Annotated in this window: 150 protein-coding genes, 1 tRNA gene and 12 pseudogenes; 100 read left to right on the top strand and 63 right to left on the bottom strand. The window is 62.5% G+C overall.

The genetic code is table 11. The annotated features are described in order from the left end of the window. From N5J71_RS03135 to N5J71_RS03100, 8 genes are all read right to left on the bottom strand, one after another. Positions 1–426 (bottom strand): tyrosine-type recombinase/integrase (locus N5J71_RS03135; RefSeq protein WP_279916274.1); only part of this gene is annotated, 426 nt, incomplete at its 3' end. Positions 427–485: 59 nt separating this feature from the next. After that, positions 486–1,289, bottom strand: a complete 804-nt coding sequence (locus N5J71_RS03130; RefSeq protein ID WP_279916273.1) for a class II glutamine amidotransferase — start codon at positions 1,287–1,289, stop codon at positions 486–488. A gap of 27 nt (positions 1,290–1,316) precedes the next feature. Further along, positions 1,317–2,540 carry an organoarsenical effux MFS transporter ArsJ gene (arsJ, locus tag N5J71_RS03125; protein ID WP_279916272.1) on the bottom strand — a complete coding sequence of 408 codons (1,224 nt, stop codon included), beginning with the start codon at positions 2,538–2,540 and terminating at the stop codon, positions 1,317–1,319. An 18-nt stretch (positions 2,541–2,558) separates the two neighbouring features. Beyond that, a complete protein-coding gene (locus N5J71_RS03120) occupies positions 2,559–3,563 on the bottom strand; it encodes an ArsJ-associated glyceraldehyde-3-phosphate dehydrogenase (RefSeq protein WP_279916270.1) in 1,005 nt (334 codons plus the stop codon). Positions 3,564–3,586: 23 nt separating this feature from the next. Further along, positions 3,587–4,087, bottom strand: a complete 501-nt coding sequence (locus N5J71_RS03115) for a cyclin-dependent kinase inhibitor 3 family protein (protein ID WP_084341529.1) — start codon at positions 4,085–4,087, stop codon at positions 3,587–3,589. A gap of 19 nt (positions 4,088–4,106) precedes the next feature. Continuing rightward, entirely contained in the window at positions 4,107–4,817 is a 711-nt protein-coding gene (arsH, locus tag N5J71_RS03110) for an arsenical resistance protein ArsH (protein WP_108233205.1), read from the bottom strand. Between the two features lie 18 nt (positions 4,818–4,835). Continuing rightward, entirely contained in the window at positions 4,836–5,306 is a 471-nt protein-coding gene (locus N5J71_RS03105; protein ID WP_037042840.1) for an arsenate reductase ArsC, read from the bottom strand. 22 nt (positions 5,307–5,328) lie between these two features. After that, positions 5,329–6,111 carry a metalloregulator ArsR/SmtB family transcription factor gene (locus tag N5J71_RS03100; RefSeq protein WP_279916269.1) on the bottom strand — a complete coding sequence of 261 codons (783 nt, stop codon included), beginning with the start codon at positions 6,109–6,111 and terminating at the stop codon, positions 5,329–5,331. A gap of 109 nt (positions 6,112–6,220) precedes the next feature. Here N5J71_RS03100 and arsB point away from each other — a divergent pair, with 109 nt between their 5' ends. Together arsB and arsA are read left to right on the top strand one after the other, a co-directional pair. Continuing rightward, positions 6,221–7,300 carry an ACR3 family arsenite efflux transporter gene (gene arsB / locus N5J71_RS03095; RefSeq protein WP_003460650.1) on the top strand — a complete coding sequence of 360 codons (1,080 nt, stop codon included), beginning with the start codon at positions 6,221–6,223 and terminating at the stop codon, positions 7,298–7,300. Between the two features lie 9 nt (positions 7,301–7,309). Continuing rightward, positions 7,310–9,064 carry an arsenical pump-driving ATPase gene (arsA, locus tag N5J71_RS03090; protein ID WP_143508182.1) on the top strand — a complete coding sequence of 585 codons (1,755 nt, stop codon included), beginning with the start codon at positions 7,310–7,312 and terminating at the stop codon, positions 9,062–9,064. A 51-nt stretch (positions 9,065–9,115) separates the two neighbouring features. Here arsA and N5J71_RS03085 read toward each other — a convergent pair whose 3' ends face one another. The 10 genes and pseudogenes from N5J71_RS03085 to metR (N5J71_RS03040) form a co-directional block, all read right to left on the bottom strand. Further along, entirely contained in the window at positions 9,116–9,331 is a 216-nt protein-coding gene (locus tag N5J71_RS03085) for a hypothetical protein (RefSeq protein ID WP_108233202.1), read from the bottom strand. Beyond that, positions 9,330–10,123: pseudogene (locus tag N5J71_RS03080) on the bottom strand (universal stress protein); the annotation flags it as partial. The gene N5J71_RS03085 and the pseudogene N5J71_RS03080, both read right to left, overlap by 2 nt. A gap of 13 nt (positions 10,124–10,136) precedes the next feature. Further along, positions 10,137–11,231 (bottom strand): annotated as a pseudogene (locus tag N5J71_RS03075) (SulP family inorganic anion transporter); the annotation flags it as partial. 418 nt (positions 11,232–11,649) lie between these two features. Continuing rightward, a complete protein-coding gene (locus N5J71_RS03070) occupies positions 11,650–11,808 on the bottom strand; it encodes a hypothetical protein (RefSeq protein ID WP_158212580.1) in 159 nt (52 codons plus the stop codon). Positions 11,809–12,357: 549 nt separating this feature from the next. Next, positions 12,358–12,693, bottom strand: coding sequence for a type II toxin-antitoxin system RelE/ParE family toxin (locus N5J71_RS03065; protein ID WP_279916268.1), 336 nt, complete (start codon positions 12,691–12,693; stop codon positions 12,358–12,360). After that, a complete protein-coding gene (locus N5J71_RS03060; RefSeq protein WP_003460663.1) occupies positions 12,693–12,968 on the bottom strand; it encodes a hypothetical protein in 276 nt (91 codons plus the stop codon). The genes N5J71_RS03065 and N5J71_RS03060 overlap by 1 nt, the downstream gene beginning before the upstream one ends. 458 nt (positions 12,969–13,426) lie before the next feature. Beyond that, complete coding sequence (locus N5J71_RS03055; protein WP_279916267.1) at positions 13,427–16,582, bottom strand: efflux RND transporter permease subunit; 3,156 nt, start codon at positions 16,580–16,582, stop codon at positions 13,427–13,429. Between the two features lies 1 nt (position 16,583). After that, complete coding sequence (locus N5J71_RS03050; RefSeq protein ID WP_279916265.1) at positions 16,584–17,666, bottom strand: efflux RND transporter periplasmic adaptor subunit; 1,083 nt, start codon at positions 17,664–17,666, stop codon at positions 16,584–16,586. Positions 17,667–17,672: 6 nt separating this feature from the next. Then, the gene (locus tag N5J71_RS03045; protein ID WP_279916264.1) at positions 17,673–18,329 is read right to left on the bottom strand and encodes a TetR/AcrR family transcriptional regulator; all 657 of its coding nucleotides are present in this window, start codon (positions 18,327–18,329) and stop codon (positions 17,673–17,675) included. 414 nt (positions 18,330–18,743) lie between these two features. Beyond that, positions 18,744–19,433 (bottom strand): annotated as a pseudogene (gene metR, locus N5J71_RS03040) (transcriptional regulator MetR); the annotation flags it as partial. 29 nt (positions 19,434–19,462) lie between these two features. Here metR (N5J71_RS03040) and N5J71_RS03035 point away from each other — a divergent pair. The 3 genes from N5J71_RS03035 to N5J71_RS03025 are packed head-to-tail and all read left to right on the top strand — an operon-like array spanning position 19,463 to position 25,337. Continuing rightward, positions 19,463–20,656, top strand: coding sequence for a TolC family protein (locus N5J71_RS03035; RefSeq protein ID WP_055986551.1), 1,194 nt, complete (start codon positions 19,463–19,465; stop codon positions 20,654–20,656). Further along, positions 20,653–22,170 (top strand): efflux RND transporter periplasmic adaptor subunit, encoded by a 1,518-nt coding sequence (locus N5J71_RS03030; protein ID WP_055986548.1) that lies wholly within the window; start codon positions 20,653–20,655, stop codon positions 22,168–22,170. Before N5J71_RS03035 ends, N5J71_RS03030 begins: the two co-directional genes overlap by 4 nt. Next, the gene (locus N5J71_RS03025; RefSeq protein ID WP_055986545.1) at positions 22,167–25,337 is read left to right on the top strand and encodes an efflux RND transporter permease subunit; all 3,171 of its coding nucleotides are present in this window, start codon (positions 22,167–22,169) and stop codon (positions 25,335–25,337) included. The genes N5J71_RS03030 and N5J71_RS03025 overlap by 4 nt, the downstream gene beginning before the upstream one ends. A gap of 419 nt (positions 25,338–25,756) precedes the next feature. Here the strand turns inward: N5J71_RS03025 and N5J71_RS03020 are convergent, their stop codons facing one another. From N5J71_RS03020 to metR (N5J71_RS02985), 8 genes are all read right to left on the bottom strand, one after another. After that, positions 25,757–26,122, bottom strand: a complete 366-nt coding sequence (locus N5J71_RS03020; protein WP_055986542.1) for a hypothetical protein — start codon at positions 26,120–26,122, stop codon at positions 25,757–25,759. A gap of 81 nt (positions 26,123–26,203) precedes the next feature. After that, complete coding sequence (locus N5J71_RS03015) at positions 26,204–27,331, bottom strand: YVTN family beta-propeller repeat protein (protein WP_082469403.1); 1,128 nt, start codon at positions 27,329–27,331, stop codon at positions 26,204–26,206. Positions 27,332–27,545: 214 nt separating this feature from the next. After that, positions 27,546–27,965, bottom strand: a complete 420-nt coding sequence (locus N5J71_RS03010) for a hypothetical protein (RefSeq protein WP_055986539.1) — start codon at positions 27,963–27,965, stop codon at positions 27,546–27,548. A 20-nt stretch (positions 27,966–27,985) separates the two neighbouring features. Further along, entirely contained in the window at positions 27,986–30,268 is a 2,283-nt protein-coding gene (locus N5J71_RS03005; RefSeq protein ID WP_074856793.1) for a heavy metal translocating P-type ATPase, read from the bottom strand. Next, a complete protein-coding gene (locus N5J71_RS03000; RefSeq protein WP_055986532.1) occupies positions 30,265–30,927 on the bottom strand; it encodes a methyltransferase family protein in 663 nt (220 codons plus the stop codon). Before N5J71_RS03000 ends, N5J71_RS03005 begins: the two co-directional genes overlap by 4 nt. A 17-nt stretch (positions 30,928–30,944) precedes the next feature. Next, on the bottom strand, positions 30,945–31,169 hold the full coding sequence (locus tag N5J71_RS02995) for a DUF2933 domain-containing protein (RefSeq protein WP_055986529.1): 225 nt from the start codon (positions 31,167–31,169) through the stop codon (positions 30,945–30,947). 92 nt (positions 31,170–31,261) lie between these two features. After that, the gene (locus N5J71_RS02990; protein WP_055986526.1) at positions 31,262–31,648 is read right to left on the bottom strand and encodes a hypothetical protein; all 387 of its coding nucleotides are present in this window, start codon (positions 31,646–31,648) and stop codon (positions 31,262–31,264) included. Positions 31,649–31,789: 141 nt separating this feature from the next. Beyond that, positions 31,790–32,707, bottom strand: a complete 918-nt coding sequence (metR, locus tag N5J71_RS02985) for a transcriptional regulator MetR (protein WP_279916263.1) — start codon at positions 32,705–32,707, stop codon at positions 31,790–31,792. 168 nt (positions 32,708–32,875) lie between these two features. Here metR (N5J71_RS02985) and metE point away from each other — a divergent pair, with 168 nt between their 5' ends. Together metE and N5J71_RS02975 are read left to right on the top strand one after the other, a co-directional pair. Then, positions 32,876–35,179: a 5-methyltetrahydropteroyltriglutamate--homocysteine S-methyltransferase gene (metE, locus tag N5J71_RS02980; RefSeq protein ID WP_279916262.1), complete on the top strand. Its 2,304-nt coding sequence runs from the start codon at positions 32,876–32,878 to the stop codon at positions 35,177–35,179. A gap of 198 nt (positions 35,180–35,377) precedes the next feature. Continuing rightward, positions 35,378–36,367, top strand: a complete 990-nt coding sequence (locus N5J71_RS02975) for an alpha/beta fold hydrolase (protein WP_100549228.1) — start codon at positions 35,378–35,380, stop codon at positions 36,365–36,367. 10 nt (positions 36,368–36,377) lie between these two features. On the opposite strand, the gene N5J71_RS02970 is transcribed toward N5J71_RS02975, so the two are convergent. Continuing rightward, the gene (locus tag N5J71_RS02970) at positions 36,378–36,638 is read right to left on the bottom strand and encodes a DUF6316 family protein (protein WP_045735255.1); all 261 of its coding nucleotides are present in this window, start codon (positions 36,636–36,638) and stop codon (positions 36,378–36,380) included. A 278-nt stretch (positions 36,639–36,916) separates the two neighbouring features. Here N5J71_RS02970 and N5J71_RS02965 point away from each other — a divergent pair, with 278 nt between their 5' ends. Further along, on the top strand, positions 36,917–37,867 hold the full coding sequence (locus N5J71_RS02965) for a DMT family transporter (RefSeq protein WP_100549226.1): 951 nt from the start codon (positions 36,917–36,919) through the stop codon (positions 37,865–37,867). Here the strand turns inward: N5J71_RS02965 and N5J71_RS02960 are convergent. Continuing rightward, complete coding sequence (locus tag N5J71_RS02960) at positions 37,864–38,331, bottom strand: Lrp/AsnC family transcriptional regulator (RefSeq protein ID WP_017679111.1); 468 nt, start codon at positions 38,329–38,331, stop codon at positions 37,864–37,866. The two genes, N5J71_RS02965 and N5J71_RS02960, sit on opposite strands and share 4 nt — an antisense overlap. 198 nt (positions 38,332–38,529) lie before the next feature. Here N5J71_RS02960 and N5J71_RS02955 point away from each other — a divergent pair, with 198 nt between their 5' ends. The 10 genes from N5J71_RS02955 to N5J71_RS02910 all read left to right on the top strand — a co-directional run bounded on the left by N5J71_RS02955 (position 38,530) and on the right by N5J71_RS02910 (position 53,808). Beyond that, positions 38,530–41,997, top strand: coding sequence for an indolepyruvate ferredoxin oxidoreductase family protein (locus N5J71_RS02955; RefSeq protein ID WP_279916261.1), 3,468 nt, complete (start codon positions 38,530–38,532; stop codon positions 41,995–41,997). An 81-nt stretch (positions 41,998–42,078) separates the two neighbouring features. Then, the gene (locus N5J71_RS02950; protein WP_075748502.1) at positions 42,079–43,137 is read left to right on the top strand and encodes a Leu/Phe/Val dehydrogenase; all 1,059 of its coding nucleotides are present in this window, start codon (positions 42,079–42,081) and stop codon (positions 43,135–43,137) included. 88 nt (positions 43,138–43,225) lie between these two features. Further along, positions 43,226–44,623, top strand: a complete 1,398-nt coding sequence (locus tag N5J71_RS02945; protein WP_074681339.1) for a sodium-dependent transporter — start codon at positions 43,226–43,228, stop codon at positions 44,621–44,623. 146 nt (positions 44,624–44,769) lie between these two features. After that, positions 44,770–44,844: transfer RNA gene (locus N5J71_RS02940), tRNA-Arg, on the top strand. Between the two features lie 355 nt (positions 44,845–45,199). Further along, positions 45,200–46,537, top strand: coding sequence for a lysine N(6)-hydroxylase/L-ornithine N(5)-oxygenase family protein (locus N5J71_RS02935; protein ID WP_162884227.1), 1,338 nt, complete (start codon positions 45,200–45,202; stop codon positions 46,535–46,537). Next, positions 46,534–47,733 (top strand): YbfB/YjiJ family MFS transporter, encoded by a 1,200-nt coding sequence (locus N5J71_RS02930; protein ID WP_083665748.1) that lies wholly within the window; start codon positions 46,534–46,536, stop codon positions 47,731–47,733. Before N5J71_RS02935 ends, N5J71_RS02930 begins: the two co-directional genes overlap by 4 nt. Then, positions 47,723–48,307: a GNAT family N-acetyltransferase gene (locus N5J71_RS02925; RefSeq protein WP_279916260.1), complete on the top strand. Its 585-nt coding sequence runs from the start codon at positions 47,723–47,725 to the stop codon at positions 48,305–48,307. The genes N5J71_RS02930 and N5J71_RS02925 overlap by 11 nt, the downstream gene beginning before the upstream one ends. Then, positions 48,304–50,166: an IucA/IucC family protein gene (locus N5J71_RS02920; RefSeq protein ID WP_279916259.1), complete on the top strand. Its 1,863-nt coding sequence runs from the start codon at positions 48,304–48,306 to the stop codon at positions 50,164–50,166. The genes N5J71_RS02925 and N5J71_RS02920 overlap by 4 nt, the downstream gene beginning before the upstream one ends. Positions 50,167–50,334: 168 nt before the next feature. After that, on the top strand, positions 50,335–51,519 hold the full coding sequence (locus N5J71_RS02915; RefSeq protein WP_083366101.1) for an aromatic ring-hydroxylating oxygenase subunit alpha: 1,185 nt from the start codon (positions 50,335–50,337) through the stop codon (positions 51,517–51,519). 102 nt (positions 51,520–51,621) lie between these two features. Then, on the top strand, positions 51,622–53,808 hold the full coding sequence (locus tag N5J71_RS02910; protein WP_083665747.1) for a TonB-dependent siderophore receptor: 2,187 nt from the start codon (positions 51,622–51,624) through the stop codon (positions 53,806–53,808). 37 nt (positions 53,809–53,845) lie between these two features. Here N5J71_RS02910 and N5J71_RS02905 read toward each other — a convergent pair whose 3' ends face one another. The 4 genes from N5J71_RS02905 to sstT all read right to left on the bottom strand — a co-directional run bounded on the left by N5J71_RS02905 (position 53,846) and on the right by sstT (position 58,903). Further along, positions 53,846–54,712, bottom strand: coding sequence for an ABC transporter substrate-binding protein (locus N5J71_RS02905; protein ID WP_279916258.1), 867 nt, complete (start codon positions 54,710–54,712; stop codon positions 53,846–53,848). After that, entirely contained in the window at positions 54,709–56,703 is a 1,995-nt protein-coding gene (fhuB, locus tag N5J71_RS02900; RefSeq protein WP_279916257.1) for a Fe(3+)-hydroxamate ABC transporter permease FhuB, read from the bottom strand. The genes N5J71_RS02905 and fhuB overlap by 4 nt, the downstream gene beginning before the upstream one ends. A gap of 63 nt (positions 56,704–56,766) precedes the next feature. Beyond that, positions 56,767–57,516, bottom strand: a complete 750-nt coding sequence (locus tag N5J71_RS02895; RefSeq protein ID WP_116619179.1) for a siderophore ferric iron reductase — start codon at positions 57,514–57,516, stop codon at positions 56,767–56,769. 163 nt (positions 57,517–57,679) lie between these two features. After that, a complete protein-coding gene (sstT, locus tag N5J71_RS02890; RefSeq protein ID WP_279916256.1) occupies positions 57,680–58,903 on the bottom strand; it encodes a serine/threonine transporter SstT in 1,224 nt (407 codons plus the stop codon). 464 nt (positions 58,904–59,367) lie between these two features. On the opposite strand from sstT, the gene N5J71_RS02885 reads away from it, so the two are divergent. Beyond that, entirely contained in the window at positions 59,368–60,675 is a 1,308-nt protein-coding gene (locus N5J71_RS02885; RefSeq protein ID WP_279916255.1) for an MFS transporter, read from the top strand. 100 nt (positions 60,676–60,775) lie between these two features. Here the strand turns inward: N5J71_RS02885 and N5J71_RS02880 are convergent, their stop codons facing one another. From N5J71_RS02880 to flgA, 4 genes are all read right to left on the bottom strand, one after another. Further along, complete coding sequence (locus N5J71_RS02880) at positions 60,776–61,525, bottom strand: flagellar brake protein (protein WP_090336563.1); 750 nt, start codon at positions 61,523–61,525, stop codon at positions 60,776–60,778. A 90-nt stretch (positions 61,526–61,615) separates the two neighbouring features. Beyond that, positions 61,616–62,083, bottom strand: coding sequence for a flagella synthesis protein FlgN (locus N5J71_RS02875; protein ID WP_003460689.1), 468 nt, complete (start codon positions 62,081–62,083; stop codon positions 61,616–61,618). A 50-nt stretch (positions 62,084–62,133) separates the two neighbouring features. After that, positions 62,134–62,469, bottom strand: a complete 336-nt coding sequence (flgM, locus tag N5J71_RS02870; protein WP_143508572.1) for a flagellar biosynthesis anti-sigma factor FlgM — start codon at positions 62,467–62,469, stop codon at positions 62,134–62,136. 135 nt (positions 62,470–62,604) lie between these two features. Continuing rightward, positions 62,605–63,363, bottom strand: coding sequence for a flagellar basal body P-ring formation chaperone FlgA (flgA, locus tag N5J71_RS02865; protein ID WP_279916254.1), 759 nt, complete (start codon positions 63,361–63,363; stop codon positions 62,605–62,607). Between the two features lie 77 nt (positions 63,364–63,440). Here flgA and N5J71_RS02860 point away from each other — a divergent pair, with 77 nt between their 5' ends. From N5J71_RS02860 to N5J71_RS02800, 13 genes are all read left to right on the top strand, one after another. Further along, positions 63,441–64,373, top strand: coding sequence for a chemotaxis protein CheV (locus tag N5J71_RS02860; RefSeq protein ID WP_090336567.1), 933 nt, complete (start codon positions 63,441–63,443; stop codon positions 64,371–64,373). A 43-nt stretch (positions 64,374–64,416) separates the two neighbouring features. Further along, positions 64,417–65,244 (top strand): protein-glutamate O-methyltransferase CheR, encoded by an 828-nt coding sequence (gene cheR / locus N5J71_RS02855; RefSeq protein ID WP_275544681.1) that lies wholly within the window; start codon positions 64,417–64,419, stop codon positions 65,242–65,244. 251 nt (positions 65,245–65,495) lie between these two features. Beyond that, positions 65,496–65,903 carry a flagellar basal body rod protein FlgB gene (gene flgB / locus N5J71_RS02850; RefSeq protein ID WP_092376336.1) on the top strand — a complete coding sequence of 136 codons (408 nt, stop codon included), beginning with the start codon at positions 65,496–65,498 and terminating at the stop codon, positions 65,901–65,903. Positions 65,904–65,914: 11 nt separating this feature from the next. Then, entirely contained in the window at positions 65,915–66,358 is a 444-nt protein-coding gene (flgC, locus tag N5J71_RS02845; protein WP_003460696.1) for a flagellar basal body rod protein FlgC, read from the top strand. A 10-nt stretch (positions 66,359–66,368) separates the two neighbouring features. After that, positions 66,369–67,058, top strand: coding sequence for a flagellar hook assembly protein FlgD (locus N5J71_RS02840; RefSeq protein WP_092376333.1), 690 nt, complete (start codon positions 66,369–66,371; stop codon positions 67,056–67,058). Between the two features lie 24 nt (positions 67,059–67,082). Then, on the top strand, positions 67,083–68,387 hold the full coding sequence (gene flgE, locus N5J71_RS02835) for a flagellar hook protein FlgE (RefSeq protein WP_092376330.1): 1,305 nt from the start codon (positions 67,083–67,085) through the stop codon (positions 68,385–68,387). A gap of 155 nt (positions 68,388–68,542) precedes the next feature. Next, entirely contained in the window at positions 68,543–69,283 is a 741-nt protein-coding gene (locus tag N5J71_RS02830) for a flagellar basal body rod protein FlgF (RefSeq protein WP_003460700.1), read from the top strand. Positions 69,284–69,316: 33 nt separating this feature from the next. Next, positions 69,317–70,102 carry a flagellar basal-body rod protein FlgG gene (gene flgG, locus N5J71_RS02825; protein WP_003460701.1) on the top strand — a complete coding sequence of 262 codons (786 nt, stop codon included), beginning with the start codon at positions 69,317–69,319 and terminating at the stop codon, positions 70,100–70,102. A 50-nt stretch (positions 70,103–70,152) separates the two neighbouring features. Beyond that, positions 70,153–70,842, top strand: a complete 690-nt coding sequence (gene flgH / locus N5J71_RS02820) for a flagellar basal body L-ring protein FlgH (protein WP_003460705.1) — start codon at positions 70,153–70,155, stop codon at positions 70,840–70,842. A gap of 241 nt (positions 70,843–71,083) precedes the next feature. After that, positions 71,084–72,163, top strand: a complete 1,080-nt coding sequence (locus N5J71_RS02815; RefSeq protein WP_039964736.1) for a flagellar basal body P-ring protein FlgI — start codon at positions 71,084–71,086, stop codon at positions 72,161–72,163. Positions 72,164–72,170: 7 nt separating this feature from the next. Next, the gene (gene flgJ / locus N5J71_RS02810; RefSeq protein ID WP_092376327.1) at positions 72,171–73,352 is read left to right on the top strand and encodes a flagellar assembly peptidoglycan hydrolase FlgJ; all 1,182 of its coding nucleotides are present in this window, start codon (positions 72,171–72,173) and stop codon (positions 73,350–73,352) included. An 8-nt stretch (positions 73,353–73,360) separates the two neighbouring features. After that, the gene (flgK, locus tag N5J71_RS02805) at positions 73,361–75,382 is read left to right on the top strand and encodes a flagellar hook-associated protein FlgK (RefSeq protein WP_279916253.1); all 2,022 of its coding nucleotides are present in this window, start codon (positions 73,361–73,363) and stop codon (positions 75,380–75,382) included. Positions 75,383–75,421: 39 nt separating this feature from the next. Then, positions 75,422–77,017: a flagellar hook-associated protein 3 gene (locus N5J71_RS02800; RefSeq protein WP_279916252.1), complete on the top strand. Its 1,596-nt coding sequence runs from the start codon at positions 75,422–75,424 to the stop codon at positions 77,015–77,017. 565 nt (positions 77,018–77,582) lie between these two features. Here the strand turns inward: N5J71_RS02800 and N5J71_RS02795 are convergent. Beyond that, positions 77,583–77,792 (bottom strand): annotated as a pseudogene (locus N5J71_RS02795) (helix-turn-helix domain-containing protein); the annotation flags it as partial. A 360-nt stretch (positions 77,793–78,152) separates the two neighbouring features. On the opposite strand from N5J71_RS02795, the gene N5J71_RS02790 reads away from it, so the two are divergent. From N5J71_RS02790 to N5J71_RS02580, 43 genes are all read left to right on the top strand, one after another. Continuing rightward, a complete protein-coding gene (locus tag N5J71_RS02790) occupies positions 78,153–78,404 on the top strand; it encodes a type II TA system antitoxin, ParD family (RefSeq protein WP_003460711.1) in 252 nt (83 codons plus the stop codon). After that, positions 78,401–78,712, top strand: coding sequence for a type II toxin-antitoxin system RelE/ParE family toxin (locus N5J71_RS02785; RefSeq protein WP_104728600.1), 312 nt, complete (start codon positions 78,401–78,403; stop codon positions 78,710–78,712). Before N5J71_RS02790 ends, N5J71_RS02785 begins: the two co-directional genes overlap by 4 nt. A gap of 401 nt (positions 78,713–79,113) precedes the next feature. Next, positions 79,114–80,856 carry a flagellin N-terminal helical domain-containing protein gene (locus N5J71_RS02780; protein ID WP_279916251.1) on the top strand — a complete coding sequence of 581 codons (1,743 nt, stop codon included), beginning with the start codon at positions 79,114–79,116 and terminating at the stop codon, positions 80,854–80,856. A 69-nt stretch (positions 80,857–80,925) separates the two neighbouring features. Further along, positions 80,926–81,279 carry a flagellar protein FlaG gene (locus N5J71_RS02775; protein ID WP_053527661.1) on the top strand — a complete coding sequence of 118 codons (354 nt, stop codon included), beginning with the start codon at positions 80,926–80,928 and terminating at the stop codon, positions 81,277–81,279. A 127-nt stretch (positions 81,280–81,406) separates the two neighbouring features. Further along, positions 81,407–82,816 carry a flagellar filament capping protein FliD gene (gene fliD / locus N5J71_RS02770; RefSeq protein WP_279916250.1) on the top strand — a complete coding sequence of 470 codons (1,410 nt, stop codon included), beginning with the start codon at positions 81,407–81,409 and terminating at the stop codon, positions 82,814–82,816. Positions 82,817–82,924: 108 nt separating this feature from the next. Further along, positions 82,925–83,302 carry a flagellar export chaperone FliS gene (gene fliS, locus N5J71_RS02765; protein ID WP_003460718.1) on the top strand — a complete coding sequence of 126 codons (378 nt, stop codon included), beginning with the start codon at positions 82,925–82,927 and terminating at the stop codon, positions 83,300–83,302. 30 nt (positions 83,303–83,332) lie between these two features. Continuing rightward, positions 83,333–83,626: a flagellar protein FliT gene (fliT, locus tag N5J71_RS02760; RefSeq protein ID WP_003460719.1), complete on the top strand. Its 294-nt coding sequence runs from the start codon at positions 83,333–83,335 to the stop codon at positions 83,624–83,626. A 249-nt stretch (positions 83,627–83,875) separates the two neighbouring features. Further along, complete coding sequence (locus N5J71_RS02755; RefSeq protein WP_279916249.1) at positions 83,876–85,351, top strand: sigma-54 dependent transcriptional regulator; 1,476 nt, start codon at positions 83,876–83,878, stop codon at positions 85,349–85,351. Positions 85,352–85,632: 281 nt separating this feature from the next. Then, on the top strand, positions 85,633–86,847 hold the full coding sequence (locus tag N5J71_RS02750) for a sensor histidine kinase (RefSeq protein ID WP_279916248.1): 1,215 nt from the start codon (positions 85,633–85,635) through the stop codon (positions 86,845–86,847). Positions 86,848–86,850: 3 nt separating this feature from the next. Beyond that, entirely contained in the window at positions 86,851–88,266 is a 1,416-nt protein-coding gene (fleR, locus tag N5J71_RS02745) for a sigma-54-dependent response regulator transcription factor FleR (RefSeq protein ID WP_279916247.1), read from the top strand. Positions 88,267–88,519: 253 nt separating this feature from the next. Next, entirely contained in the window at positions 88,520–88,849 is a 330-nt protein-coding gene (locus tag N5J71_RS02740; protein ID WP_055986427.1) for a GIY-YIG nuclease family protein, read from the top strand. A 125-nt stretch (positions 88,850–88,974) separates the two neighbouring features. Beyond that, positions 88,975–89,304: a flagellar hook-basal body complex protein FliE gene (gene fliE, locus N5J71_RS02735; RefSeq protein WP_013714978.1), complete on the top strand. Its 330-nt coding sequence runs from the start codon at positions 88,975–88,977 to the stop codon at positions 89,302–89,304. A 10-nt stretch (positions 89,305–89,314) separates the two neighbouring features. Beyond that, positions 89,315–91,099 carry a flagellar basal-body MS-ring/collar protein FliF gene (gene fliF, locus N5J71_RS02730; protein ID WP_279916246.1) on the top strand — a complete coding sequence of 595 codons (1,785 nt, stop codon included), beginning with the start codon at positions 89,315–89,317 and terminating at the stop codon, positions 91,097–91,099. Then, a complete protein-coding gene (gene fliG, locus N5J71_RS02725) occupies positions 91,092–92,108 on the top strand; it encodes a flagellar motor switch protein FliG (protein WP_279916245.1) in 1,017 nt (338 codons plus the stop codon). Before fliF ends, fliG begins: the two co-directional genes overlap by 8 nt. 283 nt (positions 92,109–92,391) lie before the next feature. Further along, positions 92,392–93,192 (top strand): flagellar assembly protein FliH, encoded by an 801-nt coding sequence (gene fliH, locus N5J71_RS02720; protein WP_074857656.1) that lies wholly within the window; start codon positions 92,392–92,394, stop codon positions 93,190–93,192. Beyond that, on the top strand, positions 93,182–94,528 hold the full coding sequence (gene fliI / locus N5J71_RS02715; RefSeq protein WP_279916244.1) for a flagellar protein export ATPase FliI: 1,347 nt from the start codon (positions 93,182–93,184) through the stop codon (positions 94,526–94,528). The genes fliH and fliI overlap by 11 nt, the downstream gene beginning before the upstream one ends. A gap of 70 nt (positions 94,529–94,598) precedes the next feature. Then, positions 94,599–95,048, top strand: coding sequence for a flagellar export protein FliJ (gene fliJ, locus N5J71_RS02710; protein WP_003460736.1), 450 nt, complete (start codon positions 94,599–94,601; stop codon positions 95,046–95,048). Positions 95,049–95,133: 85 nt separating this feature from the next. Beyond that, on the top strand, positions 95,134–95,439 hold the full coding sequence (locus tag N5J71_RS02705) for an STAS domain-containing protein (protein WP_279916243.1): 306 nt from the start codon (positions 95,134–95,136) through the stop codon (positions 95,437–95,439). A 2-nt stretch (positions 95,440–95,441) separates the two neighbouring features. Beyond that, complete coding sequence (locus tag N5J71_RS02700) at positions 95,442–97,130, top strand: ATP-binding SpoIIE family protein phosphatase (RefSeq protein WP_279916242.1); 1,689 nt, start codon at positions 95,442–95,444, stop codon at positions 97,128–97,130. Positions 97,131–97,160: 30 nt separating this feature from the next. Further along, positions 97,161–97,514 (top strand): Hpt domain-containing protein, encoded by a 354-nt coding sequence (locus N5J71_RS02695; protein ID WP_279916241.1) that lies wholly within the window; start codon positions 97,161–97,163, stop codon positions 97,512–97,514. Positions 97,515–97,582: 68 nt separating this feature from the next. After that, the gene (locus tag N5J71_RS02690) at positions 97,583–98,809 is read left to right on the top strand and encodes a flagellar hook-length control protein FliK (protein ID WP_279916240.1); all 1,227 of its coding nucleotides are present in this window, start codon (positions 97,583–97,585) and stop codon (positions 98,807–98,809) included. 384 nt (positions 98,810–99,193) lie between these two features. Then, positions 99,194–99,715: a flagellar basal body-associated protein FliL gene (fliL, locus tag N5J71_RS02685; RefSeq protein ID WP_147810713.1), complete on the top strand. Its 522-nt coding sequence runs from the start codon at positions 99,194–99,196 to the stop codon at positions 99,713–99,715. Positions 99,716–99,727: 12 nt separating this feature from the next. Beyond that, positions 99,728–100,699 (top strand): flagellar motor switch protein FliM, encoded by a 972-nt coding sequence (gene fliM / locus N5J71_RS02680; protein WP_279916239.1) that lies wholly within the window; start codon positions 99,728–99,730, stop codon positions 100,697–100,699. 70 nt (positions 100,700–100,769) lie between these two features. Next, entirely contained in the window at positions 100,770–101,246 is a 477-nt protein-coding gene (gene fliN / locus N5J71_RS02675; protein ID WP_003460759.1) for a flagellar motor switch protein FliN, read from the top strand. A gap of 2 nt (positions 101,247–101,248) precedes the next feature. Then, positions 101,249–101,680 carry a flagellar biosynthetic protein FliO gene (gene fliO, locus N5J71_RS02670; RefSeq protein ID WP_104728624.1) on the top strand — a complete coding sequence of 144 codons (432 nt, stop codon included), beginning with the start codon at positions 101,249–101,251 and terminating at the stop codon, positions 101,678–101,680. After that, positions 101,680–102,465 carry a flagellar type III secretion system pore protein FliP gene (gene fliP / locus N5J71_RS02665; protein ID WP_003460762.1) on the top strand — a complete coding sequence of 262 codons (786 nt, stop codon included), beginning with the start codon at positions 101,680–101,682 and terminating at the stop codon, positions 102,463–102,465. The genes fliO and fliP overlap by 1 nt, the downstream gene beginning before the upstream one ends. Positions 102,466–102,476: 11 nt before the next feature. Beyond that, positions 102,477–102,746 carry a flagellar biosynthesis protein FliQ gene (gene fliQ, locus N5J71_RS02660; protein WP_003460763.1) on the top strand — a complete coding sequence of 90 codons (270 nt, stop codon included), beginning with the start codon at positions 102,477–102,479 and terminating at the stop codon, positions 102,744–102,746. Between the two features lie 7 nt (positions 102,747–102,753). Then, the gene (gene fliR / locus N5J71_RS02655; protein ID WP_003460764.1) at positions 102,754–103,530 is read left to right on the top strand and encodes a flagellar biosynthetic protein FliR; all 777 of its coding nucleotides are present in this window, start codon (positions 102,754–102,756) and stop codon (positions 103,528–103,530) included. A gap of 2 nt (positions 103,531–103,532) precedes the next feature. Next, entirely contained in the window at positions 103,533–104,669 is a 1,137-nt protein-coding gene (flhB, locus tag N5J71_RS02650; protein WP_003460765.1) for a flagellar biosynthesis protein FlhB, read from the top strand. 85 nt (positions 104,670–104,754) lie between these two features. Continuing rightward, complete coding sequence (flhA, locus tag N5J71_RS02645; protein ID WP_279916238.1) at positions 104,755–106,902, top strand: flagellar biosynthesis protein FlhA; 2,148 nt, start codon at positions 104,755–104,757, stop codon at positions 106,900–106,902. Positions 106,903–106,913: 11 nt separating this feature from the next. Further along, complete coding sequence (gene flhF, locus N5J71_RS02640; protein ID WP_279916236.1) at positions 106,914–108,224, top strand: flagellar biosynthesis GTPase FlhF; 1,311 nt, start codon at positions 106,914–106,916, stop codon at positions 108,222–108,224. A 90-nt stretch (positions 108,225–108,314) separates the two neighbouring features. Next, a complete protein-coding gene (gene fleN, locus N5J71_RS02635; RefSeq protein ID WP_003460771.1) occupies positions 108,315–109,145 on the top strand; it encodes a flagellar synthesis regulator FleN in 831 nt (276 codons plus the stop codon). Beyond that, a complete protein-coding gene (fliA, locus tag N5J71_RS02630; protein WP_108234516.1) occupies positions 109,142–109,888 on the top strand; it encodes an RNA polymerase sigma factor FliA in 747 nt (248 codons plus the stop codon). Before fleN ends, fliA begins: the two co-directional genes overlap by 4 nt. A gap of 100 nt (positions 109,889–109,988) precedes the next feature. Beyond that, on the top strand, positions 109,989–110,363 hold the full coding sequence (locus N5J71_RS02625) for a chemotaxis response regulator CheY (RefSeq protein ID WP_169886842.1): 375 nt from the start codon (positions 109,989–109,991) through the stop codon (positions 110,361–110,363). A 19-nt stretch (positions 110,364–110,382) separates the two neighbouring features. Beyond that, entirely contained in the window at positions 110,383–111,171 is a 789-nt protein-coding gene (locus tag N5J71_RS02620) for a protein phosphatase CheZ (RefSeq protein ID WP_003460774.1), read from the top strand. A gap of 12 nt (positions 111,172–111,183) precedes the next feature. After that, positions 111,184–113,412 (top strand): chemotaxis protein CheA, encoded by a 2,229-nt coding sequence (locus N5J71_RS02615; protein ID WP_257598090.1) that lies wholly within the window; start codon positions 111,184–111,186, stop codon positions 113,410–113,412. Positions 113,413–113,457: 45 nt separating this feature from the next. Further along, the gene (locus N5J71_RS02610; protein WP_279916235.1) at positions 113,458–114,588 is read left to right on the top strand and encodes a protein-glutamate methylesterase/protein-glutamine glutaminase; all 1,131 of its coding nucleotides are present in this window, start codon (positions 113,458–113,460) and stop codon (positions 114,586–114,588) included. A gap of 25 nt (positions 114,589–114,613) precedes the next feature. Then, the gene (locus N5J71_RS02605; protein WP_108234520.1) at positions 114,614–115,354 is read left to right on the top strand and encodes a flagellar motor protein; all 741 of its coding nucleotides are present in this window, start codon (positions 114,614–114,616) and stop codon (positions 115,352–115,354) included. Positions 115,355–115,366: 12 nt separating this feature from the next. Then, positions 115,367–116,176, top strand: a complete 810-nt coding sequence (gene motD, locus N5J71_RS02600) for a flagellar motor protein MotD (RefSeq protein WP_279916234.1) — start codon at positions 115,367–115,369, stop codon at positions 116,174–116,176. Positions 116,177–116,258: 82 nt separating this feature from the next. Beyond that, positions 116,259–117,047 (top strand): ParA family protein, encoded by a 789-nt coding sequence (locus N5J71_RS02595; protein WP_279916233.1) that lies wholly within the window; start codon positions 116,259–116,261, stop codon positions 117,045–117,047. An 86-nt stretch (positions 117,048–117,133) separates the two neighbouring features. Continuing rightward, a complete protein-coding gene (locus N5J71_RS02590) occupies positions 117,134–117,958 on the top strand; it encodes a CheW domain-containing protein (RefSeq protein ID WP_279916231.1) in 825 nt (274 codons plus the stop codon). Positions 117,959–118,043: 85 nt separating this feature from the next. Then, positions 118,044–118,523, top strand: a complete 480-nt coding sequence (locus N5J71_RS02585; protein WP_003243242.1) for a chemotaxis protein CheW — start codon at positions 118,044–118,046, stop codon at positions 118,521–118,523. A gap of 3 nt (positions 118,524–118,526) precedes the next feature. Further along, positions 118,527–118,949 carry a DUF2802 domain-containing protein gene (locus N5J71_RS02580; protein WP_147810698.1) on the top strand — a complete coding sequence of 141 codons (423 nt, stop codon included), beginning with the start codon at positions 118,527–118,529 and terminating at the stop codon, positions 118,947–118,949. A 95-nt stretch (positions 118,950–119,044) separates the two neighbouring features. Here the strand turns inward: N5J71_RS02580 and N5J71_RS02575 are convergent, their stop codons facing one another. Beyond that, entirely contained in the window at positions 119,045–119,386 is a 342-nt protein-coding gene (locus tag N5J71_RS02575; RefSeq protein ID WP_279916230.1) for an EscU/YscU/HrcU family type III secretion system export apparatus switch protein, read from the bottom strand. Continuing rightward, a complete protein-coding gene (gene fliK / locus N5J71_RS02570) occupies positions 119,383–120,912 on the bottom strand; it encodes a flagellar hook-length control protein FliK (RefSeq protein WP_279916229.1) in 1,530 nt (509 codons plus the stop codon). Before fliK ends, N5J71_RS02575 begins: the two co-directional genes overlap by 4 nt. Before the next feature lie 204 nt (positions 120,913–121,116). On the opposite strand from fliK, the gene ccmA reads away from it, so the two are divergent. The 10 genes from ccmA to N5J71_RS02520 all read left to right on the top strand — a co-directional run bounded on the left by ccmA (position 121,117) and on the right by N5J71_RS02520 (position 128,459). Continuing rightward, entirely contained in the window at positions 121,117–121,761 is a 645-nt protein-coding gene (gene ccmA, locus N5J71_RS02565; protein WP_017679186.1) for a cytochrome c biogenesis heme-transporting ATPase CcmA, read from the top strand. Then, the gene (gene ccmB, locus N5J71_RS02560) at positions 121,758–122,429 is read left to right on the top strand and encodes a heme exporter protein CcmB (protein ID WP_003460796.1); all 672 of its coding nucleotides are present in this window, start codon (positions 121,758–121,760) and stop codon (positions 122,427–122,429) included. Before ccmA ends, ccmB begins: the two co-directional genes overlap by 4 nt. A gap of 94 nt (positions 122,430–122,523) precedes the next feature. Next, positions 122,524–123,279, top strand: coding sequence for a heme ABC transporter permease (locus N5J71_RS02555; protein WP_003460797.1), 756 nt, complete (start codon positions 122,524–122,526; stop codon positions 123,277–123,279). Next, positions 123,276–123,452 (top strand): heme exporter protein CcmD, encoded by a 177-nt coding sequence (gene ccmD / locus N5J71_RS02550; RefSeq protein ID WP_003460798.1) that lies wholly within the window; start codon positions 123,276–123,278, stop codon positions 123,450–123,452. Before N5J71_RS02555 ends, ccmD begins: the two co-directional genes overlap by 4 nt. Then, complete coding sequence (ccmE, locus tag N5J71_RS02545) at positions 123,449–123,937, top strand: cytochrome c maturation protein CcmE (protein WP_003460799.1); 489 nt, start codon at positions 123,449–123,451, stop codon at positions 123,935–123,937. Before ccmD ends, ccmE begins: the two co-directional genes overlap by 4 nt. Next, positions 123,934–125,907: a heme lyase CcmF/NrfE family subunit gene (locus N5J71_RS02540; RefSeq protein ID WP_074857695.1), complete on the top strand. Its 1,974-nt coding sequence runs from the start codon at positions 123,934–123,936 to the stop codon at positions 125,905–125,907. Before ccmE ends, N5J71_RS02540 begins: the two co-directional genes overlap by 4 nt. Then, complete coding sequence (locus N5J71_RS02535; RefSeq protein WP_003460801.1) at positions 125,904–126,443, top strand: DsbE family thiol:disulfide interchange protein; 540 nt, start codon at positions 125,904–125,906, stop codon at positions 126,441–126,443. The genes N5J71_RS02540 and N5J71_RS02535 overlap by 4 nt, the downstream gene beginning before the upstream one ends. After that, positions 126,440–126,928, top strand: coding sequence for a cytochrome c-type biogenesis protein (locus tag N5J71_RS02530; protein WP_003460802.1), 489 nt, complete (start codon positions 126,440–126,442; stop codon positions 126,926–126,928). The genes N5J71_RS02535 and N5J71_RS02530 overlap by 4 nt, the downstream gene beginning before the upstream one ends. After that, the gene (ccmI, locus tag N5J71_RS02525) at positions 126,925–128,136 is read left to right on the top strand and encodes a c-type cytochrome biogenesis protein CcmI (RefSeq protein WP_279916228.1); all 1,212 of its coding nucleotides are present in this window, start codon (positions 126,925–126,927) and stop codon (positions 128,134–128,136) included. Before N5J71_RS02530 ends, ccmI begins: the two co-directional genes overlap by 4 nt. After that, positions 128,133–128,459, top strand: coding sequence for a hypothetical protein (locus N5J71_RS02520; protein WP_039964681.1), 327 nt, complete (start codon positions 128,133–128,135; stop codon positions 128,457–128,459). Before ccmI ends, N5J71_RS02520 begins: the two co-directional genes overlap by 4 nt. A 661-nt stretch (positions 128,460–129,120) precedes the next feature. On the opposite strand, the gene N5J71_RS02515 is transcribed toward N5J71_RS02520, so the two are convergent. From N5J71_RS02515 to N5J71_RS02490, 5 genes and pseudogenes are all read right to left on the bottom strand, one after another. Further along, positions 129,121–130,578 (bottom strand): SLC13 family permease, encoded by a 1,458-nt coding sequence (locus tag N5J71_RS02515; protein ID WP_279916226.1) that lies wholly within the window; start codon positions 130,576–130,578, stop codon positions 129,121–129,123. Positions 130,579–130,872: 294 nt separating this feature from the next. Beyond that, complete coding sequence (locus N5J71_RS02510; protein ID WP_279916225.1) at positions 130,873–131,787, bottom strand: urea transporter; 915 nt, start codon at positions 131,785–131,787, stop codon at positions 130,873–130,875. Positions 131,788–132,010: 223 nt separating this feature from the next. After that, positions 132,011–132,757, bottom strand: coding sequence for a pyruvate kinase (locus N5J71_RS22465; RefSeq protein WP_371920536.1), 747 nt, complete (start codon positions 132,755–132,757; stop codon positions 132,011–132,013). A gap of 73 nt (positions 132,758–132,830) precedes the next feature. Continuing rightward, positions 132,831–134,130: pseudogene (locus N5J71_RS02495) on the bottom strand (glycerate kinase type-2 family protein). A 268-nt stretch (positions 134,131–134,398) separates the two neighbouring features. Continuing rightward, positions 134,399–135,127, bottom strand: a complete 729-nt coding sequence (locus tag N5J71_RS02490) for an NAD-binding protein (RefSeq protein ID WP_125873640.1) — start codon at positions 135,125–135,127, stop codon at positions 134,399–134,401. Here N5J71_RS02490 and N5J71_RS02485 point away from each other — a divergent pair. Further along, positions 135,047–135,451: pseudogene (locus N5J71_RS02485) on the top strand (GlcG/HbpS family heme-binding protein). The gene N5J71_RS02490 and the pseudogene N5J71_RS02485 sit on opposite strands and share 81 nt — an antisense overlap. A gap of 102 nt (positions 135,452–135,553) precedes the next feature. Here N5J71_RS02485 and N5J71_RS02480 read toward each other — a convergent pair. Beyond that, on the bottom strand, positions 135,554–135,847 hold the full coding sequence (locus N5J71_RS02480) for a helix-turn-helix domain-containing protein (RefSeq protein ID WP_003460816.1): 294 nt from the start codon (positions 135,845–135,847) through the stop codon (positions 135,554–135,556). Positions 135,848–136,144: 297 nt separating this feature from the next. On the opposite strand from N5J71_RS02480, the gene N5J71_RS02475 reads away from it, so the two are divergent. Both N5J71_RS02475 and N5J71_RS02470 read left to right on the top strand, forming a co-directional pair. After that, positions 136,145–136,816: a hypothetical protein gene (locus tag N5J71_RS02475; protein ID WP_125873592.1), complete on the top strand. Its 672-nt coding sequence runs from the start codon at positions 136,145–136,147 to the stop codon at positions 136,814–136,816. Beyond that, on the top strand, positions 136,816–137,352 hold the full coding sequence (locus N5J71_RS02470; RefSeq protein WP_074857704.1) for a FlgO family outer membrane protein: 537 nt from the start codon (positions 136,816–136,818) through the stop codon (positions 137,350–137,352). Before N5J71_RS02475 ends, N5J71_RS02470 begins: the two co-directional genes overlap by 1 nt. A 179-nt stretch (positions 137,353–137,531) precedes the next feature. Here the strand turns inward: N5J71_RS02470 and N5J71_RS02465 are convergent, their stop codons facing one another. Beyond that, complete coding sequence (locus N5J71_RS02465) at positions 137,532–138,176, bottom strand: TetR/AcrR family transcriptional regulator (protein WP_084340989.1); 645 nt, start codon at positions 138,174–138,176, stop codon at positions 137,532–137,534. A 213-nt stretch (positions 138,177–138,389) separates the two neighbouring features. Between N5J71_RS02465 and moaA the strand changes: the two genes are divergently transcribed. After that, on the top strand, positions 138,390–139,385 hold the full coding sequence (moaA, locus tag N5J71_RS02460) for a GTP 3',8-cyclase MoaA (protein ID WP_279916222.1): 996 nt from the start codon (positions 138,390–138,392) through the stop codon (positions 139,383–139,385). A 230-nt stretch (positions 139,386–139,615) separates the two neighbouring features. Here moaA and N5J71_RS02455 read toward each other — a convergent pair whose 3' ends face one another. From N5J71_RS02455 to N5J71_RS02445, 3 genes are all read right to left on the bottom strand, one after another. Continuing rightward, complete coding sequence (locus tag N5J71_RS02455; RefSeq protein WP_279916221.1) at positions 139,616–139,945, bottom strand: hypothetical protein; 330 nt, start codon at positions 139,943–139,945, stop codon at positions 139,616–139,618. 269 nt (positions 139,946–140,214) lie between these two features. Then, positions 140,215–141,075, bottom strand: coding sequence for an outer membrane protein OmpK (locus N5J71_RS02450; RefSeq protein ID WP_279916220.1), 861 nt, complete (start codon positions 141,073–141,075; stop codon positions 140,215–140,217). A gap of 76 nt (positions 141,076–141,151) precedes the next feature. Next, a complete protein-coding gene (locus N5J71_RS02445) occupies positions 141,152–142,441 on the bottom strand; it encodes a nucleobase:cation symporter-2 family protein (RefSeq protein ID WP_424960554.1) in 1,290 nt (429 codons plus the stop codon). Here N5J71_RS02445 and N5J71_RS22460 point away from each other — a divergent pair. Next, positions 142,322–142,814 (top strand): annotated as a pseudogene (locus N5J71_RS22460) (methyl-accepting chemotaxis protein); the annotation flags it as partial. The gene N5J71_RS02445 and the pseudogene N5J71_RS22460 sit on opposite strands and share 120 nt — an antisense overlap. A gap of 1 nt (position 142,815) precedes the next feature. On the opposite strand, the gene N5J71_RS02430 reads toward N5J71_RS22460, so the two are convergent. Next, on the bottom strand, positions 142,816–142,974 hold the full coding sequence (locus N5J71_RS02430) for a hypothetical protein (RefSeq protein ID WP_003460827.1): 159 nt from the start codon (positions 142,972–142,974) through the stop codon (positions 142,816–142,818). A gap of 46 nt (positions 142,975–143,020) precedes the next feature. On the opposite strand from N5J71_RS02430, the pseudogene N5J71_RS02425 reads away from it, so the two are divergent. Further along, positions 143,021–143,446, top strand: a pseudogene (locus N5J71_RS02425) (NAD(P)H-dependent oxidoreductase); the annotation flags it as partial. Positions 143,447–143,569: 123 nt separating this feature from the next. On the opposite strand, the gene N5J71_RS02420 reads toward N5J71_RS02425, so the two are convergent. Next, on the bottom strand, positions 143,570–145,156 hold the full coding sequence (locus tag N5J71_RS02420) for an ABC-F family ATPase (RefSeq protein WP_003460829.1): 1,587 nt from the start codon (positions 145,154–145,156) through the stop codon (positions 143,570–143,572). A gap of 20 nt (positions 145,157–145,176) precedes the next feature. Continuing rightward, positions 145,177–146,134: pseudogene (locus N5J71_RS02415) on the bottom strand (tyrosine-type recombinase/integrase); the annotation flags it as partial. A 215-nt stretch (positions 146,135–146,349) separates the two neighbouring features. Between N5J71_RS02415 and N5J71_RS02410 the strand changes: the two are divergent. Both N5J71_RS02410 and N5J71_RS02405 read left to right on the top strand, forming a co-directional pair. Continuing rightward, positions 146,350–146,759, top strand: a pseudogene (locus N5J71_RS02410) (TauD/TfdA dioxygenase family protein); the annotation flags it as partial. After that, a pseudogene (locus N5J71_RS02405) lies at positions 146,749–147,009 on the top strand (type 2 periplasmic-binding domain-containing protein); the annotation flags it as partial. The pseudogenes N5J71_RS02410 and N5J71_RS02405, both read left to right, overlap by 11 nt. Positions 147,010–147,016: 7 nt before the next feature. Here N5J71_RS02405 and N5J71_RS02400 read toward each other — a convergent pair. After that, the gene (locus N5J71_RS02400; RefSeq protein WP_003460843.1) at positions 147,017–147,295 is read right to left on the bottom strand and encodes a peptidylprolyl isomerase; all 279 of its coding nucleotides are present in this window, start codon (positions 147,293–147,295) and stop codon (positions 147,017–147,019) included. Between the two features lie 147 nt (positions 147,296–147,442). On the opposite strand from N5J71_RS02400, the gene N5J71_RS02395 reads away from it, so the two are divergent. After that, a complete protein-coding gene (locus tag N5J71_RS02395; RefSeq protein WP_172665312.1) occupies positions 147,443–148,663 on the top strand; it encodes a PilT/PilU family type 4a pilus ATPase in 1,221 nt (406 codons plus the stop codon). A gap of 204 nt (positions 148,664–148,867) precedes the next feature. Here N5J71_RS02395 and N5J71_RS02390 read toward each other — a convergent pair. The 5 genes and pseudogenes from N5J71_RS02390 to puuE form a co-directional block, all read right to left on the bottom strand. Next, positions 148,868–149,619, bottom strand: a pseudogene (locus N5J71_RS02390) (IS5 family transposase). Between the two features lie 147 nt (positions 149,620–149,766). Further along, positions 149,767–151,104, bottom strand: coding sequence for a urate hydroxylase PuuD (locus N5J71_RS02385; protein ID WP_003460849.1), 1,338 nt, complete (start codon positions 151,102–151,104; stop codon positions 149,767–149,769). A 47-nt stretch (positions 151,105–151,151) separates the two neighbouring features. Further along, the gene (locus N5J71_RS02380; protein WP_230927465.1) at positions 151,152–151,655 is read right to left on the bottom strand and encodes an ureidoglycolate lyase; all 504 of its coding nucleotides are present in this window, start codon (positions 151,653–151,655) and stop codon (positions 151,152–151,154) included. A gap of 41 nt (positions 151,656–151,696) precedes the next feature. Next, entirely contained in the window at positions 151,697–152,212 is a 516-nt protein-coding gene (gene uraD, locus N5J71_RS02375) for a 2-oxo-4-hydroxy-4-carboxy-5-ureidoimidazoline decarboxylase (protein ID WP_279916218.1), read from the bottom strand. Between the two features lie 11 nt (positions 152,213–152,223). Beyond that, on the bottom strand, positions 152,224–153,150 hold the full coding sequence (gene puuE, locus N5J71_RS02370) for an allantoinase PuuE (RefSeq protein ID WP_279916217.1): 927 nt from the start codon (positions 153,148–153,150) through the stop codon (positions 152,224–152,226). A 402-nt stretch (positions 153,151–153,552) separates the two neighbouring features. Between puuE and uraH the strand changes: the two genes are divergently transcribed. Continuing rightward, complete coding sequence (gene uraH / locus N5J71_RS02365) at positions 153,553–153,906, top strand: hydroxyisourate hydrolase (RefSeq protein ID WP_003460854.1); 354 nt, start codon at positions 153,553–153,555, stop codon at positions 153,904–153,906. 395 nt (positions 153,907–154,301) lie between these two features. Here uraH and N5J71_RS02360 read toward each other — a convergent pair whose 3' ends face one another. Next, a complete protein-coding gene (locus N5J71_RS02360) occupies positions 154,302–155,642 on the bottom strand; it encodes an NCS2 family permease (RefSeq protein ID WP_206408735.1) in 1,341 nt (446 codons plus the stop codon). Between the two features lie 592 nt (positions 155,643–156,234). Here N5J71_RS02360 and N5J71_RS02355 point away from each other — a divergent pair. After that, on the top strand, positions 156,235–157,002 hold the full coding sequence (locus tag N5J71_RS02355; protein WP_003460856.1) for a GntR family transcriptional regulator: 768 nt from the start codon (positions 156,235–156,237) through the stop codon (positions 157,000–157,002). 162 nt (positions 157,003–157,164) lie between these two features. On the opposite strand, the gene guaD is transcribed toward N5J71_RS02355, so the two are convergent. From guaD to xdhA, 4 genes are all read right to left on the bottom strand, one after another. After that, positions 157,165–158,469 carry a guanine deaminase gene (gene guaD, locus N5J71_RS02350; RefSeq protein WP_279916216.1) on the bottom strand — a complete coding sequence of 435 codons (1,305 nt, stop codon included), beginning with the start codon at positions 158,467–158,469 and terminating at the stop codon, positions 157,165–157,167. A 117-nt stretch (positions 158,470–158,586) separates the two neighbouring features. Continuing rightward, a complete protein-coding gene (xdhC, locus tag N5J71_RS02345) occupies positions 158,587–159,417 on the bottom strand; it encodes a xanthine dehydrogenase accessory protein XdhC (protein WP_104729724.1) in 831 nt (276 codons plus the stop codon). Positions 159,418–159,703: 286 nt separating this feature from the next. Beyond that, positions 159,704–162,100 carry a xanthine dehydrogenase molybdopterin binding subunit gene (gene xdhB / locus N5J71_RS02340; RefSeq protein ID WP_279916215.1) on the bottom strand — a complete coding sequence of 799 codons (2,397 nt, stop codon included), beginning with the start codon at positions 162,098–162,100 and terminating at the stop codon, positions 159,704–159,706. Between the two features lie 75 nt (positions 162,101–162,175). Further along, positions 162,176–163,615, bottom strand: coding sequence for a xanthine dehydrogenase small subunit (gene xdhA / locus N5J71_RS02335; protein ID WP_279916214.1), 1,440 nt, complete (start codon positions 163,613–163,615; stop codon positions 162,176–162,178). A 326-nt stretch (positions 163,616–163,941) separates the two neighbouring features. On the opposite strand from xdhA, the gene N5J71_RS02330 reads away from it, so the two are divergent. The 4 genes from N5J71_RS02330 (at position 163,942) to ligA (ending at position 171,552) form a co-directional block, all read left to right on the top strand. Beyond that, the gene (locus tag N5J71_RS02330) at positions 163,942–164,601 is read left to right on the top strand and encodes a GntR family transcriptional regulator (RefSeq protein WP_279916213.1); all 660 of its coding nucleotides are present in this window, start codon (positions 163,942–163,944) and stop codon (positions 164,599–164,601) included. A 6-nt stretch (positions 164,602–164,607) separates the two neighbouring features. Further along, complete coding sequence (smc, locus tag N5J71_RS02325) at positions 164,608–168,096, top strand: chromosome segregation protein SMC (RefSeq protein ID WP_279916212.1); 3,489 nt, start codon at positions 164,608–164,610, stop codon at positions 168,094–168,096. 213 nt (positions 168,097–168,309) lie between these two features. Continuing rightward, the gene (gene zipA / locus N5J71_RS02320) at positions 168,310–169,131 is read left to right on the top strand and encodes a cell division protein ZipA (protein WP_074857903.1); all 822 of its coding nucleotides are present in this window, start codon (positions 168,310–168,312) and stop codon (positions 169,129–169,131) included. A 60-nt stretch (positions 169,132–169,191) separates the two neighbouring features. Beyond that, the gene (gene ligA / locus N5J71_RS02315) at positions 169,192–171,552 is read left to right on the top strand and encodes an NAD-dependent DNA ligase LigA (protein ID WP_279916211.1); all 2,361 of its coding nucleotides are present in this window, start codon (positions 169,192–169,194) and stop codon (positions 171,550–171,552) included. The last annotated feature ends 218 nt before the right edge of the window (positions 171,553–171,770 follow it).

The following is a 171,770-nucleotide window of genomic DNA, read 5'->3' as shown; positions in this document are numbered from 1 at the left end:
AGTGCTCCGAAATCCGCAGTTGTGGATGTTTTTCATGTGATCGCTCGAAATTAGGTCGTTTGATTTGGCGTCTGCCCAGACGCCTCTAACCACGGTCAATACGTCGTTAACCGTCTTCGGTGACAGCCCCTTGGAGCCGTCCTCGGGTTTCACCAGGTGGTTACGAAACAGTCTCAGATCCTGAATCGTTACTTGATTGATGGGTGTATCGCCAAAGTAGCGAATCACATGGCCTGCTTTGCACTTGTAATTGAGGTACGTGGTCGACGCCGTCCCGCTCTTTGCCACGCGCAGCCAGAGCATGACGCCCTCTTTCACCGTCAAGCAGTCAGTGGTCGGCGCGGAAGGCACCTCAACGGGTACAGCGATAGCAGGTTGGGCAGGAAGAGGACTTTGCGCCTGATCAACCTCCACGGCTTTAGTCACTTTGACGGAATCCGGAAATCGGCGCTGGTAGTCCCCGCAGTTAGGCGAATAAACTTCGCTTAGATAAACAGCGTTTCAAGTATCTCGCCTGAACGCACGGCAATGATTTCACCCTCTTTCATTGGCTGCCATCCCTCACAGGCCAGGGGCACGCTGGCGATTAGCGTTACCTGCTGCTGCGCAATGCCTGCGTCAGGCGAAATATCCGTGGGCTGTTGCGCGGGACTCATTGCCGGGGTCTGCCAGAGATATAGGGCTGGAGGTGCCACCAGCCCCGTGTCCACCTGCAAGCGGCGGTCAGCATGGGCAAACAGCACATCACCATCCGCATACATAAAGTTAGCCGGGCCGAGCTTACGCAACTCGATGGCAAAGCTCGCAATCAGGTCGAGGCGCTGCTTCAGCGTTGGCATATCCGCGCTGATATTAAGCGCTTCTAGTTTTCCGAGCAGCGCGCAAAAAGCGTGTTCCGAGTCAGTCTCGCCAATCGGTTGGAACGAACCGGAAGCGAGCGAAAGATCAATGCCATGCAAATTGCCATTGTGGGCAAATACGTGCATTCGACCCGCTAACTCTCGGGTAAACGGTGCAGTGTTAGCCAGCGTCCTGGCACCTTGGGTTGCATGTCGAATATGCCCCAGTGCCAGTGTCGTACAGGGCCCTCCAGCCAGCAGGAGCTGTACTAGCGGGCTCTCGCTAGCCCGACCAGCTTCTCTAAACACCGCCACGTCGCGCTCATCGTAGAGCGCAATGCCCCAGCCATCGCTGTTCCTGCTGGAGCCCCCTGCGTGTGCTGCCAGACTCATGAGTGACGAGGTCAGTCTCGCGGGATACCGACTAGACATTCCCAGCAACTCACACATGGCGCGTGCTCCGGATAGGGTATTGGCTTAGCTCGCCAACTGCTGATGCCTGGGCAGACCGATGGATATCAGCGCGGCCAACACGACAAAGGTGCTGGAGACCCACAGGCAGGCTTCCAGGCCGTATTGCTGGAAGACCCAGCCAGACAGCAGTGTCCCGACCAGCCGGCCAAGCGCGTTGGACATGTAGTAGAAGCCGACATCCAGCGACACGCCGTCTTCCTTGGCGTAGCTGACGATCAGGTAGCTGTGCAGCGACGAGTTGATGGCAAACACGCCGCCGAAGATCAGCAGTCCGCCCACGAGCACCACTTGCTTAGGCCAGTCGCTATCTAGGCCGAGGGCAATGACAACCGGAATGCCGGCCAGCAGCGCCGCCCAGAGAAACGCAGCGCGACCATCGGGCACATGCCCGCTGCGCTTGCCGGTGAGGGCTGGCGCGAAGGACTGCACGATGCCGTAGCCGATGATCCAGCTGGCCAAAAAGCCACCGACCATCCAGAAGTCCCAGCCGAAAACCGTGCTCAGGTAAACCGGCAGGGCAACCACAAACCAGACATCGCGGGCGCCAAAGAGGAACAGGCGCGCGGCGGAGAGGATGTTGATCGCCCGGCTTTTGGAAAGGATGTCCTTGAACTTGGGCTTGGCTTTGGCCTTGCCCAGATCCTTCTTCAACAGGAACAGACTGGCGATCCAGATCACCGCCAGCACGCCGGCCATGGTCAATACCGCGCCGGCAAAACCCAGCACGGCCAGCAGGGCGCCGCCGAGGAAGAAACCCACGCCCTTGAGCGCATTCTTCGAGCCGGTGAGGATTGCCACCCACTTGTACAGCGTGCCCTGCTGGGCATCGGGCACCAGGAGTTTGATGGAACTCTTGGCCGACATCTTGTTGAGGTCTTTGGCGATCCCCGACAGCGCCTGTGCGCCCATGACCCAAGGCACGGTTAGCCAGGCGGCGGGCACGGTGAGCATCAGTAGTGCGACCACCTGCATCGCCAGGCCGATATTCATGGTGCGATTAAGGCCCAATCGGGCGCCGAGGTAGCCGCCGACCAGGTTGGTGACTACGCCGAAGATCTCGTAAAACAGAAACAGCGCGGCAATCTGCAAGGGGCTGTAGCCCAGGCTGTGGAAGTGCAACACCACCAACATGCGCAAGGCGCCATCGGTGAGGGTGAATGCCCAGTAATTGCCGGTCACCAGCAGGTACTGTTTGACCTCCGGGGCCAGGGCTGACAACGCCTTCATGCTTGCATCCCTACTTGGTTAAACGGCCAGGCCGACCAGTTTGGCCAGCTCCACGGTGCGGTTGGCATAGCCCCATTCGTTGTCGTACCAGGCATACAGCTTCACCTGAGTGCCGTTGATGACCATGGTCGACAGCGCATCGATGATTGAGGAGCGCGGGTCAGTGCGGTAATCGATGGAGACCAGCGGGCGTTCCTCGTAGCCGAGGATGCCTTTCAACGGGCCTTCGGCAGCCGCCTTCAGCAGTTGGTTGACTTCCTCCACCGTGGTGGCCCGCTCGGCTTCGAACACGCAGTCGGTCAGCGAGGCGTTGGCCAGCGGCACGCGCACGGCATGGCCGTTCAGCTTGCCGCGCAGCTCGGGGAAAATCTCGGCGATGGCGGTGGCCGAACCGGTGGTGGTCGGGATCAGGCTCATGCCGCTAGCGCGTGCACGGCGCAGATCCTTGTGCGGGGTGTCGAGGATGCTCTGGGTGTTGGTCAGGTCATGAATGGTAGTGATCGAGCCATGGCGGATGCCGAGGTTCTCGTGAATCACCTTGACCACCGGAGCCAGGCAATTGGTGGTACAGGAGGCAGCGGTGACGATGCGGTGCTCGGCTGGATTGAACAGCTGCTGGTTGACACCCATCACCACGTTCAGTGCGCCTTTCTCCTTCACGGGCGCGCAGACCACGACCCGCTTCACGCCCTGATCCAGGTAAGCCTGCAATACCGCCACGGTCTTCATCTTGCCGCTGGCCTCGATCACCAGATCGCAGTCCGACCAGTCGGTGTCGGCAATCGCCTTGTTGGCGGTGACCTGGATGCGCTTGCCGCCGATCACCACGCAATCGCCTTCGCTGCCGGCTTCGTGGTGCCAGCGACCGTGCACCGAGTCGAAGTTGATCAGGTGCGCATGGGTGGCGGCATCGCCTGCCGGATCATTGATGCGGACAAATTCGAACTCGGGCCAGTCCCAGGAGGCGCGCAGCGCCAAACGACCGATGCGACCGAAACCGTTGATACCAATTTTGATAGCCATGTTTTTCGACTCATCTACTGGAGTTAGTGGGCAGCATCGAACTGGGTGATCCAGTTGATGTGGGCAGGGTGTTGAATAGCCTTGGGACGCAGGGCTTGCACCAGGGCAATGGCATCGGCGCGGGGAATGCCGGCCTCGATCATGATCCGCGCCGCAATCAGCCCGGTGCGTCCCGAGCCGCCCTTGCAGTGGATGGCGATGTCCTGGCCCGCATTGAGCCGCTCAAGGATGCTCTGTTTGCAGGCTTTCCAGCCCTGGCCGAAATCTTCGAGCGGTACTTGCTCATCCGCCACCGGCAGGTGGAACCAGGCCATGTCCTGCGCCTGGCATTGCTTGCCGATGTCCTCGGCCCCGTTGGAGGCCAGTTCGCTTGCCGGCATCAGGCTGATCACGGCAGAGGCACCGGCCTGTTTCAGCGTGGCCAGCGAGTCGACAAGGCTGCTGTCTTTGGTGCCGGGACAGGGCGTGAAGATGAGTTTGCCTTGGATGCCGGGAATGCTGAGCAGGTCGTAGGGGTGATTCATTGAGAGGGTTTCCTGGCAGTCAGATGGCGCGCTGGTTGACGCGCTTGGAGAGTTCTTCAGCGGACTCTTTACGTTCCGAGTAACGGTCGACCAAATAGTCGCTGTGGCCGCGCAGCAGCAGGGTGAACTTGACCAGTTCCTCCATGACGTCCACTACGCGGTCGTAATAGCTGGAAGGTTTCATGCGCCCGGCCTCGTCGAATTCGAGGTAGGCCTTGGGCACTGAAGACTGGTTGGGGATGGTGAACATGCGCATCCAGCGCCCCAGCACACGCATTTGGTTAACCGCATTGAAGGATTGCGAGCCGCCACAGACCTGCATCACGGCCAGGGTCTTGCCCTGACTGGGGCGGATGGCACCCATGGTCAGCGGTATCCAGTCGATCTGCGACTTGAATACGCCGGTCATGGCGCCATGGCGCTCGGGTGAACACCACACCTGACCTTCAGACCAGAGCACCAGGTCGATGAGTTCCTTGACCTTGGGATGGCTGCTGTCGGCATCGTCCGGCATGGGCAGGCCGGAAGGATCGAATATTCGGGTTTCCGCGCCGAAGGCTTCCAGCAAGCACGCCGCTTCCTGGGTCAGCAGACGGCTGTAGGAGCGCTCACGATTGGAGCCATAGAGCAGCAGAATGCGCGGCTTGTGCTCGCCTTCGGCGAGGCCCAGGTTTGTCGGGATAGAGCGGGCAAACAGCTCCTCGGCGACGTTGGGCAGGTTGTCGATCATGGGTTCTTACCTCTTGGGCTACAACGAGCCGATCCTGTTCAGCTCGGCCTTGAGCGCATCGCTGTCGAGTTGAGCAAAGGGCAGCGCGATAAATGCGCTCACTCGCTTCTGGATCTGCTGGATGGTGGCTGCAAACGCGGCGTTTATTTCCGCCTCAGATCCGTTAACGTCGGATGGGTCACTCAGTCCCCAGTGACAACGAGTCGCCGGGCCAAAGAAAACCGGGCAGGCCTCTCCGGCTGCCTTGTCGCAGACGGTAATGACGATGTCAGGGGCGAGAGCCTGATGGGCATCGGTTGATTTGCTGTACAGGCCTTCAACACCGAACCCAGCTGCAAGCAGTGCCTGCAAAGCCAACGGATTGACCTCCCCCTTGGGGTAGCTGCCTGCGCTAAAGGCCCGCATGCCCTTGGGAGCCATCGCATTGAAGATAGCCTCCGACAGGATGCTGCGGCAGCTATTGGCGGTGCAGAGAAATAAAACGTTCATGGTCATCCTCAATGGCTGGTATTCAATCGCAGGCCGGCTTGCGCCCAGGGCGATCTCGCATTTGCCAGAGGCGTTGCACATCCTGGCGCAACCACTCGGCATTGTTGTCCAGGGCCTGTTTGAGGATATCGGTCACCCATTCCGGCAGCTGCGGGTGCAGGCGGTAGTACACCCACTGACCATTGCGTCGATCCTCCAGCAGACCACAGCCGCGCAGCAGGGCCAGGTGCCGGGATATCTTGGGTTGCGCCTCTTCCAGTGCCGAGGTCAGTTCACAGACACAGAGTTCCTGTTCCAGAGTCACCAGCAAGGCGATTCGCGCCCGCGTTTCCTCGGCCAGGCATTTGAAGACCTCGGTTGGCGACATGGCATGCAGGGTGGAAGCTTCATTCGCCGGTTTACTTTTGATCAGCACGAACATCTTTATCCGTTCATGTATCTCATGCAGGGTCTTGCGATAGGCATCTTTCTGCGAGCTGGTCGCTGGGTCTTCGAAGTTCCAGGCGATGTACTCACCGGCCCCTGGAAGTGCCTGGCACTCCAGGGCGGACTTGTCACACAGGGTGATCACATAGTCGAACGGCTCGCCAGCGACCTGCTCGATGGACTTGCTGTAAAGCCCATCAGTGGGAACACCAAGCTGCTCCAATGCGTTGCGGGCTCGGGTGTCGACTTCAGTGGGGGCGGAGCCTGCGCTGTAGACTTCAAAATGTTCTGAGTCGGTGTGGCGCAGCAGGGCTTCGGCCATCTGCGAGCGTGAGGAGTTCGCGACGCAGAGGAACAGGACGCGCTTTTTCTGGCTCATGTTGATCCCTATCAAAGATGCACATGAGCAAATATATTATTTTTCGAATATGCAGTAAAGTGAATATGCTGCGCGTTGCGCGCCAAGGGAACGAGGATAGGCAGCAAAGATGACAAATGCGTGTGAAGTCGCGATGAAGCAGGCCTCTGGGGCTCCACTGGGAGTTTTTGAGCGCTACCTGACCCTGTGGGTGTTCCTGTGCATCGTGGTGGGCACCGTGCTTGGCTTGGTTGTGCCGCAAGCGGCTCAGGCCGTCGGCGCCCTGGAGGTGGCGAAGGTCAATATCCCGGTTGGCCTGCTGATCTGGGTGATGATCATTCCGATGCTGATGAAGATCGACTTCAGCGCCATCAGCGAAGTGCGCCAGCAGAAGAACGGCATGTTCGTCACGCTGTTCGTTAACTGGGCGGTCAAGCCGTTTTCCATGGCGCTGATTGGCTGGTTCTTTATCAAGCAGGTGTTTGCGCCCTGGCTGCCCGCCGAAGAGCTGGATAGCTACATGGCCGGCTTGATCCTGCTCGGTGCGGCGCCCTGCACGGCGATGGTGTTTGTCTGGAGCAACCTGTGTAAGGGTAATGCCAACTTCACTCTGACCCAGGTGGCACTGAACGATCTGGTCATGGTGTTTGCCTTTGCGCCTATCGTGGCGCTGTTGCTGGGCGTTTCTTCGATCCCGGTGCCTTGGGACACCCTGCTGCTTTCCGTGGTGATGTACATCGTCATCCCGCTGGCCATCGCCCAGTTTCTGCGGGCTCAACTGATGAAGCGCGGCGAAGCCTATTTCGAGAATGTGCTGGCGAAGATTTCGCCATTTTCCATCATCGCTCTGCTGGCCACTCTGGTTCTGTTGTTCTCCTTCCAGGGTGAGTCCATCGTCGAGCAACCTCTGATAATCGGCATCATCGCGATCCCCCTGCTGGTGCAGACGCTGTTCATCGCGGCACTGGGTTACTGGCTCTGCCATACCCTGAAAGTGCGCCACGACATAGCGGGCCCGGCCACCATGATCGGCGCCTCCAACTTCTTCGAGCTGGCCGTAGCCGTGGCCATTGTCTTGTACGGATTCAACTCGGGTGCCGCCCTGGCAACCGTGGTCGGCGTACTGATCGAAGTGCCCGTGATGCTATGGCTGGTACGCATGGTCAACAGCACACGCAACTGGTACGAGAGCAGCCTCAACAATCGCTAGGGGGTCAGAATGCGCTTTATCGACAATGCACCACGCTTCCTGTTCTTCACCGGCAAGGGCGGGGTCGGAAAGACCTCCATTGCCTGCGCGACAGCCCTGGAGCTGACCCGTCAGGGCAAGCGAGTGCTGCTGGTCAGCACCGATCCGGCCTCCAATGTGGGGCAGGTATTCGGTCTGGAGATCGGCAATCACATTACCGCCGTGCCTGCCGTGGAAAACCTGGCGGCCCTGGAGATCGACCCACAGGGCGCAGCTCAGGCCTATCGGGATCGGATTGTGGGCCCGGCGAGGGGTGTCATGCCTGCTGATGTGGTCAAGGGCATGGAGGAGCAATTATCGGGAGCCTGCACGACCGAGATCGCAGCCTTCGACGAATTCACCTCACTGCTGGTCAACGATGAACTGAAGGCCCGCTTCGATCACATCATTTTCGATACCGCCCCGACCGGGCACACGATTCGGCTGCTGCAACTGCCGGGGGCCTGGAGTGGATTCCTGGAGGCGGGGCAAGGCGATGCATCGTGTCTTGGGCCGTTGGCCGGTTTAGACAAACAACGTGACCAGTATCGCGAGGCAGTAGAGGCGCTTTCTGATCCAGCCAAGACCCGTCTGGTTCTGGTTGCCAGGGCACAGGCCGCTACCCTGCGCGAGGCTGCCCGCACACGCGAGGAGCTTGCAGCCATCGGCTTGCAAGAGCAGTACCTGGTGATCAACGGCGTGCTGCCGGCGAGTGAGGCGCAGAAGGATGTCCTGGCTGCCGCCGTCTATAAGCGTGAACAGGCCGCAGTCGCCGCCATGCCGCCAGCGCTGCGAACACTGCCGCTCGATCTGTTGCCCTTGAAAGCATTCAACCTAGTGGGACTGGATGCCCTGCGACAACTTTTGCTTGAGGGCTCTGCTGACGGCACGCAGGCGCCGGCCAGTGCGCCGATTGAATTGAACGCTCCACGACTCAAGTCCCTGATCGACGAGATCGCCGCCGATGATCATGGCCTGATCATGGTGATGGGCAAAGGTGGTGTCGGGAAAACGACTCTGGCCGCAGCGGTTGCCGTCGAGTTGGCTCGACGTGGGCTGCCCGTGCACCTGACTACTTCTGATCCTGCCGCGCACCTTGCCGAGACACTGGATGGCACGCTTGAGCACCTGACGCTGAGCCGCATTGACCCGCATACCGAGACACAGCGCTATCGTGATCACGTCATGCAAACCAAGGGCGCGGGCCTGGATGAGCAGGCTCGGGCGCTGCTGGCCGAGGATCTGCGTTCACCCTGCACCGAAGAGATCGCCGTATTCCAGGCTTTCTCGCGAATCATCCGTGAAGCCGGGAAAAAGTTCGTGGTGATGGACACCGCCCCGACCGGCCACACCTTGCTGCTACTGGATGCCACCGGGGCTTATCACCGCGACATTGCTCGGCAGATGTCGGGCAGCAACATGCGCTTTTCCACGCCGATGATGCAACTCCAGGATCCTAAGCAAACCAAGGTGCTGTTGGTGACCCTGGCCGAAACCACTCCTGTGCTGGAGGCTGCTGGCCTGCAAGCTGATCTGCGTCGTGCCGGCATTGAGCCTTGGGCATGGGTGATCAACAACAGCGTGGCAGCCGCAAAGACTGAATCACCGCTATTACATAAACGGGCGGTCAATGAACTGAGGGATATTGAGCATGTCGCTACGGAGCACGCGCAACGCTATGCGGTCATTCCGCTCATGTCGGAGGAGCCGGTAGGGGTTGAGCGTTTACTCGCTCTCAGCAAGTAATCTGCATCAATGAGAAGGCCCGCATTCTGCGGGCCTTCTGCTTGAAAGCGCTTACTTCTTGATGACCTCAAGGTAATCCTTGAGGGTTTTCTCGTCAGCCGCTTTGACCGTCATGCCATTCGGGCCGGAACCGATATCAGTGAACTGCTTGGCTGGCTCGCCAGTGGCTTTGAAGTCCTTCAGTTCCTGAGAGTCTTCGCGGAAAACCCAGAGACGACCATCCTCAACCTCGGTAACAAAACCAGGCTTATCGAATTCGCTGGCCATAATGCCGGATTCGGGAATGCCCATAGGCGCCCATCACCAGTAGGTCGATGCCATGCTCCTTCTGATAGGCATGCAGCGTGGGTTCGACTTCACCCGCTCGCATGGCGGTATGTACCTTGTAACCACCCGTGGATAAGGTTGAACAGGCGGCATCCAGCTGCGCCCAGCCCTCTTTTGTCTCGGTTCCTACCATCACCAGATGGATAGGCAGTCCTTTCAGTAAGGGGCTGGCGGCCAGCATCTCTACGCCCTTGCGCGTGGTTGCGCCGCCATCAAAGGCCAGCATCGCGCTCTCAGGCTTTTTGAATCTGGCCGGCGTCACCAGCACAGGACGGTGCATGATGCGAATGACGCTCTCCAGCTGGCTGCCAACATGGGCTTCTGCTCCTCCACTGGACTCGCCCTGGCGACCGATCACTAGCAGGCGTATATCGCTTTCCAGTTCCCGCAGGCTTTCCAGCAGATCGCCATGGCGTTGCTTGGTCTCCGGTGAACTCACGCCTTCGGCCATGGCTCTCTCCTTGGCAGCGGCGAGCATGATGCGCCCCTGCTCCAAGGCCGGTTTTCCGCGTTTTTCGTCCAACAGTCCTGCGAGGCGAGCTCATCCAGCAGATGCTCCCGACTGCCCAAACCAATGTTGCCGCTCAAATCGGCTGATACCGGATACTGGCGCTGATCCAGTACGTGCAGGAAGGTAAGCGGAGCTTCTAGGCGCTGGCTGGCCCAGGCAGCGTAGTCGCAAACAGCAGGGGCCGAGGCAGAGCCGTCAATGCAAGCGGTTACGTGGGTCATTGTTGTTCTCCTTATGGGTGAAGACCACCACGACCACAGTTGCCACCATCACGATGTTGGTGGAGAGCGGGAATTTGCGCAGGTTACGCAGCGAGTCCCAGCTGAAGGTGCCGATGGACACCATGATCATCACCGCAACCAGCGCAGCCATGGGAATCTGGCTGACCCAGTCGCTGAGAAACACCACCATTAACAGCAGTACGACACCCGCGATCAAGGCGGACAGGCTAGTGCGCCCTCCAGATTTCACGTTGATCACCGACTGCCCGATCATGGCGCAACCGGCCATGCCGCCCATTAGACCCGAAGCAATGTTGGCAACGCCTTGACCTTTGCACTCGCGGTTCTTGTCGCTAGTGGTATCGGTCAGGTCATCAACGATGGTCGCGGTCATCATCGACTCCAGTAAGCCGACTACAGCCAGCGCTGCTGCGTAGGGAAAAATAATCGCCAGGGTCTCGAAGGTAAGCGGCACGTCCGGCCAGAGGAACACTGGCAGGGTATCCGGCAGTTGGCCCATGTCGCCTACGGTGCGGATATCTAGCCCGAGGTAGATGGCTACTGCGGTCAAGACCAGGATGCACACCAACGGCGAGGGGATCACCTTGCCGATCTTGGGCACATAGGGGAACAGGTAGATGATGCCAAGGCCGGCAGCCGTCATGGCGTAGACGTGCCAGGTGACATTGGTCAGTTCAGGTAGCTGTGCCATGAAGATCAGGATGGCCAGGGCGTTGACGAATCCAGTCACAACCGAGCGAGACACAAAGCGCATCAACGAGCCCAGTTTCAAATAGCCGGCGATGATCTGGAGCACACCGCACAGCAGCGTGGCGGCCAGCAGGTACTCCAGGCCATGGTTCTTCACCAGGGTCACCATAAGTAGCGCCATGGCCCCGGTTGCCGCCGAAATCATGCCGGGGCGACCTCCCACGAAGGCGATCACAACAGCGATACAGAACGACGCATATAAGCCGACTTTGGGATCGACTCCCGCGATGATGGAGAAAGCGATAGCTTCCGGAATCAGTGCAAGCGCGACGACGAGGCCGGCGAGCACGTCGCCTCTCAGATTGGAAAACCAGTTCTGCTTGATTGTCTGCAACATCAATAAATCCAAGGCAATGGACGCGGCAGCACGATGTCGGGACGGCGTGCCGAAAGCGTCAGGTTCAAGTTGTAGGTATCACGTGGTGCCGTGTGAAACGGCAGGTTTGCTACAGGCGCAGCAAGACGAATCAGTCGGTAAGCCGAGCTGACTCAGGGAGGGGGCTATGCGCTATGGCGGCGTAGGCAGCCAGGCAGATATTTTCGAAGCAGTCATTCTGTCAGGTATTGAACAGTCAGTGCAGGGAAGAACTTAGGCCATACCACGGTTAGCCTAGTCTCCGATATTAGGGCACAACAGAGACCTTGAGTCTGCGTTATGACAGTCAGCCAAGGTTAGAAGGATCACCTGAAGAAGGTTTCGCTAGGTGCTTTTTAGCCGAGTCGGTAGCGGCCAACGATCATGTATCCAGGCAAGTTCAGTTGGCGGTGTAGTGGTCACGACGGTAAACCCGGCGTTGTTCTCCCTTTCCAATCACCGGGCATTCCATCGCTTGGCCAACCGGCACATCGAACCAAGGCGATGCTCGATTCTTTTCACCTTGCCGACCTTCTCTTTCCATAAAGCGTAAACCCATGCCAAATCCAGACTGTGGGTGATACTTGGCCCAGCTGCCTGCATCCTCTGAATTGAGTCTCGCCCAACCACCCTCAGGGCCTTAACCGCGCTGTCTCCTGCGCCTGCCCAGGTGATCCAGTTCAGCTGCTGTAAATAGCCAACTGCTGAGTGTTGATCCTGTCCAATACGCTTGGCTACGCAAGAAGCCAGATTCTAAATGCCGCTGCCGCTGAGGACGCAGGTGGATCAGGGGAAGACCCTGGTGATAGCCTGCGTCTATGCCGCGACCCTCATGGTCGCATACGTTGAGGCCCGCCCTGAGAATGAGGCGGATGCCTCCTTAGGGATCGACTGATGCTTTTTTTGCCCCGCGTATTTTGGGGGCAAAACTGGGGGCAAAATCCAGGCCGCTGCAAACCGTTCAAAACCAGCAGGTGCCGGATTCATTGGGCTGTAGAGGTGCGTGTGGCGGTGTGGGCGTGCAGTAGACAGCGTTCAAATCCCTATCTTCCCGCCATACCCAAGCCAAAGCCCCTGAAGCTCTCAGAGTTTCGGGGGTTTTTGCTTTCTACGGCATGCAGGGTGTCGAAGAAGTGTTGAAAGCGGCTGGAGACTGCAGCTGGCTCTGAACTGGTGGCCACATCCTGGCGACGTGCACCAGGGCAAGAATCCAGACCACATCACGCTCAGTCTGATAGACGAGACGATAGTTCTCGTGAGGGATCAGCTCGCGAGTACCGACCACCGTTCCCAGCCTGCCCTTGTCGGGAAAATCGGCCAGACTAGCGGCAACAGCACTGAATAGCTCGTCCATGTGCACAGCAGTGCGAGGGTTGTCGGTTGCGATGTATTCCCAGATATCCAGACGGTCCTGCATGGCCTCAGGTGTCCTAATAACCTGCATCAGTGACCCAGAGCCTTGGCCCGGCGAGCAGCGAATTCAGCTTCTACATCATCATTGGAGCGGCCGCGACCAGCCTCTACCGATGCCCTTGCAGCAGCGACCTTGCGTTGCACGAACTCATCATGCTCTTTGACCTGTTGCTGCAGGCGAATGTAGTCGCGCATGAGGTCGCGCATAACCTGGGAGGCCGGCTGGTGTGCGGCTTGAGCGGCTGCCATGAAGTCTTCGCGCAGTTCAGACTCAAGCTTCAGGTTGAAAACGGCTTCTTTGGCCATGGTCGTCACCTATCGGTCGATTCGTAACTGCAACGTATATACGTTGTATGCATGCTAAGCAATGCTCTCTGCACTGGAAAGCATGAGTCATCATCTTTGTGTCTAGCTCAGGGCGTTGTGAGTGATAGTTTCAAGCGTCACGATATTTGCCATCACGCGAATATTCTGGGGAAGTTCGAAGTGCCAGAGCTGCCAGGGGAGCACTCCGCTCTGTGAAACACGCCGCGCAATTGAGGCTTGGCACATTGTCATTGCTTGCGCTGGCCTATGCGAGGCGAGCGGAAACGACAAAGCCCTCCGAAAGAGGGCTTTGTCGTTTCTGCAAGACGCCTTGCGCGCCTCGCGTCTGTTAAAAGCATCCCTGCTGCCTTTCCATTCCCGCCCTAACCATCGTTGCTGGATAGCCTAGGCAATATCTGGCGTTTTGCCATGTTGCCCCTGCCAGGTGGACTCTAGTATCAGTCACTGCGCTGTAGGTGCGTCCTGTCGGGTTTGGTGGCGATCAGGTGCTCCGGCAGGTCGAGCAGGTCGGTGTCGTAGGTCTCCAGCGGCGGTGGACGCCGCTCGAAGCGGGCACCGAGTACCAGCAGGCAAGGCGTCAGCAGCAGGGTCAGCACGGTGGCGAAGGCCAGGCCGCCAGCGATGGCGCTGGACAGCTGGGTCCACCACTGCGTCGAGGGGGCGCCGAAGCCGAGGCTCGGGGTCACCAGGTCGACGTTGATGCTGAGCACCATGGGCATCAGCCCGAGGATGGTGGTCACTGCGGTGAGCAGCACCGGACGCAGGCGCAGGCTACCGGTTTCCAGCGCCGCTTCACGCGGTTCCAGGCCCTGGCGACGCAACTGGTTGTAGGTGTCGATCAGGATGATGTTGTTGTTCACCACGATGCCGGCCAGGGCGATCAGGCCCATGCCGACCATGACGATGCCGAACGACTGGCCATTGACCAGCAGACCCATCAGCACGCCAGCGGTGGACAGGACGATGGCTGACAGCACCAGTGCCGCCTGATAGAGGCTGTTGAACTGGGTCACCAGGATGATCGCCATGAGGAAGATGGCGACGACGAAGGCGGTCATCAGGAAGGTGGCCGCCTCGCGTTGGTCGGCATCCTCGCCGGCGAACTTCACCTTGACCTCGGCCGGTACATCGCCGAGCGCTTCGCGCAACGCCTTGAGGCGTTCGTCCAGGCGCGCACCTTCGGCCAGGTCGGCCTGCAGGGTGATGGTGCGGTCACCATCGACGCGGCGCAGGGTGCCGACCTTGGGCGCAGGCTGCAGGTCGACGAAGTTGCTCAGCGGCACCTGGCCGGCCGGTGTGTTGAGGGTCAGGCGGCCGAGTTGGTCGAGCGAGCGCCAGTTGCCGGGCAGGCGCACACGGATGTCCACTTCGTCGGTGGCATCCTCGGGGCGGTAGGTCGCCAGTTTCAGGCCGTTGGTGATCATCTGCACCGCGTTGCCGACGCTGAGTACGTCCGCGCCGAAGCGCGCGGCGGCCTCGCGGTCGACCTTGATCCGCCACTCGATGCCGGGCAGGGCGCGGTCGTCCTCGATATCGGCGAAGCCGCCGAGCTTGTGCATTTCCCCGCGGATACGCTCGACCCACTGCTCGCCCAGTGCAGGGTCCAGTGAGCTGATCTGCAGTTTCACCGGTTTGCCGTCGGTGGGGCCCTGTTCCTGCTTGCGGAACTCCAGCACCACGCCGGGAATGCCGGCGGTGCGCTGGCTCATTTCGGCGAGGATGTCCTTGGCCGGGCGGCGCTGGTGCCAGTCGACGAACTGAAATTGCAGGGTGCCGATTACGTCGGCGCCGAGTTGGCCTTGCTGGCCTTCCGGCTGGGCCAGGGAGCGCGCATACAGCGCCTTGACCTCACGCATGCCGATCACCTGCTTTTCCACCTGCTGGAGCAGGGCGTCCTTCTCCTGCACAGATAGATCGCCGCGTGCGCGCAGCCAGATCTGCGCGCTTTCCGGTTCGACGTCGGGGAAGAATTCCACGCCATGGTTGAAGCGCCCGTAACCGACGTAGATCAGGGCGATCAGCGCCAGCATGCCGAGCAGGGTCAGCCCCGGGCGCTTGAGCAGCGTCGCCAGCAGATTGCGGTAGGCGTTGCCGGCGCGGCTGGCGCTGGGGGGCTGTGGGCGCGCCTGGCCGCCAGTGACGGCGCCGAGCACCGGCAGAAATACCAGGGCCATGGCCAGCGAGGCCAACAGGCAGAGAATCACGGTGGCCGGCAGGTACTTCATGAACTGGCCGACCACGCCGGGCCAGAACAGCAGTGGTAGGAACACCACCAGGGTGGTGGCGGTGGAGGCGATTACCGGCCAGGCCATCCGTGTCGCGGCATTGGCCCAGGCCTGGCGAGGCGTCTGGCCTTGCTGCAGGTAGCGGTCGGCGAGTTCAGAGACGACGATGGCGCCGTCGACCAACATGCCAGCCACCAGAATCAGGCTGAACAGTACGACGATATTGAGGGTGAAGCCGAGCATCCAGATCAGCAGGATGCCGCTGAGGAAGGCGCCGGGAATGGTCAGGCCGACCAGCAGCGCCGAACGCATGCCCATGCTCGCCACCACCAGGATCAGTACCAGGACGATGGCGGTAAGCACGTTGTTGAGCAGGTCGCCGAGCATGTTCTGCACTTCCTGCGACTGATCCATGATGTAGCTGACTTCCACACCTGGCGGCAGCAGGGGCTTGGCTTGCTCCATCAGTGCCTTGACCTGATCGATGGTCTCGATGATGTTGGCGCCGCTGCGCTTGGCCACTTCCAGCACGATAGCCGGCTGGCCGTTGATACGGGCGAAGCCGGTCGGGTCCTTGAAGGTGCGGCGGATGGTGGCGACGTCGGCGAAGGTGACCACGCTGTCGCCGACCACCTTGATCGGCATGCGCATCACGTCTTCGAGGTCTTCGATGACCCCAGGCACTTTCATGCTCATGCGGCCGGCGCCGGTGTCCAGGCTGCCGGCGGCGACCAGGCGGTTGTTGCGGCTGACCAGATTGAACAGTTCGTTGTAGTCGATGCCGTAGCTGTCGAGCACTTGCGGGTCGACGACGATTTCCAGCAGGTCTTCACGGTCGCCGCCAATGGTCACCGAGAGCACCTCGGCGATGCCTTCCACGTTCTCCTTCAGGCGCCGGGCTATATACACCAGCTCGGTTTCGGCGATGGGCCCGGACAGGCCCACCGACAGCACCGGGAACAGCGCCACATTGACTTCGGTGACAGTCGGCTCGTCGGCCTCTTCAGGCAGCTTGCTGCGCGCGGTATCGACCTTCTCGCGCACGTCGGCCAGCGCTACCTTGGCATCGAAGCCTGCGTCGAACTCCAGCGTTACCGAGGCGTGGCCTTCGCTGGAGACCGAGCGCATTTCCTTAACGCCCTCAAGGCTGCGCAGCTCCTGCTCCAGCGGGCGTACCAACAGGCGTTCGCCGTCTTCCGGGCTGATGCCTTCGAGAGTCACCGAGACGTAGATGATGGGAATGACTACGTCCGGGTTGGATTCCTTGGGCATGGCGATGTAGGCCACCAGCCCGCCGCAGAGCAGGAACAGCAGAATCAGGATGGTGGTGCGACTACGGTCGAGTGCGGCGGCGATCAGTGCGTGCATCTCAACTGCCCTCGGCCGCAAGTTGCGTGCGTACCTGCTGGCCGGGTTGGACGAAGCCCTGGCCGAGGGTGATCAACGCCACCTTCGGCGGCAGACCGCTGACCCAGGCGCCCTGATTGTCGACACTGATCAGTTGCACTGGCGTGAACTCAACGCGCTGCGCATCGTTGACCCATTTGACGCCGTGGCGGCCGCTTTCATCCAGGCTGAGCAGGGCAGGGGACAGGCGATGAGCCATGGCCTCGCCAGTCTGGATGTGCAGGGTGGCGCTGGCGCCGGCCAGGCGCAGGCCTTCCGGGTTGTCCACCTTGACCTCGATGCGGAAGCTGCGTGATCCGGGATCGGCAGCCGCGGCGATAAAGTGCAGCTCGCCTTGCAGCGTACGGCCATCGAGCAGTTCAACCTTTACCGGCTGGCCCAGTTCGAGCTGGGTGACCTGCTGCTGGGCGATCTGTGCGCTGACCTTGAGGCGGTCGATATCCACCAGGGTCAGCAGGCTCTGCCCGGGCTGGACGAAATCGCCCAGTTCGACCATGCGCTGGTCATAGATGCCGGCAAACGGCGCCCTGATCTTGGTGTTGCGCTGCTGCAGGCGGGCGCTGTCGAGTTCGGCGCGGGCCTTGGCCAGTTCGCTCTCCAGGCGCATCAGCTCGTTGGCCGACACCAGGCTGCGCTCGCGCAGGCGCTTGGCGGCGGTGACGTCGCTCTGACGCTGGCGCACATCGGCCTCGCTGCGCGCGACCTGGGCCGGGCGGTCGTCAGGCGAAATGCTCAGCAGCAATTGATCGGCAGCGACGCGGCTGCCCTTGTCCTGGTCCAGGTTCTGCACGCTGCCACTGACCTGGGCGCGCAGTTCCACCCGGCGCCAGGCTTCGATCTGCCCCTGCACCACATGCTGGCGTTGCATGGGTTGGGCTTCCAGCCATTGAATTTCGACGCGCGCCAGATCGTTGGTGGTGGCGGGTTGGTCGGGCTCGACATCGTCGCGAGCGACGAAACGATCGCCGCTGAACAGCCAGGCCAGCAGCAGGACGGCGATGACGATGGCGATGATCCAGGGACGCTTGCTGAGTCGGGCGAACATGTGGGTTTACTCGCTGAGTGCAGGCGCTGCGTGCAGCGCGGTGGCCTGGCCTTGCAGGCCGGCAATGATGAAATCGGTGACGCGCTGGAAATAGGCGTCCAGCTCGATGGGTTCGGCCCAATGGGCGAAGCCGTCGGAGGCAATGCGGGCCATCACGCCGTTGACGCAAGCCTCCACGCCCCACAGCAGGCGTTGGCAATCAGTGGGGGAGAGTTGCAGTTCGCTGAAGCTGCCTTGCAGCAGTTGGTTGAACAGCGCCATGTACTGACCTTCCAGCTCGAGGAACTGTTCACGGTAGGGCGCGTCCAGGCGTTCCTGGAAGGCGGGGCGGTCGCACAGCAGGCAGAGTTGGGCTTGCAGTGGGTCGGCCAGCAGTTGTTCGAAGGCGCGACGAATCACATGGCGCATGGCTTCGCGAGGCGGCGCCTGGTTTGCGGTCTCACGCAGTTCGCTCAGATGCTGGCGCGAGCAGTCCAGCACCAGACGCGCGTAGAGCGCCTCCTTGCTGGAAAAGTGCTTGTACACCGTGCCCTTGCCAATGCCGGCGTGACGGGCCACCTCGGCGATGGTGACGCGATCCCAGGATTGTTCCTGAAATAGCTGGCGAGCGGATTGCAGCAGGGCGTTTTCCCGCTGCTGGAAGAGTTGATCCTGGTAGCGCATGACTGTTCCGAGTTTCGTGACCGGTGGTCATGCTATGACTACTGGTCACGCTGCGGCAAGGCGGGAGTTGTAACAAGGCAATTGCGGGTAGCCGTTCACTGCCTCATTCACCGCAAGGCGGAGTTCCTACAGGGATACGTGTAGGAGCCCCGGGGCGAAGCTTCTAACCTATCAGGCGATGAAATGCGTTGCGTCGATGGCGGGTTACGCCGCAACAGACATTGTGGTGATTGCGGATGGTGGCACGCGGCTAACCCGCCCTACGATTGCGCAACTGTAGGAGCCGGCTTGCCGGCGATGCTTTTCTTCAAGCGGGCTGATGATTGCCGAGGGCAGGATCGCCAGCAAGCTGGCTCCTACATACTCACCTTTACCTGCTTAACTGGCTGGCACTTTGAGCACTGCGCCTCTGTCTTAGCGCGCCACGCTAACGCCTTCGAGGCTGGCGAAGGAGGTGTCCTTGGCGGTGAGCAGGAAGTCGCGCATGAACGGTGAGTCGAGCATGTCGGTGCGGATCGCGGCGTAGAGGGTGGCGAACAAGCCCTTTTCCCCCAGGCGCTTGGCGCTGACGTAACCGCGCGAGCTGTACTCGTGCAGCGCCCAGTTGGGCAGCCCGCACACGCCACGGCCGCTGGCCACCAGTTGCATCATCATCACCGTCAGTTCGGAGGTGCGCACCTGCGCCGGCTCGATATCGTTGGGTTCGAGAAAGCGCGTGAAGATGTCCAGGCGGTCGCGTTCCACCGGGTAGGTGATCAAGGTTTCCGTGGCCAGATCCTGCGGCTGGATAAAGGCTTTGTGCGCCAGGCGGTGCTGATTGGCGACAGCCAGCATCGCCTCATAGGTGAACAGTGGCACGTAGGTGATGCCGGCCAGCTCGATGGGATCCGAAGTCACCACCAGGTCCAGATCGCCCCGGGCCAGCGCGGGCAGCGGGGCGAAGGAGAAGCCCGAGGCCAGGTCCAGCTCCACTTCCGGCCAGGCATCGCGGAACTGGTCGATGGTCGGCATCAGCCACTGGAAGCAGCTGTGGCATTCGATGGCCATGTGCAAGCGGCCAGCGGTGCCACCGGCCAGGCGCGCCAAATCACGCTCCGCTGCTTGCCGGCGCTGCGCTGGCGAGCCTTTTCAGCATGCCGAGCCTGGCTTTGACCCTTGATCAGGCCCTGGCCCTGGCCGGTCGTGAAGCCCCAAACCTGATGGCGCGCGCCGCCGAACTGGATGCCGCACGCCAGGCCGCAGTGCCTGCGGGCGAGCTGCCCGATCCGAAGCTTCTGCTGGGCTTACAGAACCTGCCTATCGAGGGCGAGGCGCGCTGGCGCCTGGATGCCGAGCCCATGACCATGGGCATGCTCGGCGTTATGCAGGAGGTGCCTAACCGGGCCAAGCGCAGCGCCCGAGTGGCACTGGCCCAGGCGGGTATCGATTCGGCCGCGGCGCAGGTGCAGATCGAGCGCCTGCAGGTGCAGCGGCAAACCGCCCAGGCCTGGATCGCCGCCCAGGCCCTGGAACAGCGCCTGCAACTGTTCCAGGGTTTCTACGAGGAAAATCGCCTGCTTGAACGTGCGGTGCAGGCCCGCCTGGCTGCCGGCCTTGGGCAGAGTGTCGACAGCCTGGCCGCGCGCCAGGAAGCCCTGGTGCTGGCCGAGCGTGAGGACGAACTGCAGTTGCAGCGCAGCCAGGCGCGCGCCGTTTTGCGCCGCTGGGTCGGATCGGCGGCCGATGAAGCCTTGGTGGGACAACTGCCCGATTGGCCAGTGGAGGTGAGCCGTTACCAGCATGCCTTGCAGCAGCACCCCGAATTACAGGCCTTCGCCCCGCAGACCCGTGAGGCCGAGGCACGGGTGCGTTTGGCTGAAGCTGACAAGCGTCCCGACTGGAGTTGGGAGCTGGCCTATCAGCAGCGCGACCGTGCCTTCGGCGACATGCTCTCGCTGCAGCTGAGCATCGATCTGCCGGTATTTGCCGGTAGCCGGCAGAACCCGCGGATTGCCGCCCAGCGTGCCGAGTTGCTGGCCCTTGAGGCCGAGCGCGAGGCACTGTGGCGCGAGCATGCCACGCAGTTGGCGGTGGAATTGGCCGAGCATCGACGCCTGCAGCGCGCCTTTGAGCGCAGCCGCGACAGCCTGCTGCCCCTGGCCGAGGAGCGGGTACGCCTGAGCCTGGCCGACTATCGCGCTGGCAGGGGTGAGCTGGCCACGCTGATCGCCGCCCGCCGCGAGCAAGTAGAGGCGCAGCTGCGCCATCTGGATTTCGCCGAACAGCGGGCGCTGGTCAGTGCGCGCCTGCATTTTGCCTATGCCACCAACCTGGAGAGCGGCCAATGAGCCAGCGAGTGATCAAGTCCATGGGGCTGGTTGCCCTGATCGTTGCGGGTGCGGCCCTGGGTTACTGGGTCGGGCGTCAGGACCATGCCATGCCGAGCCAGCCCAGCACCGAGAGTGAACGCCAGGTGCTCTATTGGTACGACCCCATGTACCCGCAGCAGCGTTTCGACCAGCCGGGCAAGTCACCCTTTATGGATATGCAGCTGGTGCCGCGTTATGCCGATAGCGGCGCCAACAGCGAGCCGAGTACGGCCATGCAGGTCGACCCCCGGCTGACCCAGAACCTCGGCATGCGCCTGGTCACTGTGCTGCGTGGGCAGCTGGCCAACGAGTTGGATGCGGTCGGTACCCTCGGCTATGACCAGCGCGCCGTGGTGCTGCTGCAGGCGCGCAGCGCCGCTTTCGTCGAGCGGGTATATGAGCGGGCACCCGAGGATCTGCTGGCAGCCGGCACGCCCCTGGTCGACCTGCTGGTGCCCGAGTGGCTGGCGGCCCAGGAAGAGTATCTGGCGCTGCGCAGTCTTAACCAGCCGCAGCTACTGGCAGCGGCGCGTCAGCGCTTGCAACTGGTCGGCATGCCGGCGGCCTTGGTCGCTCGGCTCGAGCGCAGCGGCCAGGTCCAGCGGATCTGGACGGTGACCAGCCCGATTGCCGGGGTGCTGCAGGAGCTGCAGGTGCGCGAGGGCATGACCCTCAGCGCCGGGCAGAGCCTGGCGCGAGTCAATGGCCTGGATCGGGTCTGGCTGGAAGTGGCGCTGCCCGAGGCGCAAGGCAGCGGGATTGAGCCCGGGCAGCCGGTCGAGGCCCTGTTGCCGGCGCTACCCGGCGAGGTGTTGGCCGGACGCATCGAGGCCATTTTGCCCGAAGCCAATCTGGACAGCCGCACCTTGCGTCTGCGGGTGGTGCTGGATAATCCCCAGGGGCGCCTGCGCCCCGGTATGAGCGCGCGGGTGCGCTTGGGCCAGACGGCCGCTGCAGAGACTCTGCTGCTGCCCAGCGAGGCGGTGATCCGCAGTGGTCGGCGCAATCTGGTGATGCTGGCCGAGGGCGAAGGGCGCTACCGGCCCCAGGAAATTCGCACCGGGCGTGAGCAGGGCGAGCGCATCGAGGTGCTGGAAGGCCTGAGTGAGGGCCAGCAGGTGGTCGCTTCCGGGCAGTTCCTGCTCGATTCCGAGGCCAGCTTGCGCGGCATGCTGGTGCAGGAACTGGGCGCACCGGCGACCGAGGTCAAGCTGCAGGAAGCACTGCATGAAGCCGAGGGGCAGATCGACGGCATCGAAGACGATGGCGTGATGCTCACCCATGGGCCGTTCAAGACCCTGGGTATGCCGGCTATGAGCATGCTGTTTCCGGTCGCCGATGAGGCGCTGCTGGAAGGTTTGCAAGCCGGCGACCGGGTGCGGGTCGGGGTGCGCGCCGATGACGAGGGTATGCGCATCGAGCGCATCGAGCGCCTGGCACCCGTGCCCGAGGACAACCACCGCCATGACGGCCATCGGGAGGCACAGCCATGATCGCCGCGCTGATTCGCTGGTCTCTGGCCAACCGCCTGCTGGTGCTGCTGGCCAGCCTGTTCGCCACCGCCTGGGGCGCCTGGTCGGTGCAGAACATCGCCATCGATGCCTTGCCGGATCTGTCCGATACCCAGGTGATTATCCGCACGCCTTATGCAGGGCAGGCCCCGCAGATCGTCGAGAATCAGGTCACCTATCCGCTGGCCAGCGCCATGCTCTCGGTGCCAGGAGCCAGCACGGTGCGCGGCTTTTCCTTCTTCGGTGACAGCTTCGTGTATGTCCTGTTCGAAGACGGCACCGACCTCTACTGGGCGCGCTCGCGGGTGCTGGAGTACCTCAGCCAGATCCAAGAGCGCCTGCCGGCCGGGGCCAAACCGGCCCTGGGGCCGGATGCCACCGGAGTCGGCTGGATCTACCAGTACGCCCTGGTCGATCGCAGCGGCCAGCACGACCTGGCGCAGCTGCGCGCCCTGCAGGACTGGTTCCTCAACTTCGAGCTCAAGGCCCTGGCCAATGTCGCCGAGGTGGCGAGCATCGGCGGCATGGTCAAGCAGTACCAGGTGCTGCTCGACCCGATCAAGTTGGCCAGCCGCGGCATCAGCCAGCAGCAGGTGGCGGCGGCCATCGGCGCGGCCAACCAGGAAAGCGGCGGCAGCGTGCTGGAACTGGCCGAGGCCGAATATATGGTGCGCGCTTCCGGCTACCTGCAGAGCCTCGCGGACTTTCGCGCCATTCCCCTGCGCCTGGATGGCGGCGGGGTGCCGGTGACCCTGGGCGAGGTGGCGCATATCCAGCTCGGCCCGGAAATGCGCCGCGGCATCGCCGAGCTGGACGGCGAGGGCGAGGTGGTCGGCGGTGTGGTGATCCTGCGCAGCGGGGCGAACGCGCGCAGCACCATCGACGCGGTCAAGCGCAAGCTCGACGAGCTGCAGGCCAGCCTGCCCGAGGGTGTGGAGATCGTCACCACCTACGACCGCAGCCAGCTGATCGACCGCGCGGTGCGCAACCTGGGCGAGAAGCTGGTGGAGGAATTCATCGTCGTGGCCCTGGTGTGCCTGGCCTTTCTCTGGCACCTGCGCTCCTCCCTGGTGGCCATCGTCTCGCTGCCGCTGGGGGTGCTGATCGCCTTTATCGTCATGCAGCAGCAGGGCATCAACGCCAACATCATGTCCCTCGGTGGCATCGCCATCGCAATCGGCGCCATGGTCGACGCGGCCCTGGTGATGATCGAAAACGCCCACAAGAAGATCGAACACTGGCACTCCGCTCATCCAGGACAGGAACTCAAGGGCGAGCGGCACTGGCAGGTGATAGGTGCGGCGGCGGTGGAGGTGGGCCCGGCGCTGTTCTTCAGCCTGATGATCATCACCCTGTCGTTTATCCCGGTGTTTACCCTGCAGGCCCAGGAAGGTCGCCTGTTCGGCCCGCTGGCTTTCACCAAGACCTACGCCATGGCCGCCGCCGCCGGGCTGTCGGTGACCCTGATACCGGTGCTGATGGGCTACTGGATTCGCGGGCGCATCCCGGACGAGCAGCGCAACCCGCTCAATCGTGGACTGATCCGCCTTTACCAACCGGCCCTGGAGCAGGTGCTGCGTTATCCCAGAGCGACCCTGGTGCTGGCCGTGCTGGTGTTTCTCAGCGCGCTCTGGCCGGCCAGCCAGTTGGGCGGCGAGTTTCTGCCGCCACTGGACGAGGGCGACCTGCTGTATATGCCCACGGCACTGCCGGGACTGTCGGCGCAGAAGGCTGCGCAGTTGCTGCAGCAGAGCAACCGCATGATCAAGACGGTGCCCGAGGTGGCGCGGGTGTTCGGCAAGGCCGGGCGCGCCGACAGCGCCACCGACCCGGCGCCGCTGGAGATGTTCGAAACCACCATCCAGTTCAAGCCGCGCGAGCAGTGGCGCGCCGGCATGACCGCGGAAAAACTGGTGGAGGAGCTGGACCGCGCGGTGCAGGTGCCGGGCCTGGCCAACCTGTGGATTCCGCCAATCCGCAACCGTATCGACATGCTCGCCACCGGCATCAAGAGCCCGATCGGGGTCAAGGTCGCCGGCAGCGACCTGGCCCAGATCGACGCCGTGACCCAGGCGGTGGAGCGGGTCGCGCGCACAGTGCCCGGGGTCGGTTCGGCGTTGGCCGAACGCCTGACCGGTGGCCGCTATATCGACATCGACATCGACCGGGTGGCGGCCGCCCGTTATGGCTTGAATATCGCCGAAGTGCAGGATCTGGTGGCCGGGGCCATTGGCGGGATGAATGTCGGCGAAACCGTGGAAGGCCTGGCGCGCTTCCCCATCAACCTGCGTTACCCGCGCGAATGGCGCGACTCCCTGAGCCGTCTGCGCGAGCTGCCGATCTACACCCCGGTGGGCAGCCAGATCACCCTCGGTACGGTGGCGCAGATCGGCATCAGCGACGGCCCACCCATGCTCAGGAGCGAGAATGCGCGGCCCTCCGGCTGGGTCTATATCGACACCCGCGGACGGGACATGGCTTCGGTGGTACATGACTTGCGCCAGGCCATCGCCGAACAGGTGCCTCTGCAGCCGGGCATGAGCCTGAGCTTCTCCGGCCAGTTCGAGTTTCTTGAACGGGCCAATGCGCGGCTCAAACTGGTGGTGCCGGCGACCCTGCTGATCATCTTCGTGCTGCTCTACCTGTGCTTCTCGCGCTTCGACGAGGCGCTGCTGATCATGGCCACGCTGCCGTTCGCCCTGACGGGTGGCATCTGGTTCCTCTACTGGCTGGACTACAACCTGTCGGTGGCCACCGGGGTGGGCTTTATCGCCCTGGCCGGGGTGGCGGCGGAGTTCGGCGTGATCATGCTCTTGTACCTGCGCAACGCCTGGGCCGAGCGCCAGGCGGCGGGGCAGAGCAGCCCGGCGGCCCTGCTGGAGGCGATTCGCGAAGGCGCGGTGCAACGGGTACGGCCCAAGGCGATGACGGTGGCGACCATTATCGCCGGTCTGTTGCCGATCCTGCTGGGCAGTGGCAGTGGCAGCGAGATCATGAGCCGCATCGCTGCGCCCATGGTCGGCGGCATGCTCAGCGCGCCCCTGTTGTCGCTGCTGGTGCTGCCGGCGGCCTATCAGTTGCTGCGCCTGCGCGAGTTGCGGCGCCAGACAAAGGGTGAAGGCGAAGCGGCTCGATCAGAGGTGCTATAACAGAACAGTAGGGCGGGTGAAACCCGCCAGGGCACAGGCGCAGCTAAAGGCTTGGCGGGTTGCCCCCGCCCTAAGAGGTTGGAAAACGCGAAAGCGCTGCAAGCCAGGAGGGCGGCCCCGGATTGCGCTGGGGCTTATCCGGGCTACGGTGTGCGCTTGTGTAGGGTGAACATGGCGAAGCCTTGTCCACCGCTGGCTGCCCAATGGCGGACAAGCCTTCGGCATGTCCTCCCTACGACGTCGTAGATATTGCGCAGGAACATAAGGTCCACGAAACCGCGTTGTTTGTAGGAGCGGCCTTGGCCGCGATGAGCGATTACGCCCAGGTCAGCGCACAGCACCGTAGGTTGGTGCTGAGCCTGCGAAGCTCAACGAGTTCGGCGCGGAATTTCCGCGCAGGGCATGGCAAGGGCTATGAATTATCGATTGTGCCCGGAGCCTGGTGGCGACTTATGGCAGCTCCATGGTTCACGAGAGGCATTGTCTTTCAGGTTCTGATCGACAAAACGGTAGTGACCTTCCTTGAAGTGCGTCCACCAGTCATGACTGACCTCGATGGCGTACTTTGTCAGGACTTCCTCAATGCAGTCCAGGCAGATTCGGGTCGCGTCATAGGCCATGTCGAGGCGTCCCTTGCTGTCATCGAAGGCGACGCTGGCGAGGCCATACAGCTTGTCGATCTCGGCAATTGCCGCATCCAGTTTTTCCCGCTCCGTGGGTTCGAGCTTCAAGTGACGGGTTACCAGATTGGCACTGGAGACGCCCAGCCGGTTTGCTTCTTTCATGGCGGCTTTCCTTCTGTTGGCACAATGGGAAAACAATGGGGAAGCAGTCGACTGGCCCATCGCTTGATTACAGGGTGCTGCTCAGTTGGCGACCCAGGTCACGCCGTTGGGCCCGCGCCCGGTGGCGTAAGTCGTAATGACCTTGCCTGCTTGCAGGTCGATCACCGACAGGCTGTCGTCATAAATATTGGTGATGAATGCAAAGCGGCCGCTGGCGTCCACCGTGACGCCATGGGCGCCCTGGCCCACCTGGTAGGTGGCGACGACTTCAAGACGATCGGTATCGATCACCGATACGCGATTGTCCGGTGCGGCCTTGCTGCCTTCATTGGCCACCAGCACCAGGCGTCCGTCTGGCGTGGCATGCACCTGAATCGGCGACCGACCGACCGCCACTTTCGCCAGCACCTTGCGGCTTTGGCTGTCGATTACCGCGACACTGTTCTCGTCGCGTAGCGATACGAATACGCGCTTGCCATCGGGGGTAAAGCCCACCTGCACCGGCGCCTTGCCAACCGCAATGCGGGTGACCTCCTGGCGTGTGCTCACATCCAGCACCGATACGCTACCGTCCTGTACGTTGGCGACGTAGAGTTCCTTGCCATCGGGGCTAAGACGCAAGCCGTGGGGGGATTTTCCGGTGGCGATGCTGGCGATGTTCTTGCGTGTTTGCAGGTCGATTACCGAGACGGTGTTGGCGCCGGCGTTGGTGACGAATGCATGGCGACCGCTCAGGTCGCTGACCACATGAGCCGGATGAGCCCCGACGGCAATTTCTGCCAGCAGCCCCTGCTGAAAGTCATCGATCTGGAACAGCTGCAGGAAACCTGGCGTGGCTTTCTTGCCGTGCCCGTGATCAGCGCCGCTGCGCTCACCCACTGCCATCAGATAGCGACCATCGGCGCTGACCTGGACATTGTGGGGAGAAATACTCAGATCCAGCGACAGACGCTGACCATCCTCAAGCAGGATGCGGGTCAGCGAAGCCCCGTGTTCGTCGGCGCTGAAAACCTGGCCGTCTGGATTGGCCTGGACTGAGGCGAGGGTAAGAGTGCAAACCGTAGCCAGCAGCCATTGCGGGCGCAAAGCGCGCGTCCAGATGGTAGAGGCTTTCTTTGCTTGTGGCGGCCCCTGGCAGACCTGTGCGCTGTTGCTCGACCAGCAAGTGAGCCGATCAGCAATGGCGCGGATGAGTGAAAAACGGTGCATGGTAAAACTCCTGAATAAGTTGAAGGCGCGTCGTAATGCCGAACCACAGCACAAGGGCTCCTACAGGCTTGATGCCCCCAAAGAACCGCAGCCGATCAGGGGGCAACAGACCCTAGGAGGCAGCCCATAGGCGAGAAACCAGCTTTCGCGCGATTACGACTTTGGCATCCACCAATAGCGGGTGGATGCCCTTCGTAGACCAGGCAGCCTGGCTTCACTGCCCGTGCTGCATGCTCTGGCCTTCTATCATTTGCTCCATCATCTGCATCATGCCCTGCATGTTTTCGTGCATTTCCTTCATGCACTGCTGTTGGGCGCCATCGTCCTTGGCCATGGGGCACTGACTGTTCTGCATGCCTTGGCGCATGGTGCCCATTTTTTCCTGCATGGCCTTGTGGTGTTCGGCGCGGATTTTCTGCTTTTCCTCCGGGGTTTTGGCGGCGTGCATCTGCTGCATCATCTCGTGCATCTTGCCCATGTCCATGCCGCCCATCATGCCCATGCCTTGGCCTGCGGTGGCGGGTGGGGTGGCGGCACCTTGAGAGTGATGGGCCTCTTCGGCAAAGGCCGGGGCGGCCAGTAGTGCGCCGGTCAGGGCGAGGGCGGTCAGGGTCTTGTAGGTGAATGTGCTCATGGTGTTTCTCCTGCTGGGTTTTATTGGGTTTTGTGAATAGCGCTCAAGGAGGCTCGCTTGAGCTGTAGGGAATTGACGATCACCGACAGCGAGCTGGCGGTCATGGCGATCACGCCGATCATTGGATGGAGCAGGCCGGCCGCGGCGATGGGAATGGCGGCGACGTTGTACGCGGAAGCCCAGATCAGGTTTTCGACGATCTTGCGGAAGGTCAGGCGCGACAGCTGCGCTGCTTCCACCAGACCCATCAGGCGGCCGCCGATAAGGATTACGTCGGCGGCCTCCATGGCCACGTCGGCGCCACTGCCAATGGCGATGCCAATGTTGGCCTGTTTCAGCGCCGGGGCGTCGTTGATGCCGTCGCCGACCATCGCCACCCACTGGCCGTATTCGGCCTGCAGCTGGCGAATCACCTCAACTTTGCCGCTGGGCAGCACGCCCGCATGCACCTTGTCGATGCCCACTTGGGCGGCGATATGGGCGGCGGCGCGCGGGTTGTCGCCGGTCAGCATCACGGTCTGGATGCCCAGGGCACGCAGTTCGGCGATGGCGGCCTGGGCATCCTCCTTGAGGCTGTCTGCCACCGCTACTACGCCGATCAATTGCTGCTCGCGGGACACATAGAGGGCGGTCTTGCCCTGGTTTTCCAGGGTTTCAAGCTGGCTGGCCAGGGCGGCGGTGTCCACCTGGCATTCCTGCATCCAGCGCGCATTGCCGACGCGGATCAACTGGCCGTCCACCTGGCCCTGCACGCCCAGGCCGTTGAGCGCCTGGAAATCGCTGAGCGCTCCCAGTTCCAGGCCGAGTTCCTTGATGCGCTCGACCATGGCCTGGGCAATCGGGTGTTCGGAGCCGTATTCCACGCTGGCCGCCAGGCGCAGCAGCGCCTGCTCGTCAACACTGGCGCTGGGCAGGCAGTCGGTAACCACCGGCTTGCCCAGTGTCAGGGTGCCGGTCTTGTCCAGCACCATCACCTTGATGTCCTTGAACATCTGAATGGCCGTGCCGGAACGGTAGAGAATGCCGCGCTCGGCGCCGCGGCCAGCACCGACCATCAACGCGGTTGGAGTGGCCAGGCCGAGGGCGCAGGGGCAGGCGATTACCAGCACCGCGACTGCCGACAGCAGCCCCACCAGCCCCGGCGAAAGCTCGGGGTTGACCCAGGGCAGCCAGGTCGCGCCCCATACCAGCACGCCGCGCAGCGACTCGCCCCAGACCAGCCAGACCACCAGACTGGCCAGGCTGATCAGTAGCACCAGGGGCACGAAGCGCCCGGTCACGCGGTCGGCGAATTCCTGGATCGGCACCTTGGAGCTTTGCGCATGCTCGACCAGATCGATCACCTGGGCGAGGAAGGTGTCCTGGCCGACCTTGGTGGCGCGCACGGTCAGCAGGCCTTCCTTGTTCAGGGTCGCGCCTATCACCGCATCGCCTGGGCCTTTCTCCTTCGGCAGCGATTCGCCGGTGGCCAGGGACTCGTCGATATGGCTGTTACCCTCGACCACCTCGCCGTCGCTGGGCACCTTCTCGCCGGGGCGGACCAGCATCAGGTCGCCGACCACCACGGCTTCGATTGGCACCTGCACTTCCTTGCCGTCGCGCAGCAGAACCGCACTCTTGGCCCCCAGTTCCAGCATTTTGCGGATGGCCTGGGAAGCGCGGCCCTTGGCGCGGGCCTCCAGATAGCGGCCGATCAGGTGGAAGGTGGTGATGGTGGCGGCCATCTCGACGAAGGAGGTCATGGGGTAGAAGAACCCCACCAGGCCGATAAAGTAGGGCGGCAGGCTGCCCAGGCTGATCAGCACATCCATATTGGCGGTGCGGTTGCGCAGCGCCTTCCAGGCCGACACATGGGTGCTGGCCCCGGCGATAAACACTGGGATGGCGGCGAGCACCACCACGATGGCCAGGTAGCCGGGCACCGCTACGCCGGCCATGGGCAGGGCCATCAGTAGCATGATCAGGGTTGCCGGTACGCCGGCTATCCACATGCGCCGCCAGGCGTCGCGCAGGTACTGCTCTTCCTCTTCGGCCCCTGTGGGTTCGCCTGCAGTGCTGGCCAGCACCGCCTTGGCCACCTGGTAGCCGGCCTGTTCCACGGCCTGCTGGAGGGCCGCCAGGCTGGTCTGCTCGGCATCGAATTCGATGCGTACCTTGTGGCTGGCGATGCTGGTGCTTAGTTCGGCGATGCCGGGCAGGCGCTTGAGCGACTGGCTAACCAGCCCGGCGCAGTGGTCGCTGCCCATACCGGGCACTATCAGTATCGCGCTTTGCCGCTTGGGGCTGGGTTCGGCTGCGTTCATGGCTGTTGCTCCTTGCTTGCGGTGGAATTGCTCAAATGCGGGATAAAGGCCGGCACCCGTGCTCGGTAGGCGTGCCAGCGGGCACCGAAGGTGGCTTCGGCCCAGCGTTCTTCCTGGCGCGCCAGGTGTGCGTACATCAGCAACAGCACTGGGAACATCAGCAAAGTCAACAGGGTCGGCCACTGCAGCAGAAAGCCCAGCATGATCAACACGAAGGCGACGTACTGCGGATGACGGATGCGCGCGTAGGGGCCACTTTCGGCCAGCTCGCCCGTCTGCTGGGCGTGATAGAGCACGCGCCAGGCCGTGGCCAGCAGCCAGAAACCGGCGAAGATCAGCAGGTTGCTGAGGATATGCAGCGCACCGAAATGCGGATCGCCTTCGATGCCCAGCAGGCTGTTCCACAGATGGCCGGCGTTGTGCGACAGCGGATCCAGTTGCGGGTAGCTGCTTTGCAACCAGCCGGCCAGCAGGTAGAGCGTCAGCGGAATGCCGTACATCTCGACGAACAGCGCGACGATAAAGGCGGCGAAGGTGCCGAAGGTGCGCCAGTCCCGTGGGCTGTTCGGCTTGAAAAAGCTGAAAGCGAAAATGATAAACACCAGTGAATTGATGATCACCAGGCCCCAGAGGCCGTAGGCCGAGGTTGTATGTTCCATATGATGTTGCCTCCTGATCAGTGGTGGTCGTGCGGGCCATCTTTATCCCGACCATGACCGCGGTGCATAAACACATGCATCAGCGGGCACAGCAGCAGGATCAGATAGGGCAGGGCACCAAGCAGATGGGCCTCATGCTCTTCCCAGAGGAGGAACAGGGCGATGGCGGCGAAAACCACCAGTGCAGGCCAGAAGCGCCAGGGGTTGTTGGCTGCTGGGGCGCTATGCGGGTCATGGGGCATGTTGGCACTCTCCAAAAAACCGAGGGGCGCAGCGCTATGCACGGCGTGGGCCGGCGCAGCGCGGCTGCGGGTTTTAGCGGGGGAGAGTGGCGCTATTCGTTATAGCGATGCAGCTGCTTGCGAATGGGCGCGGGTAGGCCGGGGCTGAATAAGGGTATGCGCAGCAAGCGGCCGCTGCGCCGCTGCAGATCGCTGAACAGGCCAAGGCTGCCAGCCAGGGCGAACAGGGCGGTCAAGGCCAAGAGCGTGAGCAGTTGCTGGTTGAGCGGCGCGTTCTGCACGGCGCTGCAGCTATCCGCAGTGCTGTGATCATGGCTGGCATGCTCGTGGCCGCTGTAGGAGACGACCTCGGCGGCGTCGTGGGTGTGGGCGCTAGCGACTTGAATATGGGCGAAGGAGCAGGCGATAAGCAGCACACACCAGAGCGCCAGCAGATTTCTGCTGAATGCTCTATAGCGGCTGCGCATCGCCTGGATCATGGGATTTGGTTTCCGTGCCTATTGAATACTGACGCTTTGATTAAGGCTTAGTTGCAGCCATGCGCAATTGATTCAGATCACGGTTTTAGCAAATCGCTATTGCGGGCGTGCAACGCCACTCTGTGAAGTGGGGCCAGCCGCTCAGCGCGCCACGCTGACTCCTTCCAGATTGGCGAAGGAGGTGTCCTTGGCGGTGAGCAGGAAGTCGCGCATAAAGGGTGCATCGAGCATATCGGTGCGGATGCCGGCGTACAGGGTGGCGAACAGGCCCTTGTCGCCCAGGCGCTTGGCCGTCACATAACCGCGTGAGCTGTATTCGTGCAGCGCCCAGTTGGGCAGGCCGCAGACGCCGCGGCCGCTGGCCACCAGTTGCATCATCATCACTGTCAGTTCGGAGGTGCGCACTTGGGCCGGCTCGATATCGTTGGGTTCGAGAAAGCGCGTGAAGATATCCAGGCGGTCGCGTTCCACCGGGTAGGTGATCAGGGTTTCCGTGGCCAGATCCTGCGGCTGGATGAAGGCCTTGTGCGCCAGGCGGTGCTGATTGGCCACGGCCAGCATCGCCTCATAGGTGAACAGTGGCACGTAGGTGATGCCGGCCAGCTCGATGGGATCCGAAGTCACCACCAAGTCCAGATCGCCTCGGGCCAGCGCGGGCAGCGGGGCGAAGGAGAAGCCCGAGGCCAGGTCCAGTTCCACTTCCGGCCAGGCATCGCGGAACTGGTCGATAGTCGGCATCAGCCACTGGAAGCAGCTGTGGCATTCGATGGCCATGTGCAAGCGGCCAGCGGTGCCACCGGCCAGGCGCGCCAAATCACGCTCGGCGCCGCGCAGCAGCGGCAGGGTGGCGTCGGCCAGTTGCAGCAGACGCAGGCCGGCGCTGGTGAAGCGCACGGGTTTGGTCTTGCGCACGAACAGCTGCAGACCCAGGCGTTCTTCCAGCTCCTTGAACTGGTGCGAAAGGGCCGACTGGGTCAGGTGCAGGCGTTCGGCGGCCTCCACCAGGCTGTCGGTTTCGCGCAGGGCGTGCAGGGTTTTCAGGTGGCGTAGCTCGAGCATGGCGGGTCTCTGCGAGGGTTTCACTCATCCAATGCCAGAGCTGGATGAAAATGGTTCATACAGCCTACATGAGTAAATCTTTAGATCAAGACGAAAATCTTGAGTTTGTCTCACTCGGTGTCGATGCCGAGAATGGCGCCATCTCGATTGATTCTGGAGTTTCACGACATGGCCCTGTCCCATTCCCTCGGTTTCCCGCGCATCGGCCGCGACCGCGAACTGAAGAAAGCCCTCGAAGCCCACTGGCAAGGTGAGCTGGACGAAGCCGGCTTGCGCGCCGTCGGCCAGCGTCTGCGCGCCGAGCACTGGCAATTGCAGAAGGATGCCGGCATCGATCTGCTGCCGGTGGGTGACTTCGCCTGGTACGACCAGGTGCTCAGTCATTCGCTGGCCTTTGGCGTCATCCCCGAGCGTTTCCGTCCGGCTACCGGCAAGCCGACGCTGGACACTCTGTTCGCCATGGCGCGTGGAGCCGTTGCAAACAAGAGCAGCGGTACTTGCTGCGGCGGTGCTCATGCTCAAGAGATGACCAAGTGGTTCGATACCAACTACCACTACCTGGTGCCGGAATTCAGAGAGGATCAGCAGTTCGCCCTGAGCTGGGAGCAACTGTTCGAGGAAGTGGCTGAGGCGCATGCTCTCGGGCACAAGGTCAAACCGGTGCTGATCGGACCACTGACTTACTTGTGGCTGGGCAAGGTCAAGGGAGGCGACTTCGACAAGCTGGAGCTGCTCGAAAGTCTGCTGCCGGTCTATGGCGAGATCTTCCAGCGTCTGGCCGCGCAGGGCGTGGAATGGGTGCAGATCGACGAGCCGATTTTGGTGCTGGATTTGCCGCAAGAGTGGAAGAACGCTTTCGAGCGCGCCTACAACCTGATCCAGCGCGAGCCGTGCAAGAAGCTGATCGCCACCTACTTTGGCGGCCTGGAAGACAACCTCGGTCTGGCCGCCAACCTGCCTGTAGATGGCCTGCATATCGACCTGGTACGTGCGCCGGAGCAGTACCCGACCATTCTCGACCGTCTGCCGGCTTATAAAGTGTTGTCGCTGGGCGTGGTCAACGGGCGCAACGTCTGGCGCTGCGATCTGGAGAAAGCCCTTGAGGTGCTGCGCCACGCTCACGAGCGTTTGGGCGACCGGCTGTGGGTCGCGCCGTCCTGCTCGCTGCTGCACAGCCCGGTGGACCTGATGCGCGAAGACCAGCTCGATGCCGAGCTGAAAGGCTGGCTGGCTTTTGCCGTGCAGAAATGTCAGGAGGTCGCATTGCTCGGTAAGGCCCTGGAGGTGCCGGAAGACGCTTCTGTGCATGCCGCCTTGCAAGCGAGCCGCTCAGTACAGGCTGCTCGTGCGGCTTCAGGGCGTATTCACAAACCCGAGGTGCAGGCCCGTCTGGCGGCGATTCGTCCGCGTCATGCCCAGCGCCAGTCGGCGTTCGCCGAGCGCATCGAACAACAGCGTGAGTGCCTGCAACTGCCATTGTTGCCGACCACGACGATAGGCTCCTTCCCGCAGACCTCGGCCATCCGTCTGGCGCGGCAGTCGTTAAAGCAGGGCAAGCTCAGTGCAGCCGAGTACACCGAGGCCATGCACAGCGAAATTCGCCAGGCGGTACAGGTGCAGGAGCGCCTGGGGCTGGACGTGCTGGTGCATGGCGAGGCCGAGCGCAACGATATGGTCGAGTACTTTGCCGAACAACTCGATGGCTATGCCTTCACCCGCTTCGGCTGGGTGCAGAGTTACGGCTCACGTTGCGTCAAACCGGCGGTGATCGTTGGCGACCTGAGCCGACCCAAGGCCATGACGGTGGAATGGATCAAGTACGCCCAGGACCTGACCGACAGGGTGATGAAGGGCATGCTGACCGGCCCGGTGACCATGCTGATGTGGTCGTTCCCGCGTGAGGACGTGTCACGCGAGGTGCAGGCCAGGCAACTGGCGCTGGCGATTCGTGACGAGGTGGTGGACCTGGAGGCAGCCGGCATCAAGATCATCCAGATCGACGAGGCCGCGTTCCGTGAGGGCTTGCCGCTGCGTCAGGCCGCCTGGCAGCACTACCTGGACTGGGCCACCGAGGCCTTCCGTCTGACCGCCAGCGGCGTGCGTGACGAAACGCAGATCCACACCCACATGTGCTACAGCGAGTTCAACGATGTGATTGAGTCCATCGCGGCGATGGATGCCGACGTGATCACCATCGAAACCTCGCGTTCGGACATGGAGTTGCTGGAGGCCTTCGAGAAGTTCGCCTACCCGAACGAAATCGGCCCGGGTGTATACGACATCCACTCGCCACGGGTGCCGGACAGCGCCGAGATGGCCAACCTGCTGCGCAAGGCGGCGCGGCGGATCCCGCTCGAACGTCTGTGGGTCAACCCCGATTGCGGCCTGAAAACCCGCGCCTGGCCGGAGACCGAGGCAGCGCTGGTGAATATGGTGGCGGCCGCCAGGCAGTTGCGGGCCGAGCTGGCCTGATTCCCCGGTAATCGCGGCTGAAGCCCCTCCCACAGCTAAGTGAGAGGGGCGTTCGCGACGCTCTGGGCAGCACCTTTGGTCACCGCCTGGGCAACCGTTCGTCCTCCTTCATCAAACTGTCACGCTTGTGTGGCAGCGCCGTCGAATGACTTTCATCAGACTCGAGTTTCAGTGGGGTTCTGCGTTTCTGGTGTTTTCATGCGTGCATTCATTTTCATGGCCGCGTTGCTTTGCGGTCTGCCGTCTTTTGCGGCCAATCGTTGCGACCTGTCCGAGCCGACCCGTTATGCGGATCTCGGTGAGGTGCGCCTGGCTTATCAAAGCATCGGCAACGAGCACGATCCGGCGCTGTTGTTGGTAATGGGGCTGGGCGGACAGTTGATCCACTGGCCTGACGAGGTAGTCGAGCGCCTGTGTCAGCAGGGTTTTCGCGTCGTGCGCTTCGACAATCGTGACGTCGGGCTGAGCACCTGGCGGCGACCGGCGCCAAGCATCAACCTGCCTTACGAGGTGCTGCGCTATCGCCTGGGCCTTTCGCTCGGTGCGCCTTATCACCTGCGCGACATGGCGGGCGATGCCCTGGGGTTGATGGATCGTCTGGGCGTCGACAACTTCCATGTACTGGGTGCGAGCATGGGCGGCATGATCGCCCAGCACCTGGCCGATCTGGCGCCGCAGCGCGTTCTCAGTCTGACGCTGGTGATGACCAGCTCGGGTGCTCAAGGACTGCCTGCACCCAGCGATGCGCTGGTGGCGCTGCTGGCAAGGCGCGAGGCGGGGAGTCGCGAGGCCGCTCTGCAGCAGCAGGCAGACTTGCTCGCGGCGCTCGGCAGCCCTGCGGTGCATGATGATCGTGCCTTGCTCTTGCATCAGGCCGAGCAGGCCTATGACCGTGCCTTCAATCCCGAAGGCGTGCAGCGACAGTTGTTGGCGATTCTTGCCGAGTCGAGTCGGGTCGAGCTGCTCAATCGCCTGAAAGTGCCGACGCTGGTGGTGCACGGCACGGCCGATCCGCTATTGCCGGTGATGCATGGCGTACACGTGGCGGCGCATATCAAGGGGGCGGAGCTCAAGTTGATTCCGGGCCTGGCGCATCGCTTTCAGGATGCCTTCAAGGAGCCTCTGCTGGCCGCGGTGTTGCCACATCTCGCGGCGCATCGGGGCGACTTGGGCCTGGCGCATCTGTAAGGGCGAGCGCTCACAGCTCCTGATTGTGCTTGATGGCTTCACGTCGCTGCAGATGGTCGATGTGCTCGCTGCTGTGGCGAAGCAGCTTGTTGGCCATGGTCATGCGCTCGATATAGCGGGTGATGCTCTGCTCGGCGTCATGGCGGGAGATAAAGGGGCCTTCCAGCGTGCCTTCGCGAGTGGCGAAGAAGTATTGGCCGTTGACGGCGCTCAGACGTGAACTGCGGTAATGCGTGCCCGGTTGGGGGTCGATATCGCGTTGGCCGAACATGGTGAGAGCTCCATCTGCAGGTTCTGGATAATCTGAGTCTACTGTGGCCAATGCGACGTGCTTGGCAAAACGACAGATGGTAGATTTTGGCAGCCTGTTAGCGTCTTTTAGCGGATTTTTTGAATTATTGGCGCCGGTCGGCTGGCGTCCTGTGGATGCTGAGCAGTACAGTTTCGCTCGGCAACCGGGCTGAACTGTTGCTGTGTAGGGGGGCATGCCTCTCCTAGAATGCTCTGCTGCGGTCGACATGCTCTGTTGGCCGCCTGCCAGAGGTTGCCATGCACATTTCTTCCGGCCGTTGGATGTACGGCCTGCTGCTCGCCCTGATCACCTCCGTGCTCTGGGGCATCCTGCCCATCAAGTTGAAAGAAGTTCTGCAGGTGATGGACCCGGTGACGGTCACCTGGTATCGCCTGGCCGTGTCCGGTTCTCTGCTGTTTGCCTATCTCGCTGCGAGTCGCCGGTTACCACGTTTTCGGCCGCTGGGACGCAAGGGCGGTTGGCTGCTGGCGCTGGCCATTGGCGGGCTGACGGCCAACTACGTGTTGTATCTGGTTGGGCTCAACCTGCTCAGCCCCGGTACCACGCAACTGGTGATCCAGGTGGCGCCGATCCTGCTGCTGATCAGCAGCCTGTTCGTCTTTCGCGAGCGCTTCAGCCTGGGCCAGGCGATTGGCCTGATGGTGATGCTGCTGGGCTTCGGCCTGTTCTTCAACCAGCGCCTGGGTGAGCTGCTGACCTCGCTGACCACCTATACCACCGGCGTGCTGACCGTGCTGGCGGCTGCCTTCGTCTGGACCTTCTACGGCCTGGCGCAGAAGCAACTGCTGACCTCGTGGAATTCGGTGCAGGTGATGATGGTCATCTACCTGGCGTGCGCGCTGCTGCTGACGCCCTGGGCGCAGCCAATGCAGGTACTGGAGTTGAGCCCGCTGCAGGGCTGGCTGCTGCTGGCCTGCTGCCTGAATACCCTGGTCGCCTACGGCGCTTTCGCCGAGGCACTGGCGCATTGGGAAGCTTCACGGGTCAGCGCGACCCTGGCGCTGACACCGCTGGTGACCTTCGTCTCCGTGGCCTTGGCCTCGACCTGGTGGCCGGACCACGTGCTGCCCGAGCAGGTCAACTGGATCGCCTACGCCGGCGCTGTGGTGGTGGTGCTTGGCTCGGCACTCACCGCGCTCGGCCCATCGTTGCTGGCCGCTTGGCGGGCGCGCAGGGCAGGGCGTTAATCCAGCGGCAGCTCGGTGGTGCGCTTGACCTCGCTCATGGCGATATGTGAGTGCGCCTCGTGCACATGCGGGCGCTGCAGCAGGTGGTCGCGCAGGAAGCGCTCGTAATCGGCGATGTCCTTGGCCACCACCTTGAGCAGGTAGTCCGAGCCGCCGGCCATGCTGTAGCACTCCAGCACCTGCGGGTAGCCGACCACGGCCCGCTCGAACTCATCCAGATTGCCGCGCCCGTGGGCCGACAGCTTGATGTCGACGAACACCGTGATACCAAACCCCAGACGCTTGTGGTTGAGCAGGGCGACCTTGCGCTCGATCAGCCCTTCTTCCTGCATACGATGAATACGCCGCCAGCAGGGCGATTGCGACAGCTCGACTTTCTCGGCTACCTCGGCGGCAGAGAGGTCGGCATCGTGTTGCAGCAGGCGGAGAATCCGCCGGTCGATGGGGCTGAGCTTGTCCTGCATGATTGTTTCCAATTTATTGTGATTGTTGGAAGGATCATGCGAAGTATCGCCTTCGATACTCGAAAATAGAAAGAAAAAAGCGGAACCCTCCGGTCATGCTTTAGGCAAATCCGTCGCAGCGATCCTGTGACCGGACTCAACGGAGCGTGTCTACCGTCGCGCTCCCTGTGCTCGCCATAACAATAAAAGGAGCGCTCCATGTCACTGGCCGAAATCCGCCTGGATGACAAATACCGCCTCGCTACTGGTCACCTCTATCTGACCGGCACTCAGGCGCTCACTCGCCTGCCCATGCTGCAGAAGCAGCGTGACGCCGCCTTCGGACTCAATACCGCCTGCTTCATCTCCGGCTATCGCGGCTCGCCTCTGGGCGGTCTGGACAAGAGTCTGTGGGGTGCGCGCGAGTACCTGAAGGAAAACCACATCCACTTCCAGCCCGGCGTCAACGAAGAGCTGGGCGCCACCGCAGTGTGGGGCAGCCAGCAGGCCAACCTGTTCCCCGGTGCGCGCTACGACGGCGTGTTCGCCATGTGGTACGGCAAGGGGCCGGGCGTCGACCGCAGTGGCGACGTGTTCAAGCACGGCAACTCGGCCGGCGTTTCCAAGCACGGCGGCGTATTGCTGCTGGCCGGTGACGATCATGGCTGCAAGTCCTCGACCATCGCCCACCAGAGCGAGCATGCGTTCATCGCCGCGTCGATCCCGGTGCTCAACCCGGCCAACGTCCAGGAAGTGCTGGACTACGGCATCATCGGCTGGGAGCTGTCGCGCTACAGCGGCTGCTGGGTAGCGCTGAAGACCATCGCCGAGAACGTCGACTCCTCGGCCGTGGTGGACGTCGATCCACTGCGTATCCAGATCAAGATCCCCGAGGATTTCCAACTGCCGGAAGACGGCGTGCACATCCGCTGGCCCGATCCGCCCCTGGCCCAGGAAAAGCGCCTCAACGTCTACAAGATCTACGCCGCGCGCGCCTTCGCCCTGGCCAACAACCTCAACCAGGTCAAGCTCGATTCGCCCAACCCGCGTCTGGGCATCATCACCACCGGCAAGTCCTACCTCGACGTGCGTCAGGCCCTGGATGACCTCGGCCTGGACGAGGCGCTGTGCGCCAAGGTCGGCTTGCGCGTGCTCAAGGTCGGCATGAGCTGGCCGCTGGAGCCGGTGTCGGTGCACCAGTTCGCCGAAGGCCTGGACGAAATTCTGGTGGTGGAAGAAAAACGCAGCATCATCGAAGACCAGCTCACCGGCCAGCTCTACAACTGGCCAGTGGGCAAGCGTCCGCGCGTGGTCGGCGAGTTCGACGAGCAGGGCAATTCTCTGTTGCCGAACCTGGGCGAGCTGACTCCGGCGATGATCGCCCGGGTGATTGCCAAGCGCCTGGCGCCGATCTACAGCAGCCCGACCATCGAAGAGCGCCTGGCCTTCCTCGATGCCAAGGAAAAGGCCCTGGCCGCGCCCAAGCACAAGACCGTGCGCACCCCGCATTTCTGCTCCGGCTGCCCGCACAACAGCTCGACCAAGGTGCCGGAAGGCAGCCGCGCTCTCGGCGGCATCGGCTGCCACTACATGACCCAGTGGATGGACCGCAGCACCGACACCTTCACCCAGATGGGCGGCGAGGGCGCGACCTGGATCGGCCAGGCGCCGTTCACCGATACGCCGCACGTGTTCCAGAACCTCGGCGACGGCACCTACTTCCACTCCGGCCATCTGGCCCTGCGTGCGGCCGTGGCCGCCGGGGTCAACATCACCTACAAGATCCTCTACAACGACGCGGTAGCCATGACTGGCGGCCAGCCCCTCGACGGCGAACTGCGTATCGACCAGCTCAGCCAGCAGGTGCATGCCGAGGGCGTCAAGCGCATCGCCCTGGTCAGCGACGAGCCGGACAAGTACCCGACCCGCGCCACCTTCGCGCCGGGCGTCACCTTCCATCACCGTCGCGAGCTGGACGCCGTGCAGCGCGAGCTGCGCGAGGTCAAAGGCTGCTCGGTGATCCTCTACGACCAGACCTGCGCCACCGAGAAACGCCGTCGGCGCAAGCGCGGCAAGCTGGTCGACCCGGCCAAGCGCGCCTTCATCAACCCTGCTGTGTGCGAGGGCTGTGGCGACTGCAGCGTCAAATCCAACTGCCTGTCGGTACTGCCGCTGGAAACCGAACTGGGGCGCAAGCGCGAGATCGACCAGAGTGCCTGCAACAAGGACTTCAGCTGCCTGGATGGTTTCTGCCCGAGCTTCGTCACCGTGCACGGCGGCGGCCTGCGCAAGCCCGAGGCCGTTGGCCTGAGCGCGCTGTTCATCGCCTTGCCGGAGCCTAAGCAACCGGCCCTGAGCCGCCCCTGGAACATCCTCCTGCCCGGCGTTGGCGGTAGCGGTGTGACCACCGTCGGGGCGCTGCTGGGCATGGCTGCGCATATCGAAGGCAAGGGTTGCACCGTGCTCGACCAGGCGGGCCTGGCGCAGAAGTTCGGCCCGGTGATCACCCACATTCGTATCGCCGCGCAGCAGAGCGACATCTACGCCGTGCGTATCGCCGCCGGGGAGACCGATCTGCTGCTGGGCTGCGACCTGGTGGTGTCGTCCAGTGAAGAGGCGTTGGCCAAGCTCAACGACAAGATTGCCCATGCGGTGATCAACAGCCATGAAGCGGCCACTGCCGAGTTCACTCGCAACCCGGACGCCCAAGTGCCCGGCGCTGCGATGCGCGAGGCGATCAGCGAGGCGGTGGGCGAGGGCAAGACCCGCTTCGTCGACGCCACCCGCCTGGCCACTCGCCTGCTCGGTGACAGCATCGCCACCAACCTGTTCATGCTCGGCTATGCATACCAAAAGGGACTGGTGCCGGTATCGGCCGAAGCGATCAACAAGGCCATCGAACTCAACGGCGTGGCTATCGAGCTAAACCAGCAGGCCTTCCTCTGGGGCCGTCGTGCTGCGCATGACCTGGCTGCGGTGGAAAAACTCGCCGCGCCCAAAGTGGTCGAAGCGCCGCATTGCAGCACCCTGGAGGAGATCATATCCGACCGTGTGCAGCGTCTGACCGCCTACCAGAACGCGGCCTATGCCGAACGCTACCGTGAGCTGGTCGAGCGTGTGCGCAAGGTCGACACCGATGCGCAGCAGCGCCTGAGCAAGGCCGTGGCCCGCTACTACTTCAAACTGCTGGCCTACAAGGATGAGTACGAAGTGGCGCGTCTGTACAGCGATGCGACCTTCCGCAAGCAGCTCGAGGCCCAGTTCGAAGGTGACTACCAACTGCAGTTCCACCTGGCGCCGAGCTGGCTGAGCAAGCCCGATGCGGCCACCGGCCAGCCACGCAAGCGCAGCTTCGGCCCCTGGATGCTCAAGGCGTTCGGCGTGCTGGCGCGCTTCAAGTTCTTGCGTGGCAGCGCGCTCGATCCGTTCGGTCACAGTGCCGAACGTCGCCTGGAGCGCGAGCTGATCGAGGAATACGAGGCCAACGTGGCCTACCTGCTCGCCGAGCTCAAGGCCGACAATTACCGCACCGCGGTGGCGCTGGCCGAGATTCCCGAGCAGATCCGCGGCTACGGTCACGTCAAGGAGGCGGCGCTGGCCAAGGCGCGCGAACAGGCGACGCAGCTCAAGGCACGCCTGACCGTCAGCGAGATCGCCGCCGTGCAGTTGTTCGAACCGGCTGCCTGAGCCTCAGACCTATCCCCTTTGCCACCCTCTCCCACGCGGGAGAGGGGCGGCCTTTTACGACCCGAAAACCGAGGTAACCCGATGTCCGTCTTCACTCACGTAGACTTCGATCAGCACGAACAGGTGGTCTATGGCCACGACAAGGCCAGCGGCCTGAAAGCCATCATCGCCATTCATGACAGCACCCTTGGCCCTGCGCTGGGCGGTTGCCGCATGTGGAACTACGCCAGTGACGAGGAAGCGCTGCGCGACGTGCTGCGTCTGTCGCGCGGCATGACCTACAAATCGGCCCTGGCACGCTTGCCGCTTGGTGGCGGCAAGGCCGTGATCATTGGCGACCCGCATAAAGGCAAGAGCGAGGCGCTGTTCCAGGCCATGGGTGATTTCGTCGACAGCCTGGGCGGGCGCTACGTCACCGCAGCGGATTCCGGCACCGGCGTGGCTGAGATGCGCATCATGGCCGAGCGCACTCGCCACGTGGCTGGCGCCGGGCAGCGTGAGGCATTCGGCGGTGGCAGCCGTGACGGTGATCCATCGCCTTCGACCGCCTATGGCGTGTTCATCGGCATTCAGGCGGCCGTGGCGCATCGCTTGGGGCGTCAGGATCTCAGCGGCGTTCGCGTGGCCATCCAGGGCGTGGGGCAGGTTGGTTTCGGCCTGGCCAAACTGCTCAAGGAGGCCGGTGCGCAGCTGTGGGTGACGGATATCGTCGAAGCCAATGTGCAGCGCGCCGTCAGCCAGCTTGGCGCTACTGCGGTCGGTCAGCATGAGATCTACCGTCTCGATGTGGACGTGTTCGCGCCGTGCGCGCTGGGCGCGATCATCAACCTGCAGACGCTGGAAGCCCTGCGCGCGCCGATCATCGCCGGTGCGGCCAACAACCAGCTGGCCGACGCCAGCCTGGCCGAGCTGCTGCGTCGCCGTGAGTGCCTGTACGCGCCGGACTACGCGATCAATGCCGGCGGCATCATCGATGTCTGCTACGAGCGCACCGGTGGCAGCGCCGCGCAGCTCAAGGCGCATATCGAAGGCATCGGCCCGACCCTGACGGAGATCTTCCAGCGCGCCGAACGCGAAGGCGCGACCACCACCGCGATTGCCGACCGCATGGCCCGCGAGCGCCTGCAAGGCGGGCTGTGACCTGCGTACCCTCGATGCGCGCCAATCACGGGGTGGGTCGACCACCCCTGCCTCCTGACTTTTCACAACAACAAGAGGGCCAGTCCCAATGAGTCAAGACAGCATCGCTTCCGGCGCCATCGCCGGCGCTTCCAGCAACAGCGCTGGGCGCGGCTTGTGGTCGTCGCGCTGGGTGTTCTTCCTTGCTGCCACTGGTTCGGCCGTCGGCCTGGGCAATATCTGGAAGTTCCCCTATATCACCGGGCAGAACGGCGGCGGCGCTTTCGTCCTGGTCTACCTGGCGTGCATCCTGGCCATCGGTATTCCGCTGCTGATGACCGAAGTGATGATCGGCCGTCGTGGCCGTGCCAATCCAGAGGGGGCTATCGCCGCTCTGGCCAGGGAAGCGCGGGCCAGCCGGCACTGGCGCTGGCTGGGCACCCTGGTGGTGCTGACCGGCTTTCTGATCCTGAGCTTCTATACGGTGATCGCCGGCTGGGCCGTGGCCTATACACCCACGGCCATGAGCGGTGGCTTCAGTGGTTTGAACGGGGAGAGCAGCGGGGCGTTGTTCGGCGCCATGCTGGCAAACCCCTGGAAGCTGGCCGGCTACGGCACGCTGGTGTTGCTGCTGACATTGGCTATCGTCGCCTTCGGCGTGCGTGGCGGGCTGGAGCGCTCATTGCGCTTTCTGATGCCGGGGCTGTTCGTGCTGCTTCTGGTGCTGGTGGGCTACGCGGCCACCACCGGGCACTTCATGCAGGCGGTGCATTTCCTCTTCGATGCCGACTTCAGCAAGCTCAGCGGACAGGGCGTGCTGGTGGCGCTGGGGCATGCCTTCTTCACCCTGAGCCTGGCCAGCGGTGCGATGATGGCGTACGGCTCCTACCTGCCGGCGGGGACCTCGATCGCCAGAACCGCGCTGATGGTGGCGCTGGCCGATACCGGTGTGGCGCTGCTGGCGGGGCTGGCGATCTTCCCGCTGGTATTCGCCAACGGCCTGGAGCCAGGCGCGGGGCCGGGGTTGATCTTCGTCACCCTGCCGATTGCCTTCGGCCAGATGCCGCTGGGGCAGATGATCGGGGGGCTGTTCTTCATCATGCTGGCAATTGCCGCATTGACCTCGGCGATTTCCCTGAGCGAGCCGACCATCGCCTGGCTGACCGAGAAGTTCGGCATCAGCCGTCTCAAGGCGGTGCTGGCCAGCGGTATTACGCTCTGGTTGCTGAGCCTGGGCACGGTCCTGTCGTTCAACGCCTGGAGCGAGGTGACTCTGCTGGGCAAGACCTTCTTCGACAGCCTGGACTTTCTCACCACCAACCTGTTGATGCCGCTGGGAGGCCTGGCCACCGTGCTGTTCGCGGGCTGGGCACTGAGCCGCAAGCTGGTCCAGGAATCCATCGGCATCGACCAGCCACAGCTGTTCGCGCTGTGGTGGCAGGCGCTGCGCGTGGTCACGCCGCTGGGGATTCTGGTGGTATTCCTGCACAGCCTCGGGTTGTTCTGATTGAGTATGCCTCCACCCTGCGCCGAGCCGGTGTGGGGTGGGGTTGTCGCTTGAGACATTACCGGATAGGCGGCTCTACGGCATGACAAAACCGCGTGACGCCGCTAAGATGCGCGCGGTCTTGGCGACACCACTCGCTGGGCCAGGTCCCCTTAGTTCAACGGATAGAATAAGCCCCTCCTAAGGGCTAGATGCTGGTTCGATTCCAGCAGGGGACGCCATCTTCATCCTCTTCGATCTGGCGTGTTTCTCCGCACTTTCCTCTGCTTCATCACGGCCGGCCTTTACTGGCTTGCTATATTTCCCCGTGGTCATCCTGCAGCGATCCCGCCGCTATCGGACGTGTTTCAGGCGTCTGATATCGCACTTCTGAATACTTCGTTTCACGCCCGTTGAAAGCCTGCGGGACTTCTGAATCGCGGGTTTGGTTCCTCCAATTCCTATTCGCTGCGTTCTCTGAAATGCCGTGATAGGACGTGCGTCTCATTATAAGTATTTGTTCTTATACGCTGTTGCAAATCATTATCATGCAGGTCTAGTATTCGGTCACTTTCATCCGGACTGATGAGGCGCAACGTGACCACGGAATTGCCCTACGACTTCATTGCCATAGGCCTGGGGCCTTTCAATCTCGGGCTGGCATGCCTGGCGGAGCCTCTGGGGAGCCGCAGCCTGTTTCTCGACAGAAAGGCCGAATTCAGCTGGCACCCCGGCATGCTGCTGGACGGCACCACGCTACAGAATCCCTTCCTCGCCGATCTGGTCTCGATGGCCGATCCCACCAGTCGTTTCAGCTACCTCAACTACTGCAAGCAGCAAGGCCGCTTGTACAACTACTACATCCGCGAGAACTGGTACCTGTCGCGCCAGGAGTTCGACCGCTACTGCAAGTGGGCGGCGGCTCAGTTGGACAATCTGCGCTATCAGCATGAAGTGCAGGAGGTCTGGTACGACGCCTCGCTGCCTGGCTATGTGCTGGCCGGGGTGCGTGGCGATACCGGCGAAGGTTTCCAGTACAGCTGCCGCAAGCTGGTGATCGGTATCGGCGGCGTGCCGCACATCCCCACCTGCTGTAGCCCGGGCGATGCCCGCCAGGCGGTGCATACCTCGGCTTACCTGGGCAGCAAGGAGACACTGCAGCGTTGCCGCAGCATTACCGTGATCGGCAGTGGGCAGAGTGGCGCCGAGGTCTTTCAGGATCTGCTGGAGCAGGCGCCGCAGCATGGCTACCAGTTGAACTGGGTGACCCGTGCGCCGCGGTTCTTCCAGATGGAGAACGCCAAGCTCACCCTCGAGTTGATCACGCCGGACTACGGTCGCTACTTCTACGGCCTTGGCGACGGGGTCAAGCAGCAGATCCTCGATGACCAGCGCAGTATCTACAACGGCATCAATCAATCGCTGATCGAACGCATCTACCAGATCCTGGACGAGCGTCAGCAGCAGGGCCTTGCCGGTGTCAGGCTGCTGCCCAGCCTGGCGTTGCAGCAATGTCGGCGAGACGCTGCCAGCGGGCAGTGGCAACTGGAGTTTCAGCACGCTCAGACGGGCGCGCGTTATGGCCATTCGACCGACGGGCTGGTGTTCGCCACCGGCTATCGCTACCAGCTGCCAAGTTTCATCGAAGGCATTCGCCAGCGGATTCGCTGGGATGCACAAGGGCGTTACGCGCCATCGCCGAACTGGGCGGTGGATCATCAGAATAGTGAGATCTATGTGCAGAACGTTGGCTTGCACAGCCACGGCCTGACCAACCCCGATCTTGGTCTGGCCTGCTGGCGCAATGGTCGCTTGCTCAATGAGCTGACCGGGCGTGATGCGTATCCCTGCGAGGCGCGCACCACCTACCAGGATTTCCAGCCGCCGGCTGACTGCGGTTTCGTCGCGCTCGGGCAGGGGAGCGCCTCTGCATGAACCTGCGCACCACCATTCTGATCATGTCGGGCTTCGGCGTGATCAGCGATTCGATTCTGATCGCCTTCTACCCGCAGTTCTTCGAAACCCGCTACGGCGTGACCAGCCCGGTACACGTGGGGGCCTATATCGCTGCCATCTCGATTGCGGTGATGTGCATGTTGCCGGTCTGGGCGCGGGTGGCCAGGCGCATCGAGACCATGCACCTGCTGCTCTACACCCAGGGCGCGGCGGCGCTGTTCTGCCTGGCCTCGATCTGGGCGCCGAGCGTGGAGAGCTACTGGGTACTGAGCCTGATGATGTTCATGACCAAGGCCAGCTACCTGCTGATGTTTCCCTACCTGATGCGTCTGGAAGAGCCGCAGAATCACAGCCTGGTGATCGGCCTGCTGTCGGTGGTCATCCATATCGGCGCGATCTTCGGCGCAGCCGTCGGTGGCATGGCGCTGGAGCATTACGGGCCGAGCTTCTGCATTGCCCTGATGGCGGCCGGGGACCTGGCGCAGATGGCGCTGTGTCTCTATCTGATCCGCACGGGAAGGGTGGTCAAGGTGCTCAGCCGCGAGGAGAAGAGCGGCCAGGCACCGGTGCCGCGGCGCAGCCCGCAGGCGTTGTCGGCGCTGCTCAAGCTGTGCCTGCTGATGTTTCTCTTCGACTTCAGCGCCTACCTGGTGCGGCCGTTCTTCACCCTGTACTGGGAGGCGCGCACGGGGCTGCACGAGCCGCTGCTGACCGGCCTGGTGTTCGCCATTCCCGGCATCGTCGCGTTGCTCGCGCTACTGCTCAAACACCTGGTCGTGCAGCAACCGCGCTGGGTCGATCACACCCTGTTCAATCTGCTGCTCGGTGCCTTGGGGCTGGCACTGCAGGCCAGCGAGTCGCTGGAGCTGATCATCATTGGCCGCTGCCTGTATGGCTGGGCGCTGTATCAGGTGATCGTCAAGCTCGAGGTCACCCTGTTCAAGGTCAGCACGCCGGATGCCTATGCCCGCGACTTTGGCGTCACCAACTTCTTCCAGAACCTCGGCGTGCTGCTGTCTTCGTTCGGCGCCGGGTTCCTGGTCAACCTGGTCGGTATTCCGCTGACCTTCGTCATCGCTGCGGCAGGCCTGCTGCTGACGGCGATCATCGACCGCGGCTGGTTCGGCGTAGACCGCCGGCACGCCGCTCAGGGAGAACTCTGCCATGCCAACTGAAGCCATTGCGCTGAGCCAGCCAAGGGCGCAGCTCGACCCGCATTTCACCTTGCGTCCGCTGCGTCTCGACGAGGACGTCGCGGTGATCAACCCCTGGTACCAGATGGATTACGCCCACTACTGGAACATGCAGGACATGACCCTGGAGGCGACCCGCGACTTCTACGCCGACGCCCTGGGCAGCGGCCATATGCGTGCCTTCATGGGTTTCTACCGTGGCGCGCCGGCCTTCGTCATGGAGTGCTACGACCCCCGGCACGACCCGCTCGGCAAGCGCTATGCGGTGCAGCCTGGTGATCTCGGCATGCACTTTTTCGTCGGCCCGAGCACCCAGCCGATTCGCCACTTCACCCGTGACGTGCTGCGCGCGGTGATGGCCTTTCTCTTCGACGAACTCGGTGCGCGCCGCGTGGTGGTGGAGCCGGACATTCGCAATCACAAGGTGCATCGCCTCAATCGCCTGGTCGGCTTCGTCGAGCAGGGGCCAGTCGAGCTGCCTGCCAAGACCGCACTGCTGGCGTTCTGTACGCCCGCTGATTTTTTCCAATCACTTGAAGGATCAAGCCCGCTATGACTTCTCCTCGTCTGGATCATCCCGCCTCGGTCGTCGCCCATCTGACCCCCGAGCTGTGGCACAAGGTCAACCGCCTGTTGGTGCGCAAGGCCATCGCCGAATACGCCCATGAGCAGCTGTTCAGCCCGCAGTTGCTGGGTGCGTCCGAACGCGAAGGCTGGCAGCGCTACGAGCTGGCGGCCGACACCGAGGGCTGCGTGTATCGCTTCGAAGCGCGCACCATGGCCCTGCGTCATTGGCATATCGAGCCGGCCAGCATCGAACGCCTGCTTGATGGCCAGCCGCAGGCGCTCGATGCGCTGACCTTCGTCATCGACTTCAAGCGTACGCTGGGCATTCCGGCGGACAAGCTGCCGGTGTATCTGGATGAAATCAGCAGCACGCTCTACGGCGCAGCCTTCAAGCACGGCGAGCGCGCACTGAGCAGCGCCGAGCTGGCCGACGCCGACTACCAGACTATCGAGGCGGCGATGATCGAGGGCCACCCAGGCTTCGTCGCCAACAACGGTCGCCTGGGCTTCAACGCCTTCGACTACCACGCCTACGCCCCGGAAACCGGCTCGCGCTTCGCCATCATCTGGCTTGCTGTGCACCGCGACAACGCGCACTTCGCCGCCGTACCTGGGCTGGATCACGAACAATTGCTGCGTGAGGAACTGGGCGAGGCGCAGCTGCAGGCCTACCGCCAGCAATTGCACGAGCAGGGGCTGAATGCCGATGACTACCTGCTGATGCCGACCCATCCCTGGCAGTGGTTCAGCAGGCTGAGCCTGATGTTCGCCGCCGACATCGCCCAGCGCAAAATCGTGCCGCTGGGGCGTAGCAGCGACGAGTACGTCGCTCAGCAGTCGCTGCGTACCTACTACAACATGTCGCAGCCGCAACGCTGCTATGTGAAGACCTCGCTGTCGATCCTCAACATGGGTTTCATGCGCGGCCTGTCGCCGTACTACATGGCCGGCACGCCGGCGATCAACGCCTATCTGGGCCAGTTGATCAGCAGCGACCCGGTGCTGCGTGAATACGGTTTCAGCATCCTGCGCGAAGTCGCCTCCGTGGGTTATCGCAACCGCTACTACGAGGCGGCGCTGGAGACCGACAGCCCGTACAAGAAGATGCTCTCAGCGCTGTGGCGGGAGAGCCCCGCTAGCCGCCTGAAAAGCGGCGAACGGCTGATGACCATGGCCGCGCTGTTGCACCTCGACCCACAGGGCCAGGCCCTGCTACCCGAGCTGATCCGCCGTTCCGGGCTGGCGCCGCGGGCCTGGATGCGTCGTTACATGGATGCCTTCCTGCGACCGCTGATGCACTGCTTCTATGCGCACCACCTGGTGTTCATGCCGCATGGCGAGAACCTGATTCTGGTGCTCGACGGCCACGTGCCGGTGCGCGCGATCATGAAGGACATCGCCGAGGAGTCGGCGATTCTCGACAAGGACGCGCAAATGCCGCCGGGCCTGGAGCGCTTGGCCGTGGACGTGCCGGAGGACTACAAGATTCTCGGCATCTTCATCGACGTGTTCGACGGCGTGTTCCGCCATATGAGCCAGATTCTCGAAGAGAACCAGTGCATGAGCGAGACCGAATTCTGGCGCGGTGTCGCCGAGTCGGTGATCGACTATCAGCACGCGCACCCGGAGCTGGCCGAGCGCTTCACGCGCTACGACTTCTTCGCGCCGAGCTTCCTGCATTCGTGCCTGAACCGCCTGCAACTGAAGAACAACCTGCAGATGGTCGACCTGGCGAACCCGGCGGGCAGCCTGATCATGGCCGAGCCGCTGGCCAACCCAGTCGCACCGTTCGCACCTCGTGTCGAGCACGAGCCAGCGCCGCGGCGTATCGCCGAGCTGCAGCGCTAGCTGCCTGCCCCGTCAGGCGGTGCCTGGCGGGGCAACGACTTCCATGGTCCGGATTGGGCCATAGCCCAGAGCCTGAGGCGTTGGCGCGTCTACGCGGGCGGGATCGGTGCAGGCCGGTTTCAGCTCGCGACTGCCAGCCAGCCTCGAGTTCGCTGCAAGGAGCCAAGCATGTACAACCCCAGTCGTACCGCTCAGTTTGCCGCCACGCCCTACGATTTTCGCGCCACCGAGCCGCAGCTGCCGATTCATAGCTACTGCGACCCGGCGATCTACGAATGCGAGCAGGAGCTGATCTTCCGCCACTGCGCCAACTACATCGGCCACGAGAAGATGGTGCCCGAGCTGGGCGACTGGTACGCGCTGCCGCACGAGGAGCACAGCCGCATCCTGGTGCGTAACGAACATGGCGTGGAGTTGCTCTCCAACGTGTGTCGTCACCGTCAGGCACTGATGCTCGGCGACTTCAGCCCGGGCAGCGATGCCAGCACCGTGCGCCGTGGCAATCTGCGCGCCACCGGCAATCGCATCATGTGCCCGCTGCACGCCTGGACGTACGACACCAGCGGGCTGATCGTCGGTGCGCCGAAGTTTCCGCAAAAGCCCTGCCGCAACCTGCCGCGCTACCCCCTGCACAACGTTGCCGGCTTTCTCTTCGAGGGGCCGCGTGACCCGGTTGCCGACATCGGCGCGTTGTTCCGCCGCCCGGACATGGACTTCTCCGACTACCAGCTCGACCACGTCGAGATGCACCCGTGCAAGTGCAACTGGAAGACCTTCATCGAGATCTACAACGACGACTACCACATCGCCTCTTTCCATCCCGGCCTGCGCCGCTACGTGCGCAGCGAGGGGCTGCAGTGGGACTACGGCGACTGGTACAGCCTGCAGCGCATCAACGTGAACCCCAACCTGGCGCGTGCCGGCACCGATACCTACCGCGCCTGGCATGAAGGCCTGATGGCCGTGCATGGCGATGCCGCGCCGGATTTCGGTGCGATCTGGGCCAGCTACTACCCGACTCACATGATCGAGGTGTTCCCCCACGCCCTGGTGCTTTCCACCGTTTACCCCAAGGGCGTGCACGAGTGCCTCAACGTCGTCGAGTTCTATTACCCGCAGGCGCTGTGCGAAGGCAATCGCGAGCTGGTCGAGGCGCACCGCGCTGCCTACATGGAAACCGCCATCGAGGACGACGAGATCGCCGAGCGAACCGATGCCGGCCGGCGTGCGCTGTATCAGCGTGGCGTCGATGACAGTGGCCCGTACCAGATACCGCTGGAGGAGGGCATGCAGCACTTCCACGGCTGGTATCGCCAGGTGATGGGCCAGGCCCTGGCTGCCGAGCGCCGCTAAGGCGCGCGTATCGGCCCGACATGGAGGTTGCCGCAATGAGCTGATGTCCCCTTGCGTTGTGCCCACGCCTTATCCAACTCAACCAAGAAAAAGTGTCTGCCCATGAAATCGATGTATCACTCACAACACCCGGCGCGCTTGCGCGCTACCTGCAGCTCTCGCGTACTGGCCATGGCCCTGTGCCTGGCGCCGCTGGCCTGGCCGGTGGTGGCCGCCGCAGCCGAGGAAGAAGGCGAGGCGCTGGTGCTGCAGCCGGTCAGCGTTACCGGCGTCAACCAGGCGCCGCCGGTCGTCACCGAGCAGAGCGATTCCTACACCCTGGGTCGCAGCGGCACGGCGACCAAGCTCGACCTGACGCCGCGGCAAACGCCGCAAACCATCACCAGCGTTAACCGTCAGCAACTCGATGACTTCAAGCTCGGCAGCGCCAACGATGCCCTGCAGGCTGCGGGCATCGGCGTGCAGCGGGTCGAGACCGATCGCACCTACTTCACCGCGCGTGGCCTGGACGTGAACAACTTCCAGATCGATGGCATCGGTGTGCCGTTCTCTTCTGAAGAGCAGATGGGCGACATCGATACCTTCCTCTACGACCGTATCGAGATTCTCAAGGGCGCCAACGGTCTGACTTCCAACCCCGGTAACCCGTCGGCGACGATCAACTTCGTGCGCAAGCGCCCGACCCGCGAAACCCAGGCGCAGCTGGGCTTCAGTTATGGCTCCTGGCAGACCCGGCGCCTGGAGGCCGATGTGTCCGGCTCGCTCAACGACAGCGGCACGCTGCGCGGGCGCGCCCTGGTCGCCGGGCAGGAGGGCAACTCCTACCTGGATCGCTACCAGCCGAGCAAGACGCTGTTCTCCGGCATTCTGGAGGCCGACCTGACCGACAGCAGCACCGCGACCATCGGCTACTCCAAACAGCGCAACCGCCCGGAAGGCATCATGTGGAGCGCGCTATCGCTGTACTACACCAACGGCTCCAAGGTGCATTACGACCGCTCGCACAATACCGCGCCGGACTGGAGCTACTGGGATACCGATGACGAACAGACCTTCGCCGAGCTGAAAACCGATTGGGGTGGCGGCTGGCAGACCCAGGTGACCCTCAACTACCGCGAGATCGGCTCCGACGCCGAAATGCTCATGGCCGGCGGCGTGCCGGATGCAAGCACGGGACTGGGACTGACCACCTATGCGTCGAAGTTCGACCGTACCGAGCGCCAACTGCTGGGCGATGCCTCGGTCAAGGGGCCGTTCGAGCTGTTCGGTCGAACCCATGAGGTGGTGCTGGGCAGCAACTGGTCGCGCACCCGCGCGCACTGGACCTCCAGCGACGATGCTGCGGGGGTGGCGCTGCCACCGGTATGGGATTACGACGGCAACTATCCGCGACCGGACTTTGCCAATGTCACCAGCTGGGCCGACTACACCACCTACCGCCGCAGCTATTACGCGGCCGGACATTTCGCGCTGAGCGACCAGCTCAAGCTGATCACCGGGGTCAACCACAGCAACCTCAAGAGCAGCGGCGAACGTGTCGGTGAAGGCCATCAGTACGACAAGAGCAAGTCCACGCCCTATGTCGGCCTGACCTACGACCTCAACGACAACTACTCGCTGTATACCAGCTACACCGAGATCTTCAGCCCGCAGCACCAGGTCGATCGCAACCATGCCTTGCTCGAGCCGATCGAGGGCAACAACATCGAGGGCGGAATCAAGGGCGAGTGGTTCGACCGCCGCCTCAATGCCAGCTTCGCCCTGTTCCGTACCAAGCAGGACAACACCCCCGAGTACGCCGGCTTCGATAGCGTTGAGGGTTTCTCCTATTACCAGGGCGTGGACACCAAGGTCGAAGGCTATGAAATGACCCTGGCCGGGCAGCTGACGCCAGGCTGGGAAGCCAGTGCCGGCCTGACTCATCTGTTCTCGATTCGCGATGGTGACGGCAGCAGCACGCGCACCTTCATTCCGCAGAACACCCTTTACCTGGCCACCACCTATCAGGTGCCGCAGGTACAGGGCTTGAAGGTGGGCGGCAGCGTCAACTGGCAGAGCGAGATCTTCCGTGAGCAGGGCACTTCGACCACCGGCGAGACCATCGTCAGTCGCCAGGGCTCCTACGCCGTGGTCAATGCGCTGGCCAGCTACGACATCGACCCGCACTTCAATGTCTCGCTCAACGTCAACAACCTGTTCGACCGCAAGTACCTGACCAGCCTGTACTGGGCGCAGTCCTACTATGCACCGTCGCGCAATGCGATGCTGAGTCTGAGCTGGAAGTACTGATCCCGCCCCAGCCCCGCCTGATCACAGGCGGGGCTTTCTATTGCGCCGGCAGTTTCAGCAGCGCTTCGCTGATCGCTTCGGCCAGATACTCAACGCTGAACACGCCGCCATGAGTCCAGGTCGAACGCATGCTGGTCAGGCGCTGCTGGCGCACGAACGGCATGGCCTGCCACAGGCGGGTGGTGAACAGGCGCTCCTGCTGGGCGAAGGGCTCGATATAGATCACCACGCCATCCTCTATCGTGCCGAGCTGGGTGACCGGCGCCTGGATATTGCCCCAGCGGCTGACTGGCACTGCTTGTGCCGGCTGCAGGCCGAGCAAGGACATGGCGTGCTGCGGCAGTGAATTGGGGCCGAAGATGTACACCTGGGTGGCCGATGCGAAACGGATAAGGGTGACCTTGGGCAACTCACCGCCGAAGTGTTCCAGCAGGTGTTGGCGCAACTCGCCGATGCGCTGTTCCATCTGCTGCAGGCGCTCGTGCGCCAGATCACTGCGCTGCAGGCGTGCGGCCAGGTCCAGGTAGTTGTCGCGCTGCAGTTGCAGGTTGTCCTGCTGCTGGGTGAAGTCACCGTAGCTGAGCACCGGCGCAATGCGCTCCAGCGGTTGGCGCATGTCCTCCAGCAGGGGCGTGATCAGGATCAGCTCGGGGTGCAGCTGTGCCAGCCGCTCCAGGTTCGGTTCGGTACGACTGCCGGCGTTGAGCACCTCGGCGGGTAGCGTCGGATGCACCACCCAATCGCGGTAATCCGCGGCGTCGGCCACGGTGAGCGGGGTGATGCCCAGTTGCAGCAGGTGTTCGGCAGGCTCCCAGCTCAGCGCGGCAATACGTGGTTCGGCCGGCTCAGCCAGTGGCAGCCAGCAGAACAGGAGCAGGCAGAGCAGCATCGTGCAGCGCTTCATGCCAGGCGCCTGCGCAGCAACAAGAAGATGAAGTAGCTGCCGCAGAGGATCGAGGCGACGATGCCCAGCGGGATCTGCAGGGGAAAGATCAGGTTGCGGCCGATGAGGTCGGCCAGCAGCATCAGCAAGCAGCCAAGTAGCGCCGCCAGCGGCAGTTGCTGCTGGATGCGCCGAGCACCGAGGGTGACGGCCATGTGCGGGGCGAGCAGACCGAGAAAGCTCACCGGGCCGACCAGGCTGGTCACCAGGGCGCAGAGCAGCGACACCAGCAACAGCAGGACCAAGCGCGTTGCCGGTACATCCAGGCCGCGTCCATGGGCGATGCCGTCGCCTGCCGAGAGCAGATCCAGCGCGCGTTGCCAGAACAGGCTGAGGCCGATCAGCAGGCTTACCCCCGAACCCAGCGCGATGGCTTGCAGGCCGCTGACCCGATAGGTTGAACCGGCTAGCCAGCCGAGCAATGCCAGGGAATCCGAAGAGCCCTGACTGAGGGCCAATTGCAGAGCGGTATTGAGCAGAGCCGCCAGGGCCATGCCGACCAGTACCATTAGCGCTGGCGAGTACTTCTGTTTGCGCCCTAGCAGCAATAACGTCGCCAGCACCAGCAGGCAGCCGATGAAGGCGGCAATCGGTGCCAGCAGCCAGAATAGCGCCTGACCGAACAGCAGCAGACTGATCATCACCGCCAGTGCTGCACCGGCGCTGAGGCCGAGAATGTCGGGGCTGGCCAGCGGATTGTGCAGCAGGCGTTGCAGCAGCACACCGGCAACGGCCAGCCCAGTGCCAGCGGCTGCCGCACTGAGCAGTCGCGGCCAACGCAGCGACCACAGGACGTCCGATGGCCAGGCCAGTTGCCAACCCTGTGACGCGTATTGCAGGCACAGGCCAAACAGCGCTGTGAGCACCGTGGCCAACGTCAGCAGCCACCATGTACGAACCTTGCAGCAGTCGCGACCTTGGGGCAGGGCCAGCGCTTGCCGATCTTGCGCAGCGCCCTGGCGACGGGCAAGCCAGAGCAGGGCTGGCGCGCCGATCAGGGCGGCGACGGCGCCCGTTGGTATCTGCTCACTCAACCAGTGACTGAGTAGCAGCGCCATGGCATCGCTGGTCAACAGCACCCACATGCCCAGCAGTGCGCTGTAGACCAGCTCGTCACGGGCCGTGCGGGCGCCACACAGACGCGCCAGGTTGGGTGCCACCAGGCCGATGAAGCCGATCAGACCCACGGCGGTAATGGCTGCGGCGGTCATCCACAACGAGGCAAGAAACAGCATCAGTAGCGCCGGCCACAGGTTCAGACCGCGCCCCTGAGCGGCGGTGCCGCCCAGCTTGAGCAAGGTCAGCACGCGCGGGGCAAGCCACAGTAGTAGCAGCCCGGGCAACAACTTGGGCCAGAGCCAATGAACCCAGGACCAGTCGATCTGACCCATGTCGCCTGCGCCCCAGATGAACAGGCCGCGTGTCTGTTGCTGGTTGAGTATCAGCACAGCGATGGCCAGTGCGCCCAGTAGCAGGTTCATCGCCATGCCGGCGAGTATCACTGGCAAGCCGGCGATACCGTCGCGTCCGGCAATCAGCAACACCAGCCCGACGCTCAGCAGTGCACCGGCCAGCGCCGCCCAATGGCCATGTTCGGCAGCAAGAGCAGGGAAGGCCAGGCTGGCGGCCAGCAAGCCGAGCCAGGCGCCGGAGGCAGCGCCGAGGGTCATGGGTGATACCAGGCGGTTCTGCGTCAGTTGTTGCAACAGGCTGCCGGATAGCCCCAGCGCCGCGCCCACCAGCAGCGTCATCACCAGGCGTGGCAGGCTGGCCAGGTGAAATTGCAGAGCGGCGAAGCTGTCGCCTTCGGGGACAGTCAGCGTCCAGTGGTCCAGGCTGATATTGAGGTGCAGCAAGGCGATGATCAGCAGGCCGAGTAACGCCAGGCCGTAGCGGCAAGCGCCTGCTTTCAGTGGGCGCCAACTGTCGACCAGGCTCGGTGCGCTGTGCATCTCAGCCAAACCCGGGCGACCCGTTGATTCGAAGTGGATTGTGCGTTGCGTAGCACGCGCACATCAGCAGACCAGCTCCTCGCGAAAGCGCTGCAAGCGCTCGGCAGGTTTCAACCTCGGGCAGCCGGCACAGGGCTCGCCGTCGGCGCGGCGAAAATGTTGGCAGCAGGCGTTGCGTCCCAGCGCCAGGCACTGGCTGCCATCTTCGAGACTTACCTCGATCAGTGGACTCTTGCCAGGGAAGCCCAGCGCCTGCAGCCAGCGGTCTTCCAGCTCGCGCAGCTGGCCATTGCTCATGCCCTGGTGGCGTTGCAGCAAAAGCAATGCAGCACGGGCGCAGTCGGCAATCAGCAGGCGCGCCAGTTTGGGGTAGATGTTGAAGACACCGTTGAACTCCTCCAGCTGACGTTCCAGCAGGTTCATCAGTCGTTCAGCGGCGTTCTCGACAAGATTTCTGTCACCGCTACGCAGTGGGCAATCGGGCGGCAGGTTGAAGCCTCCGACGAAGCCCTGCCGGATCGATTGCCCCATGCGTTTCAGACAGGGTACGCGGTGTTCCAGGTGAGCGGCCAACAGGCTGAGGTAGATGGGTTGCCAGATCAACAAGGTCCAGCAACGGGTGGACCAGTAGTGTCGCCCCGCCTCGGGATGGGCTTGCTGCCAGTAGTCGTGCAGCGCGGCGATACGCTCCTGATTGCCTTGACCGCCACACAGCAACTGGTCGCTGCGTACTGGCGCCACGTTGCCATTCAGGCCTGGCAGGCAGAGGGAGACGGACTTGAGCAGGGCGTCGAGGTCGGTAGCAGGATGCATGGCGATTGAACCCGGAAGCTTCGCGAATAGAACGCGTCGGCAGAGCGACCGGGGCAATCTAGCAATCAAACGCTAATAATACAAATTATCATTTGCGTGTCTGAGTGTTTCAGCCACAAAAAAGGCCCACGCGAGGTGGGCCTTGCTATCAAAGCGCCGAGCTTCAGCTGTCCTGACGCTCTTGTGCCATGCAGGCCGCTGCGGTGAACAGTACGTCGGTGGAGGAGTTCAGTGCAGTTTCCGCCGAGTCCTGAACGATGCCGATGATGAAACCGATGGCGACGATCTGCATGGCCACGTCATTGGGGATGCCGAACAGGCTGCAGGCCAGCGGGATCAGCAGCAGCGAGCCGCCGGCGACACCGGATGCGCCGCAGGCACTGATCGAGGCCAGCACGCTCAGCAGCAGGGCGGTGGGTAGATCGACGGGGATGCCCAGGGTGTGCACTGCAGCCATGGTCAGCACGGTGATGGTGATGGCGGCACCGGCCATGTTGATGGTGGCGCCCAGCGGAATGGAGACCGAGTAGGTTTCTTCGTGCAGGCCCAGGCGCTGGCTCAGTTGCAGGTTGACCGGAATGTTGGCGGCCGAGCTACGGGTGAAGAAAGCGGTGATGCCGCTTTCGCGCAGGCAGGTGAACACCAGCGGGTAGGGGTTGCGACGGATCTTCCAGTACACCAGCGCCGGGTTGACCACCAGGGCCACCAGCAGCATGCAGCCGACCAGCACCACCAGCAGGTGCAGATAACCGAGCAGGGCGTCGAAGCCGGATTCGGCGAGGGTGGCGGCGACCAGGCCGAAGATCCCCAGCGGCGCCAGGCGGATCACCAGCTTGACGATGGCAGTCACACCGTTGGACAGTTCGCCCAGCAGTTGTTTGCTACCGGCGCTGGCATGGCGGAAGGCGAAGCCGAGGCCGATAGCCCAGGCCAGGATACCGATGAAGTTACCATTCAGCAGGGCATTGACCGGGTTGTCGACCACGTTCATCAGCAGCGTCTTGAGCACCTCGCCGATGCCGCCGGGGGGCGTCAGTTCAGCAGCCTGGCTGCTCAGTACCAGCGACGACGGGAAGGCGAAGCTGGCCACCACCGCGACCAGGGCGGCGCTGAAGGTGCCGAGCAGGTACATCAGCAGGATCGGGCGGATATGCGTCTGTTGGCCTTGCTGGTGGTTGGCGATGGACGACATCACCAGGATGAACACCAGTACCGGGGCGACGGCCTTGAGCGCCGAGACGAACACGTTACCGATGAAGCCGACGGACAGTGCTGCCTGCGGGGCGATTACGGCCAGAGCGATACCTGCCAGCAGGCCGATGATGATCTGCGTCACCAGGCTGGTGCGGTTGAGTAGCTGCAGGGCAGGGTGAAGGGCTTGGGACATCGCGAGTTCTCTGGTTGCTGGGCGCGTTGCAAGTGGCGTCGGGCCTGGTTCGAGAGGTTTTTCGGTAGTGCCATGGAGAGCAGGCCGAAAAAATAGCGCGCGACTCTAGCACAGCCGGATCGGGGTTCGTGCGCTGGGCGGGCATCTGGACGACAGGGCGCAAGCCCATGTCGCATCTCTACAAGGCTTGTCTGCCGGCTCTGCCAGGTAGTTGCCGGGGCGGATCAGCAAACCTGCGGCTGGCAGGGTGTGACCCGTGGTCGCTCGAAGAACAGGAAGAATTGAGGCTACGCTGTACCCTGTGCGGCGCAAGCGAGCGTCTGAATCGTGATGAGTTGGCAATCGAACTGTTCGTTTTCCAGGGCATCGAAAGTTGCATCGCCCGCACGCCCCAAGGGCGCCGTCCTAGCCGCGCAGGCCCGCCGCCATTCCCGGTTTCCGTGCACAAGGAGCTTTACCCGTCAATGCGCTTGATCTGGAAGTCATTCCGCTCGCTCTATTTCGCCACCTTGCTGATGTTGCTCGGCTCTGGCCTGCTCAGTACCTACCTGGCCCTGCGTCTGGCTGACACCGTGGATGGTCTCTGGGTCGGTGCGCTGATGGCGGCCAATTACTTTGGCCTTGTGCTCGGCGGCAAGCTGGGGCATCGACTGATCGGTCGGGTGGGGCATATCCGTGCTTACGTGGCCTGTGCCGGCGTGGTCACGGCGGCTGTGCTGGGCCATGGGCTGATCGAGTGGCTGCCATTCTGGCTGTTCCTGCGCATGCTGGTGGGCCTGGGCATGATGTGTCAGTACATGGTCATCGAGAGCTGGCTCAACGAGCAGGCCGAAGCCACGCAGCGTGGCCTGGTGTTCAGCGGGTACATGGGGGCTTCCTACCTGGGCCTGATTCTTGGGCAGCTGGCGCTGGTGGTGCATCCGACGCTGGGTCTGGAATTGCTCATGTTGGTCGCCCTGTGCTTCGCCTTGTGTCTGGTGCCCGTAGCGCTGACCCGGCGTTTACACCCGGCGCCCTTGCATCCGGCACCGCTGGAGCTGCGCTTCTTCCTCAGTCGCGTGCCGCTGTCGCTGACCGCTATCGCCGTGGCTGGCCTGTTGATCGGTTCTTTTTATGGCCTGGCGCCTTTGTACGCCACTCGGATGGGGCTATCGACCGAGCAGGTGGGGCTGTTCATGGGCAACTGCATCCTGGCGGGTCTCCTGGTGCAGTGGCCGCTGGGCTGGCTTTCCGATCGACATGACCGCGTGCGCCTGATTCGTGGCTGTTCGGTCTTGCTGCTGCTGGCTGCCTTGCCGTTGGCGGCACTGCCACAGGTATTTCTCGGCCTGCTGTTCGGTGTCGGTTTTTTGGTCAGCATGATGCAATTCAGCCTCTACCCACTGGCCGTGGCCCTGGCCAATGACCATGTCGAGCCGGAGCGGCGGGTATCACTGACGGCCATGCTGTTGGTGACATTCGGTGTTGGTGCCTGCATCGGTCCATTATTGGCGGGTGTATTGATGCGTTTTTATGGCGCCAACATGCTCTATGTGTTTGTCAGTGTCTGTGCGCTGATCCTGGTCTGGCGTATTCGTCCTGAAGTGGTGACCCATCTGCATCAGGTCGACGATGCGCCGCTGCACCATATGGCCATGCCGGGTAACGTTACCAGCTCACCGCTGGTCGCTGCGCTCGACCCGAGGGTCGATGAGCAGACGGTACAGGAGCAGATGCAGGAGCCAGCTGCGGCGGGCGAGGAGGAGGTTGAGCCGGACGTGAAGCGGGGGTAGTCCGCCGCCAGACTTTGTAGGGTGGGCTTTAGCCCACGGCGGCCTCCCTTGGTGGGCTGAAGCCCACCCTACGGGCTTTGCGCGAATGGAGGGGGTGGGCTCAGAAGGGGCCGTCGCTCTCGGTGCGACGCGCCTCGCGTTGCAGCTGATAGACGAAGCGCTCGACCTGACGTTGCTCAAGGCCGTTCAAGCGATGAAAACGAGTGCCGACGAACGTCATGTCGACCTTGTCCTCGTATTGCACGTGACGTAACTCCACGGCGCAGGTCATGTTGCCGAAGGGCAGATAGGCGGTGAGTCGCTCGTGTACCTGGCCATTGCTCAATTGCTGGCTGAGGTTGCCGGCGAAACGCAGTTTGCAGCCGGTGGCCGAGATGTCCAGCAGATGGCCTGGCAGCGACTCGCGCAGTTTGTCACCATTGAGTACAACCTTGACCAGATCGCTTTGTTTCAATTGTGCGCGAAAGGCGCTGCGGCGCTGGTGATAGATTACCTCACTGGGTAGCGGCGCCCAGTAGCAGGGGGCTCCCTCGAGCTCGCCGAGCTGCACGTCATGATCACAGGTCCAGGCGACGCGTACCCCGTCGCGAAACGCTTCTATGTTGAAGGTTTCACCCTGCTTGAGAAAACGCTCACCATCGTTGGGGATGATTTCGTCCAGTGCCACGCGAGCACGGTCTTTATCGATTTCAACCAGGTAGCTTTGGAAGCGCAGGTCGCGCCCCTTGAACTGAATGATCAGGGGGTCATGGTTCTGTTGCAGTTGACGCAGGATGGCAATGATCTCGACGGATGTCTTGAGCACCTTGGGCGGCTGAGGACCGCTCTCGTCGTTGAACGCGCTGGACACAGGACGGAACTCTCCGGTTCATGAGCTATAACGGCACTAGCATACTGGCAGAGTGCCTGCATGTCCCTGTGCTTTTTGTTGGGGGATGGCTCAGGCCTGGCTGAGCGGTCTTTGCTGCGCGATTCTAGCGGCACCGCCGCGGCTGTCATAGAGGCCGGGTGTCTCTGCGCCGCGCAGAATACCAAGGACGCTGCCGACCGAGGCCTGGTTGGCGCGAATCAAACGCCCATTGCGTAGATTGGCCTCCTGGCAGCGCTGCAGGAGAGCGGACAGCTCCTCACTGCGTACCAGCAACTGATCACCTACGGAGGACTTGCTCGCCAGCGCAGTGAGCCCTTCGCGATCTGCACTCAGACCGGCGTTTTGCAGCAGACGGCTGCGCTCGTTGCCGTGCTGTTGAAGCAGGGCAAGCAGAGGTTGTTTTTCACTGAGCAGGCTGTCGAGGCGCGGCAGGTCGCGTTCGGTGAGGGCCTGGAATTCGTTATCGATCAGCTCAAGCAATTGCTCGGCGGTGCCGATATCGTTGGTGAAGAGGTCAAGCAAGGCTGTGTCGTTCATGGCGGGCTCTTGGGGGTCGGGCGTCCAACACCCCCAGCGCAGCCCTGAGACTAGCGCTGGGATTCGAAGTCGAGCAGTTTCTGGGCGACGCGTTTGCTGTCGACCTGATAGCTGCCATCAGCGATGGCCTGTTTCAACTGGGCCACACGCTCCTTGTTGACGATGGGCTGATCACGCAGCTTCTCGCCGATTGCTTGCAACTGTTGTGCCTCACGGCTCAGTTGCACCGATTCGCCGCTCTTGGCGTTGGTCTGTTCATCGTTACCGGTGACAGGCGTCTGGTTCGGCTGTGCCGACTCATTGCGATTGCCAGCCTGAGTCGCGCCGGTACGTCCCGCATTGGCGGGCGTATTGGCATTGTTCAGCCGGTTGAAGTCGATGACCATGATGCAGAACCTCGGACGATATGGTGGACGCTTGCCATGCTTCTCGGCTGCTGCCGGGAAAACTTTAGGATTAATTTCATCGCGTCGTTGAACAGTGTAGGGAATCGCCACGTCTTTGCGCTACAAGAAACATGCCTACATGGGTACTTCCACTTGACCAGGCCCGACAACGCGGGCTCGAACGACTCGCTGCGAACGCAGGTTACGCACGTTGATCTGTTCGCCTGGAGCGCCATCGGTCAGGGCTTCGCCGGGCATACGGACACTCACGCTAGCGCCGCGAGCGCTGATCACCACCTGGTCGCCGCGCCGAATGACCTCGGCTATTTGCAGATGAGTCGAAAGAAGAATCTGGTCACTACCGAGTTGTCGTGTCAATTTCTTGCCGATTGCCTGCGTCGGGTCGGTCAGGAAGTTCTGACCCAGTTGCCCGATATCGCGTTCCACCAGGCTCAAATCCGTAGCTTTGACTACGCTCATGCGCTTGAGCGGGCGAGTCAGTACGACGACTGGTCGATACAACCGCACTTCAGCCGGCACGAATACGGTCCAGGGGGCGCTGCCGTCGCAACGCACGCGCGTGGTGACGCGGCCCAGCGGCTGCGCCGGGCTTTCCAGCGTGGTGGTCAGCGGCTGATCGCACAGAGGCAGGCGTAACCGTGGGTCGAGACGGTTGACGCGAATCTCATGGCGGCCCTGAATTTCGCTACGCTGTAGATATTCAGTGGTCGCCTGCTCAAGAAAGGCCTCGGTGGCGCCGATAAGTTGTTCAGTGCTGGTGAAGGTGGCAGCCGCCGTAGCGCTGTAGCCGAGTGTCGGCAAAGCGAGTAAAACGGGCAAAGGGGCAAGGCACTTTGCTAGTAGCTGACGGAATGATGACGTTCTCTGCTTCATAAGCAATGCAAAGCAAGCCCCGTGCCGCCTGCTAGGCTCAACGGGGTAGGCGTTACTAGACAAGAAGGAGTCCGGGCATGGCCGGGTTGATGGATTCGGTTAACCAGCGCACTCAGTTGGTGGGACAGAACCGCTTGGAGTTGTTGCTGTTTCGCCTGGAAGGCCCACAGCTTTACGGTATCAACGTATTCAAGGTGAAAGAGGTGCTGCAATGCCCGAAACTCACCATCATGCCCAAATCAAGTCCGGTGGTGCGGGGGGTGGCCAACATTCGCGGGGGCACCATCCCGATTCTCGATCTTTCCATCGCTACCGGCCGTGCCGCGCTGGAAGATCTGAAGACCAGCTTCGTGATCATCACCGAGTACAACACCAAGGTTCAGGGTTTTCTGGTGCGCTCGGTCGAACGTATCGTCAACATGAACTGGGAGGAGATCCATCCGCCACCCAAGGGCACCGGACGCGATCACTACCTGACAGCAGTCACGCGGCTCGACCAGCAGTTGGTCGAGATCATCGATGTCGAGAAGATTCTTGCCGAAGTCGCGCCGACCTCGGAAGTGATCTCCGCTGGCGTCATCGATGATCAGGTGCAGAGTCAGGCGGTGACCAAGCATGTGCTGATCGTCGATGACTCCTCGGTGGCGCGCAAACAGGTTTTGCGCTGCCTGCAGACCGTTGGCGTCGAGGTGACGGCGCTGAACGATGGCCGCGAGGCACTCAATTACCTCAAGAAAATGGCCGACGAGGGGCATAATCCCGACAAGGAACTGCTGATGCTGATTTCCGACATCGAGATGCCCGAGATGGACGGATATACGCTGACCACGGAGATTCGTAGCGATCCGCGCATGCAGAAGCTGCATATCCTCCTGCATACTTCGCTTTCCGGTGTGTTCAACCAGGCGATGGTGAAGAAGGTCGGCGCCGACGATTTCCTCGCCAAGTTCAAGCCGGATGATCTGGCGGCGCGGGTGGTCGAGCGCATTCGGGTAGCGGATGGGGGCTGAGGGACAAACCTTGGTGAACGTTATGGTTGGTGAGGCGGCACTAGTGTCTTCAGGTAATTTGGATTTCGAGCAGTTCCGGACTTTCCTGGAAAAGGCCTGCGGTATTCTGCTGGGTAGCAACAAGCAGTATCTGGTCTCCAGTCGTCTGAACAAACTGATGGAGCAGAATGGCATCAAGACCCTGGGCGAACTGGTGCAGCGCATGCAAAGCCAGCCGCGCGGAGGGCTGCGCGAGCAGGTGGTGGATGCCATGACCACCAACGAGACCCTGTGGTTTCGCGACACCTATCCGTTCGAGGTGCTCAAGAGCCGGGTGCTGCCGGAGCTGATCAAGGCCTACCCGGCCCAGCGTCTGCGCATCTGGTCGGCGGCCTGTTCGTCCGGGCAGGAGCCCTATTCGCTGTCGATGACCATCGACGAGTTCGAGCGTACCAACCTCGGCCAGCTCAAGGCGGGTGTGCAGATCGTCGCCACCGATCTGTCTCCGTCGATGCTGAGCAACTGCAAGTCCGGCGAGTACGACAGCCTGGCCATGGGCCGCGGTCTGTCGCAGGAGCGTCTGCAGCGTTATTTCGATTCCAGGGGGCCGGGGCGCTGGCAGGTCAAGGCGCCGATCAAGAGCCGCGTCGAGTTTCGGCCACTGAACCTGCTCGACAGTTATGCGGCGCTGGGCAAGTTCGACATCGTGTTCTGCCGCAACGTGCTGATCTACTTCTCGGCCGAGGTGAAGAAGGACATCCTCACGCGTATCCATGCCACCCTCAAGCCAGGCGGCTATCTGTTCCTGGGGGCCTCCGAGGCGCTCAACGGGTTGCCCGAGAAGTACCAGATGGTGCAGTGCAGCCCGGGGATCATCTACAAGGCCAAGTAGGCACGCCGTGCCTGCTTCGCGCACGGGAGGCCACGGCCTCCCGTTCGCGTTTCTTGTCGTAGGGCGGCAATCTGCCCGGTCGGCTTTGCCGCTTGCTTGCCAGCAGGCGGTAAGGTCTTGCCGCCTTGCCGTTATTGGCCTGCCTGAACTTATTCAAGTTATTGAATTTATTGGTTTAAATAAATTGGCACAGCCTTTGCTGAATGTCTGCCAGGAAAGACCAGACAGCCCCAGCGGCAAAGGTTGCAGACATGAGCATCAACTTCGGCAGGGCACTCGGCATCCACGAACAGGCACTCGGTTTCCGCGCCCAGCGCGCTGAGGTGCTGGCCAACAATATCGCCAACGCCGATACGCCGAATTACAAGGCTCGTGATCTGGACTTCGCCAGTGTCCTGGCTGAGCAAAGCAATCGCATGCAGCGCGGTGGCGTTTCCCTGAACCGCACCGATAGCCGCCATATTCCTGCCGATGGTGTGATCACTGGTGAGGCTGAGATGCCCTACCGTATTCCGATGCAGCCGTCGCTGGATCAGAACACCGTGGATCTGCAGATCGAGCAGTCCAACTATGCCGAGAATGCCGTGCATTTCCAGGCCAGTTTCACCTTCCTCAATAGCAAGTTCAAAGGTCTCACCGCCGCCCTGCGCGGCGAATAAGGAGCGCGACCATGTCCCTTGCCAGTGTTTTCAGCATCGCCGGAACCGGCATGAGCGCGCAGAGCACTCGCCTCAATACCGTGGCCAGCAATATCGCCAACGCGGAGTCTGTCTCTTCGAGTATCGAGCAGACCTACCGTGCCCGTCATCCGGTGTTCGCCACCGTGTTCCAGCAGTCGCAGAACAGTGGTAGTGGTTCGCTGTTCGCCGAGCAGGACGAGGCGGGGAGTGGGGTGCAGGTGCTCGGCATCGTCGAGGATCAGAGCAATCTCGACATGCGCTACGAGCCCAGTCATCCGGCAGCGAATGCGGATGGGTACGTGTTCTATCCGAACGTCAATGTGGTCGAGGAAATGGCGGACATGATTTCGGCCAGTAGAGCCTTTCAAACCAATGCGGAAATGATGAATACCGCCAAGACCATGCTGCAGAAGGTTCTGACCCTGGGTCAGTAAGGACATAGCCATGAGCACCACAGAGACTGTTTCCAGCAGCGTGCTGTCGACATACTCCGGCACCTCGACCAGCAACACCAACGAATCCAGCTACTCCAGCCTGGGCAAGGATGACTTTCTGATGCTGCTGGTGACCCAGTTGAACAACCAGAACCCGCTGGATCCGCAGGACAACAGCGAGTTCGTGGCTCAGCTTGCGCAGTTCAGCAGCCTGGAAAGTCTGACCAATATCTCCGCTTCGATGGACTCGCTGCTGGGCAGCTATCAATCGTCGCAGGCTTTGCAAGCCTCTTCCCTGGTGGGGCGCAGCGTGATGGTTTCCGCCAGCAGCACCCAGGTGGATGGTGTTTCGGGGCTGACCGGCACGCTGGTGGTTCCAACGGCGGCCGACAACGTCTCGGTGAGGGTTTACGACGAGGCGGGCAGCCTGGTCAAAAGCATACCGCTGGATAATCAAAGCAGCGCTGGCCTGGTGGACTTCACCTGGGACGGCACCGATGAGAGCGGCCAACTGCTGCCCGCGGGCACCTACAAATTCTCGGCCTCCGCGTCGCTGGGTGGCACGTCCACCGCGCTGGAAACCTATCTGCCGGCAACGGTCAACAGCGTGACGCTCGGCATCGGGGGCGGCGACATGACGCTGAACCTGGCGGGTGCCGGAAATGTCGCGCTATCCAAAGTCATCAGCGTCGGCCAGTAATCAACAGGCATCGGGAGATAAGACATGACGTTCAATACGGCGCTCAGTGGGTTGAAGGCGGCCAGCACCCACCTGGATGTAACGGGCAACAACATCGCCAACACCGGGACGACGGGCTTCAAGTATTCGCGTGCGGAGTTCGCGGACCTCTATGCCAGCAGCATGTTCGGCACCGGCAGCAACGCGGTCGGCAGTGGGGTGATTACGGCGGATATCGCCCAGCAGCACACCCAGGGCAACATCAGCTACACCGACAACAGCCTGGATCTGGCCGTCAATGGCAGTGGCTATTTCATCGTCAACGATGGCGGCACCCAGCTCTACACCCGCTCCGGCGCGTTCAAGGTGGACAATCAGGGCAACGTCATCGACAACTCGGGCAACAACCTGATGGGCTACGGGGTGGACGCCGATGGCAACCTGGTCAATGGCGTGCTGACCAATCTGACCGTCGACACCAGCAACCAGGCGCCGAATGCCACCTCGACCGTTACCCAGGGGGTGGCGCTCAACTCGTCCGAGACGGTGCCCACCATCGCCTTCGACCCCACGGTCTCCGGTTCCTTCAACTGGTCGACCTCGGTGAGCCTGTACGACTCCCAGGGCAATGAGCACACCATGACCCAGTACTTCGTCAAGGAGGCGAGCAACGAGTGGAGCATGCACGTGCTGATCGACGGGCGCAATCCCGGTGATCCCGCCAGCACCGATCCGTATCAGGCGTCGCTGTCGTTCGACACCTCCGGCAGGCTGCAGGCATCGGCCTCCAGCGACTTCACGGTCAATGCCGATGGCACCATCACGCTGGCCGACTGGGTGCCGGCGACCATCACCGACGCCACCACCGATCCGGTCACCTGGGGCGACAACGGTGCCGCGGCGAGCACATCGGGGGTGACTCTGGATCTACGCAACATGACCCAGACCAATACCCGCTTCGCGGTCAACAGCCTGTCGCAGGATGGCTATACCACCGGTCAGTTGTCCGGGCTGTCGGTGGACGAGACCGGGCAACTGTTCGCCACCTATACCAATGGCCAGGCCAATTTGATTGGCCAGGTGGCGCTGGCCACCTTCGCCAACATGCAGGGGTTGACGCCGGTGGGCGGAACGGCCTGGAAGCAGTCGCTGGCCTCGGGCGAGCCGGTGATAGGTACGCCGGGCTCCGGTACGCTGGGCTCGATCGTCTCCGGTGCGCTGGAGGATTCGAACGTCGACCTGACCGCGCAACTGGTCGACCTGATCATCGCGCAGCGCAACTACCAGGCGAATGCCAAGACCATCGAAACGGAGAATGCGATCGCCCAGACGATCATCAACATCCGCTGACGGCGGCGGGCGGCATATTCTTGCCGCCGTCAAAAGGGCCTTCCGTGATGGAGGGCTTTTTTGTTTTTTAAAAACAATAACTTACTTAAAATTATTAGCCTGGCACGTGCCTTGCTTTGATCTGTCCGAGAGTCGTTTTCACGGCGGAGGTCGAAGTGGACAAATTGCTTTATGTCGCCATGTCGGGCGCGAGCCAGAACACCTATGCGCAAAAGGCGCATGCCAATAATCTGGCGAACATTTCCACCAGCGGGTTTCGCGCCGATCTGGAACAGGCGCGGGCCATGCCGGTTTTCGGTGACAGCTATCCGGCGCGGGTCTACGCCATGTCCGAGCGGCCCGCTACGGATTTCACGCCCGGCGTACTGCAGGAAACCGGGCGGGATATGGATGTTTCGATAGAGGGTGATGGCTGGATTGCCGTGCAGGCCCCGGATGGCTCCGAGGCTTATGTACGCACCGCCAGCCTGTCGATCGATGCCCTAGGCATGCTGCGCACCGGCAATGGGTTGCCGGTCATGGGCAATGCCGGGCCCATCGCCGTGCCGCCCGAGGAGAAAGTCGAGATCGGTCAGGACGGCACGATCAGCATTCGCGCCCTGGGCGAAGCGCCGAATGTCCTGGCCGAGGTCGACCGCATCAAGCTGGTCAACCCCGATACCGCGCAGATGCGCAAGGGGCGCGACGGCCTCATCCATATGAGAGACGGCCAGTTGCTCGAAGCGGATGCCAACGTACGCCTGCATTCTGGCTTCCTGGAGAGCAGCAACGTGAGCGCCGTCGGAGAGATGACGGCCATTCTCGCCCTGTCCAGACAATTCGAACTGCACGTCAAGATGATGAACACGGCCAAGGAGGGCTCCGAGTCCATGGCCCGTGTCATGCAGATCAGCTAACGAGTAGCGCCCGCGCAGGGCGAGGAGATAGACATGCTTCCAGCGCTTTGGGTCAGCAAGACCGGTTTGTCCGCCCAGGACATGAATCTGTCGGTGATATCCAACAACCTGGCCAACGTTTCGACCACCGGCTTCAAGCGCGACCGGGCCGAGTTCCAGGATCTGCTGTACCAGATCCGCCGTCAGCCAGGCGCTCAATCGACCCAGGACAGCGAGCTGCCGTCCGGCCTGCAACTGGGTACGGGGGTACGGATCGTCGGTACCCAGAAGAACTTCACCACGGGCAGCCTGCAGACCACCGACCAGCCACTGGACATGGCGATCAACGGGCGCGGTTTTTTCCAGATTCTGCTGCCCGATGGCACCATCGGCTATTCGCGCGACGGCACGTATCACCTCGATTCCGACGGCCAGATCGTCACGTCGAACGGCTTCGCCCTGGAGCCGGCCATCGTCGTGCCCGCCGAAACCCAGACCTTCACCGTCGGGGAGGATGGCACGGTGTCCGTGACCACCGCCAACAGCGCCGCGGTGCAGATCATCGGCAACCTGCAGACCGCCGATTTCATCAATCCGGCCGGCCTGCAGGCGATTGGCAACAACCTGTTTCTGGAGACCGCTTCCAGTGGCGCTCCGCAAGTGGGAACGCCGGGCCTCAATGGCCTGGGCACCGTTTTGCAAAATACCCTGGAAAACTCCAACGTCAGTGTCGTCGAGGAAATGGTCAACATGATCACGACACAGCGCGCCTACGAAATGAACTCGAAGGTCATTTCCACGGCCGATTCCATGTTGCAGTTCATCACGCAGACGCTTTGAGTCTGATCGGGATCGCTAGGGCGGGCAGAGTGTTGGATGTGAGGTGTGCGATGAAAGGTCTGATTGTGTTGACGTCGGTTTGTCTGCTGCTGGGGGGGTGCGTGGCGCCTGCGCCCAAGGCGGACGATCCCTATTATGCACCCGTGTTGCCGCGTACGCCGCTGCCGGCCAACGCGACCAGTGGCGCGATCTACCAGGCCGGTTTCGAGAGCAATCTGTATGACGATCGAAAGGCTTTTCGCATCGGCGACATCATCACCATCACCCTGGAGGAGCGCACCCAGGCGAGCAAGGCGGCCCGCTCCGACATCAGCAAGGACAGTTCCGCCAATATCGGGCTGACCTCGTTGTTCGGTGGAGGGGTGTCGGCCACCAACCCGCTGACGCGAAACCGGATGGATCTGGGAACCCAGTTCAACGGTTCGCGGGACAGCGCCGGCGATGCCAGCGCGGCGCAGAGCAACAGCCTCACCGGCTCGGTCACCGTGACCGTGGCCGAAGTGCTGCCCAACGGCGTGCTGGTGGTGCGTGGCGAGAAGTGGCTGACGCTCAATACCGGCAATGAAATGGTGCGGATTGCCGGGCTGATCAGGGCCGACGACATCGCCAGCGACAACACCGTTTCATCCACTCGGGTCGCCGACGCCAGGTTGACCTACTCGGGAACCGGTTCCTTCGCCGACGCCAGCCAGCCAGGTTGGCTGAGCCGATTCTTCCTCAGCCCGCTGTGGCCGTTCTGAGGACATGAACATGAAAACCTGGATGACCTCTGTCGCCGTAGGGCGGGTGCAACCCGCCAGATCGCCTGTGGGAGCGAGCTCTGCTCGCGAAGCTTTTACCGAATTGCGGGTTCGCGAGCAGAGCTCGCTCCTACAACGGACACCTGTGCATTCGCAGTCGGCCTCCTGCCGTCAGCAGTTCGCCTGCGCCTATCGCGGCCAGCGCCGCCGTGGTGCCAACGACTGGCTGCTGCTGGCGATCATGCTCGCCTGCCTGCTGATCAGCCAGCAGGCCCAGGCCGAACGGCTCAAGGATCTGGCGTCCATTCAAGGGGTGCGCAGCAACCAGTTGATCGGCTACGGCCTGGTGGTCGGCCTCAACGGCAGCGGCGACCAGACCACCCAGACCCCGTTCACCGTACAGACCTTCAACAACATGCTGGCGCAGTTCGGCATCAAGGTGCCGACGGGCGGCAACGTGCAACTGAAGAACATCGCCGCGGTGTCGGTGCATGCCGACCTGCCGCCGTTCGCCAAGCCGGGGCAGACCATCGACATCACCATCTCCTCCATCGGCAATGCCAAGAGCCTGCGCGGCGGCAGCCTGCTGATGACGCCGCTCAAGGGCATCGACGGCAACGTCTACGCCATCGCCCAGGGCAACCTGGTGGTCGGCGGCTTCGACGCCGGCGGCGCCGACGGCTCGCGGATCACCGTCAACGTGCCGTCCGCCGGGCGTATCCCCGGTGGCGCCACGGTGGAGCGTCCGGTGCCGAGCGGTTTCGACCAGGGCAACTACCTGACGCTGAACCTCAATCGTCCGGACTTCACCACGGCGAAGAACATCGTCGACCAGATCAACGACCTGCTCGGCCCGGGCGTGGCCCAGGCCATCGACGGCGGCTCGATCCGCGTCAGCGCGCCGCTCGATCCCAACCAGCGCGTCGATTACCTGTCGATTCTGGAAAACATCGAAGTCAATCCCGGCCAGGCCGTGGCCAAGGTCATCATCAACTCGCGCACCGGGACCATCGTTATCGGCCAGAACGTCAAGGTGCAGCCGGCTGCGGTGACCCATGGCAGCCTGACCGTGACCATTACCGAAGACCCTATCGTCAGTCAGCCCAACGCCCTGGCCGGTGGCGATACCGCGGTGGTGCCGCGCTCGCGGGTGAATGCCGATGAGGAGGCCAAGCCCATGTTCAAATTCGGCCCTGGCACCACCCTTGATGAGATTGTTCGCGCGGTTAATCAGGTGGGCGCCGCGCCCTCGGATTTGATGGCCATCCTTGAGGCGCTTAAACAAGCAGGCGCCTTGCAAGCCGACCTGATAGTGATTTGAGGTAGCCATGAATACATTGTCAGCAGGCGCACGCAAAACCAGCGATTCTGCCGCCTATACCGACCTGAATCGCCTAGCCGGCATGAAAACCGGAGAGCAGCGCGACAGCGAAGGCAATATCCGTAAGGTTGCCCAAGAGTTTGAAGCGCTGTTCATCAACCAGATTTTCAAATCCATGCGCTCGTCCAACGAGTCGATCGCCAAGGACAGCCTGTTCGACAGCGATACCACGCGCCATTATCAAGAAATGCACGACCAGCAATTGGCCATCCACCTCTCCCGTGAGGGCGGCGGTATTGGTTTGTCCGATGTGCTGGTGCGGCAGATGAGCGGATTGCGCGGTGAGGCGCCGCGCCGCAGCCCATTCGGCCATAGCGTGGAGCAGCCTGAGAACAGCCTTGCCGCGCCGGCCGCGGCCGAGCACAACCGCCTGGATCGTCACTCCGACAGCGCTACCACTCCGGTGTCCCAGGCCGCATTGCTCAACCAGCGCCGGCTGTCCCTGCCGCCGCGCCTGGAAGATCGCCTGTTGGCGGGCATTGTCCCGACTACCGGGGCGCAACCCCCCAGCGGGAGCGACTGGTTGCCGGCCAAGGCCACGGCCGCCAAGCCCACTGAAGCGCTGGACACCTCGGTCCAGCCGGCACGTCAGCAGCCGCCGCTGGCCAAAGGCACGCCGGCATTCGCCTCCGCGGAGGAGTTTGTCGAGACCATGCTGCCCTTGGCCCGCGAGGCCGCCGAGCGCATTGGTGTCGAGCCGCGTTACCTGGTGGCCCAGGCGGCCCTGGAAACCGGCTGGGGCAAGTCGATCCTGCGCCGTGGCGATGGTGGCAGCAGCCACAACCTGTTTGGCATCAAGACCCACGGGCAGTGGCAAGGGGACTCGGCGCGCGCGATCACCAGCGAATACCGCGGGGGCGAAATGGTCCGTGAGCCGGCCAACTTCCGGGCCTACGACTCGTACAAACAGAGCTTCCATGACCTGGTCGATTTCCTGCAGAGCAACCCACGTTACCAGGAGGCCCTGGCGGCCACTGGCAACTCCGAGCGGTTCGTCAACAAGCTGCAGTCGGCCGGCTACGCCACGGATCCGCAGTACGCCCGCAAGATCAGCCAGATCGCCCGCAAGATCGACGCGACCTACCAGACCATTGCCCGCGCCGACGGCGCCTCCACCCGGACGCTCTGAGGTGACTCATGGCTGATCTTCTCGCAATCGGGGTTTCCGGCCTGCGCGTGAGCCAGACCGCGCTGGCCGTGACCGGCAACAACATCACCAATACCGATACTCCCGGCTATACCCGCCAGCAGGCGATGCAGGTTTCCAATAACTCGCAGCAACTGGGCGCGACCTACCTCGGCAGTGGCGCCTCGATCACCGACGTGCGGCGTATCTACAGCGGCTACCTGACCACCCAGGTGCGCACGGCCACCGCGCTGGACAGCGATGCGCAGACCTACCTGACCCAGATCAGCCAGGTCAACTCGCTGCTGGCCGACAGCACCACCGGCATCACCGCGGTGATGGAGAACTTCTTCGCCGCCCTGCAAACCGCGGCCGCCAGCCCTACCGATACGGCGTCGCGGCAGTTGCTGCTGACCCAGGCCGAGACCCTGAGTGAGCGCTTCAACTCGATTTACAACCAGTTGACGGAGCAGAACAGCTACATCAACCAGCAGTTGTCGAGCATGGTTCAGCAGGTCAACAGCCTGGCGGCCAGTGTCGCCCAGTACAACCAGGCCATCGTCAATGCCTCCGCTTCCGGCGCCTCGCCCAACGACCTGCTGGACCAGCGCGACGAGGCGGTGCGAGAGCTTTCCGAGCTGATCGGGGTCACCGTGGTCGAGCAGGATGGCAGCTACAACCTGTTCATCGGCAATGGCCAGCCGCTGGTGGTGGGCGGCAGCGCGGCGCAACTCAGCGCGGTGCCGAGCGCCGACGACCCGTCGCGCTATGCCCTGCACCTGACGCAGAACGGCAATTTCACGATAGACGTCACCTCGTCGATCACGGGAGGACAGATCGGTGGCCTGCTGCGCTACCGCGAAGAAGTGCTCGACACCACCCTCAACGACCTCGGACGCCTGGCGCTGGTGCTCGCCGACCAGGTCAACAGCCAGCTCGGCCAGGGGCTCGACCTCAATGGCCAATTGGGCGCCATGCTGTTCAGCGACATCAATGAGCTGACCCTGCAGCAGCAGAGAAGCCTGGGGCAAGCCGGCAACAGCGATACCTCCGCCAACCTGCGCGTGTACATCGACGACACCAGCGCGCTCAGTACCAGCGACTACGAAGTGACCTTCACCAGCGCTACCGGCTACAGCGTCAGGCGCCTGTCCGACGGCAAGGACATGGGCAGCTACGACCTGACCGATTCGCCGCCGCCGGTGATCGATGGCTTCACCCTGGCACTCGACAGCGGCAGCGTGGCGGCCGGAGACCGGTTCACCATCCTGCCGACCCGCCATGCGGCGGGCGACATCAAAGTGAGCATGACCGACTCCAACCAACTGGCCTTCGCCGCCCCCCTGGCGGCGACCCTGACCACCGGCAACGTCGGCAGCGGCAGCGTCAGCCAGCCGAGCCTGATCACCCTGATCGACATCTACGACGCCGCCGCCGTTGCCGACATGCAGAGCAGCCTGGAAAACGGCATGCCGATCAAACTGGTCTACGACGCGCCCAGCGGCGGCGCCCAGGGCTACACCCTGTACGACGTTGCTGGCAACAGCATCGGCAGCGGCAGCATCGTGCCGGGGCAGAGCAACGTCGTGACGGTCAGCGTTCCCGCCAACCCGCCCAGCGTGCCCAGCGAATACGCCTTCGAGATGACCCTGGCCGGTTCCCCGGCGGCGGGCGACAGCCTGACCATCGCCTTCAACGGCGACGGCACCGGTGACAACCGCAACGCCCTGGCGGTGCTGGAACTGCAGACGGCCAAGACCGTCGCGGTCAATGGCAACAACGGCATGAGCCTGACCACCTCCTACAGTTCGCTGATCGAAACCATTGGCGCCAAGACCAGTCAAGCCCAGCTCGACGCCGCCGCCACGGAAGCCATCCTGGCCCAGGCGACCAGCAGCCAGTCGTCGCTGTCCGGGGTCAACCTGGACGAAGAGGCGGCCAACCTGATCAAGTTCGAGCAGTACTACACGGCGGCGGCGCAAATCATTCAAGTTGCGCGCACCACGTTCGATACCCTGATCAACAGTTTTTGACGCCGCATCCTTGATGCGGCCCGTATGAGGCATGACCCCATGAGCACGCGCATCTCCACCTCGCAGATGTTTCAGACCAGCATCTCCGGCTATCAGAAAGGTTACGCCGAGATCGTCAAGACCCAGCAGCAGATCTCCAGTGGCGTGCGCATCCAGACCCCCGCGGACGATCCGGTCGGCGCCGCGCGCCTGTTGCAACTGGAACAGCAGCAGGCCCAGCTCGAACAGTACAGCGCCAACATGACCACGGCCACCAACTCGCTGACCCAGCAGGTGGCCCTGCTCGACACCGTGATAAACGTACTGCAGAACGCGCGTGAACTGGCCGTCCACGCGGGCAATGGCGCGCTCTCCGACGAGGATCGCAGCTCGATCGCCAGCGAACTGGATCAGATCATGGAGCAGTTGCTGGACCTGATGAACAGCCAGGACGCCAGCGGCAACTACATCTTCGCTGGCTCCAAGAGCGGTGTGCAGCCCTTCGTGCGCAACCCCGACGGCTCGGTGAGCTACCAGGGCGACCAGACCAGCCTCAATCTGCAGGTTTCAGGTTCCGGCACGCTGGCCATCAACGACAGCGGCTGGAGCATCTTCGAGAACGTGCCCAATGCCAGCCGCACCCAGTCCAACCTGGACAACGACCCCAATACCGACGGCCAGCGCGTCTACCTGTCCCAAGGGCTGGTCGACAATGGTACCCAGTACGACAAGACCTTCCGCGCGGGCGAGCCCTATACCCTGGAACTGGTCAGCAGCACCCAGTTTCGCATCCTCGATAACCTCGGCAATGATGTGACCAGCGAGGCATCGTCCAACAGCGGGGTGTTCGACCCGACGGCGATTGACGGCACCACAATCAACTTTCGCGGCGCCAGTTTCGAGCTGGATGTGGCCCTGCAGGAGGCCGATGGCCAGGGTGACCTGGACAGCCTGCTGACCGGCTACAGCTTCACCTTCGGCGTGGCGGACACCGAGATCGTCACCACGCGCAGCGCCAGCAACACCTCCACCGCGCAACTGACTTCCGGCAGCGTGGTCGACCCGACCGCCTACACCACCCAGTTTCCCAGCAGCGGCGTGCAGCTTCGCTTTACCAGCGCCAGTGATTACGAGGTCTATGCCCAGCCGGTGCTGACGGGCAGCACGCCGATTGCCAGCGGCTCATTGTCGGGTACCTATCCCGAGACCATCGGCTTCGCCGGCGTGGAGCTGCAGATCAGCGCGGCACCGGCGGCGGGCGATACCTTCGTGGTGCAGGGCAAGTCGGCGGAAACCCAGAGCGTGTTCGAGACCATCGGCAACCTCAGTGCCGCGCTGAAGACCCCGGTATCCGGCGACCCTGCCGCGCAACTGGCGCTGACCGAGGCCGTGGCCTCGGCCATCAGCAACCTGGACAACGGCATGAACCAGGTGCTGGCCACCCAGGCGTCCATCGGTGCGCGGCTGAACGTCATCGACACCCTCAGCACCGAGAACGAAAGCCTGCAGATCGCCAATGCCAGCAGCCAGTCCACGATCCGCGACACCGACATGGCCGAGGCCATCTCCAAACTGGTGCTGCAAATGACCAAGATGGAGGCGGCGCAGGCATCGTTCGTGCGGATTTCGCAGTTGAGCCTGTTCAACAAGATGTGAATGTCCGTACGGTCGTATCGTGGGAAGCGAAGGGCGGGGGCGACCTGCAGGTGTTTGGGTCAACCGCAGGCGTAATCCGGGGCACGGCATTATCCCCCCGGACTATTGTTTCACTGATCCAGGGTTAGACTGGCGATACTTTTGGCGAAGTTGTCGAAGTCATCGAGGTGCCGGTTGGTGATGCTATGGACGATAGCCCAGTTGATCAGCCGATCCATGCCCGCCTCCGTATTGCGGCTGTGGCGACCTGATTGTAGGAGCGAGCTCTGCTCGCGAAAAAGCTGCGCTCGCGACGCTCGCTCCTACAGGGAGGCTCTATTCGTTCAGGCATAAAGAAACCTGATTAGCAACGATGCTCAGCCAAGCGGGTAGCCCGGATGAAATCCGGGAAAGGTCGGGCGGCATGCCAGACCGCCCCGGATTTCATCCGGGCTACAGGGTTGCGCCAGTGCCCTACCGGCGCGCGGTCAGTACGGCTGAAGCTCGTTGCCAATCAGGTAAAGAAAACGCCGCGATTCCGTACCGGCATCGCGGCGTTTTTCTTAACTGACCGGCATTAGGCTACGGACTGCTCCATACGGAACTTGATCGCTTCAACCGGGGTTGGCAGATCGACCGGGAAGTGTTTGGCTTCGTAGGCTTCGATCAGGGTCAGCATGACCTCAAAGGCGTCGCCTTCCGGGGTGCCGGGTGCCGGTTCGCAGTCAAACAGGGCGGAAACCTCTTTGAGCGCTTCTCTATACTCGCTGTCTGAACGGATCGGGCGAATGTTCATGGCGATTACTCCATCTCTCTGGCGTTAACGATGGCATACAACGGCCTCGTGGAGAAAGCCGAGATGATTTGGCGCAGGGCAATCGGGTGAAGCTTTTTCTCCCCTCTCCCATTTATGGGAGACGACTGCATGGATGCAGGAGGTAGAGCGAAGCAGGAGCCAGAGCCGACGACTGCATGGATGCAGGAGGTAGAGCGAAGCAGGAGCCAGAGCCGACGACTGCATGGATGCAGGAGGTAGAGCGAAGCAGGAGCCAGAGCCGAGGGTGTATCGGCGAGCACAGTGCTTGAACTGAGCCAATGCTTGTTTCATCAGCACATCCGTGTAAATGTGGGAACCTGTAATTTCGGAGGTCATCCCATGAGCCGCCTAACCATCGACATGACAGACCAACAGCACCAAAGCCTGAAAGCGCTGGCTGCCTTGCAGGGCAAGACCATCAAACAATACGCGCTGGAAAGGCTGTTTCCAGGTGATCTTGACGCCAATCAGGCATGGAACGAGTTGCAAGCGCTGCTCGGTACCCGCATCCACGAGGGGCTTGCTGGCAATCTGTCTACCAAGAGCATCAGCGAAATTCTTGATGAAGAACTGGCCGAGGGCCAGGCTTGACCGGCTACGTTCTCACTGCGGCGGCAGAATCCGACCTGCGTGGCATCGTCCGCTACACGCGCAAGCAATGGGGCGATGCGCAGGCACGCCGCTACATCGCTACGCTGGAACAGGGTATAGCCAGCCTCGCCGATGGTCGGGGTGCGTTCAAAGACATGAGTGTGCTTTTTCCGGCTCTACGGATGGGGTGCTGCGAACATCACTACATATTCTGTCTGCTGCGTGAGGGCGCGCCTGCCTTGATCGTAGCTATTTTCCATGAGCGCATGAACCTGATGGCACGACTGGCCGACCGGCTCAAAGACTGACACCGTCACTCCCGCGAAGGCGGGAGTCCAGGTGCTGCGCAGCTTCTGGGTTCCCGCCTTCGCGGGAATGACGACTATTTCAGAATATCCCTAAGCGTCAGGATACGGCTACGTAGGTGTCGCGGGGCCGCCTGGGTCCGTGCGCACCGATGACACTCGCGCCGGCGTTTCGGTGCGCACGGCGCACCCTACGAAGGCCATCCGTGGTTCTTTCGTGGGCTGTTGTTTTAAAAGGCTTTCCATGTTTGTCAAGGCGTCAGTGGATTGACACGGAAAAAAATCGAAAAAAACGCTAAAGGATTGTCGGGCCACGACGATAAACCCAGTGAAAGCTCTCCAGGCCATCCCGGGCGGTTGCCAAGGCCGGGAGTCGCACAAGCCCACACCACGAGGTTCTCGTCATGGCTCTTACCGTCAACACCAACGTTGCATCGCTTAATACCCAGAAAAACCTGAACCGGGCCTCCGAGGCCCTGTCCACCACCATGCAGCGCCTGTCCAGCGGCCTGAAGATCAACAGCGCCAAGGACGATGCCGCCGGTCTGCAAATCTCCAACCGCCTGACCAGTCAGATCAACGGTCTGAATGTGGCAGTGAAGAACGCCAACGATGGTATCTCCATCGCCCAGACAGCTGAAGGCGCTATGCAGGAGTCCACCAACATCCTGCAGCGTATGCGTGAGCTGGCCCTGCAGTCGGCCAATGGCTCCAATAGCGCCGAAGACCGTGCCTCCCTGCAGTCTGAATATTCCCAGCTCACCACCGAGCTGACTCGTATCGCCAATACCACCACCTTCGGTGGTCGTAACCTGCTGGACGGTTCTTTCGGTACCACCAGCTTCCAGGTCGGCGCCAACGCCAATGAAACCATCAACCTGAGCCTGGGCAACGTCTCGGCCAACAAGATCGGCTCGTACCAGATGGAGGAGGACACCACCTCCAAGCGTGTAAGCGGTACCGCGATGGCGGCGATTCGCGACACTGATCCGCTGCTGGTTGCCCGCGATGCAGCAAAAGCTGCTAACGACGCGGCAACGAAAGATCTTGCTGATAAAACCGCAACCGTCGCTACTCTGGCCGCTGCTGGTGGGGTAGCTGGTGATACTGATTACGATGCCGCTGTGGCCGCGCGGGATGCCGCTGACGAATTTCTGAACGGTGATTCGTCTGCGACGCCCCCCACTACCGGTACAAAGGGCGCACTTGCAGACGCCGAGACCGCCCTTGCAGCTTCGACCTTCACCAGCTTCACAGCCGGCACCATCACCGTTCAGGGCGGTGGCGATACCAAGGCAATTACCCTTGCAGGCAACGAGTCGGCCAAGGAGATCGCGAAGAGCTTCAATGGCGCTATCAGCGGGCTCAGCGCCAGCGCTCGTACCGTGGTTGACCTGAGTATCAACGAAACCGCTCTGGCCGGTGGTTCGGCGAACCTGTCGGTCAGTGTGGGCGAAAAATCGGTCAACCTGGTGGGGGTTACCTCCACTGCCGATCTGGCCGATCAGCTGAGCTCCAACGCCTCGGCACTCGGTATCGCCGTAAGCTACGACGAGACCAATGACAAGCTTACCGTTACCTCGGAAAGTGGCGAGAACATCACCTTCGGCGCCCAATCGAACCTCAATGCCGACGGCACCGCGCATGCCGGCAGCGTCGTCAAGGCGAGCGTGATGGATTCGAACGGTGAATACACTACAGCCGCGGACCTGAACGCCTCCGGCAGCACCGTTGCCGGCTATGTTGAGCTGAATTCCGCCAAGTCCTACGCGCTGACCAGCAGTGGCGGTGCCGACATCTCCGAAGTGTTTGCCAACTCCAAGGCAAAGATGACCACCATCGCGGATACCGACATCACCACCGCTGCCGGTTCGCAAAGTGCCATCTCGGTCATCGACAAGGCGATCTCCAACATCGACAGCCAGCGCGCCGACCTGGGTGCCGTGCAGAACCGCTTCGACAGCACCGTTTCCAACCTGCAGAGCATCGTGGAGAACTCCACTTCCGCCCGCAGCCGGATCCAGGATGCCGACTTCGCCGCGGAAACCGCCGAGCTGACCAAGCAGCAGACCCTGCAACAGGCGTCCACCGCGATCCTGGCGCAGGCCAACCAGTTGCCGTCCGCGGTGCTGAGCCTGCTGCAATAAGCCAATCTCTGAGGCGGTGGAGGGGGGAGTGCGCAAGCCTTCCCCCTTTGCCCATTGCGAGGTGCTCTCATGACCATTACAAGCGTTACGCCAATTGGCAGCCTGACGCCATCGGCGCGCCAGGTAGCCGGGGCGGCCGTCGAGCGGCCACGGCAGTCGGGCGAGAATCCCCAGGCGGCCGAGGCCGTGGCGAACGTACCGCGCGAGCAACAGGAGTCGGCGGTGGCGAGCATGCAGAGCGCCATGCAGTCGATTCGCCGCGACATCAATTTCCAGGTCGACGACAGCACCGGCCGGGTGGTGGTGCAGGTCGTCGATGGCGGTTCCGGCGAAGTGGTTCGGCAGATTCCCTCCGAGGTGGCCTTGAGTCTGGCGGCGCGCCTGGAGGACATGCGCAGCCTGCTGTTTCGCGAAGAGGCGTGATTTTCACAGGCGTGAGCCTGCGGTGAACGGGTTCGCGAATAAATTCGCTGCTACACAGGTTGAGTGACTGGCTCGTTAATTGCTGGGCAGTGGCAGGGCGTCAATAATTCGTTGCGAGGAGGTCGACATGTCAGGCACCACTATTTCCGGTCTGGGTACAGGGCTGGATATCCACGGCATGGTGACCGCCATCGCCGATGCGGAAAAGGCGCCCAAGCAGGCGCAGATCGACCGGCTGACGACCAAGACGGAAACCAGCCTCTCGGCCGTGGGTACGCTGACCAGCGCGGTCGAGACGTTCGAAGCCTCGCTGACCGCCCTGGAGAGTTCCTCCAGCAGCTTCGAAGGGCTCGGCGTGCAGTCCTCCGCCGATGGCGTGGCCAGCGCCACTGCTGGCGCGGGCGCGGTTCCCGGCAGTTACAAGGTGGAGGTGATCAGCCTGGCCAGTTCGTCGAAAGTGGCCAGTGCCAGCCTGGAGGGCGGTGCTTCCACGACCTTCGATTCCGGCGGCACGCTGACCATCGACGTCGGCGACAACGCCTCCTATGAGGTTCAGGTCGCGCCGGGGGCTTCGCTGACGGAAATCCGCGATGCGATCAACTCCCAGCTTTCCGCCACTGCGGGCATCAGCGCCAACATCATCACCGATGCCAGTGGCGCGCGCCTGGTACTGTCCTCGGAGGTCACCGGGGAGGGCACCGACCTGTATGTGAAGGGCACGGGGGATCTGGCGGCGCTGAACATCAACGTCGATGAGGACGGCAATCACGACCTTACCCAGCAGTCGGGCACCGGGGCTGGCTCCATCACCCTGGCCAGCAATGCTTCCTACAAGATCGACGGCCTGGAGCTGAGCAGCTCCACCAACACCGTCACGGCGCTGAGCGGCCTGAGCATCAAGCTGACGGCCGAGGGCACCACCACCCTGACCGTGGCGCCCAATACCGAGGGCTTGAAAACCTCCATCGAGGCTTTCGTCAGTGCCTACAACAACCTGATCACCGTCACCAATGCCTTGACCCGGGTAACCACCAGCGAAGACGAGACGAGTACCGATGCCGGCGCGCTGGTGGGCGACGCCCTGGTTCGCTCGCTGCTCGGTTCGATACGCAACGAACTGGTACAGCCCTCGACCGGCAGCGGTGAGCTGAGCGTTCTGGCGCAACTGGGCGTGACCACCAACAAGGACGGTACGCTGTCGATCGACGATGCCAAGCTGAGCAGCGCGCTGGAGACCCACTACGATGAGGTTCAGGCGTTCTTCGTCGGCGACGACGGGTTGATTCCGCGCCTGAAATCGGTCACCGAGCCTTACACGGCACCCGGAGGGCTGCTGGCCGGTCGCACCGAGTCGCTGCAAAAGACCATGACGCAATTGAGCGAGCAGCAGCAGGCGCTGGATCGGCGCATCGATTCGCTGACCACCTCGCTGTACACCAAGTACAACAACATGGATATCCTGGTGGCGCAGTTGAATGCAAGCAGCGCGAGCCTTCTGAGCACGCTCGAGGCGCTGAACAATTCCAACAAAAAATGAGTGTCAGGGAGAGCCGCCGCTGTGCGGCTTCCAGCCTAAAGATTCCCGATTGCCGGCCGATAGCCTGTCAAGTCCACGCAGTGACTTGGTTATCGAGGAGCAGTCGTCATGTATGCAGCGTCCGCGCTCAGGCAGTATCAGCAGGTCAGTACCCAGTCCCAGCTTGCCGAGGCCAGCCCCCATCGCTTGATCCAGATGTTGTTCGAAGGCGCCCTGGATCGCCTGGCGCAGGCCCAGGGCGCGCTTGCCCGTGGCCAGGTCGCCGAGAAGGGGCTGCTGATCGGCAAGGTGATCGGGATCGTCGGTGGCCTGCGCGAGGGGTTGGACAAGGGCCAGGGGGGCGAGTTGGCGCAGCACCTCGATGGGCTCTATGAATACATGATTCGGCAGTTGGCCCAGGCCAACCTGAAAAACGATGAGGCGATCCTGCGTCAGGTGGCGCAATTGCTGCGTGAATTGAAAGAAGGCTGGGATGGCATTGCTTGAGGGCCGTGCCGGACAATCCGGGAGAAAATCATGAGTTCGTCTGTCCAGCGTCTGGAAGAAACCGGCTGCGCACTGCGCGATGCCCTGCTCAGGCAGGACTGGGTGGCCATCGGCAAGTTGGATCTGCAATGCCGCCAGGCGGTCGATGCGGCCATGCACGAGGGGGGCGATGAGGCGCGCCTGCGCGACAGCATGCAGGAGCTGCTGCTGCTCTACCGCGAGCTGGTTACGCTGTGCACGGCCGAGCGCAAACGCCTTGGCGATGAGCTGGTGCAGATCAACCAGGCTCGCCAGGGGGCCAAGGTCTATCAGTTGTTCGGCTGATTGTCATGGCTAGCGCAGGTTTCTGCCCCCTCTCCCGCTTGCGGGAGAGGGCTGGGGAGAGGGGAGAAAAAGCTGCCCTGCTGCATCGGTAGGGCGGGTGCAACCGCAGCGAGTACGGGAACGCCACAGGAAATCACGCCATAAATTTGACTGAGTCCAATTTTTTGACTTTACTAGTGGCAAGTTGCCGGTGTGCGCCGAAGAACTGGCGTGCAATTTCCCTAACTCCTCGGGTCAGACAAGCACAAGATGTGGCGTGAAACCAAAATCCTGTTGATCGATGACAATGCTGCGCGCCGCCACGAACTGGCGATCATTCTGAGCTTTCTCGGGGAGGAGCATCTGGCCTGTACAAGCCAGGACTGGCGCAGTGCCGTGGCTGGGCTTGAGTCCAGTCGCGAGGTGCTGAGTGTCTTGCTGGGCGATGTCGAGGCCAAGGGCGGCGCGCTTGAACTGACCAAGCAGCTTGCCGGGTGGGATGAGTTTCTGCCCTTGCTGACGGTGGGTGATGTCAGTATTGCCGAGTGGCCGGAAGACTTGCGTCGGCGCGTGCTGGCCAGTCTGGAGACGCCGCTCAGTTATAACAAGTTGCTCGACTCGCTGCATCGCGCCCAGGTCTACCGTGAAATGTACGACCAGGCCCGTGATCGTGGTCGGCAGCGTGAGCCCAATCTGTTCCGTAGCCTGGTGGGTACCAGTCGCGCCATTCAGCAGGTGCGACAGATGATGCAGCAGGTGGCCGATACCGAGGCCAGCGTGCTGATCCTCGGTGAGTCCGGAACTGGCAAGGAAGTTGTAGCGCGCAATCTGCATTATCACTCCAAGCGTCGCGAGGCACCCTTCGTGCCGGTCAACTGCGGCGCCATTCCGGCCGAGTTGCTGGAGAGCGAGCTGTTCGGTCATGAGAAGGGCGCCTTCACCGGCGCCATCACCAGCCGGGCAGGGCGCTTCGAACTGGCCAACGGCGGCACGCTGTTTCTCGATGAGATCGGTGACATGCCGCTGCCGATGCAGGTCAAGCTGCTGCGTGTGTTGCAGGAGCGCACTTTCGAGCGAGTCGGCAGTAACAAGACGCAGACCGCCGACGTGCGCATCATCGCGGCCACGCACAAGAACCTGGAGAAGATGATCGAGGACGGCAGCTTCCGCGAGGATCTGTACTACCGCCTCAACGTCTTCCCCATCGAGATGGCGCCGCTGCGCGAGCGCATCGAAGACATCCCGCTGCTGATGAACGAGCTGATTTCGCGCATGGAGCACGAGAAGCGCGGTTCCATTCGCTTCAACTCGGCCGCCATCATGTCGCTGTGCCGTCATGACTGGGCGGGTAACGTGCGCGAGCTGGCCAACCTGGTGGAGCGCATGGCGATCATGCATCCCTACGGTGTGATCGGGGTGGGCGAATTGCCGAAGAAGTTCCGTCATGTCGATGACGAGGATGAGCAGCTTGCAGCCAGCCTGCGTGATGAAATGGAAGAGCGCGCTGCGATCATGGCCGGTTTACCGGGCCTCGATACACCAGCCATGCTGCCGCCGGAAGGCCTGGATCTGAAGGACTACCTGGGCAATCTGGAGCAGGGGCTGATCCAGCAGGCGCTGGATGATGCCGGCGGCGTGGTGGCGCGGGCTGCTGAGCGCCTGCGTATTCGCCGTACCACGCTGGTCGAGAAAATGCGCAAGTACGGCATGAGCCGCCGCGAAGAGGATGGTCAGGACGAGGATTGATTCCTCAGCCTCAAGCTAAGGAAACTCTGGAAAACTCGTCATTCCCGCGCAGGCGGGAATCCAGAACCTGCGAAACTCCTGGGCTCCCGCCTTCGCGGGAGTGACGGTAAGTAACTTTTTCAGAACATCCGTAACGCCGCAAAGAAAGCCGGAGCTTTGACGCAAGCTCCGGCTTCGTTTTTACAAGTGATTGAAAAATAAGAATAAAAAAGTAGGCACGGGGATTGCTAAAGCTCTTGTATCCGACCGTCTTCTGACGGTACGTCGTACGAGAGAAGCAGATGGAAGCCAACCTTCGTCCTACCGAGTCAGCCGAGCCGAGTGTTCCCGCGCCGCTCGAACAAGCCAGCCGTGCCGGACTGGAGCAGGCGTTCGCCCTGTTCAACCAGATGTCCAGCCAGCTCAGCGAGTCCTACAGCCTGCTTGAGGCGCGGGTCAATGAGCTGAAGGGGCAACTGGCGCTGGTCAGTGCACAGCGCATGCAGGAACTGGCGGAGAAGGAGCGCCTGGCCCATCGTCTGCAAAGCCTGCTGGATCTGTTGCCTGGCGGTGTGATCGTCATCGACGGTCAGGGCGTCGTGCGCGAGGCCAACCCCGTGGCGCGTGCGCTGCTTGGCCAGCCCCTGGTGGGCATGCTCTGGCGTCAGGTGATCGCACGCAACTTCGCCCCGCGCGAAGACGATGGTCACGAAATCTCCATGCGCGACGGCCGCCGTCTGTCCATCGCCACCCGTTCGCTGCACGGGGAGCCTGGGCAACTCGTGCTTTTGACTGACCTGACGGAAACCCGTCGCCTGCAGGATCAGCTCTCTCGCCATGAGCGCCTATCGGCGCTGGGGCGCATGGTCGCTTCCCTGGCCCATCAGATCCGTACACCGCTTTCCGCTGCGTTGCTCTATGCAAGCCACCTCAATGAACAGGTACTGCCGGCCGAACAGCAGCAGCGCTTCGCCGGGCGCTTGAAGGAGCGGCTGCACGAGTTGGAAAACCAGGTGCGCGACATGCTGATCTTCGCCCGGGGCGAGCTGCCATTGCCGGATCGTCTGGCGCCGTCGGCCCTGTTCGATGCGCTGCGTGCGGCTGCCGACGCGCATGTGGGCGATATGGCTGTGCGCTGGCAGTGCGATGTGCGCGACGGCGAGCTGCTGTGCAACCGCGACACGCTGGTCGGCACCGTCCTCAATCTGATCGACAACGCCATTCAGGCTGCCGGGCGCGATGCGCGTCTGAAGATTCATCTGTATCGCCGCGGTGGCCAGTTACGGCTATGCGTCAGCGATAACGGACCGGGTATGAGCCAGGAAACTCTGGCGCGCCTGGGCGAGCCCTTCTTCACCACCAAGACCACCGGCACCGGCCTGGGCCTGGCGGTGGTCAAGGCGGTGGCGCGCGCCCACCAGGGCCAACTGCTGCTGCAATCGCGCGCGGGTCGTGGCACCTGCGCCATCGTTTCTCTGCCGCTGCAAGGTGCAGCGCCTCATTCGAATCAGGAGTAACCCATGGCTGGCAAAGTCCTGCTGGTTGAAGACGACCGCGCGCTGCGCGAAGCCCTGGCCGATACCCTGTGCCTGGGCGGGCATGCTTATCGCGCGGTGGATTGCGCCGAGGCGGCGTTGCTCGCGCTGAGCGAGGAGCCGTTCGGGCTGGTGGTCAGCGACGTCAATATGCCGGGCATGGATGGCCACCAGTTGCTGGCGCAGATCCGCAGCCGCTACCCGCAACTGCCGGTGTTGCTGATGACCGCCTTCGGCGCGGTGGAGCGGGCGGTGGATGCGATTCGCCAGGGCGCCGCCGATTACCTGGTCAAGCCGTTCGAGCCGCGCACGCTGCTGGCGCTGGTGGCCAGGCATGCGCTGGGAAAATTGACGGCGGCAGATCGCGACGGCCCGGTGGCGCTGGAGCCGGCCAGCGTGCAATTGCTGGAGCTGGCGGCCCGCGTGGCGCAGAGCGACTCGACGGTGATGATCACCGGCGAATCCGGCACCGGCAAGGAGGTGCTGGCACGCTACATCCATCAGCAGTCGCCGCGCGCCTCCGGGCCTTTCATCGCCATCAACTGTGCGGCGATTCCCGACAACATGCTCGAGGCCACCTTGTTCGGGCATGAGAAGGGCGCATTCACCGGTGCGGTCACCGCTCAGCCGGGCAAGTTCGAGCTGGCCGACGGTGGCACCATCCTGCTCGACGAGATTTCCGAAATGCCGCTGGGGCTGCAGGCCAAGTTGTTGCGTGTGTTGCAGGAGCGTGAGGTAGAGCGGGTCGGGGCGCGCAAGCCAATCAACCTGGATATTCGCGTGCTGGCCACCAGTAACCGTGATCTGGCCGGCGAAGTGGCGGCCGGGCGTTTCCGTGAGGATCTGTACTATCGCCTGTCGGTGTTCCCGTTGGCCTGGCGGCCACTGCGTGAGCGGCCTGCCGACATTCTGCCGCTGGCCGAGCGGCTGCTGGCCAAGCACGTCAAAAAAATGAATCAGGCGCCGGTGCGCTTGTCAGAATCGGCCGCGCAGTGCCTGGTGCAGCATCAGTGGCCGGGCAACGTGCGTGAGCTGGACAACGCCATTCAGCGCGCATTGATCCTGCAGCAGGGCGGGGTGATTCAGGCGCAGGATCTGTGCCTGCACGCACCCATAGGTCAGACGGTGCAGAGCGCCGTGCCGCACCTGGCTGTGGTGCCGAGTATGGCCCCGCCGATGACGCAACCGGTCGAGCCGCCGAGTGCGGTCGATGCCGGCGCGCTGGGCGAGGACCTTCGCCGTCGCGAGTTTCAGGTGATCATCGACACCCTGCGTGCCGAGCGCGGTCGCCGCAAGGAAGCCGCCGAGCGCCTGGGTATCAGCCCGCGCACCCTGCGCTACAAGCTGGCGCAGATGCGCGATGCCGGTATGAATGTCGAGGCTTACCTGTACGCCAGCTAATGTTGCTGTGCTGAAGGGGATGCGACGGAGGGGGACGCTGCCTGGGTTCCCGCCTTCGCGGGAATGACCTCGAATGATCCATCGCCGTCATCCCCGCGAAGGCGCAGCTACCGTCATCCCCGCGAAGGCGGGGATCCAGCCGCGGTGCTAAGGTTGTCCTGGCTTGTAGGAGCGATTTTTTCGTTCGGGCTCAAATCAATCGCTGAATAGGCCTTCATACCTATGGAGGGCCCAATCTGCAAAGGACTGCAGCATGAAACAACCCGCCGTTTACATTATGGCCAGTCAGCGTAATGGCACGCTCTATACCGGAGTTACAGCGGATCTGCTGCGGCGTGTCTGGCAGCATAGAGAGGGAGTCGTTGAGGGCTTTACACTCCGCTATGGAGTGAAGTTGCTGGTGTGGTACGAGCAGCATGAAAGTATGAGTGGCGCGATAGCCAGGGAGAAGGCGATCAAGAAATGGAATCGTGCCTGGAAGCTGCGCCTGATCGAAGAGCGAAATCCGCAAGGGCGCGATCTTTGGTCAGAGATTGTTGGTGAGTCGTCTGGTGCTGCTGGGGCCCCGCCTTCGCGGGGATGACGGTGGCTACCCCATCTATCTGCGTGTTTCCGATCTGATTCCCATAAGCCGCTTTGTTGGCACCCTTGTTGCAAATACCCCTGCATAGCGCCGCTAGTGTCAAAAAGCGGGCAGTGGAGGAAGTCATGAGCCAGGGTGTCGAATTCAATCGCTTGATGCTGGAAATGCGTTCCATGCAGGCTGAGGCCATGGCGCGTCAGAAGCCTGCTGCGAGCGAGCCAGTGCAAGGGGCGCCGAGTTTCTCGGAAATGCTCGGCCAGGCGGTGAATAAGGTCAACGAGACCCAACAGGCTTCCAATAAACTGGCGACCGCATTCGAGATGGGGCAGAGCGGGGTCGATCTGACCGATGTGATGATCGCCTCGCAGAAAGCCAGCGTATCCTTCCAGGCCATGACCCAGGTGCGTAACAAGCTGGTCCAGGCGTATCAAGACATCATGCAGATGCCGGTCTGAGGGTTGATTCATGGCTGAAGCAGCAGTAGCAAACGTACCGGCCAAGGCCGAGCCAGGTGAGCCGAAGAAGCCCCTGCTGGGCCTTAGCTTCCTGGAAAATCTCGCCGAAATGTCGGTGCTGCGTCAGCTCGGCCTGCTGGTCGGCCTGGCTGCCAGCGTGGCCATCGGTTTTGCCGTTGTGCTGTGGTCGCAGCAGCCGGATTACCGTCCGCTCTATGGCAGCCTCAACGGTATGGATGCTACCCAGGTGGTCGAAACCCTGACCGCTTCCGGTATCGACTACACCATCGAACCCAACTCCGGCGCCCTGTTGGTCAAGGCTGACGATCTGGCGCGTGCGCGTATGCGCCTGGCAGCTGCCGGCGTGGCGCCGACCGATAACAGTGTCGGTTTCGAGATTCTCGACCGTGAGCAGGGGCTGGGTACCAGCCAGTTCATGGAGGCGACCCGCTATCGCCGCGGTCTCGAGGGCGAGCTGGCACGTACGGTGGCCAGCCTCAACAACGTCAAGGCGGCGCGTGTACACCTGGCCATGCCCAAGGCGTCGGTGTTCGTGCGTGACGAACGCAAGCCGTCTGCCTCGGTGCTGGTCGAACTCTACCCGGGGCGCGCATTGGAGCCCAGCCAGGTCATGGCCATCGTCAACCTGGTGGCGACCAGCGTGCCTGAGTTGGACAAGGGCCAGGTCACGGTGGTCGACCAGAAGGGCAACCTGCTCTCCGACCAGCAGGAACTGTCCGAGCTGAGCATGGCCGGCAAGCAGTTCGACTACACCCGCCGTATGGAAACGCTGTTCACCCAGCGTGTGCACAACATTCTGCAGCCGGTGCTGGGCACCGGTCGCTACAAGGCGGAAGTGTCGGCTGATGTGGATTTCAGTTCGGTTGAATCCACTTCCGAAATGTTCAATCCGGATCAACCCGCGCTGCGCAGTGAGCAACAGGTCAACGAACAGCGTCAGAGCAGTCTGCCGCCGCAAGGCGTGCCGGGCGCGCTGTCCAATCAACCGCCGGGCCCGGCTGCCGCTCCGCAGCAGGCTGCAGGCGCTGCCGCTCCCGCCGGTCCGATAGCGGCTGGTCAGCCGCTGGTCGATGCCAACGGTCAGCAGATCATGGATCCGGTAACCGGCCAGCCGATGCTGGCGCCGTACCCGGCAGACAAGCGTGAGCAGTCGACCCGCAACTTCGAGCTGGACCGGTCCATCAGCTACACCCGTCAGCAGCAGGGACGCCTGCGTCGCCTGTCGGTAGCGGTGGTGGTGGATGACCAGTTACGTGTCGATCCGGCCACCGGCGAAAGCAGCCGGGTGCCTTGGACCGCCGATGACCTGGCGCGCTTCACTCGTCTGGTGCAGGACTCGGTGGGCTTCGATGCCAGTCGCGGCGACAGCGTCAGCGTGATCAACACGGCGTTCACCGCGTCGATGGGCGAAGAAATTCCGGATATTCCGTTCTACACCCAGCCCTGGTTCTGGGACATCGTCAAGCAGGTGCTCGGCGTGCTGTTCATCCTGGTGTTGGTGTTCGGCGTGTTGCGTCCGGTGCTCAACAACATCACCGGCGGTGGCAGGGGCAAGGAGCTGGCAGGCTCCGGTGATGTGGAGCTTGGCTCGATGGCAGGTCTGGATGGCGAGCTGTCCGATGACCGTGTCAGCCTTGGCGGCCCGCAGAGCATCATGTTGCCTAGGTCTAGTGAGGGGTATGATGCGCAACTGAACGCTATCAAGAGCCTAGTGGCGGAAGACCCTGGCCGCGTCGCCCAGGTCGTGAAAGAGTGGATCAACGCCGATGAGTGACAATCGCACTGCTACCAAGCTGAACAAGGTCGACAAGGCCGCGATTCTGCTGCTTTCGCTGGGCGAAACCGATGCCGCGCAGGTGTTGCGTCACCTCGGGCCGAAGGAAGTGCAGCGCGTCGGCGTGGCCATGGCCGGCATGCGCAATATCCATCGCGAGCAGGTCGAGCAGGTGATGGCCGAGTTCGTCGAGATCGTCGGCGACCAGACCAGCCTCGGTGTGGGTTCCGATGCCTACATCCGCAAGATGCTCACCTCTGCGTTGGGCGAGGACAAGGCGGGCAACCTCATTGACCGTATTCTCCTCGGTGGCAGCACCAGTGGCCTGGACAGCCTCAAGTGGATGGAGCCGCGTGCCGTTGCCGATGTGATTCGCTACGAGCACCCGCAGATTCAGGCCATCGTCGTCGCCTACCTCGACCCGGACCAGGCGGCCGAGGTGCTCAGTCACTTCGATCACAAGGTGCGCCTGGACATCATCCTGCGGGTGTCGTCGCTGAACACCGTGCAGCCGGCCGCGCTGAAGGAGCTCAACCAGATTCTCGAGAAACAGTTCTCCGGCAGCGCCAATGCCACGCGCGCCTCCATGGGCGGCGTCAAGCGTGCGGCGGACATCATGAACTTCCTCGACAGCTCGGTGGAAGGCCAGTTGATGGACTCCATTCGCGAACTGGACGAAGACCTGTCGATGCAGATCGAAGACCTGATGTTCGTCTTCGACAACCTGGCCGATGTCGACGACCGTGGCATCCAGGCGCTGATGCGCGAGGTCTCCTCCGAAGTGCTGGTGCTGGCACTCAAAGGGGCCGACGACGCGATCAAGGAGAAGGTGTTCAAGAACATGTCCAAGCGCGCTGCCGAGCTGCTGCGCGACGACCTGGAGGCCAAGGGGCCGGTACGCGTCAGCGATGTCGAAGCGGCGCAGAAGGAAATTCTTACCATTGCCCGCCGTATGGCCGAGGCCGGCGAGATCGTGCTTGGCGGCAAGGGCGGCGAGGAGATGGTTTGACAGGGTCTATTCCCGTTTCGCCACGGCCGCGCCGGAGCCAGTTTTTGCGCGGGGCAAGGCATGAGGAGAGAAGTTTGGTCATTCCAAATGAGCGACGAATAACGCCGCAGCGCGCAAAAACTGGCCCGGCCCTCCGGGTTGCGCGGCAAATGGCGCCATGCTGTGTTGCGGGACTTGGCAAGGGAGCAACCATTCCCTGCGCTCCACGCCTGCGGAACGCCGCCCGACCATGGCGCCATTTGGCGCAGCAACGCGGCTCGCGTCGAAACGAGAATAGACCCTGATGGCTGCCAAGGAGCCTGATAGCGAGCTGATTCGCGCCAAGGATCTCGGCACGTTCGATCGCTGGGCGCTGCCCAGCTTCGACGCGCCGGGTGACGAACCGGCAGAAGCCGAGGCCGCTGCTGAAGAACATATGCAGCCTCCAGCTGAATCCGAGCAGCAGGACGCCGCACAGGTCGAAGAGGTCGCACTCGAAGATGTCAAACCACTGACGCTCGATGAACTCGAAGCCATTCGCCAGGATGCCTATAACGAAGGCTTCGCCACGGGCGAGAAGGACGGCTTTCACGCCGGCCAGATCAAAGCCAAGCAAGAGGCCGACGCGGCCTTGGCGCTGAAGGTCGGCAGCCTGGAAAAACTCATGACGCAGTTGCTCGAGCCGATTGCCGAGCAGGATCAGCAAATGGAAGTGGCCATGGTACGTCTGGTCAGCCATATGGTGCGCGAGGTGATTCAGCGCGAGCTGAACACCGACTCCAGCCAGATCCGCCAGGTGCTGCGCGAGGCGCTCAAACTGCTGCCAATGGGCGCGCAGAACGTGCGCATTCAGGTCAATCCGCAGGATTTCGAAACGATCAAGGCCTTGCGTGAGCGTCACGAGGAAAGCTGGCGCATCCTCGAGGATGACAGCCTGCTGCCCGGCGGTTGCCGTATCGAGTCCGAGCACAGTCAGATCGACGCCAGTGTCGAAACGCGCATGGCGCAGGCGCTCAAGCAATTGTTCGAGCAGCAGCGCGCGCAAGTCTCTCAGCCGCCGGAAGCGGACATCGACCTGGATCTGGATGCCGTCGATGCGCCTTGAGCGGATCAGTTTCGCCAGACGCCTGGCGGGCTATGTCGAAGCGATCAACCTGCCCAGCCAACCCGTGGTGGAAGGGCGCCTGCTGCGCATGGTCGGCCTCACCCTGGAGGCCGAAGGGCTGCGCGCGGCCATAGGCAGCCGCTGCCTGGTCATCAACGACGACAGTTACCACCCGGTTCAGGTCGAGGCCGAGGTGATGGGCTTCTCCGGGGGCAAGATCTATCTGATGCCGGCGGGCAGTCTGGCGGGTATTGCGCCTGGCGCGCGCGTGGTGCCGTTGCCCGATGCCGGGCGCTTGCCCATGGGCATGTCCATGCTTGGCCGAGTGCTCGACGGCACCGGTCGCGCCCTGGATGGCAAGGGCGGGATGAAGGCCGAGGACTGGGTGCCGGTGGATGGCCCGACCATCAACCCGCTCAACCGCGACCCCATCAGCCAACCATTGGACGTCGGCATTCGCTCGATCAACGGTCTGCTCACCGTTGGCCGTGGTCAGCGTCTGGGCTTGTTCGCCGGCACCGGCGTGGGCAAGTCGGTGCTGCTGGGCATGATGACGCGTTTTACCGAGGCGGAAATCATCGTTGTCGGGTTGATCGGTGAGCGTGGGCGTGAGGTCAAGGAGTTCATCGACGAGATCCTCGGCGAGGAAGGCCTCAAGCGTTCCGTGGTGGTCGCTTCGCCGGCCGACGAGGCGCCGTTGATGCGTCTGCGCGCCGCGCAGTACTGCACGCGCATCGCCGAGTATTTCCGTGACAAGGGCAAGAACGTTCTGCTGTTGATGGATTCGCTGACCCGCTATGCCCAGGCCCAGCGCGAAATCGCCCTGGCCATTGGTGAGCCGCCAGCGACCAAGGGCTACCCACCGTCGGTATTCGCCAAGCTGCCCAAACTGGTCGAGCGTGCCGGCAACGCCGAAGCCGGCGGCGGTTCGATCACCGCGTTCTACACCGTATTGAGTGAGGGGGATGACCAGCAGGACCCCATCGCCGATGCTGCACGTGGTGTGCTCGACGGGCACTTCGTCCTGTCCCGGCGCCTGGCCGAGGAAGGGCACTATCCCGCTATCGATATCGAGTCCTCGATCAGCCGGGTCATGCCGCAGGTGGTTCCGCCCGAGCAGCTCAAGCAGGCGCAGCGATTCAAGCAGTTGTGGTCGCGCTATCAACAGAGTCGCGATCTGATCAGTGTCGGTGCCTATGTTCCGGGCGGCGACGCGGATACCGATCAGGCCATCGCCCGTCAGCCGGTCATGGCTCAGTACCTGCGTCAGGGCCTCGACGAGAACGTGTCAATGGCGCAGAGCCGCGAGCAGCTGGCTGGGGTGTTGGGACAGTGACCTGTTACCGTAGGGCGGGTGTAACCCGCCAGGGCGATCTGGCGGGTTGCACCCGCCCTACGGGGCGCGGATGAGCCTGAGCCGCGCAAAGCGTCTGCAGCCGGTCGTCGAGATGGCAGAAAAGGCCGAGCGCGAGGCCGCGCGCCAGCTCGGGCATTGCCAAGGGCTGGTGGGGCAGGCTGAGGCCAAGCTGGGCGAGCTGGAGCGTTTTCGTGGCGACTACCAGCAGCAGTGGATCAGCGAGGGCAGCAAGGGCGTTTCCGGCCAGTGGCTGATGAACTACCAGCGCTTTCTGGCGCAACTGGAGACGGCGGTCGGCCAACAGCAGCAAAGTCTGGAGTGGCATCGCGCCAATCTTGAAAAGGTGCGCGCTGTTTGGCAGCAACGCTATGCGCGTCTCGAGGGGCTGCGCAAACTGGTCCAGCGCTACATTGACGAAGCCCGATTGGCCGAGGACAAGCGCGAACAGAAACTGCTCGACGAACTGGCGCAACGCCTGATCGACCGTGGTGAACCCTGAATAGTGGTTGTTTCGTCGCCGACCAGATGCTACACCTTCAAGCGTGAATTGCCCTATCTGGCAAAGTCTCGACAAAGGAGTAGACATGGCCATTACCTCGCAGCCCTCGGCCGACGGGCAAGAGCTGACCATTGTGATTCGAGGACGCTTCGACTTCGCCTCCCACCAGGAATTTCGTGACGCCTACGAGCGCGTCAGCGTGACGCCCAGGCGTTATCGAGTCGACTTGAGCGAGACCAGTTACCTCGACAGTTCGGCGTTGGGCATGTTGCTCCTGCTGCGTGACCATGCCGGTGGTGATTCGGCGCAGATCAGCCTGCTCAACTGCAGCAGTGACGTGCGCAAGATCCTCGCCATCTCCAACTTCGAGCAGTTGTTCAAGATCAGCTGAGCATGCCTGAGCGACTTGCCATTCTGATTGCCGAGGACAACGCGGCCGACCGCATGCTGTTGTCCACCATCGTCAGTCGTCAGGGCCACCGCGTATTGACCGCCAGCAATGGCCTGGAGGCGGTCGCCCTGTTCGAGCAGGCGCGTCCGCACCTGGTGCTGATGGATGCGCTGATGCCGGTGATGGATGGCTTCGAGGCCGCTCGGCGCATCAAGCAGAAGGCTGGTGAAGCGCTGGTGCCGATCATCTTCCTCACTTCGCTGACCGAGGGTGAGGCGCTGGTACGCTGTCTCGAGGCCGGTGGCGACGACTTTCTCGCCAAGCCCTATAACCGGGTAATACTCGAGGCGAAGATCGGTGCAATGGATCGTTTGCGCCGCCTGCATGACACCGTACTGCAACAGCGCGACCTGATCGCCCGGCACAACGAGCATCTGCTAAGTGAGCAGCGCGTTGCCAAGGCCGTATTCGACAAGGTGGCGCATTCCGGCTGCCTGGATGCACCGAACATCAGTTACATGCAGTCGCCCTTCGCCCTGTTCAATGGCGACCTGCTACTGGCGGCCTACAAGCCGTCCGGTGGTATGCATGTGATGCTTGGGGACTTCACCGGTCATGGTTTGTCCGCCGCCATCGGCGCCATACCGCTGGCCGAGGTGTTTTATGGCATGACCGCCAAGGGGCATGCGCTGGCCGAGATCCTCCGCGAGATCAATGCCAAGCTCAAGCGTATCCTGCCGGTGGGGGTTTTCTGCTGCGCCACCTTGCTCAATATCAGCAGCAAGCGTGGTTTGCTCGAGGTGTGGAACGGCGGGCTGCCCGATGGCTACCTGCTGCATGCCGATGGCCGCCCGCAGCAGCCGCTGGTGTCCCGCCATCTGCCATTGGGGATTCTCGACCAGGCAGCCTTCAGTGACCGTTGCGAGGTCTATCCACTGGCGCCGGGGGATCGCATCTTTTTGCTCAGCGACGGCGTGCTCGAGGCCAGCGACCGGCATGGTCAGTTGTTCGGTGAGGCGCGCCTGCTCGAGTTGCTGCAAGCCAATCGGCAGCCGCAGGTACTGTTCGATGAGATCCAGCAGGCACTACTGGCCTTTCGAGGCGAGCAGCAAGACGACGTCACCATGGTTCAGGTCGGGCTTGCCGACGATGAGGAACGTCCCCGCCCGCTGGCCTTTGCCGACAGTGGGCAGGTCAGTGTGATGGACTGGTCAGCCAGCTTTGAGTTTCGTGCGCTGAGTCTGCGTCACTTCAATCCGCTGCCGTTTCTGTTGCAGCTGCTGCTCGATGTCAGGGCGCTGCGCCCGCGTGGCGGCGAGCTGTATACCGTGCTGGCCGAGCTCTATTCCAATGCCCTGGAGCATGGGGTGATGAACCTGGATTCCTCGCTCAAGTGCGATGCCAGTGGCTTTGCCGAGTACTACCGGGAGCGGCGTCTGCGTCTGGCCTCACTGGATGAGGGCTATGTGCGCTTTCACCTGCAGATATTGCCGCAGGAGCAGGGCGGCCGCCTGATCGTACAGGTGGAGGATAGCGGGCCAGGTTTCGACCCGGCAGGCCTCCCCAGTGCGGCCGACGATGCTCTGTGCGGGCGAGGGCTGGCACTGGTGCGTGAGCTCAGCGATGGCCTCGAGCTTTACCCTGACGGCCGTGGCGTTCGCGTGGAGTTTTGCTGGCTCACTGAGGCATAATCGGCCTCTTGATGTTCAGGGAGTGACCCGGTGTCCGATATCCATCTCGACGATGCTGTGCTGGCATCCCTGCAGGATGTCATGGAAGACGAATATCCGATTCTGCTCGATACCTTCGTTGCCGATTCCGAAGAGCGTTTGCGCCTGCTGCATCATGCGCAGGACGAAGGTAACGCACAGGAGCTGCGCCTGGCTGCGCACAGCTTCAAGGGCAGTTGCAGCAACATGGGGGCGGTATTGTTGGCCGGCCTGTGCAAGGAGCTGGAGGATGCAGGTCGGCGCGAGGCGCTGGAACTGGCTCCGGCCCTGATCGAGCAGATCGAACGTGAGTTCGCCATCGTCCGCATCCTGTTCAAATCCGAGCGTCAGCGCTATCGCGTCTGAGGCCTTTGCCGAAGTTGGCCCGTCCCTTGCTCTGATCCCGTCACGATTCAATCAGACGGAGAGCGTCCATGTCCGCGTTGCCCGATTTACGCCTGCAGGCCACGCCTGAGGTGAAGAGTAAAGCGAAGCAGCCGGCCAAAGCGCCGGAACCCAGCAATAACGGTGCTTCCAGCTTTGCCGAAGTCTATGCAAGGGAGCGTCAGGCCAAGCCTGGCGAGGGTGCTGGCAGCACTGATAAAACCAGCCCGGAGCAGAGCGCTGATACCGCCAGGGAAGAAACCGAGGCTGCCCCGGCTGCCGCCGAGCAGCCTGTGGTTGCCGCGCCCGGCAACTCCTTGCCGGCCCAGGAAGGGGGGGGAGAAGAGCTCGATCCACTTCTGGCGATGGCGCTGGGGGGTATTCAGGCTCCGCTGGAGGAGGCTCCGTTAGCCGAAGTGGCGCCGGATGTGCCGGCGTTGATCATTAGCGGCGCCGCCCCGGCTGCCGCCGAACAGGGTGAGCCTGTGCTGGAAAATGATGCGCTCGACCCACTGGCGCTGCTCAAGCAGTCGATGGAGGAGGCAGGCAAGGCCCAGGCGCCACAGGATGCTGCGGTCAAAAGTACCCGAGTGGCGACCAGTACGGATTTCGCCGCCGCCATGGCAGCCATGGGCAAGGGCGAGCCGCTTGCTGAGAGCAGCGAGGAGTCGATGCTTGAGCTGCCGCTGGAAAGCCTGGCCAAGGATGCATTGGAAAGCCTCAAGGACAGCGTGCAGCCCAATCGCCCGGATCAGTTCGTCAGCAAGCTCAATGCCCTGACCCAGGCGCTCAATCATCAGGTCGGCGCAGCTCAGCGGATGCCGCTGGTGCCGGGGCAGCCAGTGGCCATGCACCAGGCAGGCTGGAGCGAGGCGGTAGTGGATCGGGTCATGTGGCTGTCCAGTCAGAACCTCAAGTCGGCTGAGATTCAGCTGGACCCTGCCGATCTTGGGCGTCTCGAAGTGCGGGTGAATCTGTCTCAGGATCAGGCCCAGGTGACGTTTGCCAGCCCCAATGCCGGGGTGCGTGATGCGCTGGAAGGTCAGATGCATCGCCTGCGTGAGCTGTTCGCCCAGCAGGGTATGAACCTGGCTGACGCCAATGTTTCCGATCAGTCGCTCAATCGCGGCTGGCAAGGGCAGGGCGAGGGGGGGCGTGGCAGTGCGGCTGGACGCGATGAGCGACTGGGCAGTGAGGAATTGCTCACGGGTGTTCAGCAGGAGGTGCATGGCGAGCGCCTGGTTGCCGGTCGTGGGCTGGTTGACTATTACGCCTGAGTGGCACGCGCACCGGATGGCGTTACACGGCATGGCCCGACGATGGGCGTTGCTCCGCTAGACTTGCATTCGCCCGGGTCATCGAAAGGTGCCCGGGCGTATGTATTTTGGGTGACAGCAAGGGCGCGGCGCTGTTAAATCCGCAGCCCGGAGTTAGCAGGCCGTTGAAAAACGTAGGCGAGGCAGCCAATGCAAGGCAAAAATAGGCGAAAAAGCGGAGTTTACGAGCTGTAAATGAGCATTTTGAGCCTGTTTTTAACGCAGCAGTGGCAACGCAGATAGTTTTTCAACAGCCTGTTAGACAAGTCAGCTCATCTGCTGGCATAACACTTGCTCCTAACCCTTTGAATGCGGAATGAACTCCGATAGTGACGGATTATTGGCATGGCTAAGAAAGAAGCGGCATCGGCTGGCGATGGGCAACCCGCCGGCAAGAGCAAGCTCAAACTGATCATCCTCATCGTGTTGGGGTTGCTGCTGGCCGTCGGTCTTTCCTTGGGCGGTACCTGGTTCATCCTCAGCAAGGGTGACAAGAGCGAGGAGGCCAAGCCGGCAGAAGCGGCCGCGCCAGCGGCTTCGGTACGACAGCCAGCTATTTATCAGGACTTGATGCCGGCCTTCGTGGTCAATTTCAATTATCAGAATCGCACCCGCTACCTGCAGGTGAGCATGGCCCTGATGAGTCGCGATGCCGCAGGGATGGAGAAGCTCAAGGTACACATGCCGGTACTGCGTAATCGCCTGGTGATGCTGCTCTCAGGGCAGGACTTCGCCGTGCTGCAAACGCCGCTGGGCAAGGAAATGCTCTTGCAGCAGGCGCTGGCCAGCGTGCAGGAGCTGGCGCAGAAGGAAACCGGCAGCACCGTGGTCGAGCAGGTGCTGTTCACCAATTTCGTGTTGCAGTAGCGGGAGCCGAAGATGGCCGTGCAAGACCTGCTTTCCCAGGACGAGATCGATGCGCTGTTGCATGGCGTCGATGACGGCCTGGTCGAGACCGAGGACGCCGAGGAGCCCGGGAGCGTCAAGCAGTATGACCTGACCAGTCAGGATCGCATCGTCCGCGGACGCATGCCGACCCTGGAGATGATCAACGAGCGTTTCGCTCGTTATACCCGTATCAGCATGTTCAACCTGCTGCGCCGCTCGGCCGACGTCGCCGTCGGTGGTGTGCAGGTGATGAAATTCGGCGAATACGTGCATTCGTTGTACGTGCCGACCAGCCTCAACCTGGTGAAGATGAAGCCGTTGCGCGGCACGGGCCTGTTCATCCTCGATGCCAAGTTGGTATTCAAGCTGGTGGACAACTTCTTCGGTGGTGACGGCCGTCACGCCAAGATCGAGGGGCGCGAGTTCACCCCCACCGAACTGCGCGTGGTGCGCATGGTGCTCGATCAGGCCTTCGTCGATTTGCGCGAGGCCTGGCATGCTGTGATGGACATCAACTTCGAGTACGTCAACTCCGAGGTCAATCCGGCGCTGGCCAATATCGTCAGCCCCAGTGAAGTGGTGGTGGTGTCGACCTTCCATATCGAGCTCGACGGCGGTGGTGGTGACCTGCATATCACCATGCCGTACTCGATGATCGAACCGATCCGCGAGATGCTCGATGCCGGCTTTCAGTCCGATGTCGACGATCAGGACGAGCGCTGGATCAAGGCGCTGCGTGAGGACATCCTCGATGTCAGCGTGCCGCTCGCGGCCACGGTCGCGCGCCGCCAGTTGAAGTTGCGCGACATCCTGCACATGCAGCCGGGCGATGTGATTCCGGTGGAATTGCCGGAGCATGTGGTCATGCGCGCCAACGGTGTGCCGACCTTCAAGGTCAAGCTGGGGGCGCACAAGGGCAATCTGGCCCTGCAGGTGCTGGAACCAATCGAACGCCAGCGCTGAAGTGCTGGTCATGCTTCAGGGCCGCTAGGCCCGATGTGAGCGAATAGCTGAAGCCAGGCGAGGAAAAACGATGGCAGACGAAGAAAATACCTCTCCCGAGGAACAGGCTCTGGCCGATGAGTGGGCGGCAGCGCTGGCCGAGGCGGGCGATGCCGGGCAGGACGACATCGATGCGATGCTGGCTGCGCAGGAGACTCCTGCGCCTGCGGCACCGGCCGCTCCGCGTGCGCCGATGGAAGAGTTCGGCAGTGCGCCGTCTCCCAGCAATCTGCCGGTCACTCTGGATGGGCCCAATCTGGACGTGATTCTGGATATTCCAGTGTCTATCTCCATGGAAGTGGGCAACACCGATATCACTATCCGCAACCTGCTGCAGCTCAATCAGGGCTCGGTGATCGAACTGGATCGTCTGGCCGGTGAGCCGCTCGATGTGCTGGTCAACGGCACCCTGATCGCTCACGGCGAGGTGGTGGTGGTCAACGAGAAGTTCGGCATCCGCCTGACGGACGTGATCAGCCCCAGCGAACGTATCAAGAAGCTGCGCTGATCATGGCCCGACTTTTAGCGTTGTTGCTTGCGCTGCCCGGGTTTGCGCTGGCAGCCGAGCCTGCGGACAAGGCCGCCACGCCCATGGCCGGCAGCGATGTGGCCGGCCAGCTGGGGCAGTTGCTGCTGGGGTTGCTGCTGGTCATCGGCCTTATCTTCGTTCTGGCCTGGCTGTTGCGCCGCGTGCAGCAACTGGCGCCACGCAGCGGGCAGGTGATCAAGCTGTTGGCCACGCAACCGCTGGGGCCGCGTGATCGCCTGGTGCTGGTGCAGGTGGGCAACGAGCAGATTCTGCTGGGATTGTCTGCCGGGCGTATCGCGCCTCTGCATGTGCTCAAGGAGCCCGTGCACCTGGCCGATGCCGAGCCCGCTACGCCGGAGTTTGCCCAGCGCCTGATGGAGCTGCTGGGCAAGGATCAGAAGGACAAATCCTGATGTTGCGTTTGTTGCTGGTAGTGCTGCTGAGCCTGGCTGCTTCACTGGCGTTCGCCGAAGATCCGCCGAGTGCCAGTTCGCTGATTCAGCAGGGCAGCAACCCATTGTCGATCCCGGCTATTACCCTGTCGACGGATGCCGAGGGGCAGCAGGAGTATTCGGTCAGCCTGCAGATTTTGCTGATCATGACGGCCCTGAGTTTCATACCGGCGTTCGTCATGCTGATGACCAGCTTCACCCGCATCATCATCGTCTTTTCCATCCTGCGTCAGGCCCTGGGTCTGCAGCAGACCCCCTCGAACCAGATTCTCGTTGGCTTGGCGCTGTTTCTGACGATGTTCATCATGGCGCCGATCTTCGACCGGATTAACACCGATGCCCTGCAGCCCTACCTGAACGAGGAAATCATCGCTCAAGAAGCGCTGAGCCGGGCAGAGGTGCCGATTCGCGACTTCATGCTGGCGCAGACCCGTGAGAGCGACCTGGCCCTGTTCGTGCGGCTGTCCAAACGCACCGACCTGGCCAGCGTGGAGGACGTGCCGCTGACCATTCTGGTGCCGGCCTTCGTCACCTCCGAGCTGAAGACCGCGTTCCAGATCGGCTTCATGATCTTCATCCCGTTTTTGATCATCGACATGGTGGTCGCCAGTATCCTCATGGCGATGGGCATGATGATGCTCTCGCCACTGATCATCTCTTTGCCGTTCAAGATCATGCTGTTCGTCCTGGTCGATGGTTGGGCGCTGATCATGGGCACACTGGCCGCCAGTTTCGGCACCTTATAGCGAGGCTGATGATGACTCCCGAGGTTGCGGTTGATCTGTTTCGTGAAGCGCTCTGGCTGATCGTGCTGATCGTCGGTCTGGCCGTGGTGCCGAGTCTGGTGGTGGGGTTGATCGTGGCCATGTTCCAGGCGGCCACGCAAATCAACGAACAGACGCTGAGCTTCCTGCCGCGCCTGATCGTGATGCTGGTTACCCTGATCTGGGCCGGCCCCTGGCTGGTCAGTCAGCTGATGGAGTACACCCAGACGCTGATCCAGAACATTCCCTACCTGATCGGCTGAGGGTGCCATGTTGGAGTTGAGCGATGCGCAGATCAGCAGCTGGGTGGGCCAGTTTCTGCTGCCGTTGTTCCGCATCGCCGCGATGTTGATGGTCATGCCGATCATCGGCACCCAACTGGTTCCGACCCGTGTGCGCCTGTATCTGGCGCTGGCCATCACCATCGTGCTGGTGCCGGTATTGCCGCCGATGCCGCAGGTTGATGCGCTGAACTTGCGCAGCCTGTTGCTGATACTTGAACAGGTGCTGATCGGCGCCATGTTCGGCTTCATCCTGCAGTTGTTCTTCCACCTGTTTGCCGTGGCCGGGCAGATTATCGCCATGCAGATGGGCCTGGGCTTCGCCTCCATGGTGGACCCGACCAATGGCGTGTCGGTGCCGGTGCTTGGCCAGTTCATGCTGATGCTGGTGACCCTGCTGTTTCTGGCGATCAACGGTCATCTGGTGGCGTTGGAGATTCTGGCGGAGAGTTTCGTCACCTTGCCTTACGGCCAGGGTTTCATGGTCAACCATTACTGGACACTGGCGGGCAAGCTGAGTTGGGTGATCGGCGCGGGCCTGCTGTTGACCTTGCCGGCAGTGACTGCGTTGCTGGTGATCAACCTGGCATTTGGCGTGATGACGCGCGCAGCGCCACAGCTCAATATCTTTTCCATCGGTTTCCCGTTGACGCTGGCCCTGGGCCTGGTGATCTACTGGATCAGCCTTTCCGATTTCGGCAGCCTGTTCCAGGCGCTGGCCAGCGATGCTTTGCAGCAGCTGGGTGAATTCGCTCTGGTGAGGTAGCCATGGCCGAAAGCGAGAGCGGTGCCGACAAAAGCGAGGAACCCACAGGCAAGCGACTTGAAGAGTCGCGCAAGAAAGGTCAGATCGCCCGTTCCAAGGAGCTCAATACCCTGGCGGTCACCCTCACCGGCACCATGGCCCTGATTATCTTCGGTGCCTACATGGGCAACGTGCTGATGGACATCATGCGCGGCAATTTCAGCCTGCCGCGTGAGGTGTTGATGAGCGAGCGCAGCATGGCGCTTTACCTGCTGGCTTCCGGCAAGGAAGCCCTGCTGGCGATGCAGCCATTCTTGATCGCCTTGCTGATCGCCTCTATCGTCGGCCCCATCGCTTTGGGCGGCTGGCTATTTTCCACGGAAGCACTGCAGCCCAAGGCCAGTCGGATGAATCCGCTGGCGGGGCTCAAACGCATGTTCTCGGTTCAGGCGCTGGTCGAGTTGCTCAAAGCGTTGGCCAAGTTCCTGGTCATCCTCGCCGTGGCGCTGGTGGTACTTTCGGTGGATCAGGACGATTTGCTGGCCATCGCCAATGAGCCCATCGAGCCGGCCATCCTGCACAGTCTGAAGGTGGTCGGCTGGAGCGCTTTTTGGCTGTCCTGTGGCCTGATCCTGATCGCCGCCGTGGATGCGCCATTCCAGCTGTGGAGTCACAAGCAGAAGCTGAAGATGACCAAGCAGGAGGTGCGCGACGAGTACAAGGACACCGAGGGCAAACCCGAGGTCAAGGGACGCATTCGTCAGTTGCAGCGTGAAATGGCTGAACGCCGCATGATGCAGGCCGTACCGCAGGCCGATGTGGTGATTACCAACCCGACGCACTTCGCCGTGGCGCTCAAGTACGACCCGGAGAAGGGAGGGGCGCCGCTGTTGCTGGCCAAGGGCGGCGACTTCCTGGCGCTGAAGATTCGTGAGATCGCCCAGGAGCACAAGGTGATGGTGTTGGAATCACCGGGGCTGGCGCGGGCCGTTTACTACTCTACCGAACTCGATCAGGAAATCCCCGCCGGTCTCTATCTGGCGGTGGCGCAGGTGCTGGCCTACGTCTATCAGTTGCGTCAGTACCAGGCCGGCAAGGGCAAGCGCCCCGGCCCGTTACCGGATTTGCCCATCCCGCCAGATCTGCGTCGTGATTCGTAACGTGCGTCTTGGGCGCTGCCCTGTCATTTATGGAACGCTTCTTGCCATTACCCCTTCAGGACGCACTTTCGCGTCAAAAGATTGAATGGTTTGGGGTAGGGACGTGGCAGTAGATCGCGCACAGCTAATCGGTGACGTACGCAGCAACCTTGCAGGTTTGCGCCATGGCAACCTGGGTATTCCGCTGCTGCTGCTGGTCATGCTCGGCATGGTCATGCTGCCGATCCCGCCGTTTCTGCTCGACACTCTGTTCACCTTCAGCATCGCGCTGTCCATCGTCGTGCTGCTGGTCAGCATCTATGCGTTGCGACCGCTGGATTTCGCCGTGTTCCCTACCATCCTGCTGGCGGCCACGTTGTTGCGTCTGGCGCTGAACGTGGCTTCGACCCGCGTGGTGCTGCTCAACGGCCACGAGGGCCACGGCGCGGCGGGGCAGGTGATCCAGGCCTTCGGTGAGGTGGTGATCGGCGGTAACTACGTGGTCGGTATCGTGGTGTTCGCCATCCTCATGATCATCAACTTCGTGGTGGTCACCAAGGGTGCCGGACGGATTTCCGAAGTGAGCGCGCGCTTCACCCTCGATGCCATGCCTGGCAAGCTGATGGCTATCGACGCCGACCTCAATGCTGGCCTGATCGATCAGAACGAAGCCAAGAAACGCCGCAGTGAAGTGGCGCAGGAGGCAGATTTCTACGGCTCGATGGACGGTGCCAGCAAGTTTGTCCGCGGCGACGCCATCGCCGGCCTGCTGATTCTGTTCATCAACCTCATCGGCGGTATCGCCATCGGCGTGCTGCAGCACGGCCTGCCGTTCGCCGAGGCGGGCAAGGTCTACACCCTGCTGACCATCGGCGACGGCCTGGTCGCACAGATTCCCTCCCTGCTGCTGTCCACCGCCGCCGCGGTGATGGTGACCCGTGTTTCCAGCTCCGAGGACATGGGCGCCCAGGTCAACCGGCAGATGTTTGCTTCGCCGCGGGCGTTGGCGGTGGCGGCGGCGATCATGATTGCCATGGGTCTGGTGCCCGGCATGCCGCATTTCTCCTTTATCAGCCTGGGCCTGGTGGCCGCTGGCGCCGCCTACTGGATCGCTAACAAGCAGCGCAAGACCAAGGAAGAGGAGGTCAAGGAGGTACAGCGCCAACAGGAGCTGCTGCCGGCGCAGAAGGCGCAGGAGGTCAAGGAACTGGGCTGGGACGACGTCACCCCGGTGGACATGGTCGGCCTGGAGGTCGGCTACCGGCTGATTCCGCTGGTCGATCGCAACCAGGGCGGGCAACTGCTGGCGCGAATCAAGGGGGTGCGCAAGAAGCTGTCGCAGGAGATGGGCTTTCTCATGCCCTCGGTGCATATTCGCGACAACCTCGATCTGGCGCCCAACGCCTACCGCTTGACGCTGATGGGCGTCAGCGTGGCCGAGGCCGAGGTGTATCCGGATCGCGAACTGGCGATCAACCCCGGCCAGGTGTTCGGCCCGCTCAATGGTATTGCCGCCAAGGATCCGGCGTTCGGTCTGGAGGCCGTATGGATCGACCCCACTCAGCGCGATCAGGCGCAGTCGCTGGGCTATACCGTGGTCGATGCCAGTACCGTGGTTGCCACTCACCTCAACCAGATCCTGCACAAGCATGCCCACGAGCTGCTGGGGCACGAGGAAGTGCAGCAGTTGATGCAGTTGCTGGCCAAGAGTTCGCCGAAGCTGGCCGAAGAGTTGGTGCCGGGTTTGGTATCGCTGTCGACGCTGCTCAAGGTGTTGCAGGCGCTGCTGCAGGAGCAGGTGCCGGTGCGCGACATGCGCACCATCGCCGAGGCCATCGCCAGTGTAGCGCCGAAGAGTCAAGATCCCGCCGCGATGGTCGCCGCAGTGCGCGTGTCGCTGGCCCGCGCCATCGTACAAGGCATCGTGGGACTAGAGCCGGAGCTGCCTGTGATAACCCTCGAGCCAAGGTTGGAACAGATCTTGCTCAACAGTCTGCAGAAGGCCGGTCAGGGCAGCGAGGATGGCATCCTCCTCGAACCGGGCATGGCCGAGAAGCTGCAGCGTTCCCTGGTGGAAGCGGCGCAGCGCCAGGAAATGCTCGGCAAGCCGGTGATTTTACTGGTGGCCGGACCGATCCGGGCGATGTTGTCGCGCTTCGCGCGGCTGGCGGTACCCAGCATGCACGTGCTGGCCTACCAGGAAATTCCGGACAACAAGCAGGTCACCATAGTCGCTACGGTTGGCCAGAACTGAGGTAAAGGGTCATGCAGGTCAAACGCTTCTTCGCCGCCGATATGCGGACCGCCATGAAACTGGTGCGTGATGAATTGGGCGCCGATGCCGCGATCATCGGCAATCGCCGTGTCGCCGGTGGTGTCGAACTGACTGCTGCGCTGGATTATCAGGTGCCGGCACCCGTGCGTCCGAACCCGGCGCTGGAAGCCGAGCTGCGCAAGACCCAGGCGCGCATCGCCAGCGCCCAGGCGGAGCTGAGCACGCGTGCCGAGCAGGATGCTGGCAAGGATCGCCAACTGTTCGCCAACGAGTCGTTGTTGGCACCCGAGCTGCCGGCGACTCCGGTCAAGCCGCAGCGCCCGGTCGAGGCCGTAGCGCCTGCTGCGCCGGCGGTCGATCCACGTGCGCTGGATGCCATGCGCTTCGAGCTCAACGGCCTGCGTGAGCTGATCGAAGTGCAACTGGGCTCCATCGCCTGGGGACAACTGCAGAACCGCCGCCCGCAGCAGGCCAATCTGTGGCGCCGCCTGCAGCGCATGGGGCTGTCTGCCGAGCTATCGCAGGCGCTGCTGAGCAAGGTGGCCGGTGTGGCCGAGCCGCGTCAGGCCTGGCGCATGCTGCTGGCGCATCTGGCTCACGCGATCACTACGCCCAAGGTCGAGCCGCTGGAAGAGGGTGGTGTGATCGCGCTGGTTGGCCCGGCCGGCATGGGCAAGACCACTACCCTGGCCAAGCTGGCTGCGCGTTATGTACTTAAGTACGGCTCGCAACAGGTCGCTCTGGTGAGCATGGACAGCTTTCGCATCGGCGCACAGGAGCAGCTCAAGACCCTGGGGCGCATTCTCGGCGTGTCGGTGACTCAGATCGACCCTGGTCAGTCTTTGCTGCAGGCAATGGCGCCCCTGAGCAAGAAGCGTGTGGTGCTGGTCGATACTGCCGGCCTGCCCGGCAGTGATCCGGCGCTGCGCCTGCAGTTGGAGAGCCTGGCCTCGGCACGCATCAAGGCGAAGAATTATCTGGTGCTGGCCGCAACAAGTCAGAGCCAAGTGCTCAAGGCGGCCTACCATAGTTACAAGCGTTGTGGCCTTTCAGGCTGCATACTGACGAAACTGGACGAAGCCGCGAGTCTGGGTGAGGTTTTAGGTCTGGCTATAGGCCAGCAACTGCCGGTAGCCTATGTGACGGACGGGCCGCGGATTCCGGACGATCTGCACGTGCCGCGTAGCCATCAGCTGGTCAGCCGTGCCGTGGGGCTGCAGGCTGCCGAGGAGCCGAGTGAAGAGGCCATGGCGCAGATGTTCGCCGGTCTCTACCACAACCCGGCGCAGCGCGCCGGCTGAAATAGCGACAGTGTTGCACCCTCTCGCGCAGGTGCGTGGGAGTGAACGGCCCGAGGGCCACGTCGAAGTTAGACAAGGTGTAGAAAGAACATGGGTATGCATCCCGTACAGGTGATCGCAGTGACCGGCGGCAAGGGCGGTGTCGGCAAGACCAACGTATCAGTCAATCTGTCCATGGCCCTGGCTGACCTTGGTCGTCGGGTGATGTTGATGGACGCTGACCTGGGCCTGGCCAATGTCGATGTATTGCTGGGCCTGACCCCCAAACGCACCCTGGCCGATGTGATTGCCGGTGAGTGCGACCTGCGCGACGTCCTCCTGCAGGGGCCGGGCGGCATCCGTATCGTGCCGGCTGCCTCCGGCACGCAGAGCATGGTCAGCCTCACGCCGATGCAGCATGCCGGGCTGATCCAGGCCTTCAGCGACATCAGCGAGAACCTCGACGTGCTGGTGATCGACACCGCCGCCGGCATCGGTGATGCCGTGGTCAGCTTCGTCCGTGCCGCGCAGGAAATTCTCGTGGTGGTCTGCGATGAGCCCACCTCGATCACCGACGCCTATGCGTTGATCAAGCTGCTCAACCGTGACCACGGCATCAGTCGCTTCCGCGTTCTGGCCAACATGGCGCACAGCCCGCAGGAAGGGCGCAATCTGTTTGCTAAGCTGACCAAGGTGACGGATCGCTTCCTCGATGTCGCCCTGCAGTATGTTGGCGCCGTGCCCTACGATGAGTGTGTGCGCAAGGCCGTGCAGAAGCAGCGCGCCGTCTATGAAGCCTTCCCTCGATCCAAGTGCGCTCTGGCGTTCAAGGCGATCGCTCAGAAGGTCGACACCTGGCCGTTGCCGGCCAATCCCCGTGGCCATCTGGAGTTTTTCGTCGAGCGTCTGGTGCAACAACCGACTGCAGACTCGGCCATATGACAGCAGCTTCTGGACTTCGCATGTACAACAAGGCTCAGGCGCAGGACTCCCAGCACCAGTTGATCGAGCGCTATGCACCGCTGGTCAAGCGCATTGCCTTCCACCTGCTGGCTCGTCTGCCGGCCAGCGTGCAGGTTGATGATCTTATCCAGGCCGGCATGATCGGCCTGCTCGAAGCCTCGCGCAAATACGATTCCAGCAAGGGTGCCAGTTTCGAGACCTTCGCCGGTATCCGTATTCGCGGCTCCATGCTCGACGAGGTGCGCAAGGGTGATTGGGCGCCGCGTTCGGTGCACCGCAACAGCCGTATGGTCAGCGATGCGATTCGTGTCGTTGAGGCAAGAACCGGGCGGGACGCTAAAGATCACGAGGTTGCGGCCGAACTCCAATTGAGTCTGGAAGATTACTACGGCATTCTTGGCGACACTTTGGGCAGCCGCCTGTTTAGTTTCGACGACCTGTTGCAGGACGGCGAGCATGGCGGGTTGCACGAAGACGCCGGACACACTCACCTCGAACCTTCGCGGAACCTCGAAGACGAACGCTTCCAGGCGGCCTTGGCCGATGCCATCGCCGGTTTGCCGGAGCGCGAACGTCTGGTGCTGGCGCTGTATTACGATGAAGAACTGAACTTGAAGGAAATCGGTGAAGTGCTGGGGGTTAGCGAGTCACGCGTGAGCCAGTTGCACAGCCAGTGCGCGGCGCGTTTGCGCTCGCGGCTGAGTGAATGGCGCGCTGGCTGAACGCGGCGTACTCGCAGGCGCAAAACGGTTTCACGATTAAAGGGCGTAGTTGCAAGCGCAATACGTTTGGGACTGTACGGAGGTCGACTTGGACAAGAACATGAAAATCCTCATCGTTGACGATTTCTCGACGATGCGACGGATCATCAAGAACCTCTTGCGGGACTTGGGTTTCACTAACACCGCGGAAGCCGATGACGGCACCTCGGCGCTGCCGATGCTGCAAAGCGGCAGTTTCGACTTTCTGGTGACCGACTGGAACATGCCCGGCATGACCGGCATCGACCTGCTGCGTGCGGTACGTGCCGACGATCGCCTCAAGCACCTGCCGGTGCTGATGGTGACTGCCGAAGCCAAGCGCGATCAGATCATCGAGGCGGCCCAGGCCGGTGTGAATGGCTACGTGGTCAAGCCCTTCACCGCTCAGGTGTTGAAGGAAAAGATCGAGAAGATCTTCGAGCGGGTCAACGGCTGATGTCAGCCGCGAGGGTGCTATGGAACATGATGACTCCACGCTGGGTGACCTCGAGTCGACCCTGAAAAGCAATGCCCGCGATCTGGTCGATAGCCTTGAGCAAGGTAATTTCGGCGCTGCGGTGCAACTGATCAACGAGCTGAACAAGGTCCGCGATCGCGGGCTGTATCACGAGGTCGGCAAACTGACCCGTGAACTGCACAACGCCATTGTCAATTTTCAGCTCGATCCGCGTATGCCGCATGCCCAGGAACTGTCGCAGATCGCCGACGCTACCGAACGCCTGAACTACGTCGTGACCATGACCGAAAAGGCTGCCAACCGGACCATGGATCTGGTGGAGCAGAGCGCGCCGCTGGTCAACGACCTGAGCGATGAAGCGCAAAGCCTGAGCGTCGAGTGGGGTCGTTTCATGCGCCGCGAAATCGGTGCCGATGGCTTTCGTGAGCTGGCCAAGCGTGTCGAGCTGTTCCTCGCCCGTAGCGAGCGAGATGGCGCCAAGCTCTCCGGTCATCTCAACGACATTCTGTTGGCGCAGGACTACCAGGACCTCACCGGCCAGGTGATCAAGCGTGTCACCCAACTGGTGACCGAAGTGGAAAGCAACCTGCTCAAGCTGATGCTCATGGCCAGCCAGGTCGACCGTTTTGCCGGCATTCAGCACAACCACGACGTGCTACGCGCCGAACAGGAAAAATTAAAAGAACCATCGCGGGGTGAAGGTCCGCAGATTCATGCCGATAAGCGTGATGACGTTGCCTCCAACCAAGACGATGTCGACGACCTGCTGTCCAGCCTAGGGTTCTAAGGAGCACACAATATGAGCTTCGGCGCCGATGAAGAGATCCTCCAGGATTTCCTGGTAGAGGCCGGCGAGATTCTCGAACAGTTGTCCGAACAGTTAGTCGAGCTGGAAAGCCGACCGGACGACATGAACCTGCTCAATGCCATCTTCCGCGGTTTTCATACCGTCAAGGGTGGAGCGGGTTTCCTCCAACTCAACGAGTTGGTGGAGTGCTGCCATATCGCCGAAAACGTCTTCGACATCCTGCGCAAGGGTGAGCGTCGCGTCGAGTCGGAGTTGATGGATGTGGTGCTCGAGGCTCTTGATGCTATCAATGGCATGTTCGGCGAGGTGCGTGAGCGGCGTGAGCCGACGCCCGCGTCGCCTGAGCTTCTGGCAGCCCTGTCGCGTCTGGCAAAGCCGGGCGGTGGCGAGGCGGCCCCTGCGCCAGTGCAGCAGGCAGAGCCCGAACCCGAGCCGGAGCCAGAACCCCAGGCGGTCGCTCCGTCCGTTGCTTCCGGAGACATCACCGACAGCGAATTCGAGCAGCTGCTCGATGCGCTGGGTGATGCGCAAGCGGGCGCTCCGAGTGCAGAGAGCGCTGCCAGTGACGAAATCACCGATGACGAATTCGAGTCGTTGCTCGACCAGTTGCACGGCAAAGGGCAGTTCTCCGGCACGGTCGAAACGCCTGTTGTTGCCAGTGCCGTGGCCTCTGCGCCGGCTGCCGCAGCGGCAGGTGACGACATAACCGACGATGAATTCGAAGCGCTGCTCGATCAGCTGCATGGCAAAGGCCAGTTCTCCGGTGCAGCCGAAACTGCCCCGCCTGTAGCCGCTGTTGCTGCAGCGCCTGCACCGGCAAGTGACGATATTACCGACGACGAGTTCGAGTCCTTGCTCGATCAGTTGCACGGTAAGGGCAAGTTCGTGCCGCCAAGCGAGTCGGCCCCTGTAGTTGCTGAGAAACCGACCGCCGCGCCCAAGGCCGCTGCACCAGCAGCCAAGCCTGCTGCAGCCAAGGCTGAACCTGCCGCACCGCGTGCCGCGGCGCCGGCGCCAGCCCCTGCTGCGGCTGAGAAGGCCCCTGCCAGCGAAGCGGAAACCACCGTACGGGTCGATACCGCACGCCTCGATGAAATCATGAACATGGTCGGCGAGCTGGTGTTGGTGCGTAACCGTCTGGTTCGTCTGGGGCTCAACAGCGGCGATGAGGCCATGGCCAAGGCCGTGTCGAATCTCGATGTGGTCACGGCCGATCTGCAGACCTCGGTCATGAAGACCCGCATGCAGCCGATCAAGAAGGTCTTCGGCCGCTTCCCGCGCCTGGTACGCGATCTGGCGCGCAACCTGAAGAAGGAAATCAACCTCGAGCTGGTGGGCGAGGAAACCGACCTCGACAAGAACCTGGTCGAGGCGCTGGCAGACCCGCTGGTGCACTTGGTGCGCAACGCCGTCGACCATGGTGTGGAAACCCCGGAAGAGCGCGAGAAGGCTGGCAAGTCCCGTGCAGGGCGCGTGGTGCTGTCTGCCGAGCAGGAAGGCGACCACATCCTGTTGTCGATCACCGATGACGGTAAGGGGATGGACGCCGACGTGCTGCGCGCCAAGGCCGTGGAGAAGGGCCTGCTGGACAAGGATGCGGCAGATCGCCTCAACGAGTTCGAATGCTACAACCTGATCTTCGCCCCGGGCTTCTCGACCAAGACCGAGATTTCTGACGTATCCGGCCGTGGTGTCGGCATGGATGTGGTGAAAACCAAGATCTCCCAGCTCAATGGCACGGTCAACGTGTTCTCGCAGAAGGGCCAGGGCTCGAAGATCATCATCAAGGTGCCGCTGACCCTGGCGATCATGCCGACGCTGATGGTGATGCTGGAGAACCAGGCCTTTGCCTTCCCCTTGGTCAACGTCAACGAGATCTTCCATCTCGACCTGTCTCGCACCAACGTGGTCGACGGCCAGGAAGTGGTGATCGTGCGCGACAAGGCGTTACCGCTGTTCTATCTCAAGCGTTGGCTGGTGCCGCAGGCTTTCCAGGAGGAACAGCGCGAAGGCCATGTGGTGATCCTCACCGTGGGCAGCCATCGCATCGGCTTTGTCGTCGATCAATTGGTCGGTCAGGAAGAGGTGGTAATCAAGCCACTGGGCAAGATGCTGCAAGGCACGCCCGGCATGTCCGGCGCCACGATCACTGGTGACGGACGCATCGCATTGATTCTCGACGTACCGAGCATGCTCAAGCGCTACGCTCGACGTTTCTGATGTTTCGCGGCGCGGGCCATGGCTTCGCGCCGTCTAGGAGTGTGTATGGCTGTTAAGGTTCTGGTGGTGGACGACTCCGGCTTTTTCCGCCGGCGTGTCTCGGAAATCCTGTCTGCTGACCCCAGCATTCAGGTCGTGGGCACGGCTACCAACGGGCGTGAGGCCATCGATCAGGCGCTGGCACTCAAGCCCGACGTGATCACCATGGATTACGAGATGCCGATGATGGACGGCATCACCGCTGTGCGAAACATCATGCAGCGCTGTCCAACGCCGGTGCTGATGTTCTCCTCGCTGACGCACGAAGGGGCGCGGGTGACCCTCGATGCCCTGGACGCCGGCGCGGTGGATTTCCTGCCGAAGAACTTCGAAGACATCTCGCGCAACCCCGAGAAGGTCAAGCAGATGCTCTGCGAGAAGGTGCACAGCATCGCACGCAGCAACCGTCGTTTCAGCTCGGCTGCAGTGGCGCCGGCGCCGACTGCGGCCAGCCCGAGCGCGGCGCCGATTAGCCGTCCTGCTGCCTCGACACGACCTGCTCTACCGGCTCCCGCTTCCGCAACTCCTGCACGTAGCGGTGGTGGGGCTGCGATTTCGTCTGCTCCCAAGCGCAAGGCTTACAAGCTGGTTGCCATCGGCACCTCGACCGGTGGCCCGGTGGCTCTGCAGCGTGTGCTGACCCAGCTACCGGCGAATTTTCCAGCGCCCATCGTACTCATCCAGCATATGCCGGCCGCGTTCACCAAGGCCTTTGCCGAGCGCCTGGACAAGCTGTGCCGCATTCAGGTCAAGGAAGCCGAAGACGGCGATATTCTGCGGCCCGGTCTGGCGCTGCTGGCACCTGGCGGCAAGCAGATGATGGTCGATGCGCGCGGTGCGGTGAAAATCCTCCCGGGTGACGAGCGTCTCAACTACAAACCCTGTGTCGATATCACCTTTGGCTCGGCAGCCAAGTCCTATGGTGACAAGGTACTGGCCGTGGTACTCACCGGTATGGGCGCCGATGGCCGCGAGGGTGCGCGTCTGCTCAAGCAGGGCGGGAGCCAGGTATGGGCGCAGGATGAGGCCAGTTGCGTGATCTATGGCATGCCCATGGCGGTGGTCAAGGCCAATCTGACCGATGCCGTCTATAGCCTCGATGACATTGGCCGGCATCTGACCGAGGCCTGCCAGTGAACAGTGTTGATGCGGAAACCTGCGCATGGATGTACTGAGCCTTATTGGCGTCATCCTGGCGTTCGTTGCCATTCTGGGCGGCAATTATCTTGAGGGTGGGCATGCTGGTGCCTTGCTCAATGGCCCGGCCGCGCTGATCGTCATCGGTGGTACCTTGGGTGCAGCGTTTCTGCAGGCGCCCGTGCAGGTATTCAAACGGGCCATGGGGATCCTGCGCTGGATTTTCTTTCCGCCGCGTATCGATCTGCCTGGTGGTATCAATCGTGTGGTTGGCTGGAGCATGGTGGCGCGCAAGGAAGGCCTGCTGGGGCTTGAAGCGGTCGCCGATGCCGAGCCTGATCCCTATGCGCGCAAGGGGCTGCAGTTGCTGGTCGACGGCGCCGAGCCGGAATCCATTCGCAGCATTCTCGAAGTCGACCTCTATACCCAGGAAGCGCGTGATATCCAGGCTGCCAAGGTATTCGAAAGCATGGGCGGCTACGCGCCGACCATCGGCATCATTGGTGCGGTAATGGGGTTGATTCATGTGATGGGCAATCTGGCCGACCCGAGCATGCTCGGCAGTGGCATTGCCGTGGCGTTCGTTGCCACCATTTATGGTGTGGGGTTCGCCAACCTGCTGCTGTTGCCTGCGGGCAACAAGCTCAAGGCCATTGCCATGCGTCAGTCGCGCTACCGTGAGATGCTGCTCGAAGGCATCCTGTCCATTGCCGAGGGAGAGAATCCACGCTCCATCGAACTGAAGCTGCAAGGCTTCATGGACTGATGGAGGGATGGCATGGCACGCAGGCGGCATCATGAAGAGCACGAGAATCACGAGCGTTGGCTGGTGTCCTACGCTGACTTCATCACCCTGTTGTTCGCCTTCTTCGTGGTGATGTACTCGATTTCCTCGATCAATGAAGGCAAGTACAAGGTTCTTTCCGATTCGCTGACGGGCGTGTTCAACCAGCCGGATCGTTCGATCAAGCCAATTCCGGTTGGTGAGGAGCGGCCGCGTACCAGTCAGCCGGATGATAGCGCCATGGACGATCCCAGTTCGGACTCGACCCTGCAGAGTATTGCCTCCAGCGTGCGTGAGGCCTTTGGTGAGTTGATCCAGGCCGATCAGCTGACCGTGCGCGGCAACGAGATGTGGATCGAGATCGAACTCAGTTCCAGCTTGCTGTTTCCCAGCGGTGATGCCATTCCGAACAACCAGGCGTTCGATATCATCGAAAAGGTGGCCAAGATTCTGGCGCCTTATCAAAACCCGGTTAAGGTCGAGGGCTTCACTGACAACCTGCCGATTCAGACGGCTCAATATCCAACCAACTGGGAGTTGTCGGCTGCGCGGGCGGCGAGCATCGTACGCATGCTGGCGATGGAGGGTGTCGACCCTTCGCGTCTTGCCGTTGTCGGCTATGGTGAGTTCCAGCCGGTAGCCGACAACGCCACGGCCGAGGGCCGGGCGCGGAATCGCCGAGTCGTGCTGGTGATTTCACGCAACCTTGAAACGCGCCGCAGTGATGGATCTGCCGCGACTCAGCAAAACGGGGCTGGCACGCAACCTGCACCGCCGTCTGCGTCGGGGGTTCCACAGTCGTGAAGCCGTCAAATTCCAGTCGCTTGCTCCGTGCCAGTGACGCCATTCTCGGCCTGAGCGCCTCTTGCCGGGAGGATAAGAGAACATGAAAGTCTGGGCAGTAGCCAATCAGAAGGGAGGGGTCGGCAAGACCACCACCTCCATTGCCCTGGCAGGCCTGTTGGCCGATGCCGGCAAGCGTGTAGTCGTGGTCGATCTCGATCCGCATGGGTCGATGACCAGTTATTTCGGCCATGATCCCGACACGCTGGAGCACAGTTGCTTCGATCTGTTCCTGCATCAGGGCAATGTGCCGCAAGGCCTGCCCAAGCAGCTGCTGCACAGCACCAGTCACGAGAATATCTCCCTGTTGCCGTCGAGCACCGCGCTGGCCACGCTCGAGCGCCAGTCACCGGGGCAGAGTGGCCTGGGTCTGGTAATCGCCAAGAGCCTGGCGCAGCTGTGGCAGGATTTCGATCATGCTGTCATCGACAGCCCGCCACTGCTCGGCGTACTGATGGTCAATGCCCTGGCAGCCAGCCAGCAACTGGTGATTCCGGTACAGACCGAGTTCCTCGCGGTGAAGGGCCTGGAGCGCATGATCACCACGCTGGCGATGATCAACCGTTCGCGCAAGCAGGCCTTGCCCTACACCATCGTGCCGACGCTGTTCGACCGTCGTACCCAGGCGTCCATGAGCACGCTGCGGGTGCTGCGCAATACCTATCCCGAGCACCTGTGGCCGGCCTACATTCCGGTGGATACGCGCTTGCGTGATGCCAGCCGGGCAGGGCGCACGCCTTCGCAGTTCGATGCGGGCAGCCGTGGCGTGATCGCCTATCGGGCACTGCTCAAGCATCTGCTCAGCCAACAGAATGCAGCACAGGTGGCCTGAGATGAGCGTCTATGTCGACTGGCTCGTCTCAAGTCTGGGCATGCTGCGGCCGATATGCTGTCAAGCTCTTATCCCGGGTTTCCGTCATGAGTCGTGATCTCGCCACTGCCACACGTTCACAGCTGGCTCTGCAGTCCTATCTCGATGGCCTGCTGCAGGAGGCTGCTGCCGAACTGGAGATGTCTGTCAGCCTCGATGAGTTCGAAGCTGCGGTGCTCGAGGAGCAGGTGCGCGATGCCCGATTGGTCGAGCCGGTAGCGCCAACGGTTGCGCCTGTTGCACTTGCAACTGTGGTCGAGCCGCAGGTTAAGGCCCCTGTTGCGCCGGTGGAGTTGCTCGCGCCGACACGGGTGCCGGTGATCGAAGAGGCGCCGCCAGAGGTTGCGGTCCATGCCGAGCCGGTGCCGCAACCGGCTGCCTTGCTCGCCGATGGCCGTCCGGCATGGGCCGAGGAGCCATTCGAGTGTCTGTTGTTCGACGTCGCCGGGCTGACCCTGGCGGTACCGCTGATTTGCCTGGGCTCGATCTATCCGCTCGAAGGCCAGGAGTTGACGCCGCTGTTCGGTCAGCCGGAGTGGTTTCTCGGTATTCTGCCCAGCCAGTCCGGTAACCTGAAGGTGCTGGATACGGCGCGCTGGGTGATGCCGGAACGTTACCGTGATGACTTCCGTGAAGGGCTGCAATACGTGATTTCGGTGCAGGGCTACGAGTGGGGGCTGGCGGTGCATCAGGTCAGCCGCTCTATTCGTCTGGATCCGGACGAGGTCAAGTGGCGCAGCCAGCGCAGCCAGCGACCCTGGCTGGCCGGTACGGTGATTGAACACATGTGTGCACTGCTCGACGTGGCGGCGCTGGCCGAGTTGATCGCCAGCGGCGCGGCGAAACGCCTGAATGGCGGAAAGAATTGGTGAGTCTGCACCAACGGGCTCTATAGTTGATGACAAGCGGGTCGACCCGCGCATGCCGCACTGAGCGGTTTTTGATGAGGCTAGGGACATGAAGAAAAGTTCTGCACAGGGTGCCGAAGATCCGATTCTGCAGTGGGTGACCTTTCGCCTGGATAACGAGACCTACGGCATTAACGTGATGCAGGTGCAGGAAGTCCTGCGTTACACCGAGATCGCCCCGGTACCGGGTGCTCCGAGCTATGTGCTGGGCATCATCAACCTGCGTGGCAACGTGGTTACCGTAATCGATACCCGCCAGCGTTTCGGCCTGGGTTCGGCGCCGGTCACCGACAACACCCGTATCGTCATCATCGAAGCGGACAAGCAAGTGGTCGGCATCCTGGTCGATAGCGTGGCCGAAGTGGTCTACCTGCGTCAGTCCGAGATCGAGACTGCACCGAACGTCGGTAACGACGAGTCGGCCAAGTTCATCCAGGGCGTGTGCAACAAGAACGGCGAGCTGCTGATTCTGGTCGAACTGGACAAGATGATGTCCGAAGAAGAGTGGTCGGAGCTGGAGAGCATCTGAGCCATGTCCGAGTTTGCCATGCTGGCTGCGGCCCTTGCCTTCGTGGCGCTGCTCTGCGTGGCATTGGGCATCGTCTGCCATGGCCTGCAGCGCAACCAGCAGCGTCTGCTGGCTGAGCAGGCCAAGCGTGATGCCGTGCGCGATGCTCGGATCAAGGAGCTGGGTAAACGGCTGGATGCCTACCTGACCGGCAGCATTCGCATGGGCGAAGAGTTGCACGAGTTGCGGCGTGTGGTGGCGCCGTTGCCGGATAAGGTCAGTCAGATCGAGCAGCGCGACCCCAGTAGCCTGTCCTTCACGCAGGCCGCACGCCTGGTGGGCATGGGCGCCAGCGTCGAAGATCTGACCCAGTCCTGTGGGTTGAGCAAGGCCGAGGCCGAGCTGATCAGTCGCCTGCACAAGCCCAAGGCCGGCCAGGCGCAATAGAGCCCGTATGGCGCCGCTCCCTCAGGCTTTCTCCGCGCCGGCACCCATTAAGACTGGCTTTCGCCTGCGCGCGGCTGAAGTAATCGCATCGTCACTCAGTTCGCCGGCCCCTCGAGTTGGCGCAGTGCAGGGCTGACGTCACGCTCCGTGTCCGTCTTAAAGCCTGGTGGTGCCTTGCCCTGCAGGTACCAGGCGAAGGCGATGATTTCGGCGATGCAGCGATACAGCGTCTCGGGAATCGCGTCGCCCAGCTCCAGGCGTGCCAGCAGGCGCACCAGCTCGGCATTCTCGTAGATTGGCACCTCGTACTCGCGGGCGATGGCGAGAATGGCCTCGGCCAGTTCGTCGTCGCCCTTGGCGCTGAGTACCGGCGCACTTTGTCCATCGTAATTCAGGGCAATGGCCTGGCGCGGTTCGGGCTGTGGCTTGCGGCTCATGCGGTTTCATCCACCCAGCGTTGTTCCAGCGAGGTCTTCGGGCCCTGCGGCGGCATACCCTGGCGACAGGTCAGCTCAGCGACTTCCAGGCCGGCGGCTTGCAGGCGCTCACGCAGGTTGCCCAGTTCGGCGTTGATCAGCGATGCGGTATCGGCGCGTTCGGCCCATAACTGGCTGGAGAGGCTGCCGCGTAGCAACTGAGCCCGAACCTGCAGTGGGCCAAGGTGGTCGAGATCGAAGGCCAGTTCCACGCGCCAGAGTGTTTCCTTCTGTTCCGCTTTTTCCGCCTTGGCGCTGTCTTCGCGCTGCAGTTTGACCTGCAGCGGAATCACCTCCTGCTGATGGCGCATGGGCAGCTCCAGCTGCCAGGTGGTCAGCAGGTTGCCGTTGGCGTCGACCTGGGTTTGCGCGAGGCTCGACAGTTGGTGGGTCTGCAGCCGTGAGACGGCCGCTGCGGCGAGCTTCAGCAGGGTTTCCAGGTCGGCTTCGCCATCCATGTTCTGCAGCAAGCGTGAGGGCAGGGGAAAGGTCAGCGCCTGTTGGCGTGCCGACCCGGCAGCGCCTGCGCCGAGCAGTTGCCGGGCCAGGTTGGGCAGGTTCTGGCCGAGGGCGTTCTGCAGGCCGGCAAGGGGACCGGAAACCCCTGGCAGTTGCGGCATCAGCTGGGCGATCAGACGCAGTAGGTTGGCCTTCAGGTTCTGCGGCAGTGTACCGGTCTGGCCCTGCAGCAGTTTGGCTTCGAGCAGCACACCGCTGCCTTCGAGTGCCTGGGCCAGGCCCTTGGCGGTACTCAGCTGGGTGCTGTCGGGGAGGGCGCCAAGCAGTTTGTCGATACTGCCGCGCAGGGCTTCATCGCCGCCGCTCAGCTTCTGCAGGCCCTTGAACAGACCCTCCAGCGATGCCTGGCGATTCTGCTGGGCGGCCAGTTGCTGGCCCAGTACCAATTGATCGAGGCGGCCACTGAGCGGCAGGAAGGCGAGGCTCTGGCTGCCCTGCACCTGCGCGCTGAGCAGGCTGCCGAGCGGCAGCGCCTGCGGACTGTCGAGCGCCAGCTGGCTGCCGGCGAGCGGGGTATTGAGCAGGTTCACCACCAGGCGATAGATTGTCTGCGCATTCTGTGTCGGCAGCGGGGCGCTGCTGACGACCTTGCCCTGCACCAGCGTGCCGGGTGGTAGTTGTTGCAGGTCAAGGCTGGTCAGCGGCTTGTCACCGCCAGCCTGCAAGGCCAGCGCCAGGCGAGTGTCCGACAGTGCTGTGACCACCAGTGCGCTGCCCTGGGCCAGTGGCCTGGGGCTTTCGGCTTGCAGAGTCGCCTGCTTGCCACCGGCGAGGGTCAGTTTGAGCAGCAGTTGGAAGCTTTGCGCCTGCTCACGAATCGCCACGACTTCGGCCTTGGCGCTTTCGCCGGCCGCCAGCATGCCTTCCAGCGGCTGCAACAGACGCACGGCCATGTCTGCGGCAGTCGCAGTGTTGCGAATCACCGGCACGGCAGGGGGAAGCGGGCGTGGGCTGCTGATTTCGCTCATGGGCTCTCACGTATCTGATGGTGTACTGCTTCGCGAGTACAGCCTAAGGCCGATTTGCCTGCGACAGATTAACACCCTGTCGAAAATGCTGACTGCGGGGGCAGTGACGCGACATGTATAATGCCGTCCCGTTGCGCAGCGCACTTCCGGCACGCGTCAGTATAGCGGCCGGAGCACCGTCGACTTTAACCCTGCCAGGTATCGATGACCCGTCCCGTTCCCCTTCTCGAAGCCGTGGCGCTCAGCTGTGAGCGGGACTGGCGCATGCTCTTCGAGCAGTTGCACTTCGCTCTGCAGCCAGGCGACATGCTGCAGATCAGCGGCCCCAACGGCAGCGGCAAGACCAGCCTGTTACGGCTGATCGCTGGCCTGCGTCAGCCGACCTCCGGCGACATCCTTTTGCAGGGCCAGGCCCTGGCCGAGCAGCGCAGTGAACTGGCGCGCAACCTGTTGTGGATTGGCCATGCCGCCGGCATCAAGGGCCTGCTGACTGCCGAAGAGAACCTGGCCTGGCTCTGCGCGTTGCATCGCCCGGCCAGTCGCGAGGCGATCTGGCAGGCGCTGGAAGCGGTCGGCCTGCGCGGTTTTGAGGACGTTCCCTGTCATACCCTGTCGGCCGGCCAACAGCGCCGTGTCGCGCTGGCACGCCTTTATTTGGCCGATACGCCGCCGCTATGGGTGCTCGATGAGCCGTTCACCGCGCTGGACAAGAGCGGTGTGGCGCAACTCGAAGCGCACCTGGCCGGCCATTGCGAACGCGGTGGCGTCGTGGTGCTGACCACTCACCACAGTCTGCAGCGTACACCGGCGACCTATCGCGACCTGGATCTGGGGCAGTACGCCGCATGAGCAACGTTTTCACACAGCTGCTGTCGCGCGAAATGCGCCTGCTTGCTCGTCGTCCGTCCGACCTGGCCAACCCCCTGGTATTCTTCGCCATCGTGATTGCGCTGTTCCCGCTGGCGGTGGGGCCAGAGACGCAATTGTTGCAAACCCTTTCTCCGGGTCTGGTCTGGGTCGCAGCCCTTTTGGCCGTGCTGCTCTCGCTGGACGGGCTTTTCCGCAGTGATTTCGAGGATGGCTCGCTGGAACAGTGGGTCCTTTCGTCGCACCCCCTGCCTCTTCTGGTGTTGGCCAAGGTGCTGGCACACTGGCTTTTCAGTGGTCTGGCGCTGGTTTTGCTGGCGCCTGTGCTGGCGCTGATGCTTGGTCTGCCTGGGCGTTGCCTGCCGGTACTGCTGATTTCCCTGCTGCTCGGCACCCCGGTGCTGAGCCTGCTCGGCGCGGTGGGCGCGGCGCTCACCGTTGGTCTTAAGCGCGGCGGCCTGCTGCTGGCGCTGCTGATCCTGCCGCTGTACATTCCGGTGCTGATTCTTGGCAGCGGGGCGCTGCAGGCGGCCTTGCAAGGACTGCCGGCTAGCGGTCACCTGTTGTGGCTGGCCAGCCTCACCGCCCTGGCGGTGACCCTGACACCTTTTGCGATTGCCGCCGGTCTGACCATCAGTGTCGGCGAATAAGAACGAACCGTGATGTAGCCCGGATGCAATCCGGGAGCTCTCGACAGCCTCCCCGGATTGCATCCGGGCTACGTGTAGATGATGAGTCGACTGAATGAACTGGACGTGGTTTCACAAGTGGGGTTCGCCCAAGTGGTTCTATGAGATGAGCGGCCGCTGGCTGCCTTGGCTCAGTATCGCTGCTGTGTTGCTGATCGCCGCTGGCCTGATCTGGGGCCTGGCGTTCGCGCCGCCGGACTACCAGCAGGGCAATAGCTTTCGCATCATCTACATTCATGTTCCGGCGGCTTTCCTGGCGCAGTCGATCTACGTGACCCTGGCGATCGCCGGCCTGGTCGGGCTGGTGTGGAAGATGAAGCTGGCCGATGTCGCCCTGCAGCAGGCTGCCCCCGTCGGCGCCTGGATGACCGCCATCGCATTGCTCACGGGGGCCATCTGGGGCAAACCGACCTGGGGCACCTACTGGGTATGGGACGCGCGCCTGACCTCGATGCTGATCCTGCTGTTCCTGTATTTCGGCGTCATCGCCCTGGGCAATGCGATCAGCAACCGCGACAGCGCCGCCAAGGCCTGTGCCGTGCTCGCGATCGTCGGTGTGGTCAACATTCCGATCATCAAGTACTCGGTGGAATGGTGGAACTCACTGCACCAGACCGCCACCTTCAAGATCACCGAAAAACCGGCCATGCCGATGGAGATGTGGCTGCCGCTGCTGCTGGCGGTGCTGGGGTTCTACTGCTTCTTCGGCGCCGTGCTGCTCTATCGCATGCGTCTTGAAGTGCTCAAGCGTGAAGCGCGCAGCAGTTGGGTGAAAGCCGAAGTGCAGACATTGGTGGAGGGCAAGGCATGAGTTTCGCGTCGTTCTCCGAGTTTCTCGCCATGGGCACTCATGGTGTATTCGTCTGGAGTGCCTACGGCGTCAGCCTGGCGATCCTGGCGTTGAATGTGGTGCTGCCAATCCTGGCGCGCCGCCGTTACCTGCAAGACGAGGCGCGTCGTTTGCGCCGGGAGAAGTCGAAGTGAATCCGGTTCGCAAGAAACGCCTGTACATCGTTCTGGCCATCCTCTGTGGCGTCAGCATCGCCGTGGCGCTGGCGCTGACCGCGCTGCAGGAGAACATCAACCTGTTCTACACCCCGAGTCAGATCGCCAATGGCGAAGCGCCCGAGGGCACGCGCATTCGTGCCGGTGGTCTGGTCGAAGAGGGCTCGGTGAAGCGCTCCCCCGATACCCTGGAAGTCGACTTCGTCGTCACCGATGGCGCCCATGGCGTGACCATTCGCTACAGCGGCATCCTGCCGGATCTGTTTCGTGAAGGGCAGGGCATCGTCGCTCTGGGGCGTGTCAATGCAGAGGGCGTGCTGGTGGCTGACGAGGTACTGGCCAAGCACGACGAGAACTACATGCCGCCTGAAGTCATGCAGGCGCTGGAAAAGAGCGGAATGATGCAGAAGCACAACGAGGCCAAGGCCGCCAAACAAGGCTATCAGCAGGAGAGCGCACAATGATTCCCGAGCTCGGCCATCTGGCGATGATTCTGGCGCTGTGCCTGTGCCTGGTACAGGCGACGCTACCGCTGATCGGTGCCTGGCGCGGTGACCACCAATGGATGAGCCTGGCGCAGCCGGCTGCCTGGGGTCAGTTCGCCTTTCTGTTGTTTTCCTTCATCTGTCTGACCTATGCATTCATGGTCGACGATTTCTCCGTCGCCTACGTGGCCAACAACTCCAACACGGCACTGCCCTGGTACTACAAGTTCAGTGCGGTGTGGGGCGCACACGAAGGCTCCCTGCTGCTGTGGGCGTTGATTCTGGCGGGCTGGACCTTCGCCGTGGCGATCTTCTCGCGCCACCTGCCGGAGGAGATGCTGGCCCGCGTACTGGCAGTGATGGGCATGATCAGCATTGGTTTTCTGCTGTTCCTGATCGTCACCTCCAACCCCTTCGAACGTCTGCTGCCGAACTCGCCGGCTGATGGCCGCGACCTCAATCCCTTGTTGCAGGACTTCGGCCTGATCGTGCATCCGCCGATGCTGTATATGGGCTACGTCGGTTTCTCGGTGGCCTTTGCCTTCGCCATCGCCGCATTGCTCGGCGGCAAGCTCGATGCTGCCTGGGCGCGCTGGTCGCGGCCCTGGACTACCGTTGCCTGGGCTTTCCTTGGTATCGGTATCGCCCTGGGCTCCTGGTGGGCCTACTACGAGCTCGGCTGGGGCGGCTGGTGGTTCTGGGACCCGGTAGAGAACGCGTCCTTCATGCCCTGGTTGGTGGGCACGGCGCTGATCCACTCATTGGCCGTGACTGAGAAGCGCGGCGTGTTCAAGAGCTGGACGGTGCTGCTGGCCATCGCCGCCTTCTCCCTCAGCCTGCTGGGTACCTTCCTGGTTCGCTCTGGTGTGCTGACCTCCGTGCATGCTTTTGCCACCGACCCGGAGCGCGGCGTGTTCATTCTCGCCTTCCTGCTGGTGGTGGTGGGCGGTTCGCTGGCGTTGTTCGCCGTGCGCGCGCCGGTGGTCAAGAGCCAGGTCGGCTTTGGCTTGTGGTCGCGTGAGGCGCTGCTGTTGGTCAACAACATCGTGCTGGTGGTGTCGGCCGCGATGATTCTGCTCGGCACCCTCTACCCGCTGGTGCTCGATGCGCTGACCGGCGCCAAGCTGTCGGTCGGCCCGCCTTACTTCAACGCGCTGTTCCTGCCGCTGATGGCACTGCTGATGGCGGTGATCAGTGTCGGCGTGCTGGTGCGCTGGAAGGATACCCCGCTGAAATGGTTGGGCAGCATGCTGGCACCGGTGCTGGTGGCCAGCGTGGTGCTGGCGGTAGTCGCCACTTTCCTGCATGGCGATTTCCACTGGGCCGTTCTGGCCGTCTGCCTGCTGGCCTTCTGGGTGATCCTGGCTGGCGTGCGCGACATCCTCGACAAGACCCGGCACAAGGGCCTGCTAAAAGGCCTGCCGAGCCTGGGCCGCAGCTACTGGGGCATGCAGATGGCGCACTTCGGTTTCGCCGTATGCGCCCTGGGTGTGGTGCTCACCAGCCTTGGCAGCTACGAGCGCGATCTGCGTATGGCGCCGGGTGACTCGGTGGAATTGGGCGGCTATCGCTTCCAGTTTGAGGGCGCGGTGCATCATGAAGGCCCCAACTTCATTTCCGACAAGGGCACGGTGCGTGTGTTCGACGGCGAGCGGCAGATCAGCGTGCTGCACCCGGAGAAGCGCCTGTACACCGTGCAGCAGGCGACCATGACCGAGGCGGGCATCGATGCCGGCTTCACTCGCGACCTGTTCGTCGCCCTCGGCGAGCCGCTGGAGCAGGGCGCCTGGGCCGTACGCATTCACATCAAACCGTTCGTCCGCTGGATCTGGCTGGGCGCGCTGCTGATGGGCTTCGGCGGCTTCCTCGCTGCAGCCGACAAGCGCTACCGCATCAAGGTCAGAACCCGCGTGCGCGAAGCCCTGGGCATGCAGGAGGCCAGCGCATGAGACGCCTGCTTCTGCTGTTGCCGCTGCTGGCCTTTCTGGCGATTGCCGTATTCCTCTATCGCGGCCTGTTCCTCGACCCGTCCGAGTTGCCCTCGGCGCTGATCGGCAAGCCGTTTCCGGCTTTCAGCCTGCCGGCGCTGGACGATCCCGAGCGCACCCTCAGCGAGGCTGACATCAAGGGCCGGCCTGCGCTGGTCAACGTCTGGGCCACCTGGTGCCCGGCCTGCCGTCACGAGCATCCGGTGCTGAACAAGCTGGCCGAGGCTGGCGTGGTGATCCATGGGGTCAACTACAAGGATCAGCGCGAACCTGCGCAGAAATGGCTGCGCGACCTGCACAATCCGTATCAGCTCAACATCGAGGACGCCAAGGGCAGCCTCGGTCTGGACCTGGGTGTGTACGGCGCGCCGGAAACCTTCTTCGTCGATGCCAAGGGCATCATCCGTCACAAGTTCGTCGGCACCATCGACGAGCGGATCTGGCGCGAGACGCTGGCGCCGATCTACCAGCAATTGGTTGACGAGGCCCAGCCATGAAGCGTCTGTTGATTTTTGCCAGTTTGGCACTGGGGCTGTTGGCCAGTGCGCATGCCGCCATCGATACCTTTGAGTTCGCCAACGACGCCGAGCGTCAGCGCTATCGCAATCTGATCGAAGAGCTGCGCTGCCCGAAGTGCCAGAACCAGAACATCGCCGACTCCGATGCGCCGATCGCCATGGACCTGCGCAACGAGATCTTCCGCATGCTCGAAGAGGGCAAGAGCAACGAGGAAATCATCGATTTCCTGGTCTCGCGCTATGGCGACTTCGTGCTCTACAAGCCGCCGCTGACCAGTCGCACGCTGCTGCTCTGGTACGGCCCGGCCGGCATGTTGGTAATCGGCTTCGGTGTGCTGGGGGTGATTCTCCTGCGCCGTCGCAGCCAGAACAAAGACCGCTCTGCTGCTGGCCTCTCCGTCGATGAGCAGGCGCGCCTCGCCGCATTGCTCGAGCAAAACTCTCAGGACAACAAAGACCGATGATCGATTTCTGGTTGCCCGCCGGGCTGCTGTTGCTGACTGCCCTGGCTTTTCTGTTGATTCCGGTACTGCGTATTCGCAAGCTGCAGGCCGAAGAAGACCGTACCGCACTCAACGTCACCCTCTATCAGGAGCGCCTGCAGGAGCTGGAAAACCAACTCCAGGCTGGCGTGCTCGATGAAGCGCAGATGGAGGCCGGTCGTGCCGAGGCGGCGCGCGAGCTGCTGGATGATACCGAAGGCGTGCAGCGCCGCAGCAGCGTGCTCGGCGGCAAGATTCCGCTGGTGTCGGCGCTGCTGGTGCCGGTGCTGGGGGTTGCCCTTTATCTGCACTGGGGCGCTGTCGATGAGGTCGTACAGACTCGCCAACTGGCCGCTGCGCAGCCGCAAAGCATCGAGGAGATGACTGCGCGCCTGGAGCAGACCGTGCAGCAACAGCCGGAGTCTGCCGAGGCCTGGTACTTCCTCGGTCGTACCTATATGGCGCAGGAGCGTGCCGCAGATGCTGCCAAGGCCTTTGGGCGTGCCGTGGACGTCGCCGGACGTGCGCCGGAGCTGCTCGGTCAATGGGCGCAGGCGCTGTATTTCGCCGAAGGCAAACAGTGGAACGAGCAACTGCAGGCGCTTACCGACGAAGCGTTGCAGGCTGATCCGGAAGAGGTCACCAGCCTCGGTCTGCTGGGTATCGCTGCCTACGAAAGCCAGCGCTATGCCGATGCCGTGCGCTACTGGGAGCGTCTGGTCGCCGTGTTGCCGGAGCAGGATCCGTCCCGTGCGGCCATCGCCGGTGGTATCGAACGTGCCCGCCAGCAGATGGCTGAGGGCGAGCAGCCCAGCGCTGCAGCCGAGCCGGACGCCAAGGTTCAGGCGCTGCAGGTCAGCGTATCGCTGGCGCCCGACGTGCAGCAGAACGTGCAGCCGGACGATGCCGTGTTCATCTTTGCTCGTGCCCTCAGTGGCCCGCCAGTGCCGTTGGCGGTCAAGCGCCTGAAGGTTTCCGACCTGCCGGCGCAAGTCAGCCTGTCGGATGTGGACGCAATGATGCCACAGCTGAAAATCTCCCAATTCGACCAGGTACAACTGGTGGCGCGTATATCGCGCGCTGGCAATGCCACTCAGGGTGAATGGATCGGCCAGAGCGGTCCGGTGGCCAACACGGCCACTGACTTACAGACGCTACTGATCGACAGCCGCGACGGGCAGCCACAGTGAAGCGTTTGGTGCTGGCCTGCGTACTCGGGCTTGGCCTGAGCGGCTGCGTATTGCAGCAACCGAGTACACCGGTTGGCCAGTTGCCGCCGGTGCAGCAGCCGTCGCACCCGCGCTACGCGCCGCCGCCTGGGGTGAAGAGCCACTGGAACCCGGGGCTGGGCGTCTATGTAGTCGAAGGTGCACGTGATCTGTACTACCGCGAGCGCATCTTCTACCGCTGGGAGGGCGGCTGGAGCTGGTCGCCACAGGCCGGCGGGCCGTGGCGGGATACCGACAGCTCCGGCATTCCTCCGGGGCTGTTCCGCCAGTATCAGAATCGCTGATCGCGCGGTAGGGCGGGAGCAACCCGCCGCATTTCAGATAAGACTTCTCGGGTCGTCTTTCGCAGGCGCTTCGGCGCGAAGGTTTTGGCTTTGCGCCGTGCTTGATTCGTCGCGAGGCGCGGCTCTTGTGCCGCATCCATGTCGAAATCCCGCCCCGTGGCGAAGCTTTACCGTTGCGTCGCGCTCTCGGTTCGCGGCGGGGCGCCGCTCCTACGGGTAGGGGGTGTTCCGGGTTTCTATGTAGGAGCCCCGCCCCGGGGCGAAGCTTTGCCGTTGCGTCGCGCTCTCGGTTCGCGGCGGGGCGCCGCTCCTACGGGTAGGGGGTGTTCCGGGTTTCTATGTAGGAGCCCCGCCCCGGTGCGAAGCTTTGCCGTTGCGGCGCTCTCTCGATTTGCGGCGGGGCGCCGCTCCTACGGGTAGGGGGTGTTCCGGGTTTCTGCGTAGGAGCCCCGCCCCGGTGCGAAGCTTTGCCGTTGCGGCGCGCTCTCGGTTCGCGGCGGGGCGCCGCTCCTACGGGTAGGGGGTGTTCCGGGTTTCTGTGTAGGAGCCCCGCCCCGGGGCGAAGCTTTGCCGCAGCGGCGCTCTCTCGATTCGTGGCGCAGCGCCGCCCCTGTACGGGCGGCGCATTGACGCTTGACTGACGGATAGCTTCGCTCCGGGCTCAATGCGCCCAGATCAAACCCACCAGCAGATAGCAGGCCAGCGTGACGACCACCACGCCGAACAGGTTGAGGGCGAAGCCGGCCTTGATCATCGACTGTATCTTCATATGCCCGGTACCGAACACGATGGCGTTCGGTGGTGTCGCCACCGGCATCATGAAGGCGCAGCTGGCGGCGATGGCGGCCGGAATCGCCAGCAGCTCGGCCGGCATCCCCTGAGCCACGGCCAGCGCACCCAGCAGCGGCAGGAAGGCGGCGGCAGTCGCCGTGTTGGAGGTGATTTCAGTGAGGAAGATGATCACCAGCACCACCACGCCGACTATCGCGATCACGGGCAGGGCACCCAATGCGCCGAGACTCTGTGCAATCCACTCGGCCAGGCCGGAGCTGCGGATCACGCCGGCCAGCGACAAGCCACCACCGAACAGCAGCAATACACCCCATGGCAGTTTGCCGGCGCTTTCCCAGTTCATCAGGAATACACGTTTCTTGGTGTCTACCGGGATGATGAACAGCGCCAGTGCTGCGGCGATGGCGATGCTGGTGTCGTTCACACCCGATATCCAGTCGGCGATCAGCGGCTGGAATATCCAGGCCAGTGCCGTGACCACGAACACCAGTGCCACCAGCTTCTCACCCCGGCTCAGCGGGCCCAGCTCGGCCAGCTCGCTGCGGATCAGTTGAGTGCTGTCATGCCCGCGGAGGTTGAAGCCGTCACGGGTCAACCACCACCAGGTAAAGATCAGCATCATCGCGGATACCGGTACGCCCAGCAGCATCCACTGACCAAAACCGATCTGTACGTCGTAGTTGTCGGCCAGGAAGGCGGCCAGCAGCGCATTGGGTGGTGTGCCGATCAAAGTGGCGATCCCCCCCAGGCTTGCTGCATAGGCAATCGCCAGCAGCAGGGCGGTGGCGAAGCGCTCGCGGTCGGTCTCGCTGGTTTTATTTTCACCGCTGAGCATGGCGATCACCGACAGGCCGATGGGCAGCATCATGATGGTGGTGGCGGTATTGCTCACCCACATGCTGAGAAAGGCAGTGGCCATCATGAAACCGGCGATCTGCCTGCTCGGCTTGCTGCCCATGGCCAGCAGCGTCATCAGGGCGATGCGCTTGTGCAGGTTCCAGCGCTCCATGGCCAGGCCCAGGATGAAGCCGCCGAGGAACAGGTAGATGGTTGGATTGGCATAGGGCGCGGTCGCGGCGTTGAGGCTGTCGATGCCCAGCGCCGGGATTAACAGGATTGGCAACAGCGAGGTGGCCGGAATCGGGATGGCCTCGGTCGACCACCAGGTTGCCATCAGCAAGGCCAGGCCAATGGTGGCCCAGGCTGTGCTGGAAAGGCCGCTGGGCGGTTCGGTAACCAGGCAGGCGAGCAGTAGCAAGGGGCCCAAGATCAGGCCAATCCAGGCGGCCTTGGCAGGTGCCGTGGATTCATTGGTGGTAACGGCCATGGCGCGCTTCCTTCAGCTAAAAAAGGCGGGCTTTATAGCCCACAGGGCGACTTTATGACCACGCGCTGGCTGATCGGTTTTGCTTCAGCCTGTTTCAGAAGGGCGATGCCCCTGGCAATGCTCTGTTGAGCAGCGGCTGCACATATTGCGGGTGGTTACCGGCAATACGGGCAGCACTGGCTGCATGGCGTTGTTCAGTACGGCCGTCAGGTTCCTTAAGAAAAGTGCCTGTGTATGGTGCTGCCTGGTTAATAACAGGCTGGAACGCGATGAAAGGCACCTGTGTGCGCGACTCTAGGCCGTTGGTGGGGTGTCCCTGAGTACCCTATGCAAGCTTTGCAGGGCGACTCTTATTAGCCAGCAGGCGAGGATAAAGGGCAGGGTCAGTATGGACAGGCCAAGGCTGGCGAACCCGAATTGCAAGAGCAGGGCGAGCAGCACGCCTGCCCCGGGAGCCAGCGGGCAGCGATGCACCTGGCTCAGGGCGATGGCAGCGAGGCTGGCGTTGTAGCTGTAGAGGCTGCTCAGGGCGGCATCGGTGGGCCAGCCATTGACCATCGCCAGCATGAGTCCGCCGCTGGAGCCCAGCAACGCCCAGAGCGCTGCGTGGCCGTCGGCCAGGCGCAAGCCGAGCAGCAGGCACAGGCCGGCCCATGGCGAGTCGAGAAAAATCACCTGCCCCAGGCCGCATAGCACGGCGAGCAACAACTGCAGGGCGTTCAGCTCAGGCGTAGCGGCTATGTCTGCCGGGGGAGCGAGTAGCGGCTGGAGCTGACCGAACAGAGCCAGCAACAGCCAACCCAGCAGCACGAAGGGAAAGGTGAATGCAGGTAGCCAGCCATATTTGCGCATGCGCCGCATCCAGGGTGCCAGCAGCAGGCTGGACAGGGCGGCGCTGGCGATGATCAGCCCGGGCAGCAGCGGTGTCCATGGCAGTTTCAGGCTGAGCAGCAGGCCGAGCAGGATGCCGTTGTAGCCGTACAGGCCGATGGCGATGTCCGCAGGCGGGTAGCCGCGGCGTTGCGCAATCAGCATCGAGGTCAGACCGCCGAGCAAAGCGCCCGGCAGCAGATCCGGGGCGCCGATGAGGATGGCGAGCAGCACCAGCAGGCCGCAGCCGGGGTGCTGTTGCAGGAAGATTTGGGCGAAGCCGCAGAGCAGGGCGCGCAGGCTGTGCAGGGCAGGGTGTGAGGTTGGTAGTGGAGGCATGATATATGCGCCAAGAGAGCCCTCTCCCCCCAGCCCCTCTCCCGCAAGCGGGAGAGGGGAGTTGTCCAGGAGCCGTGTAGGGTGCGCTGTGCGCACCAAAAACGCCCTGCCATAGCAGGTGTGCAAGGCCCTGGCGGCCCCGCGACATCCTGCGTTGGCTATATGCCTAGCCCGGATGAAATCCGGGAAGCAGGAGTCGAGCATTCCCCGGATTTCATCCGGACTACGGTTCTTTATTGCGTTGAGAATCGTCGGCTCTATGCAGCGTTTCGATCCTCAGGCTCTTGATGCTGCCGGGTTGGCCGAAGGGTTCGCCGGCGGTGATCACCACGGTTTCGCCACGCTTGGCCAGGCCCTGAGCCTGGGGCGATTTCCAGGGCGGTGCTGGTGACTTCCTCGACCTTGCGCAGGTGTTCGTTAACCACCGAGTAGATGCCCAGGCCACGATCAGGCGGCGGGCGGTGGTGAGGCTCGGCGTGAGGCTCAAGATTGGCGCCTTGGGCCGCTCGCGCGAGGTGCGCAGGCTGCTGGCACCGGATTCGGTGTAGTTGGCCAATGCCGCCACCGGCAGGATCGAGCTGATGTGGCGTATGGCGCAGCTGATGGCGTCGCTGGCGGTGGCTTCTGCCTGCTTGGCGATCACCTTCAGGCGCAGGCGACCGTCGTCCAGTAGCAGGCTCTGACCGTTGACCAGTTGCACCTTGCCTTCGGCGAAACGGCCGACGCGCAGCTTCGGCCCCTGCAGGTCCATGAGGATGCCGATAGGCTGGTTCAGCTCGCGCTCAACCTCGCGCACCCACTGGTAGCGCTGGGCGTGGTCGGCGTGTTCGCCGTGGCTGAAGTTGAGGCGAAACAGGTTGACCCCGGCTTCCACCAAATGGCGTATATGCGCGGCGTCGCGGATGGCCGGGCCGAGGGTGGCGAGGATTTTCACTTTCTTGTCGGGAGTCATCTGGCAGACCTTGGTCATGAGTTTTGTTGATGGCGTTGCGGCGTAGGGCGGGTGCAACCCGCCACCAGCGCTTTGGCGGGTTGCACCCGCCCTACAGGGAGGAGCCCGGTGGTTCCGCACCTGCAGTTTCCAAGATTGCGAGGATCAGAATGGCGCGAAAGTCGTTGACGTTGGTGCGCGTCGGGCCGGTGACGATCAGCTCGTCGAGGGCGGCGAAGTAGCCATAGCCGTTGTTGTCGTCCAGCTCGTCGCGGGCGCTCAGGCCCTTGATGCCGGTGCGGGCGTAGCTGTAGGGCGTCATGATGGCGCCGGCGTTGTCTTCGGAGCCGTCGATACCGTCGGTGTCGCCGGCCAGCGCATAGACGCCAGGCAAGCCTTTGAGGCTCTCGGTGAGGCTGAGGAGGAATTCGGCGTTGCGCCCGCCACGGCCGTTGCCACGCACGGTGACGGTGGTTTCGCCGCCGGAAAGGATCGCGCACGGCGGCTTGATCGGCTGGCCATGCAGGACGATCTGCCGGGCGATGCCGGCGTGCACCTTGGCTACCTCGCGCGCCTCGCCCTCCAGGTCGCCGAGGATCAGCGCCGGGAAGCCGGCAGCCTCGGCCCTGGCGGCGGCGTCGAGCGATTGCTGCGGGGTGGCGATCAGCTGGAAGTGGCTGCGGGCGAGTACCGGATCGCCGTGCTTGACCGTTTCCGAGCGTGGATCTCCAGCCAGGCGCGCACGTTGGCCGGGATGTCGATGGTGTAGCGAGCCAGAATCGCCAGGGCTTCGGCCGAGGTGGTCGGGTCGCCCACTGTGGGGCCGGAGGCGATCACCGTGGCCTCGTCGCCGGGCACGTCGGAGATGGCGTAGGTGTAAACCGTGGCCGGCCAGCAGGCCTTGGCCAGACGGCCGCCCTTGATCGCCGAGAGGTGCTTGCGCACGCAGTTCATCTCGCCGATGGTGGCGCCGGATTTGAGCAGCGCCTTGTTGATCGCCTGCTTGTCCTGGAGGCTGATGCCGTCGGCCGGCAGAGCAAGCAGCGAGGAGCCGCCGCCGGAGAGGAGGAAGATCACCCGGTCGTCTTCGGTCAGGTTCGACACCAGCTCCAGCAGGCGGCGGGGACACGCTCGCCGGCGCCGTCCGGTACCGGGTGGGCGGCTTCCACCACTTCGATCTTCTTGCAGTCAGCGCCGTGCTCGTAGCGGGTCACCACCAGGCCGCTGACCTCGCCTTGCCACTGTTGCTCGATCACCTCGGCCATGGCCGCCGCAGCTTTGCCGGTGCCGATGACGATGACGCGGCCGCTGCGGTCGGCGGGCAAGTGGTCGGCCAGCACCTGGCGCGGATGCGCGGCGGCGATGGCGGTGGCGAACAGGTCGCGCAGCAGGCGTTGCGGATCGAAGGTCATGGCGGTGTTCTCTTGCAGATCGATTCCAGTCCGCAGATGCCGCGCGCAGCATCTGGGGAGTGGAATCGACCAACCTGGCAATCGGGCCGTGACACCTCCTGCCAGGAAGGTCGAAAGGGTGGGCCAGAAGCAAAGCCCCTCTCCCTGACCCTCTCCCATAAATGGGAGAGGGGACTGGTTTGGCGTACGCTGAAAATCGGTATAACGCCGAGCTGCTTGTCTCCCCTCTCCCGCATGCGGGAGAGGGGCCGGGGGAGAGGGCGCTTTGTTACTCGCCGCGGATATTGAAGTTGGCCATATGCTCCAGACCCTTGATCAGGCCGGAGTGGTCCCAACCGCTGCCGCCGAGGGCCGCGCAGGTGCTGAACACCTGCTGGGCGTTGGCGGTGTTGGGCAGGTTCAGGTCCAGCTCGCGGGCGCCGGACAGCGCCAGGTTGAGATCCTTCTGGTGCAGGCTGATACGGAAGCCTGGATCGAAGGTGCCCTTGATCATGCGCTCGCCGTGCACTTCGAGGATTTTCGAGCCAGCGAAGCCGCCCATCAGCGCTTCACGCACCTTGGCCGGGTCGGCGCCGTTCTTGGCGGCGAACAGCAGAGCTTCGGCCACTGCCTGGATGTTTAGCGCGACGATGATCTGGTTGGCCACCTTGGCGGTCTGGCCGTCGCCGTTGCCGCCGACGCGGGTGATGTTCTTGCCCATGGCCTGCAGCAGCGGCAGGGCGCGTTCGAAGGCATTCGGGCAGCCACCGACCATGATCGACAGGGTCGCGGCCTTGGCACCAACTTCACCGCCGGACACCGGGGCGTCCAGGTAGGCGGCGCCGGTGACCTTGATCTTCTCGGCGAAGGTCTTGGTCGCGGTGGGGGAGATCGAGCTCTTGTCGATCACTACCTTGCCAACGCCAACGCCAACGCCATCGGCAGTCGCGCCCTGGCTGTGGGGCGCGAGATAAAGGCCGCGCCGCTGACCGTCGCGGTGCTGGATGCCGGCGGGCATCTGATCAGCCTGCAACGCGAGGACGGCGCCAGCCTGTTGCGACCGTAGATCGCCATCGGCAAGGCCTGGGGCGCGCTGGCCTTGGGCAAGGGCTCGCGCCTGATCGCCGCCGACGCGCAGCAGCGCCCGGCCTTTATCGGGGCGGTGAACAACCTGGCTCAAGGCAGCCAGGTACCCGCGCCGGGCGGGGTATTGATTCGCGATGAACGCGGCGAAGTGATCGGCGTCTTCGGCATCACCGGCGACACCTCGGACATCGATGAGCAATGCGCGGTGAGTGCGCTGGAGTCGCTCGGCCTGAAGGCGGATGCGGGCGTCGCCTAGGGCTGATGATGTGGGAGGGGCTTTAGCCGCGAGCCTTGGTACCGCTGCCGGCGTCGCGGCTGAAGCCCCTCCCACGGCTTCCGCGAAACGCAGCGCTTTGCTCTATTGACGTTGCTGCCTGCTCTGCAGGCGGCAGAAGCGCTTGAGTGTATCCACCGCGAATTCCCGTTCCTCCCCGGACAGGGTATCGAGCATGGCCTGCAGGGCGGCGGACTCGCCATTGGCCGTCTGCGGCTCGGCGCTTTCGGCGAAGAACTGGCAGAAGGACGCGCCGAAGATCTCGCACAGGCGCTGGATGGTCAGCAGCGAGGGCAGGCTGACGCTGCGTTCGAAGCGGGAGATGGTGATCGGGTCGTCATCCAGGGCCAGTGACAGCTGCTCATGCGTGATAGCCATGGCGGCGCGGTGGCGGGCGATGATCTTTCCGACTATTGCTGCGAGTTCCTGGCGCACGGGTAAACCTAAATTGTCATATCGAGATCCATGCGCGAAATGATTAAGCGTTCACACCCTGCCCGTTAGGCTCTAATTTGTTTAGCCATACAAATGATCTAATATGCCCAGTGTCATGTCGCAATCACCTGGGCAAGGGTCGTGGGGAGCGTGAAACGGCCCGAGCGGAGCGGGGGATTGGAGCATGGCGCCGAATGGCCAAGCGGGATCTCTCGCATCTCTTATCCAGGGATCTATAATATGCAAAGAAGAATCATCATGGGCCTGCTTGCAAGCAGCACGCTGCTCGGTGGCTGCGCGTATTACGCGCAGGCGCCGCAGCCGACCAACTTCCCGACCCAGGAGCAGCAGCACGTCCAGGCGGCGTCGCACTGGCAACTGATCGCCGGCGACAGTGCCCGCCAGTTGATGGCGGCGATGCCGGAAAAACACCCGCTGCATGTGGTACGCAAGGGCAGCGAAAGCCCGTTCGAGGAGGCGTTCACCGCGCAACTGGTCACCGAGCTGACCCGTGCCGGCTATCCGGTGATGAAGAGTGCGGAGCGCCCCGGCACCCTGCTGGTCGAGCTCAGCGCCCAGCCCGTGCAGTTCGCCGAGAACCGCCAGCGTCCGGCCGCCGCCGGCGAGCTGAGCCTGATCGCCGGCGGTCTGTGGGTGCTGCGCAACATCTACGAGAACGTCTCGCCGGGGGCGGCGATGATCGCCGGCACGGCCGCCGTCGATGGCGTCCGCTGGTTCGGCTCCAAGGCCAGTGGCGGGGCTTTCGTGCCGAAGACCGAGCTGATCGTCACCACCAGCGTTTCCAGCCACGAGCGCTACTACGCCCAGACCAGCAGCGCCTACTACACCACCCAGAGCGACTGGGGGCTGTATGCCCGCAACGCGGTTCTGCCGCTCAAGGGGGGCTTGTGATGAAACGTCTGGCATCTCCCTTGCTGGCTCTGCTGCTGGCGGCGCTCGCCGGCTGTGCGCAGACGAGTGGCCCGAGCTACGAAAGCGCGCGCAACTCGCCCTTCATCCAGGCCAACCATCAGGCCGCCAACGCGCTGTTGCAGCAGTTGCCCGGCAGCGGCAGCACCATGATCATCGCCACGTTGGTCAACGTCGACGCGCTGGATCGCTCCTCGACCATGGGTCGCCTGGTTTCCGAGCAGATCTCCGCGCGTTTCACCCAGGCCGGCCAGCGCATGGTGGAAATGAAGTTCCGCAACAACGTGTACATCTCGCAGAGCCAGGGTGAGCTGATGCTGACCCGCGAGATCCACGAACTGGCCAACGCTCACAACGCCCAGGCGGTGATCGTCGGCAGCTACGGTGAGAGCAAGGACTATGTGTTCATCAACCTGAAGGTGATCCAGCCGACCACCAACGTGGTGCTGGCGACCCATGACTATGCGCTACCGATCAACGACGACGTGCGGGTGATGCTGCGCGCCAAGCGTTATTGAGCTGTCGGAGGCTTTTCGGTGCGCACGGCTGGGCAATCGCATGAACGGTGTAGGCGCGAATTTATTCGCGATTTCATCGAGCGTTATCGCGGATAAATCCGCTCCTACAAGAGCTCTGCCATCCTCTGAATGGAGGGAGAAAGGCTTTATGCGATTGCCCAGGTTCGCACAGCTGAGGATCAGGCGCTGGTCACCAGTTCGGAGGCCATCGATGGCATCGGGCTGACGTCGCAGCCTTTGAGCACCAGGCGAATGATGGTCTGCGCCGCGGCTTCGTAGTCGGCATCGTCCAGGCTGGCCTTGCCGGTGACGGTGGATATCTGCCAGTCGAAATCGGCGTAGGTCTGGGTCGCCGCCCAGATGCTGAACAGCAGGTGGTGCGGGTCGACCTGCGCCATCTGTCGTTGATCGATCCAGCGCTGGATGCAGGCAATATTGTGTTTGGCCTGGGCGTTGAGCTGTTCGGTCTGTTCCGGCGACAGGTGCGGCGCACCGTGCATGATCTCGCTGGCGAATACCTTGGAGGCGTGAGGTAGTTCGCGGGAGATGCGGATCTTCGAGCGGATGTAGGCGGTCAGCACTTCGCTCGGATGGCCCGGCTGGTTGAAGGGGGCAGAGGCGGCCAGCAGTGGCTCGATGATGCTTTCCAGGACCTCGCGGTAGAGGTTTTCCTTGGACTTGAAGTAGTAGTAGACGTTGGGTTTGGGCAGGCCTGCCTTGGCCGCAATGTCACTGGTCTTGGTGGCGGCGAAGCCCTTGTCGGCGAACTCCTCGCTGGCTGCGCGCAGGATGAGCTCTTTGTTACGCTCGCGGATGCTGGTCATAAGGCCCTGTGATTTGCTCTGCCGCCGGGCGGCGGTCGGGCATGGTAGCACCGGCTTTGCGCGAGGCTCAAGGCAGCGGCCACGGGCTGCTCAGCGCTTAACTGACTCTGTGGTCAAATTTCTGTATACAAGAAATCGCTTTTCTGTTTCTATCGCGCACAGCGTTATCCATGACATAAAAGTCTCGGCTCGTGACGCTGCAGGAGACCTACCGTGAACACCCATCAGCTCGTCGATCCCTTCGGTCGGCGCATCACCTACCTGCGTTTGTCGGTGACCGATCGCTGCGATTTTCGCTGCACCTACTGCATGAGCGAAGACATGCAGTTCGCGCCGCGCGCTCAGATTCTCAGTCTGGAAGAACTCTACGCCGTGGCCGATGCCTTCATCGGGCTGGGTGTGCGGCGCATCCGCATCACCGGGGGTGAGCCGCTGGTGCGCAAGAACCTGCTGAGCCTGTTGCAGCGCCTGGGGGAGCGTGACGAGCTGGATGACCTGGCGATCACCACCAATGGCTCGCAACTGGCAGAGATGGCTGCGCCGTTGCGCGCGGCTGGCGTGCGGCGCCTGAATATCAGCCTGGATTCCCTGCAGCGCGAGCGCTTCGCCGCCTTCACCCGACGCGACAAGCTCGACCAGGTGCTGGCCGGCATCGACGCCGCGCGTGCCGCAGGCTTCGACAGGATCAAGCTCAACAGCGTGGTGCAGAGCGGGCGCAATGACGACGAGGTGCTGGATCTGGTCGAGTTCGCCATCGAACGCGGCCTGGACATCAGCTTCATCGAGGAAATGCCGCTGGGCAGCGTGGTCAGCCACAGCCGTGAGCAAACCTTCTGCTCCAGCGACGAGGTGCGTCAGCGCATCGAACAGCGCCATGCGCTGGTGCGCAGCAGCAAGGTTACCGGCGGCCCATCGCGCTACTGGCAAGTGCTCGGCACGCAGACCCAGGTAGGGTTCATCTCGCCACACAGTCACAACTTCTGCGGCGACTGCAACCGTGTGCGGGTCACTGCCGAGGGCAAGCTGGTGCTGTGTCTCGGCCATGACAACGCGCTGGATCTCAAGCGCCTGTTGCGGGCACATCCGGGTGACGGCGAGCGCCTGCGCCAGGCGCTGATCGAGGCGCTGCGTCTGAAGCCCGAGCGGCACCACTTCGCCACCGACGAGCAGGTGCAGGTGGTGCGCTTCATGAGCATGACCGGCGGTTAGTGTCGCGATACGAATAATCTGTTGCCTATGGGCCGAGACCGCCACATCAATTACAGCAGGCTGCACAGTCCTTGTAGGAGCCGCGCCCCGCGGCGAATGGGCCGGTTCAGGCGACTGAAAAGCTTCGCCCCGAGGCGGGGCTCCTACTCAGGCCTGCGCCTGAGCGACATCTTATGCCTGACGCGACACTAAGCCCTCACCGCAATCTCAAAACAACAATAAGGAGGCTCTCAATGCAGCCCTACGACTGTGCCTGTTTTCCACCATTCTGCTGACGCCCGCTGCCCTGGCGCACCTACGTGGTTGGCGTCGAGGACCTGCCATTCGCCCCGCACTACAGCCTCGATGGCGAAGGTCAGTACCGTGGCTTCGCTCGTGAGGTGCTGGATGCCTTCGCCGTCGATAGCGGTATCAGCCTGAGCTACAAGGCGTTGCCGGTGGATCAGTTGTTGCCGGCCCTGCAGCGCGGCGAGATCTCCCCAGGTAAGAACGCACTCCTTCTCTGCACAACCGCCGGATCTACGCCACTTCGCCTTGATCACCAGAGCTTTGCGGTTCATTGCCCGCTCGCCCCGCTCCATAGCGCCTTCTATCCGGTTCTTGTTCATCGGCTCGCAGATTACGCTCCACGCTTCCTCCCCACGCTCGGTCACCCTCACGCAGTTGCGCTTCACTTCGTTCGCTGTGATCAACTTACGGCGGGACTTGCACCCGCAGGAGTGCGCCCATGCTGGGCGCACAAGAAAAAGGGGGAAGGGCGCGAACGCCATCCCCTTTTTACCCGGCCGCTGTCCCTACCCGACGTCGGTCAAGTGCGGTGCGACAGCGGTCAGAAGTGATACTTGACTAGTGCCTGCACGGCGGTCTGGTCGAAGCGATCGTCCGATCCGTCCACCGGTTTCACACCGTATTTGGCGCGCCACATGTTGATCTCCGTGCCCACGTAGAGCTGACGCTCCTTGCCGAATAGTGCCTTGCCCGCATCCCACTTGACCTGGATCGAAGAGCCCACCGAGGTCTGGGTGCCGGCGTCACGCGACGGCGAGCGCCAGTCGAGGAAGCCGTCGACGACGAAGTCCTGATCGCCGAGGCTGAACGGGTAAGCCGCGCTGACGGTCAGCTGGGTGACGTAGCCGTTGCTGTCACTGTCGGCGAAGAAGGTGTGGTTATTGATCTTCACCTGATACAGGTTGGTCTTGAAGTAGGTGAAGCCGGGCGCTTCCCAGTCCAGGCCAACACCGTACAGGTAGTTCTCCGGGCCTGGGCCGCCTTCGCCTTTCTCGTAGGTGAAGGCAGCGAAGACGTCCTTGATCGGGCCGGCGGCCGGCTTCTGCCCGGTCAGCCAGCTCAGGCTCACGCGCGGGGAGAACTCCATGTAGTTGAACGAGTTCTTGTCGTGTTGGCGGAAGGTGACGTTGTCGAAGCTGCCGCGCGACTGCTGGTTGTCGGCGCGGATGTAGTCGAGGAAGTAGAAGATGTCGCTCCAGGCCCAGCCGCTGGCATGTTCGAAGGTGAAGGTGGTCTGGGTGCGCTGCTCTTCGCCGTTGAAGTTCATGCGCTGGAAGTTCTCGCCGTACAGGTACGACAGGCTGTTGTCCTGCCAGTGCAGCAGGTCGCCAGCGAGTGCTTGCTGGCCAGAGAACAGTCCGGCTGACAGGGCGAGGCAGTGGGGCAGATGCTTGAGTTTCATCGGTTTTCCTTATTGTTGGCGTGCAAGCGTGCGTCTCCCGGCAGCGTGCCGCCGGGAGTTGGTTCTAAGTCAGGGATCAGCTAGGTCGGGCGGCCGGGTCGAGGTCGCGGCTGAGCGTCTTGAGGCTGTCGTCGTCGCTGGCTACATCGTCCGGGCGGTTCTGCAGCACGGTGTGCAGGTGCGCCTCGGGGTCGTAGTCGTCTTCCTCGACTTCGTGGTTCTCGTCGGGCAGGAAGATGTTTAGCACGATGGCACTGAAGGCGCCGATGGTGATGGGCGAGCCGAAGATATTCTTCAGTACGTCCGGCATGTGCGAGAGCACATCCGGTACGCCGGCCACGCCCAGGCCGAGGCCCAGGGAAATGGCCACGATCAGCACATTGCGGCGGTGCAGGCCGGTTTCGCTGAGGATCTTGATGCCGGCCACCGCAACGGTGCCGAACATGATCAGGGTGGCGCCACCGAGCACGGGCTTGGGCATCATTTGCAACACCGCGCCCACCACCGGGAACAGGCCCAGCAGCACCAGGATGCCGGCGATGTAGAAGCCCACATGGCGGCTGGCTACGCCCGTGAGCTGAATCACCCCGTTGTTCTGGCTGAAGGTGGTCATCGGCAAGCTGTTGAACATGGCGGCGACTGCCGAGTTGCAGCCGTCGGCCAGCACCCCGGATTTGATCCGGCGCATGTACACCGGCCCTTTGACCGGCTGCTTGGAAATGATCGAGTTGGCGGTCAGGTCGCCTGCTGTCTCCAGTGGAGTGATCAGGAAGATCACGGCGATAGGCACGAAGGCGATCCAGTCGAAGCCGAAACCATACTTGAATGGCTGCGGCACGCTGATCAGCGGTACCTCGGCCATGTTGGCGAAGTCCACCCGGCCGGTGAACCAGGCAACGGCGAAGCCCAGGGTCAGGCCGATGATCACCGCCGACAGGCGCAGGACCTGTGACGAGGCGCGGTTGAGCAGGACGATGGTGCCCAGCACCAGGCCGCCGAGGGCCAGATGGTGCAGGGCGCCGAGGTCTGGCGCGCCATAGCCGCCGGCCAGATCGGTCATGCCCACCTTGATCAGTGACAAGCCCATCAGGCAGATGATGGTGCCGGTGACCACCGGGGTGATGACCTTGCGCAGCTTGTTGATGAATTGGCTGAAGGCAATCTCGACGAAGGCGGCGCAGAAGCAGATGCCGAACAGCGTGGCGAGTATCTCCTCCTCGCTGGCGCCGCGCCCCTTGACGATGAAGCCGGCGCTGAGAATCACGCTGAGGAAGCCGAAACTGGTGCCCTGCAAACACAGCAGGCCAGAGCCGATCGGGCCGATGCGTTTGGCCTGGACGAAGGTGCCGAGGCCGGAAACGAACAGCGCCATGCTCACTCGCTGGTCGAGGACATCCGCAGTAGCGGCGTATCGCTCGACAGCTTGCAACAGGACGTGCAGTCCATCGTCAGCGTGCTCGACGTGATCCGCTCCATCGCCGAGCAGACCAACCTGCTGGCGCTCAACGTCGCCATCGAAGCCGCGCGCGGTTTCGCCGTGGTCGCCGATGAACACGCAGATCGCCAGCGCCGCTGAAGAGCAAATGGCAGTGGCCGAGGACATCAATCGCAGCGTGAATCAGATCGCCTTTGCTGTGGATAGCGTTGCCGACGAAACCGAGCGTGGAGCGCAGACAGCACGCAACCTGGCAGGCCTGGGTGATCGCCTCGGGGTGCTGGTGCGTCAGTTCCGCATCTGAGTCAGAGCGGGAAGTTCCAGCGACTGAATGCGTCGCTGAGCAACTCGATCCAGGCGCGGACAGCCGGCGACATGCCGCGCCCGTGGGTGTAGGCCAACTGGATATAGCCCTCAGGCACCGTCCAGTGCGGCAGCAATGAAACCAGGCTGCCATTGGCCAATTCCTCATGGCATTAGGTGGTGGGCAGCGGAGTAATGCCCCCCCGGGCCGAGCTGCGTGACGCCGCGCAGAAACACGAGGCCGAGCTGGCCGAACGCACCCTGGAAGAGTTTCTCGCTGCCGATGCTATCGTCATCGGTGCGCCGATGTACAACTTCGCCATTCCCAGCCAACTGAAGACCTGGATCGACCGCATCGCCGTCGCCGGCAAGAGCTTCAAGTACACCGAGAGCGGCCCGGTAGGGCTGGCTGGCGGCAAGACCGTGGTGATCGCCTCCAGCGCCGGTGGCATTCATGCCGGCCAGCCGTCTGGCCAGGCGCATGAGGACTATCTGGTGCGCATGCTGAACTTCGTCGGCATCGACGACATCGAGATCGTTCGCGCCGAAAGCCTGGCCTACGGTGAAGAGCCGCGCGGCGAAGCTATGAAAGGTGCAGCGCAGCGTATCTGCGAGCTGTTCGCCACTGCCTGAGCAGAGCGCTGAAACAACAAAGCCCGCGAAAGCGGGCTTTGTTGTTTCTGGGCTGAGAGTGCTGTCGTCCAGCCCTCTCCCCCAACCCCTCTCCCATAAATGGGAGAGGGGAGTTTGGGAGTTTCAGACGATGATGCCCTGGCTACGCAGGTAATCGTCGTAGGTGCCGGAAAAGTCGGTCACGCCGTTATCCGACAGCTCGATGATGCGCGTGGCCAGGGAGCCGACGAACTCGCGGTCATGGCTGACGAAGATCAGCGTGCCCGGGTAGTTCTCCAGCGCCAGGTTGAGCGCTTCGATCGATTCCATGTCCAGGTGGTTGGTCGGTTCGTCCATCACCAGCACGTTGGGTTTCTGCAGGATCAGCTTGCCGAACAACATGCGGCCTTGCTCACCACCGGAGATCACCTTCACCGATTTGAGGATCTCGTCGTTGGAGAACAGCATGCGCCCGAGGGTGCCGCGGATCACCTGTTCACCGGTGGTCCACTGGCCCATCCAGTCAAACAGGGTCACGTCATCTTCGAAATCGTGGGCGTGATCCTGAGCGTAGTAGCCAACCTCGGCGCTCTCGGTCCATTTCACCGAACCGGCATCGGGCTGCATTTCGCCGACCAGGGTGCGCAGCAGGGTGGTCTTGCCGATACCGTTGGGGCCGATGATCGCCACGCGCTCGCCGGCTTCGACGGTGAAGCTGAAGTTCTTGAACAGCACCTTGTCGTCGAAGGCCTTGGACACCTTCTCGATGGTCACGGCCTGGCGGTGCAGTTTCTTGTTCTGCTCGAAGCGAATGAACGGGCTGACACGGCTCGACGGCTTGACCTCGGCCAGCTGGATCTTGTCGATCTGCTTGGCGCGGCTGGTCGCCTGTTTGGCCTTGGAGGCGTTGGCCGAGAAGCGGCTGACGAAGCTTTGCAGCTCGGAAATCTGCGCTTTCTTCTTGGCGTTGTCGGCCAGCAACTGCTCGCGCGATTGGGTCGCGGCAGTCATGTACTCGTCGTAGTTGCCCGGGAACAGGCGCAGCTCGCCGTAATCCAGGTCAGCCATGTGGGTGCAGACCGAGTTGAGGAAGTGACGGTCGTGGGAAATGATGATCATGGTGCTGTTGCGCGCCGTGAGGATCGTTTCCAGCCAGCGGATGGTGTTGATGTCCAGGTGGTTGGTCGGCTCGTCGAGCAGCAGCACGTCCGGGTCGGAGAATAGCGCCTGGGCCAGCAGCACGCGCAGTTTCCAGCCGGGGGCGACTTCGCTCATCGGGCCGAAATGCTGCTCGAGCGGAATGCCCAGGCCCAGCAGCAACTCGCCCGCACGCGATTCGGCGGTGTAGCCATCCATCTCGGCGAACTCACCTTCGAGCTCGCCGACCTTCATGCCGTCTTCTTCGCTCATTTCCGGCAGCGAGTAGATGCGGTCGCGCTCGGCTTTGACCTTCCACAGCTCCTCATGACCCATGATCACAGTATCGATCACGTTGAATTCTTCGTAGGCGAACTGATCCTGGCGCAGCTTGCCCAGACGCACGTTCGGCTCGAGCATCACCTGGCCGCCGGAAGGCTCGAGGTCGCCGCCAAGAATTTTCATGAAGGTCGACTTGCCGCAGCCGTTGGCGCCGATCAGGCCGTAGCGGTTGCCGTTGTTGAACTTGACGGAAACGTTCTCGAACAGCGGCTTGGCGCCGAACTGCATGGTGATGTTAGCGGTGGAAATCAAAGGACTTACCTATCAATTGCTTAGAGACGCCTGGTTTGCTCCGATACCGATTTGATACCGTTTTCGAGCTTTTCCAGCTCACCCCAGTCAGAGGTTGAGTTGATCCAGCGCGCGTATGTTGAGATCAGCATTTGCACGGAGTGGCCGAGCTGCTGAGCGATAAAGGCGGGGTTGAGGCCTGACAGTCAGGCACATTGTCGCATAGGTGTGACGGCAGTTGTATGGCGGCCTGTAGCGAATGCCCAGTACCTGCAGGGTGGGGCGCCACTGGTGGTGCACGTTGGATGTCTGTTTAACGTGTACCTGGCCCTTCGATGGCGGTAATACATGCGGGGTAGACGTGACCCGGCCAACACCCAGCAAGCGCCGGTCGGCGTAGACCTTGGCAAACCACAGTGCCCGCAGCGCTCGCTGATTCAGAAGCACGAAACGGTCGCTGCCGGTCTTGGTGCGCTCTTCCAGCTCGCCCAGGGCCACTGTGCGGCGTATATGGACGGTGCCCACATCTTGCCACTGCAGCGCCAGCGCTTCGGATATGCGCAGCCCGGTGAAGAACAGGAACTCGAACAGCGCCGCATAGATCAGGCTTGGCCAGTGCTCGGTCTGGTAGAGGCGATCAATGATTCGCTCTGCCTCTGCCAACTGAAACGGGTCGACCTCTTTCTTGGTGCGTTTCGGCAGTTCCATCGATTCCGCCGGGTTCTTCTGCAGCAGGCCATCACCTACAGCGGATCGCATGATTGCCGCCAGTTTTACGATGGCGTTGCGCTTTACGCCCGATGATGTCCATTCGGTGCCGGCGACTATCCGGCGCAGCAGGGTGGGCGTGATGAGGTCGATGCGCGTCAGTGCCAGGTGCGGCATCCAGTAGATGTTGAGCACGCTCTTGTAGTTGAGCCTGGTTCCCGCCGTAATATCCCTCGAATCCAGCCAGAGCTGAGCGTATTCGCCAAGTCGCCTGACACAGGGCTGCCCACCTTCAGCAGGAACCTGAAGGATGAGCGCACCGGCGAGATGATCCCCTGCACTGCCGTGCGCGCGGCGAAGAACTCGGTCAGCTACGCTACCGGCAAGAAGGCGATGCGCCATGCCATGGCCGAATCCGGCATTACCGACCCGAACGAGCAGGCCGCCTTTATGGCGCAGATGGATCAAAGTGATGCGCCGATTGGCGCTTTTGCATGGAGTTTTCTATGTCGGTAGTCGCCCATACCACCACTGTGGCGTCGGCACAGTCATTCGAAGTTCGCCCCTTCGATGCGCCCGTGGGCTCCGAGGTCATCGGTCTGGATCTGACCCAGCCTTGGCGATGACGACTTCGCCCGTGTCCATCGCGCCCATCTCGATCACGCCCTGCTGGTATTCCGTGACCAGCGTATCACCCCCGAGCACAGATCGCCTTCAGCCGCCGTTTCGGCCCGCTGCAGATCCACGTGCTCAAGTAGTTTCTGCTGGCTGATCACCCGGAGATTTTCATCATCTCCAACATCGTCGAGAACGGTCAGCCCATCGGCCTGGGCGAGCCGGCAAGTTCTGGCATTCGGATCTCTCCTACAAGGAATTGCCCGACCTGGGTTCCATGCTGTTGGCTCAGGAACTGCCGTGTGGTGCTGGCGGTGCCGCAGTTCAGTGGCTTGCGCTCAATCATCGCCGGTACGGAAATGCTCGCCACGGTACCGGATTTTGCCGCGGCGGCGCTGATTGAAGGGCCCCACCTGCGTGCCGATGACCCGCCATTCGAGCTGGTCAATTCGGATCTGTCCATGGACTGGAGCAGGGTGACCGATAACGATCCCGCCGAGCGTTGGCTGAGGAGCAAGATCATCGAGTTCATGGGCGAGCCTGGCGCCTGAGCAGGGTTCAATCGCGATAGAACACCTGGATCAGGTGATAGCCGAACTGGGTCTTCACCGGGCCGTGCACTTCACGCAGCGCCTTCTTGAAGATCACCTGATCCACCGCGCGCACCATCTGCCCGGGCCGCACTTCACCGAGGTCGCCACCTTTCTTGCCGGAGGGGCAGGTAGAGTGCTTGCGCGCCAGCACATCGAAAGCCTCGCCGGCGGCAATGCGCTTTTTCAGCGCGGTGGCTTCCGCTTCGGTCTTGACCAGGATGTGGCGGGCCATTGCCTTTGCCATTGATGGGTTCCTCAAATCTGTCAGGGCGCTATTGTGCCAGCATTCGTTGCGCCAGCAGAATGGCGTCAATTTTATGGGTTGTGTGTTGTCCGCGACGCGGATGAACATGGCCTATGGTATTTCAATCGCGCTCACGGAAACGCCGCCATGGATCTCCAAGCAATGCTGAAAATTCTGTCCACTCAGGATGGTTCCGATCTATATCTGTCTACCGGCGCGCCGCCCTGCGCGAAGTTTAATGGCGTGCTCAAGGCGCTGAGCCAGGAGCCGATGAAGGCGGGCGATGTGGCGGCCATTGCCGATTCGATCATGGACAGTGCTCAGCGTGAGGAATTCGAGCGTGAACTGGAGATGAATCTGGCGATATCGCTGGCCGGTGTGGGGCGTTTTCGCATCAACATCTTCAAACAGCGTAACGAGGTGTCCATCGTCGCGCGCAACATCAAGCTGGATATTCCGCGCTTCGAGGACCTGAAACTGCCTGAAGTGCTGCTCGGCACGGTGATGGAAAAGCGCGGCCTGGTGCTGTTCGTCGGCGGTACCGGTTCGGGCAAGTCAACCTCCCTGGCGGCGCTGATCGACTACCGCAACCGCAACAGCGGCGGTCATATCATCACCATCGAAGACCCGGTGGAGTACGTGCACCGGCACAAGAAGTCGATCATCAACCAGCGCGAGGTGGGCGTGGACACCCGCAGCTTCCACGCCGCGCTGAAGAACACCCTGCGCCAGGCGCCGGACGTGATTCTGATCGGCGAAATCCGCGACCGCGAAACCATGGAGCATGCCCTGGCCTTCGCCGATACCGGGCACCTGGCGATTTCCACGCTGCATGCCAACAACGCCAACCAGGCGCTGGATCGCATCATCAACTTCTTCCCCGAGGATCGCCGCCCGCAACTGCTCAACGACCTGGGTAACAACCTCAAGGCGTTCGTCTCGCAGCGTCTGGTCAAGACCGTCGATGGCAAGCGCCGCGCCGCGGTGGAGGTGATGCTGGGTACGCCGACGGTGCGCGACCTGATCAAGCGCAACGAGTTTTCCGAGCTAAAGGAAATCATGGAGAAATCCAAGAACCTCGGCATGCAGACCTTCGATCAGGCGCTGATCGACTTGGTGCACGAAGGTGCGATCGACGGAGAAGAAGCGGTGAAGAACGCCGACTCGGCGAACAACGTGCGCCTGAAGCTCAAGCTCCATCGCGACAATCCGGCCAATGCCAGGCCTGCACCCGCCGCCGCTGCGCCGGTGGTAACGCCGGCTCCTGCAGCGAAAGCCGCTGCTGCAGGCGACTGGGGGCTGGAGCTGAAACTGGAGGACATCGAGCAGGAGCAGCCGCCGGAGGACCCGGGGCGGCAGGGGATTTAGGGGGCTGTACGAAAAGTCGCCGAGCGAAGGTCAGGCAATACCGATGGCGGCCCGGCAAAAACAGGCGAAGAACGGACTGGGCTCACATTCGAGTTTACGTGCTGTAAATGAGCATTTGGCCGGGCTGGCGTTCCAGCCTGTTTTTAACGCAGCATCACCGAGCGCAGGCAATTTTTCGTACAGACCCTAGGGTCTGTTGCCGTTTCACATAGGTAACCAGAGAAAGGCACAGGCCATGGCCACGACGCTTTCGTAATTTCTCTTGAGTTTGTCGAACCGAGATGACACTGCCCGGTAGTGCTTTAGCCGGGCGAAGGCGTTCTCCACCAAGTGCCGGTTGCGGTAGAGACCTCTGTCCAGATCCGCATTGCCTTTCACGGAGTTACGCTTTCTCGGGATCACGGCCTTGGCCCCTTGTTGCTCAACCTGCTCCCGAACTCTCTCGCTGTCATAGCCCTTGTCCGCAGACAATGGCTTCAGCCTCCGGGAGCTTGGCAATCAATGCGGGAGCCTGGGTGCAATCATTGATTTGCCCCCCCCGTAATTTCAAACTCGATGGGCAGTCCATGAGCATCAACTGCCAGGTGAATCTTGCTGGTATTGCCAGCTCGACTTTTTCCTATGGCCTCATCGTTGCCGCTGGCAGCGCCTGCACTGTGCTGGTGAGCCTTGGCATAGCAGCCATCAATGAACACCCATTCCATGTCGGGCTGCGCCACAAGCTCCTTGAAAACCTTGAGCCATTTTCCAGTTGCGGACCACGCATTGAAGCGTTTATAGACCTCATTCCAGTTCCCGAACGCTTCGGGTAGATCTCTCCAGGGGCATCCCGTGCGCATGCGGTACAGCATGCCCGCCACGGTTATTCGTAGATCACGCTTGTTGTAGATGGCCTTGCGCAGCAGAATTTCCCGCAGCTTCGACCAATGCTCATCACTGAGCAATAATCGGGGCATTGTAAACTCGTATCGATGTTGGGCAAGAGCTTCAACGATACGAATTTTCTCTTGCATATCAACTGGTTAGTGCAAAACGGCAACAGCCCCTAGGGGCATAGCCTAAAAAAATGTCGCGCCCAGTTACGGGCGCGACATGTGTGGCAATCAGTTGATCTGAGCGCCTTTGGCGATCCAGCTGCCAATCAGGTCGCGCTCGTCCTGGGTCATCTGGGTGATGTTGCCCAGCGGCATGATCTGCGTGGCCACGGTTTGCGCATGGATCTTCGCTGCCTGCGCTTTCATCTGCTCCGGGGTGTCGAGCATGAAACCGGCCGGTGCGGTGCTGAACATCGGACTGGTGGGACTCGATGAGTGGCACACGGTGCAACGCTCGTGGATCACGCTTTCGACTTGGGCAAAATCGGTGCTGGCAGCAGGTGCCGCGCTGTCAGCGGCAGTGGTTGAGTCCTCGCTGGCATCGGCTTTTGCCTGGGTTTCCTCGGCAGCAGGCTCGCTGGTTGTGGAGGGGTTGCCAGGGCGACCGGTAGCAGGAACGGGGGCGTACTTGATCGCCGGGGCTTGAGCCGTTGCCGGTGCGCTGACCGACTTCGTTTGCGGGCCGGTGACGTAAGCCAGGCAGATCATGCCCAGGGCTGCGGCCGGCAGGGTCCAGACGTACTTGCTGCTGTCGTGGCGGGTGTTGAAGTAGTGGCGTACCAGCACCGCCAGAATCGCGATACCGGCCAGGATTGCCCAGTTGTACTGGCTGCCGTAGGTGCTCGGGAAGTGGTTGCTGATCATGATGAACAGCACCGGCAGGGTGAAGTAGTTGTTGTGGCGCGAGCGCAGCAGGCCCTTGGCCGGCAGCAGCGGATCGGGCGTGGTGTTGTTTTCGATGGCCTTAACCAGCGCGCGCTGGGCCGGCATGATGGTGAAGAACACGTTGCCGACCATGATGGTGCCGATGATGGCGCCGACATGAATGTACGCCGCCCGGCCGCTGAAGACCTGGCTGAAGCCATAGGCCGCGGCGATGATCAGCACGAACAGCACGGCGCCGAGCAGGGCGGGGCGTTTGCCCAGCGGCGAATCGCAGAGGAAGTGGTAGATCACATAGCTGAGCGCCATGGAGCCGAGGCCGATGGCGATGGCTGCTGCTGGTGCCAGGTCGACACCTGGCTTGACCAGGTACAGGCTCGGGTTGAGGTAGTACACCACCAGTAGCAGGGCAACGCCCGACAGCCAGGTGGCGTAGGCCTCCCATTTGAACCAGTGCAGGTTCTCCGGCATCTTCGGCGGAGCCAGCTTGTACTTTTCCAGGTGGTAGATGCCGCCGCCGTGAATCGCCCAGAGGTCGCCCGACAGGCCCACGCGTGGGTTGCTACGGTTGAGGTTGTTCTCCAGCCAGACGAAATAGAAGGATGCGCCGATCCAGGCGATGCCGGTGATCATATGGATCCAGCGGATGCCCAGGTTTAGCCATTCGGTGAAATGTGCTTCCACGATCTGTACCTCTTTCCCGGGATAGGCACGCCAGCCCCGGGCTTCTCTTATTGGTGGGGGTTGAGGAGAAGAAACTCGTCCTCATTGAAGAAATGCTCATCGCAGTTGTTGCCGGAACCACTGCGATCAACCACCAGGAAGTCATCCCGCTTTTCGATCGTCAGCACCGGGTGGTGCCAGACGCCGCGATGGTAATTGACGCCCTGCCTGCCATTGCTGAGGAAGGCACGGACGGACCCTGATACAGGTGCATCGCCAAGTGGCGCGACCACGATCAGAAAGGGGTGGCCGAGCAGCGGAATGAAAGCCTGGCTGCCCAGCGGATGGCGCTCCAGCATGCGGATGGTCACGGGCATCTCCAGCGCTTCGGCGCTGAAGATGCTGATGATGGCCTGGTCCTCCGGCTGCGCGGTCTGCACCGTGGCCAGCTTGTGATAGCGGCGGGTGGAACCGTTGTTGATCATGAAGAAGTCGCTACCGTCGGTTTCGATCACGTCACCGAATGGGGCGAAGGCTTCTTTGCTCAGGGGCTCGATGGTCAGGCTACGCATGGCTGTTCTACTTGTTCTGTTCGAGTTGAGGGATGCAGCGCTTACAGTTGCTGCAGGCGGAAGAGGGCGATCTTGTTGATCTCGGCCAGTGCGGTGGCGAACTCCTGCTCCGGCGTGTTGTGAATGCGCTCCTCGAAGGCAGCCAGGATCTGCTGGCGGTTGCTGCCCTTGACGGCCTTGATGAAGGGGAAGCCGAACTTGGCCTTGTAGGCGTCGTTGAGTTCGGTGAAGCGGGCGAACTCCTCGGCGGTGCATTCGTGGATGCCTGCACCGGACTGCTCGGCGGTGCTGGAGGCGGTCAGTTCGCCACGCACTGCAGCCTTGCCGGCCAGGTCCGGGTGCGCGTTGATCAGCGCCAACTGCGCCTCATGGCTGGCGGACAGGAGGATATCGGCCATGCGCTGCTGCAGGCCGTCGATCTCGTCTACCGACGCGTCCATGCCGAGGTCGTAAGCCTTCTCGGCCACCCAGGGCGAGTGCTCGTAGATGTCGGCGAAGGCCTTGATGAACTCGTCGCGGCTCAGCTTGGAAGGGGTCAGGGTCTGGAAACGGCTCATGGACGGCTCTCTCATTCGGTCGCGCGGAAGGGGTGGGTGGCGTGCCAGTGCCTGGCGATGTCGACGCGGCGGGCGCACCAGACCTTGTCATGGCTTTTCACGTAGTCGATGAAGCGCGCCAGCGAGGCCAGACGCGCCGGGCGGCCGAGCAGGCGGCAGTGCATGCCGATCGACAGCATTTTCGGTGCGCCGGCTTCACCTTCGGCATAGAGCACGTCGAAGGCATCCTTGAGGTATTCGAAGAAATCGTCGCCCTTGTTGAAGCCCTGCACCTGGGTGAAGCGCATGTCGTTGGTGTCCAGGGTGTAGGGGATCACCAGGTGCGGTTTTTCTGCGGTGCTGGCCGGGTCCCAGTAGGGCAGGTCGTCGTCGTAGGTGTCGGAGTCGTAGAGGAAACCGCCTTCCTCGCGCACGATGCGCCGGGTGTTCGGCCCCAGGCGGCCGGTATACCAGCCCAGCGGGCGCTCGCCGGTCAGCTCGGTGAGGATGCGGATGGCCTCGAGCATATGCTCGCGCTCGGTGGCTTCGTCCATGTTCTGGTAGTCGATCCAGCGATAGCCATGGCTGCAGATCTCGTGCCCGGCGGTGACCATCTCGCGGATCACCTCGGGGTGACGCTGGGCGGCCATGGCCACGGCGAAGATGGTCAGCGGGATGTCGTGCTTCTTGAATAGCTTGAGCAGGCGCCAGACGCCGGTGCGGCTGCCGTACTCGTAGAGCGACTCCATGCACAGGTTGCGCTGACCCTGCAGCGGCTGAGCGGCGACCATCTCGGAGAGGAAGGCCTCGGACTCCTTGTCCCCGTGAAGAATGTTGCGTTCACCGCCTTCTTCGTAGTTGAGCACGAAGGACAGGGCGATGCGGGCATCGCCCGGCCAGTGCGGGTGGGGAGGGTTTGCGCCGTAGCCGATCAAATCGCGTGGGTAATCAGCGTTCACTGCAGTCTTCCTATCTGGAACGTTGCGGTCACTGCGTGCCGGGTAATCGACGGCTACGCGACCGGGACGAGTAATTGTATACAAAGTTAGTCGCCGTTTGTAAATCGACTTTTCATCATTTTCTTCTCTGCGTGCCACCGCGAAAAAATTGCCGAGGTGGTCAGCAATGTGCGCTGGTCATGCCGTGGTTGCTGGCTGGCGATGATGTGAGCAGTGATCCGGTTTGGTGCATGGACAGCATTTCAATTGGATTTATTGTGTACAATTTAGTGGAAAAGTGTTTTATATTCGATCTGCGTGCTATCCTGCCACTGCGTCGGAGCACTGCGACGAGCCGATTTCAACAGAGTAGAGGAGGTGTGGTGTTCGTAGGGCGCCAGGCGCCGCGGGCATCCGAGACCCATGGGACGTTTGACTACACATGTACTGGATGCCGCGCACGGCTGCCCAGGGAGTGACATCAAGGTCGAGCTGTACCGCGTCGAAGGCGCGCAGCTGGAACTGATCAACAGCGTTACCACCAACCACGACGGCCGTTGCGATGCGCCGGTACTGCAGGGTGATGACTACCGCACGGGCGTCTACCAGCTGCATTTCCACGCTGGCGACTACTACCGCGCCCGTGGTGTGAAACTGCCGGATACGGCATTTCTCGATGTCGTGGTCCTGCGCTTCGGCATCGATGCCGGTCAGGAGCACTACCACGTGCCGCTACTGATTTCTCCTTACAGCTACTCCACCTACCGCGGTAGCTGAGTGACTGGCGGGCCAATAGCCTGCCAGACGAATGCTTGTCACCCTCAGACTCGTTTGAGTCCTTACGCCCGCTCACACTGCGGGCTTTTTTTGGCTGTATTTCGGGGTGCTGTTGCTGGGTGAGCCATCACACGGCCCATCGGTGGGGCGCCTATTACGAATAGCGTGATGGGCGGCGTAGGGTGCGCCTTGCGCACCGAATTCGAGATGTTTCCACCGGGCGCATATAGGCGGTGCGCACGGCGCACCCTACCGTGCGATCTTGCTTGCGTAGCCCGGATCAAATCCGGGTATGGGCTGGCGCCGTGCTTATGGCTCGCGTGCCTGCCGTTACCGAGACAAACGAAAACCCCGGCACCAAGGCCGGGGTTTCGTTCAGCGCCTGGTGTTAGCCGTCAGAGGAAGGCGAACTTGGCGATGAAAATGATGCACAGGGCGTACAGGCTCAGCGATACCTTGTCGCTCTGACCGGTCAGCAGCTTGAGTGTGGCGTAGGTAAGGAAGCCCAGGGCGATACCGTTGGCGATGGAGAAGGTCAGCGGCATCATCACCACGGTCACGATGGCCGGAATGGTGTCGGTGTGGTCCTTCCAATCGATGTGAGCCATGCCGCTCATCATCAGCATTGCTACGTAGATCAGCGCGCCTGCGGTGGCGTAGGCCGGAATCATGCCAGCCAGCGGGGCGAAGAACATCGCCGCGAGGAACAGCAGGCCGACGGTGATGGCGGTCAGGCCGGTACGGCCACCCGCGGCGACGCCTGCAGCGCTTTCCACGTAGCTGGTTACCGGCGGGCAGCCGACCATGGCGCCCACAACGCTCGAGGTGGAGTCGGCTTTCAGCGCCTTGGACAGGTTCTGGATCTTGCCATCCTCATCCACCAGGTTGGCGCGGTGGGCGACGCCCATCAGGGTGCCGGCGGTGTCGAACATGTTCACGAAGAGAAACGCCAGGATCACGCTGATCATTGCCACGTTGAACGCGCCGGCGATATCCATGGCCAGGAAGGTCGGGGCCAGGCTCGGCGGCATCGACACCAGGCCACCGTATTCCACCAGGCCGAGTGCCCAGCCGATGGCGGTCACGCCGAGCATGCTGAAGAGGATGGCGCCAAACACGTTGCGGTGGCTGAGCACGGCGATCATCAGGAAGCATACGGCGGCGAGCAGCGCCGACGGGTTACTGAACGAACCCATGGTCAGCAGGGTGGCCGGGCTGTCGACGACGATCCCGGCGGTCTTCAGGCCGATCAGGCCGAGGAACAGGCCGACCCCGGCACCCATGGCGAAGCGCAGGCTCATCGGGATGCTGTTGAGCAGCCATTCGCGGATCTTCGACAGGCTCATGATCATGAACAGCACGCCGGAGATGAACACCGCGCCGAGAGCGATCTGCCAGCTGTAGCCCATTTCACCGACGACGGTGTAGGTGAAGAACGCGTTCAGGCCCATGCCCGGCGCCAGGCCGACTGGCCAGTTGGCGTACAGGCCCATCAGGGAGCAGCCCAGGGCCGCCCCGATGCAGGTGGCGACGAAGGCGGCGCCATGATCGATGCCGGCAGTGGCCATGATGTTGGGATTGACGAAGATGATGTAGGCCATGGTGACGAAGGTCGTCAGGCCGGCCAGCAGCTCGGTCTTGATGGTGGTGCGGTGCTCGGTCAGTTTGAAGAAGCGGTCGAGCAGGCCACCTCTTGCCAGTTGATTCGCGTGTTGTTCTTGTTTGACGCTTTCCACAGCGGGTACTCCTCATCTCTCTTGTTGTGTACCGCCCAGAGCCTTGCGCAAGAACAATGCTCTCTGAGGCAGGCGGTGTTTTCGGTAGTGCTTCCTGGCTAAGTTGTTGATCGAGCGGTCAAGAGGTCACTCAGGCGCGATTATGCTTTTGTATACAAAAAATGCAATTAATGTTTTTAGTGTTGCATTAATCGCACCAGTCGAACCTGCGGATGGAAAAGCGCATGGATTTGGCGACAATCCCTTCAGGGCTTTAAATAAAATGCTTATAAAACAAATGGATGGAATTTTGGTTTGGTTGAGGACGACGCTCGATCGAGCGTCGGCTCAGCAGCCTGACCGGGTTCTTAGCAGCTAATGAACTTAGAGGACGGCTGTATATAAAGAAAGAATTTGTTGTTCTGCGCTCAGAGGTGGGTGATATGCGGGCGAGGGTCAGCTATGACGTCATACAGCGAAGGGTGTGATGGCTGATTGACTTGTGTACAATTGTCTCAAATTTTTCTGATGTTTTTTCGCTCGGAGCTTGTCAGCTACCGGGTAGAACACAGTAGAGTCGCAGTGTCGCCGACTCTCATTGACGCGAGCCAGAATGAACGATCAATTGCAGCCTCTCAAGAAGCAGCCGCGCGTGGGCAAAAGCAGCCGCAGCGGGACTCAGGACGATGTCGTATATGCCCATATCTTCGATGCCATTCTCGAGCAGCGTCTGGCGCCCGGCACCAAGCTGAGTGAAGAGGCGCTGGGTGAGATCTTCGGCGTCAGTCGCACCATCATTCGTCGCGCCCTCTCACGACTGGCCCACGAGGGTGTGGTACTGCTGCGTCCGAACCGCGGTGCGGTAGTCGCCAGCCCGAGCGTCGAAGAAGCTCGGCAGATCTTCTATGCACGCCGCCTGGTTGAGCGCGCCATCACCGAACTGGCCGTCGAGCACGCGACAGCCGAGCAGTTGGCCGAGCTGCGGCAGATGGTCAAGGACGAGCAGGACAGCTTCTCCCGTGGTGATCGTGGTGCTGGCATCCGCCTGTCCGGCGAGTTCCACCTGAAGCTGGCCGAGGCCGCGCGTAATGCGCCGCTGGTAAGCTTCCAGCGCAGCCTGGTGTCGCAGACCTCGCTGATCATCGCCCAGTACGAAAGCAGCGGCCGTTCGCACTGCTCCTATGACGAGCACAATCAGCTGATCGATGCCATCGAGGCGCGCGATGCCGAGCGTGCGGTGCACCTGATGATGCACCACATGGATCACATCGACAGCAAACTCAACCTGGACGAGGAAAGCGCCTCGGACGATCTGCACGCGGTGTTCTCGCACCTGCTGCAGACCAAGAAGAAACCCGGCCGCAGCGCTGCCAATCGCTGATCGACTGCGTGTAACAAGAAAGCCCCGGTGCTCGCGCATCGGGGCTTTCTTGTTGGCGTGTCTACGTTGAGGCGTTTTTTTGTAGGAGCTGGCTTGCCAGCGATGCGCTAGTGAATTGATCGCCGGCAAGCCGGCTCCTACAAGGCGATCAGGCTGTTCGTTTCAATCGCGCTGGTGCACCGATACACCCGCGGCGAAGGTCTCTTTCACGGCGCGGTCATCGCCAAGCATGGTCAGGGCGAACAGGCGCTCCTCCAGGCTCCGAGCCTGCTGCATGCGGTAGCTGATCAGCGGCGTGGCGTTGTAGTCCAGCACCAGGAAGTCGGCGTCCTTTCCGGGCAGGAAGTTGCCCAGCTGGTCGTCCAGGTACAGGGCGTTGGCGCCGCCCAGCGTGGCCAGGTACAGCGACTTGAACGGATCGAGTTTCTTACCCTGTAGCTGCATGATCTTGTACGCCTCGTTCAGCGATTGCAGTTGGCTGAAGCTGGTGCCGGCGCCGACGTCGGTGCCCAGGCCTACCCGTACGCCATGTTCTTCCAGCTTGTTCAGGTCGAAAAGGCCGCTACCCAGGAACAGGTTGGAGGTCGGGCAGAAGGCGACAGCCGAGCCGGTCTCGGCCAGGCGCTTGCACTCGTCGTCGCACAGGTGCACGCCATGGGCGAACACTGCGCGCGGGCCGATCAGTTTGTGGTGGTCGTAGACGTCCAGATAGCCCTTGCGTGCCGGGAACAGCTCCTTGACCCAGGCGACCTCGGCCTTGTTTTCGGAAATGTGGGTGTGCATGTACAGGTCCGGATACTCACCGAACAGCTTACCGGCCAGATCCAACTGCTCCGGTGTACTGGTGGGGGCGAAGCGCGGGGTGACGGCGTAGTGCAGGCGGCCTTTGCCGTGCCAGCGTTCGATCAGTGCCTTGCTTTCTGCATAGCCGGTTTCGGCGGTGTCGGTCAGGTAGTCGGGGGCATTGCGATCCATCAGCACCTTGCCGGCGATCATGCGCAGGTTGAGCTTGTCGGCCTGCTCGAAGAAGGCATCCACCGACTGCGGGTGCACGCTGCCGAATACCAGGGCGGTGGTGGTGCCGTTGCGCAGCAGTTCCTTGAGGAAGATCGCCGCCACGTCGCTGGCATGCGCCTTGTCTTCGAACTGTTTCTCGGTGGGGAAGGTGTAGGTGTTGAGCCAGTCCAGCAGCTGCTCGCCGTAGGAGGCGATCATGCCGGTCTGCGGGTAGTGGATATGGGTGTCGATGAAACCTGGGGTGATCAGCGCATCGCGGTAGTGCTGGACCTCGACACCGGCCAGCTTGGGCAGCAGCTCGGCGGCTGCACCAATCTGGGCGACCTTGCCGTTCTCGATCAGCAGAATGCCGTCCTCGAAGTACTGGTAGGACTGCTCGATACCGACGACAGCCGGGTCGGCGAGGCTGTGCAGGATGGCGGCGCGGTAGGCTTTGATGTTGGTGGTCATCTATTACGTCTCGATTGGGGCAGGCAGTGCGTAGGGTGTGCTGTGCGCACCACGGGCAATGCGGTGTTATTGGTGCGCGCGGCGCACCCTACTGGGCGCGCTGCGAATTAGGCAGAGTCAGGACCGGCGCGAGGCCGGCAATAGCTTGGCGACGCTGGACTCACCCTTTTTCACGTCCTGACCGAAGCTTGCGTTGTAGGTGGCGATCACTTCGCCAGCAATGGATACGGCAATTTCCACCGGCAGCTTGCCTTTCACTTCGGCCAGGCCCATGGGGCAGCGCATGCGCGCCATCAGGGTGTCCGTGAAGCCGCGTTCGCGCAGGCGATGCTCGAACTTGACGCGCTTGGTCTTCGAGCCGATCAGGCCGTAGTAAGCGAAGTCGCCGCGTTTGAGGATCGCCGCGGTCAGTTCCAGATCGAGCTGGTGGTTGTGAGTCATGACGATGTAGTAGCTGCCGGGCGGCATGTTCTCCACCTCGTCGACCACCTCGTCGCCCACGATCTTCTCCACGCCGGCGGGGATGTGCTCGGGAAATTCGTTCTCCCGCGAATCGATCCAGCGCACCTTGCACGGCAGGCTGGCGAGCAGCGGCACCAGTGCGCGACCGACATGGCCGGCGCCGAATACGGCGATCTGCGCCTGCGGCTGGCCCATGGGCTCGAACAACAACACGGTGGCGCCGCCGCAGCACTGGCCGAGGCTGGCGCCGAGGGAGAAGCGCTCCAGGCGGGTGTCCTGGCTGCGGCTGGCGAGCATCTCGCGGGCCATTTCCATGGCCTTGTATTCCAGATGGCCGCCGCCGATGGTCTCGAAGATGCGCTCGGCGGTGACCACCATCTTCGAGCCGGCATTACGCGGCGTCGAGCCGCGTTCCTCGATGATGGTCACCAGCACGCAGGCTTCACCTTGTTGCTGCAACTCGGCGAGGGCGCTGATCCAACTCATTTGCTCAGCCTCCAGGAAGGCGTGGTTTGTCCCGGGCGCGGCAGGCGCCAGTTGCTCGGCGACGGATCGAGAATCGGCTCCGGCGCCGGGTGAGCGGGGCGGTTATTCGGTTCGGTGTGTTTTGTCATTGTTGTACACCCATTCATCATTCGTTCGCAGTCGCAGGGCTGTGGGAGGCGCTTTCGGCTCGGGCATCCTGCTTCGCTCTACCTCCTGCATCCCTGCAGTTGCAGCGGCGACAGTCGCGGCTAAAGCCCCTCCCACGGCGGCCTGAGGCTGCGCCAGGTCAGGCCGGTTCGACCTCGGCAGCGCTGGCAGCCTTGGCCGTAGCCTTCAACTTGCGCATCTGCTCCACACCCCAGAGCACGCGCTCAGGCGTGGCCGGCGCGTCGATCTGCGGCTGCACCTTGTAGTCGGCCAGGCTGGCCACGGCGTCCTTCAGGGCGCACCAGGCGGCGATGCCGAGCATGAACGGTGGCTCGCCGACGGCCTTGGAGTGGAACACGGTGTCTTCCGGATTCTTGCGGTTCTCCACCAGCTTCACGCGCAGGTCGATGGGCATGTCGGCAATGGCCGGGATCTTGTAGCTGGCCGGGCCGCAGGTCTCTAGCTTGCCCTTGGCGTTCCACACCAACTCTTCCATGGTCAGCCAGCCCATGCCCTGGACGAAGGCGCCCTCGACCTGGCCGATGTCGATGGCCGGGTTCAGCGAGTCGCCGACGTCGTGCAGGATGTCGCCGCGCAGCATGCGGTATTCGCCGGTCAGGGTGTCCACCAGCACTTCCACGCAGGCCACGCCGTAGGCGTAGTAGTAGAAGGGGCGGCCGGCTGCCTTGTCGCGGTCGTAGTAGATCTTCGGCGTGCGGTAGAAGCCGGTCGACGACAGCGAGACCTGGCCGAAGTAGGCCTTCTGGATCATCTCTTCGAACGACAGGAAGTGATCACGCACGCGCACCTGGCCGTTGCGGAATTCGACGTCTTCCGGGGTGACCTTGTACTCGCGCACCAGGAAGTCGACCAGGCGCTGCTTGATGGTCTCGGCCGCGTTCTTCGCCGCCATGCCGTTGAGGTCGGCGCCGCTGGAGGCGGCGGTTGGAGAGGTGTTGGGCACCTTGTCGGTGTTGGTGGCGGTGATCTGGATGCGCTCGATATCGACCTGGAACACCTCGGCCACCACCTGCGCCACCTTGGTGTTGAGGCCCTGGCCCATCTCGGTGCCACCGTGGTTGAGGTGGATCGAACCGTCGGTATAGATGTGGATCAGCGCGCCGGCCTGGTTGAGGAAGGTGGCGGTGAAGCTGATGCCGAATTTTACCGGGGTCATGGCCAAGCCCTTCTTCAGCACCGGGCTTTTCTGATTGAACTCGATGATTTCGCGACGGCGCTTGGCGTACTCGGCGCTTTCCTCTAGCTCGGCGGTCATCTCGTGGATAACGTTGTGCTCGACGGTCTGGTGGTAGTGGGTGACGTTGCGCTCGGTCTTGCCGTAGTAGTTGAGCTTGCGCACTTCCAGCGGGTCCTTGCCCAGGCTGCGGGCCACGGCGTCCATCACTTCCTCGATGGCGACCATGCCCTGTGGGCCGCCGAAACCACGGTAGGCGGTGTTCGAGGCGGTGTTGGTCTTGCAGCGGTGACCGTTGATGGTGGCGTTGCCGAGGAAGTAGGCGTTGTCCGAGTGGAACATGGCGCGGTCGACGATGGAGCCGGACAGGTCCGGCGAGTAGCCGCAGTTGCCGGCCAGGTCCATCTCGATGCCGTGCAGCAGGCCGTCGTCATCGAAGCCGACGTCGTACTCCACGTAGAAGGGGTGACGCTTGCCGGTCATGCTCATGTCTTCCATGCGCGGCAGACGCATCTTGGTCGGCCGGCCGGTCAGATGGGCGATCACTGCGCACAGGCAGGCCGGGCCGGCGGCCTGGGTTTCCTTGCCGCCGAAACCACCGCCCATGCGGCGCATGTCGATGACGATCTTGTTCATCGGCACGCCGAGCGCTTCGGCGACCAGCTTCTGTACCTCGGTGGGGTTCTGCGTCGAGGTGTAGACCAGCATGCCGCCGTCTTCAGTCGGCATCACCGAGGAAATCTGGGTTTCCAGGTAGAAGTGCTCCTGGCCGCCGATATGCAGGGTGCCCTGCAGGCGACGCGGGGCGCTGGCCAACTGGCTGGCCGAGTCGCCGATGCGGTGGGTGTGGCTGGCGAGTACGAAATGCTTCTTGCGGTAGGCCTCGACCACGTCGAGCACCGGCTCCAGGTCCTCGTATTCGACGATGGCGGCCATGGCCGCCTTGCGCGCGGTTTCCAGACTGTCAGCGGCTACCGCCAGCACCACCTGACCAACGTACTCGACCTTGCCGTCGGCCAGCAGCGGGTCGCCGGCGACCACCGGGCCGATGTCCAGCTGGCCCGGCACGTCATCCTTGGTGATGGCGATGGCCACGCCCGGAAACTCGTAGCAGGGGCGGGTGTCGATGCGCAGGATGCGCGCATGGGCACGATCCGACTGGCGCGCATAGACGTGCAACTGGTTGGGGAACTCCAGGCGGTCGTCGACATAGACCGCTTCGCCGGACACGTGCTTGTCTGCGCTCTCGTGCTTGACGCTGCGGCCGACGCCGCTGGTCATGCCGGCGCGGAACAGGGCGGCCAGCTCTTCCTGGGATTTGTGTTCGATATGACTGGACATCTTCGCCTCCAAAACTTCGCATGCCGCCGGGCTGGCCGGCGGCGTATCAATTCACTGCGCCCTTAGAACAGGCTCTTAGGCGTAAGCGGTAACCCGGGTTTCGATCTCGGGCGACTGCTGCTCCAGGAAGAACTTGCGCAACAGGTTCTGGGCAGTGAGCAGGCGGTATTCCTTGCTGGCGCGGAAATCCGACAGCGGGGTGAAGTCCTCAGCCAGTGCGTTGCAGGCGCGTTCGATCACGCCCGGATACCAGGCCGAGCCGACCAGGGCCGCTTCGCAGGCGCTGGCGCGTTTGGGAATGGCGGCCATGCCGCCGAAGGCGATACGCGCATCTCGCACCACACCCTCTTCGATGGTGAGGTTGAAGGCTGCGCAGACGGCGGAGATGTCGTCGTCCAGGCGCTTGGACACCTTGTAGGCACGGAACGCCTGGTTGGCCTGGGCACGCGGCACGATGATCTTCTCGATGAATTCGGCTTCCTGGCGCGCGGTCACCTTGTAGTCGAGGAAGTAGTCCTGCAGCGGCAGGATGCGCCGGGTGTTGCCCTGGCGCAGGGCGATCTGCGCGCCGAGGGCGATCAGCGGCGGCGGGGCGTCTCCGATGGGCGAGGCGTTGCCGATATTGCCGCCCAAGGTGCCCTGGTTGCGGATTTGCAGCGAGGCGAAGCGGTGCAGCAGCTCGCCGAAGTCCGGGAACTCGCGCGACAGCGCTGCGTAGCAGTCGGACAGCGCCGCCGCGGCGCCGATCTCGATGGCGCTGTCGGTCACTTCGATGCGCTTCATGTCTTCGATATGGCCGACGTAGATCATCACCGGCAATTCACGGTGGAACTGGGTGACTTCCAGGGCCAGGTCGGTGCCTCCAGCGAGCAGGCGTGCTTGCGGGTTGGCGGCGTAGAGGTCGGCCAGGTCGGCCACGGTCAGCGGTACCAGGCAGCGTTTGTCACCGCTATTGAGTTCGGCGGTTTCGCGCGGAGCGATGGACTTGAGTCGGGCCACGGTGTCGCTTTCGAAGGCATCGAACTGATCCGGCTGCTTCTGGCAGCAGGCCTGTTCAGCGGCGTCGATGATCGGGCGGTAGCCAGTGCAGCGGCACAGGTTGCCGGCCAGGGCTTCCAGCGTGGCGCCCTTGTCGTAGCCGCTGGAATTCTTTTGCAGGGCGAACAGCGACATGATGAAACCGGGGGTGCAGAAGCCGCACTGCGAGCCATGGCAGTCGACCATCGCCTGCTGCACGCTGTGCAGCTTGCCCTGGTACTTGAGGTCTTCGACGGTGATCAGTTGCTTGCCGTGCAGGCTGGAGACGAAGGTCAGGCAGGAGTTGAGGGTGCGGTAGCGTACGCGGTCGCCCTCGAGCTCGCCTACCACCACGGTGCAGGCACCGCAGTCGCCGGAGGCGCAGCCTTCCTTGGTTCCGGTTTTGCCGACGTGCTCACGCAGGTAGTTGAGCACGGTGACGTTGGGGTCCAGGGCATGCTCGGTGCGCAGCTCCCGGTTGAGTAAAAACTGGATCAAGGACGACCTCCAGGCGCTTTATTGTTATGAATCGTTTGGCTCGCCGGATATGTGCACGCATTGCAAGGCCCGGACGTGATTGGCCATGGAGGCAATCTAGAATTCTCTGACTTTTGGGTCAATAAATTTCTGACCTGAAAGTCAGCGTGATTTTGGCAGCCTGATCCGTGAATCTGGCCATTCATGCAGCAAGTGTCATGCCGTACGCTTGGCCCGGATGCGCCCTGTGTTAAACTCACCGTCGAATTTTCGTGCTCCTGCCCAGCTGCAGCGGGGCTCTCAGACTCGACCGCCTGCCTCTGGATCGACGCAACTTAAGGAATGTCATGACGTTCAAGGCCCTGGACAGCCTCGCCGAGCAAATTGCCCATTACCTGGCAGAGCGGATCATTCACGGTGAGCTCAAGGAGCGCGAACGTATCCAGGAGCAGAAAGTTACCCAGGCCCTTAACGTCAGTCGTGGTTCGGTACGCGAAGCGCTGCTCATTCTCGAGCGCCGCCACCTGATCGTGATCCTGCCGCGCCGCGGTGCCCAGGTCAGCGAACTGACCCCGCACCACGTCACCAGTCTCTATGCGCTGAGCATCGAGCTGTACGCCATGCTGGCCCGCGCGGTGATCGAACGCTGGCAGGTGGAGGCCGATCTGGCGCCGTTCATCGAGATCAAAAATCGCCTGCAGGACAGCCTCGAGCGCGACGATATCAGCGCCTTCGTCGAGAACAGTTTCGATGTGATGCGCGCGGCCTTTCCCTTCGCCGACAATCCCTACCTGCAGGAAACCCTGGAGAATCTGCTGCCGGCCATCAGCCGCACCTATCATCTGGCGCTGGAACGGCGCAAAGGTGAGATGGGCCAGTTCATGAACACCTTCGCCAGTCTGCTGCAGGCGATCATCGCCCGCGACCCCGTGCGTGCCCGCGAGGTGCTGCAGGCCTACGGTGAGCATAACTGCCAGCTGGTGCTGGCCGCCCTGGCCGAGCGCTAAGCCGCGATGCGCCTGAAGAGCATCAAGCTGGCAGGCTTCAAGTCCTTCGTCGACCCGACGACGGTGAGCTTTCCCAGCAACATGGCGGCGGTGGTCGGGCCCAATGGTTGCGGCAAGTCCAACATCATCGACGCCGTGCGCTGGGTGATGGGTGAAAGCTCGGCGAAGAACCTGCGTGGCGAGTCGATGACCGACGTCATCTTCAACGGCTCCAACACCCGCAAACCGGTGACTCAGGCCTCCATCGAGCTGATCTTCGACAACAGCGACAACTCGCTGGTGGGCGAATACGCCGCCTTCGCCGAAATCTCCATTCGCCGCCGGGTGACCCGCGACGCTCAGAACACCTACTTCCTCAACGGCACCAAATGCCGCCGCCGCGACATCACCGATATCTTCCTCGGCACCGGCCTGGGGCCGCGCAGCTACTCAATCATCGAGCAGGGCATGATCAGCAAGCTGATCGAGGCCAAGCCCGAAGAGCTGCGCAATTTCATCGAGGAAGCCGCCGGCATCTCCAAGTACAAGGAGCGCCGCCGCGAGACCGAAAACCGCATCCGCCGTACCCAGGAGAACCTGGAGCGCCTTAGCGACCTGCGCGAAGAGCTGGAGCGCCAGCTCGAGCGCCTACACCGTCAGGCCCAGGCGGCGGAAAAGTACCAGGAATACAAGGCCGAAGAGCGCCAGCTCAAGGCACAGCTGCTGGCCCTGCGCTGGCAGAACCTGAACCAGCAGGTTGGCAGCCGCGAGCAGGTGATAGGCGATCAGGAGGTGGCTTTCGAGGCCCTGGTGGCCGAGCAGCGCAGCGCCGACGCCTGCATCGAGCGCCTGCGCGATGGCCATCACGAATTGAGCGAGCGCTTCAACCTGGTGCAGGGCCGCTTCTATTCCGTGGGCGGCGATATCGCCCGCGTCGAGCAGAGCATCCAGCATGGCCAGCAGCGCCTGCGCCAGTTGCAGGATGACCTGCGCGAGGCAGAAAAGGCGCGTCTGGAAACCGAGTCGCACCTGGGCCACGACCGCACCCTGCTGGCCACCCTCGGTGAAGAGCTGGAAATGCTCCTGCCCGAGCAGGAGATGACCGCCGCCGCTGCCGAGGAGTCCGCCGCCAGCCTGGAAGAGGCCGAAGCCAGCATGCACGGCTGGCAGGAGCAGTGGGACGGTTTCAACCAGCGCAGCGCCGAGCCGCGTCGCCAGGCCGAAGTGCAGCAGTCGCGCATCGCCCAGTTGGAACAGAGCCTGGAGCGTCTGGCAGAACGCCAGCGTCGTCTCAACGAAGAATTGCAGCAACTGGTGGCCGACCCGGAAGACGCCGCCATTCTCGAACTGAACGAACAGCTGGCTGCCGGTGAGCTGGAGCAGGAAGCCCTGCACCTGGCCGAAGAGCAACAGGCCGAGCGCCTGCAGCAACTGCGCGAGGAATTGCAGCAGGCCGGTCAGGCCCAGCAGCAGGCGCAAGGTGAGCTACAGCGGCTGAACGGCCGTCTGGCGTCACTGGAGGCGCTGCAACAGGCTGCCCTGGATCCGGGGCAGGGCGCAGGCGACTGGCTGCGCGAGCAGAACCTGCTGCAGCGCCCGCGCCTGGCCGAAGGCCTGCGCGTGGAGGCTGGCTGGGAGCTGGCGGTGGAAACCGTGCTCGGTGCCGACCTGCAGGCCGTGCTGCTGGACGATTTCGCCGGCCTGGATTTCACCGCGCTGGAGCAGGGTGAGCTGCGCCTGGCCAGCCCCGCCAAGGGCGGTGCGCGCCGTGCCGGTAGCCTGCTGGATAAGGTCGAATCGAGCCATGACCTGTCGCCCTGGCTGGCCGGCGTGCGTCCGGTGGAATCACTGGAGCAGGCGCTGGCAGAGCGTGGGCAACTGGCGGACGGCGAAAGCCTGATCAGCCGCGACGGCTATTGGGTCGGTCGGCATTTTCTTCGCGTACGCCGTGCTGCCGAAGCCGACAGCGGCGTGCTGGCGCGCGGTCAGGAATTGGAGCGTCTTGAGCTTGAGCGCGAGGAACGTGAAGCAGCGTTGGCGCAACTGGATGAACGCCTGCTGGCGCTGCGCGACGAGCAACGTCTTCAGGAAGAACAACGCGAGCAGCAACGCCGTCAGGGTCAGGAACTGGCGCGCCAGCTGGCTGAGCTGAAGGCAAAGCTGTCCGCGAGCCAGGCCAAGGCCGAGCAACTGGGCCTGCGCCGTCGTCGTCTGCAGGACGAACTGCAGGAGGCCGCCGAGCAGCGCGAGATCGAGCAGGAGCAACTGGGCGAAGCGCGCCTGCAATTGCAGGATGCGCTAGACGCCATGGCGCTGGATAACGAGCAGCGCGAAAGCCTGCTGGCCAGCCGCGACAGCCTGCGCGAGCGCCTCGACCGTGTGCGCCAGGAAGCCCGCCAGCACAAGGATCATGCGCACCAGTTGGCGGTGCGCGTCGGCTCGCTCAAGGCGCAGCACGATTCCACCCGTCAGGCGCTGGAGCGCCTGCAGATGCAGGCCGAGCGTCTGCACGAGCGGCGCGAGCAGTTGTCGCTGAACCTAGAAGAGGGCGAGGCGCCGCTGGAAGAGCTGCGCATCAAGCTCGAGGAGCTGCTCGAACGACGCATGGCGGTGGACGACGAACTGCGCCAGGCGCGTTTGGCGCTGGAAGATGCCGACCGCGAATTGCGCGATGCCGAGAAGCGCCGCACCCAGGCCGAGCAGCAGGCGCAACTGCTGCGCAGCCAGCTGGAGCAGCAGCGCATGGACTGGCAGTCGCTCAACGTGCGGCGCAAGGCGTTGGCCGATCAGCTCGCCGAGGACAACTACGACCTGCATGGGGTGATCGCCACCCTGCCGGCCGAAGCCAGCGAGAGTGCCTGGGAAGAGGAGTTGGAGCGCATGGCCGCGCGTATTGCTCGTCTCGGGCCGATCAACCTGGCGGCTATCGACGAGTATCAGCAGCAGTCCGAGCGCAAGCGCTATCTGGATGCTCAGGACGCCGACCTGGTCGAGGCGCTGGAAACCCTGGAGAACGTCATCCGCAAGATCGACAAGGAAACGCGCAATCGTTTCAAGGACACCTTCGATCAGATCAATGGCGGTTTGCAGGCACTCTTTCCAAAAGTTTTCGGTGGCGGCAACGCTTATTTGGAACTCACCGGCGAAGATTTACTCGATACCGGTGTAACCATCATGGCGCGGCCCCCGGGCAAGAAGAACAGCACCATTCATTTGCTCTCCGGTGGAGAGAAAGCGTTGACTGCTTTGGCACTGGTGTTTTCCATCTTCCAGCTCAATCCGGCGCCGTTCTGCATGTTGGACGAAGTGGATGCACCGCTGGACGATGCCAACGTTGGGCGCTATGCGCGGCTGGTCAAGGAGATGTCGGCGACGGTGCAGTTCATCTATATCACCCACAACAAGATCGCCATGGAAATGGCCGATCAACTGATGGGGGTCACCATGCATGAGCCGGGTTGTTCGCGCCTGGTGGCGGTGGATGTCGAGGAGGCGCTGGCGATGGTGGAGGCGTGATGGCAGAGCGCCGCGAGATTAACTGAATATAGGCAAAACCTTGTGTGGCTCCCTGTGTAAAGTTGCCTTTCGTCGTGCTAGCTTATTGCCCACTTTTGTTACACGCGGAAAACGTCAGATAGAACATCAAGTTGGCGCCGCGCTTTATAGTCGAGTTGTGATCCGTTTGATTGGATCTTTTTTTCACCAGAATTTTTAAGGGTCAGGTATTTCATGGAATTCGGTCTGCGCGAGTGGCTGATCGTTATTGGCATCATCGTTATCGCTGGCATCCTTTTCGACGGCTGGCGCCGTATGCGCGGTGGCAAGGGCAAGCTCAAATTCAGGCTCGACCGCAGCTTCGCCAACATGCCTGATGACGACAGTGACCCAGATTTGCTCAGTACGCCACGTGTGGTAAATCGCGACCACGAGCCGCAGTTAGACGAAGACGAACTGCCGTCGATGAGCGCCAAGGACCTGCCACGTCGTCCACGCAACGAGCCGCAACAGGGCGACCTCAATCTGGCTGTCGATGAGCCGGTGCCGACTCTGCTCAACCCGGTCGATGACGAACCCGTCGAACCGAAGAAAGCCTCCAAGCCGGCTGCCGATGCCGCACCGGTAGAAGAGGTGCTGGTGATCAACGTGGTCGCCCGCGACGACTTCGGCTTCAAGGGCCCGGCGCTGCTACAGAACATCCTCGAAAGCGGTCTGCGCTTCGGTGAGATGGACATCTTCCATCGTCACGAAAGCATGGCGGGTAATGGCGAGGTGCTGTTCTCCATGGCCAACGCACTCAAGCCGGGCACCTTCGATCTCGACGATATCGAAGGCTTCAGCACCCGCGCGGTGAGTTTCTTCCTCAGTCTGCCTGGCCCGCGTCACCCCAAGCAGGCCTTCGACGTCATGGTCGCGGCCGCGCGCAAGCTGGCCCATGAACTGGGCGGTGAGCTGAAGGACGACCAGCGCAGCGTGATGACTGCGCAGACCATCGAACACTATCGCCAGCGCATCGTCGAATTCGAGCGCCGGCAACTGACCCAGAAACGCTGACCCGTACACGAAGTCGAAAGAGAGCAGCCAAGGCTGCTCTTTTCGTTTGAGAGACCGAGCATGACCGACGCCGCCCAACGTATTTCCGAACTGCGCAACGAACTGGACGCGCACAACTACCGTTACTACGTGCTGGATGAGCCGAGCGTTCCCGATGCCGAGTACGACCGACTGTTCCGCGAGCTGCAGGCGCTGGAGGCCGAGCACCCGGAGCTGGTCACGCCGGAGTCGCCGACCCAGCGTGTCGGCGGCGAGGCGCTCAGCGCCTTCGGTGAGGTGCGCCATGAAGTGCCGATGCTCAGCCTGGGCAACGCCTTCGATGAGGACGATCTGCGTGCCTTCGACCGCAGCGTGCAGAACGGCCTCGGCGTACAGGGTGGCGACCTGTTCGGCGGCGGCGCTGAGATCGAGTACAGCTGCGAACCCAAGCTCGACGGCCTGGCCGTCAGCCTGCGCTACGAGAACGGCCAACTGGTGCGCGGCGCCACGCGCGGCGACGGCAGTACCGGCGAAGACATCACCAGCAATGTGCGCACCATTCGCAATGTGCCGCTCAAGCTGCTGGGTGAGGGCTGGCCGCAGGTGCTGGAGGTACGCGGTGAGGTGTTCATGCCCAAGTCCGGTTTCGAGGAGCTCAACGCACGCCAGGCCGAGAGCGGCGGCAAGACCTTCGCCAACCCGCGTAACGCCGCTGCCGGCAGCCTGCGTCAGCTCGACCCGAAGATCACTGCCAGCCGCCCGCTGGAGTTCTGCTGCTATGGCGTTGGTCAGGTCAGCGGCGAGCTGCCGGGCACCCAGGTGGCCATGCTGCAGCAGCTCAAGGCCTGGGGCGTACCCATCAGTCGCGAACTGAAGCTGGCCAAGGGCGTCGAGGCCTGCCTGGATTACTACAGAGATATCGCCGAGCGGCGCATGAGCCTGGCCTATGACATCGATGGCGTGGTGTTCAAGGTCAACAATATCGAAGATCAGCAGCAACTGGGTTTCCGCGCGCGTACCCCGCACTGGGCCATCGCCCACAAGTTCCCGGCGCAGGAAGAGCTGACCGAACTGCTCGACGTGGAATTTCAGGTCGGGCGTACCGGTGCGGTGACGCCAGTGGCGCGTCTGAATCCGGTCAAGGTGGCCGGTGTGATGGTGGCCAACGCTACCCTGCATAACATGGATGAGGTGGCACGCCTGGGTGTAATGATCGGCGACACGGTGATCATCCGCCGTGCTGGCGACGTGATCCCGCAGGTGATGGCCGTGGTGCCCGAGCGTCGCCCGGAGAACGCGCGCCCGGTGCACATTCCCGAGCAATGCCCGGTGTGCGGCTCGGCGGTGGAGCGCACGCAACTGGTCAAGCGCAGCAAGGGCAAGGAATCGGTCAGCGAAGGTTCGGTGTATCGCTGCGTCGGTCGCCTGAGCTGCCAGGCGCAGCTCAAGCAGGCGATCATCCACTTCGTCTCGCGCCGTGCCATGGATATCGAAGGCCTCGGCGACAAGACCATCGAGCAACTGGTGGACGAGAAGCTGATCGGCTCGCCGGCCGACCTGTACAAACTGACCTTCGAGCAGATCATCGGCCTGGAAGGCTTCGCCGAAGTCTCCAGCAACAAGCTGCTGAAGGCCATCGAGGACAGCAAGCGGCCGACCCTGGCGCGCTTCATCTATGCGCTCGGCATCCCCGATGTGGGCGAGGAAACCGCCAAGGTGCTGGCGCGCTCCCTGGCCTCGCTGGAGCGTGTGCGCAAGGCACTGCCGCAAGTGCTGACCTATCTGCCGGATATTGGTCTGGAGGTCGCGCACGAGATCCACAGCTTCTTTGAGGATGAACACAATCAGCAGGTGATCAGCGCCTTGCTGGGCGAATGCGGTCTCGAACTGCAGGAAGAGGGTGAGCTGAGCGCCGAGTTCTCGGCCGTCGCCACCCTTGGGGACATGCTCGATAAGCTGAACATTCCGAGTGTCGGCCCCGGAGCGGCGCAGAAGCTGGCGGAGCGTTTCGGCAGTCTGGAGGGTGTGCTTGGCGGCGACTGGCTGGACATGCGTCAGGCCCTGCCGGAGAAACAGGCCAAGGCTGTACGCGAGTTTTTCGACAATGCCGATAACGCCCAGCTCGCGCGCGCTATCGAGCAGCAACTGCGCGATTTCGGCATGCACTGGGAAAGCGAGAAGAAAGTTGCCGAAGGTCTGCCCCTGGTCGGCCAGACCTGGGTGCTCACCGGCACGCTGGAGGTGATGAGTCGCGACGTCGCCAAGGAAAAGCTGGAGAGCCTGGGCGCCAAGGTGGCCGGTTCTGTCTCGGCCAAGACCCACTGCGTGGTTGCCGGGCCAGGTGCCGGCTCGAAGCTGGCCAAGGCCAGCGAGCTGGGGGTGAAGGTGCTGGACGAAGCGCAGTTCCTCGACCAGCTCAAGACCTACGGCATTGAAGCGTAGGGCGCTGTTCGCGAGCAGAGCTCGCTCCTACAGAGGCAGGCGAAGATACGCCGATCTTGTAGGAGCGGCTTCAGCCGCGAAATGACCGGTGCAGGGTAGCTCCAAGGCTCCCGGATTGCATGAATTTAGGTGTCGAACCCAGAATCTGTAGGAGCCGGCTTGCCGGCGATCCTTTATGCAGAAGCATCGCCAGCAAGCTGGCTACGGCGGCCGCATCA

The sequence above is a fragment of the Ectopseudomonas oleovorans genome, assembly GCF_029845265.1.
In the GTDB taxonomy this organism is placed as follows: Bacteria; Pseudomonadota; Gammaproteobacteria; order Pseudomonadales; family Pseudomonadaceae; genus Aquipseudomonas; species Aquipseudomonas oleovorans.
The sequence above is the reverse complement of the archived record's forward strand: the minus strand, read 5'-3'. Positions and strand labels throughout refer to the sequence as shown.

Excerpts from the sequence above, each read along its gene's own strand:
- N5J71_RS03085 (WP_108233202.1), bottom strand. The coding sequence starts at position 9,331 with ATGGCCAGCGAATTCGATAAGCCTGGTTTTGTTACCGAGGTTGAGGAT.
- N5J71_RS02965 (WP_100549226.1), top strand. The coding sequence starts at position 36,917 with ATGCACATTTCTTCCGGCCGTTGGATGTACGGCCTGCTGCTCGCCCTG.
- N5J71_RS02790 (WP_003460711.1), top strand. The coding sequence starts at position 78,153 with ATGAGCCGCCTAACCATCGACATGACAGACCAACAGCACCAAAGCCTG.
- xdhC (WP_104729724.1), bottom strand. The coding sequence starts at position 159,417 with ATGAGTTGGATCAGCGCCCTCGCCGAGTTGCAGCAACAAGGTGAAGCC.
- N5J71_RS03055 (WP_279916267.1), bottom strand. The coding sequence starts at position 16,582 with ATGCACGCACTGATCGCCGCCGCACTCGACCGTAGTCGCACCACCATC.
- fliD (WP_279916250.1), top strand. The coding sequence starts at position 81,407 with ATGTCAGGCACCACTATTTCCGGTCTGGGTACAGGGCTGGATATCCAC.
- flgE (WP_092376330.1), top strand. The coding sequence starts at position 67,083 with ATGACGTTCAATACGGCGCTCAGTGGGTTGAAGGCGGCCAGCACCCAC.
- uraD (WP_279916218.1), bottom strand. The coding sequence starts at position 152,212 with ATGAGCCGTTTCCAGACCCTGACCCCTTCCAAGCTGAGCCGCGACGAG.
- fliO (WP_104728624.1), top strand. The coding sequence starts at position 101,249 with ATGGCCCGACTTTTAGCGTTGTTGCTTGCGCTGCCCGGGTTTGCGCTG.
- N5J71_RS02910 (WP_083665747.1), top strand. The coding sequence starts at position 51,622 with ATGAAATCGATGTATCACTCACAACACCCGGCGCGCTTGCGCGCTACC.
- flgM (WP_143508572.1), bottom strand. The coding sequence starts at position 62,469 with ATGGTCATCGACTTCAACCGGCTGAACAATGCCAATACGCCCGCCAAT.
- arsA (WP_143508182.1), top strand. The coding sequence starts at position 7,310 with ATGCGCTTTATCGACAATGCACCACGCTTCCTGTTCTTCACCGGCAAG.
- fliL (WP_147810713.1), top strand. The coding sequence starts at position 99,194 with ATGGCTAAGAAAGAAGCGGCATCGGCTGGCGATGGGCAACCCGCCGGC.
- N5J71_RS02625 (WP_169886842.1), top strand. The coding sequence starts at position 109,989 with ATGAAAATCCTCATCGTTGACGATTTCTCGACGATGCGACGGATCATC.
- N5J71_RS02380 (WP_230927465.1), bottom strand. The coding sequence starts at position 151,655 with ATGCGTAGCCTGACCATCGAGCCCCTGAGCAAAGAAGCCTTCGCCCCA.
- N5J71_RS03060 (WP_003460663.1), bottom strand. The coding sequence starts at position 12,968 with ATGGCCAAAGAAGCCGTTTTCAACCTGAAGCTTGAGTCTGAACTGCGC.
- fhuB (WP_279916257.1), bottom strand. The coding sequence starts at position 56,703 with ATGCACAGCGCACCGAGCCTGGTCGACAGTTGGCGCCCACTGAAAGCA.
- N5J71_RS02605 (WP_108234520.1), top strand. The coding sequence starts at position 114,614 with ATGGATGTACTGAGCCTTATTGGCGTCATCCTGGCGTTCGTTGCCATT.
- N5J71_RS02800 (WP_279916252.1), top strand. The coding sequence starts at position 75,422 with ATGAGCACGCGCATCTCCACCTCGCAGATGTTTCAGACCAGCATCTCC.
- ccmD (WP_003460798.1), top strand. The coding sequence starts at position 123,276 with ATGAGTTTCGCGTCGTTCTCCGAGTTTCTCGCCATGGGCACTCATGGT.
- zipA (WP_074857903.1), top strand. The coding sequence starts at position 168,310 with ATGGAATTCGGTCTGCGCGAGTGGCTGATCGTTATTGGCATCATCGTT.
- N5J71_RS03000 (WP_055986532.1), bottom strand. The coding sequence starts at position 30,927 with ATGGAACATACAACCTCGGCCTACGGCCTCTGGGGCCTGGTGATCATC.
- N5J71_RS02395 (WP_172665312.1), top strand. The coding sequence starts at position 147,443 with ATGGATCTCCAAGCAATGCTGAAAATTCTGTCCACTCAGGATGGTTCC.
- metR (WP_279916263.1), bottom strand. The coding sequence starts at position 32,707 with ATGCTCGAGCTACGCCACCTGAAAACCCTGCACGCCCTGCGCGAAACC.
- N5J71_RS02705 (WP_279916243.1), top strand. The coding sequence starts at position 95,134 with ATGGCCATTACCTCGCAGCCCTCGGCCGACGGGCAAGAGCTGACCATT.
- fliQ (WP_003460763.1), top strand. The coding sequence starts at position 102,477 with ATGACTCCCGAGGTTGCGGTTGATCTGTTTCGTGAAGCGCTCTGGCTG.
- N5J71_RS02490 (WP_125873640.1), bottom strand. The coding sequence starts at position 135,127 with ATGCCCGCCGGCATCCAGCACCGCGACGGTCAGCGGCGCGGCCTTTAT.
- N5J71_RS02995 (WP_055986529.1), bottom strand. The coding sequence starts at position 31,169 with ATGCCCCATGACCCGCATAGCGCCCCAGCAGCCAACAACCCCTGGCGC.
- N5J71_RS02580 (WP_147810698.1), top strand. The coding sequence starts at position 118,527 with ATGTCCGAGTTTGCCATGCTGGCTGCGGCCCTTGCCTTCGTGGCGCTG.
- N5J71_RS02610 (WP_279916235.1), top strand. The coding sequence starts at position 113,458 with ATGGCTGTTAAGGTTCTGGTGGTGGACGACTCCGGCTTTTTCCGCCGG.
- N5J71_RS03105 (WP_037042840.1), bottom strand. The coding sequence starts at position 5,306 with ATGAACGTTTTATTTCTCTGCACCGCCAATAGCTGCCGCAGCATCCTG.
- N5J71_RS02930 (WP_083665748.1), top strand. The coding sequence starts at position 46,534 with ATGAACCTGCGCACCACCATTCTGATCATGTCGGGCTTCGGCGTGATC.
- N5J71_RS02975 (WP_100549228.1), top strand. The coding sequence starts at position 35,378 with ATGCGTGCATTCATTTTCATGGCCGCGTTGCTTTGCGGTCTGCCGTCT.
- arsJ (WP_279916272.1), bottom strand. The coding sequence starts at position 2,540 with ATGAAGGCGTTGTCAGCCCTGGCCCCGGAGGTCAAACAGTACCTGCTG.
- fliE (WP_013714978.1), top strand. The coding sequence starts at position 88,975 with ATGAGCCAGGGTGTCGAATTCAATCGCTTGATGCTGGAAATGCGTTCC.
- N5J71_RS02540 (WP_074857695.1), top strand. The coding sequence starts at position 123,934 with ATGATTCCCGAGCTCGGCCATCTGGCGATGATTCTGGCGCTGTGCCTG.
- N5J71_RS02585 (WP_003243242.1), top strand. The coding sequence starts at position 118,044 with ATGAAGAAAAGTTCTGCACAGGGTGCCGAAGATCCGATTCTGCAGTGG.
- N5J71_RS02740 (WP_055986427.1), top strand. The coding sequence starts at position 88,520 with ATGAAACAACCCGCCGTTTACATTATGGCCAGTCAGCGTAATGGCACG.
- N5J71_RS02885 (WP_279916255.1), top strand. The coding sequence starts at position 59,368 with ATGCGCTTGATCTGGAAGTCATTCCGCTCGCTCTATTTCGCCACCTTG.
- N5J71_RS02895 (WP_116619179.1), bottom strand. The coding sequence starts at position 57,516 with ATGCATCCTGCTACCGACCTCGACGCCCTGCTCAAGTCCGTCTCCCTC.
- flhA (WP_279916238.1), top strand. The coding sequence starts at position 104,755 with ATGGTTTGGGGTAGGGACGTGGCAGTAGATCGCGCACAGCTAATCGGT.
- N5J71_RS02920 (WP_279916259.1), top strand. The coding sequence starts at position 48,304 with ATGACTTCTCCTCGTCTGGATCATCCCGCCTCGGTCGTCGCCCATCTG.
- N5J71_RS02775 (WP_053527661.1), top strand. The coding sequence starts at position 80,926 with ATGACCATTACAAGCGTTACGCCAATTGGCAGCCTGACGCCATCGGCG.
- N5J71_RS02755 (WP_279916249.1), top strand. The coding sequence starts at position 83,876 with ATGTGGCGTGAAACCAAAATCCTGTTGATCGATGACAATGCTGCGCGC.
- N5J71_RS02455 (WP_279916221.1), bottom strand. The coding sequence starts at position 139,945 with ATGAACCGCAAAGCTCTGGTGATCAAGGCGAAGTGGCGTAGATCCGGC.
- N5J71_RS02535 (WP_003460801.1), top strand. The coding sequence starts at position 125,904 with ATGAGACGCCTGCTTCTGCTGTTGCCGCTGCTGGCCTTTCTGGCGATT.
- N5J71_RS03025 (WP_055986545.1), top strand. The coding sequence starts at position 22,167 with ATGATCGCCGCGCTGATTCGCTGGTCTCTGGCCAACCGCCTGCTGGTG.
- N5J71_RS02780 (WP_279916251.1), top strand. The coding sequence starts at position 79,114 with ATGGCTCTTACCGTCAACACCAACGTTGCATCGCTTAATACCCAGAAA.
- N5J71_RS03065 (WP_279916268.1), bottom strand. The coding sequence starts at position 12,693 with ATGCAGGTTATTAGGACACCTGAGGCCATGCAGGACCGTCTGGATATC.
- flgA (WP_279916254.1), bottom strand. The coding sequence starts at position 63,363 with ATGAAGCAGAGAACGTCATCATTCCGTCAGCTACTAGCAAAGTGCCTT.
- N5J71_RS02465 (WP_084340989.1), bottom strand. The coding sequence starts at position 138,176 with ATGACCAGCATCCGCGAGCGTAACAAAGAGCTCATCCTGCGCGCAGCC.
- N5J71_RS02480 (WP_003460816.1), bottom strand. The coding sequence starts at position 135,847 with ATGGCTATCACGCATGAGCAGCTGTCACTGGCCCTGGATGACGACCCG.
- N5J71_RS02955 (WP_279916261.1), top strand. The coding sequence starts at position 38,530 with ATGTCACTGGCCGAAATCCGCCTGGATGACAAATACCGCCTCGCTACT.
- fleR (WP_279916247.1), top strand. The coding sequence starts at position 86,851 with ATGGCTGGCAAAGTCCTGCTGGTTGAAGACGACCGCGCGCTGCGCGAA.
- flhF (WP_279916236.1), top strand. The coding sequence starts at position 106,914 with ATGCAGGTCAAACGCTTCTTCGCCGCCGATATGCGGACCGCCATGAAA.
- N5J71_RS02595 (WP_279916233.1), top strand. The coding sequence starts at position 116,259 with ATGAAAGTCTGGGCAGTAGCCAATCAGAAGGGAGGGGTCGGCAAGACC.
- N5J71_RS02530 (WP_003460802.1), top strand. The coding sequence starts at position 126,440 with ATGAAGCGTCTGTTGATTTTTGCCAGTTTGGCACTGGGGCTGTTGGCC.
- arsB (WP_003460650.1), top strand. The coding sequence starts at position 6,221 with ATGACAAATGCGTGTGAAGTCGCGATGAAGCAGGCCTCTGGGGCTCCA.
- N5J71_RS02960 (WP_017679111.1), bottom strand. The coding sequence starts at position 38,331 with ATGCAGGACAAGCTCAGCCCCATCGACCGGCGGATTCTCCGCCTGCTG.
- N5J71_RS02555 (WP_003460797.1), top strand. The coding sequence starts at position 122,524 with ATGAACTGGACGTGGTTTCACAAGTGGGGTTCGCCCAAGTGGTTCTAT.
- fliP (WP_003460762.1), top strand. The coding sequence starts at position 101,680 with ATGTTGCGTTTGTTGCTGGTAGTGCTGCTGAGCCTGGCTGCTTCACTG.
- N5J71_RS02860 (WP_090336567.1), top strand. The coding sequence starts at position 63,441 with ATGGCCGGGTTGATGGATTCGGTTAACCAGCGCACTCAGTTGGTGGGA.
- xdhB (WP_279916215.1), bottom strand. The coding sequence starts at position 162,100 with ATGTCCAGTCATATCGAACACAAATCCCAGGAAGAGCTGGCCGCCCTG.
- fliF (WP_279916246.1), top strand. The coding sequence starts at position 89,315 with ATGGCTGAAGCAGCAGTAGCAAACGTACCGGCCAAGGCCGAGCCAGGT.
- fliM (WP_279916239.1), top strand. The coding sequence starts at position 99,728 with ATGGCCGTGCAAGACCTGCTTTCCCAGGACGAGATCGATGCGCTGTTG.
- ccmB (WP_003460796.1), top strand. The coding sequence starts at position 121,758 with ATGAGCAACGTTTTCACACAGCTGCTGTCGCGCGAAATGCGCCTGCTT.
- N5J71_RS02925 (WP_279916260.1), top strand. The coding sequence starts at position 47,723 with ATGCCAACTGAAGCCATTGCGCTGAGCCAGCCAAGGGCGCAGCTCGAC.
- N5J71_RS02950 (WP_075748502.1), top strand. The coding sequence starts at position 42,079 with ATGTCCGTCTTCACTCACGTAGACTTCGATCAGCACGAACAGGTGGTC.
- metE (WP_279916262.1), top strand. The coding sequence starts at position 32,876 with ATGGCCCTGTCCCATTCCCTCGGTTTCCCGCGCATCGGCCGCGACCGC.
- N5J71_RS03015 (WP_082469403.1), bottom strand. The coding sequence starts at position 27,331 with ATGCACCGTTTTTCACTCATCCGCGCCATTGCTGATCGGCTCACTTGC.
- flgG (WP_003460701.1), top strand. The coding sequence starts at position 69,317 with ATGCTTCCAGCGCTTTGGGTCAGCAAGACCGGTTTGTCCGCCCAGGAC.
- motD (WP_279916234.1), top strand. The coding sequence starts at position 115,367 with ATGGCACGCAGGCGGCATCATGAAGAGCACGAGAATCACGAGCGTTGG.
- N5J71_RS03120 (WP_279916270.1), bottom strand. The coding sequence starts at position 3,563 with ATGGCTATCAAAATTGGTATCAACGGTTTCGGTCGCATCGGTCGTTTG.
- flgJ (WP_092376327.1), top strand. The coding sequence starts at position 72,171 with ATGAATACATTGTCAGCAGGCGCACGCAAAACCAGCGATTCTGCCGCC.
- N5J71_RS02575 (WP_279916230.1), bottom strand. The coding sequence starts at position 119,386 with ATGAGCCGCAAGCCACAGCCCGAACCGCGCCAGGCCATTGCCCTGAAT.
- ligA (WP_279916211.1), top strand. The coding sequence starts at position 169,192 with ATGACCGACGCCGCCCAACGTATTTCCGAACTGCGCAACGAACTGGAC.
- N5J71_RS02945 (WP_074681339.1), top strand. The coding sequence starts at position 43,226 with ATGAGTCAAGACAGCATCGCTTCCGGCGCCATCGCCGGCGCTTCCAGC.
- fliS (WP_003460718.1), top strand. The coding sequence starts at position 82,925 with ATGTATGCAGCGTCCGCGCTCAGGCAGTATCAGCAGGTCAGTACCCAG.
- N5J71_RS02815 (WP_039964736.1), top strand. The coding sequence starts at position 71,084 with ATGCTCGCCTGCCTGCTGATCAGCCAGCAGGCCCAGGCCGAACGGCTC.
- fliA (WP_108234516.1), top strand. The coding sequence starts at position 109,142 with ATGACAGCAGCTTCTGGACTTCGCATGTACAACAAGGCTCAGGCGCAG.
- N5J71_RS03030 (WP_055986548.1), top strand. The coding sequence starts at position 20,653 with ATGAGCCAGCGAGTGATCAAGTCCATGGGGCTGGTTGCCCTGATCGTT.
- uraH (WP_003460854.1), top strand. The coding sequence starts at position 153,553 with ATGGGACGTTTGACTACACATGTACTGGATGCCGCGCACGGCTGCCCA.
- flhB (WP_003460765.1), top strand. The coding sequence starts at position 103,533 with ATGGCCGAAAGCGAGAGCGGTGCCGACAAAAGCGAGGAACCCACAGGC.
- flgH (WP_003460705.1), top strand. The coding sequence starts at position 70,153 with ATGAAAGGTCTGATTGTGTTGACGTCGGTTTGTCTGCTGCTGGGGGGG.
- fliR (WP_003460764.1), top strand. The coding sequence starts at position 102,754 with ATGTTGGAGTTGAGCGATGCGCAGATCAGCAGCTGGGTGGGCCAGTTT.
- N5J71_RS03070 (WP_158212580.1), bottom strand. The coding sequence starts at position 11,808 with ATGGGTTTACGCTTTATGGAAAGAGAAGGTCGGCAAGGTGAAAAGAAT.
- N5J71_RS03035 (WP_055986551.1), top strand. The coding sequence starts at position 19,463 with ATGCCGAGCCTGGCTTTGACCCTTGATCAGGCCCTGGCCCTGGCCGGT.
- fliG (WP_279916245.1), top strand. The coding sequence starts at position 91,092 with ATGAGTGACAATCGCACTGCTACCAAGCTGAACAAGGTCGACAAGGCC.
- N5J71_RS02840 (WP_092376333.1), top strand. The coding sequence starts at position 66,369 with ATGAGCACCACAGAGACTGTTTCCAGCAGCGTGCTGTCGACATACTCC.
- N5J71_RS02355 (WP_003460856.1), top strand. The coding sequence starts at position 156,235 with ATGAACGATCAATTGCAGCCTCTCAAGAAGCAGCCGCGCGTGGGCAAA.
- arsH (WP_108233205.1), bottom strand. The coding sequence starts at position 4,817 with ATGATCGACAACCTGCCCAACGTCGCCGAGGAGCTGTTTGCCCGCTCT.
- N5J71_RS02330 (WP_279916213.1), top strand. The coding sequence starts at position 163,942 with ATGACGTTCAAGGCCCTGGACAGCCTCGCCGAGCAAATTGCCCATTAC.
- N5J71_RS02620 (WP_003460774.1), top strand. The coding sequence starts at position 110,383 with ATGGAACATGATGACTCCACGCTGGGTGACCTCGAGTCGACCCTGAAA.
- fliJ (WP_003460736.1), top strand. The coding sequence starts at position 94,599 with ATGAGCCTGAGCCGCGCAAAGCGTCTGCAGCCGGTCGTCGAGATGGCA.
- N5J71_RS03010 (WP_055986539.1), bottom strand. The coding sequence starts at position 27,965 with ATGAGCACATTCACCTACAAGACCCTGACCGCCCTCGCCCTGACCGGC.
- flgC (WP_003460696.1), top strand. The coding sequence starts at position 65,915 with ATGTCCCTTGCCAGTGTTTTCAGCATCGCCGGAACCGGCATGAGCGCG.
- N5J71_RS03115 (WP_084341529.1), bottom strand. The coding sequence starts at position 4,087 with ATGAATCACCCCTACGACCTGCTCAGCATTCCCGGCATCCAAGGCAAA.
- N5J71_RS22465 (WP_371920536.1), bottom strand. The coding sequence starts at position 132,757 with ATGACCAAGGTCTGCCAGATGACTCCCGACAAGAAAGTGAAAATCCTC.
- N5J71_RS03050 (WP_279916265.1), bottom strand. The coding sequence starts at position 17,666 with ATGTTCGCCCGACTCAGCAAGCGTCCCTGGATCATCGCCATCGTCATC.
- smc (WP_279916212.1), top strand. The coding sequence starts at position 164,608 with ATGCGCCTGAAGAGCATCAAGCTGGCAGGCTTCAAGTCCTTCGTCGAC.
- N5J71_RS02450 (WP_279916220.1), bottom strand. The coding sequence starts at position 141,075 with ATGAAACTCAAGCATCTGCCCCACTGCCTCGCCCTGTCAGCCGGACTG.
- N5J71_RS02690 (WP_279916240.1), top strand. The coding sequence starts at position 97,583 with ATGTCCGCGTTGCCCGATTTACGCCTGCAGGCCACGCCTGAGGTGAAG.
- N5J71_RS02515 (WP_279916226.1), bottom strand. The coding sequence starts at position 130,578 with ATGGCCGTTACCACCAATGAATCCACGGCACCTGCCAAGGCCGCCTGG.
- N5J71_RS03100 (WP_279916269.1), bottom strand. The coding sequence starts at position 6,111 with ATGAGCCAGAAAAAGCGCGTCCTGTTCCTCTGCGTCGCGAACTCCTCA.
- N5J71_RS02990 (WP_055986526.1), bottom strand. The coding sequence starts at position 31,648 with ATGATCCAGGCGATGCGCAGCCGCTATAGAGCATTCAGCAGAAATCTG.
- fleN (WP_003460771.1), top strand. The coding sequence starts at position 108,315 with ATGGGTATGCATCCCGTACAGGTGATCGCAGTGACCGGCGGCAAGGGC.
- ccmI (WP_279916228.1), top strand. The coding sequence starts at position 126,925 with ATGATCGATTTCTGGTTGCCCGCCGGGCTGCTGTTGCTGACTGCCCTG.
- N5J71_RS02510 (WP_279916225.1), bottom strand. The coding sequence starts at position 131,787 with ATGCCTCCACTACCAACCTCACACCCTGCCCTGCACAGCCTGCGCGCC.
- N5J71_RS02750 (WP_279916248.1), top strand. The coding sequence starts at position 85,633 with ATGGAAGCCAACCTTCGTCCTACCGAGTCAGCCGAGCCGAGTGTTCCC.
- N5J71_RS03130 (WP_279916273.1), bottom strand. The coding sequence starts at position 1,289 with ATGTGTGAGTTGCTGGGAATGTCTAGTCGGTATCCCGCGAGACTGACC.
- fliI (WP_279916244.1), top strand. The coding sequence starts at position 93,182 with ATGCGCCTTGAGCGGATCAGTTTCGCCAGACGCCTGGCGGGCTATGTC.
- N5J71_RS02590 (WP_279916231.1), top strand. The coding sequence starts at position 117,134 with ATGAGTCGTGATCTCGCCACTGCCACACGTTCACAGCTGGCTCTGCAG.
- flgB (WP_092376336.1), top strand. The coding sequence starts at position 65,496 with ATGAGCATCAACTTCGGCAGGGCACTCGGCATCCACGAACAGGCACTC.
- N5J71_RS02905 (WP_279916258.1), bottom strand. The coding sequence starts at position 54,712 with ATGAAGCGCTGCACGATGCTGCTCTGCCTGCTCCTGTTCTGCTGGCTG.
- sstT (WP_279916256.1), bottom strand. The coding sequence starts at position 58,903 with ATGTCCCAAGCCCTTCACCCTGCCCTGCAGCTACTCAACCGCACCAGC.
- fliN (WP_003460759.1), top strand. The coding sequence starts at position 100,770 with ATGGCAGACGAAGAAAATACCTCTCCCGAGGAACAGGCTCTGGCCGAT.
- N5J71_RS02700 (WP_279916242.1), top strand. The coding sequence starts at position 95,442 with ATGCCTGAGCGACTTGCCATTCTGATTGCCGAGGACAACGCGGCCGAC.
- fliK (WP_279916229.1), bottom strand. The coding sequence starts at position 120,912 with ATGAGCGAAATCAGCAGCCCACGCCCGCTTCCCCCTGCCGTGCCGGTG.
- ccmA (WP_017679186.1), top strand. The coding sequence starts at position 121,117 with ATGACCCGTCCCGTTCCCCTTCTCGAAGCCGTGGCGCTCAGCTGTGAG.
- N5J71_RS02615 (WP_257598090.1), top strand. The coding sequence starts at position 111,184 with ATGAGCTTCGGCGCCGATGAAGAGATCCTCCAGGATTTCCTGGTAGAG.
- N5J71_RS02470 (WP_074857704.1), top strand. The coding sequence starts at position 136,816 with ATGAAACGTCTGGCATCTCCCTTGCTGGCTCTGCTGCTGGCGGCGCTC.
- guaD (WP_279916216.1), bottom strand. The coding sequence starts at position 158,469 with ATGACCACCAACATCAAAGCCTACCGCGCCGCCATCCTGCACAGCCTC.
- N5J71_RS03020 (WP_055986542.1), bottom strand. The coding sequence starts at position 26,122 with ATGAAAGAAGCAAACCGGCTGGGCGTCTCCAGTGCCAATCTGGTAACC.
- N5J71_RS03045 (WP_279916264.1), bottom strand. The coding sequence starts at position 18,329 with ATGCGCTACCAGGATCAACTCTTCCAGCAGCGGGAAAACGCCCTGCTG.
- N5J71_RS02970 (WP_045735255.1), bottom strand. The coding sequence starts at position 36,638 with ATGTTCGGCCAACGCGATATCGACCCCCAACCGGGCACGCATTACCGC.
- N5J71_RS02915 (WP_083366101.1), top strand. The coding sequence starts at position 50,335 with ATGTACAACCCCAGTCGTACCGCTCAGTTTGCCGCCACGCCCTACGAT.
- N5J71_RS02400 (WP_003460843.1), bottom strand. The coding sequence starts at position 147,295 with ATGGCAAAGGCAATGGCCCGCCACATCCTGGTCAAGACCGAAGCGGAA.
- N5J71_RS02475 (WP_125873592.1), top strand. The coding sequence starts at position 136,145 with ATGCAAAGAAGAATCATCATGGGCCTGCTTGCAAGCAGCACGCTGCTC.
- fliH (WP_074857656.1), top strand. The coding sequence starts at position 92,392 with ATGGCTGCCAAGGAGCCTGATAGCGAGCTGATTCGCGCCAAGGATCTC.
- flgK (WP_279916253.1), top strand. The coding sequence starts at position 73,361 with ATGGCTGATCTTCTCGCAATCGGGGTTTCCGGCCTGCGCGTGAGCCAG.
- N5J71_RS02875 (WP_003460689.1), bottom strand. The coding sequence starts at position 62,083 with ATGAACGACACAGCCTTGCTTGACCTCTTCACCAACGATATCGGCACC.
- N5J71_RS03005 (WP_074856793.1), bottom strand. The coding sequence starts at position 30,268 with ATGAACGCAGCCGAACCCAGCCCCAAGCGGCAAAGCGCGATACTGATA.
- fliT (WP_003460719.1), top strand. The coding sequence starts at position 83,333 with ATGAGTTCGTCTGTCCAGCGTCTGGAAGAAACCGGCTGCGCACTGCGC.